Here is a 230,686-nt window from a genome sequence, read left to right as displayed (position 1 = left end):
CGGCACGGCCTGAGCCTGACCGGCGGCGATCCGGTCGAGATCGTCCTCCATCTTGGCCGTGAAGTCGTAGTCGACCAGCCGGCCGAAGTGCTTCTCCAACAGCCCGACCACGGCGAAGCTCAGGAAGGACGGCACCAGCGCGGTGCCCTTCTTGAACACGTAGCCACGGTCCAGGATCGTCCCGATGATCGACGCGTACGTCGACGGGCGGCCGATCTCGCGCTCTTCCAGCTCCTTGACCAGCGACGCCTCGGTGTAGCGGGCCGGCGGCTTGGTGGCGTGCCCGTCGACCGAGATCTCCTCGGCGGTCAGCCGGTCGCCCTCGGCGACCTGCGGCAGCCTGCGCTCGCGGTCGTCCAGCTCGGCGTTCGGGTCGTCGGCGCCCTCGACGTACGCCTTCATGAAGCCGTGGAAGGTGATCGTCTTGCCCGAGGCCGTGAACTCGACGTCCCGGCCGTCGCTGGCCTGGCCGCCGATGCGCACGGTCACCGAGTCGCCGACCGCGTCCTTCATCTGGGAGGCGACGGTCCGCTTCCAGATCAGCTCGTACAGGCGGAACTGGTCACCCGTGAGCCCCGTCTCCGCGGGCGTGCGGAACCGGTCGCCCGAGGGGCGGATCGCCTCGTGCGCCTCCTGCGCGTTCTTCACCTTGCCGGCGTAGCTGCGCGGCTTGTCCGGCAGGTAGTTGGCCCCGTAGAGCTGCGTGACCTGCGCCCGGGCCGCGGTGATCGCGGTGTCCGAGAGCGTGGTGGAGTCCGTACGCATATAGGTGATGAAGCCGTTCTCGTACAGCTTCTGCGCCACCTGCATGGTCGACTTCGCACCGAAGCCCAGCTTCCGGCTGGCCTCCTGCTGGAGCGTCGTGGTGCGGAACGGGGCGTACGGGGCGCGGCGGTACGGCTTCGACTCGACCGAGCGCACCGCGAAGTTCGTCTCGGCCAGCGCCGCCGCCAGCGCGCGGGCCTGCGCCTCGTCCAGGTGCAGGACGGCCGAACCGTCCTTGAGCTGCCCGACCGAGGTGAAGTCGCGACCCTGCGCGACCCGGCGGCCCTCCACCGAGGCCAGCCGCGCGGCCAGGGTGCCCGGGTCGCTGGCGTCGCCGGTGCGGCCCGTGGCGAACGTGCCGGTCAGGTCCCAGTACTCGGCCGAGCGGAACGCGATGCGCTCCCGCTCCCGCTCCACGACCAGCCGCGTCGCCACCGACTGCACCCGGCCCGCCGACAGCCGCGGCATGACCTTCTTCCACAGCACCGGCGAGACCTCGTACCCGTACAGCCGGTCGAGGATGCGGCGGGTCTCCTGCGCGTCGACCAGGCGCTGGTTCAGCTCGCGGGGGTTGGCCACGGCGGCCCGGATGGCGTCCTTGGTGATCTCGTGGAAGACCATCCGGCGCACTGGCACCTTGGGCTTCAGGACCTCCTGGAGGTGCCACGCGATGGCCTCGCCCTCGCGGTCCTCATCGGTGGCCAGGAAGAGTTCGTCCGACTCGGCCAGCAGCTCCTTGAGCTTCTTGACCTGGTCCTTCTTGTCGTGGTTGACGACATAGATGGGCTGGAACTCGGCGTCGACGTTCACCCCGAGGCGCGCCCACGGCTCGCCCTTGTACTTCGCGGGGACCTCGGCAGCGCCGTTCGGCAGGTCGCGAATGTGCCCGACGCTCGCCTCGACCACGTATCCAGGGCCGAGGTAGCCCTTGATCGTCTTCGCTTTGGCAGGCGACTCGACGATCACGAGTCGTCGGCCGCCCTTCGCGGTCTCGCTGGTCGGGGACAACTTCGCTCTTCTCTCCGGTCGACGCTCAGTGGCTGGGCCACCACGCGTACGGTGCTCGCGGTGGCAATACGGTGACGCTGCGGAGTGTGACGGTACCTCCCGCCTCGGTGTCAAACGGAAAAAGCCCGCAACGCCACTCGAAGGGTAAGCCGATGGTCGCCTAACCACTCCTCTTGCTGCGCACCGCCTAGGCGCTGTCACGGTAACCCGACAACCGGGCCGCGTGCCGCACGGGCCGGCACTCTGCCGGGTCGGTCAGCCGGTCAGACGGAGCCCAGGCACCAGATTCCGCCGACCAGCGCGGCGGTGCCGAGAACGGTGGAGAGGACCGCGGCGACCGTCGGGTGCGAGCCGTCCAGGACGGGTTGGCGCTGCCGCAGCCGGACCGCCGTCCACAGCAGCAGCGCGACGCCGAACAGCGCGAATGCCGTGCCGGCGAAGGCCGCGGGTCCACTCTCCATGCGAGGAGGGTGGCACGTACGGGCGGCTTCCGGGCTAACGCCACGTGAACGTCCTCACATCGCTGTCCGCCGGGCCGGCACGCGCGCACGCCGCTCATTTTCGGCCGAGCCCGAGCCGAACCAAGCCACCGCACGCCGCACACCCCACCCGGCACACCGGCCCCACCCCCTCCAGAAGCCCCGCACCTCGTCGGCATCGCACACGTCGGCACCACACCCCGTCGGCAGACGACACCGCCGCCGGCGAGCCACCGCCACCGACGAGGCGCGCGCCCGCCGGGGCCGGCGACGGGCAGACGGGAGCGCCGGAGCACCGGCGACAGAGCCGGGGCGGGGGTCACCAGGCCGGTTCCGCAACCGGCACGACGGCACCCCTCTTTAACAGGTACGGCCCTCTTCAACAGGTACGGCGCACTCGGTCCTCACACGCGCGGCGAGCCGCACCCCCAGCGCCCGGCCCACCGCTACCCGGCGCCGGCCCACCGCCACCTACGCCGGGTAGCGCCGCCCGGCACCGGCCCCCCACCGCTGCCCGCCCCGCCCCTCGCCTGCCTCTCGCCCGCCGCCCGCCGGCGCGCCGCCCCGCACGCCCCTCGTGCCCCGGGCCGCCCCCTCCGTGCTCCTCTCCGCCCCGCCCGCTCGACCCGGCAAAGCCCTGCCGCGCTTCGCGAGGGCGGGCTACCGCTACGCCTCCGCGTCCCCAACCGGCTCCAGGAAGCCCTGCTCGACCAGCAGCCGAATGGATTTCGGCGTCCGATCCCGGAGCTGGACCGGGTCCTCGCCGAGCAACTGGGCGATCGCGTCCAGAATGCGCCCCGCGCTCAACGAGCCGTCACACACCCCGGCGAACCCCGCGCCGACCGTGTCCACCTTCGTCGCGCGCCGCATGCCCCGGTTCTGCCGCAACACCACGTGCTCCGGGTCCTCCGCCCCCGGCAGCCCCACCTGCTCCTGCACCACCTCGGGCGCGAGCCGGAAGCGCGTCGCCAACAGGGCCGCGTCGTCCGTGGCCCGCAGGAAGTCCTGGCGTTCGAAGTGCGCCCGCACGCTCTCGCCCAGCGGCTGTTCCACCGGGTGCGGCCACTCCTCCACCGTCACCGACGGGTTGACGGCGCCGGACTTGCGCAGGGTGATCCAGCCGAAGCCGACCGCCGTCGTGCGGCGCGCCGCGAACTCGTCCAGCCAGGCGTCGTACCGCTCCGCGTACGCCGCCGGGTCCCCCTGGTGGTCGCCGCCGTCCCGCAGCCACAGCTCCGCGTACTGCGTGACGTCCTGCACCTCACGCTGCACGACCCACGCGTCGCAGCCCGGCGGCACCCAGCTCGCGACCCGGTCCCGCCAGTCCTGTCCCCGCACGTGCTGCCAGTTCGCCAGCAACTGGCAGTACCCGCCGTCCGTCAGGTGCTCGGCCGCGCCCTCGACCAGCGTCCGGCACAGGTCGTCTCCGCCCATACCGCCGTCCCGGTACGTGAACCGCGCGCCGGGGGAGATCACGAAGGGCGGGTTGGACACGATCAGGTCGTACGTCTCCCCCCGCACCGGCTCGAACAGCGAGCCCTCCCGGGCCTCCGGAACGGCCGCCCCCGACAGCGCGAGGGTCAGCCGGGCGAACCGCAGGGCCCGCGGGTTGCGGTCGGTCACGGTGACGCTGCTGGCGTGCTGCGCGGCGTGCAACGCCTGAATCCCGGACCCGGTGCCCAGGTCGAGAACCCGTCCCACCGGCCCCCGGACGGTGATGCCGGCCAGCGTGGTGGAGGCGCCGCCCACGCCGAGCACCAACTGTGACCGTGGCACGGCGCGCTGCTCGTCGTCGGACGGCCCCACATCGACCGCCCCGTCGGCACCGGCCCGCGCACCCGACGCGGCGTGCGCCCCGGGGCGTACGGCGATCCCACCCGCGCCCCCCACCGCACAGCCGAGGTCGGAGACGATCCACCAGTCCTCCCCGTTCGGCCCGCCGTACGGCCGCACGTCCACGCTCGCCCGCACCGCGCCGCCGGCCGCGCCCCCGGCCGCGTCGGCATCCGAGGCCGGAACGTCGGCGGTGCCGGCGGGCACCAGCCAGCCGTCGGCCAGGCAGTCCTCGACCGGGAGTACGGCGGCGGCCCGCTCGACGGCCACCGGGCGCTGCAACAGGAACAGCCGGACCAGGGTCTCCAGCCCGCTGTCGCCGCCGGTCGCGCGGAGCGCCGGCACGGTTTCGCTGCGCCCGAGCGCGGCGTAGGCCGGGGCGCCGAGCAGGTCGAGGAGGCCGTCGGCGGTGAAGTCGGCGGCGAGCAGCGCCGCGCGAAGGCGTTCGACGCGCTGCGGATCGGCGTGGGGCAACTGGTGCGTACTCACGGACCCCATTGTCGGGGCAACCACCGACAATCGGCGAAGGCCCGGCGCCGCGCCGGGTGTGGCGGGGCGCCGGGCCCGTTGTGCCGCCGCTCTCGCGGGGCCCCGGCTCCGCCCGTACGGCCTTGCTTCCGCGCTCGTACGGGCCGTCAATCCGCACGCACGGGGCCCTCGCCCGCGCTCGCGGCGACCGTCGGACGGCTCCGAGGATCGCCAGGGGTCGGCCTGGTCGGCCGGCGCGCCCACCGGGCTCCGGCCGGCGCACTCGCGCACCGCCACTCGTCCGAGCGCCCGCGCGCGTCCCTCTGGTCAGGTTTCGTCTGGTCGGTTCTCGTCTGGTCGGTTCTTGTCCGGGCGGCCTCGTCCGGTCAGGTTCGCCCAGTCAGGTGCGCCGGAGTCCGCGAGCCGCGCCGACACCCCGTCAGGCGCCCTCGACCGCCGGAGCGTTGGCGTCCAGGGAGGGGGCCGGCGCGCCGCCGCTGGGTCGCTGGCAGCCCTTCTGCTTGGCCATCGCCTCGCCCACCTCGCCCTCCTGGAGTCGCTTGAAGGCGTCGTCGCTGTTCTTGCCCAGCTTGTTCAGTTCCTCGGCGATGCCGTTGAGGCCCTTGGCGAACTTCGACTTGTCCTTGGTGTCCAACTTGTCGACGGCCGTCTTGAGGTCCTCGTACGCCCGCGACCTGGCGTTGAGGTCCTTGAGCGCCTCGGTCTGTGCCTTCTCGCCGTCGTCCACCGGCGGGGCGCCCGCGTCCTTGACTGACTTGCCCAGCGCCCGATAGGCGTCGGAGATCTGCTGGAACGCCTGGGAGTCCGTCTGCTGGAGCTTCTTGGAGTCGGGCTCGTCGGCGGCCCCCTGAATGGCCGCGTTGGCGTCCCGGATCTTCTTCAGCTGTGGCTGCATGCCGCCGCAGACCTTCTCGGCCCAGCTCTCGACCTTCTTGTCGCCGTCGTCGCCGTCACCGCCGCCGCAACCAGTCAGCGCCAGTACGAGTGCCGCACCGCCGGACAGTGCCGCCACAAGCTTCTTGTTCACCGGATTGGTCCCTTCCATGGCCTTCGGCCCCGGAACTTACACGCCCGCAGAGCGAGAGCTACGAGTTGAGCATCCCTTATATGCCCTATTGGGGCTATTTACGCCGCACTGGGCGTGGCGTTCACCTCGCCATCCGGACGACCCGGCCACCCGCACACCCGCTCCCCACCCCGGCCACACGCCGCCACCCGCGCCGCGCGCCGCGACCGATCCGTATCACACGACCCGACGGGTCGTCACAACCGCGACACGGCGGGCGGGCCGCGCCAATGCGCGCCACCCGCCCTCGCGTTACCCCCGGCGCCCACAGCGCCCCGCCCCAGCGCCCAGAGCGCCCCGCCCCCGCACCACCCGCCGCGAACCCCTCACCCAGAACGCCGCCAGCCCCTCCGCAGAACACAGAACCCGCCACGCACCGCCGCCGCGCGCGGCCACCCACGACGTACGGGTCGCCCAAACGCGTACCGCCACCGCGTGGCATGCGGTGGCGGTACGCCAGGCGTGCGGCCTGACCTGCGGTGTCACGCTCGATCTGGCTCAGGAAACCACCGCGGGATCGACGCTCTGGGCCTTCCGGTCGGCGCTGGGCTCGCTCTCGTCACCCACCGCGATGCCGCGCCGCCGAGAGAGGTAGACCGCCCCGATGATGGCCAGGATCGCCAGTATGGCGATGACCGCCCGCAGGCCCGGGCTCGCGTCGTCGCCGTAGCTGAACTTCACGACCGCCGGCGCGATGAGCAGCGCCACCAGGTTCATCACCTTGAGCAGCGGGTTGATCGCCGGGCCCGCCGTGTCCTTGAACGGGTCGCCGACCGTGTCGCCGATGACCGTCGCGGCGTGCGCCTCGCTGCCCTTGCCGCCGTGATGGCCGTCCTCCACCAGCTTCTTGGCGTTGTCCCAGGCGCCGCCGGAGTTGGCGAGGAAGACCGCCATCAGCGTTCCAGCACCGATCGCCCCGGCCAGGAACGACCCCAGCGCGCCGATGCCCAGCGAGAACCCGACGGCGATCGGTGCGAGCACCGCGAGCAGGCCGGGGGTGGCCAGTTCGCGCAGCGCGTCCTTGGTGCAGATGTCGACGACCCGCCCGTAGTCGGGCTTCTCGGTGTGGTCCATGATCCCGGGCTTCTCCCGGAACTGCCGGCGCACCTCGTAGACCACCGAGCCCGCCGACCGCGACACCGCGTTGATCGCCAGGCCGGAGAAGAGGAAGACGACCGCCGCGCCGAAGACGAGTCCCACCAGGTTGTTCGGCTGCGAGATGTCCATGTTCAGGTTCATCTCGCCGGCCACATTCGCGTTGACGTCGTTGACCGCCTCGGCGATCGCGTCGCGGTACGAGCCGAACAGCGCGGCCGCGGCCAGCACCGCCGTGGCGATCGCGATGCCCTTGGTGATGGCCTTGGTGGTGTTGCCCACCGCGTCCAGGTCGGTGAGCACCCGCGCGCCCTCGTCCCGGACGTCGCCGGACATCTCGGCGATGCCCTGTGCGTTGTCCGATACGGGTCCGAAGGTGTCCATGGCAACGATGACACCGACAGTGGTGAGCAGTCCGGTACCGGCCAGCGCCACCGCGAACAGCGCCAGCATGATCGAGGTGCCGCCCAGCAGGAACGCCCCGTATACGCTCAGGCCGATCAGTGCCGCCGAGTAGACCGCCGACTCCAGGCCGAGCGAGATGCCCGAGAGCACCACGGTCGCGGGCCCGGTCAGCGAGGTCTTGCCCACGTCCCGCACCGGCCGCCGGGTGGTCTCCGTGAAGTACCCGGTGAGCTGCTGGATCAGCGCGGCCAACACGATGCCGATCGCGACGGCGACCAGGGCGAGGAACCGCGGGTCACCGTCGTGCGCCAGGATCTCCTTGTCCGTGATGCCGTCGAGGTCGGCGTACGAGGACGGCAGGTACGCGAAGACCGCCGCGGCCACCAGGACCAGCGAGATGGCCGCCGAGATGAAGAAGCCCCGGTTGATCGCCGTCATACCGCTGCGGTCCGCGCGGCGCGGCGCCACCGCGAAGATCCCGATCATCGCGGTGACCACCCCGATGGCCGGGACGATCAGCGGAAACGCCAGCCCCGCGTCACCGAAGGCGACCTTGCCGAGGATGAGCGCGGCCACCAGGGTCACGGCGTAGGACTCGAAGAGGTCGGCCGCCATGCCGGCGCAGTCGCCGACGTTGTCCCCCACGTTGTCCGCGATGGTCGCGGCGTTGCGGGGGTCGTCCTCGGGGATGCCCTGTTCGACCTTGCCCACGAGGTCGGCGCCGACGTCCGCGGCCTTGGTGAAGATGCCGCCGCCCACACGCATGAACATCGCGATGAGCGCGGCGCCCAGACCGAAGCCTTCCAGCACCTTCGGCGCGTCGGCCGCGTAGACCAGCACCACGGAGGCCGCGCCCAACAGGCCGAGCCCGACGGTGAACATGCCGACCACGCCGCCGGTACGAAAAGCGATCTTCATGGCCGCGTGCGAAACCTCGGTCAGGTCTTTACGCGGCTGACCTTCTTCGGGCGTCGCGGCACGCGCCGCAGCGGCAACTCGCACATTACTGCGAACCGCGAGCCACATGCCGATATACCCGGTCGCCGCCGAGAACCCGGCGCCGATCAGGAAAAAGAGCGAACGACCGCCACGCTGTGACCAGTTGTCGGCTGGCAACAGCATGAGCAGGAAGAACACGACGGCCGCGAAAACGGCGAGGGTACGCAACTGCCGGGCCAGATAGGCATTCGCGCCCTCCTGCACCGCGGCCGCGATCTCCTTCATGCTGTCCGTGCCCTCGCCGGCGGCGAGCACTTGGCGTACGAGCACGACCGCGACGGCCAGCGCCGCCACCGCCACGGCGGCGATCACCAGGACGATCAATCGGTTGCCGTCGGTCAGCTCGGCAGCGGCCAGGGTTGGGGACAGGTCTAGCTGATGAGGGGTAAGAGGCCCCGCCATTCGTCCTCCTTGACGTTTGGCACATGGGCGCGCAGCGGTTTCGCGACCGCGAAACAGCCGCCACGCTCAGGCGTCCTGAGCTCAAGATGTGGACGGATTGTAGGGATCAACGCGAGATCAAAACAGTGCACCTCTAAGGGAATTCGCCTGCATCAGCGGAGATCAAATGGTTCGGCCGCCACAATTTCCCTCATACGAAGGAAAGCGCCCACCAAGCTGACGCCCACGAAATGATCTCAGAGTCTTATAAACGCCCCTGCTCAGAGCTTTGCCCTCGCCTCAGAAGACAACAATAAACAGCTTTGGGGCATTACATTCCTACGCTCCGATGACGCACTCTCCGACTCCGCCGAGAAGCGACGCCCCTCGTCCCGGCCTCGCCAAGAGGGCGCGAAGTGGGCGCAACCGAGCCCGCCCCGCCCGCCGGCTCGCGCGCCACCCTCCGGCGCACGGCAGCGTCACTACGCGACCGCCCCGGGGCGCCCGCAGCCGCACCGCCAACTTCTCGGCTCCGCGAACCCGCCGGGCCCGCTGCACACCGGCAGCCTCACGCGCGCCCACCGACCACACGGCCACCAGACAGGGCGACGCACAAACGCCCCAGACGGCCCCTGCGGGCGCGACGACGCCCTCGCACGCATGGCCGGCACCGCATCCACGCACGAACGCGCACACGCGAGCGCCACCGCAGCAAGGGCAGCGGCCCGCCGCGATGTCCGTACGACATCCGCCCCGGCGTCACCCACCACCGGTGCCACGCGCCTACGGCTCCCGCGCGCATGCGAACGCGACGCGTCGCAGCCAGACCCGACAGCGTGCGTGGCCGGGCCCAACATCAGAATCAAGCTCGGGCGCGTCTGGAGCACTCGGGCGGGGCCGAAAGCAGAGAACCGGGGCTCAGCCCACAGCGTCAGAAGCCGCGCGCGCCCGGAAAGGGTGAACGCGACAGCAAGGGCCGGATGTGTCAGGGACGGCCCGAAGAATCAAGAAGGGTTGGACGCGTCAGCGGTGGGCCAGCTCATGCGGATGACACCGCCCGCCTCGTCCGAGGTCACCTCGACGTCATCGACGAGCCCGCTGATCACCGCGAGGCCCATCTCGTCTTCCGCCTCGGCGCCGGACTCATCGCCCGACAGCACGTCGCCGGCACCGTCACCATCGGTGGCACGCCCGGGCACGGCTCGCGGTGCCTCGTCCCCGACCTCGATGGAGAACTTCTTCTCCTCCTCGGTCAGGGCCACCCGCACCGGCGCCGAGACACCATTGCTGACGTGCAGTCCGACGGCCCGAGAGCACGCCTCGCCGACGGCGAGCCGCACCTCGTCCAACACGGCCTCGTCGACTCCGGCCCGGCGCGCCACAGCGGCTGCCACCAGCCGGGCGGTGCGGACGTGCTCTGGAAGGGCACTGAAACGAAGTTCGACGGTGGCCATGCCATCCCCCTCGGTCATACGTGCCCTTTTCCGCGTCTACCGAAAAAGGGCGAACTCGCGGAGGGGCCGGGCCGTCAGCCCGGTTCCCCCCGCCACGACGATCTTCCACCCCGCACCACTGGAGCGGGGCGTCCGGCACCGTCAGTCGGTGGCGGAGACGGCGTCATCAACCGAGGTGTGAATGGGGAACACCTTGGTCAGGCCGGTGATACGGAAGATCTTCAGGATGCGCTCCTGGTTGCAGACCAAGCGCAGCGAGCCCTCATGGGCACGCACCCGCTTCAGCCCGCCGACCAGCACGCCGAGCCCGGTGGAGTCGAGGAAGTCGACGCCCTCCATGTCAACGACCAGGTGGTAGCTGCCGTCGTTCACAAGCTCGACCAACTGCTCCCGCAGTTTGGGCGCGGTGTATACATCAATCTCGCCACCGACTTCGACGACCGTACGGTCGCCAACGGTCCGGGTCGACAGGGACAGGTCCACGGAACCTCCAGCACCTTGCATCGAGCGGTCGCCCCCCATGGATCGGCAGCCGCGATGGCATTCAATCACTTACCAGTAGGCGCGCACGACGCCTTGAGCCCATTGTCCGCCACGCCAGTGACAGACTCTGGGTCAATGGCCCACAATCAACTCCCTCGGTCCGCTGGGACGCCTCGCTCCCCGCGGGCCATGTTGAATCACCTCGCCGCCGGGGCGGACCGGGCAGCGCGCATCACTCATACGGAGCACTTGCCCCCGCGTACGGGTCAGCATGCCGACTGGCCTTCAGCGATCCGGCCGGAAGTGATCGATGCCATCGCGGCGACGGGCATCGACCGCCCCTGGAGCCATCAGGCCCGGGTGGCGGAGCACGCGCTCCGCGGCGAATCTGTGATCGTCGCCACGGGCACGGCCTCCGGCAAGTCGCTCGCCTACCTCGCCCCCGTGCTGAGCACCCTGCTCGACGGCGCCGAACTCCCCGGCGACCCGAACGCCACCGGTCAGGGCTCCCGGGCCCAGGCGAACACGCGCACCGGCGCACGGCCCAGTACGCGGCGCGCGACCGCGCTCTACCTCGCCCCCACCAAGGCGCTCGCCGCCGACCAGCGCCGCGCGGTCACCGACCTCGCCGCGCCGCTCGGCTCCCGCGTCCGCGCCGCGGTCTACGACGGGGACACCCCGGTCGAGGAACGCGAGTGGATCCGCGGCTACGCGAACTACGTCCTCACCAACCCCGACATGCTGCACCGAGGCATCCTCCCCGGGCACCCGCGCTGGTCCTCCTTCCTCCGGGCCCTGCGTTACGTCGTCATCGACGAGTGCCACACCTACCGCGGGGTCTTCGGCTCACACGTCGCCCAGGTGCTGCGCCGGCTACGCCGCGTCTGCGCCCGCTACGGCGCTGAACCCGTCTTCCTCCTCGCCTCCGCCACCTCGGCCGAGCCCGCGCGGTCGGCCGCCCGGCTCACCGGCGTCACGCCGGTGGAGATCACGGAGGACTGTTCACCGCGCGGCGAACTCGTCTTCGCCCTCTGGGAGCCTCCCCTCACCGAGCTGCACGGGGAACGCGGCGCCCCCGTGCGCCGCACCGCCACCGCCGAGACGGCCGACCTCCTCACCGACCTCGCCGTGCAGGGGACCCGAACCGTCGCCTTCGTGCGTTCCCGCCGCGGCGCCGAACTGATCGCCCTGATCGCCCAGGAACGGCTCGCCGAAGTCGCCACCAGCCTGCGTCACCGGGTCGCCGCCTACCGTGGCGGCTACCTCCCCGAGGAGCGCCGCGCCCTGGAGCGGGCCCTACACAGCGGCCAACTCCTCGGCCTGGCCGCCACCACCGCCCTCGAACTCGGCGTCGACGTCGCGGGCCTGGACGCCGTACTGCTGGCCGGCTATCCGGGCACCAGGGCATCGCTGTGGCAACAGGCCGGCCGGGCCGGACGCGCTCGGCAGGGGGCTCTCGCCATCCTCGTCGCCCGGGACGATCCGTTGGACACCTATCTCGTCCACCACCCCGAAGCCCTGTTCCAACAGCCCGTCGAGTCCACCGTGCTGGACCCCGACAACCCCTACGTGCTCGCTCCGCACCTGTGCGCTGCCGCCGCCGAACTTCCCCTGACCGAGGCCGACCTGGAACTCTTCGGCCCGGCCGCCGCCGGCCTGTTGCCGCAGCTCGAACAGCGCAAGCTGCTGCGCCGCCGCGCCACCGCCTGGCACTGGACCCGGCGGGAGCGGGCCGTCGACCTCACCGACATCCGGGGCGAGGGCGGCAAGCCCGTCCAGGTGGTGGAGGCCGGAACGGGCCGGCTGCTCGGCACCGTGGACGCCGCCGCCGCGCACGGCTCCGTCCACGAGGGCGCCGTCCACCTGCACCAAGGCCGCACCTACCTCGTCCGCCACCTCGACCTGGAGGACTCGGCCGCCCTGGTGGAGGAGGCCAACCCGCCCTACTCGACCACGGCCCGCGACACCACCGGCATCGCCATCCTGGAGACCAGCGCCGAAGTGCCCTGGGGTGAGGCCCGGCTGTGCTTCGGGTCGGTCGAGGTCACCAATCAGGTCGTCTCCTTCCTCCGTCGCAAGCTCATCACCGGCGAGGTGCTCGGCGAGACGAAACTGGACCTGCCACCTCGCACCCTGCGCACCCGCGCCGTCTGGTGGACCGTCACCGGGGACCAGTTGGAACGGGCCGACGTCACCGCCGAGGCACTGGGCGGTGCCCTGCACGCGGCCGAACACGCCTCGATCGGCATGCTGCCGCTGTTCGCGACCTGCGACCGCTGGGACATCGGCGGCGTGTCCGTACCGCTGCACCCCGACACCCTGTTGCCCACCGTGTTCGTCTACGACGGGCACCCCGGTGGCGCCGGTTTCGCCGAGCGGGCCTTCCACACCGCGGCCCGCTGGCTCACCGCCACCCGAGAGGCCATCGCCGCGTGTGAGTGCGCCGCTGGCTGCCCGTCCTGCATCCAGTCCCCCAAGTGCGGCAACGGCAACGACCCGCTGGACAAGAAGGCCGCCGTGCGCCTCCTCGCCGAACTACTGGCCCAGTCCTCGCCCCCGCCCGCCGAGTCCGGGCCGTAACCGGTATCGGCGGCCCCAACGTCGGCCAGCGCCTGGGTCCGCGCAGTGGAGCGGCCGAGCCGGCAGACCTCCTGTGCGCCGGGAAGGTCAACGCTATGGCGAACACCACGGCCGCCGGCGCGGGGTGTGGCGTACTCGTCCCGCCGGAGGCCGGTCCGGCGGCCTCCGGCGCCGTCGGACCGCGCACGGCACCGAACTGCCTGACGCTACCGACAGGAGCCGCGACATCCGTGGTCGCCGGTCCCGCCCGCGCCCGCACGCGCGGGGTCAGCGCCTTCGACGCTCCGGAGGGGAGTACCGATGTCACCCGGGCCGCCGGCACCTCCGCGACGAGGTCCGCGATCTCGCCACGTACCGCGCACTTCACCACGCGCGCGCCCTGCGCTCGGGCTACCCGTTCCGCCAGGTCGCAGGCCACTCGTTCGCCCTCCAACGCGTGGTCGGCAGCGGCCAGGGCCGCCAAGTCGGCGGCACCACCCGCTCGGTGCCGGGCGGCCACCACCGCTCCCATGGTCAGCACCACGGTGAACACCACGCACAGCGCCGAGGCCGCCACGGCGACCCAGATCGTCGCCATCCCGCTGTCCCTCCACCTCCCACCGCCGCGCCACCTCGCCGCGTCAGGGGTCGGCCGCCGCGGTTCAGCCCGCCGTGACCGTGTCCTCAGCAAGGGCCACCGCCTCCCCCTGGAGTGTCATAGCCAGCGGACCTGGCCCTGCCGTACGGGTCTCGACCCGCACGCGCACGAGTTCTCCCTCTCGGCTCATGGTGATCCTGGCGTCGCGCGGCGCGGCCGATCGAGCGGCGGCCATCGCCGCGGCCGGTGTCTCCGAACGCGCCGCGGCCCGGGCGCCCGCCCGCGCCGCGTCCACGCACTGGATGTGCGCGGAGGCAGCCATCAGCCCCCAGATCAACGTCAGGGCGAACAGGGCCAGCGTCGGCAAGACAACCGCCGCCTCCGCGCTGACGGCCCCGCGATCGCCACGCCCTGCGGGGCGTGGAGGAGACGCACCACGGGCCCCTGGTGTCCTCGCCATACGCGTCGGGCCGCACCCAGATCGCCCAACTGGACTCCTAGAACTGCGCATCGAGCGCCTTCTGGATGACTGACTGGAGCGCACCCGTGACGGTCTCACTCGTCACCACCTTGTACAGGACGGCCGCGAACGCACACGCGGCGATCGTCCCCACCGCGTACTCGGCGGTCGCCATCCCCGCGTCCAGCCTGCTCCGAAGCGCCGCGCGCCAGTTCACGCACCGTCGGACGCCCCAACGCACCAGCCTGATCGTCCCCATGTCTCTCTCATCTCCTCGTCGTTGTTGTGTGTTGCTCAGGTAGTCAGCAGTCCGTCGGCCAGCCCGATGACCACCGGCGCCACGCCCACCAGCAAGAAGGCGGGCAGGAAGCACAGACCGAGCGGCGCGGTGGCGAGCACCCCGGCGCGTCTGGCCCTGGCCGTGGCGGCTCGGCCGCGATCCGCTCGGCAGTCGGCGGCCAGGCGCGTGACGGGCTCGACAGCGGGTGCGCCCGTCACCGTTGCTCGCTCCAGTGCCCGCGCGAGCCCATCAGCGCCTGGCAGGGCGGATACGCGTCCCCAGACGGCGGAAGGTTCGCCGCCGAGGCGCAGCTCCGCCGCCGCCCAGGCGAGCCGCCGACCCAGGGGGCCGCCCAGCGAGTTCCCCACCGCCTCGGCAGCCTCCGGCGGTCCCGCTCCCGCGGCCAGGCAGGCCGCCAACATCTCAGCGGTGAGCGGCAGTTGTGACTCGGCCAGCGCCTTCTGTCCGACCGACAGCGCGCCGCTCGCCGCGCCGGCCTCTCCTTCCGCCAGCTCACCTTCGCGCCCGGCAAGCTTCTGTCGCTGCCACCGCCAGGTGCCGTACGTCAGGGCGAGCCCCGCTCCGTACCCCATCCAGCCGTCGAGGAGGATGGGGCCGAGGCACCCGCAGCCGCCGGCCGTCAGGCCCTTTCGTACGATCCCGATCCGTGTCGCAGCCGGCCGGGCGAAGGGGGACCAACGGCGCCACACCGGGGCCGCGCCTCCTTGCGGAGCACGCGAACCGTCTGGCCAGAGTGCGGCCGACCGCCGTTTGCCGCGCCGGGCCCGCGCGGCGCTGAGCGCCAGCGCCGCACAACCAGCAAAGCACGCCAGCGAAACGACCGTCCCCAGCCTGTGGATAACTTCTCCGACCATCACGCGCTCACCCAATCGCCCCTGTTAGTTCTGCTTTGTGGTGTGTTTCGCCAAGCCTGCGGCGCGACGAACGATGTGTGCGGTCCAGGCCAAGCCCGCCACCTCCAGCAGCACACCGAGCAGCAGGCAGCTCAGACCGGCGGGGGTGTGGAGGAGGACATGCAGCGGGCCAGCACCGAGCGCACTGCCCAGCACGAGCCCGAACGCGGGCAACAGGGCGAGCATCACCGCCGTCGATCGCACGCCCGCCAATTGCGCGCGTAACTCCTCACGTTGGTTCCGCTCCGCACGCAGAGCCGCCGCGACGCGATCGAGACCGTCCGCGAGCCCCGCGCCTCCGTCTACCGCTACCTGCCAGCACGCGGCCACCCCCGCCAGCCCTTCCGCACCCGGCGACCGGGCCACCTCACGCAGCGCGGTGGGCACGTCGCCGCCGAAGCGCGCGGCCGTCGTGACCGCTTCCCACCCGTCGGGCAGGTCCGCCACGTCGACGACCCGCAAGGCTTCTCCGGGCTGCCGCCCGGCACGCAGTTCGCCGGAGACGGCGGCGCAGAGTGCGATCACTGCCGCGCTCGTTCGTGCTCGGTGTCGCTCCACCGCCCGGGCCCGGCGCCACCGCCAGCCCACGGGAGCCGCCAGGGCGGCACCGACCAGGGGCAGTACGGAGTCGGTCAGCAAGGCGAGGACACACCCCGCCGGCAGGCAGGCCAGCTCGCCACCGAGATCCCATCGCCGCACCGGGCCCGGCAGTCGTTCGCGCCAACGCGGCCAGCCAGCGCCCTGGCCCAAGGAAGCGAGCAGACGCGTGAGGCCGCCGCTCGGCCCCATGCGCTCGCCTGGCCTCGACTTGCCGATGCCCGACGGGGGCACCGCGCAGTCCGCCAGTATCAGCCTGCCGCGCCGCAGGTGGCGTTCCGAACCCGCGCCGTCCCACAGGAGCACGACCAGGCAGAGCACTACGGCACACAGCACCAGAGGCTCAACTGTCACCGCGCCACCCATCACGCGCCGCCACCTCCCCGCGCGCACAACTGCTCCAGGCGGGTCCAGCCTGGCGCCCGCTGGAATCCGTGCGGGCTCCACAGCGCCGCGGGCGCCGTGGTCACCAGCCCCTCCCGATCGCGCTCCAGCACGTGCAGTTCGGCGATCCGCCGGCGGCCCCGCCGGTCCCTGGCCAGATGGACGATCACGGACAGCGCCGCGGCCAACTGGCTGTGCAGCGCCGCCCGATCGAGTCCTGCCGTCGAGCCCAGCGCCTCCAGCCGGGCCGGAACATCCCCCGCCGCGTTCGCGTGGACCGTCCCACAGCCGCCCTCATGGCCGGTGTTCAGCGCCGACAGCAGGTCCGTCACCTCGGGCCCGCGAACCTCGCCCACCACCAGCCGGTCGGGTCTCATGCGCAACGCCTGCCGCACCAGGTCCCGCAACGTCACCAGGCCACGGCCCTCCTGGTTGGCGGGGCGCGTCTCCAGCCGTACGACATGGGGGTGGTCAGGTCGCAGCTCCGCGGAATCCTCGGCCAGCACAATGCGCTCGCCCGGTCCCACCAGGCCCAGCAGGGTGCTGAGCAGGGTCGTCTTCCCCGATCCCGTGCCGCCGCTGATGACGTACGAAAGCCGCGCGTCCAGGATCGCCCGGAGCAGCGCTTCCCCGCCGGGTGGCACCGTGCCCGCCGCCACCAGCTCGGCGAGCGTGAACGCCCGGGGACGCACCACGCGCAGCGACAGGCACGTGCTCGCCACGGCGACCGGGGGCAGCACGGCGTGCAGCCGCGTGCCGTCCGGTAGTCGGGCGTCCACCCAGGGCTTCGCGTCGTCGAGCCTGCGACCGGCCACGGCCGCCAGCCGCTGCGCGAGCCTGCGCACGGCTGCCGCGTCGGCGAACCGAACCTCGGTGCGCTCCAGCCCCGCGCCTCGGTCGATCCATACCTGGTCGGGCGCGGTGACCAGCACGTCGGTGACGTCCGGGAGGGCGAGCAACGGTTCGAGGGGCCCGGCACCCACCAGTTCGGAGCGCAGGTCCTGGACGACCCCCAGGACTTCCGTGTCACCGAGGAGCCGTCCTTCCGCCCGCAACGCGGCGGCGACTCGCGCCGGCGTCGGGTCCGCTCCGCTGCCCGCCAACCGGGTGCGCACGGCGTCCAACAGGGCGCTGCTCATGCGGCACCCCCACTGGGCAACGCCCGAGCCCAGAAGTCGGCGCAGAACCTGGCGAGCGGACCACGCTCGCTCGCACCCGGCGGTTCACCCGACTCCAGCGCCGCGAGCAGGCCCGTTTCGGGCGGCAGCTCGCCGGCCAGCGGCAGGTCGAGCAGCCGGGCGATCTCCTCGTCGGCCAGCCCGTCCCCGGTCGGGCCCCTGACCACGACCCGTAGATCGCGCAACACCATCCGCACACAGGAGGCGACCCGGTGGGCCGCCGCCACGGACCTCAGCTCGGCAGGCACCACCAGGAGCGCCATGTCGAGCTGCGTGAGCACCTCGGCTGCGGCCTGGTCCACGCGTCGTGGCAGGTCGACCACGACGGCACCGCCCCGGCGGCGCGCCGCGGCGAGGACCGAGCGGACCGCCGGCGAGGGAACGGCCACCACGCTGCCCCGATCCCAACTGAGCAGGCGCAGGGAGTGCAGCTCGGGCAGCGACTCTTCGAGCGCTCCCGCCGCCACCCGGCCCTGCGACTCGGCGAAGGCCGGCCACCTGAGGCCCGGCGTACTCTCCCCGCCGAGCAGGACGTCGAGGCCGCCGCCCAGCGGATCGCCGTCAATGAGCATGGTGCGCTGCCCGGCCCGGGCGGCCGACACCGCGAGGGCGCAGGCCAGGGTGCTGGCTCCGGCGCCGCCCCTGCCCCCGATGACGCCAACGGTGACGGCCTGGTCGCCCACGCCCTCGGTGACGTCGGCGATCCGGTCCACGAGCCAGGTCTCGGCATCGGGCAGGAAGAGCACGCACTCGGCCCCCATCTCGATGCCCCGCCGCCAGATGCCCGGGTCATCGAGGTCTCGGCCGATGAGCAGCACGCCCTGCCTGCGGGGTACGCCCGCCAAGCGCCGTGCGCAGTCGTCGCCGACGAGAACCAGTGGCGCGCCTTCCCAACCACTGCTGCCGGCGAGCGTTCCATGCGCCACTTCCGGTGCCGAGCCGGCCGCGGCACACAACCGCAACAAGTCGTCGAGAAGCCCTTCGTCTTCCGTCACGATCAGCGGTCTACGCCGTAGATCGGTGGCCTCTCCCAGTTGACCGGAGGCGTTAGTTCCAGCCATGGTCCCCTCCTCATCTCGCTACCCGCTGTCGAGCCCGCGAACATCGCGGGAATCGACTGTGCAGCGATCCGAGAAATCTCGGGGATCTTGGTCCAAAACTGTGGATAACTCGTCGGTTGTGAATATCGCCGTCCCCTAAACCGGCTACTTCCACGCCAACGCCGCGATTACGCAGGGTTACAGGGCAGACTCATGGTGGAAGCGCGACGAACGGACACCGGGGAAGAAAAATGATCAAGAGCGACGCGCCGAAAGACGTCTGGACATGCGACGACCCCCGCCGGGGGGGAGAGCGGGGGTCGTCCCCACGACCGACTCGGGGGGGGAGGAGCCGGACGGGGTTAGCACGGTCGCGAACGATCCGTGACTTCCATGGTGTACCCGAGGGCCTTCCTAAGCAAACCCACTCGCCGCCGCTTACGCCGAATGGTGGGCCCTATGCTCAGTTTGTGGAAAACCACTCCTTGCCGCGCACAGCCGCCTTCTTTGATCTGGACAAGACGGTCATTGCGAAGTCGAGCACTCTCACGTTCAGCAAGTCCTTCTACCAAGGCGGCCTGATCAACCGCCGAGCCGTACTACGCACCGCATATGCACAGTTCGTCTTCCTTGTCGGAGGCGTCGACCATGACCAGATGGAGCGGATGCGGGAATATCTTTCCGCGCTCTGTCGCGGTTGGAACGTACAGCAGGTGCGGGAGATAGTGGCTGAAACTCTGCACGACCTGATCGACCCCATCATCTACGACGAGGCCGCCTCCCTCATCGAGGAGCACCACGCGGCGGGCCGCGACGTCGTGATCGTCAGCACCTCCGGAGCGGAGGTCGTCGAGCCGATCGGAGCGCTGCTCGGCGCCGACCGGGTCGTGGCCACCCGGATGGTGGTCGAGGACGGCTGCTTCACGGGCGAGGTGGAGTACTACGCGTACGGCCCCACCAAGGCCGAAGCCATAGCCGAGTTGGCCGAGTCCGAGGGTTACGACCTGTCGCGCTCGTACGCGTACAGCGACTCCGTCACGGACGTCCCCATGCTGGAGTCAGTCGGCCACCCACACGCCGTGAACCCCGACCGCAGCCTGCGCCGAGAAGCGAGCGCTCGCGGCTGGCCCATCCTCAACTTCAACCGTCCGGTTCGACTGAAGCAACGCGTCCCCTCGCTGTCCATGCCGCCGCCCCCGGTGCTGGCGGCAGCCGCTGCCGTAGGAGCCGCCGCCGCGGCGGGGCTGGTCTGGTACACATCTCGACGTCGTACGCCCACACGCGCTCTCGCCTTGCAGGCCGCGCAGAGTGCCCAGGTTTGACACCAAAAGTAAATATCTGCGGGAGGGGGTTCCGCTTCCTCACCGAGGGGAGTAGAAAGGAATCAACGGCCCGCGAGACCAGGGGACATCCGAGAGGAAGCCCTTCGTATCAAGGCCCCACGGACCGCGCACAGACATTCGGCACCCACGCGACGCCGACCCGTCGATTACGGGCCAGCCGCACCAGGTAGCGGGCAAAGTTCCCGACCTGATGGGCACAGTTTCGAGCACGCATGGTAACCGAGCGGATGTGCCAGCGGCGGCACCACAGGCAACTGGTGCCGCCGCAACTCTGCCCGCGGAACACGAGGAGCGCGTCGGCCCGCCCATGGCGGCAGCGCCACCAGCCCAGCTTCGCGACACCCCCGCCCGCGCATGGCGGCACGGGGCGCTTGAGGTCCATGCGAAGTCGCGACCGACCCCACGCGTGACGAGGAGCCTCGCCGTGCGTCAGGCCGCTCCGCGCTGGAGCGCCTCACACACGGCGGTGGTCTCGCGAACCCCGAGTTCGACCGCCCGACCACAGTGCACGATCCACGCGGCGACTCCCTCAGGCGTTCCCGACGCATAGCCCTCAAGGGCGCCGACGTACTCGGCCCGCCCCTGTTCGGCGTAGCCAACCTCAGCCGGGCAGATCGACTTGGGGTCCAACCCACTACCGACCAGGACCACCCGCTCAGCGGCGCGAGCGACAAGCCCGTTGCGCGAGCCGAACGGCCGCAGCGCGAGCAGTTCCCCATGCACGACAGCCGCGACCACCAGCGCAGGAGCCTCCGTGCCCGCGAGCAGCAAGCGAGCCAGCCCATCCAGTCGACCCGCCACCTCGTCAGCGTCCGGCAACGGCAGTTCGATCAGGGGCTCGTCCACCCCTTCGCCGGCGAGCCTGGGCCGTCCCACCACATCCGTCTCGCCGTCCGCCGACTCGCCTCGCGCGACATCACCCGCCGCCACGAGGTGCAGCCTGGCCAGCACCCGGAGGGGCGACTGCCGCCACACGCTGAGCAGTTGCCCGGCCTCGGCCGTGAGGCGCAGGGCCGCGCCGACGGTGCGCGGCTCGCCCTGCGCGCCGAAGTCGGTGCGCCGCCGCACCTCCTCCAGCGCCCAGTCAGCACCGGCGAGCGCCGCCGACCCGCGAGCACCGCGCAGCGCGGCCTCGGCCGTGACCTCGTGGCTGCGCCGGCGCATGACCCGGTGGCCGTACGCCCGGTCAACGGCCTTACGGACGGCGTCGACGGAGTCGGCGACCCCAGGCAGGGCCACCAATGTGGACAGCGGATCGGATGTCGCACTACTCATGAGTACGACACTACGCACATCGGAGGCCGCGCCCCTCATTGGAGTGGTCTTCTTCACCAAGAGCAGCATCCAGCCCCACCCGTCCATCTACGCTAGGTGAACATGAAGATCGCTTTCGTAGGGAAGGGCGGCAGCGGCAAGACCACGCTGTCCTCGCTCTTCATCCGTCACCTCGCCGCCGCCCGGGTCCCCGTCATCGCCATCGACGCGGACATCAACCAACACCTGGCAGCCGCGCTCGGCCTGGACGAACACGCGGATTCCGCGCCGCCCGCCATGGGCGCCCAACTCCCGCTCATCAAGGAGTACCTGCGCGGGACCAACCCCCGCATCGCCTCGACCGAGACCATGATCAAGACGACGCCACCCGGAGCGGGATCGCGGCTGCTGCGGGTCGGCGACGACAACCCCGTCTTCGACGCCTGCGCCCGCACGGTCCGTCTCGACGACGGCGAGGCGCGCCTCATGGCGACCGGCCCCTTCACCGAATCCGACCTCGGCGTGGCCTGCTACCACTCCAAGGTCGGCGCGGTGGAGCTGTGCCTGAACCACCTGGTCGACGGCCGACACGAGTTCATCGTCGTGGACATGACGGCGGGCAGCGACTCGTTCGCCTCCGGCATGTTCACCCGCTTCGACATGACGTTCCTCGTGGCGGAACCGACCAGGAAGGGAACCGCGGTCTACCGGCAGTACAAGGAGTACGCGCGGGACTTCGGCGTCGCCCTGCGCGTGGTGGGCAACAAGGTGCAGGGCCCCGACGACCTCGCCTTCCTGCGCGACGAGGTCGGCGAGGACCTGCTCGTCACCTTCGGCCACTCGGAGTGGGTGCGAACGATGGAGAAGGGCCGCCCGCCCAGGTTCGACACCCTGGAAGCGGCCAACCGGCAGGCGCTGCGCGTCCTCCACGAGACCGCGGACGCCGCGTACGCCTCACGCGACTGGGAGCGCTACACCCGCCAGATGGTCCACTTCCACCTCAGGAACGCGGAGAGCTGGGGGAACGCGCGGACCGGCGCGGACCTGGCGGCCCAGGTCGATCCGGCGTTCACCCTGGACGAACGACCCGCCGCTAGCCGGCAGCCGGCCTGACCCAACCCTTGAGACCGCTACCGAAGGGTTGCCACACGGTTCCGGGCGACCACTCAGCGACGCGCGGTGCGGCCCCCGGCCGCCCGGGAGCGGGGTGCGCGCCGTGCGTACGCGCGGCCCCAGCACTCTGGTCCGTGGTGCGGCCCTCGGCCGCCACGTCGCTCGCGGGGCGCTGCCCGTCCGGCGGGGTCACGGCCGACGGGGCCGTTTTGGCTTTGAGGTACGCGGCCCAGCCGCCCTTCGGCCGCTCGCCTACGTCCAGCTTGCGCAGCTTCTCCAGGACTCGCGGGTCCTGGGCGTCCATCCAGTCGGCGAGCTGCTTGAACGACACGCAGCGCACGTCCGGTCGTGGGCACACCTTCTTGATGGTCTCCTCGACGGCACGCATGTACGTGCCGCCGTTCCATGACTCGAAGTGGTTGCCGACCAGCAGCGGCGCCCGATTGCCGCGGTACGCGCGGTCGAAGGCGGCCAACAGTCCGTCGCGCATCTGGTTGCCCCAGGTGGCGTGCTTGGCGCGGTCTCCGCGGGTCGTGCCGGACTGGTTGACCAGGAAGTTGTAGTCCATGGACAGCGTCTCGAAGGCGCGTCCCGGCATGGGCACCTGCTGTAGCGGGAAGTCCCAGATGCCGCCCTGCTTGGTGGGCCAGACCTGCCGGCCGCCGGAGGCGCTGGCGTCGTAGCGGAAGCCCATGGAGCGGGCGGCGGGTATCAGGTTGCGCTGGCCTTCGAGGCAGGGGGCGCGGCCTCCGACGAGTTCCGCGCTGTAGTCGAACGGCAGCGGCTGGGCGTCGAGAAGGCCGGTGTTGGTCTTCCAGTTCTTGACGAACGACTCGGCCTGTCGGATCTCACTGCGCCACTCATCCACCGACCAGGTGCCAACGCCCCTGTCGGGGCCGCAGAAGTGGCCGTTGAAGTGCGTGCCTATCTCGTTGCCGTCGCGCCAGGCTCCGGCGAGCTGGGCGGCGGTGTCCCGGATGCCCTTGGTGTCGTTGAAACCTATGTCCGAGGCGCCGGGCGCGTGCTTGGGCGGGCGGTAGAGCCCCTTCTTGGCCTCGGGGAGCATGTACACGCCGCTGAGGAAGTACGTCATCGTCGCGTCGTACCGCTTCCCCACCTCGCGGAACCGGGAGAACAGTCGCTGACTGTCCTCGCCAGCGCCGTCCCAGGAGAAGACGACGAACTGCGGCGGTCGCTGCCCGACGCGCAGTCGCTGGAAGTTCGGCTGACGGGGCTGGGCACCGGTGTACGCGGTCGAGCCGTCGCCTATCAGGCGCAAGGGCTTCGCGGCCTTGGGCGCCGGCGCCTTCTCCTCGCTCTCCGCGTCGGAGTCCCCTGAGCCGCCGGAGCAGCCGGCTATCCCGACGAGTATCGCCGTCAGGAACAGCCCCGCCGTGGCCTTGCGTGCCGTCGTCATCTGCCGCCTCGCTTCCTGACTTCTGAGCGCCCACGGGGAGGCGGGCAAACACCTCATAAGTCATCTAATAGGTAAGAAGCGGGGAGAGTTCCTAAACCGGCACTCACTCGATAGGTGGAATGACTGGCGCGGCCGCTCGGAACCTCTTCCGCGCGGCCTTTACCTGGCATTACGATTCGTTTACCGATGCTTGAGAGTAACGGATCAAGTACGTACCGTTATCACTCGCGGTGGGTTCGCCCCTTTTAGCACCATGTCTGGCCGAATCCCCGAGTCGCTGCCGGTCACCCACCCCGTCGTCCGGCGCACGGGCATCGCTCCGGCACCGCCGCCTTCCGCAGTCCTGGCTCAGCGGTGCACGGCTTCCTCAAGACCGCCCACCAGTACGCGGGCTCCATCGGAGCCCACAGCAGCCCACCGCAGTACGCCGTGCCCACGGTCGTGGCCTCGTCCACGACCGCGCAGACCCGGAGGAGACGGGAATGTTGCAGCTCTGGAGCCAGGTCGATCGCGCCTCCGCGCGCAGGGACCTCGCGGCCTCGATCGTCATCTTTCTCATCGCCATCCCCCTCTCACTCGGGCTGGCGTTGGCCACTGGCGCGCCCCTTCAGGCCGGGCTGATCGCAGCCGTCGTCGGCGGCATCGTGGCGGGGCTGCTCGGCGGTGCTCCGCTCCAGGTCAGCGGGGCTGCTACCGGGCTGGTCGTGGTGACGGCCGACCTGGTCCAGCGCTACGGCTGGTCCGCGACGTGCGCCATCACCGTGGCGGCGGGACTGGCCCAGATGGCCCTGGGGGCGCTGCGGGTCGCCCGCGCGGCGCTCGCGGTCAGCCCGGCGATCGTGCACGGGATGCTGGCGGGTATCGGCGTGGTCATCGCCATCGGCCAGTTGAGGGTCATGCTCGGCGAGAACCCGCACGGCTCGACCCTCGACAACCTCACCGCCCTCGCGTCCGAGCTGTTCCGCCCGCACGCCGCGGCGTTGCTGGTCGGCGCGGTGACGGTCGCCGTGCTCGTGTCCTGGCCGCGACTTCCCGGCCGCGGCGGGCGGCTGGCGCGGCTCGTCCCCGGCCCGTTGGCCGCGGTCGGCGCCGGGACCGCGCTGAGCGCCGGGTTCGCCGTCCCCCGCGTCGACCTGCCCTCACTGCAGTTGCAGGGCCTGCCGTCGCCGCCGGACGGCCCGGTGCTCGGTGTGGCCGCCGCCGTGCTGACGGTGACGTTGGTGGCCAGCATGGAGTCCCTGCTCTCCGCCGTCGCGGTCGATCGGTTGCAGGCCGCGCGGCCCGGCACGCGGGGGACACAGACCCGACTGGACCGCGAGCTGGCCGGACAGGGGGCGGCCAACATGGCCTCCGGTCTCCTCGGCGGCCTACCGGTGGCCGGTGGCGCCATGCGTGGCTCGGCCAACGTGAGGGCCGGGGCGGCGAGTCGGGGTTCCACCGTGCTGCACGGGGTCTGGGTCCTGCTGTGCACCGGGCTGCTCGCCACGGCGCTGGAGTTCATCCCCCTGGCGGCACTGGCGGCACTGGTCATGATGGTCGGCATCCAGATGGTGAACTTCGCACACATCAAGCACGTGCAGCGGCACCGCGAGTTCCCGGTCTACGCGGCGACCCTGGGCTCGGTCGTCCTCTTCGGAGTACTCCAGGGGGTGGCCGTCGGTGGGGTGGTGGCCGTCATCACCGCGTTTCGCCGCCTCACCCGCACCCAGATCACGGTCACCGGCGAGACCGATTGCCTGCGGGTGCGCGTCAACGGCCAGCTCACCTTCCTCGCCGTTCCCCGGCTGAGCCGCGTGCTGGGCCAACTGCCGGAACGCCGCAGCGTGGTGGTCGAGCTGCACGGCTCGTTCATGGACCACGCGGCGTACGACGCCCTCCAGTCCTGGGCCCAGGGGTACCGTTCGGCCGGCGGTTGGGTGCAGCTCGGCGGGCGCACCGGTCGCCCCCTGGTCGAGCCGGCCAGCGCGCACGCGCACGCGCAGCCGTGTAGGCCCTGGATGCCATGGCGCAACCACCACTGCACCCGGCCCCTGGCCCCCGCGCGGCGGGACAAGCCGAGCAGCAGTCAGCTCATCGGCGGAGTCAGCGCCTTCCAGCGCAACACCGCCCCTCTGGTCCGCGAGGAGTTGGCCCGGTTGGCGCGCGAGGGCCAGCGCCCCAGCCAGCTCTTCCTGACCTGCGCGGACTCCCGGCTCGTCACCAGCATGATCACCTCCAGCGGGCCGGGGGACCTGTTCACCGTGCGCAACGTCGGGAACCTGACGCCGCCCTCCGACGACGACAGCGCCTGTGACTCGGTGGCCGCGGCCATCGAGTACGCGGTGGACGTGCTCAAGGTCAGTTCCCTGACCGTTTGCGGCCACTCGGGGTGCGGAGCCATGCAGGCGCTGCTCGACTCCGCGGGCAAGCCCGCCGACGACACCCCGCTCTCCCGCTGGTTGCGTCATGGCGGGCCCAGCCTGGAGCGGCTGGAGCGAGTGAAGGAGGGAGAGGTCGAGCAGGCCTCCGGCGGCGGTGCGAGCACGCACCCGACCGTGTCCCTCGACGGACGCCCGGTGGCGGACGACACGGAGCTGCTGGCCCTGGTGAACGTGCAGCAGCAGCTTGAGCACCTGATGGCCCACGCGTGCGTGGCCCGCCGAGTGCGCGAGGGCACGCTCGCGCTGCACGGAATGTACTTCCACGTGGCGGAAGCCCAGGCGTACGTCCTGGACCCCGCCTCCGGAGTGTTCTCCGCCGTCGCACCGGAGAGCCCGGCAGCTCCCGAGCATGCCGGCCCTGCGGAGCAACTCCCCGACGCCCTCCTGGCACCGGAGGCCGCGCTCCTGCCTGGGGCGGGCCCGCACCCGGATGAGCAGCGCGAGTGGGACGGCGTCCATGCCTGCCCCCGGCCACCGCACACCGGCGGGTCGGAGCGGGCGGAGACCTCCGCGCTGTGCCTGGGCTCCCGACAGGAGGAGCCTGCGGGCGGCCGAACGCACCCCCACGAGCACACGCCTTCGGCGGCGGGCTCCGGGGCGGCCCGGGTACCCGAACCGGCCGGCAGCGCGGTCCGCTCGGCAGGCCATTCGGGCCAGGGTGTTCGGGCGACGGGCACGGGCTCGAGCGGGGCGACGGGCGGGGAGACCAGTCGAGAGCCCGGCTCGGGCCCGCGCACCTCCGAGACCGTGGGCTCGGCCGGTTCGGAGCACGCGGGCGAGGCGGCTGCTCCCAGCGAAGCCGGGGCCACACACCGTGATCGCCGCCCGCACAACCAGTCGGGCCGAGCCATGCCATAAAACTCCCGGAAGCGGCCGGAAGCACGGGGCCATGAGGCGTCACCCGGTAAAGGTCTACACCAATTTTTATCAACAGCCCTTGTCAGAGCGTGCCGCAGGCTGATGAGCTATGAGCTGGGACACAACGGGCACCCTGGGAATGGGAGAAGTCGTGAGCAACGAAAGCCTGGCCAACCTGCTTCGTGAGGAGCGGCGTTTCGCGCCACCCGCCGACCTGGCCGCGAACGCCAATGTCACCGCGGAGGCGTATGAGCAGGCGAAGGCTGATCGGCTGGGCTTCTGGGCCGAGCAGGCCCGTCGGCTGAGCTGGGAGACGGAGCCGACCCAGACGCTGGACTGGTCGAACCCGCCCTTCGCGAAGTGGTTCGCCGACGGCAAGTTGAACGTCGCATACAACTGCGTCGACCGGCACGTGGAGAACGGGCTCGGGGACCGCGTCGCGATCCACTTCGAAGGCGAGCCGGGCGACACGCGCGCGATCACCTACGCGGAGTTGCAGCGTGAGGTGTCGCGGGCGGCCAACGCGCTGACGGAGCTGGGCGTGGCGGCCGGGGACCGGGTGGCCATCTACCTGCCGATGATCCCCGAGGCCGTGATCTCGATGCTGGCGTGCGCGCGCATCGGCGCGCCGCACTCGCTGGTGTTCGGCGGATTCTCGGCGGACGCGCTGGCCACGCGCATCAACGACGCGGACGCCCGCGTCGTGATCACCGCCGACGGCGGCTACCGCCGCGGCAAGCCGTCGGCCCTCAAGCCCGCCGTGGACGAGGCGCTGACCCGCCCGGGCACGGAGAACGTGCGAAGCGTCCTCGTGGTGCGCCGCACCGGGGAGGACACGGCGTGGACCGAGGGCCGCGACGTGTGGTGGCACGACGTGATGGGGCGCCAGTCCGACCAGCACACCCCCGAGGCGTTCGAGGCGGAGCACCCGCTCTTCATCCTCTACACCTCGGGCACCACGGGTAAGCCGAAGGGCATCCTGCACACCACCGGCGGCTACCTGACGCAGATTTCGTACACGCACAGCGCGGTGTTCGACCTCAAGCCGGAGTCGGACGTCTTCTGGTGCACGGCGGACGTCGGCTGGGTGACCGGCCACTCGTACATCGTCTACGGGCCGCTCTCCAACGGCGCCACGGAGGTGCTGTACGAGGGCACGCCGGACTCGCCGCACCAGGGACGCTGGTGGGAGATCGTGCAGAAGTACGGGGTGTCCATCCTCTACACCGCCCCGACGGCGATTCGCGCCTGCATGAAGTGGGGCGACGACATTCCGGCGAAGTACGACCTGTCGTCGCTGCGCATCCTCGGGTCGGTCGGTGAGCCGATCAACCCCGAGGCATGGATGTGGTACCGCAAGCACATCGGCGGGGACCGGGCGCCGATCGTGGACACCTGGTGGCAGACCGAGACCGGCGGCATGATGATCAGCCCCCTGCCGGGTGTGACCGCCACGAAGCCGGGTTCGGCACAGGTTCCACTGCCCGGTATCGCGGCCACCGTCGTCGACGACGACGCGAACGAGGTGCCGAACGGGTCCGGCGGGTACCTGGTGCTGACCGAGCCGTGGCCGTCGATGCTCCGCACGATCTGGGGTGACGACCAGCGCTACCTGGACACCTACTGGTCCCGCTTCGAGAACCGGTACTTCGCGGGCGACGGCGCGAAGAAGGACGAGGACGGCGACATCTGGCTGCTCGGCCGGGTGGACGACGTCATGCTCGTCTCCGGGCACAACATCTCCACCACCGAGGTGGAGTCGGCGCTCGTCTCGCACCCCAAGGTCGCCGAGGCGGCGGTGGTCGGCGCGGCTGACCCGCAGACCACGCAGGCCATCTGCGCCTTCGTGATCCTTCGCGGCGGGGTGGCGGAGGACGAGGGCCTCGTCGACGAGCTGCGGGCGCACGTCGCCAAGGCCCTGGGCCCCATCGCCAAGCCGAAGCGCATTCTCCCGGTCGCCGAGCTGCCCAAGACGCGCTCCGGGAAGATCATGCGGCGACTGCTGCGGGACGTCGCGGAGAACCGCGACCTCGGCGACGTCACCACGCTGACCGACTCCTCGGTCATGGACCTGATCCAGTCGCAGCTCCCGGGCGCCGCCAGCGAGGACTGAGCGCGGGGCTGAGAGCGGGAGTAGGCAGCACACCACCCGGAAGACGGGGACGCGCCGGGCCGGCCACCGGCCCGGCGCGTCGGTGACCGATCCGCAGCCCAGCCAGCTCGGGCCGGCCGCGGCACCCACGGCTGGCCCGCACGCCCACAGCGCCACACTCGCCCCGAGGGGCCGGCCCACACCCGCAGTCGCCCGCCCCGCGACCCGTCCCGCACGGACCGCGCCGGGCCGCACGCCGCTCCCCGCACCTCCCGCCAGGCGGCCCCACGGCGACAGGAGCCCACAGCGACAGGAGCCCGCGTCGCGGATGCCCGCAGCGGCGGAAAAGCGCAGCTCAGCGGCGTCGAGGTGGACGCACCCGGGGAAAATCGCGGCTGCGCGACCGGAGCGCGGATCGGCCGTTCCGGTTAAGCTGGGGGCCGTCGCGTAAATTTGGCGACAAAGTTACAGGGTGCGCCGGGAAGTCTGGTCGGCATACACCACAGGTGTATCCGCAGTCGCCCCGCTCCTGGAGGTCAGCCCGTCGTGGCCACGCCCGGTAACCGCAAGTTCCTTGGACGACTCTCCCTCCCCGAGCGGAACTACGTCGCGGAAGCCCTCCGCACGGAGACGGTGGGCGGCGTACTGCTGCTCGTCGCCGCGGTGGCGGCCCTGCTGCTGACCAACACGCCGCTCGGTGACACGTACAACGATGTCCGGGACTTCTCGTTCGGGCCCGAATCCCTCCACCTGCACCTGAGCATCGGCGCGTGGGCCCAGGACGGTCTCCTCACCATCTTCTTCTTCGTCGCCGGCATCGAGCTCAAGCGCGAACTCGTGGCCGGCGAGTTGCGCGACCCCAAGGCCGCCGCGCTGCCGGTGATCGCGGCCGTGTGTGGCATGGCGGTGCCCGCGCTCGTCTACACCGTGGTCTCCCTCAGCGGTGGCGGCAGCATGGACGGCTGGGCGGTGCCGACGGCGACGGACATCGCGTTCGCGCTGGCCGTACTCGCCGTGATCGGGACCGCGCTGCCCGCCTCGTTGCGCGCGTTCCTGCTCACCCTGGCCGTCGTTGACGACCTGTTCGCCATCCTGATCATCGCGGTCTTCTTCACGACCGACATCAACGTGGTCGCGCTCGTGCTCTCCTTCGTCGGGCTCGCCGTCTTCTGGGGGCTGCTCCGACTGGGGGTGCGCGGCTGGTACGTGTACCTGCCGCTGGCCGTGGTGGTCTGGGCGTTCATGCACGCCAGCGGCGTGCACGCGACGGTCGCCGGCGTGGCCATGGGTCTGATGCTGCGGTGCACCGTGCGCGAGGGCGAGGAGCACTCCCCCGGCGAGCGCATCGAGCACCTGGTGCGGCCGGTGTCGGCGGGGCTGGCGGTGCCGCTGTTCGCGCTGTTCGCGGCGGGCGTCTCCATCTCGGGCGGCGCGGTGGCTGACGTGTTCACCAAGCCGGAGACGCTGGGCGTGGTGCTCGGCCTGGTGATCGGCAAGACCATAGGGGTCTTCGGCGGTTCGTGGCTGGCCGCGCGGTTCACCAAGGCGGAGCTGAACGACGAACTGGCCTGGGCCGACGTGCTGGCCGTCGCCTCGCTCGCGGGCATCGGCTTCACCGTCTCGCTGCTCATCGGCGAGCTGGCCTTCACCGACGACCCGCTGCTGGCCGACGAGGTGAAGGCGGCGGTCCTGATCGGCTCGGTGCTGGCCGCGGTCTTCGCCAGCGTGCTGCTCAAGCTGCGTAACAACAAGTACAAGAAGTTGTACGAAGAGGAGGAGCGCGACGAGGATCAGGACGGCGTTCCGGACATCTACGAACTCGACCGGCCTGACTACCACCTGCGAATGGCGGCGATCTACGAGGAGAAGGCCGCCGAACACCGCAGACTGGCGGAGGCCGCCGCGGCATCGCAGAGCACCGACGGCGACGGTCCGGCATGATCTAAGAGGCTTCAGATCCGCGCCAGGCCGGTAGAAGCTCCGTAGTACGTCCGTACGCGGCCCCCGCGGGGCCGGCAGCCAGAGGAACGAGGGAGACAGGCGATGAGCGCAGCCGACGAGGGCGGAAACCGTAGCCTCGGGCAATTGGTGTCCACGGCCACCAGTGAGCTGTCCGCGTTGGTGCACGACGAGATCGCGCTGGCCAAGGCCGAGTTGCGGCAGGACGTCAAGCGCGTCGTGATGGGCAGCACCGCGGGCATCGTGGCCGGTGTCCTGCTGCTGTTCTCGCTGCCGGTGCTCAGCTTCGCCCTCGCGTACGGCTTCCACGCCTGGACCGACCTGGGCCTGGCCTGGTGCTTCCTGATCGTGGGCGGCCTGTACTGGCTCCTCGCGATCGTGCTCGGGCTGCTGGCGCTGGCGAAGTTCAAGAAGGTCAAGCCGCCGCAGAAGTCCATCGCTTCGGCCAAGGAGACCGCCGCCGTGCTGGGCAACGTCAAGCCCCACCCCCGCACGCCGGGCGAGGTCGTCCCCTCGGGCGCCCATGTTGTGACACGCTCGACTGCATGACGGCTCCTGAACCCCCTGCTCGGCTCGCCTCCGTCGTACGCCCCGACGGCCCGTGGACACACCGGGACGTCGCGGCGAACGGCGCCAGGTTTCACATCGCCGAGATGGGCGAAGGGCCGCTGGTTCTGCTGCTGCACGGCTTCCCGCAGTTCTGGTGGGCGTGGCGGCACCAGTTGCCACGGCTCGCCGAGGCCGGGTTCCGCGCGGTGGCGATGGACCTGCGCGGGGTGGGCGGCAGCGACCGTACGCCCCGCGGGTACGACCCGGCCAACCTCGCGCTCGACGTCACCGGGGTGATCCGCTCTCTCGGCGAGCCGGACGCCGCGCTCGTCGGGCACGATCTCGGCGGCTACCTGGCGTGGACAGCGGCGGTGATGCGGCCCAAGTTGGTGCGCCGGTTGGCCGTGTGCTCGGCGCCGCATCCGCGCCGCTGGCGTTCTGCCATGCTCCGCGACGTCAAGCAGAGCCGGGCCAGCGGCCACGTGTGGAGCTTCCAGCGCCCGTGGCTGCCCGAGCGGCAACTCGTCGCGGACGACGCCGCGCTGGTCGGACGGTTGGTCACGGACTGGTCCGGGCCGCGGCCGCTTGACGAGGAGGCCGTGGAGGTCTACCGACAGGCGATGCGCATCCCCTCCACCGCGCACTGCTCCGTCGAGCCCTACCGGTGGCTGGTGCGCTCGCTCGCGCGCCCGGACGGCGTGCAGTTCTACCGTCGGATGAAGCGCCCGGTGCGGGTGCCGACGCTGCACCTGCACGGCTCGCTCGACCCGGTGACGCGGGTGCGCAGCGCGGCGGGGTCCGGCGAGTACGTGGAGGCGCCGTACCGGTGGCGCCTCTTCGACGGGTTGGGCCACTTCCCTCCCGAGGAGGACCCGATCGCGTTCTCCACGGAACTGATCAACTGGTTGCGGGACCCCGAGCCCGACCGCTGACGCGGCAGGCGGGGCGCGGCCCGTACGACGATGGGTACGCCACCGGAGCGGAGCGGTCGCCGTCGAGCGGCGGGCCGCGTCGCGCGCGCCGGCGCCCGGCGTCCGGTACGCCCTTCCCGTCCGCCCAGGCCCTCGGGTGCGCCGCGCCCAAGCCGGCGCCCGGCGGGGCCGGGTGGCGTTGCCGTACGACGCCGCCGGCGCGTACGCTCGCCACCGCCACCGGCGCGTGCGCTGGCCGCCGCCCCCGGCACGTGGCTCGCCGTCGCTGTCGTACGCCGCTCGCGGGTGTGCGAGGCCCCGGAGTGCGCCGGCGCGTTCGGCGGCTTGCCGGAGCGGTCCAACCCCGCGTACCTGGGGCTTCCGCTTGCCTGTCGCATAGGCCAATTGACGGACCTACAGGTGATTACGGACCTTGGGCCAGGGGCAGAGTCCCAGGTATGGGCTGGACGCACGACTACCGTGACGCAGCGAACGATCGCGGCCTCGACGCCGCGCTAACCGTCTCCGAGCGGGGCGGCCCCGGGCAAGCACCGGGCCATGATCCTCGTATCGGCATTCCCCGCATCATCCGGCGCCGCGCCCGGTGGGTGTCGGCGCGGTTGCGCCATCCGCGTAGCCGATAGCAGCACTTCCGGCGAGCGGAGCGCCCACCCCGTGCGGCGGACTCCTCCCGTCGGTTCCCCGGTTTCCCGTACCGCGCGCCAGGCGGTCAGCGTGTTCCCGGAGCGATGAGGGGCCGCGTGCGAAGCCCGGCCCGTCGAGTGCCGCGCGCCGCGTGACACGGCCCTGCCAGGGACCGTTCTCCGCCGTGCCGGGCCCGTTCGTACCCGCCGCTCGCCCTCAGCGCACTGCGGACACACCGCTGACGTACCGCGTGTGCGCGCGGCGTGGGCGCCTCCGGTTAGCCGGTGTGCGCCGGCGCTCGCGCCCACGTGGGTCGCCGCGCGCCCAGGGCCGCGCGGGTGCCGCTGCCTTGGAGCGCGCGCTGGCGCGGGCGTACTGGTGGCGCGGGCGTGGCGGCGCGGGCGTGCTGGTTGCGCAAGCCTCAGCAGAACGCGCGCGGGCGCGTAGGGAAGCGGGGCGGTTCGCCTGTTCCGCTCCCCTACGCGCCCGCTCACATGGCGCAGCCCTGGGTGTCCACCTGGTCGTCGGCCGTGCGGCCTTCGGTGATGTTCTCCTGGACCTCGCTGGCGGTCAGCGCGTAGCCCGTGTTGGCGTCGTCGAGGGAGCGCGCGAAGACGACGCCGTAGACGCGGCCCTCGGGGGTCAGCAGAGGGCCGCCCGAGTTGCCCTGGCGGACGGTGGTGTAGAGGGAGTAGACGTCGCGGTGGACCGTGCCGCGGTGGTAGATGTCCGGGCCGTCGGCCTCGATGCGGCCGCGGACGCGAGCCGCCTGCACGTTGAAGTCGCCGTTCTCCGGGAAGCCCGCCACGATCGCGCCGTCGCCGCTGCCCGCGTCGCCCTCCGCGAACCGCAGGGCGGGGGCGCGCAGCGCGGGGACGTCCAGTACGGCGATGTCGCGCTTCCAGTCGTAGAGCACGACCTCCGCGTCATACAGCCTGCCCTCCCCGCCGATCTGCACGGTGGGCTCGTCGACGCCGCCGACGACGTGGGCGTTGGTCATCACGCGGTGCGGCGCGTAGACGAAGCCCGTGCCCTCCAGGACCTTGCCGCAGCTCGACGCGGTGCCGACCACCTTGACGATGCTCTGCCGGGCGCGCTCCACGGCGGGGCTGTTGGCGAGCTTGGGGTCGGGGGCCGGCACGGAGGTGATCGGTTCCTCCGCGAACGGCGAGAACACCTGCGGAAAACGGTTCTCCGCCAGTACCGAACCGAAGTCGTCGAACCAGGTGTTGGCCTCCTCGGGTACGACGCGGGCCACGCCGAGCAGCACCTTGGAGTTGCGGACCTCCTTGCCCAGTGTGGGCAGCGAGCTGCCGGCGATGGCGGAACCGATCAGCCAGGCGACCAGCAGCATCGCCATGACGTTGACCAGCGCCCCACCGGTGGCGTCGATGGCGCGCGCCGGTGACCAGGTGATGTGCCGGCGCAGCTTGTTGCCCAGGTGGGTGGTGCACGCCTGGCCGACGCTGGCGCACACGATCACGATGACGACCGCGGAGATCGCGCCGAACGAGCCCGGCGATGCCTTGTCGGTGGTCCGGTCCCATATGACCGGCAGCAGGTACAGGGCGACCAGGCCGCCGCCAAGGAACCCGGTGACCGACAGCACGCCGACGACGAAGCCCTGGCGGTAGCCGATGACGGCGAACCACGCGGCGGCGACCAGCAGCAGGATGTCCAGCACGTTCACGAAGTCACCGTCTCACGCACGCCAGTCGAGCGGGACGTGGCGTTCCCTGTCCCACGGCCGTTCCCAGCCAGCGAAGTGCAGGATGCGGTCGATGACGCCGGCCGTGAACCCCCAGACCAGCGCGCCGCCCACGAGGAAGGCGGGCCCCCGGTGACCGCTGGGGTGCACGGCGACGGCGCGGTTGGCCGGGTCCGTCAGCTCGGCCACCGGCACCGTGAACACCCTCGCGGTCTCGGCCGGGTCCACCGGCGCGACCGGGCTCGGCCGGCGCCACCAACCGAGGACCGGGGTCACGACGAACTCGCTGACCGGGATGTACAGCCGCGGCAGCACGCCGAAGAGCTGCACGCCTGACGGGTCGAGGCCGGTCTCCTCCTCCGCCTCGCGCAGCGCCGCGCGCAACGGCCCGTCCCCCGCCGGATCGCCGTCCTCCGGATCGAGCGCCCCGCCGGGGAAGGAGGGCTGCCCCGCGTGGGAGCGCAGGGTGCCGGCGCGCTCCATGAGGAGGAGTTCGGGGCCGCCCGGGCCCACGAACGGAGGGCTGGGGACGGGTGCGGAGACGGCGGCCTCGCGGGCGCGTTCGGGTTCGCGAGCGCCGTCGCGTGCCGAGTCGCCGTCGCGTACCGAGGTGCCTCCGGCTTCGGGGTGACGCGCGCCGGCGTACGCGCCGTGCGCGGGCCCGCCGGCCGCCCCTGCCTCCGCGGTCGCCGCGCCCTGGTCCGGCGCGTCTGCGGGCGCGGGAGCCCACGCCGGCTCACCGGTCGGCGCTGGCCCGCGCCCCCGCGCCGTGGCCCGCCCGGTGGGCGGTCCCTCGCCGAAGAGGACGAGGACGGCGGACTGCCGGCCCGAGCCGTTCTCGGGTGGCAGAAATCGGCTGAGTTGGCGCGGTTCTATGGTGCGCGCCGCCCGCGCGACCGGCAGCAGCCAGTCGGGCAGCCCCTGCTCGCTGACGGGCACCGGCCGGCCGCCCCGGGCCGCTCCCCCGGCCGCCGGGGCGCGTACGCCCCCTGCCGGGCCACCGGGTCCCGAGCCGCCCCCGCCCGGACCGCCGCCGAGCGCCGGCCCGCCAGCCTTCGAGCCACCGGGATGCGGGCCGCCGGCCGCGAGGCCCCCACCGCGCGCGGCGGCCGCGCCGGGGGCCGCCACGTCTCCCGATCCGTCCGTCACGCGGCCCCCAGCGGCGGGGCGGGCTGGCCCGGGAAGTCGGCGGGAGGCCGCAGCCGCTGGCCCGGCTGGCCGCCCATCTCGTACTTCAGCAGCTTCCGCGCCCTCTCCGGGTCGGTCTCGCCCTCCCCGTACGACGGGCAGAGCGGGGCGATCGGGCAGGCGCCGCACGCGGGCTTGCGCGCGTGGCAGACGCGGCGGCCGTGGAAGATGATGCGGTGCGAGAGCATCGTCCAGTCGCTCTTCGGGAACAGCGCGGCGACCTCCGCCTCGACCTTCTCCGGGTCCTCCTGCGTCGTCCACTTCCAGCGCCGCACCAGGCGTCCGAAGTGGGTGTCCACAGTGAGTCCAGGGACTCCGAAGGCATTGCCCAACACGACGTTGGCCGTCTTGCGGCCCACGCCGGGCAGCGTCACCAGGTCTTCGAGGCGGCCCGGCACCTCGCCGTCGAAGCGGTCCCGCAGCGCGGCGGACAGGCCGAGCAGCGACTTCGCCTTGGCCCGGAAGAAGCCGGTCGGGCGGATGAGCTGCTCCAGGGCCTCGGGCTCGGCCGCCGCCATGTCCTCGGGCGTCGGGTAGGCGCGGAAGAGGGCCGGCGTCGTCTGGTTCACCCGCAGGTCGGTGGTCTGGGCCGAGAGCACCGTGGCCACCAGGAGCTGGAACGGGTTCTCGAAGTCCAGCTCCGGATGCGCGTACGGATATATCTCGGCCAGCTCGCGGTTGATCCGCCGGGCGCGGCGGACCAGCGCGAGGCGCGATTCGAGCTTGCCCGGTTTCGCGGCCTTGGCGGCTTTCGCGGCGGGCGGCTGAGAGCGTTCGCTCACAGCAGAACTACCTGATGCGGGTGGCTTCCCCCTGCCTCCGTCGGCGGGCCCTCCCGGCCCCTTGCCCTGTGCTCTCACCGGCGTATTGGACACTCGGCCAGCGTAAGGCCAGCCACCGACATCCGCCCCGAGCGCCGGAAAACCACTGCACGATCGGACCCCTGCCGTAGGGTCCTTGATGTCGGTGCGTCAAACTTGTGATTGATCGCACTGTTTTACCGTCCGGCATCATGGAGACCACGGTCCCCTGTGCATGTCGACAAGGAGAGATCTCGTGGACGACGTTCTGCGGCGCGCCCCGCTCTTCGCGGCGCTCGATGACGAGCAGGCCGCTGAGCTGCGCGCCTCCATGGGGGAGGTCACCCTCGCGCGGGGTGATGCGCTCTTCCACGAAGGGGACCCCGGCGACCGCCTGTACGTGGTCACGGACGGCAAGGTGAAGCTGCACCGCACCTCGCCCGACGGCCGCGAGAACATGCTGGCCGTGCTCGGCCCCGGCGAGTTGATCGGCGAGCTGTCGCTGTTCGACCCCGGCCCGCGTACGGCCACGGCGACCGCCCTGACCGAGGTGAAGCTGCTCGGCCTCGGCCACGGCGACCTCCAGCCGTGGCTCAACGCCCGGCCCGAGGTCGCGACGGCGCTGCTGCGCGCGGTCGCGCGCCGGCTGCGCAAGACCAACGACCAGATGTCTGACCTGGTCTTCTCCGATGTCCCCGGCCGTGTGGCCCGGGCACTGCTCGACCTCTCGCGGCGCTTTGGCGTGCAGTCGGAAGAGGGCATCCACGTCGTTCACGACCTCACGCAGGAGGAGTTGGCCCAGCTCGTCGGCGCCTCCCGGGAGACCGTCAACAAGGCGCTCGCCGACTTCGCCGGCCGCGGCTGGCTGCGCCTCGAAGCGCGCGCCGTGATCCTGCTCGACGTCGAGCGGCTGGCCAAGCGCAGCCGCTGACCCGGGGCCATGGGCGGCCCGACTGGTTCGGGCCGCCCGCCGTGCGCCGGGCGCACCGCCCTGGCGCACGCCGGCTCGCGGGCCCCTCACCGGCGCGCCGGCGACTTCACGCTGCCTCAGGCCGCTCGCCCGGCCTGACGTAGCCCCGCGAGCCCCGGCGCCTCCTTCTGCGCCTCGGCGCGCACCCGCGCGGCTCACGAGCCCCGGCGTGTCTGCGCCGCCGCCCCATACGGCCCAGCCGCACCAACCGGCCCACGCGGCCCGTACGCGGCCCGGGAGAGGCCGGCTACGGCCGTCCCTGCGTCCCGTGCGCCCGCGTGCGGCCGGCCCGGCACGCCCGCCGCACGCCCGCGCGTACGGGGCGCGCGGGTGGGGTCGAGCCCCGGGGGCGAGCCCTGGGGACCGGCCAGGTCGGGCCAGCCCAGACCACACCCACAGGTCAAATCAAGTCACGTTCGCCCAGGTATTCGAGCTGGGCGCGTACGGACAGCTCGGCCGCGGGCCACAGCGAGCGGTCGACGTCGGCGTACACGTGCGCGACGACCTCGGACGCGGTGCGGTGGCCGTTCTCGATGGCCGTCTCCACCTGGGCCAGCCGGCTGGCCCGGTGCGCCAGGTAGTACTCGATCGCGCCCCGCGCGTCGGCCAACACCGGGCCGTGCCCCGGCAGCACCGTGTGCACGCCGTCGTCCACGGTCATCGAACGCAGCCGGCGCAGCGAGTCGAGGTACTCGCCGAGCCGCCCGTCCGGGTGGGCCACCATCGTCGTGCCGCGGCCGAGCACCGTGTCCCCGGTGAGCACCACGCCGTCGGCCGGCAGGTGGAAGGAGAGCGAGTCCGAGGTGTGGCCGGGCGTGGGCACGACGCGCAGTTCCAGGCCACCGGTGGTGACCACGTCGCCGCCCGCCAGCCCCTCGTCGCCGAGCCGCAGTGCCGGGTCGAGGGCGCGCACGTGGGTGCCGGTCAGGTCGGCGAACCGGGACGCGCCCTCGGCGTGGTCCGCGTGGCCGTGCGTGAGCAGCGTCAGGCCGACCCGGCGGCCGGCCCGTTCGACGGTGGCCACGACGTTGGCCAGGTGCCCCTCGTGCAGCGGCCCCGGGTCGATGACGACGGCGAGGTCCGAGTCCGGCTCGGCCACGATCCAGGTGTTGGTGCCGTCGAGCGTCATGGCCGACGGGTTGGGCGCGAGCACGCAATGGGCCCGGGCGGTGGCCGGGCCGCCGATGGCGCCGCCGCGCGGCTGGCCGGGAAGTGCGGCTGCGTTGGTCATGCGCTGGCTCCGTCCGTGGCGTGGGTCATGCGCTGGTTCCGGCTCCGTCCGTGGCGGCGGGAGGGGGTGGCGTGGTCGGTGTGTCGGGTGTGACGTGCCGGGTGAACTCCTTGTGCCCCGGCCAGCTCAGCTCGATCTCGCCGTCCCGCAGCGTGGCGCGGGCCAGGATCGGCGTCAGGTCCCGGTCGGCCGCGGCGGCGAGCGCGGCGGCGGCCGTGGCGTGCGGGACGAGTTCGCGCAGCGTGGCGATGGTCGGCGGCATCATCAGCAGCTCGCCCCGGTCGTAGCCGGCGGCGGCCTCCCGTGGCGTGATCCACACGGTGCGGTCGGCCTCCGTGGAGGCGTTCCGGGTGCGCTGGCCCGCGGGGAGCGCGGCGGCGAAGAACCAGGTGTCGTAGCGGCGCGGCTCGAACTCCGGGGTGATCCAGCGTGCCCAGCCGCCGAGCAGGTCGGAGCGGAGCACGAGGGAGCGACGGGCGAGGAAGTCGGCGAAGGACAGCTCGCGGGCGACCAGCGCGGCGCGGTCCGCCTCCCAGTCGTCGCCGGTCGTGTCGGCGACGACGGTCCGCGCGTCGGGCCCGGCCAGCAACACCCCGGCCTCCTCGAACGTCTCCCGCACCGCCGCGCACACGATGGCCTGCGCCGTGCCCTCGTCCGTCCCGAGCCGCTCCGCCCACTGCGCGCGCGAGGGGCCGGCCCACCCGGTGTCGCGCTCCTCGTCCCGCGCGTCCACGGACCCGCCCGGATACGCGTACGCGCCCCCGGCGAAGGCCATGGAGGCGCGGCGGCGCAGCATGTAGACCGAGGGGCCGGCCGCCGTGTCGCGCAGCAGCAACACGGTCGCCGCCCGCCGCGGCTCGACGGGCACCAGCGTGCCGTTCGCCAGCGCCCGGATGCGCTCGGGCCACTCCGGCGGGTACCACTGTGCGGCGCTCGGTGCCACGTTCCCGGCCCCCGGCTCCGCGACGGCCTTCGACGTGCTGGGCCCCAGACCATTCGTAGTGGACATGGGCCGGATGCTATGCGCTGGTCGACGGATGTTCGAGAGGCAACCGTGACGGCGGGATGAAGCCGGGCCCCGCGGGCGCGTTCACCCGACCGTGGCGCCGCGGAGGGCGAGACCGAGCCCACCCCCGGACGAGCGCCTGCCCCGAGTGCGCCGGGTGATGCGGGAGGTGTTTCGGTACGGCCGCGCGCCGGCGCGACAGGCGCGCCGGCGTACGGGGGGCGCTGACGGGCCGGGGACGGTCGGGACGAGTCGGGGACGGGCCGGTGACGGCCAGGATGAGTCAGGGACGGGCCGGTGACAGTCAGGGCGGGCCGGGTGTACACGGGTGGGGCGGGCTCGCGCCGGGCGCTGTGGCGGGGCGGGCCAAGGGGCAGCCCGCGCTGGCGCACCGCGTACGGCGTGCCGCCCCCGCTGACGCGCCGGCGCCCGGGCCGCCGCGCACCACGCGGCCCGGTCAGCGCCCCGGAGCGCGCGCCCTCAGCCCTTCGGCTGGGTGAAGCGGATGCGGTTGCCGAACGGGTCACGGAGGCCGCAGTCGATGCCGTACGGGCGCTCGGTGGGCTCCTCTGTGAATTCGACGCCGCGCCCAAGCAGCGTCTCGTACGTCTTGCGGCAGTCCTCGGTGGTGAAGATGAGCCATCCGCCCATCGCCCCCTTGGTCACCAGGTCGCGCACCTGCGCCGCCGTCTCCTCGGACATCGCCGGAGCACCGGGCCTCTCCAGCAGGATCTGGCGCTCCGGGTGGCCGGGGACGCTGACGGCCAGCCAGCGCATGAAGCCCATGTCGACGTCGGCAGCGACCTCAAGGCCGAGCTTGCCGACGTAGAAGTCGAGGGCCTCGTCCTGGTCGAGAACGTATATCTGCGAATGTGTGATGGCGTTGAACATGTCCATCACGTTAGTGAGCGGCGCGGCCGAAAACTTATCCAAAACTGCTCACTCCGTGGACGGCTGCTGCGTCAGTCGCTCGGCCGCGACCAGGCCATCGTGAAACAGGTCGGCACGCCGGTGGCCGCCGCCTGTTTGCGGTACGCCCGCGGCGACTGGCCGACGATGTCGCGGAACGTACGGCTGAAGGTGCCGGAGCTGCCGAAGCCGACGTCGAAGCAGATGTCCGTGATGCTGCGCTCGGTCTCCCGCAGCAGGAACATCGCCCGCTCGACGCGCCGGCGCTGGAGGTAGCGGTGCGGCGTCTCGCCGAACGTGGCCCGGAAGACGCGCGCGAAGTGCGCCGGCGACACGTGTGCGATCCGGGCCAGGGTCGGCACGTCCAGGGGCTGGGCGTACGAGCGGTCCATCGCGTCCCGGGCCCGCAGCATGCGACGGTTGCTCTCTTCTACGGCGCGGCTCACGGCGCCATCACACCACGCCCACGCGCGCCGGCACCCGAGCCGGCGCCCACAGCCGGCACACACGGGCACGCGCGCCAGCACAAGCATCGCCCGCCAGCCGGCACGCGAGCGGGCGCGCGGCCCGATGACCGCGCGCCCGCTCACACCCACGACGTCACAGGGCCCCGCGAAAGACCTCGCGGGCACCCGCCGTACTACGCGTCCGCTACCTCGACCTGGATCTCGACCTCGACCGGCGCGTCCAGCGGCAGCACCGAGACGCCGACCGCGCTGCGCGCGTGCACGCCCGCGTCGCCGAGCACCTCGTGCAGCAGCTCGCTCGCGCCGTTCAGGACGCCCGGCTGCCCGGTGAAGTCGGTCGCCGAGGCGACGAAGCCGACCACCTTCACGACCCTGACCACCCGGTCCAGGTCGCCGACCTGCGACTTCACGGCCGCCAGGGCGTTGAGGGCGCAGATCCGGGCCTGCTGCTTGGCCTCGTCGGCCGTCACCTCGGCCCCGACCTTGCCGGTCACCGACAGCTTGCCCTCGACCAGCGGGAGCTGGCCCGCGGTGTAGACGTACGACCCCGTCCGCACCGCGGGAACGTACGCGGCCAGCGGTGCGGCGACCTCGGGCAGCGTCAGCCCGAGGTCGGCGATCCGCCGCTCGACGGCGCTCACGCGCCCTTCTCCCGCTTGAGGTAGGCCACGAGCTGCTCGGAGTTGTTCGGGCCGGGAACGACCTGGACGAGCTCCCAGCCGTCCTCGCCCCAGGTGTCCAGAATCTGCTTGGTCGCGTGTACGAGCAGCGGCACGGTCGCGTATTCCCACTTGGTCATGGTGCCGACTGTAATGCCTCTCCCCGGGAGCCTCGTGCGTAGCCCGAAAGGGGACTGGTTAGGCTCACAGATGTGAGCAGGCTCCATGTCGTTAGTGGCAAGGGCGGCACCGGCAAGACCACGGTCGCCGCGGCACTCGCGCTGGCTCTCGCCACCGAGGGTCGGCGCACGCTGTTGGTGGAGGTGGAGGGCCGGCAGGGCATCGCGCAACTCTTCGAGACGGAGGCGCTGCCGTACGAGGAGCGCAAGATCGCCGTCGCGCCGGGTGGCGGCGAGGTGTACGCGCTGGCCATCGACCCCGAGTTGGCCCTGCTCGACTACCTCCAGATGTTCTACAAGATGGGGAGCGCCGGCCGCGCCCTCAAGAAGATCGGCGCCATCGACTTCGCCACCACGGTCGCCCCCGGACTGCGGGACGTTCTGTTGACCGGCAAGGCGTGCGAGGCGGTGCGGCGCAAGGGCAAGGACGGCCGCTTCGCGTACGACTCGGTCGTCATGGACGCCCCGCCGACCGGGCGGATCACCCGGTTCCTCAACGTCAACGACGAGGTCGCGGGGCTGGCCCGGGTGGGCCCCATACACAACCAGGCGCAGGCCGTGATGCGGGTCCTCAAGTCGCCCGAGACGGCGGTGCACCTGGTGACGCTGCTGGAAGAGATGCCGGTGCAGGAGACCATGGACGGCATCGCCGAACTACGCGCCGAGGGCCTGCCGACCGGCGGCGTGGTGATCAACATGGTGCGGCCCGCGGTGCTGGACGCGGCGGCCGTCGACATCGCCGCGACCCGGGAACGCGCCGGCATCGCCCAGGTTCTCGCGCGCGCCGGCCTGGGCACGGCGCACGCCGGCGGACGGGCCGAGCAGTTGGTCGATCCCCTGCTCGCGCAGGCCCACGAGCACGCGGAACGCGTCTCCCTGGAACGTGTCCAGCGCGCCGAACTCTCCCAACTCAACCTCCCCACCCACGAGTTGGAGATGCTCCCGGACGGCGTCGACCTGGCCGGCCTGTACCGGCTCGCCGCCGACCTGCGGAAGCAGTGGCCGGCGTGACGAACCGGCGCACGACGCTCCGGCTCTCCGGCGTTCCGTACGCCGGCAGCGGTCGCCGCACGGCGCGCCCGCGTACGCGAGGGCACGCGCACGCGGCGGGGTCGCGCGGCGGAGCCCGACCCACGCCGGGCGCGCGCGGCACGCGCCCGTACGACCCGAGCACATCCAGCATGAGCAGCACGAGCAGGCACGGCAGGCACACCACGCACGTCAGGCACGACGTGCCAACACGCGGCAAGCGCACACAGGAAACGGGCACGCGCGGGGCGCGTACGGACGAGGCACGGGCGCACGGAACGGGTACGCACGCGGCGCGCACGCGCGGCGCGAGTCGGTACGCCGTGCGCGCGTACGGGCAGGAGGCGGCATGACGATGGACACGGCGCCACGGCTGGAGGCCGACGCGGTGCTCGACGACCCGCGGACCCGCATCGTGGTGTGCTGCGGTTCGGGCGGGGTCGGCAAGACCACGACGGCCGCGGCGCTGGGCGTACGGGCGGCCGAGCGGGGCCGCAAGGTGGTCGTGCTCACCATCGACCCGGCCCGCCGACTGGCCCAGTCGATGGGCATCGACTCGCTCGACAACGTCCCGCGCCAGGTCAAGGGCATCGACGACACGGCCGGCGGCGAACTGCACGCCATGATGCTGGACATGAAGCGGACCTTCGACGAGTTCGTCGAGGCGCACGCGGACGCCGAACGCGCTGCCGCGATCCTGCGCAACCCCTTCTACCAGTCCCTGTCGGCCGGGTTCGCCGGCACGCAGGAGTACATGGCCATGGAGAAGCTCGGTCAACTGCGCGCCCGCGACGAGTGGGACCTGATCATCGTGGACACCCCGCCGAGTCGCTCGGCGCTCGACTTCCTGGACGCGCCCAAGCGCCTCGGCTCCTTCCTCGACGGGAAGTTCATCAAGGTGCTGATGGCCCCGGCGAAGGTCGGCGGCCGGGCGGGCATGAAGTTCCTCAATGTCGGCATGTCGATGATGACCGGCACGGTGAGCAAGCTCCTCGGCGGTCAACTGCTGCGCGACGTGCAGACGTTCGCGGCGGCCATGGACACGATGTTCGGCGGCTTCCGGACGCGCGCCGACGCCACGTACCAGTTGCTCCAGGCCCCCGGCACCGCCTTCCTCGTCGTGGCCGCCCCGGAGCGGGACGCGCTGCGCGAGGCGGCGTACTTCGTCGAGCGGCTGGCCGCCGAGCGGATGCCGCTGGCCGGCCTCGTGCTGAACCGGGTGCACGGCAGTGGTGCCGCGCAGTTGTCGGCCGAGCGGGCGCTGGCGGTGGCGGAGAGCCTGCGGGCCGCCGACGAGGAGCCTGTGGAGGAGACGGCTCCGGTCAACTCAAAGGAAAATCTGCCAGTCGGTGGCATTGTGGATCGTCCCGCCGGGCAGGGGGAAGGCAGTTCGTCTTCGCCCACGACCCGCAAACCGCACGACACGGCCGAGCACGCCGCCCCCACCGGCGCCCTGGCCCATGACGAGGGGCCGCACGCCACCACCACACCGCAGACCCCAGCCAGCGCGCCCGCCACGGGATCGGACGACCCGGCCGCCGCCACCGACATCGAGGCCACCACTCCCCCGGAGACCTCGGCGGAGGTGACCGCCGCCGCGACCGAGCCCGCCGCGACCACCCCAGCCACGGACGGCGACCCCGACAGGGCCAACGCCGAACAGTTGGCCGCGGGGCTCCTCCTGCTGCACGCGGAGCGCATGTCGCTGCTCGCGCGCGAACAGCGCACGCGGGACCGCTTCACCGCCCTGCACCCGGAGGTCCCGGTGGCCGAGGTCGCGGCGCTCCCGGGCGACGTGCACGACCTGGTCGGCCTGCGCGCCGTGGGCGAGCGCCTGGCGGCGCAGCGCTCCTGAACCAAGTACCGGCGGCGCCGGGCCGGGTTCCGGCGCCCCGGACCGCGCCGCGAAGGCGTGCCCCACGGACGCACCACGAGATGGTGGTTGAGCGCCGACGGGCTACGGGGCCGCCAGCCGGTTGGTGGGCAGAAAGCGCGCTATGCCCGGCATGCGAGACTCATTTCCAGCCACTCTCGTGCACCCACTCAGACCGACGCTCCTCGGCGGAACACGCGCGGGGCCGACGCACTGCCCAAGCGCACCACCGCGACCACCAGCACCGCCCGCTAAGGGCCCAGGCCAGCAGCTCCCGCTGGGCGAACCATGGCAGGCGCGACACCGCGACGGTGGCAGCGATGCCGCGTAACAGCACGGCAAGCGACAACGCGAACGACAAGCCCTGAGACGTCAGCGTGCCGCGCGTCACCGATCGGACCGTACGACGCCAGGGGGACGCGGCGTGACGGCGCGACAGGAACGCGAAGGAGGAACCCAACGCGCGGCAGTGCCCGCACGTCGCGGGCGTCCCCACGCGTCGCACCGGGCCGAGGTGGCCTCGGTCGTCGAGGCCGTACGGGAACCGGCGAACAGGGATCGGCTCGGCAACGCTCCTGGTGAGCGCGCGTGCGAGTCGACCGAAAGGGTGTGCCCCGCAGGGCGGTCGCGGCCCGCCAGCGGCTATCCGACCGCCGCGTAGTCGCTGTCGTAGTGGTCGTACTCGTCGTCATCGAGGCCGACGGGCAGGATGCCCGCGCCGCGCTCGTACTCCGTGCGCGCGGTCTCCAGCAGTCTGCGCCAGGAGGTGACCGTCGGACGGCGGCGCAACAGCGCCCTCCGCTCCCGCTCGGTCATGCCGCCCCACACGCCGAACTCGACGCGGTTGTCCAGCGCGTCCGCGAGGCACTCCGTGCGCACCGGGCAACCGGTGCAGACGGCCTTGGCCCTGTTCTGCGCCGCGCCTTGTACGAAAAGTTCATCCGGATCGGTAGTGCGGCAGGCTGCCTGCGCACTCCAGTCGGTTACCCAGCCCATGCTGGCGCCGTCCTCTCCCGAATTGAGGCTCCCCCACGGCGACAAACGGCATATTCACCGTCGCCAGTTGAGGACGTTACGGAAGGCAAGCAGGGCGCAACACCCCCTGCGGGCCCAATCTTGAATGGCCCGAACGGACTATGCGTACGCGGCAGATCACCCAACGGAGTGACCTGACGACATTGACGTCTTTTCCGACAATGCGGTGCAGATTCCCCTCAACATTTGGGGCAATCTCGCGACACCTACCGACAATGCGGACAGGTCTCATCACTCACTGGAGTGACAGCAGAGGTGTTGCGGCAGCGTACGACTGGGGCTGGCGAGAAACAGCGTATGCGAACAGGCGGGCGCCTGTCCGGCGAATGAGAACGTAGGCTGCCTCCATGGGAAAGAAGCGCTCCGGCGGAGGTCTCACGACGACCCAGCAGGCCGCGAAGTTCCTCGGTGTCAGCGTGCTGGCCGGAGCCGTGCTGGCGGGCATCGCGCTGCCCGCGGCGGGTGTGCTCGGCCTGGCGGCCAAGGGTTCCGTCGAGGGCTTCGACGAGATACCGGCCAACATGAAGACGCCGCCGCTCAGCGAGCGGACCACGATCCTCGACGTCAAGGGCAACGAGATCGCGAAGATCTACTCCCGCGACCGGACCGTGGTGGACCTGGCGGACATCTCCCCGTACATGCAGAAGGCGATCGTCGCCATCGAGGACGCGCGCTTCTACGAGCACGGCGCGGTGGACCTCAAGGGGGTGCTGCGCGCGCTGAACAAGAACGCGCAGTCCGGCGGCGTCTCCGAGGGCGCGTCCACGCTGACCCAGCAGTACGTGAAGAACGTCTTCATCGAAGAGGCCGGCAACGACTCGGACAAGTTCGCCGCCGCCACCGAACAGAGCGTCGGCCGCAAGATCAAGGAACTGAAGTACGCGATCCAGGTCGAGAAGGAACTGGGCAAGAAGCGCATCCTGCAGAACTACCTGAACATCACGTTCTTCGGGCAGCAGGCGTACGGCGTGGAGGCCGCCGCCCAGCGCTACTTCAGCAAGAGCGCCAAGGACCTCAACCTGGAGCAGTCGGCGCTGCTCGCCGGTCTCGTCCAGTCGCCGAGCCGGTACGACCCGGTCAACGATCCGCGCGAAGCGACCAAACGGCGCAACATGGTGCTCAAGCGGATGGCCGATGTGAAGGACATCACGCCGCAGCAGGCCGAGGCCGCGCGCAAGAAGCCGCTCGGCCTGAAGGTCAGCGAGCCCAAGAACGGCTGCATCACCGCCGTCCACGGGGCCGGCTTCTTCTGTGACTACGTGCGCCAGACCTTCCTCACCAACCCGGTCTTCGGCAAGACGTCCAAGGAGCGGGCCAAGCGTTGGAACCAGGGCGGCCTGACCATCCGTACGACGCTCGACCCTCGGGCGCAGAACTCCGTACAGAAGTCGATCACCGACCACGTCTACCAGACGGACTCGGTGGCCACCGCCGTCACGCTGGTCGAGCCGGGCTCGGGCCGGGTCGTCGGGATGGGGCAGTCGCGGCCGTACGGCTTCGGCGACAACGAGACCCAGATCAACCTGTCGGCCGACCGGAAGATGGGCGGCTCGAACTACGGCTTCCAGACTGGTTCGACGTTCAAGCCGATCACCGCGGCCGCGGCCCTGGAGAAGGGCAAGCCGCCGCACCAGGAGTACTCGTCGCCGTACGAGATGGAGTACCCGAGCCCGGTGGCCACGTGTAAGGGCCACTGGCGGAACGACGAGAACGACCCCGCGACCGTGGCGAACGAAAACCGCACGGAGGTCGGCCCGTACCGGATGCAGGAGGCGACCGCGAAGTCGGTCAACACCTACTTCGTCCAGTTGATCAGCGAGATCGGTGTCTGCCCGGTCACCGAGCTGGCCGACAAGATGGGGATGCGCCCGGCGAGCGGTGACAAGATCAAGCAGGTGCCCTCCGTCACCCTCGGCAGTGAGGGCATGTCCCCGCTGACCATGGCCAACGCGTACGCGACGTTCGCCAACCGCGGCATCTACTGCACGCCCGTCTTCATCGACTCGATCACCGGGCCGGGCGGCAAGAAGCTGAAGGTGCCGGAGTCGTCGTGCTCGCGGGCCATGTCGACCAAGACGGCCGACACGATCAACACCCTGCTGCGCGGCGTCGTCGAGGACGGCACCGGCAGGAAGGCGGGGCTGAGCAGCCGGGCCAGCGCGGGCAAGACGGGTACGACGGACGAGCGGAAGGCCGCCTGGTTCGTCGGGTACACGCCGAACATGGCGGGTGCCGTATGGGTCGGCAGCCCCGGTCCGAAGGACGTCGAGATGGTGGACATCACCATCGGTGGCGTCCACCACGAGAAGGTGTTCGGCGCCGACACTCCGGGTCCGATCTGGAAGGACGCGATGAGCGGCGCGCTGGAGGGCAAGCCGGCGCCCGGCTTCAAGACCGTGCACATCGACGATCCCGACAAGAAGAAAAAGAAGAAGCCGGGGCGCGGCGACGACGACAAGCCGCGTAAGCCCCACAAGCCGGCGCGCCCCGGTGGCGACAAGGGCGACGACGACCCGTGGCCCGACATCACCATCCCGCCGGGCGTGATCGGCGGCGGCGACGGCGACAGCGATGGTCGGAGCAACGGTGGCCGGGGTAACGGCGGTGGTCGCGGCAACGGCGGCTGGCCGGACTTCGGCTAACCGGACCGAGGCGGAGCGGTAGCGGCGGCTAGCGCTAGCAGTAGCTGGCGGTAGCGGTCGGTGGTACGGCGGAGGGCCGTCGTACCACTACGGCAGGGGGCGGGTGGCGCGGTGGCGCCGCCCGCCCCCTGCCGCGTACGCGGCTCCTCCGCACGCCCCCGCCGCGCGCCTCCCGCCTGGCGGTGGCCCGCCGAGCGGGGGCCGTATGGCGCCGGGCCCCTACTGGCGCTCCCCTACGGGGCGCCGGGTCAGCCGGCCAGGGCGCGCTTGACCGCGGCGGCCACCCGGCCGCCCTCGGCCCGGCCCGCGACTTTCGGGTTCACGATCTTCATCACGGCGCCCATCGCGCGCGGGCCCTCGGCCCCGGCGGCCTTCGCCTCCGCGACAGCGTCGCTGACCAGCGCGTTCAGCTCGTCGTCGGTGAGCTGCTTGGGCAGGTACTCGGCGAGCACCTCGCCCTCCGCGCGCTCCCGCTCCGCCGACTCCGCCCGACCGCCCTCGGCGAACGCCTCGGCCGCCTCGCGACGCTTCTTCGCCTCGCGCGCGATGATCTTCTCCACCTCGGCATCGGACAGCTCGCGGGCGGTCTCGCCCGCGACCTCCTCCTTGGTGATGGCCGTGATGGTGAGCCGCAGCGTGGAAGAGCGCAGCTCATCGCGGGCCCTGATGGCTGCGGTGAGGTCGTCCTGAAGCCTGGTCTTGAGCGTGGTCATGCCGTCGAGTCTGCCAGGAGGCCGGGCCGGACGCCCTGTGATTTCAGGGGTGCCGCGGGTTCTGCGACGATGGGATCATGCGCGCGCGATACGGAGCACCCCTGGGAATCACCGCTGGAATCACGGCAGTCGGCGCGGCCGGCCTGGCCTACGCCGCGGGCTTCGAAGCCCGCTCGTTCCGGCTCCGACGCGTCAGCGTTCCGGTACTGCCACCGGGCGCGGAACCGCTCCGGGTGCTCCAGGTCTCCGACATCCACATGGTGTCCGGGCAGCGCAAGAAGCGGCACTGGCTCCAGAAGCTCGCCGGGCTGCGGCCCGACTTCGTGGTCAACACCGGCGACAACCTCTCCGACCCGGAGGCCGTACCCGAGGTGCTGGACGCCCTGGGGCCGCTTCTGGAGTTCCCCGGCACGTATGTCTTCGGCTCCAACGACTACTACGGCCCCAAGCTGCGCAACCCGGCCCGCTACCTGCTGGAGAAGGCCAGCGGCCGGCACGGCCTGAACGGCAACCCGCCGGTCGTGGGCGCGGTGCACAACCCGTGGGAGGAGCTGCGGGACGCGTTCGACGCGGCGGGCTGGATCGGCCTGTCCAACACCCGGGGACGGCTGAAGCTGGACGGCTTCGAGATCGCCCTGACCGGCCTGGACGACCCGCACATCAAGCGCGACCGGTACGCGAAGGTGGCCGGCGGCCCGGAGAGCGACGCCGACCTGTCCCTGGCGATCGTGCACGCCCCGTACCTGCGCAGCCTGGACGCCTTCACCGCCGACGGCTATCCCCTGATCCTCGCGGGCCACACGCACGGCGGCCAGATCTGCATCCCCTTCTACGGGGCCCTGGTCACCAACTGCGACCTGGACACAGAACGGGTCAAGGGCCTGTCCACCCACCGCGCCGGCGGCAACCGCTCCTACCTCCACGTCTCCGCCGGCTGCGGCACCAACCGCTACACCCCCATCCGCTTCGCCTGCCCCCCAGAGGCCACCCTGCTGACCTTGACGGCGCGGGAGGGGTAGGGGGCAGGTGTGTGGGGGGGCGGGGCTGAGGTGGTGCTGCGGTGATGCGGCTCACGGGGGTGGCGGTGGCGCCGGCGCTTACCTGTCCCCCGCCCGCCCCGGCGGCGGATAGCGCGCCCCGACGTCGGGCTCAGTGCTGGAATCCGCCCGCCCGAGCGTCGGCCCAGGTCGGCCCGGTGGGTGGGGCCGGGATGGGGGTCGAAGGGGGCTTCGGAACCGGATTTCGTCTACGGCGGCGGGTCCGCTAAAGTAGAGCTCGTTGCTTCGGGGTGTAGCGCAGCTTGGCAGCGCGCTTCGTTCGGGACGAAGAGGTCGTGGGTTCAAATCCCGCCACCCCGACTGTGAAGTAGCAGATCAGGGCCATCGACTCGCATGAGTCGGTGGCCCTGACTCGTTATCGGTCATTTCGAGGCCGGTGTTCAGCCTCGCTTCTTCGCGGCTGCGGCCACGAGGAGGGTGACGGCTCCGGTACCGCGATGCTCGCCCTGGCAATGGGCTCACGCTGGAGGGCACAGGGGCCCCGGTGGGTGTTACCGCCGAGCCTGCCGAGGTCCGACACCCGCTAGATCGCTTCGGCGCCCCCGTCCGCGCCAGCCATCTCCAGCAGGCGGGTCAGCTCCCGTCGTCCGCTCGTGATCAGCTCGAAGGCTGCCACCGGGTCCGTGCCCGGTGGCAGCGGCGTGTCGGTGAGGAGGTCCGTAAGCGTGTACTGGTCCAGCAGCCAGCGTTGCAGTGCTCGCCAGTCGGTGCGACGGGCAGGGGGCGCGTGGTCGGCCCAAGGCAAGGCCTCGTACGGGGTGTCGTCGGTGCCGTTCGCGTGGAGCAGGCCGCTGCGGCGTACCAGGCACGGGAAGCAGACGCCGCAGTTGGCCGTGGGCGGGCCACCGGCACGGCGGGTGGGGGGTTTGCCGCAGCTCAGGGTGGACTCCAGATCGGACGGGGTAAGGCCCGCGTCAGTTGCTGCCTTGCACACCGCTCCTTTCGTCAGCGTAGCCAAGGGGTTGACCACCTCTACCTCGCTCCCGACGTCCGCCACCGCGGTGACCAGAGCGTTGAGACGTACCAGCGTCCACGGGTGTACGGAGCGGGTGGAACACGCGGCCGAACGTGCCGGCGTCAGAGGCGGATTGAGGGCGAGCTGGCCGTTTTCGGGGATGTGGACGGTGCCCACGCCATGCGCGGTAGCGGCGCGGATCGCGCCCGCCGCATACAGCAGGCCGCGGGTACGGGACGAGGTTTCCAGACGTAGTCCGGTGCCATCGCCCGCCGGGGTCTGACTCATCGGCAGCAGAAGCACCCGCCGGCACTCGCTCAGCCGTTTGACGGCCTTGTACACCCGCTGCTGGAGGCGCAGCAGGCCGATCTCGCGGAACATCACGAGCAACAGCGGTCGGGTGTCGTCGGCCAGGGAACGGGTGGCGGCCCAGCTCAGGGAGTCCAGTCCGCCGGAGAACAGCGCCACTTCCGAGGCGCGCACGTCGTCGGGGGAGGCCATCGGCTCCTCGACGTAGTGGCCGGTGAGCGGCCGGAAGTCCACGCTCCAGAGGTCTCCGGTCAAGGTCTGGAGGAGGGCGGTGAGGTGGTTACGGGTGGCCGTGCTCTGCCACCGCTCGTACTCCGTGACCGGCACGGAGAGGCTGATGCGGCGGGTCCACCGGTCTCGGGCGCCGGTGCGGCGCACGTACTTGTCGGCGATGAACGCGGCCCTGGCGACGCGGAACAGGTCCTCGGCCCAGTCGGCGACAGGGCCGGGCAGATGGTGTCGGCTGTAGCTGCGGCGCTCCGTTTCCTGGAAGGTTTCCTCGCCGATCTCCATCCACCGGCCGTGACGAGGCCGGTCCGCGCGACAGCCGCGCCACCACAGGAGGTGGTCGGATTCGGTCATGCAGCGGCTCCCCCTTCTCCGGTGGTCTCCTGTGTGATCAGGCCGAGTACGCTTCCGACCGCCCGTGGCACCAGCGATTCGGCGATCCTGGGCAGCGCGGACGGGTCCCGCGCAGAGCCCACCAGCGACCGCGTCGTGTCCACGGCCCGTGTGAGACGCGTTCCTTCGGCCGCTTCCTCACAAGGGCTCGGCACCAGGTCCACCACCTTGTCCGCGACCCAGTCGGCGATCGTGCTTTCCGGATCGGTCGCGATCAGCACGGGCACGGCCAGCTTGACGTGTTCGGCGACGACGGACCGGAGGAACTCCCCCACCGTGGCGGCGAAGAACAACTGGTAGAGGTCGCACAGGAGGTCCCAGGAGAAGCCGGCGCCTGCGGCGCCTTTGGCCATGGCGTCGTCTAGTTCGGGGTGTCTGTTCCGGACATCCCGAACTGCCGCTGCCACCCCCCTGCGGACCGCGGCGTCGGCGAGTGTGCCGCCGTCGCCGCCGGCCTCCGAGACGAGGCGCGCGATGAGCGCGTTCTCCGACTCCGCGCCCTCGGTGGACAGCGAGCCCAGGGCTCTGGCGAGTCGTTCCCCGGCCGCACAGGCCGTGTCGTAGAGCCCAAAGGCCGATCGATCGGCGCGGAGGGTCTCGTGTAGGGCGCGCAGGTGGTCCGCGGCTATCTCTTCGAGTCGTCGCCCCGCGTTCCGCGAGTCGTCGCGCCAGTGCGCCAGCCGTCGGGAAGCGGAGCTCCACTGGTCGCCGTTCGGTCCCTGCCATCGCGTGGATGTCCCCACATTGCCCCCAACGATGTCGCCCAAGCCGCTCTCCATCCATGGCAGCAGGGCGGATCATCCCCAGGTAGGGCGGGAGTCGGCCAGGGCAGCGGGGATCGGTTGCTCGATCAGCCGACCACGGGCATCACCTTCCGTGACATATGCGCCTATGAGCGCGATGGGCCATAACAGTGCGTTACGCATTCCACGCAAACCGTGCGGGCGGGCGTGATGGAGGCTGGCGGGAACGTCCCTTGCGCCGGGCCGCACGTCGGAGCCGCGCGTCTGGTCGTGGGCAGGTAACTCCCTGGCCCGACCAGGAGAGGTCGCCACCGCAGGCAAGCAGCGGAACAGGGGCGACGGAGGGGAGGTCGCCGCGCTCGGCTCGGTGAGCTTGGCCAGGACGACCAGCGGGACGGACGCGGCCGAGGTGTTGCCGGAGTCGACGACGTTCTTGGCGGCGATCACGTCCTCGGGGGTAGGTCGAGACGGCGTGCGACGGCCTCGATGGCGTGGAGACAGCGGGTGCCGCCCACGAGCCCCGGGGTTGGGGGCGCGCGGCGCGCGGGGACGGCGTAGTGAGGTGCTCGCGGCACGCGTCAGCGGCCCGTGCGCCGCCTCCGTCGGGTGTGGTGGGACGGGCCGCCGTACCCCTCTGGCCTCGAACATCGTTCTCCCCCCGATGGCGCACGTCGGCACGGCCGCACCGGGTGCCTGATCTGGCACAGTCCTACGCGTCGAGGACGTGGCCGCGCACCGTCTCCCCGCTCCGGGCGGTGTGCGCACCAACGCCGAGGGAGCGGTCCGTGAGGAGAACGATGGGTGTCGCCACGGCGCGGACCGCCGACATCGCCGTGACCGGGCTCGGGGTGCTCTCGCCCGTGGGGCTGACGCCCGAGGCGAACTGGGCCGGGCTGTGTCGGGGGCGCTCGGTCGCCGCGTACGACGCGGAACTCGCGGGGTTGCCGGTCGACTTCTCCTGCCGGGTGCCCGGGTTCGACGCGACGGCGGAGTTGGGGGCTCGGTGGGCGCGGCGTACCGACCGGTTCAGCCAGTTCGCGGTGGCCGCGGCGCGGCGGGCGGTGGCCGACGCGGGGCTCGACCCCGGCGCGTGGGACGGCGAGCGGGTCGGCGTGGTGCTCGGTGTGGGGTCCAACAGCCTGCGCACGTACACCGCCGAGTTCCGCGAGCTGAGCGCCGAGCGGCCGGACCGTGTGTCGCCGCTGGCCCTGCCGCGCAGCGTGCCGAACATGGCCGCCGGGGAGGTGGCGATGGACCTGGGAGCGTGCGGGCCGGGCTTCACCACCGCCAGCGCCTGCGCGTCGGGCGCGACGGCCATCGGCGTGGCCCGGGACCTGTTGCGCGGGGGCGCGTGCGACGTCGTACTCGCCGGCGGCAGCGAGTCGGCCTGCTGCCGGATGAGCGCCACGTGCTTCGCGCGGCTGCGGGCGCTGTCCCGCAGGACCGCCGAACCCGAGCTGGCCAGCCGCCCCTTCGACGCCGACCGCGACGGGTTCGTGCTGGGCGAGGGTGCGGCGGTGCTGGTCATGGAGCGGTACGCCGGCGCGCGGGCGCGCGGGGCCCGGGTGCGCGCGCTCCTGCGCGGCTACGGCGCCACCAGCGACGCCCACCACCCCATCGCGCCGCTCCCGGACGGTAGCGGCGCGGCGCGTGCGATCCGGATCGCCCTACGGGACGCCGAGTGCGCGCCGCACGAGGTCGGGCACGTGAACGCGCACGGCACCTCGACACGCCTCAACGACGCCGCCGAGGCGGCCGCGTTGAGCCAGGTGTTCGGCCAGCACCCGCCGCCGGTGACGGCGCCCAAGAGCGTCGTCGGGCACGCGCTCGGCGCCGCCGGGGCGTTGGAGGCCGCGTACACGGTCCTCAGCCTTGAGCACCAGGCGATCCCGCCGGTCGCCAACTTCGGCTACCAGGACGGGGACCACAAGCTGGACGTGGTCGCCGGCGCGCCGCGCCGCGCCGCCATGTCCGCCGCGATCACCTGCTCGTTCGGCTTCGGCGGCCACAACGCGGTGCTGGTCTTCACGACCGGGTGACGGGGCGGGCGCGCGAGCCCTGGTCCCGGGCCGTGGGGCGCGAGAAGAGGCGCGGGGTCAGGGCGCGGCCGCGCCGGCGCGTGCGCGGGGCGGACGGTGTGAGACGGCTACGGAGCGGTGCCCGCGGCCGGATCAGTGGTGCGCCGGGGGCTTGGAGGCGCGCAGCGAGTACATCAGGGGAACGCGCGGTTGGTCGGGGGGCAGCCGGTAGTACGGGGTGCCGGCCTCGGGCTGGAGCGAGTCGAAGCGTTTGAAGAGCGTCATGTCGTGCTCGTGCAGGAACTCGACGCGCAGCCCCGCGGCGGCCAGGGCACTGATCACCGAGCCCAGCGGATGCTGCCATTCCACCCGCCGGTTGCAGCTGGTCGGGGCGGTGGTGTCGGCGTACGTGCCGGGCGTCTCGTCGATCCACGGCTCGCGGTTGAAGTAGTCGTACGCGATGCGGCTGGCGGTGACCTCGTCGAGCGCGTCCACCAGCGGGTGGAACTCGGAGAGGTAGAGGAAGCCGCCCGGCGCGACGAGGGCCGCGACCGTCTCCGCCCAGCGCACGATGTCGGGCAGCCAGCACAGCGCGCCGACCCCGGTGTAGACGATGTCGTACGCGCTGTCCGGCACGGCCTCCACCGCGTCGTACACGTCGGCCGCGACGAAGCACGCGCGGTCGGGGCCGAAGCCCAGCTCGGCGGCGAGGTCGCGGGCGGCCTCCACGGCCGGCGCGGAGAAGTCGAGGCCGACGACCTGGGACGCGCCACGGCGGGCGAGGGAGAGGGTGTCGAGACCTATGTGGCACTGGAGGTGCAGGACGCTCTTGCCGGTGACGTCACCGAGCTCGTCGGCCTGGAAGTCGCAGAGCGCGTCCCTGCCCGCGCGGAAGGCGTCGAGGTCGTAGAAACCGCTGGCCAGGTGGATGGGAACCCGCTCGTCCCACATGGCGCGGTTCGCTTCTCGCCAGTCATCGGGGGCAGGGAGATGTGCCATGCCCGGGAGGTTATCCACAGGCAGAAGGGCTCGCCAGCGAGTTGTGGGTCGGTCGGCGCAGAATGGGGTCATGACTGAGAGCAGCGAAGCGGTGCGGGGCGGGGACGGCCATGCGGACGGGAGCGCGGGCGGAAGCGCGGAGCACGGCGGCCGGGAGGGTGGCGGCGGCTCGGCGGCGGGCGCGGCCGGCGCCGTGAGCGCGGAGTGGCCGGACTGGGAGAAGCGGTTCCGCGCGGCGCGCGTGGGGCTGCCGGACTGGGCGGAGAGCGCGCCCGAGCGGTCACTGTTCGTCTCGAACGCCACGGGGACGTACGAGCTGTACGCCTGGGACCGCGCCACGGGCGAGCAGCGCCAGGTGACCGACCGGCCGAACGGCACCACGGACGGCGTGCTGTCCCCCGACGGCCAGTCCATCTGGTGGTTCTCCGACACCGACGGGGACGAGTTCGGAATATGGCAGCGGCAGCCGTTCACGGGCGGGCCGGACGAGCCGGCCGTGCCGGGCCTCGCTCCCTCCTACCCCGCGGGGCTCGCGCTCGGCCTGGACGGCACGGCGGTCATCGGCCGCTCCACGGACGAGGACGGCTCGGTCATCCACGTCGTACGGGGTGCTCGCGCGGCGGGCGACACCGGTGCCAGCACCGGCGACGGCACCGGCACCCAGACGGCCCGCTCCGGGGCCGCGGACGCGGCCGACGTCGAGCCGGGCGGGGACCAGGCCCCCGCCTGCGTGGAGATCTACCGACACCGCCAGTCGGCGGGCGTCGGCGACCTCTCGCACGACTCGTCCCTGGTCGCCATCGAGCACACCGAGCACGGCGACGCGATGCACTCGGCGATCCGGGTGGTGCGCCTTGACGGCACCGCCGTCGCCGAGCTGGACGACACCAAGGGCGGTGCCGAGGAGCTGGGACTCGCCGTGCTGGGCTTCGCGCCGGTGGCGGGCGACGCGCGGCTGCTCGTGGGCCACCAGCGCAGCGGCCGGTGGGAGCCGATGATCTGGAACCCGCTCACCGGCGAGGAGCGCGCGCTCACCATCGACCTGCCCGGTGACGTGGGCGCCGAGTGGTATCCGGACGGCACGGCCCTGCTCGTCGACCACAGCTACCAGGCACGCAGCGAGCTGTGGCGGTACGACCTGGCGTCCGGCGAACTGTCGCGAGTGGAGACGCCCAAGGGCACCATCTCGGGCGCGACGGCCCGACCCGACGGCTCGGTGGAGTTCCTGTGGTCGTCCGCCCAACACCCCCCGCAGGTCCGCTCGACGACCGGCCGCGTCGTGCTGGAGCCCCCGCCGCTGCCGGGCGGGCTCAGCCGGGCCCCGGACTCGGTGCCGGTGGAGGACGCGTGGGTGGAGGGCCCGGCCGGCCCGGTGCACGCGCTGGTGCAACGCCCGGCGGGCGAGGGACCGTTCCCCACCGTCTTCGACATCCACGGCGGGCCGACCTGGCACGACAGCGACGCCTTCGCGGCCGGCCCGGCCGCCTGGGTGGACCACGGCTACGCGGTGGTGCGGGTGAACTACCGGGGCTCGACGGGGTACGGGCGGGCTTGGACCGACGCGCTCAAGCACCGCGTAGGGCTGATCGAGCTGGAGGACATCGACGCGGTGCGCGCGTGGGCCGTCTCCTCGGGGCTGGCCGACCCGGAGCGGCTGGTGCTCAGCGGCGGCTCGTGGGGCGGCTATCTGACGCTGCTCGGCCTCGGCACCCAGCCCGACGTGTGGGCCGTGGGCCTGGCCGCGGTGCCGGTAGCCGACTACGTCACGGCGTACCACGATGAGATGGAGGCGCTGAAGGCGATGGACCGCACGCTCCTCGGCGGGACCCCGGAGGAGGTGCCCGAGCGGTTCGCGGCCTCGTCCCCGCTCACCTACGTCGACCAGGTCCGGGCGCCGGTCTACATCTCGGCCGGCGTGAACGACCCGCGCTGCCCGATCCGCCAGGTGGAGAACTACGTCACCCGGCTTGAGCAGCGCGGCGCGGTGCACGAGGTGTACCGGTACGACGCCGGGCACGGCTCACTCGTTGTGGAGGAACGGATCAAGCAGGTGCGGATGGAGATAGCGTTCGCCGAGCGGCATCTCGGGCGCGGCGGCCAGCCGACCGGGTAGCCGGCCTCGACGACTGCCAGTCAGCCGACCTCGACGAGTGCCACTGCCAGTCCGGCCGGCCCGCCCGGCCAGCCCCGCCAGCGCCTCGGGCGGGTCCGCGCGCGGGTTCGTGGGCGGGGTGACGGGCGGTGCCGCCTCCGGCCCGGCCGCTGTCGCCGGCCCGTAGCGCTGGGCTTCCCACGAGGCGGTGGGGCGCGGGGGGCGGGACGTACCGCCGGCCCGGCCCACCGCCCGACGGGCGAGCGGCGGGCGGGCGGGGTGAGGGTGCGGACGGGGCGAGGGGCTGGCGGAGCGAGGGAGCGGGCGAGCGGTGCGCTGCGGGCCGGTGTACGCCGTTGGGCTCGGGGGCGCCGGGGCGCGGTAGGCCGTGGCCCGGGTGCGCCGGGGGCCGGATGCGCCGGGGGGAGCGGTACCGCGCGGGTCCGGTGCGCCGGCCGGGGGACGGGGCAGGGGCGCGGCGACGGGGCAGGGCACGGCGCGCGGGGTGGTGCACAGCGCGCGAGGCGAAGGCAGCCCCGCGCGTCGCGGCGAGGCTGCTCGTCAGCCGCGGGTCGCCCCGGCCGCCTCGGGGGCGGGCGCCGACTCCGGCGCGCGGTCTTCGTCGGGTCGCCGCTCCGGGGCTGACGCCTCCGGGGCCGGGTCGGGCGAGGCGGCGTCGGGGGCGGGCCCGGGGTCGTCGGGGCCGTCCGGTCCGTCGGAGGGGCCGGGACCGGAATCATCGGAAGGAGGAACGATGCCCAGGGCCACGTCGCGGGCGTGCTCCACCTCGCGACGGAAGAGCCGAAACCACATGAAGATGACGAAGCCAGCGAAGACGAACCACTCACCGGTGTAGCCCAGGTTCTGGAACGCCTTCAGGTCGAGCCCGGTACCCTCGGCCGCGGCCGGCGGCACGGGCTTCAACGGGGCGGTCGCCTTCGTGACGGTGACCCACGCGTTGTGCACGTCGTACGGCACGAGGTTGACCAGCGTCGCCGCGCTGATCATGCCGAGCTGCCCCTTCGGCAGGCCACCGCGTGCCTGGACGCCGTTGCTGGTGCTGTGTTCCGACGCCTGGAGCGCGCCGACCACAGTCACCTCGCCGGCCGGTACGGCGGGCACCTTGGCCCGGTCCGCCGGGGAGTCCGCGTCGCCGGGCAGCCAGCCGCGTACGACAGGCAGGGCGCGGTCGCCGTCGATGCGCAGCAGTGTGAGGACGTAGAAACCCTCGCGGTCGTCCAGCGAACGGTCCGGGACGAGCAACTGCCGCGCGGCGTCGTACCGTCCGACCGCCTTGGCCTGCCGGCCCGAGGTCTCCGTGGTCACGGGCAGCAGTTCGGCGAGGGGCGCGGCAGAGGCCGACTCCGCCTCGGCGGCGTGGTCCTGCTGCTCCTGGTGCGAGTCCACCCGCGACTCGAAGCGGCCGAGCTGCCAGCTACCCATGAACAGGCACAGCGGGATGCTCAGCGCGGCGAAGACGTTGATCCCCCACCACCGGGGCGTCAGCAGAAACCGATACACACCACCACGGTACGGGCTGGCACCGCGGTGGAAGCAGGAGGGGCCTCGGCCACCGGGGTTCGGAGGGGGTGGGAGGAGGGGTGGGGTGGGGGGCGGGGGTGCCTCTATGTCTTTCGTCAAGCGGTGCGTGGGGTTCTGGGTTCGTAGAAGGTGCCGTCGCGGAGCATCGCAAACAGCACGTTGATCCGCTGGCGGGCCAGGCGGAGGAGGGCTTGGGTGTGGGTCTTGCCTCGGGCCCGGCAGCGGTCGTAGTAGGTGCGGGAGGCGGGATCGTGCAGGGCCGCGAAGGCGGACAGGAACATCGCCCGTTTGAGCTGCCGGTTGCCGCCTCTGGGCGCATGTTCGCCGTGGACCGAGGTCCCCGAGGACTTCGTCGTGGGTGCCAGGCCGGCGTAGGAGGCGAGGTGGGCGGCGGTGGGGAAGCTGGTGCCGTCGCCGACGGTGACCAGCAAAGTGGCGGCGGTCCTGACCGCGACCCCCGGAATCGAGGTCAGGACCGCGGAAAGAGGGTGGGCCTCCAGCAGCTGTGCGATCTGTGTTTCCAGAGCTCGTCGCTGTTCGTGGACGGCCGCGAGCGAGCGGGCCAGCGATGGGATCACGACGTCGAGCGTGCCGGTCCCGGGGACGACGACGCTCTGCTCGTCGAGCGCGTCGAAGATCTCGTCGATCAGTCGCTGAGCCATGCGCGGGGCCTTGGGCCGGATGACTTCAACGAGCCTGCGGCGACCGGCCTTTCGCAGGGCGGATGGAGATCCGTGGCGTTCCAGCAGCCAGGTCACGGCCGGGTGGTCCAGACGCGGGCCGAGCACCCGTTCCAGGCTGGGGTGGAACTGGGTGAGCAGGCCGCGTATCCGGTTGGAGGTGCGGGTGGCCTCGGCCGCCAGGTCCTGGTCGAAGCCCACCAGCACGGTCAGCTCGGCGGTGATCTCGTCGGTCGGTTGCAGCGAGCGCAGGGTGTGCGGCATCGTCCTCGCGGCGTCAGCGATCACGGCCGCGTCGCGGGCGTCGGTCTTCGCCTCGCCCGGGTAGAGGTCGGCGATCCGCCGCATCGAGAGTCCGGGCAGGTAGGCGACCTTGCAACCGGCGTCCCGGGCGACCGTCAAAGGCAGGGCTCCGATCGAGGCGGGCTGGTCGACGATCACCAGTACGGTGCCGAACTTCGCGGCCAGCTTGTCGAAGACGGCCCGCAGCTTCGGTTCGCTGTTGGGCAACTGCTTGTCGAAGACCTTCTTGCCGGCCGGGGTCAGCCCGTGCCCGTGGTGGGCGCTCTTGCCGACGTCCAGGCCGAGAAAGACGCCCACGTCGTCGATGTCGTCCAACCCATCCTCCCGAGCGGGGTTCGTGCGGTGCTGGCCAGGGCGTTGGCGTCGTTTGCGCGCATCCACGTTATGCAGACCTACTCGCCCGCGAGCGGCCTGGCATTGCGCCAGGCCAGGCGGTGGTCGGACCTCTCATCAGCGTCTCCAACGGCGCCTCTCGGACCCGGTAACACCACCCCCCAGGTCATCTCTTCGACAGAGGGGGAACAGCCATGCCGGGCCCGGAGGCCAGCGGTCCCCTTGCGGAACCGCAAAGAAGATAACGGGGGGAGGGGCCCCCGGGGGAGAGATAACCAAACAGCCCCGCAACCAACCTCCCCCGCCATACCGCCCGCCACCAGCCACCCGCCCCCAAGGCACTCCACGCCCCCCGGCGGGCGGTAAAGGCCAGCGCCGTCGCTCGCCCTACGGGCTGGGCAGGGCTCCGGTGTGGTAGACGGTGCCGGCGCACGCCTCGGGGACGGTGGCGCTCGCCACCACGGGGTCGCCCGCGTCCGGTGTGTGGCTGATGATCACGCTCGACGGGGTGGTGGGTTCCTCCCCACCACCGGCGCCACCGGTACCGCTGCCCGGCCCCGCGGTGTCACCCGGTGCCTCGGAGGCCGGCGCGCCCTCCGCCGGGGTCTTCTGGGGTTCCCCGGTCGTCGGCGTGGGGCTCGGCGTACTGGTGTCGGAGCACCCCGAGGCGCCGCCGCCCGGGGCGGGAATCCAGGCGTACCGCACCTCGTACGCCTGGCCGGGCTGGAGGATGAGTTCCTCGGTGGCGGCCGAGGGCGGGGGCAGCTGGGTGGCCGGGTCGCCCACCGTGTGGTCGACGACCTGAACGCTGGACGGGTCGGCCGCGCCCTGGGCCATCGCGCCGACGACGCCGCTGCCCTCGACGGTGCAGGGGTCGCCCGAGGTGTTGACGACACGGAACGAGCCGTACACCTGGCCCTCCGCGTCGGCCGCGCTCGCGCTGCTCCCGCCGTCGCCGAGTTGGTCCCTGGCGCAGGTCGGCGAGGTGGCGGCCAGGGTGCTCGACGGGTTGAGCGGGGGCGGGTCAGCGGAGCGGGTGGCCCGTGGAGTGGGCTTGTCCTTCTTCTTTTCCTTCTTGTCTTCTTTCGCCTTTTCCTTGTCCTTCTCGGACGGCCGCTTCGACTGCTCTTCCTTCGGACCGCCCTCGCCGTGGTGGCCGCCGGCTACCGCTTCGGGGGTGCGCTCGCTGCTCGCGGCGTTGGCCGGGCGGCCGTGCGAGTCGTCGCCGATGGCGGTCACGTGTACGAAGGCGGGGATCGCCGCCCCGCCGAGCACGATGGCCGCGGCCGCGCCGACGAGTGCCTGGCGGCGGCGCGTACGACGGGCCGGTACGGCGCGGCGCAGGTGATCGAGTGCCTCCGGGGTGGGCTCCAGGTTCTCCACGGCGCCCTGGAGCATCCGGCGCAGGGCCTGTTCGTCCAACTCTCCGCCGAGCCCCGCCAACCCGCCGCCGAACTCTTCCCCAGCGGTGTCGCGCTCGGCCGACGCGTCGGCGGGCCGGTCCGCACTCGCCGCGCCACCGCCGCCATCCGCGCCGTCACCCTGCTTGGCCCACTCGGCCCCAGACCGCTCGGGCTCGGACTGCTCGGGCTCGGATCGCTCGATCTCGGCCCGCTCGGCCTCGGGTCGCACAGCCTCGGACCGCTCGGCCTCAGACCGCGTGGCGCCGGCTCGCTCCGCCGCGGGCCGCCCCGTTGCTGGTCGCCCCGCCGCCGGCCGCTCCGCCGCGAGCTGCTCGGCTGCGGGTGGCTGCTCGGGCTCGGACTGGCTTTCCCCTAGCCCGTCGGGGTCGGGCTGGGGCGACTCGGGTCGGCCTGCTCCGGTGGAGTCGGCCTCGGGCTGGTCGCTGGTCCGCGCGGCGCCGAGCGGAGTGCCGGCCGGAGCGGGTGGTTCGGGGGCGTCGTCGGCGGGGGCTCCATCGGGCCCGCCGGCGGTGCGTTCCTCGGCGTCGGGGCCGGCGGCCGAACCCGCCGTACCGCCCGGTTCATCGGAAGAGTTCTCCGCGGCGATGTGCGCCTCGTGGGTCGCGTAACGGCCATGACCATCCTGCCGGTCGGACCCACCCGGCCTCGCGTGCTCGTGGTTCATGCCGGGGCCTCCATGGCGACGCGCAGCGCCGCGATACCGCGCGATCCGTACGCCTTGACCGAACCCAGCGATATTCCGAGGGTTTCCGCAACCTGCGCTTCGGTCATGTCGGCGAAATAGCGCAGAACCAGCACCTCGCGCTGCCGGCGCTGCAATCCACGCATCGCCTGGATCAGTTGGTCGCGCTCCAACAGTTCGTACGCGCCCTCTTCGGCACTCGCCATATCGGGCATGGGCTTCGAAAGCAGCTTCAGCCCGAGAATGCGGCGGCGCAATGCGGAACGGGAAAGGTTGACGACGGTCTGACGCAAATAGGCGAGCGTCTTTTCCGGCTCGCGTACGCGATTACGCGCGGAATGGACGCGTATGAACGCCTCTTGGACGACATCCTCACACGACGCCGTATCGTCCAAAAGCAGCGCAGCGAGACCGAGCAGCGACCGATAATGGGCGCGATAGGTCTCGGTGAGGTGATCGACTGTGGTGCCCGCTGCCATCGCCTCGTCAATGTCCCCGCGCTGTGAAGGTAGTTGGACGGGACGAGCGGCTGGCCACGGCGCGATCACCGGCATACCGCCAGAGGTACGCGGGCGCGGCGGGCGCACTGCCGCGCTGCCGCCACCCAGGGCTGTTGCGATGCCAAGTACCTCTGCCACGCCTGTTGGACACGCTTCCCCCCGTCAGGGTTGTACGCGCGAGGCGCCGTTCCGAGCAATGCCGCAATTACCCCCATGCGCAACGACCCTCCCTCAATGCCCCATTTGTAACAGCGCCCGTGAGGGGCGGTGACGAAGACGCTCCCCCGCGATCCGTGGTTGCGGCGAGCGGAGAGCGAATACTCGAACAAAATGATGTCGCAGATCAAGCGAAGCGACCCCGTCATTCGGCCACGAAATCTTCACATGTTGTACCGCAGGCCGGCGGGCCCCCTCGCACCGCCCCACCCCTACAGGCCGCCCTCACACGAAGCGACCCCCACCCCCGCACGCGCCCCACGCCCAGCAGCAACACCCACGGCACCCGCACCGCACGCCCCGCGCCGACACCTCCCCGGCCCTACACCGCGCCCGCACCTCGCCCCACCCCCGCACCAGCCGCGCCACTACAGCCCCAGACCTCCTGCACGCCCCAGACCTCCGGCACGCCCCACACCTCTCCCAGACCCCATACCCCTCGCCCCTCGCCCCTCGCCCCTCGCCCAGAGCACCGCTCACACCCACCACGTCACCGACGCCACCCCACTGCCACCACCCGCCCCCACCACCCCCGAACCACCACGAGCCCCGTTCACAGATGCAACGCGCCACACCCCGCCCACCGCGCCACACGCGTCACTCACCGCACGAAGCCGACCCCCCGCACAGCGCGGCCGAACCAGCACGCCACGGCCAGGCCCGGCCCCTCCGAGCTCACCCCACGACTCCCACCAGCGACGTAGGCGAACCTCTCCGCCACCTGCGGGCCCGCGGCGTACGCGCTCCGCGTCGGACGCGGCGGCCGGGAAGCACGGAGGGGACGCGACGAGGGCACACCCGACAGCGCACAGCGACTTATGACATCGCAAAGACACACAGCGCGTATGACACCGCAAAGACCACGGCCCCCGCTGCGCGTCCATCTCGCGGTGTGGTGCATCGCGAGACGGAGGAGCTGGCGGGGGCTTGCGGCCGATGGGCCTGTGGGCCGTCGGTCGGCGGCTGCCGGTCAGTGACGGGGCGTCAGGGGCAGCGCTGGTCGGGGACGCTCGGTTGGTGTCGGCTTCGGTCAGTTCCGGCTGTCAGGCAGTGCTAACTCGGCCAGTTCCAACCATTGGCCGGTTTCGGCCGCCATTCGGTGTCGGCAGTACACCAACTCCGACCGGCGGCCGCTTTCGGCAGAGGATCAGTTCCGGCTGTCGGTCAGTTCCGCGGCCACGACCTCGGCGATCTGGGCCGTGTTCAGCGCCGCGCCCTTACGCAGGTTGTCGCCGCAGACGAACAGTTCGAGCGCCTTCGGGTCGTCCATCGAGCGGCGCACGCGGCCCACCCAGGTCGGGTCGGTGCCCACGACGTCGGCGGGGGTCGGGAACTCGCCCTCGGCCGGGTTGTCGCACAGGACCACGCCCGGCGCGCTGGCCAGGATCTCGTGCGCGGCCGCCACCGTAACCTCGTTCTCGAACCGCGCGTGCACGGTCAGCGAGTGGGTCGTGATCACGGGCACCCGGACGCAGGTCGCGGTGACACGCAGCTCGGGCAGCCCCAGGATCTTGCGGGACTCGTTGCGGACCTTCAGCTCCTCCGACGTCCAGCCGTCCTCCTTGAGCGAGCCGGCGAAGGGCACCACGTTCAGCGCCATCGGCCCGGGGAAGGGGCCGGTGTCACCGACCGCGCGGCGCACGTCGCCGGGCTGCGTGCCCAGCTCCGTACCGGCGACCTTGGCGAGCTGCGCGCGCAGGGTGTCCACGCCCTCCTTGCCCGCGCCGGAAACGGCCTGGTAGGAGGAGACGATCAGCTCGCTCAGCCCGAACTCGGCGTGCAGCGCACCCATCGCGACGATCATCGACAGGGTGGTGCAGTTGGGGTTCGAGATGATGCCGCGCGGGCGTACGCGCGCGGCGTGCGCGTTGACCTCGGGGACGACGAGCGGAACGTCCGGGTCCATCCGGAAGGCGCCGGAGTTGTCGACCGCCACCGCGCCCTTGGCCGCGGCGATCGGCGCCCACTGCGCGGAGACCTCATCCGGTACGTCGAACATCGCGACGTCGACGCCCTCGAACGCCTCCTCGCTCAGCGCGACAACCTCGACCTCCTCGCCGCGCACGGTGAGCTTGCGGCCCGCCGAGCGCGGTGAGGCGATCAGTCGGATCTCGCCCCAGATGTCCGCCCGCTCCGAAAGGATGCCGAGCATGACCGTGCCAACGGCGCCGGTCGCGCCGACGACGGCCAGCGTCGGCTTGCCCGCACGGCCCGCGGCACCGCTGTCGCCACTCACGCTCGTCACGCCTCTCACACCACTCACCACGTTCACACCACTCTCACCGCGTCCGCCGCCGACACCGGTCATCGCCCGGTGCCGCCGTACACGACGGCCTCGTCGCTCTCACTGTCGAGGCCGAACGCGCTGTGCACCGCGCGCACCGCGTCCTTGACCTCGTCCTGCCGGGTCACGACCGAGATGCGGATCTCGGAGGTGGAGATCAGCTCGATGTTCACGCCGGCGTTCGACAGCGCCTCGAAGAAGGTCGCCGTCACCCCGGGGTTGGTCCGCATGCCCGCGCCGACCAGCGAGATCTTGGCGATCTGGTCGTCGTAGCGCAGCGAGTCGAAGCCGATCTCGGGCTGCGCCTTGGTGAGCGCCTCCATGGCCTTGTGGCCGTCGGTCTTCGGCAGCGTGAAGGAGATGTCGGTCAGCCCGGTGGACGCGGCGGAGACGTTCTGCACCACCATGTCGATGTTGAGCTGGGCGTCCGAGATCGTACGGAAGATGGCGGCGGCCTCGCCGGGCTTGTCCGGCACGCCGACGACCGTGATCTTGGCCTCCGACGTGTCGTGGGCCACCCCGGAGATGATCGCCTGCTCCATGCCTTCTTCTCCTTCGGGCTTGTTCCGCACCCAGGTGCCCACGTGGCCGGAGAACGACGACCGGACGTGGATGGGGATGTTGTAGCGACGGGCGTACTCGACACAGCGCAGGTGCAGCACCTTTGAGCCGCTGGCCGCGAGTTCGAGCATGTCTTCGAACGCGATATCGACTATCTTGCGCGCCTTCTTCACCACACGCGGGTCGGCGGTGAAGACGCCGTCCACGTCGGTGTAGATCTCGCACACCTCGGCGTCGAGGGCCGCCGCCAGCGCGACGGCGGTCGTGTCCGAGCCGCCGCGGCCGAGCGTGGTGATGTCCTTCTTGACCTGAGAGACACCCTGGAATCCGGCCACGATCGCCACCGCGCCCTGATCGAGCGCGTCCCGGATGCGACCGGGCGTGACATCGATGATGCGCGCTTTGTTGTGGACCGAGTCGGTAATGACACCTGCCTGGCTGCCCGTGAAGGACAGTGCTTCGTGCCCGAGGTTTTTGATCGCCATCGCCAGCAACGCCATGGAGATTCGCTCTCCAGCGGTCAGCAACATGTCGAACTCACGCCCGGCAGGAATCGGCGAAACCTGCTGAGCGAGGTCGATCAACTCGTCCGTAGTGTCGCCCATCGCGGAAACCACGACGACCACCTGGTGGCCGTTCTTCTTGGCTTCCACGATTCGCTTGGCGACGCGCTTGATGCCCTCGGCATCCGCAACGGAGGAGCCGCCGTACTTCTGCACGACAAGGCCCACGTGCGCTCCTCGCTTGTCTCTTCTGGGGTCACCCCCCAGACCCCCACCAGGGGGAACTGCGGTCGGCTCAGTCTAACGAGCAAGTCGGATAAGCCCTCTCAATATCACATAGCGAGACACATAACTCACTTCATGATCAGGCAGGACGCACCACACTCACCCGCTCAGCGAGCAACCCTGCCCGCTTCACGCGAGGGCACACAGGAACGTAATTCAGGTCACAATGCGACGGCTACACGCAGGCGGCCGAAATACCACCCATCCGGGTGTCGCCCCGCAGGGCCTCACACCGAAATGCGGACGTACGGCGGGTGAACCAGCCACGTGGCACGACCGCCCCCGGCCAGTCGGCACCCCGGGGCCAGGGCTGCGCCCGGGGCCGGCGTTGCGCCCCGGGCGGATGGCGGCCGGGCCAGCCGGCTGACGGGCGACGGCCCGCCGGCCGGCGATCCGGCCCCGGCCGGCGGGCCGGCCACACGCGTTCTCGCAGGCGTGCCTACGAACGTGCCTACGAGCGTCCTGACGAGCACGCCTTCGAACGTACGTACCGACGCGCTTACGGGCGCGCGGAGGACGGCAGGCCGAGCGGGGCGGCGATCTCCGCGGCCATCACCCGTCCCGCTTCCTCGGCGAGCTGGTCGTCGCCGTCGGCGTTGCTGTCCGTGTCCAGGCCGTCGAGCTCGTCGAGCGGGCTGTCCAGGCGGACGTGCGCGACGAGCGACTGAAGGGCACGCAGCGCGGCGGACGCGGTGGTGCCCCAGTTCGACAGGTAGGAGAACTGCCACCACCACAGCGCCTCGCTGACGCGGCCGTCGCGGTAGTGCGCCATGCCGTGCCGCAGGTCGGTGATGATGTCGGCGAGGTCGTCGGAGATGCGGCAGGCCACCGGCTGCGAGCGCGGCACGTACGGGTCGAAGACCTCGGAGTACACGTCGATCGGGTCGAGCAGCGTGGCGAACCGTTCGCGCAGCTCGTCCACGTCCGGCTCGGGGCCGACGTCGGGCTCGTAGCGTTCGTCCGGTACGAAGTCCTCGTGGGCGCCGAGCCGCCCGCCCGCGAGGAGCAACTGCGAGATCTCCAAGAGCAGGAAGGGAACCGCGCTATCCGGTTCGTCCCCCTTGGCGACCTCCGTGACCGCGACGATGAAGCTCTCGATCTGGTCGGAGATCTGTACCGCGAAGTCGGCCGGGTCGTGGTGGCTGTCGTGCAGCGTTGCGTCAGACATCGAGAAGTCTTCTCCCTTCGAAGGCACGTCCCAGCGTGACCTCGTCGGCGTACTCCAGGTCTCCCCCGACGGGCAGGCCGCTCGCCAGCCGCGTGACCTTCAGGCCCATGGGCTTGACCATGCGCGCGAGGTACGTGGCCGTGGCCTCCCCTTCGAGGTTGGGATCGGTAGCCAGAATCAGCTCGGTGACGGCGCCGTCCGCGAGCCTGGTCAGCAGTTCCCGTATCCGTAGGTCGTCCGGGCCGACGCCTTCGATGGGACTGATCGCCCCGCCGAGCACGTGGTACCGGCCGCGGAACTCGCGCGTCCGCTCGATCGCGACGACGTCCTTCGGCTCTTCCACGACGCAGATGACCGCGACGTCGCGGCGCGGATCGAGACAGACACGGCACTGCTCGGCCTCGGCGACGTTGCCGCACACCGCGCAGAACCGCACCTTCGCCTTGACCTCGGTCAGGGCGTGCGCCAGGCGACGTACGTCGGTCGGCTCAGCCTGCAGGATGTGGAAAGCGATCCGCTGCGCGCTCTTGGGACCGACGCCGGGAAGCCTGCCCAACTCGTCGATGAGGTCCTGGACCACGCCTTCGTACACGGAACGCCTCCTCCTTCTGTGTGTATCTCTGTCAGTGGCTGATGTGGCTGGTGTGTCGGCGGCCTGTACGCGTCCTGTACGGAGCACGGCCGGCCGGGGCCGATACCGGACCGGAGCGGAGCGGTCCGAACGCGGCGCGGGAGCGGTCGGGAGCGGGGCCGGGGCCGGCCGCCCAGGGCCCGCGGCCGGGACCGGAACGGGCCCCGGGTCGTGCGCCCTGGCCGGATGGCCGGGGTTCGGCTGACGTATCGAGGAGTAGGGGCGCCGGGAACGCGTCAGAAGGGGAGCCCGGGCATCCCGCCGAGCCCCTGGGCGAGCGGCCCGAGCTTCTGCTGCTGGAGCTCCTGCGCGGACTGGTTGGCGTCCCGAACTGCGGCGACGACGAGGTCCGCGAGGGTCTCCGTGTCTTCAGGGTCCACCGCCTTCGGGTCAATGACCAGGCCCTGGAGCTCGCCGCCCCCGGTCACCGTGGCCTTGACGAGACCACCACCCGCCGAACCCTCGACCGGCGTCCGCGCCAGCTCCTCCTGAGCCGCCGCGAGGTCCTGCTGCATCTTCTGCGCCTGCTGCAGCAACTGCTGCATGTTGGGCTGGCCGCCACCGGGAATCACGGGCTCGCTCCTGGCTGTAGACGAACATGTTCAGTAGCCCGAGCCTACGTGTTCGGCCGTTCCCACGCCCTACGCCGTACGGAGGAGGCCAGAGGCAGCAGTACGACCACGGGTGCGGGCCGCGCGGCGCTGCCGGGATACCTCGGCGGTAGCGGGCTACGGGGGCCGGGGCAAGCATTGAGCCCCGCGCGACGCGACGCCACGGGGCTCGGGCAGCGCCCACGGTGGGCCCGGGCAGCGCCCACGGTGGGCCGGGGCGGCGGTGACTCTCACCGAGCGCACCACGCGCCACCCGACTCCCGACTCTCGCCGCGAGCCGCGCTCACGCACCTGCGCGCTACTCGCTACTCACTACTCGTTGGCGATCTCTTCGATCACGGTCGCACCCAGCTCGCGCACGATGAGGTCGTAGCCACTGAGCGCGTTCTCGACCAGGTCCGGATCGTCCTCGGCCGGCATGTCGTACTCCGGCGCCACGGGCGTGGGCGGACCATCCCCGTAGGCGCTGCCGCCGCCCGGGCCGTCCAGCGCCGGGCCGCCCGCACCGGGGCCACCCGCCGCACCGGCCGCGGCGGCCTGCCGGGCGCGCTGGGCGCCCTCGCCGCCGGGTCTCGGGCCGCCCGCGCCCCCCGGGCCGCCGCCCGGCCCGGGCCCGCCGGAACCGCCCGCGCCCGCCGGGCCGGCCGTGCCCTGGCCGCCGTCGGTGGTGGTGGCCGCCGGCGGCTGGGGCGCCTGTCGGGGCGGGGCGGCCGGTGCGCCCGAGCCGAACCCGCCACCGCCCGCACCCGGGCCTGGGCCCGCGCCCGGGGCGAAGCCGCCGCCCCCACCACCACCGAAGCCACCGTTCGCCCCGAACCCGCCGGGGCCGGCGCCGGGCCCGGCGGCCGGGGCCTGGCCCGCGCCGCCCGAGGGGTCGACGACGGCCTCGATCCGCCACTGCACCCCGAACCGGCTGTTCAGCGCCTGCCGCAGCACGTCCTCGCTGCCGCCGGCGACGAAACTGTCGCGGGCCCCCGCGTTGGAGAAGCCCACCTGGAGCGTGGTGCCGTCGAACCCCGTGACCTGCGCGTTCTGGCTCAACAAGATCCAGGTGAAGCGGCGCTGGTTCTTCACCGCCTCCAGGATGTCGGGCCACATGGCGCGCACCTGCGCGGCTCCTTGGCCCGCGTCTCCCCCCTGCGGCGCGGCGCCGGGCGCGGCCCCCGAGGGTCCCGCCCCGCTCGCCGGACCGGCCGGAGCGCCACCGCCCGCCGACGCTCCGTACGCTCCACCGCCCGCGCCGTACGCGCTACCGCCCGCGCCGGCCTGCGCGCCGGTCGCCCCACCCGCCCCGGGCCAGGCACCGGCCGGGCGGCCCGCACCGGCGCCGGCGGCCGGGGCTCCCGCGCCGGCGCCCGCACCCGCGCGCGTGGGCCAGGCCCCCGGGCGCTGGCCACCGGCCGGCTGTCCGCCGGGCTGCCCCGCGCCATCGCCCGGGCCCGGACCCGGGCCGCTGGGCGCGGCCTGGCCCTGCTCGGCGGCGGGCTGCTGGCCGGCTCCGGGCGCCGCAGGCCAGCTGCCGGGCGCGCCACCCGCACCGCCCCCGGCAGGGCCGGGCTGCGCTGCGACGGGAGCGGGGCCCGGCACGGGGGCTGGAGGCACCGGGGCCGGGGGCGCCATCGGCTGCGCCGGAGCGGGAACGCCGTGGCCCTCGGGCCCCGGTACGTACCCCATCGGCGGCGCACCGGCGGGCGCGCCCACGATGCCGTTCGTCAACGCGCTCCGCTCCAGCTTGTCCAGCCGGGCCTGCACCGAGCGCTCGTCGTCGAAGGCGGCGGGCAGCAGCACCCGCGCACAGATCAGCTCCAACTGCAACCGGGGCGAGGTCGCCCCGCGCATCTCCGTGAGTCCCTCGTTGACCAGGTCGGCGGCGCGGCTCAGCTCGGCGGCGCCGAACACCGACGCCTGCGCCTGCATCCGCTCGACCACGTCCGCGGGGGCGTCGATGAGCCCCTTGGTCGCCGCGTCGGGCACCGCCGCGAGGATCACCAGGTCGCGCAGCCGCTCCAGCAGGTCGGCGACGAACCGCCGCGGGTCGTTCCCGCCCTCGATGACCCGGTCCACCACCTCGAACGCCGCGGCCCCGTCGTCCGCCGCGAACGCGTCCACGACCGCGTCCAGCAGCGACCCGTCCGTGTACCCGAGCAGGGCGGTCGCCATGGCGTACGTCACGCCGTCCTCGGCCGCGCCGGCGAGGAGCTGGTCCATGACGGACATCGAGTCACGCACCGACCCGGCCCCGGCCCGCACGACCAGGGGCAGCACGCCGTCCTCGACGGGAATGTCCTCGCGCCCACAGACCTCGGCCAGGTACTCGCGCAGCGTCCCGGGAGGCACGAGTCGGAAGGGGTAGTGGTGCGTACGCGACCGGATCGTCCCGATGACCTTCTCGGGCTCGGTCGTCGCGAAGATGAACTTGAGGTGCTCCGGCGGCTCCTCGACCACCTTCAGCAGGGCGTTGAAGCCCGCCGAGGTGACCATGTGCGCCTCGTCGATGATGTAAATCTTGTACCGGCTGGAGGCCGGCCCGAAGAAGGCCTTCTCCCGCAGGTCACGCGCGTCGTCCACACCACCGTGCGAGGCGGCGTCGATCTCGATGACGTCGATCGAACCGGGCCCGTTACGCGCCAGGTCCCGACAGGACTGACACGTGCCGCAGGGCGTCGGCGTCGGGCCCTGCTCACAGTTCAGACAGCGGGCGAGGATGCGCGCGCTTGTCGTCTTGCCACAGCCGCGCGGCCCACTGAACAGATACGCGTGGTTGACCCGGTTGTTCCGCAGCGCCTGCTGCAACGGGCTGGTGACATGCTCCTGCCCGATGACCTCGGCGAAGGTCTCGGGGCGGTAGCGACGGTAAAGCGCGAGGGACGACACGCATACGACGATATCGGCCCACACTGACAACCGACCCGCGTCCGCGACCCACGGACCGCCTCCCGGCACCGTCGCCGCGCCGGGCCGGCGAAAATCCCCACTGAGGCACTGGTCACACCCTCGCGCGACTCCCGCGCCCCGTGCCGCTCCCCACCAACGCAAGCGCCCCTCACGCACCCGCCAGAGCCCACTTACCCTTGCTGCCTTCCGGCCCTGGGGGAGTTAGGTGAGATAGCGCCACGTGAGGGGCTGACCCCCACCCTAGCGGATACCGACCCCTCTCCGGGACCGCCCCCGCCTCCCTCTCCCACCCTCCCCGGATCGGGTTCGCGAGCACTGCTTTCGGTCTTGTATTGTTTGCGGCGGAGGATTCGCCTAGTGGCCTAGGGCGCACGCTTGGAAAGCGTGTTGGGGGCAACCCCTCACGAGTTCGAATCTCGTATCCTCCGCCAGTGCTCTCACCGGGCACGTTGTCGAAGGGCCCCGCTGCTTGCAGCGGGGCCCTTCGACGTTTGCAGCCCCCGGCCCAGCCGCGGACGGGGAGCCGGTGCCCTGGCCAGAGATGCCGGATGTGGTGAGCCAGACGTTCGCCGACGCGTCGGCCTCTGTGGAGAAGATCGGCATCACGGACGTCACGACCGAGGGCTCCTCCGGGAGCACCGGAGGAGGCAGCGTCTACTACGAGAACTGCGCCGCCGTCCGCGCGGCCGGGGCCGACCCCATCCGGCGGGGTCAGCCGGGGTACCGATCGGGTCTGGACCGCGATGGCGACGGGATTGCCTGCGATCGCTGAGCGTCGGGCCGGGTGGAGCCGCCGGGGGGACGGGGGCTCCACCCGAGGTGGCCTGATCTCGTCGCCTCGCGCTGTCAACTGGCTGGCTCAAGAACGTCGTTGGCGGCGACGGGGCGCCCCTTTCGGGGCGCTACGCTCGGTTCAGGCGATCTGGATCGGATCGATACGGAGAGCGAGGAGGGGGACCGCCTCGGGTTCGGTGTGACCACCATCCGGTGCGTGCGAGGTGGGGCCTGTCGGCCGGGTGAGTGCTCTCCCGTCGGGTGGCACGTTCCTCGGCAGGCGCGGTGGTGACCCACCCGGCCCACCTGGTCCCTCTGTCCCATCCATCCCACCCGGCCCACCCCGGGTCGCGATCCGTTGTCCGCTCCCCGATCGCCCCGCACCCGCTCAGCGAAAGGAAGTCCCAGCGATGGCGCACCACGTCCCGGTGGCTCCGCACACCGAGGAACGCCGAATTCCCCGCCACCAACTCGGCGAGAAGGACATGCTGTGGGCCTGGTTGCGTTTCGCCCGGGCGACCGTCGTGGCCAAGGCGACCGGGCTGAACGAAGAACAACTGCGCGCCAGGCTGGTGCCGTCGGAGACGACGGTGGGTGGGATTCTCAGCCATCTCGTCACGGTGGAACAGCACTGGTTCGGCATCGTCCTCGGCGGCCAGGAGCACCCGATGCCGTTCGGGCCTGACGACCCGGACGGGGACTGGCGGGTTGCCGAGCACGACCGCCTCGACGGCCTGCTCGACCGCTACCGCGCGGCCTGCGACGCCAGCGACAAGGTCATCGAGTCCCTCCCGCTGGACAGCTTTGGCGCCCAGCGAACCGGCGACTACACCCTGCGCTGGGCCCTGTCGCACGTCACGATGGACACCAGTCGGCACGCCGGGCACGCGGACCTGCTGCGGGAGCTTCTGGACGGCGAGCGGGGCTGGTAGCCGCCCGCGCCCGCGCCCGCGAGGCAGCGGGCGTCGTGGCAGGTGTGACAGGCGTGGCAGGCGTGGCAGGCGTACGGACGGCGCGGGAGGCCCCGACCTTGGGTGGTCGGGGCCTCCCGTCGATGTCAGCGGTTCGGCTGGCTGGTGGTGGCGAGGGGGGCGGGGGGATCGGGGAGGAGCGCGCGGGCCCGGGCCTCCAGGGAGTTGACGCGGGTGAGGACCGACGCGATGACGCGTACCGCGGTCAGGATGTCGCCGCCCGGGCCGCGGAGCGTGCGGGAGTAGCCGATGAACGTCTTCATCATCGTGCCGAACTCGGTGACCTCCGTGGCCGCCGCGCGCGTGGACTCGGCCATGTCGATGATCTGGTGGAGGAAGTTCTCGTTGTCGGCGTCGATCTCGCCGCCGGGGTGGGATTCCGCGATGTCGAACGCCGCGTGAATGCCCGCCTCGATGTCCGTCATGCGCGCGGCGAACGCCTCGCTGCTCTCGCGCAGTGCGGTGGCTGGCTTCGTCAGCTTCCGCGCGAAGCTCCCGACCACCGCGAGCCGCGCGCCCGTCGAGCCATTGGCCGCTGTCACCGCGTCCATCTGCGGCGTGCTCTCGTAGGCGACCTCGGCGATCTGTCGCAGTGCCTCCCCCATCGCCTCGATGTCCACCAGAACCGCTTCCATCTGTTCCTCGGCCTGTGCCACCCGGTCGACGAGGCCGGGGGCGTCGGGCTCCTCGTCGGACGCTTCCCCGACGCCGTGGCCGAGGGGTTGGGGGGCCGCGCCGAGGTCGGCGACGGGGCCGAAGCCCCGGGCGACGCCCGCTGCCAGGAAGCGGCTGAGCTGGTCGCGGGCTTCGGGGAGGCCGACCTCGGTGCGGCGGAAGCGGACCGTGCGCAACTGGCGGATGTTGAAGGGGAGGTTGCCTGTCTCACCGATGAGGATGGCGGTCCTCTTGCAGCCGAGTCGGTAGCCGAGTTCGAGGGTGACGTTGGGGTTGCCGCCGCTGACGTCGGCGATCACGATGTCGTCCTGTTCGAGTCGGCGGTAGATCTGTTCGGTGACCTCGCCGGTGTCGGTGAGGCTGTCGGCGCGTACCGGCGTCATGTGGTGTTCCCGGCAGGCCGCGACGATGACCTCCTCGTACACGCGCATGGACTCCTCGTACAGCCGGCGCTCGGGGGTGCCGTGTTCGGCGTGCTTGTCACCGATGGGGCCGATCACGAAGCAGCTCGGTGGGGTGGTCGACGGTGGTTCGTCGGGCGTCGTGTCGTGCTCGGGGCTCACGGGGTCTCCTCCTGTTCCGTCTCGGCGCGGGTCAGCAGGGCGGACGCGGTGGCGCCGGCATCGATGTCCGTGGCGTAGACCGGGAGGTTCTCGATGCCGAGGGACCGCAGCAGCCAGGTGGTCGGGACGCGGTACTGGCCGCCGACGCGGAGCACCGGGCAGGGGAAGTCGCCCTGGCGGACCAGCCGGTAGGCCGTACCGAGGCTGACGGCGAAGGCGCGGGCCGCCGTGGGCAGGTTGACGGTCGTCGGGAGGTCGAACGCCTCCACGAAGGTGAGGACTCGGTGGGTGTAGCTCATCACAGGCTCCCGTGAGGCTGGAGGGTCAAGGTGCCGATGGGCCGCCCGGGGCCCGGGCGGCGGGCGCGGTGGACCAGGTGCCGCAGCCCCATGCCGTCGGCGAGCGCGCCGATGCGCTCGCCTTCGACGCGCTGCCGGAACCGCGTGAAGCGGAGGGTGGTGGCGAGGCCGTCGGCGCGGTCGGGCGGGGTGATGTGGACGGCCCAACCGTCCGGGGCGGCGGCCTGCTCGTACGAGACGGCGAGGGTGTGCCAGACCGGGCTGGTGTCCGGGAAGGCCCGTTCGTGCCGGGTGCCGCGGGCGAACAGCCAGGCACGGCTCGCGGCGCGCCGCATCACCCGCTCGGCGGCGCCGGCGCGGAGCGGGTCCACGGTGGGCAGCCCCTCCAGGAGGCCCTGTACGGTCTCGGCCTCCAGGTCGGCGCGCTCGGCCGGCAGGCGGCGGGCGATGCGCCATACGCTGCGGCGCAGTCGGGGCAGGGCGTACCAGACGACCAGCAGCGTGGCGGTGTCGCCGGGGGCCGGCGCCGTGGTCGCCTCGCCCAGGACGTCGGACCAGATGGCCTGGGCCAGCGCTCCGTCGCGTGCCGGCCCGTGCACCAGGGCGCGCGCCGCGCACCGGTGCAGCGGTGGGGTCCGGGGAGCGGCGGGTCCGGGGGCACTGGCTCCGGCGTCGTCCGGGAGGGCGGCGACGTGCGCCTCGATGGTGTCGAACAGGCTGGTGTGGTGCGGCAAGGTCACACGCTTCTCCGGTGGTCGGCTCTCCGGTGTCCGGTGCGGTCCGGCGCACCGGGGGTGGGAGTAGAAGGTGACTTCGGCGGGCGTCGCCCGGTCGGGGCGAGGGCGAGGAGCACCGCTGTGGTGGTGTGGGCCAGGGCGGCCAGCGCGTCGATGCGACTGGCCAGGTTCCGGGTCAGGGTGAGGGCGCGGGTGAGGGGGGCCGGCGGACCGGGTGGCGCGGCGTGCGTACACGGCGGGTGGCAGGTCGATCCGAAGTTGTTGACGACGATGCGCTGTGCCGACGCGCCGTTGATGGCCGCGCCGAGGCCCACGTACTGGCTCGCGCCGTGGCGCGGGAAGCCGCACTGGTCGGGGTGGTCCCCGTCGGACGTGGCGCTCACGGATGGCCGGGGTCCTGTCGCGGCGCCGTGTGGTGGTGGACGTCGCGGACGGCGCAGTCCATGACCGCGACGCCGGACTCCACGTGCTGGTGACGGGCGGGGGGAGGCCCGGCCTCGGCCGGGGCGGGGTCGGCGGCTCCCCGTGCGTGGTTCGGCGCTGCCGGGCTCTGTCCGGACGCTGCCGGGTCCGTGGTCGCGGCGGCCTGGCGGAGCATGTCCCCGGACGGGGTCGGTACGTACATCCAGGCGGTCTGCCGGAAGTCCTTGCCCGCGACCTCGGCCAGGACCTCGGTGAAGCGCGCGGGCGGCAGGCCGCAGTAGCCGCCCCGGACCACCGTGTCGTAGACGCGGTCGGAGAGGACCGCGACGAGCGGGGTGGCCCGCGGGTCCGTCTCCTTCAGGCGGCGGCGCACGGGTTCGGAGTCCAGCAGTCGCTGGCTCTCGCCGCGCGCTGCCGCGTTGCCGTCGCCGGCCCGCCCCGGCGCGACGGGCAGCGGGCCGATGTGGACGCTCATCCGCAGCCGGACGGGCGGCTGCGGCCCGACGTTGTGCCACAGCAGGTGGGCGTTCAACTCGTCGACGAAGGGGCTCACGAGGTACGGGACCAGCACCGGGTCGCAGCCGAAGGAGAGGCCGTCTCCGGTGTTCGTCTCGAATTCCCGGGGCATGTCGCCCAGTTCGGCCGCTTCGAGAGCGCGCCGCACGAGGTCGGTGATGGTCGCGCTGAGCGGGCCCTGCGCGATGGAGGGGAGTCGGGTGGAACCCATCGCGTCGACCGCGACGATTCCGAAGTGGGGCGGCAACGGGCTGCTGTGCGGGGTTCCGGTACGCGGGGCTTTGGTCATTCGGGAATCTCCTTAGGGGAGGCGTCCGACTGGGCTGTGCCGAATCGATGGTCGGCGCTCCCCGGGAATCCCGCGCGGAAGAACTTCCCCGGCGGAAGAACTTCCTTCTGAGGCGGTGATGTCCGCCACATTCCCCGGCCGTTGCCGGTCGGGGAATGCGCGCGGTGCCCTACTCCTCTCCGCGGCGGGCCAGTCGACGCAGTGCCCGCTCGTCGCGGATGCGGAGAGCGGGCCAGCGGACGGAAATCACGTCGTTTCGCTCCAACTCGGAGACGGCGTTGGACAACGTTCGCGGGGTCACGCCCAGGGCGAATGCGAGCGTCTTCTGTGGAATTCCCGAGATGAGGGGTTCACCTGCCGTACGAGCCAGGTCGAGGAGTAGCCAACTCAGGCTGCTCCGCACGCCGAGGCCCCGGGCGCCGACCCTGACGTTGGCCTGGCGGTGTCGTTCCTGCACGTGCACCAACAGATCCTTCATCAGGTCGCGGCGCTCGACGCCGGCGAGGAAACGTCCGCTCTCGACGACCTGGACGATGGTCTTGCAGGTGGCCTCCACGTTCGCATTCCGTACCCCACCCGAGAACGCGGACGTCTCGCCGATGAGTTGTCCACGTCCACGGATTTCCAAAAACGTTTCGGTACCATCCGGGTTCGGTTCGGTCACCAGCACCCACCCCTTCACCACGCGGAGAACACTTCCCCCCGGTTGGCCTTTCAGGAACACACGCTGGCCCTTCGGATACGACGTGGTGCGTCCCGAACGAAAGATGCTGTCCCAACGACGATCAACGACCATCGGTTTCTCTTCGCTTCCTCTCATCACCTGACGGACCGGCCACTCCGCCCCCCTCGCGGTAATTATTTCCCCCCACGGCCTCGCCCGAAAGGGCGTGCGGCAGCAGCTTTCAGCGCCCCGCACGCCCCCCATATCACGCATGCCTCCATGCGCCGCCCGGTCAATTCGCGGTTTTCGCCCGCGCCATTTCCCCAGCGCCCTGCCGGGCCCGGGCCGGATATCCGGAATTCGTGCCACCCGATACGGGGACGCTCCCCACCCGCCCCCGAAAACCCCGTGCCCGACCGACCGCCACCCGCTACCGTGGCCCCGTGCAATGACGCCTGCCCGCATGTCGGGCGCCACCGACGCTCCTTCGGCTTCGCGACCATCCGGAATCCCACGAAGGAGACACCTCGACATGAGTACGCCGTATTCCCTCACTGTCCCCGACGCGTTCGCCGCGTCGTACGGCCGTGACAATCCGTCCGGGCGCGCCTGGATCGCGCGGCTCCCCCAGCTCGCCGACGCGATGTTGAGCCACTGGGAGTTGCGCGTCAGCGGGCCCGTGGCGCACGGCATGGCGTCGGTCGTGTTGCCGGTGACCCGGGCCGACGGGACGCTGGCGGTACTGAAGTTGCAGCAGGATCGAGAGGAGACCGCGGGGGCCGCGAGTGGGCTGCGAGCCTGGGGTGGCGGGGGCGTGGTGCGGATGCTCGACCACGACCCGGGCTCGTCGAGCATGCTGCTGGAGCGGCTGGACGCGAGCCGGCCGCTGTCCTCGGTGGCCGACGACGGTGCGGCGATGCGCGTGCTGGCCGGGCTGCTGGCGCGGATGACCGCGGTGGCCGCGCCCCCGGACGTACGGCGGCTGACCGACATCGCCACGGCGATGCTCGCCGAAGTACCGGGGGCAGTCGACAAGTTGGCCGACGCGGAAGAGCGGCGGTTGTTGCGGACGTGCGCGTCCGCGGTCGCCGAGTTGGTTGGCGAGGCGGGCGACCGGCTGCTGCACTGGGACGCGCACTACGACAACGTCCTCGCCGGCGAGCGCGAGCCCTGGCTCGCCATCGACCCCGAACCGCTCGCCGGCGACCCCGGGTTCGAGCTGCTGCCGGCCATGGACAACCGCTGGCAGGAGGTCGTGGTGCCCGACGGCGTGACGCGTACGGTGCTGCGCCGCTTCGACCTGCTGACCGAGGCGCTCGGCCTGGACCGGCGGCGCGCCACCGGCTGGACGCTCGGCCGCGTCCTGCAGAACGGCCTGTGGGACATCGAGGACGGCAGGTCGGCCCTGGAACCCGCCCAGGTCGCCATCGCCAGGGTCCTGCTGGCACACCGCTGAGGCGTGCGGCGTCCGGGGCGGGTGCGCGCGGCGCCCGTCCCGGGCCGCCGGGCGCGCCGGCGGGCCCAGGGCGCTCGAACGTGTTCGACGCGGGATCACTACGATCGACGGCCATGGACTGGCTGGAGCGGGTCACGAGCTTGCGGCAGTGGTCGCGCGACGGCACGCGCGCCCCGCACAAGCCGCTGCTGCTCCTGTACGCCCTCGGCCGGTTCCAACAGGACGCCGACGGGGTGTTGTTGTACAGCGCCGTCGAGGGGGACCTGCACCGGCTGCTGGTCGAGTACGGGCCGCCGCGCAGGACGACGCCCGCCTACCCGTTCCACTACCTGACCAGCGACGGCGTGTGGGAGGTGCGCACCGAGCACGGAGTGGGCAGTCCGGGGCCCGGGGTGCTGAAGTTGCGGGGCTCACGGGCCGCCGGGCGGTTGGCGCCCGGGCTGCGGGCGGCGCTGCGGCGGGAGCCGGGGCTCGCCGGTCGGATGGCGCGGGTCCTGCTCGACCTGCACTTCCCGCCCTCGTTGCACGGCGAGCTGTGCGACGCGGTCGGCCTCGACCTGGAGCCCGCCGTCGACCTGCCGCTCCTCGCCGCGCGACGACAGCAGCGGGACCGGCGGCTGCGGGAGTTGGTGCTGAGCGCGTACGCGTACCGGTGCGCCTTCTGCGGTTACGACGGGAAGCTCGGGGGACTGACGGTCGGCCTGGAGGCGGCGCACGTGCACTGGTGGGCCTTCGGCGGCCCGGACACCGTCGACAACGGGCTCTGCCTGTGCTCGTTGCACCACAACCTCTTCGACCGTGGCGCCCTCGGCATCGACGACGGCCGCCGCGTCCTGGTGTCCCAGCGGTTCGCCGGTGACAGCCCGGCCGCCCGCGCGCAGGTCACGGAGCTGGCGGGCCGCCCGCTGCTCCGCCCCCGGGCCGGCGCGAGCGACGTCGCCGCCACCCACCTGACCTGGCACTCCCGGCACGTCTTCCGGGACGTCCCGCGCCCGGCCACCCACGCCTGACCGGCCGACGCCTGACCGGCCTCGGCCCGTCGTGGCCGGCCCGCGCGCGGCCGCCTCCGTGCCGGGCCGCGCCTGGGCGGACCCTATCCGCCGGCCGTACGAGCTGTCGGTGGCCCCCGCCACGGGACGGCCGGGCCCCGGCCGCACGGTGCGTGCGGGCGGGACCCGGCCGCCTTCGGGCTCGGGGCGTGCGGTCGGTACGGCTAGCGGCCCGACTTCCGCAGCGAGCAGGTGGCCCGCACGGTCTTGCTCGGGTCGCTCTCGGAGCGGGCGGTCAGGGTGACCTTGCCGCGCTGTTCGGCGCCGGGGCCGGCGGTCACGGCCACGTCCACCGGGACCGAGGTGCCGGCCTTGGCGGTGGCGAGCCGGTTCGGGAGCCAGGCGGACCAGCCTCGGCCGGAGGCCGCCGCCGACAGCCGGTACACGTCCGAGTCCAGGTACGGCGCGGCGCTCGAAGGATGGGCGCCGGAGTCAGCGCCGGTCTCGCCGGTGTTGGTCAGCGGGAAGGTGCACACGGCCCGCTCCTTGCCCGGCTTGCCGTGTGGGGTGCCCCGGTCGAGGTCGAGCCCGCGGTCCTGGCGCCCGGCGCCGTCCAGGGAGCGCACGCCGACGGTGTACGAGAGCACGCCGGCGCGGTCGCGCTTGATGTCGAGCACGTAGAAGTGCAGCCGGTTGGCCTGGTCGACGTACTCGTAACTGCTGCCGGAGTCGGCGCCCGCGTGGAAGAGGGCGTCGCTGAGCTGGCGGTAGTCGCCCATGGTGATCTTCTGCTCGGTGCCGTCGGGGCGCTTGAAGTCGACCAGGTCGATGTCCTCGGGGTGCGCGTCGACGACCCAGGCGAACGGGGCGCGGTCGGCGTTCTTCGTCTTGGCGAGCAGCACGCCGTTGTCGGGCGTGAAGGAGTCCATGCCCATCCGGTCCACGACCTCGACGGTGTAGTTCTGGTAGCCGCCGCCGTCGCACAGCGGGTCGGTGGCGCGGTCGCACTGCGGCGACAGGTCGCGGGCCATGGTGATGTTGACGCCGGTCAGCCCCTTCTCGCCGGGCGGCGCCGAGCGCGCGGTCACGTCGGCGACGACCATCCCGGAGTCCTTCAGGGCGTCGCGGTCGAGCCGCAGCACGTTCGCCTCGTCCACGATGCCGAGCTTGAGCTTGTCCCGCAGCACGTGGTGGGCGCCCATCGAGGCGCCCGCGGTGGCCGGGGTCTGCCAGCGGGTGTGCGGGCCGCCGGGGCCGTTGAACGAGCCCCGCGAGAGCATGCCCCAGATGCCGGAGTACGAGCGGCTGAGGGGCTTGCCGTAGGGGTTGTTGTAGTTGTCGGCGATGCCCAGGATGTGGCTCAGCTCGTGGGCGAAGACGGCCATGCCGGAGCTCTCGGCCTGGGTGGAGGAGCCGTCGGCGGCGTTGGGCCAGATGCGGGCCGCGGCCTGCCAGGAGGTCCAGGGCACGTAGCGGGTGCTGGCCGCGTTGCCGCCCTCCGCGGTGGGCGAGGGCGGGCCCCACTGGGCGGGGACGTCCTTCGGCTCGTTGAACTTCATCTGCCCGAACTCCTGCCAGGCCGCCGACTCGTCGACGCCGGCGGTCAGGAAGAAGACGAAGTCGAACTCACCGGGCTTGTCGGGGCCCACGTCCTTGATCCACGCGCGCTTGCCGTCGGCGCGGATGTCCTTGCCGCAGGTGTCGCCGACCGGGCAGGCGCCGGGGTTCATGCCGGGCTCGATGCCGTACTGGTAGGACTTGTGCGGCAGTTGGTAGACGCCGAAGGCGGTCAGGTCCACACCGACCCGGCCGCCGGAGTCCTCCATCCAGTACTCGTTGATGGTGTGACCCCGGTTGAGCTTGCCCGGCTTGTTGAGGAAGTCCTCGTAGAACTGCGGCAGTTCGGAGCGCGGCACGTTGGACGCGGCCGGCACCGGGTTGCCGAACCTGGCCTTGCCGGCGGGCTGGCTGACCGAGAAGCCCTCGTCGGGGTAGTCGAGCAGGACGAGGGCGCCCTTGAAGGTGCGGTCGGTGGGCTTGAGGTCGGGGTTGGCCCAGTCGGTGCCGGGGACGGAGCGGTACTCGGCCCAGGTCATGTCGTCCGGGTTGCGCCAGTTCTGCGGGTCGATCGGCGTGACGAGCCGGGGCCGCTGCGCGGACTCGGCGTCGGTGCCGGCGTCGGGCGACGCGCCCGCCGGGGCGACGGCCAACGCCACCAACACGCCGACCACCAGGGCGAGTAAGCCGAGCCGCCGGACGCCCCGGGGCGGCCGGGGCACCGACGCGCGCGGGGCGACGGGCCCGGTACGGGAGGAGCGCGGGCGCAGCGCGCGGGGCAGGCGCGTGAGGCGTGTCGTCGGCGATATGTGGGGCGCGCGGGAGGCGCGGAGCGAGCGGCGGGTGCGCCGGGAGCGGGGTACGCGGCGCGCGCGCGAGCGGCGGAGGAACAAGACTCACCTCGTGGTCTGATCGCTGTCAGAGATCATCGGACGTGGACATGGCAAGTCGTTCAGCGGGGGTTTCCCACCGCCGTCAAGGTAAGTCGGGGGGCGTCGGTACGCCAGAGTGCCGACCGCGCGTTCGTGAGGCCACCGGCACATAGCCCCGTAGCGGCTCCGGCCCGTGGCACCGCCGTCCGGCCGCGGCACCGCCGTCCCGCAGCACCGCGGCCCCGGCCCGTAACACCGCCGCCCCGGCCCGTACGGCACGGGGCGGGGGCGCGTCACGGGACGGGGCGGCCCGCCGTCAGTCTCGGGGGCGGCGGTGCGGGCGGAAGCGGGACCGGGCGCCGTCGGGGTGGGCGCCGCCGTCCCGCCGGGAGCGGTCGTACGGGTAGTGGGCGATGCGGTCCTCGTGTTGGGCGTTGAGCTGGTGGATCACGAGCACACCCAGCGCGATCATGGCCGCGATCGCGAACACCACGATGAGGGTCTCCACGGCTGTCACCTCCCTGCTGGCGCCGGCCCGAACGAGCGAGGGGCCTGAGCGGTCCGAGGGGCCCGCGACCGAGGGTCCCGGGGCGAGCGTTCCCGGTACCCTCAGCGTACTCCTGACCTGCCCAAACGGCCCGCGCACGCGCCCGACGACGGCCCGCGCACGCACCCCGCGACAGGCCCGGGCACGCGCTCCGCGACAGGCCCGCGCACGCGCCCCGCCACGGGCCGTCCGGCCCCGTCCCGGTCAGTGGTGGAAGCCGGTGCGCTCGGCGTCGGTGGGGGCGCCCGTGGACAGGCGGCGCAGGGCCTGCCGCAGGTCGTCGGCGAGCAGGGCGATCTCGTCGCGGCCGACGCCGTGCCGGACCAGCACCCGGTGGATGACCGTGTCGTGCCGGTCGGCGGGGAGCGGGTACGCGGGAACCTGCCAGCCGCGCATGCGGAGTTGGTCCGACAGGTCGTACAGGCTGAAGCCCGCCCCGCGCGGGTCGGTGAGCGTGTACGAGACGGCGGGCAGCGCGCCCTCGCCGTCGTACAGCAGGGTGAACGGGCCCATCTGGCGTACCTGGTCCGCGAGGTACCGGGCGGTGTCGGCGCACGCCTGTTGGACCCGGCGGTAGCCGGCCCGGCCCAGCCGCAGGAAGGCGTAGTACTGGGCGATGACCTCGCCGCCGGGCCGGGAGAAGTTGAGGGCGAAGGTGGGCACGTTGCCGCCGAGGTAGTCGACCTGGAAGACGAGTTCGGCGGGGAGCGCGTCCGCGTCCCGCCACAGCGCCCAGCCCACGCCCAGCGGCGCGAGCCCGTACTTGTGCCCCGACGCGTTGATCGACGCGACCCGGTCGAGGCGGAAGTCCCACACCAGGTCCGGGTGGAGGAACGGCGCGACGAACCCGCCGCTGGCCGCGTCCACGTGGATCGGTACGTCCCAGCCCCGCTCGGCCTCGATCCGGTCGAGTTCGGCGGCGATCTCGGCGACGGGCTCGTAGGCGCAGGTGAAGGTCACCCCGAGGATCGCGACGACGCCGATCGTGTTCTCGTCCACGTACGCCGCGACCTGCTCCGCCCGCAGCCCCGTCGCGCCCGGCTCCAGCGGCACCTGGCGCAGTTCGACGTCGAAGTAGCGGGCGAACTTCTCCCAGCAGACCTGTACCGGCCCGGCGACGATGTTGGGCCGGTCGACGGACTCGCCCCGCGCCTGCCGCCGGGCGCGCCAGCGCCACTTGAGCGCGAGCCCGCCGAGCATGGCCGCCTCGCTGGACCCGGTGGTCGAGCAGCCGACGGCGCCCCGTGGCCCGACCCCGCCACCTTCGCCACCACTGCCCTCGTCACCGCCGTCACCGCTGCCGTCGCCACTCGACGGCGCGTGCCACAGGTCGGCGAGGATGCTCACGCAGCGCGCCTCGATCTCGGCGGTCTGCGGGTACTCGTCCTTGTCGATCATGTTCTTGTCGACGCACTCGTTCATCAGCCGGTGCACCTGGTCCTCCGACCACGTGGTGCAGAACGTCGCCAGGTTCTGCGCCGCGTTGCCGTCGAGGAGCAGTTCGTTGTGGAGCAGCGCGTAGACCACGTCGGGCGGGGCGTGCTCGTCCGGCATCCGGTGCTTGGGCAGGACGTGCGCGCTCATCGGTGAGGCGAAGACGTCGACGTACGGATCGTTTGCGGGCGTCTCCTTGGCGCGGTGCAGGGCCATGGGCGTGCTCCTCCGACTGCGAAGGCGGCGAACCCCCCGCAACGACGTATACCGGACGGCCCCCGATCCCGCCCCCCGCTGCCCCGCCGCCCCGCTGCCCGTCTACGACCGGGCCCCGTCCGGCGGCGGCGCCCCACCCCCCGCCGCCCGCTGGTCGAACAGCTCCGCGAGGTGGTGGCGGAGCACGGCCAGCGCCGCCTCGGGTGGGCGCTGGCCGACCAGGACGCTGGTGCCGAGGCCGTGGCTGAGGGCCAGCAGTCGGGCGGCCTCGACGGCGGGGTCGGCGGTGGGGGGCAGCTCACCGGCGGCGCGCGCCGCCGCGAGCGCGTCGGCGAGCCGGGCCTCAAGGTGGTTGGGGCCGGCCACGAAGGGGCGCGCGGCCAGCTCCGGGTCGGTCATCGCGAGCACCGCGTACGAGGTCCAGATCAGGTGGAAGGCGCGGCTCGGCTCGTCGGTGGGCAGCGCCTCGGCGCAGAACGCCTCGGTGAACGCCCGCGCCGTGACCGGCCTCGGCAGTCCGGCCAGCCGGTCCGCCCAGCGCCGCTGGCTCTGCCGCTCCAGGGTGCGCAGGGTCGCGTGGACGAGGTTGGCCTTGGTCTCGAAGTAGTACTGCACCAGCCGCAGCGACACGCCGGCCTCGGCCGCGACCGCGCGCAGGGTGACCGTGTGCAGGCCCGTACGCGCGGCGACCCGTACCAGCGCTTCGGTGATCCGCGCCCGGCGCTCGGCGTGATCGACGGTCTTGGGCACCGCCGGCCTCCCCTGCTCGTCGGTCGGGGCGGCTCCCCAACGCGCCCCGGAACCTTTATGATACCGCCGTACCATAAAACTCGGGAGGCGGGTGCCATGGCGGAGCACGAGGCGGGCGACCCACGCCGGCCCCCACCGACCACGGCGGGCCGGCCGCCCGGCCCCGAGCGGGGCGGGGCGGCCGGCGACGCGGCGAGCGGAACGGGTGGCGACGCGGGCGGCCCGGCGCCCGAAGGTCAGGGCGCGGAGGGCGCGCGGGACCGCCAGGGCGCGCAAGACCGAGAGGCCAGTCAGGGCGCGCGGGGCGGCGGGCGGCGCGCCGTGCTCGCGCTCGCGTGCGCCGCGCAGTTCATGGTCATCCTCGACGTGTCCGTGGTGAACGTCGCGCTGCCGTCGATCAAGGACTCGCTCGGCTTCGACGCGGTGGCGCTCCAGTGGGTCGTCGGCGCGTACGCCATCGCCTTCGCCGGCCTGCTGCTGCTCGGCGGGCGGCTCGCCGACCTGTACGGCAGGCGCCGGGTCTTCCTCTGCGGGCTCGCGCTGTTCTCGCTCTCCAGCCTGGTCGGGGGGCTCGCGGGGGCGCCCGGCGTGCTCATCGCCATGCGGGCCGTCCAGGGCCTGGGCGCCGCCGTCCTCGCGCCGGCCACCCTGACCATCCTGACCACCACCTTCGCCGAGGGGCAGGGCCGCTCCCGGGCACTGGCCACCTGGACCGCCGTCAGCTCGGCCGGCGGCGCGGCCGGCAACCTGGTCGGCGGGGTGCTCACCCAGTCGCTGTCCTGGCGCTGGACGCTGCTGATCAACGCGCCGATCGGGCTACTGACCGGCCTGCTCGCGCTGCGGCTGCTGCCCGCCGACCGGGCCCGCGCGGCGGCCCGGCGGCTGGACGTGCCGGGCGCGGCGCTGGCCACGATCGGCGTGACCGGCCTCGTCTTCGGCGTGACCCAGGCCGAGCGGCACGGCTGGGCCGGCCCGGCCACGCTGGCCGGGCTCGGCGGCGGGGCGCTGGCGCTGGCCGGGCTGTGGTGGGTGGAGGCGCGGCACGCGGGCGACCCACTGATCCCGCGCGCGCTGCTGCGCGCCCCGGGCGTGCGGGTGGGCAACGCGGTGATGCTGCTGGCCGGGGCGTGCTTCATCCCGATGTGGTACTTCCTGTCCCTGTACATGCAGGACGTCCTGCACTACGGGGCGCTCGCCACCGGCCTCGGCTTCCTGCCGCACACCCTGGCCGGCATCGTGGCGGCCCGGCTCGCCCCGCTCGCGATGCGGCGCGTCGGCGCCCGCGCGCTGATCGCGGTTAGCGCCCTGCTCGCGGCGGCCGGCTTCCTGTGGCAGAGCGCGCTCGGGCCGCACAGCGACTACGTGACCGGGCTGCTCGGTCCGGGCCTGGTGATGGCCACCGGGATGGGCCTGTTGATCACCCCGATCACCACCACCGTCACCTCCGGGGTCGCGCCCGACGCCGCGGGCGCCGCGTCGGGCCTGATGAACGCCGCCCGGCAGGTGGGCGGGACGTTCGGCCTCGCGGCGCTGGTCTCGGTCGCGGGCACCGCGGCCGGCGCGGTCGCCGGCTACCAACGCGCGTTCTGGGCCATCGCCGGCCTGTGCGCGCTGGTCGCGGCCCTGGCCGCCGCGCTGCCGCCCAGCCCACCCGCCCGGGCCACGGACGCCCCGGACGGCGAGCCGCCGAACCCACCCACGGGGGCCGAGGCCACCCGCTAGCGACCGCGCCCCGCTGGGCGCCCCCGGCGAATTACGGATGCGCTCCGCGCCGCCCGCCAACTAGCCTGGCGACATGTCCACGCCCCGGATCTCCTAGCTCAAGGACCCGCTTCCACACCACCCGTGTGTCCTTTTGCTTATCCGGAGCGTCTCCCCATGATCACTGTTCGCGGTCTCGACGTGCGCGTCGGCGCCCGTCTGCTGCTGTCCGACATCTCCTTCCACATCGCCCCCGGCGACCGCGTCGGCCTAGTCGGCCGCAACGGCGCGGGCAAGTCCACCCTGCTGACCCTGCTGGCCGGGCAGGCCGGCCAGCCCGGGCCCGTCGCCGGCAGCATCACCCGCACCGGCCCGGTCAGCTACCTCCCGCAGGACCCGCGGGCCGCCGACCCCGCCACCACCGTCGCCGACCGGGTGCTCTCCGGCCGCGCCCTCGACCGGGCGGTCGCCGCGTTGCGCGCCGCCGAGACCGCCATGGCCGACGCGGCGAACCCCGGCGCGCAGCGGCGGGCCATGGACGCGTACGCGCGGGCCGAGGCCGAGTTCCAGGCGCGCGGCGGGTACGCGGCCGAGGCGGAGGCCGCCCGGGTCGCGGCCGGCCTCGGACTGCCCGACGAGGCCATGGGCCGGCCCGTCGGCGAACTCTCCGGCGGCCAGCGGCGCCGCGTCGAGCTGGCCCGCATCCTGTTCGCCGGGCAGGGCACGCTGCTGCTCGACGAGCCGACCAACCACCTGGACGCCGACTCCGTCACCTGGTTGCGCGCCTTCCTCGCGGCGCACCAGGGCGGCCTCGTACTGATCAGCCACGACACCGGGTTGATCGCCGACACCGTCAACCGGGTCTTCCACCTCGACCCGGACAGCGCCGGCCTGAGCGTGCACAACACCGGCTGGCGGACCTATCTCACGCAGCGGGAGGCCGAGGAGCGGCGGCGCGGCCGGGAGCGGGCGAACGCCGAGCGCAAGGCGGCCACCCTGCACGCGCAGGCGGAGAAGATGCGGGCCCGGGTGGCGACGGCGGTGGCCGCCAGAAACATGGTCCGCCGCGCCGACCGGATGCTCGCCGACCTCGAACCGGCCCGCCGGCGCGAGAAGGTGGCCAGGTTCCGGCTGCCGGAGCCGGCCCCGTGCGGGCGGATGCCGCTCGGCGCGGTCAGCCTGGTCAAGGCGTACGGGCGGCGCCGCGTGCTGGACGGCGTCGACCTGGCCGTGGACCGGGGCAGCCGCCTTGTGGTGCTCGGCCTGAACGGCGCCGGGAAGACGACGTTGCTGCGGTTGCTGGCCGGCCGTGAACGGCCCGACGCGGGCCGCGTCGTGCACGGCCCGGGGCTGCGGCTCGGCTACTTCGCGCAGGAACACGACACGCTGGACGGCGCCCGGACCGTCTGGGAGAACCTGGCGAGCGCCGCCCCGCACCTCACCGACGGCGAGGTGCGGCGGGTGCTCGGCGCGTTCCTGTTCAGCGGGGACGACGCGGCCAAGCCGGCCGGCGTGCTCTCCGGCGGCGAGAAGACCCGGCTCGCGCTGGCCGGCCTGGTGCACTCCGGCGCGAACGTGCTCCTCCTCGACGAGCCGACCAACAACCTCGACCCCGCGTCCCGGGACGAGGTGCTCGGCGCGGTCGGCACCTACCCGGGCGCGATCGTCATGGTCACCCACGACGAGGGCGCCATCGCCGCCCTGCGCCCGGACCGCGTCCTGCTGCTGCCGGACGCGGACGAGGACCTGTGGAACGAGGAGTACCTGGAGCTGGTGGGCCTGTCGTAACCGCACCCGGTCGCTCCCGCGCGGGCCCGGCGCCAGCCGCCACCCACCACCCGGCGCCCCACCCCCGAGGGCGCCGGGCCCGGCCGCGCGGCCCCGGCGCGTACGGGGCCGCGCGGCCCCGGCGCGTACGGGGCCGCGCGGGGGCCGGCCATGCGCGACCGCGCGGGCCCGCACCGTACGTGCCGGCGATCCGGACCCGCCGAGCATTTCCCCCGTACGGGTGATCGCCGCTTCGTTGCGGCGCTGCGGCTGGACGCGGGGCCCTAGCTTGGCGCGTTGGTGAACCTGGTGGCTGGTTCCGCTGACCGGAGGTGCTCTCCCGTGCAAGGTCCCGCTCCGCAAGACGACCAGCACCCCGACGCGGCCTCGGGCGGGCGGGGCGCGCTCTCCCCCGACGCCGTCGACGCCCTCCTCGCCGAACTCGGCTCGGCCGCCCGCCAGGTGCTGGCCGAGGCCGAGGCGGTGGAGCGGCGGATGGAGGAGCTGACCGACGCCGACGAGGAGACGATGGTCCGCGACCGCGCGGCGGGCCGCAGCGTGTACGCGCCGACCTCGGCGCTCGCCTCGGCCCGGGCCAGGCTCTCGGCCCACTCGGCCCTCGGCCACCGGGAGGCCGCGCGCGCCTTCGTCTCCTGGTGGGCCGACGCGGCGACGGTCGCCCTGGTCACCGCCGCCTGCCACGCCGCGCCGCACGAGGCCCGCATGGTGGCCGCCAACCCCGAGATCGCCATGGACGACGAGGACCTGACCCACCTGCCCAAGATCTCCGACCACTCCCGCCAACTCATCGAACTCGGCGCGCACATGCACGACAACGGCGACGGGCTGTCCGAGATGGTCGCCGACCTGGCCGTGCGCAGCGGCGTACGCATCGGGCGGGACGCGCGGGGCGCGGTGACGGTGTACGAGGACGGCCAGCCCGACGCGCGGCGCCACCGCCTGTGGGGCAACCGCTGGGCCGACCACCAGGTGCCCACGCTGCCGACGTCCGAGCAGCTCACCGTCCTGCTCGGGGGCGCGCCCGCCGACGTGCTGGCCCGGCTGCACGCCGCGCTCGCGGCCATCGACGCGACGCTGGTGGCCAAGGCGCACGCGGAGCGGCTGAGCGACAAGGACGGCCCGTGGACGCCGGCCGAGATGATCGAGTACGACCAGCTCTCCGCCCAGGTCGAGGGGCTGACCCGGCAGTTGGCGCAGTACGCGCAGGCCGCCCAGGACTGCGTCCCCGCCGCCCGCGCCCTCGCCCTCCGACACGAGACGGCGCCCGCGCCCGCCACCTGAGCGCGAACCGAGCCCACCACCTCCCGAACCCGCCCCCCGAACCCGCGGCCCCAACCCGCGCCCGGCCCGCCTCCCCCGGGTGGTCCGCCGACCCCTGGGCCAAGCCAGCGCTGGGGGACCCGCAAGCGATGTCGAGGATTGACGTGGGCTTTCACCACGGATGACGATCTCTGGCGGGCCCGGCGCACGCCGGCGCCCGGCGCGAGCCGGAGCCTCCGGCGCCGCGAGCGATCGGAGGATGATCCGTGGAAGCGCTTGAGGCGGTGGCCATCGGGGCCGCGGGCGTCGTGGCCGGTGGCATGAACGCGGTCGTCGGCTCCGGGACCCTCGTCACCTTCCCCACCCTGTTGGCCTTCGGCTACCCGCCCGTGGTCGCCAACGTCTCCAACAACATCGGCCTGGTGCCCGGCTCGATCAGCGCCGCGTACGGCTACCGGCGCGAGCTGCGCGGGCAGCGCGGGCGCGTGCTGCGGTTCGCCGTCGCCTCGCTCATCGGCGGGCTGATCGGCTCCCTGCTGCTGCTCAAGCTGCCCGAGTCGACCTTCGACGCCGTGCTGCCCGCCCTCATCCTGATCGCCTGCGTGCTCGTCCTGCTGCAACCGCGCCTCAACCGCTGGCTGAGCAACCGCAAGAGCGGCCCCCGGCACAAGGACGGCGGCGTACCGGTGTGGTGCGGCGTGCTGGGCACGGGGGTGTACGGCGGATACTTCGGCGCGGCCCAGGGCGTGTTGATGATGGGTATCTTCGGCGCGTTCCTGGACGAGGACCTGCAACGCCTGAACGCGGTGAAGAACGTGCTCGGCTCCGTCGTCAACGGCGTGGCCGCGGTCGTCTTCATCATCGTCGCGGACGTCTCGTGGGCCGCCGCCGCGGTGGTCGCCACCGGCGCCACGATCGGCGGCCTGATCGGCGCCCGCATCGGCCGCAAGCTGTCGCCGACCGTGCTGCGCGGCATCATCGTGGCCGTCGGCCTCACCGCGTCCGTGGCGGTGATAGTGCGCTGAGTCCCCGGCCGCCCCGGCCCCGGCCGCCCGCACGCCCCCGGAGCGGCCGGCCCCGCGCCCCACCTCGCGCCGCGCCCTGCCTCACGCCCCCTCACGTCACGTCGGTCATCTTCGGCGTCTCGCCCGCCGTCCTGGTCACGTCGATCACGGCGAAGCCGGCGCCCTGCGGGTCGGCGAGGGACGCGAACCGGCCGTACGGGGTGTCCATCGGGCCGAAGTGCACCTGGCCGCCACCGGCGGTCGCCCGGGCCACGGCCGCGTCGCAGTCGTCCACGGCGAAGTAGACCTGGAGGTGCGAGGGCACCTCGGCCGGGAAGTCCTCGCCCATCGCCATCCGGCCGAGCACCGGGTCTTCGCCGAGGCTGAAGACCCGGAAGTCCATCTGCTCGTCGTCCACCTGCTGCGCGCGGTAGGGGAAGACGGCGGCGAAGAACGCGTCGGACCGCCCTGGCTGGCGCGTGTACACCTCGGCCCAGCAGTACGCGCCGGGCTCGGCGACCTTCTCGAACCCCTTGTGCTGGCCCGCCTCCCAGACGCCGAAGGCGACCCCGCTCGGGTCGCGGGCGATCACCATCGTCCCGAACTCGCTGACCCGCATCGGCCCCATCACCACCTCGCCGCCGGCCGCCCGGATCGCCTCGGCGGTCGCCGCCGCGTCGTCCGACGCGAAGTACAGGCACCACGCGGACCGCTCCTCCGCGCCCGGCATGGGCGGCACGACGGCGGCCACCGCCTTGCCGTCCGCGTACGCCTGCGTGTAGTTGCCGTACTCCGTCGAACTCTCGCCGAAGGTCCAGCCGAGCACATCCCCGTAAAAGGTCTTGGCGCCCTCGAAATCGGTGAACATCGCGTCGGCCCAACACGGTGTTCCTGTCGCGAAGGTGGTCATGGTCCACATGTCCTCTCGGTCGCCACGCCCGCCGGCCGGTGGGCGGTTCCGTTCCGCACTCTCGTCAGTCGGTTCCCCTTTGCCGCCGGTACGGAATTGTCGGGCCGTAACCCGCGACTCACCACGGCCGGCCCGGCGTATGAGCCGGTCAACGGGGGTGCCCACGCTAGCGGTTCGCGGCCTGCCGGCCACCGAGCGACGCGGCCAATTCCTCCACCACATCGAGGTCATTCACGGTCCGCATAGCGGAATTCCGGGCCTTAATTCCGACAGGCGAGAACGTGTGTTCCGGTAGGCGAAAACGGCAATCTCGCCGGCAACGGATCGAGCCGGAAAAACGCGCGCGGCACTTCCCGGAGGAGGTAATGTCTGCGCACCGTCCCGCTTTTTTCCGTCCCGCCGTGCCCGGTGCCGTCGCGCTGCCATGCCGGCACGCCGTCGCGCTCGCGCGCCGTCGTGCCACCGCGCCGTCGCGTCCGCCGCGTCAGCGCGTCGCCGCGCCACCGAGCCCGGGTAAGAAGCCGCGCCGCCGAGCCCGGCAAGAAGAGGAGATCCGCCATGCCCGCCGTACCGCCGCTCAACCCGCCCGTCTCCCTCACCCCGACCACGGGCCCGGGCACGACGCCCACCCCGCCGGCGGTGACGCCGGCCTCCCAGGCAGCACAGGCCGCCCAGGCCACGCCGGCCACCGCGACGCCCGCAGGCACGGCGACCGAGGCCACCGAGGCGGCGATGGCGATAGCCACCACCGCGGCCGACCAGCACTCGGTGATCCAGGTGCGCGGCGCCCGCGAGAACAACCTGCGGAACGTCTCGCTCGACCTGCCCAAGCGGCGCCTGTCGGTGTTCACCGGGGTCTCCGGGTCCGGCAAGTCCTCGCTGGTCTTCGGCACCATCGCGGCCGAGTCGCAGCGGCTGATCAACGAGACGTACACGGCGTTCGTCCAGTCGTTCATGCCGAGCCTGGGCCGCCCGGACGTTGACGCGCTGCACAACCTGAGCGCGGCGATCGTCGTGGACCAGGAGCGGATGGGCGCCAACTCCCGCTCCACGGTGGGCACCGCGACCGACGCGTACACGATGCTGCGCATCATCTTCAGCCGCCTGGGCACCCCGCACATCGGCACCTCCAGCGCGTTCAGCTTCAACGTGGCGGAGGGCATGTGCCCCGAGTGCGAGGGCGTCGGCGAGGTCTCGAAGATCGACGTCGAGCAGCTCGTGGACCGCGACAAGTCGCTCAACGAGGGCGCGATAACGGTCCCCGGGTTCGCCGTGGACTCCTGGTACTGGCAGGTCATGGCGGGCTCCGGGCTGTACGACCCGGACACCAAGCTGCGGGACTTCACCGAGAGCGAGTGGGAGGACTTCCTCCACAAGCCGAGCACCAAGCTCAAGATCGGCTCCAACAACATCACATACGAGGGCCTGGTCACCAAGGTCCAGCGGGTCTACCTCAGCAAGGACCGCGAGTCGATGCAGGCCCACCTGCGCGCCTTCGTGGACCGCGCGGTGGTCTTCGCCGCCTGCCCGGCCTGCGCCGGCTCCCGGCTCAGCGCCGCCGCCCTGTCGTCCACGATCAACGGCGTGAACATCGCCGAGTGCTCCGCGATGCAGATCAGCGACCTGGCCGCGTTCGTACGGGAGATCTCCGACGCCTCCGTCGGCCCGATCGTCACGTCGCTGCGCGAACTCCTGGAGTCGCTGGTCGAGATCGGCCTCGGCTACCTCAGCCTCAACCGCGCCTCCGGCACCCTGTCCGGCGGCGAGGCGCAGCGCGTGAAGATGGTGCGCCACCTGGGCTCCAGCCTCACGGACGTGACGTACGTCTTCGACGAGCCGACCGTCGGCCTGCACCCGCACGACATCCGGCGGATGAACGACCTGCTGCTGCGGCTGCGCGACAAGGGCAACACGGTGCTGGTCGTGGAGCACAAGCCGGAGGTGATCGCGATCGCCGACCACGTCGTCGACCTGGGCCCGGGCGCGGGCTCCGAGGGCGGCCAGCTCTGTTACGCGGGCGACGTGGCCGGCCTGCGCGCCTCCGACACGCTCACCGGCCGCCACCTGGGCCACCGGGCGCGGCTGCGCGAGCGGCCCCGCGAGCCGCGCGGCCGGATCGAGATCCGTGGCGCCGACGCGCACAACCTGAAGAACGTGGACGTGGACGTCCCGGTGGGCGTCCTCACGGTGGTCACCGGCGTCGCCGGCTCGGGGAAGAGTTCGCTGATCCACGGCTACCTGAGCAACCGGGAGGGCGTGGTCGTCGCCGACCAGTCCCCCATCCGCGGCTCCCGCCGCTCCAACCCGGCCACCTACACCGGCCTGCTCGGCCCGATCCGTACGGCCTTCGCCAAGGCGAACGGCGTCAAGCCGGCCCTGTTCAGCGCCAACTCGGAGGGCGCCTGCCCGAACTGCAACGGCATCGGCCTCGTCTACACCGACCTCGCGATGATGGCCGGCGTCGCCTCGACCTGCGAGGAGTGCGAGGGCAAGCGGTTCACGCCCGAGGTGCTGACGTACACCCTGCGCGGCAAGAACATCAGCGAGGTGCTGGGCCTTTCGGTCGCCGAGGCGTACGCGTTCTTCCCCACCGGCCAGGCCCACACCATCCTCGGCCGGCTGCGCGACGTGGGCCTGAGCTACCTGCGCCTCGGCCAGCCGCTCAACACCCTCTCCGGCGGCGAGCGCCAGCGCCTCAAGCTGGCCATCCACATGGCCGAGAAGTCCTCGACGTACGTCCTGGACGAGCCGACGACCGGCCTCCACCTCGCCGACGTGGACAAACTCCTGGCCCTGCTGGACCAGTTGGTGGACGCCGGCAACACGGTCGTGGTCATCGAGCACCACCAGGCCGTCATGGCCCACGCCGACTGGCTCATCGACCTGGGCCCCGGCGGCGGCCACGACGGCGGTCGCGTCATCTTCGAGGGCACCCCGGCCGACCTGGTCGCCAAGGGCGAGACGCTGACGGCCGAGCACCTGCGGGAGTACGTGGGCGGCTGAGGCGTGCGCCTCAGCCGCCGATGACCGCACGTTGGCCGGGACCGCTGCCCCGGCCGACCCCTTGCCTGGCCCCCGGCCGGGGGCCGCTTCGGTCTCCGGCCGGGGTTGGGCTTTGGGCTTCGGGCGGGGGCGGCTCCGGCGCGGCGCCGGCCGGGGGGGCCGCCGCACGGTGCCGGAGGGGCTGGTCCGGTCAAGGCAGGCCGGGCCGGCCTCGGCTCACAGCAGTTCGTCCGCCAGCAGGTCCATCAACAGCCCGTCGCGCCACTCGCCCGTGCGGTGGTCGCGCGCGTACGCCCGCATGACACCGACCGGTTTGAAACCGACCTTCCCGTAGTTGCGGATCGCGGCGGTGTTGGCGGCAGCCGGGTCGATGGTCAGCCGGTGGTGGCCGCGCTCGTGCACCAGCCAGCGTGCCAGCGTGCGCACCGCGTCCGTGCCGAGGCCCTTCCCGTGCAGCCGAGCGGTCAGGAAGATGTCGATGCTGGCGTGCCGGAACTCCGGGGCGGCCTCCTCCTCGTACTGCACGGCCCCGATCACCTCATCCGCGAAGACGACGGACAACATCGCGCCGTAGTCCTCGGGTGGAGACCACCACGCCGCGACCTCGGGTTCGCGCACGATGGCGTCCAACTGCGTGATGTCGGCATCGTGAGTGGACCGCAACACGACCTTCGCTCCCCGCAACTCCATGTCCGTAGTCTGCCGAACGGTCCGTGAGGGCCAGCCGCCGGCTCGGGTTGCGGTTACGGGTCCGCCGCACAACCCTCACCAGGTCGGCCGCGCCGACACGCCCCCGTCCACCACCAGGTCGTGGCCCGTGACGAACGAGGCCATCGGCGAGGCGAGGAACACGCACGCGTCGCCGACGTCCTCGGCCCGTCCCAGCCGCCCGGCCGGCACGGCGGCCTCCCAGCGGCGCACGCCGTCGGGCCAGGCGTCGGCGAGTCCCGGGCGACCGATCAGCCCGGGCGAGACGGAGTTGACCCGGATCCCGTACGGCCCGTACTCCAGCGCCGCCGACCGCGCGTGCATCGCGACGGCGGCCTTGGCGGCGTTGTAGTGCGCGTGGCCGGGCGCGGGCTGGCTCGCCTCGATGGAGGCGATGTGCGTGACCGTGCCGCCGCCGCCCGCGCGCATGACCTCCGCCGCGGCCTGGGTGCAGGCGAAGGTGGCGCGCAGGTTGGTGTCCACGACGGCGGACCAGTCGGCGAGCGTCATGCCGGGCAACGGCTGTACGGGCTGCACGCCGGCGTTGTTGACCAGTGCGGTCAGCCGGTCACCGCGCCAGGCGGCGGCCTCCCGCACCAGCCGATGGCACTCCGCCTCGTCGGCGAGGTCGGCACCCAGCGCCAGCGCGGCCCCGCCCGCGTCGTCGATCTCCGCGACCAGCGCGCGGGCGGCGTCCTCGCTGTTCCGGTAGTGCGCGACGACGGCCGCGCCCGCCGCCGCGAACCGCCGCGCGATCCCCTTCCCGATCCACCCACCGGCCCCGGTGACCAGCGCCACCTGCCCGCTGAGGTCGGGCAGGTGGGTGGGGTGTGTGCTGGGTTGGTTCACGTCGGGTACGCCTCTCGGTTCGCTCGCAGGGCTACGGGCCGCATGTCCCGAAGGGTGTTACCCGCCGCGCGCGCCCGCCTCACGGCCGGCACAGCGCGCGCACCCGCTCGGCCACGCGCGGGTAGCGGGCGGTGAGGTCGTCGGCGTCGCCGTGCTCGTACGTGTCGTCCGTGAACCCGGGCGCCATCGTGCACCCGAGCAACGCCCACGCCCCGCCACCCGCGACGGCCCCACCCATCCAGGTGCCGGCGGGCACGGTGAACTGCACGTGCTGCCCGCCCAGGACGTCGGGCCCGAGCACCACCGTACGGTCCGACCCGTCGGGCGCCAGGAGCAGCAGCTCGATCGGGTCACCGAGGTAGAAGTGCCACGTCTCGTCGGAGGCCAGCCGGTGCATGGCCGAGTACCCGTCGGCGTCGTCGGTCAGCAACACGACGATGGCCGACCCCTCCGGCCGCCCGTCGACCCGCTCCGCCCCAGCCCACGTCCGCAGGTACCGCCCACCCTCGCGCGGTATCGGCTCCAGTCCGTAGTGCGCGACGAGTTGGCCGGGGGTGGGCCGTCGGCTCGCGCCGGCGAGACGGGACTGGGTGTCTGAGGCGTCGGAGCTGCTGTCGCTGGTCATGTGCGGCCCTCCACTGACGGTCGGGGGCCAGCGTACGGGGGTGGGGTGGGGTGGGGCAGTGGGGCATGTCGGGGCGGTTCCCGAGATCGTTCCCCTGCCCACCCACCACCTACGCCGTCACCTGATCACAGCCCCCGATCAGCGCCCGGTGATCAGCCCACGCGCGAGCCGCAGCCGTAAGCGCGGCCCGGTGCGGTAGCGGGTCCGCCTTCTCCCTGCTCGCCCAGACGGCATGCAGGGCGTGCGCGAAGGTGCTGACGGCTGCGGGAGCAGCCGCTCGGTAGGCCGGCACCGCGCGAGCCACCTGCTCGGCTTGCTCGGGGGAGTGCCCGGCGTGCACGAGACGCACGACAGAAAAGGCGGTGTCGGCCCAGTCCGGCCCGGGACAGGCGAGCGCCCAGTCGAGCAGCCGGATGCCGTCAGCAGTGACGAGCATGTTCAGCGGCGACACATCGGTATGAGTTAGTGCCGTGCCCTGGAGGTACTGCGCGCAGTCGTCGGGGTAGAAGCCAGCCCATCGCACGTGCAACGGCTTCTTGCGTACCTCGGTGGGCCACGGGGTGCTCGACAGCATGGTGAGCATGTCAACCAGCGCTGCCAGGTCATCTGATGCGGGCGCGAGTTGAGGGTGCCGCCCCTCAAGGAACTCGTAGCCGATCAACAGCCACCCACCCGCCTCGACCTGCCACAGCACACGAGGGGCACGCGGTGCCGATCGGGTGACTCGCGCCTCGTAGTCGTACAACCAAGCCGTCTCGTCATCGAGACGCGTGCCCTTGAGGAACACCCGTGATGCGGTGGTGTGCAACGTGCAGGCGAGGCGCGACATGACACCGCTATCGGCGGTCTCGCCGCGTTCGATCGGCCCTGCGAGCTTCTCGACCGCCTCTCGTGCTGCGGACGGGAGTTCCGTCCATGCGGTGCGATCCACCCGTGGTCTCTCCTCGTGCCGTGTCTCGTGCAGTACGGAAGCCGGCCCCCGGCTCTGCCAGAGCCTGGCACAAGTCGGGGGTCGGCGCGGAACTGTCAGCCGTGCTTGGGGCTGTTGTGGCAGTTGGCGTGGCACTGCGAGCAGTCGGCGATGTCCAGTTCGGGCCAGAACTCCGCGTCGACCACGAACCCGATCGCGGTGATCGCCTCCATGGTCTGAGCACGCAGCGCCTTGCCGCCGCCGTGTTCCTCCTTGTCGAGGAATCCCGGCTGGTGGTGCACGAACTTACCGAGCGTATGTGCGCAGAACTCCTGATACGCCTTGGTGTGCAGCAGGAAGGCATGCCAGAAGTCGTCGACCAGTGGCGAAGGGCTGAGCGGGGTGTCGCTGTGCGCGCCGGCCGCGAGGAAAGCGAGCATCTGCCCAACGCCGCGGTGTGCGTACTCCTCGGTCATCTGCGGGAACTTGACGCGCACGTTCTGTGCGAGGGTCTCACGCAGCTCGGCGGGGAGCAGCGTGCGGGCGTCGGTCGCGGGACGTTGCTGTACTACGGTCACGGTCCTTGCCTCCTTGATCGGGTGGTGCGTCGGACGTGCGTCGTGCGTCCCGCCTACCTGGGGCTGGCCAGTCAACCGGGTGGGCGGGAGTTCTGGACTGCCGCGGACGTAGCGGCATCGATGGGGTAGGGAGCAGGACGGGTGGCCTTGTGGGCACAGAGCTCCCTACCGCCGGGGACCGCCGTCCTCATAGCGCACCTTGACGGGCATCACGCCCTGCTCGGTGCGGTGGTCGTAGACCACATCGCGCGGGGGCGCGGTGACGTGCGTCAGCGCCGCAGGCACGGGCTCCAGCGTGGTGCCGTCAGCGGGCGCGGACCACTCGTCGCCGCCGCGAGCCGAACGCAAGTGGTACGTGGTCGTTCCCGACTGAGGTAGGGCCACCACGACCCCGATCCGGCCGTCGCGGGTGGTGTCACGAGCGAGGTCGCCCAGTCGCGGATAGAACGGAGCTGTGGCTCCCAACTCGGAAGCTTGACAAGGGAGATGAGTGACTCGTCGGCCTGTCATGCCCTTGAAGCTAGGAGCCCTTCAGGCGCCCAATATGAATCCGAGGAATACGACCCTTATCCGTCCAGGTGAAAACGGTCGGACATCCGCCGAAGCTTCTCGCGCGTCGCCGCGCGCTCAGCGTGGACGATGCTGCGCAGCGTCGACCGGGCGATGGGATGGTTGCGCACAAGTTGCGGCGCGATCCGCTCAGCGGTCTCCAACGAAGCAAGCGCCCGGTCACGACTGCCGTCCCACAGCCAGGCACGGGCGAGATCCATGTGGTGGTGACCCTGACGAGAGTTGGGCAGGCTGGCCACGACGTCCGGGCTCGTGCGTCGGTGGATGGCAAGTGCCTTGGCCTGGTCGCCGTTCTCAAGGGCGACGCTGATCGCGTGGATCTGAACGTTGCCGGGCGAGAACGTAACCGAGTGACGGTCGTAGACCGGTGGGCCCTGGTAGCTGCTCATTCGGTTGGCCGCATCACGGGCATCGCCGATGCGATCTTCGGCATCCCCCGCCCGGTTTGCGCGCGCCGCGGCGACAGCAGCGCGCAGTTGCAGCGCGCCCCACATGCGCAAGGCGGGCAGCTCACCACGGTCATACCGGTCCTGGATGCTGGCAAGCGCCTTGTCGGACAGGTCGAGAGAGTCGGCCCAATCCGCCGTTGCCCACATGTCCCAAACGCGCATCCAGTCGGCGAGCGCTGGCATGAGCGGATCGCCGGACAGCCTCGCGGACCATGCGGCGCGCTCTGCGGCCATAGCAACAAGTTCGGGATGCCCGAGTGCGTGCGCGGCCGTGTGTGCGAACTTACAGGCCACCGCGTACACGGCATACGCCTCTTCGCATTCATGCCCGGCGGAGACTTCGGCCAGTGCGCGGGCCTCGCGCAGCAGGTCGGGCAGAACGCGCAAGATGGCGACGTTCGCCGCCGCGTCGCGTAGTCGGTGCAGACGTGTCAGCTCACGCCACAGGTCGCGCGAGGGACGAGGGGTGCCCTCGAATACTGGTGTGAGGTCGTAGCGACGCAGCTCGCGCAGGATGGACACGGCAGCGACCTGCCACTGATTCTCGCTCGGGCTGCTCTGGTACGGGCGCCCGATCAGGTCGTTAGGGTGCACGTGTAGCTCAGATGCGAGCAGGTTCAGCAGGCTGACACGGTCTATCTCGATAAGGCCGCGTTCCATCTTGGACACCCAGCCCTGGGTCTTGTTCAGAGCGGCAGCGAGATCGGCCTGCGGCATACCAAGGCGCAGCCGTGCCCGGCGCGCGCGACGACCGATCTCTTCGGCTTCCTCCAGCATCAGCGCACCTCCCAGGTCGTGGCAGGCCACCGGTGGACAAGCGATCGGCAGGGCATCAGGGCTCCATCCGTTCAGACCGTCTCTCAGAACGGTACCTATGGCGGCGCGCCGGTGTGGAGCAGGTCGCACTCGCAGCCACCAGGCCGGCGCCCACCACGGGGACGCGACGGGTCCGGGGGCAGCTCACGCCTGTGGGGAGGGCTTGCCCTATTGGTCACTCGGCCGTGTCGGGACGGCTGTTTCGGCTACCGCCGCTGCGTCTCCGTACGAGGCCCGCCACGCGCCCCGGGCGAAGTGGACGACCCCGTCGGGGGTGATGTGGACGCGGCTGCCGTAGATGGGGAGAGCGCCCTCCACGTTGAGCCAATGTCGAATGCGCTCAAGCCTTGCCCACAGCCGCTGCGGTCCTCCCTGGTGCACCTCGGGAGGCTGGATACGATGCGCACTCGCACGGGCCCAGGAGCCGTCAGGGTGTGCCAGCCAGGACGTTCGTTGGTCCCCGTCTTCCTCGTAGTCGGTCACCACGCCGGGGACGGCCAACTCCAGCATGGCTTGCACGTCCCATGCGCCACTCACGTTGAATACCGGGTACCGGCCGGTGGTGACCTCCTGACCGACCCGCTCACGGAGACGCCCGCCTAGCCTCCCCCCTCCCGGCGGGTAGTCCGCTCCCGATCGGGTGACCATAAACCCAGCCCGGTCCCACTCGACCTGCCCTCGCGCGCTACCGTCCGGCTCCTTGTCAGCCGTGACGATCACGTTCATCCGGGCGAGGGTGGTCACGAGCCGCCCGCCCGGGCGAAGCGCGGCCACCACGCTGGCGAGGTTGGGCAGGGCCACCAACGACACGATGCGGTCGAAGGTGCCGGGCAACGGGCCGGTGGCGTCACAGGTGACCACCTTGGGCTCCAGCCCGATCGAGTCGAGCCGCCGCGTCGCGGCTTCGGTCAGGTACGGGTCCACATCCATCGACGTCACCCGGTCCGACCCGAACCGACGGGCGACGAGAGCGGTACTCGTTCCGGTACCGGTTCCGATCAGGCCCACGTCGGCGCCGTCGTACAGGAGGCCGTGGCGCAGCATCCGGACGACGAGGCTGGGCAGCGTGCTGGACGAGGTGGGGCGGCCGGAGGGGTGATCGTCGGGGTTGGCGGCGTCGGCGTGTAAGACGCCGACTCGGGTGACGAGAGTGTCATCCGCGTAGACGGCACGCAGCCAGGCGGACTCGTCCGCCTGGCCATCACGCAGGGACCACTGCCCGCCCTCCCACTCCCACCAGCGCGGCACGAGGATGTGCCGGGGCGTCGCGGCAAGTGGTTCCCGCCAGCGCGAGGTGGGGGCGGCGATGGAGGCCGCCAATCGCTGGGCGACCAGTTGCCAGTTCAAGCGCGGGACCCCAGCCGTTCGTGCGGTTCAGTCGAACTCGCCGTCACGCACAGCCCCGACGAATGCCGACCAAGCCGCCGTGTCGAAGACCAGTGCCGGGCCCTGCGGGTCCTTGCTGTCGCGAACCGGAACCACACCAACGCTGATGGCCGACGGTGCCCACTCCACGCAGTTATCGCCACCGTTGCCGCTGTACGACGACTTGACCCATGAGACTCGGTTCAAGTCCAAGTTCGCACTCACGCTAACGCCTCCAAGGCTGACCGAATGAAAGCCGCCGTCTGTTCCGGCGACAGGGCATGTGCTGTGAGCAGATCGTAGTCCCGGCGTCGTGCCGCGACGACCTCCTGATCCTCAAGCAACGTGCCCGTGCTGATGCTCTCTTCGTAGACGACCTGCGACCCGTCTTCCATAGTCATCAACCTCAGCGACCCACCCACCAACGCGTGCCCACCATGCTCGAACGGAATGATCTGGACCACGGTCGTCGGCGTCAGCGTCAGGTCCAGCAGTCGCTGCAACTGCTCGCGCATCACAGCCGGTCCGCCGAAGCTGCGCCTTATGACGGCCTCATCCAGGATCAGGGACAGATCTGGCGGCGAGTCGGCGCTCAGCAACTCCTGTCGGCTCATTCGCGCCGCGACCAGTTCATCGATCTCGTAGACCGTGGCCTTCGGGTTGTACACCTCGAACAGCGCGCGCGAGTACGCCCTCGTCTGCACGATGCCGGGCATGATCTGGCCGGTGTACTGCTGAATGAGCCGGGCCTGAGCCTCGAAGTTCATCATGCGCCGGAACTGATCCGGATGAATCTCCTTCTTGGCCAGGGCGTACAGCCTGACGAACAGCCCGTCCGTCCCGAAGGCCGCGTCCAACTTGCCTGGCAGGTCCGGCGGGAGCACTGACTCGGCGAACTCGAAGCGGTGCAGCGAACTCTTGCTGTACCTGACGATCTCTCCCAAGGCTTCGAGCGTCATGCCCGCCGCCTCGCGTAGTCGGCGCATCTCCGCGCCGAACAGGTGTCGAGCGGACTTGTCGGGCGTCAAGTGGCGTGGGCGAACGGACATACGCAACCCCTTTTCCCGTCAACGACGGCGGCACACGAGCTGCTTCTCAGCCTACGCACGCCTGCGCAACGATCGCACTACAGACAGTGATTTCCCCTTTCCCGGGACCGAGCACGAGACGAGGTTCGTCATGCCCTCTGCCCCTGAACCACTCGACAACGGCCGCGAGGCCATCCAACTCGCCATGAGCCGCGAACTGTTGGCCCACGCCAAGGACGTACTTTCCGTCCCTCGCCAGCCCGCCCACGTACTCCGCTACACCTGCGCCCGGCTGACCGAGAGCCTGGACGACGTCCTGCACGTGGCCGACGAGCGCGGTCAGCGCCTCACGCGAGGGGAGCCGAAGTCCCGTGGGCCAGCGCTGTACTGGGGCAACCCGGCGCACGACGACGGTGGTCACACCGGCCGAGAGGCCGGCCCCGCATGACGTACGCCGTGTACCGGTTCGTCCAGCACACCATTCGCCAGGCGCCGGAGGGTGGCGTGACGTACGAGGCGTTCTGCATGACCGCCGGCTGCCGGGCCGAGTCGGGCGGGTTTGAGGACCAGGACGACGCGCGGGACTGGTGCCTGCGGCACACCGGCCGCAACCCGGGGCACGACCTGTTCCGCCGGGTGGTCACCGACTACGCCCGCGTCCTGCGCGACGAGGAGTGAACCACGCCCGGGGCACGGGCCGTGGCGCACCAGGGGCCCCCCGCGCGGAAGTCCGCGCCGGGGCGGCCCCGCCGCGTGCGTGCTCGCGCCCCCGCGCGCGGGCGCGCTCCGTAGGCTCGGCGTCCATGAAGGTACTGATATCCGTGGACATGGAAGGCGTCTCGGGGGTCGTGCACCCGAGCGAGACCAATCCGAGTGGTTACGACTACGAGCGCGCGCGACAGCTCATGACCGCCGAGGCGAACGCCGCGATCGCCGGCGTGCTCGACGCCGAACCCGCCGCCACCGTGCTGGTCGCCGACGCGCACGGGCCGTTCCGCAACCTGCTGCCGGAGGCGCTGGACCGGCGGGCGCGGCTGGTGCGCGGGAAGCCGCGCCCGTTGGGGATGCTGGCCGGGCTCGACGGCTCGACCGAGGCCGTGCTCCTCGTCGGCTACCACGGGCGGGCCGGCGCCGGGCCCGCCGTCCTCGCGCACACCATGAGCGACGCCGTACTCGATGTCCGCGTCGCCGGGCGCTCGCTGGGCGAGATCGGGCTGAACACCGCGATGGCCGGACACCTGGGCGTGCCGGTGGTGTTGCTGAGCGGCGACGACACGGCCTGTGACGAGGTGTCCGAACTGGTGCCGGGCGTACGTACCGTCGCCGTCAAGCAGGCCATCGGGCAGAGCGCGGCCGTCACCCTGCACCCCGAGGAGGCCCGGGAGCGACTGCGCGACGCGTCCGCCAGAGCGGTCACGCGGGCCGGGCTACGGGGCCAGCGGCTGGCCTTCCCGGGCCCGGTGGAGGTCGAGATCGACCTCGCCAGCCCGACCACGGTGGACCTGGCCATGCTCGTGCCGGGCGTCGGACGGGGCGCGGGCGGCCGTACGGTCACCTTCACCGCCACCGACTTCGCCGAGGCGTACCGGCTGGTGCTCCTCCTCGTACAGCTCGGGACGATCAAGCCGGGGTGACCCCACGCGGGTGCGGGCCGGGGTGGCACGCCCCCGGAGTGCGACGGTGGACGGGCCTCAACCGCCCGACGGTTGCCGGGGGGTTGAGGCCGACACCCCGGGCCCGTTCGCCGGGCCCGCTACCCCGCCCGCAACCCCCGCAGCAGTAGGGCGACCAGGCGGCGGGGGTCGTAGTCGGGGTCGCTGTCGCGGCCGATGCACAGGTTGCCGACGCCGCGCATGAGTTCCTGCGGTGGCGTGCCCGGCTCGATCTCGCCGGCCTCGACCGCGGCGTCGAGCAACCGCGCGCAGACGGGCACCAACCGGTCCAGGAAGTAGGCGTGCAGCGCGTCGAAGCCGCCGCCGTCGGACTGCATGGCCTTGGCCAGGCCGTGCTTGGTGACCAGGAAGTCGACGAAGAGGTCCACCCACGCGCGCAGCGCGGCGAACGGCGAGTCCGCCTCGGCGAGCAGCGTCGGGCCGGCCTCCGCGCACGCGTCCACCTGGTGCCGGTAGACGGCGACGACGAGGTCGGACCGGGTCGGGAAGTGGCGGTAGATCGTGCCCATGCCCACCCCGGCCTCGGCCGCGATCCGGCGGATCGGCGCGTCGACGCCCGAGGTCACGAACACCGCCGCGGCGGCGGCGAGCAACGCCTGTTCGTTGCGCTGCGCATCGGCCCGCTTGCCCCGGGGCGGCGCCTTCCCGGACTGGCCCGCACTCGGCATTACGTACTCCTACCAGCGACGTTGACAAAGCGGAACAGTGCTCCGTATCGTAATTGGAACAGCGCTCCGCTTACAGCTTAGCTGAAGCCGGGCCCTCCCGTACGCCTCGCCCGCCGCGCCCGCTCCCGGGCCCCGGCGGCCGACGCCCTCGAAGGGAACACCCAGCACCATGAGTGAAACGACGCAGTCGAGCGACGCCGCCCTCGGGGCGCCCGCTCCCGTCCTCTCGGTCAGCCCGGTCGTCCTCCCCACCCCCGAACGCGCCGTTGACCTGGAACTCCGCGTCTCCGCGCCGGTCACCGGGACCAACCTGCCGATCCTCCTCCTCTCGCACGGCCAGGGTTACTCGAACCACCTCTCCTCGCTGAACGGCTACGCGCCGCTGGCCCACTTCTGGGCGGCGCACGGGTTCGTCGTCCTCCAACCCACCCACCTCAGCTCGCGCTCGCTGAACCTGCCGCCGGACACCCCGGGCGCCCGCTGCACTGGCGCTCGCGCGCCGAGGACATGACGCGCGTCCTGGACCGGCTCGACGAGATCGAGGCCGCCGTGCCGCACCTCGCCGGCCGCCTGGACCGCGAGCGGGTCGCGGTCGCCGGGCACTCGATGGGCGGGCACACCGCGAGCCTGCTGCTGGGCGCCCGGTACGTCGATCCGCGCGACGGCGGCGAGGTGTCGCTGGCCGAACCCCGTATCAGGGCGGGCGTGTTGCTCGCCGCGCCGGGGCGTGGGGGTGACGCGCTGGTCGAGTCGGCCGCCGAGTTCGTCGCCTTCCTCACGCACACGGACTACGCCACGATGACCACGCCCGCGCTCGTGGTCATCGGCGACCGCGACGACTCGTCCCACCTCACCCACCTCGGCCCGGCCTGGCACGCCGACCCGTACGCGCTGGCCCCCGCGCCCAAAACCCTGCTCACGCTGTACGGCGGGGAGCACGGGCTCGGCGGGGTCGCCGGCTACGACGTCGCCGAGACGACGGACGAGAGCCCGGAGCGCGTCTCCGCCGTTCAGCGTCTGACCTGCGCGTACCTGCGCAGCCAGCTCTACCCGGGCGACCCCGCCTGGCAGACGGTGAGCCGGTCCCTGACGACCGGCCCGAACGCGCTGGGGCAGGTGGAGTCGAAGTGAGCGGCGGGTAGGCGGCGCCCTCCGGCGCCCCCTGCTCGGGCGCCCCCTGCTCCGGCGCCCCCTGTTCGGGCGCCCCCTGTTCGGGCGCCCCCGGCGCTTGGGATGGCACGGGGGTGGTGCGGCGTGGGGGCCGCCACACGGGACGCCGCACGCGAAGGTCGTCAGGTGTGGCCGCCGACCTGGAGCACCTTGACCGTCATGGTGGCCTCCTGGACGAGGAACGTGGCCCGGCTGCCTCCGCTCAGGCGGATCTGGTACTGATCACCCTGCAGCTTCTTGCAGTTGGCGTCTCGGGCCTCCTTCGCCGCCTCCCTCGGGTGTTTGCCCTCGTTGTGGATCGCGTTCTGGAACGCGTCGAAGGCGGCCTCCTCGGACTTGGTGAGGTCCTTGAACTTCGCCCCTTTCTTGTCCAGCGTCCACCTGGCTTCCTCCGGAGCGCGCTGCACGTCCACCGCCACGCCACCGCCCCACCCGCCGGGGTCGGTCGACCGACGCCCCGGCCCCTCGGGTTCCGAGGTCCCTGACGTCACCGCCCTCGAGCCGACGGGCCGTGCCATCACGCGCCTGGCATTGGCCTCAGCCGCGCGCTCGAAGCGGTCCGAGGGGCCGGACACGCGGAGGCCCGAACCGTTGTCGGTGCCGGCGACCGGGCCCTGGCGCTGCTGGATGACGTGCGTGAGCTCATGCGCGAGGGTGTGTTGGTCCGCACCGCCCTGGCCGATAACCACGTGGTTGCCGCTGGTGTAGGCCCGGGCCCCGACCTCGGCCGCGGAGGCGCGGGCCCTGCTGCCGGTGTGGAGGCGGACGTCGGAGAAGTCCGCGCCCAGCCGCGCCTCCATCTCCGTACGGACCGACTCGTCCAGGGGCCGCCCGGCCGAGCGCAGCACGTCGTGCACCGTGGACCGCTGCACCGCCTCGTCGTCGCCCTCACCCGCGCGCTGCCGACCCTGGACCATGCGGCTCACCACCGCGTTGCCAGCGGTGCGTTGCAGCGCCCCGGCCAGGCGCGGGGGCACAGCCCGGCCGCCAGGTCGCGCGGCCGGTGCCGTCGCACGCGTCCCGTTCGACTGGCGCCGCCTACCGGCGTCCGCCGCTGACTGCTCTGTGGCGCGCATGCGGATACGACCCTTCTCTCCGGTCTGCCTGGCCTCCGGGGCTTCGTCCGCCTCCACTCCTACGGAGTCGGTGGCGGCCGTGGGAAGGCACGGAGGGGCAGCCCCGGGTGCAGGAAGTACGTCCGGACGGTGCCCGCGCGGCCGTGGTACGCGACACCTCGCGCTGGCAGCCGCCTCGCTAGGCCGCCAGCAGCGGGGCGAGTTCGGCGGCCCACTCCGGGTAGAGCGCGACCTTCTCCTCGTGCAGGGCCAGGACGTCCCGGGCCAGGGTGGGCGACATGTCGTCGGAGAGGTCCGGGCCGATGGCGATCCTGGCCAGGTACGGCATGATCTGCGGGTCGCCGGCCAGGTGCACCGGGTCGTGCATGTAGCGCCGGAGGGCCGGCAGGTCGGCGATGCCCACGCAGAAGGCGTGGGTGAGGCCGTCGGGGTCGCCGAGGTTCTGACCCACGGTCGAGAACGACACCGACTCGACGGCGGCCGTGCGCCGGAACACCTGCAACACGCGCTCGCGCTCCTCCTCGGTCACGGTCTCCTTGAACGCGAAACGCAGCATGTGAACGATCACGCCTGCCCCACCTCTCGTCGGCAATTGAACCCATGGGTTCAAGAATGTTGTCTTAATGGTTCAGCTTTAGACTGAACCCATGGGTTCAGAAATGTCAACGGGCGGCGGGACGGCGCCCCGTGGGCGGACGGAGCGGCGGCAGGCGATCCTGGACGGCGCGTTCACGGTCTTCGCGCGGCACGGCTACACGCAGGCGTGCGTGAAGGACATCGCCCAGGAGGCGCGCGTCGCCAAGCCGACCGTCTACAACCACCTGCACGACAAGGAGACCCTCTACCGCGAGGCCGTCGAGGCCGCCGCCGACCGGATCGGCGCGCGGTGTCTGGCCGTCGTCGAGGGGCTGCGCGAGGCCGCCACCGACCGCGCCCCGCACGACCGGCTGACGGTCGTCGCCCGCGACCTGCTCCGCGCCTGGACCGACGAAGAAGCTGCGGCCGTACGGCAGTTGGCCTGCGCGCAGGCCGCGCAGTTCCCCGATCTGGCGGCGAGCGTGCGCGAGCGCACGGCCCTGCGCGTACGGTCCGCGCTCGCCGACCGGCTGGCCCGGCTGGCCCTCGCCGGCCACCTGCGCGCGAGCGATCCGGAGCTGGCCGCCGAACACTTCCTCTCGCTGCTCACCGGCCCGCTGGAGTACCGCCCGACCGCCGATCCGGACACCGTCGCGGCCAGCGCCGTGGACGTCTTCCTGCGCGCGTACGGAGCCTGACCCGGCCGGCCCTGGTCGTGGGGCTCGCGCGGGGCCGCCCGCCGGGGCCCGCCCGGGCCGGCCGACGGACGAGCTGGCCGGACTACCCCGCCACCTCACCCACTGACTCCCCGCGCCCCCCGCACCGACTCGATCGCGCGCGCCAGGCTGTCCGCGCCGTGGCCGAGGGCGAGTTGGTCCGTGAACAGGGCGTGGAGCGGGGCCAGCAGGTCCGTGGGAACGCCCTGGGTCTGACTGGCGGTGAGGATGGAGGCGAGGCCGGCCGCGTTGATGTCCAGGTTGGAGGTCTCGGTCAGGTACGCGCCGGCGTCGATCTCGGCCGCGAATCCCGGCAGCGCGGCGGCGGCGTCCCGGAGCCAGCGCACCAGCGGGTCGGTCAGGTCGGTGGCCGTGATGCCGTATGTCTCGGCGAGCGCCACCGCGTGGAAGAAGCCCGCGAACATGCCGTACATGCCGCTGAGGATCGCCGTGTCGTAACCCGCCGCCGTCTCCGGGCGCTCGCCGGTGAACCGGGCGGAGCCGAAGAGTTCGAGCCGTTCGCGGTGGGCGGCGAAGGCCGCGGGCGAGCCGCTGTAGAGGACGAACGCGCTCGGCGTGCCGATGGTCTGCGGCACCGCGTACACGGCGCCGTCCAGGTACGACGCGCCCTGCGCGGCCACCCACGGGGCGATGTCGCCGACCTGTTCGGGGGTGCCGGAGGTGACGTTGAGCAGCACGCGGCCGGCGAGTACGTCGGCGGCGGGGGTGAGGAGTTCGCGCACCACGGCATAGTCGAGCACGCAGACGATCACCAGGTCGGCCGCCGCGACCGCCTCGGCCACCGTCTCCGCGCGCCGCGCGCCCCGCTCGACCAGCGGCTCGGCCCGGGCGGCCGACCGGTTCCAGACGGTCACCCGGTAGCCGGTGTCCAGGAGCGTCCCGGCCAGCACGCGGCCCAGGTTGCCGAGGCCGATGACCGCGATGTGCTGGTCGTGATCGTCCCCGGGCCGGGGGCCCCCGGGCTGGGGGTTCCTGGGCTGGGGCTGGGACGGGGTGGTGGGTTGGGGCTGGGGCTCGGTGCTGGGCATGGCGTGTCTCCTGTGGCGGGTGTGCGTGTGGGTGAGGCCGGCGTACGTCTCGTACGTGGCGGCGTTGGGTGCCCCACGGGCGTCGGTTCGGCGGTCCCCGGGGCGTGGTTTCACCCTGCGGGTGGGGGCTGCCGGTCGGCTGTCGGTTCGCTGTCGGTCGTCGGACGCGAGTGGGCGCGTCGGGGGGGAACACGGGCGGGCGCGCCGGCAGGAGGTGGCGGGAACGCGGGTGGGAACGGTCGTTCGAGGCGGCGGGCTATCGTGATCTCCATGCGATTCGGGGTGCTGGGCCCGCTCGCCGTGTGGACGGCGGACGGCGCGCCCGTGCCGGTCCCGGGGGCGAGGGTCCGGGTGCTGCTCGCGCGGCTCCTCGTGGACCCGGGGCGGCCGGTGGCCGTGGAGCGGCTGGTGGGCGCCCTGTGGGAGGACGACGCGCTGCCCGCTCACCCGACCAACGCGCTCCAGGGCAAGGTGTCGCAGCTCCGTCGCGTGCTGGCGGCGGCCGAACCAGGCGGCCGGGACCTGCTCACCGCCGGCCCGGCCGGCTACGCGCTTCGGGCCGGCGCCCCCGCCGACGCCCCCGCTGACGGCCCCACCGGCGCGGCCGTCGACGCGACCCGCTTCACCGCGCTGCTCCGCCAGGCCCGAGGCACGGCGGACCCGCGCGCCCGCGTGCGCGTACTGACGCGGGCGCTTGAGCTGTGGCGCGGCGAGGCGTTCGCCGACTTCGCGGACCGGCCGTTCGCGCGGGCGGCCGTCACCCGGCTCGACGAGGACCGGCTGACCGCGTGGGAGGAGCGCGCCGAGGCCCGGCTCGCGCTGGGCGAACACGCCGCGCTGACCGGCGAGCTGAGCGCCCTGGTCGAGCGCTACCCGCTACGGGAACGGCTGTGGGGCACCCGGTTGCGGGCCCTCTACCTGGCCGGGCGCCCGGCGGAGGCGCTGGAGGAGTACGCCGTGCTGCGCCGCCGCCTGGCCGACGAGACGGGCCTGAGCCCGAGCCCGGCACTCGTCGCCCTCCAACAGGCCATGCTGCGCCAGGACCCGTCGCTCGACACCCCTCCGGCCCCGCTCAAGGCGCGTGTTCACAGCGGGACCGCCGGCGCTGTGGTGCCGAACCGTGCGCCGGGACCCGCCGCCCGGCCGTCCTCCGGCCCGGGCCCCGGCAACCTTCCGGCCGCCGTCTCACCGCTCATCGGCCGCGCCGACGCCGTGTCCGCCATCGCCGAACTCCTCGGCCCGCACCGCCTGGTGACGCTCACCGGACCGGGCGGCGTCGGCAAGACACGCCTCGCCCTCGCCGCCGCGGGCCGGCTGCGGGCCCGGCCCGTCGCCCCGCCCGCTGGCGACCCGTACGCCGACGATCCGTACGCCAACGACCCGTACATCAACGGCCTGACCGTCGAGGGCCCGACCGTCGGGGAACCGTCCACCGGTGGCGACTTCCCGGCTGTCGGGGGCGGCTTCACCGACGGCGTGTGGTTGGTGGAACTGGCCACCCTCGGCCCCGAAGCCCAGGCGAGCGCGGGCGCGGGCACGAACGTCGACGCGAACCCGGACGCGTACGACGCGGGTGCGTACGACGCGGGTGCGTACGACGCGGGCACGTATGACGCGAGTACGTACGCCGTGGTCGAGCGCGTGCTGAAGGTGCTGGCCATCCGCGACGACACCCCACACTCGCCCGAGCCCGGCCACGGTTCCGCCCCCGCTCCCGCCCCCGCTCCCGCCCCCGCTCCCGTCCCCGATCCCGTCTTCGCTCCCGACGCGACGGCTTCCCCGCGCGCGTGCGGCGCCGCCCGGCTCGATCGGCTGGTCGGGGCGGTGCGCGCGATGCGGGTGTTGCTGGTGCTGGACAACTGCGAGCACCTCGTGGAGCCGGTCGGGCACGTGGTGGCGGCGTTGCTGCGGGCCGCGCCCGGGCTGTGCGTGCTGGCCACCAGCCAGGAACCACTCGGCGTCGCCGGGGAGCGGGTGTGGCCGGTACCGCCCCTTGAGCTGCCGGCCCCGGCGAGCGACGCGGACCCGTCCGCCCTCGAGGAGTTCGGTTCCGTCCAGCTCTTCGTGGCCCGCGCGGCGAGCGCCCCCGGCTTCGCCCTCACGGCGGCCAACGCCCCGGCCGTCGCGGCGCTCTGCCGCCGCCTCGACGGTCTGCCGCTGGCACTGGAGTTGGCGGCGGCCCGGGTGCGCACGCTGGGGGTGCACGGGCTCGCCGCGCGCCTCGACGAGCGGCTCACCCTCCTCTCCGGCGGCCACCGCGACGCCCCCGCCCGGCACCGCACCCTGCGCACGATGATCGACTGGAGCTGGGGCCTGCTGACCGACCCCGAGCGCGCCGTGCTGCGCCGGCTCGCCGTCTTCGCGGGCGGCTGCGCGCCGGAGGCGGCCGAGGCCGTGTGCGGCCAGGCGGCGGTCGCGGGGCAGGACGGCTCCGGCCGGGTGCTCGACGTGCTCGCCCGGCTGGTGGAACGGTCCCTGGTGGTGGTGGACGACGGGCCGACGGGTCCGCGTTACCGGCTCCTGGAGTCGGTGAGCGCCTACGGCGCGGAGCGGCTGCGCGCGGCCGGCGAGGCGGAATCCGTACGCGAGCGGCACGGCCGGTACTACGCCGACCTCGCGGAACGGGTCGCGCCCCGGCTGCGCGGGCCCGAGCAGCGGTACTGGCTTGAGCGCCTGGACGACGAGGGAGCCAACCTGCGCCGGGCGCTCGACCACGCCGTACGCCATGCCGCCGGCGGCGACCGCGCGTTGCGCATGGTGAACGCGCTCGCCTGGTACTGGGTGGTGCGCGGCCGGCTCGCCGAGGCCGGCCGTGCGCTGGCCGCCGCGCTGGCCACGGCCCCGCACCCGCCCGCCGCCATCACCCCACCCCGCGCCCTGGCCACCGCCTGGCACACCGCCATCGCACTCACCACGGGCACCGTCGAACACCCGAGCCGCATGGAGCACCCGGGCCCCGCCGCGATCCCGGCCGGTACGGCGGAGTTCAGCGCCCCCGAAGCCTCCGCCTCCGCCTCCACCTCCGTCCCGTCCCCCGCCCCCGCCCCCGCCGGCACCGAGGTGGCGGCAGGCGGCTCCCGGGCCCGCATTCGGGCCGTCCTGCGGGCGTACGACGAGTTGGACGACCCGCACGGCCGCGCCACCGCGTTGTGGCTGCTCGGCACGGCCCAGTTGGGGGCCGGGGACGTGGCGACCGGTGAGGAGTTGGTCGACCAGGCCGTCACCGCCTTCCGCGCGCTGGGCGACACCTGGGGCACCGCCGCGGCGCTCAGCGTGCGAGCCCGGCACGCGATGGCGCGCGGCGACCTGGACGCGGTGCGGCACGACGGCGAGTTGAGCGCGCGACTCTTCCGCGACCTCGGCGACCGCTGGGGCCAGGCGCAGACCGTCTTCCCACTCGCCACGCTGGCCGAGATAACCGGTGACTACCCGCGCGCCACCCGACTGCATCGCGCCGGCCTGGAACTCGCGGAGGAGTTGGGCCTCGGGGCGGAGGTGTCCCGGCGGCACACGGGGCTCGGCCGCATCGCCCTGCTGACCGGCGACACCGCGCGGGCACGCGCCCACCACACCCGCGCGCTCCACCTGGCCCGCGCGCAGAACTCCCGATCCGGCCAGGTCAGCGCCGAGATCGGGCTCGCGCTCGGGGCTCGGGCCGAGGGCGACCACGACACGGCCGAACGCCATCTGGACGCGCTCCTGGACTGGTTCCGGGAAACGGGTTACGGCCCGGGCGGCAGCCTCGTTCTGGCCGAGCTGGGCTTCGTGGCCGAACTGCGCGGCGACGCCGCCACGGCGCTCGCCCGGCACCTGGACGGCTACGCCGTCGCGCGCGGGCTCGGCGACCCGCGCGCGCTCGCCCTGGCCCTGGAAGGGTTGGCGGGCGCCCGGGCCCTGGCCGGCGCGGCCGACGACGCCGCCACGCTGCTCGGCGCCGCCGCCGCGGCCCGCGACTCGGTGGCCAGCCCGCTGCCGCCGGCCGAGCGCACCGACGTGAACCGCGTCACGGCGGCGGCCCGCGCGGCCCTCGGCGCCCCGGGGTTCGCCGCCGCCTTCGCCCGCGGCACCCACCTGTCCCCCGCGGACGCCGTAAGGAACCACGTCCCCACCCCACATACCGCCCCCGCTCCCGGCCCCGAACCCGCCCATGCCCCGCACCCGCCCCCCTGACCAGCCACCCCGCGAAACGCCCCGCGAAACGCCCCGCGCCGCGCGGCAACCGCGCGCCCACCACCTCGCGTCTTGCCCCTCGCGCGCCGACCCACCACGGGCCGCCGCGCGCCTGCCACGAGCACGGCAGGCATCACAGACACCACAGGCACGACAAGCACGACAGACACAGCAGGCACGACCAGCGCACCGAGAACGGCGACGGGGGAACGGTGAACGACGTCAGCTACGCCGAAAGGTCATGGGTTCCGCTGGCCACCACGGTCGAACTCAACGACAGCACGCTGCGGGTCGGTGGGACCCGTACGCCGCTGTCCCACCTCAACATGGTGGCGATGGCCGACGCGTTCCTGCGCGGCCAGTGGCTCGGCGGGGGCGGGGCCGAGCGCCCGCTCGACGGGTTGCCAGCAGGCAGCGGCGTCGTGCCCGTGGTCCGCGCCTCGGGCTCGGTCAAGCCGGTGAAGGCGCGCCGGGCGCGGGAGTTCGCCGACGCGCTGGGGCACCTGGCCGTGCGCCGGAGCGGCGGCGCCGACGCGGTGGCAGCGGCGGCGGCCCAGGCGCGCGGTGAGGGCGTACCGCTGTGGATAGCCCGCCGCCAGGCGACCGGGCCCACCGGCCCGATCACCGTGACCGTCGACCGCAGGTTGGTGCGCGCCGACGTCTGGGGCGCGGGCACGCCGGTCGTCCGCCTGCGCGGCCCGTACGGCATGCCGTACGGAAGCCGCGACGCGGCCGGCATGCTCGCGGTGACCATCGACGAGCGGCCGGCGTCGCTCGCCGTACGGCAGAGCTGGCGCAAGTCGCAGCGCGCCGTCACCCTGCGGACCGAGTGGGGCGAGTGGGGGCTGCGCCGGTACGACCACCGAGGCTCCGAACTGTCCCGCGACGGCCGGCTGGTGGCCCGCCTGACCCGGGCCGAGCCGGCCCGCACCCGCAGCCAGCCGCTGCTGCCACTCGCCGGCGTGCGCTACGAGAGCGCGGACCCGCTCGACGCCGTGCTGGCCCAGTTCTTCGCGATCGCCTTCGCCCTCGGCGACGGCACCGGCTCGATCCGCTTCGGCACCCGCCGCCCCGCCCCCGACCCGGGTGAGCCGATCACCTGGGAGCAGCCGTGGTTCACCCACATCGGTGGTGGCAGCGACGACTCGGGCGGCGGCTCCGGCGGGGAAGGCTGGGGTGACGGCGGCGGGAGTGACGGCGGTGGCGGCGACGGCGGTGGGGGCGACGGCGGCGGGGGCGACGGCGGTGGCGGGGGCGAGTAGATGCCTCCGCCGGGACCACACGCCTCACCAACTACCACGCGCCATCCGCTTGTTGCGGCGACGCTACAGGCGTGTGTACGGGCGGCCCGGTGGCTTCCGAAGGGCGTTCGCGCGCCCGTACCGTGCTGTGGCGATCACCAAGCGTCACGCCGACAGGAAGCGGGTGCACCATGTCCGTCACCGACGAGTACCTGGCCAACAACGAGGCGTACGCCGCTTCCTTCGAAGGGCCGCTGCCGCTGCCGCCCTCGCGTCACGTGGCGGTGGTGGCCTGCATGGACGCGCGGCTGAACGTGTACGCGGCGCTGGGCATTCAGGAGGGTGAGGCGCACGTCATCCGCAACGCCGGGGGCGCGGTCACCGAGAACGAGATCCGGTCGCTGGCGATCAGCCAACGGCTGCTCGGCACGCGGGAGATCGTGCTCGTCCACCACACCGACTGCGGGATGCTGACGTTCTCGGACGACGCGTTCCGGCGGCAGATCGAGGAGGAGACGGGCATTCGGCCGCCGTGGGCGGCGGAGGCGTTCGGCGACGTGGAGCAGGACGTGCGGCAGTCGGTGCGGCGGATCAAGGCCAGCCCGTTCGTGCCCCACACGGACGCCGTGCGCGGCTTCGTCTTCGACGTGGCGACGGGGCGGCTCAACGAGGTGGAGTGAACGGGGCACCCGGGCGGGGCGCCCCGGGTCGGTGAGCTTCTGGCGGGCCCACCGGCCCACGGCACGACGACCGGGTGTCGGACCGGGCCCGTGCGCCCGCCACGCGGGCCGCGTCGGCCCGCCGCCCGGCCGTCCCCGCCCGGGCCCGCGCCGCCGCCTACTCCACCCCGGCCCCGCCCGCGATCCGGTTGATCTCCCGGCTGCGCAACACCCGTTCGCCGCCGCGCCGCCCGACGACGGCGATCATGGCCTGCCCCAACCGCTCCGTCGAGGTCACCTGCCCGGGCGCGACCCGGCGCAGCACCGGGTACGCCCAGGAGGTGGCCGCGTACGCCGCCCGGTACAGCGGCGTCTTGGACCGCTCGCCGTGCACCGGGTGGATGTAGTTGGGCCGGAACAGGTACGCCTCCAGGCCGTCCATCGCCAGCAGCGCGTTCTCCGTCTCCCCCTTGACCCGCGCCCACCTGGCCCGGGACCGGCCGGTGCCGTCGGTGCCCTCGCCGGAGACGTAGGTGTAGGTGAGCCCCGGGCTGCGCTCGGCCAGCTCGTGCGCGCCGGCGAGCGTGTAGTCGTACGTCACCCGCCGGTACTCCGCCGCGCTCTTGCCGCCGGCCGATATGCCCAGGCACCAGAAGCAGGCGTCGAGGCCGGCCAGTTCGGCGCCGATGGGCCCGAAGTCGGTGAAGTCGCCGTGGATGACCTCCCGCAGCTTGGGGTGGCGCCGCCCGAGCGAGGTCCGGCCGACCGCGAGCACGCTCTCCACCCGGGAGTCGAGCAGGCACTCCCGCAGCACGCCCTGCCCGACCATCCCGGTCGCACCAAAGATCACTACCTTCACAGCCAGCCGTCCCCTCTACCGATCTACCGAACCGGTCCGACGCGATCCGATCCGATCCGCTCCGCGAGCCGGGTACGCGCCGTACCGGCCGCCCACCCGCCGACCCGATCCTGCCCCGACCGGGCCGGGCCCGCCATGGCCGGGCTACGGACCACCTGGCCCCCACCCGACCGGCGCGGCGTCCGCCCGCCCCACGCACGCGCCCGGACACGCGGCGGGCCCCGGCGTGGCGCGCGGTCGCGGAGGGCGGGGGCGCGGGAAAGGATGGCCGCAGAGCACGTCCCCCGCGACCGCCCGGCACGAGAGGAGGACGGGGACAGCCCGGGCCACGTCCACCACCGGCCCCGGCGCCCTGACCGCCCATGGACACCAGCATCCGGCTCGCCCAGGAGCCCGCCGCCGACGCCCTGCTCAGCCGCAGCCCGCTGGCCACGCTGATCGGCATGCTGCTCGACCAACAGGTCCCGATGGAGTGGGCCTTCGCCGGCCCGTACACCATCGCCAGCCGGCTGGGCGCCGACGACCTCGACGCCCACGTCATCGCCGGCCGCGACCCGGAGGAGTTCGCCGCCCTGCTGTCCGCCAAGCCCGCCGTGCACCGCTACCCGGGCTCGATGGCCGGGCGCGTCCAGCAGCTCTGCGCGTACCTGGTCGAGCACTACGACGGCGACCCCACCAACCTCTGGCGCGACTGCGACGACGGGAGGGAAGTGCTGCGCCGCCTGAACGACCTGCCGGGCTTCGGCAAGCAGAAGTCCCAGATCTTCCTGGCCCTGCTCGGCAAGCAGCTCGGCGTGCGGCCCGCCGGCTGGCGGGAGGCGGCGGGGGCGTACGGCGAGGAGGGCGCGTACCGCTCGGCCGCCGACATCACGGGCCCCGAGACGCTGGCCAAGGTCCGCGCGTACAAGCAGAGCGCCAAGCAGGCCGCCCGCGCGGCCAAGGGCGAGTCGGGCGGCGGGGCGGGCGGTGGGAGGGGCGGGGCGCGGAAACCGGCCGCCGGGGGCGGGCGCGGCGGGGCGAAGCCGCGCGGTTGAGCCGAGCGGACCGGGGTCGGTGCGCGTCAGCTCCCGATATGCGGCCCTATGTCGGCTCCGTACTCTCCGCTCATGGCTGCGCCGGGTGCCACCGGCCCGGTAGGCTTTCCGTGTGATCTTCAAGCGCATCGGAAACGGGCGGCCGTACCCCGACCACGGCCGGGAAAGCACCCGCCAGTGGGCGGATGTGGCCCCACGCCCGGTACGTCTTGACCAGCTCGTCACCACGAAGCAGCAACTCGATCTGGAGACGCTGCTCGCGGAGGACTCGACGTTCTACGGCGACCTGTTCGCCCACGTCGTGAAGTGGCAGGGCGACCTGTACCTGGAGGACGGGCTGCACCGCGCGGTGCGCGCGGCGTTGCAGCAGCGCCAGGTGCTCCACGCCCGCGTGCTGGAACTGGACTGACCCACCCGCCTGGCCGAGCGCTTCGAGCGCCGCGCTCGGTGCGCCGAACGGGTTGGGGCCGACTCGAACGGTTGATCATTTAGTAGGCATGAGCGGCGGACCGCACTACGCTGCCGACATGAGCATGCTGACGCCCCCCGGCATGGGCGGAAAGTACCGCATCACGGGTGACCGGTACCCGCGGATGCGACGCCCCAGAAATCGCCATCGGATCGTGTTCGCGGCCATCGGCTCAGCCCTCGCCCTCGGCCTCATCGGCTGGGGAACGCTCCAGCTCATCGACGTGTTCACCGGCGGCGGTGGCAGCACCGCGCACGCCTCCGAGGACCGCGGCGCCTGCGAGCCGCCGGGTACGCCGTCGCCGTCGGCCAGGCCGCTCCCGAAGCCGGCGACCATCACCGTCAACGTCTACAACGCCACGACCCGCAGCGGCCTGGCCAAGGAGACCGCCGACGAGCTGCGCAAGCGCGGCTTCAAGGTCGGCAAGGTCGGCAACGCCCCGGCCGCGTACGACAAGAAGGTCAGGGGCGCCGGCCTGGTGCTCGGCCCCAGGGCGGCCACCGACGGCCGCACCGACGTGCTCGGCACGCAGCTCGCCGGGGCCCAGACCAGGACCGACGCCCGCAAGGGCCAGGACCTCGACCTGATCATCGGCGACGGCTACCGCGAGCTGGCCGCCGAGCGGGACGCCCGGCGGGCGCTGTCCGCGCTGTCCCAGCCGGCCCCCCGCCCCAGCGCGAACTGCTGAGCCGGTGGCGGGTGACCCGCTGGACCGGTGACCTGCTGACCCGCTAATCCCCTGCCCCGTCGAGAGGTCGGCGGCCCGCGCCTGCCGCACCCCGGAGCGCCACGGACCGCCGTCCGCGCCAGCGCCCCGGGGGGCGGGGGGGCAGTCGCGGCCTCAGCCCGCGGTGCCGTACATCCGGTCGCCCGCGTCGCCGAGCCCGGGCACGATGTACCCGTTCTCGTCCAGCCGCTCGTCCACGGACGCGGTGACCACCGTCACCGGCGTCCCCGCCAGCTCCCGCTCCATGACCTCGACGCCCTCCGGCGCCGCCAGCAGGCACAGCGCCGTCACGTCGTCGGCGCCCCGCCCGATCAGCTCCTTGATGGCCGCGACGAGCGTGCCGCCCGTGGCCAGCATCGGGTCCAGCACGTACACCTGGCGGCCGGAGAGGTCGTCGGGCATACGGGAGGCGTACGTGGACGCCTGGAGCGTCTCCTCGTTGCGCACCATCCCGAGGAAGCCCACCTCGGCCGTGGGCAGCAGCCGCACCATGCCGTCGAGCATGCCGAGGCCGGCCCGCAGGATCGGCACGACGAGCGGGCGCGGGTGCGAGAGCCGCACCCCCGTCGTGCGGGTGACCGGAGTCTCGATGTCCACCTGCTCGGTGCGCACGTCGCGCGTCGCCTCGTACGCGAGCAGGGTGACCAGCTCGTCGGAGAGGCGCCGGAAGGTCGGACTGTCGGTGCGCCGATCGCGCAACGTGGTGAGCTTGTGCGCGACCAGCGGGTGGTCGACGACGTGGATACGCATGGCAACGACAGTAACCGAGTACACGTACGACGACCGCTTCGCGCCCGGCCGCCGACAGTCTGTCGCCGCGGTGGCATCAAACCACCGTTTCGGGGGAAAGTGGGCACGTACGCCCGGCCCACCGCACCGGAGCCGGACCCCGCCCGAGGTGGTGTGTCATGTCCGACCCAGACGAACGCGGCGACGAGACAACGCCGGAGGACGAAGCCGACCGGCGCCGACGGCGCGCCGCCTTCCTGCGCGAACTGCACGAGGCGCGCGAGCTGCGCGACCGCGTCCAGCCCCGCCGCGCCCGCGCGGCGCGCATGCGCCAGGCCATGCGCATGCGCACCTTTCGCTGGTAGCGGAGCCGCGCCGGCGCCCCCGCCAGCGGCGGCACGCCGGGCCCCGGGCGAAGGCCCGCGGCGGCACGCCGACCCGCCCGCCGCGCCGCCCGGGAACCCGCCGCGACACACCGCCCGCGCGGGACGCGTTTGGCCGCCGTCGCGGACGGCCGACCGGGCGCTCCGGACCGGCTGCCGCCGCGCGCTGGCCGACCCCGCCGAGCGCCGCCCACCCACCGCCGACGACGCCCCGACACACCCTGGCTGAGCAGCGGGCGCGCGCCGGTCGAGCGCGCGCTGAGTGATCACCGAGCTACCGAACGTACGTCCGGATCACCGAGCGCTTCCAGGGATGATCCGTCAGTGACAACGCGTCACAGAGCCGCCCGACGCACTCCGGAAGACCCTTCGCGACGCGCTGGTTTCTGCCACGATTCCGAGTGGCGGGGCGCTGCCCCGTCGGTCCCGGCACGCCTATGACCAGTGGGAGAGTCACGGTGTACTTCGCCGCACTGCTCGCGCGCACCGAAGACGGGTGGGAAGCGAGCGACACAGACCTCGACGACGTCGAGTCCCTGTCCGATCTGACCGAGCTGGCCCGGGGGGCCGCGGTCGATGAGGACACGGTGCTCGTCTACATCGAGCAGGAAGAAGCGTGGTTCGGCCTCGTTCGGGTGGACGGCGAGGACGACCCGCGCACCTACGTATCGGACGCGGCGGCAGCCGCCCGCAGCTCGTACGGCGCGATGCTCACCGACGAGCTGACCGAACACGACGCGGAAGCCGATCTCGACCGGCTGGTCGACCTCGACGGCACGGAGGACGGTGAACCCGACGCGGAGGACGACGACGACGCGCCCGACGTCGCGGGCGAGGCCGTGCCGGCCGGCCCGCTCGGCGACCCGGAGGTCCTCGCCGACCTCGGCATCAGCGCCAAGGAACTGCGCGCGCTGGGCGATGACGCGCTCAGCGAGATCGCGGACGTCCTCGGCTGTGGGGAGGTTCTGGAGGCGGTGCGCTGACGACAGGTGAAGCCGCCGCCCGCCGTCGGCCGGGCGGCGGAACGGCCGCACACTGGTGCCATGACTGATCCCCTGCGCGCCCCCTGGCTCGGGCCGATGCGGCACGCCCTGGAGGAGGCCGTACGGGCCCCGGAGACCGGCGACGTCCCGGTCGGCGCCGTGGTCCTCGGCCCGGACGGCTCCGTGCTCGGCCGGGGGCGCAACGAGCGCGAGGCGACCGGCGACCCCACGGCCCACGCCGAGGTGCTCGCCATCCGCGAGGCGGCGGCCCAGCTCGGCGAGTGGCGGCTGACCGACTGCACGCTGGTGGTCACGCTGGAGCCGTGCACGATGTGCGCGGGGGCGATCGTCCTCGCGCGCCTCGACCGGGTCGTCTACGGGGCGGTGGACGAGAAGGCGGGCGCCGTCGGCTCCCTGTGGGACGTCGTACGCGACCGCCGCCTCAACCACCGCCCCGAGGTCGTCCACGGCGTCCTGGCCGACGAGTGCGCCGCCCTGCTGACCCACTTCTTCCGCGACCGCTAAGCGCCGTTCCCGTACGAGCGGCCACGGGCGCCCCGAACGGGACAGAAGACCCCAAACCACCTCCACCTCGGAACCGATTTCGGCGCACGGCCCCCCGTCCGCTAAGCTCTCTCTCGGTAGCGTGTCCGAGCGGCCTAAGGAGCACGCCTCGAAAGCGTGTGAGGGGGCAACTCCTCCGTGGGTTCAAATCCCACCGCTACCGCTCTTGGGAAACCGCCCCTGACCTGTGAGAACGGGTCAGGGGCGGTTTTTCGTTGTCGGGTTCCGTACGGCGGGCCGCCGAGGCGGGCGAGCCGTGGTGGCAGTGGTGACACGTGGTGGCCCTGGTGGCAGGGGACTAACGGCCGGGCGTTACCCGCTCACGTCGGGGTGGCCACGGGACGTGAGTGAGGTGTTGTCGGAACGTCAGCGGCCCCGGGAAAGGTGGTGCCCACGCCGCGGGAACGACCACCGAAGAGTCCCGCACCACACGCAGGGGGAACCGCTCATGCGCACTTCTCGGATTCGCACCGCCACCCTGGCCGCCGTCACCGCCGCGCTGGCGCTGGGTCTGACCGCGTGCGGCGGCTCCGACGAGGGCTCGAAGGCGGCGGGGGGCGACAAGACCACCGGCGCCACGCAGAACCAGTCCACGCCCGCCGAGGACGGTTCCAGCGGCGGCAACGGTGGCGAGGACAGCAAGGCCAGCGAGGGCGGCACCGCCGGCGGCGCGGACGGCGCGGACAGCGCGGGCGACAAGAGCGCCGAGGGCGGTACGGAGCGGGCCGGCAGCGGTGGCAGCGGGGGTGGCAGCAAGGAGGCCGCGCGTGCCAAGACCGCCCCGGGCGCGGCGGACAACGGCACGACGGCCGACGTCCAGCAGTGCGTCGGCGACGAGATCATGGTCAACGCGGAGCACCGCTTCGCCGGTGAGCAGGGCGACCACCTGCTGCTCACCGTGTCGAACGCGGGCGGCGAGCCGTGCTGGGTCACCTCGTACCCGTCTGTGAAGCTCGGTGACGACCTCGACGACCCGGCCCCGCTGCCGCACTCGGACAAGGACCGCCCGGGCGGCGACGAGCGGATCACGCTCAAGCCCGGCACCCCCGTCTACAGCGCGGTGGCCCTCTTCGACCACGGCACGGACAACCGCAGCGCCACCTCGTTCGCGATGGCCCTGCGCGACACGAACGGCCAGACCCAGCCCTACTACTCCGTCGACGTCAAGGGTGGCCAGCCGAAGTTCACCTGGACCGAGGCCGACGTGCTGAACTGGAGCACCGAGAAGCCGTACGACTTCTGAGCCACCGTGAGCCTCCCCGACACCGCGCCGCACACCGGCTCCCGCCAGGGCGTCGCCTGCCGGTGCCCGCCCCCGACCTGGGAGAACAGGTCGGGGGCGACGTGCTTTCACGCAGCCTTCGGGGGTCGGTGGGCCCCATGGCACGGGCGCGTGCACCAGTGGGGGTGGGGGCGGGTGCGACTGGTCGCCGTCAGGCCGGGGGGGCGGTGCGTCAGGCGTCCGCGTCCGCGCGCTGGGGGTCGGGCGCGTTGGCGGACAGGCTCACGCGGCGGTTACGGCCGCCGGCGATGACGGCCAGGACGACCGCGAGGACGAGGATGGCCGAGCCGCGAAGCCACACCTCGGCCTCGATCTGCGTGGCGAGCACGACGCAGGAGGCGGCGCCCAGGACCGGCAGGACGACGGGGGCGCGGAAGTGGCCCGGCGCGTCCGGGTCGGAGCGCAGGGCCAGGGCAGCGGCGTTGACGAACAGGAAGACCACCAGGAGCAACAGGACCAGGGTGGAGGCCAGCGTGGCCACACTGCCCGTGAGGGCGAGCAGGAGGGCCGGTCCGGCGGTGGCGATGATCGCGACCCAGGGGGTGCGCCGGACGGGCAGCACCCGGGTGAGCACGCTGGGCAGCAGCCCGTCGCGGGCCATGCCGTACGCCAGGCGGGACGACATGATCCCGGTGAGCAGGGCGCCGTTGGCGACGGCCACCAGGGCGATCGCGCTGAACAGGAGCGGGGGGACCCCGCCGGCGGCGCGGACGACTTCGAGCAGCGGGCCGCTGGAGTCGGCGAGCACCTCGGTGGGCACGGCGGCGGAAGCCGCGACGCCGACCAGGACGTAGACGACGCCGGCGGTGGCGAGCGCGCCGAAGAGGGCGCGCGGGTAGGAGCGGCCGGGGTCGCGGGTCTCCTCGGCGACGTTGACGGACGTCTCGAAGCCGACGAAGGAGTAGTAGGCGAGGACGGAACCGCTCAGCACGGCCGCCGCGGGGCCCTCCTGCGGGGTGCCCAGCTCAAGGAGTCGCCCGGGGTCGCCCTCGCCCCGCGACAACAGCCAGGCGCCGAGGCACACGATGACCACCAACCCACCGACCTCGACCAGCGTGGCGACGACGTTGGCCCGGGTGGACTCCCTGATGCCGCGCGCGTTGACCAGGCCCAGCAGCACGAGGAAGAGGCCGGCGACGAGAGCGACCGGCAGGGTGACGAAGGCGGTGAGGTAGTCGCCGGCGAAGCCCCGGGCCAGGGCGGCGACCGAGACGATCCCGGCCGCGAGCATGCAGAAGCCGGTGACGAACCCGGCCACCGGTCCGAACGCCCGGGTGGCGTAGTGGGAGGACCCACCGGCCCGCGGGTACTTGGTCACCAGTTCGGCGTACGAGGCGGCGGTGAGCAGGGACAGCGCCAGCGCCACCAGCAACGGCACCCACACCGCCCCGCCGGACGCCGCGGCGACCTGCCCCACCAGCACGTACACCCCGGCCCCCAGCACGTCACCGAGGATGAAGAAGTACAACAACGAGGTGCTCAGGGCGCGCCGCAGCGCGGGCTCGGGCGCCGTGGTGGGCGGCTTCGGGTTCGTGGACGGTCTCGCGTTCGCGTTCGGCATGCGCCCACGTGTCCCCGCTCCGGAGCGCCGTAAGCACCCTTCACGTACGTACGGGCCTCTCACCGCCGCCCGGGGGCGTGTCCGTGGGCGAGCCGGCACGGCGGTGAGAACCACCTCGCCGGCCCCGGCGCGGTCGCCCGACACAAGCCGCCTGGCACAAGTCGCCCGGCACGCGAGAGCCGGCCGTACGGCGCGGGGGGAGGTACGCCGTACGGCCGGAGATGGGGTGACTCAGCCGTAGTTGACGGCGTCGTTCACGTTGTTCTGCCAGTAGGTCACGTGCGGGTCGTTCACGTACGTCTTGCCGCCGGGGAGCTTCAGGACCACGCCGCGGCCGACGCTGCCCTGGTCGTTGGCGGAGTTGAAGTAGAGACCGAGCTTGGAGGTGTAGTAGCCGTCCTTGCCGTCGTCGGCGGCCGACGAGGTCATCGCGGTGGCGTACGCGGACTGGCCGGGCTTGAGCGTGACCACGGACTGCGGCTTGCTGCTCTTCCACGGCTGCGCCGGGGACTGGGCCTCACCGAACTGCAGGTGAGCGTAGTTGTAGGCGTAGCAGGTCTTCTTGGACGTGTTCTTCGCGGTGATCAGCACGTGGTTGAGCGGGCGCTGCAACTTCTGCACGGTCACCTTGGTCTCCGCCGCCGTGCACGCGGTGGCCTTGGTGGCCTTGGTGCCCTGCGAACCGGCGGCCGTGGCCGAGCCGGCGCCGAACGCGGTGACCGTCACGGCCGCCACGGCGGCGAGTGCGGCGCCGCGCAGGACACGGATGGAAGCGGCGGAAAGAGGCATGACGTCCCTCCTGGGGTGGATAAGTGCGGGCTGTTCCCGACATCAACGAGCTTCCCCAATTGCCCTAACACGCCCCTAACGGTTGGTTGGTGACTCACCATCACCTCGCGTGTCCCTGGCGGGTGGGCCGGGTCTCACCGCGTTAGGGGGTGCGGGGGCGAGGTGTCGGCGTACGGGACGGAGGGGCGGCCCGCCCCGGCCCGGCGGGTCAGGCCAGGAGGTCGAGGGTCGCCCCGGTACCCGTGGCCTCGGCCCGCTGGAAGGCCAGCCAGCTCAGCGCCAGGTCCTGCCAGGGCAGGCCGACCGGGGCGTAGACGGTGAGTCGCTGACCCTGGGAGCGGGCGGGGGCCTCGCCACGGATGACCTCGCCGAGGGACGCGTCGGCCGTGGACGCGGGCAGACCGGCGTTGGCGAGGGCGCCGTGGGTGGCGACCAGGGTGGCGTCATCGACGATCAGTCGGGCGGAGCGGAGGACGTCGGGGGCCAGCTCCCGCTTTCCGGGCTCGTCGGCGCCGAGCGCGGTCAGGTGCTGCCCCGACCGCAGGTCCGCCAGGCTCAGCAGGGGCTCGCGCGACCAGGTGGCCAACACCACCACGTCCGCCACGGCGGCCACCTCCGCCGGCGTGGCCAGTACGGTGCCGCCGTGTCGGCGCGCGAAGGCGGTCGCCCGCCCGGGGTCGGTGTCGTGCACGACGAGCCGGTCCCAGGAGCGCAGCGCGCGCAGCCCGCACAGGGTGAGTTCGCACTGGGCTCCGGCACCGATCACGCCGACCGTGCGCGCGCCGTCGGCGGCCGGTCGGGCGATCAGGTCGGTGGCGAGGGCCGCGGCGAGACCGGTGCGCCAGGCCGTGACGGTGGCGGAGTCGATCAGCGCCAGCAGGGCCCCGTCGGCGCCGCCGTGCAGACAGATCACGCCCCGCAGGGCCGGGCTCGCGCCGGGGAACTTCGCGTTGACCTTGACCGTGTAGGCGGGCGTTCCGGGCAGCAACCCGGGCAACAGGGCCGTCGCGGTGCCGGGGAAGGGCAGGTCGGTACGTACCCGCTGGCCCGGCGGACCGCCCCGCGCGGCAGCGGCGAACCCTTCCCGCAGCGCCTGGACACAGGCCGCCGGGTCCAGGAGTTCCAGCAGGTCAGAGCGGGTCAGGAGGCGGGTCATGCGAGTCAGGTTGTCACGCCGGCCCGGAGCGAGCGGGCGCGGGCGCGGTGCGGGTGGGTGGCTTACGGCGTGAGTGGCGTACGGGTGGGTGGAGCGGGGATGGGTGGGTGGCTGGTTTTGGGTGGGTGGCGTCGGGGCGGGCGTGCTACGTTCGACCGCGTTACGTTTGGCTGCGCAGCGACCACCGAGTCGGCTGCGGGACGAGAGGGGGAGGTGAGTCGATGGCCGCCGTAGAGGCTGCTGCCGTGTGCAGTGCCCGCCGGACCAACCTCACGTCCCGGGCCCCGGTCTGACCTGACGTTTCTCCCTCCCGCCCACGCGCCTTCGGCCTGTGGCTCGCGGGTGGCGGACGGTTCGCGTGCATCGGGGTCCCCGTTCAAGGGTCACTACGTTGCCTCAACCTTTTTCGGAACAACCCTCTTCGTCTCCACCCTCTTCACCCGTACCCTCCTCGACGCGGTCGGCCTCGCCGTCGTCGCCGCAGCCGCCGTCACCTCCCTCGCCGCGCCCCCGTGCGCGGGACGCGGCGGAGGTGGCGGACCGTCCCGACGGCTCCGATCCGGTGACCGAGGCGCTCTTCGCGCTCCACCGTGGGTTGCCCCGGCAGGGGCCCGGCTCGGACGCCACCACCCGGCGCCTGCTGGAGTTGGCGGGGCCGCTGCCCGGGCCCCGGCCCCGGGTGCTCGACGCCGGTTGCGGGCCCGGCCGGGGCGCGCTGCTGCTGGCCGAGGAGGCCGGCGCGCGGGTGACCGCGGTCGACGTGCACCAGCCCTTCCTGGACGAACTCGCCGCCACCGCGGCGAGCCGTGGCCTGGGTGAGCGGATCACGGTGCTCAACCGCTCGATGGACCGGTTGCCCTTCCCCGATCACAGCTTCGACGTGATCTGGTCGGAGGGCGCGGTCTACAACGTCGGCTTCGAGACCGCCCTGCGCTCCTGGCGCCGACTGCTCGCGCCCGGCGGCGTCCTGGTCGTCACCGAGATCGAATGGACCACCAGCAACCCGTCGGCCCCGGCCCGGGCCTTCTGGGACCCCGTCTACCCGCTGCGTACCAGCGCCGCGAACGCCGACGCCGCCCGCGCCGCCGGCTACTGGGTGGACGCCCACTGGCCGCTGCCGGAGAGCGACTGGTGGAACGAGTACTACACGCCGCTCAGCGAGCGGATCGCCCGGGCCGACCCGGCCGATCCGGCCCACCCGGGGATGGGACGGGCGCTGGCCGCGGCGCGCGCGGAGATCACCCTGCGGCGTCACCACGGCAGCGACTACGACTACGCGGGGTACGTCCTACACCCCGACGACACCGCCCCGGACGCCGCTCACGGCGCCACCCCCGAGGCCGGTACCCACCCCGGTACCGCCCCCGACACCACGGCCGCGTCGATGATCGCGACCGCGACCGACGCCCACCTCCTCACGAACCGGAAGACCATGACCACCTCCTGGACCACGCGCCCCGAGACCGCCGCCGACGTCGACGCCATCCGCGAGATCAACACGGCCGCCTTCCCCACCGACCTGGAAGCCGGCATCGTCGACGCGCTGCGCGCCGACCCGGCGGCGTGGATCGACGGGCTGTCCCTGCTCGCCGAGGCGCCCGACGGCACCCCCGTCGCGCACGCCCTGCTCACCCGCTGCCACGTCGACGGCGCGCCCGCGCTCACCCTGGGCCCGTGTGCCGTCCTGCCGTCCGCCCAGCGCACCGGCGCCGGCTCGGCCGCCATCCGGGCGGGGCTTGACGCGGCCCACGCGCGCGGCGAGGGCCTGGTACTCGTGCTCGGGCACCCCGAGTACTACCCGCGCTTCGGCTTCACCCCGGCCTCGCGGTTCGGCATCCGCGCGCCCTTCGAGGTCCCGGACGAGGCCATGATGGCCCTCGCCCTCGACCCCGCCCACCCGATCCCCGCCGGCACCATCGAGTACCCCGCCGCCTTCGGCGTCTGATCCCGACCACCCGCCGTGCCGACGCCTCGCGCGTCGGCACGGCGGGCACGGCACCACGCGGAACAGGAATCGCGCGCTGGGCGTGGCCCGGCGTGCGCGACGACGCGTGGAAAACGTACGAAGTTAACTATTTCCCGCGTCATTTGCAGCCATAGCACAATTCTCCACGAGTCACTAATCTGACTGCGGGGCCGCTGAATTCGGGGGCGGCGTGCGCCCCGGAAGGAGAGCGGACTCATGAATCACCGTTCCGCGAATGAATACCCGGTAGATCCCACCACGGACGTGGACCCCGAACAGCTCGCGGCGGCGGTGGCGCGGTCGGCGGAGACCGCGCCGGCGCCCGAGGCCACCGATTCGCCCGACGGCGTCTCGGAGGTGCGTTCCGGCCACGCCGAGGCAGCCGCCGAACCGGCGGCGCGCAGCTCCAACCGTGGCCCGGCCGTGCGTCGCCAGCCTCGGGCCAGCGGAAGCTGAGGGGTGAGTGAGGTGCTGAAATTCATCAACGGCTACTCCGCCAAGATCAATGTCATGATCGAACGCCTCGACAACGGCTGCCGGCCCGAACCGTGGCGTAGAACGGGCTGGTGGGTGATCGACCCCGGCGGCTCGAAGATCGCGTACGGCGGGGACCTCGCCGACGTGAACCGTTACTGGTACTGGTTCGCCTTCGCGGTCGACGGCAGGAGATGGAGCGGCCCGTTCCCGGAGAACGTGCCGCATTCCGTGTTCGACTGGTGCCCCGACGTGGCGAGCAGCCCCTCGATGAACATCGGAATGCGCGAACTGGACGTCGACGGAGCCGATGACAAGGTGCTGCGACTGGTCCAGTAGTTCCTCGCCCCCTCGCCCTCTCGTCCCCTCGTCCCATTCCCGTTTTCCGGCGCGCGAGTTCCCGTGCCGGCGCCGCGTCGCGGTACGGCGGGGCGCGGGGAGGCGGTGTGCCCGGGTGCCGGGCGTTAAGTTCGTGCGGAGACCGCTGAGTTGCCGTACGAGGGGGCGGGCGATGACCGAGGGCGCTGACGGTTCGCGTTCCCAGGTGGAGCGGGGCCCCGACCCGACGCCCGATGTGCGCTCCGCCGTGGCCGGGGGAAGGCGGTCGGTCGCGGCGGCGGGTGATCTGGGCATCGCGCTGTCCGGCGACCGCAACCACGTGGTCGTACAGGGTGACGTGTTGGTCGGCGCGCGGCCCCGGGGGCGGCACCGTTCGGGCTATCTGCTGGAAGTGCGCGAGATGCGGGCCCCCCGGTTCGAGGGCCGCGCGGACGAGCTGGCCGCCATGGTCGCGTTCGCTACGGCGCCCGAGGGCGAGGCGGGCGGGTACTGGCGGTGGCTGGCGCCCGCGTGGACGGGGAAGACGGCGCTGATGGCGGAGTTCGTACTGAACCCGCCCGACAGCGTCGACGTGTTGGCCTTCTTCATCACCGCGCGGATGGCCGGCCGCGCGGACCGTACGGCCTTCCTCGACGCGCTCGGCGAGCAACTGCGGGAGTACCTGCGCGAGGGCGACGTCGAGAGCGCGACCCAGGGCGCGTTCCTGGACGGACTGGAGCGCGCGGCGGCGCAGGCGCGCGCGGCCGGGCGGCGGGTCGTGCTGGTCGTGGACGGGCTCGACGAGGACACCGGCGTACGCACCGGCAGCAGCGGCCACAGCATCGCCGCCCTGCTCCCCCGCACCCCGCCGCCGGGACTGCGGATCATCGTCGCCGGCCGGCCCAACCCGCCGGTCCCCAGCGACGTCCCCCGCGGCCACCCCCTGCGGGACCCGGGCATCGACCACCCGCTGGCCACCTCGCCGGTGGCCCTGGCGATGCGCGAGGACGCCGAGCGCAGCCTCGAAGCGATGCTGGACGCGGGCGGCCTCGGGCGGGAGTTGGTGGCCCTGACGGCGGCGGCCGGTGGCGGTCTGAGCGCCGCCGACCTGGCCGAGCTGACGGGCGACTCGCGACGCCGCGTCGAACTCGCCCTCAGCGGCGTCATCGGCCGCTCCTTCCAACGCCGCCCCGCCCAGTGGGCCACCGACGCCGACGGCCGGCCCCTGTCCCTGTACTCGTTCGCCCATCAGGAACTGTCGGACGGAGCCCGCGACATCCTCGGGCCGGCGGCGTTGGCCGAGCAGCGTGCGCGGGTGCACGCGTACGTGGCGACGGCGCGGGAGGCGGGGTGGCCGCCGGAGACTTCGGAGTACGCGCTGGCGGGGTATCCGCAGTTGTTGCGTGAGACGCGGGATACCGGGCGGCTTGAGGCCCTGGCCCTCGACCAGGCGCGGCACGAGCGGCTGTGGCAGACGACCGGGACCGACAGCCAGGCCCTGACGGAGATCGCGGATGCGGTGAGGTTGCATCGGGCGGTGGAGGACCCGGATGTGGCGGCGTGTGTGCGGTTGGCCTATCGGCGGGACCGGGTGTGGGAGAAGGCGACGAGTGTTCCGGGCGGCGTGATCCTGGCGTGGGCCAAGTCGGGGCAGGTCCGACGGGCGTTGGCTGCGGCGAGGCACCGGAAAGAGGAGAGCGAGCTGCCCACACTGCTCGCCGGTATCGCGGCGAAGGCGGGTGCTGACACGGATGTCGTCGCGCAGGTGATCGCCACTGCCCAGAGCATCGGCGAACCCGACACACGGGTGAAGGCGCTCGTGGGTGTAGCCGTGGCGTTGGCCACGGACGGACCGTCGGATGTGGCGAGCGATCTCGTTCAGGAGGCGGATGAGGTGATGCGTGCGGTAGCCGACCCAGCGGTACGGGCTCGCCTGACGGACCACCTGATTCAGGGGCTGTACGCCGTTGGGCGGAAAGACACCGCCGCCGTCCTCGTCGAGCAGGTCGTTGAGCAGAGCAACGCCGTCAGCAACCCGGGACGGCGGGACTGGGAGCTGGTGGACCTGGCATCGACGTTGGCCACCTTGGGACGACAAGCCCCCGACGCCCGGTTGTCCCAGCGCGCCCTCGCCGTCGCCGAATCCCTGGCCGATCCCTTGCACCAGGCACGCGCCCTGGGGCACGTCGCCACCCACTTGGCGCTTGCGGGACACCACGACGAGGCCATCCGGCTGATCGAGCGAGCGATCCGCATCCACCCGCACCACACGTCCTGGAGACACGACGGGACGGTCCTGATCGCCGTCGTCCGCGTGATGGCGGCGGTGGGTCGCTACGAAGACGCCGTAGCCACCGCGGACGCCGCGGCCAATCCCGATCTGCGTCCCGTCGCACACCGCCTCATTGCCCAAATAATGGCCAACGCGGGGCGTTACGCCGACGCCCTCCAACTCGCCCACAGCATCGCCGATCCATGGTGGTGCACTGAGGCGCTAGCAGGGGTGGCTCTCGCGCACGCCACCGCGGGTGACCGACAGGGCGCGACAGAGACCGCCCAGCAAGCGCTCGACATCGCCCGCATTCGCCATGACACGCACGAACACGCCTCGGTTCTGGCCACAGTGGCCCAGCATCTAGTCTCGACCGGGCGCCGGTCACGGGCGGAATCACTGGCCCGTCAAGCGTCCGACATCGCCCTGGCCCAGCAGCGGGTAGACGCGCTGACCGCCGCAGCGACAGCGTGGCTCGCCATCGGCCAGCGGGAACCCGCAACCGACCTGGTCCAACGAGCCCTCGAGCAGAGTCACAGGGCCGCCACCTACCGAGATCGAGAAACGTCCCTGGCTTCCGTGGTCGAGGTGCTGGTCAGGGCCGAGCAGTACGAAAAAGCCGCCGACACCGCCCACACCGTCACCGACCGCCATACGCAGGTCGATGCGCTGGCCAACGTGGCCGAGGGGTTGACTGCGGCGGGCCGGCCCGATGAGGCCAGCCCGCTCCTCCGGCGAGCCGTCGAACTCAGAGACGATGACGGCCAGGCGGCTGATGGCCTGCTCCGTGCCCACCTCGCCGATGAACGGTTCGAGGAGGCCATCGATCTCGTACGCTCTATCCACTTCCCCGAAGAGACGGCGCTGCGCCTGGCGGAGGTAGCACGCTCCATGGCCGTACACGGGCACAGTGCGGGCGCGACCCGACTCATCACGCAGGCACTCGACGCGGTTCGCTACATCGATGAGCCAGATTTCGCGGCTCGTGCGCACCCCACTGTCGTCGCGGCCCTGATCGCGAACGCCCAACCCGAAGACGCGCTCCGCCTCGCCCGTTCCCTCACCGGCTACCCGGCCGAGCGGGCACGGGCCCTGGCCAGTGTCGCCGCCGGGTACGGCCCAACGCCCCAGGGACGGACCCTGCTCGCCGAGGCACTGGCGATCAGTGATCCGCTGGCGATGGTGGCCGAGATCGCCATGGTGGAACCAGCCGCCCTGGAGTCCCTGGCCGACTACCTCCAAGCCGACATCGCGGCCGACCTCGCCCAGCCAGGTCACCCCACCCAGCCACCACCCACCCAACCCCTCCCTCAGGCCGAGTAACCCTTCGGCGGCACCAGGCTCGCCAGTTGGTCAAAAGACAGCCAGTACACCTGGTTGCCGCCGAAGGATGCCGGGTCGGCGATGAGGACCGTGCGGTTGGCGTCGTCGTAGCCGATGACGGTGAAGTAGTGGTAGATCGTCTGGTCCGACGGGTAGCCGGGGGGCTGGTTGCCTGGCGGGGCGACGATGTTGGTGACGAGCGGGTAGTTGTTGTCGATGTCGAGCACGATGTCGTTCCACAGCAGGTCCTTCTGTTCCTGCGTGGGCGGGTCGTTCGGCATCTCCTTGGTCTCGTACCAGCCCGTGCCGAGGTTGGCGTTCAGGACGCCCGTCACCTGGCTGATGTGGTCTGTACCGGCCTCGGTCGTGCCGAGTTGGGCGGCCAGCTCAGCCTGGCTCGGGGCGGCGACGCGGGCCGAGAGGGCGATGCGGGTGGCGGCCGGGCCGCACCAGTAACCCGTCTCCTGGACCTGGTAGTCGACCGGCAGGGTGTGCGCGCTCGACGTGTGGACGCCGTCGATGGTGAGCCGGGTGCCCGGCTCGTTGCGGCCGCTGACGACCGCCGTACCGGCCCGCGAACCGTGGTCGAGCACGTCGGGCACGTGGAGCGCCGAGACGGGGTGCGGGGGTGCCGAGCGGGCCTGGGCCGTCGTGGCGGGGGCGAGGAGGGCGCCGGTCGCGGCGGTGGCGACGGCCGTGGCGAGCAGTCTCTTGCGCATGCGGGCTCCTGGTGTGCGTGTGGGGGATGCGTACGAGGAAGACGCGCGGGTCAGTAGATCGGCGGGACCGTGGGGCTCTCCCGGGCGAGCAGGTCGCGGGCGAACTGTTCCCACTGGGCGTACCGGTCGGGGAACGCCGAGACCTGGACGGCCTGGCAGACGTCGCCGGGCGGCATCGTCTGCCAGCCGTCGATCTGGATCAGGCCCGGGTTGCTGCCGAAGGGGGCCACGCCGTAGAAGGACCTGGACGAGGTGGGCACGTCGGTGATCTGCTCCGGCGTGCCCCAGCCCGTGCTGGGGCGCTGCTGGAAGATGCCCAGCGAGTCGTGGTCGACGGGCACCAGGTAGTTGACGAACTTCGACTCCTGCATGGCGGTCATCAGCGCGATGACCTGGCCCTGTTCGGGGATGCCCGCGCCCTTGCCGACGCCGACGACGGTCCGCGCGTTGGCCAGTTCCTCGGGGCCGAGGTCGGCGGCCGTACGGAACGTCCGACGCAGCTCCGCGCCGGACGCCCGCTCCAGCGCCCGCGCGGTCGCCCGGTCGATCGTGCCGGTCCGGGGCAGGCCGTGCCGGGCCTGGAACCATTCCACGCCCTGCCCGGGGGCCGCGTCCCCGGCGGAGGTCGACGCGTGGGGTGAGGTCGTACGCGGCGTGGCCGCCTGGGCGGCGCCGGGCGCGCTGAGCAGGGCACCGGCGGCCAGCAGCACGGCGGTGGCGGCGGTCGTCGCCGTCGGGCGGGTGGGGTGGGGGCGCAACGCCACTCCTCGGGGTTCGGGGTCGTCGTGGCATCCCCCGCCCGGTACGTGGGCGTACGCGGGCGCGCTCGCGCGCTGCGCCGTCCGCCGCCGCCGGCCGCATCGGGGCGAACTCGATGCCGCGGCGCCGTCCGGACGACACATCGACGTCGCACGCACGGCACGGTGTGCGGACACAACGCGGTGGGGGGACGCGTGTGCAACGGTCCGGCCCAGCTTGCTTGCATGGGCATGTCAGGCGCAACCCGTTGGACGTGACGCGCGTAGTTCACCGCTCCGGCGACAGCGTACGGACTCGCCCAACCACCCGCTCCTGATCGACCAGTTATCGTCCGGACGCGCGGCGCGGCCCGCCCGCTCGGCCGCCGGCCGGCCCGCCCACCCGTTGGACGGGCCACCCTCCGCGCCACCCGGCGTTCAACCCGGGCACCCCTCCCCCGTCACCCCGCCGACGGTTCGGCCGAGTGCGCGGCGACCGTGAAGAGGTGCTCGGGTCCGGGGTTCTCCAACTCGTCCAGGACCGCGACGGACAGGTCCTCGGCGCTGATCCACGAGGCGCCGTCGGCGTCGGTCAGCAGCGTGTCGGTGCCGCGCCGGTAACGGCCCGTACGCTCCCCCGGATTGAGCTGGGCCGGCGGGCACAGGTACGCCCAGGGGCCACGCGCGTGGGCCCGGCAGGCGTCCAACTGGGCGACGCCGGCAGCGGCGACGGCCCGTATCGCGGGCGGCACGTACGTCGGGTCGTCGGCGACCAGGAGTTCGGGGTCCGCCGGGCTGCGCAGCGCGCCCGCGCCGCCGACCACCAGGACCGGGGCGCCCAGCGGGCCCGCGATGGCCAGCACCGCGCGGGTGGCCTCGACCAGGAACTCCTGGTCGACCGGTTCGGTGCGCAGGGCCACCACGACCGCGTCGGCGGCGGGGCGGGCGTCCGAGCCGGCCAGCGCCGCGCGCAGGGCCCGCGGGTCGCCCGCGTCGACGGCGACCGCCGTCACGTACGGGTCGTCGCTGGCCGGCTTCCGCGCCAGGGCCAGCACCCGGTGCCCGCGCGCCCGCGCCTCGGCCACCACCCGGGTGCCGACCATGCCGGTGGCGCCCAGCACGGCGATCGTCAGGCCGCCCCGCTCCGCTGGCGCGGGGGCCGCTGTGAGGTCGGTGGTCGCCGCGTACGGCGTGGGGTTGTTGGTCGTCATGGGGGTCGCCTCCGTGGGGTGTCGGTGATCGTGGTGAGGGTGGTGAGGGCATGTCGTCGGCGCCGTGTCGGATGTCGGCGCCGTGTCGGATGTCGGCGCCGACGCGCCGGTGGCTGTCGTCGCCGTGTCGGGCGTCATCGCGGCTGGGCTCCCGGCAGCACGGCGTCCGGCTCCGGGGTCGCGGGCGGGGACACCGCCGGGGCCGCCGCCGGCTGCGGGGCCGCGACCCGTTCCGGGTCCGTCGAACCCGTGCCACGGAAGCCGGAGCGGAGACGGACGAGGCGCGGGGCGGGGAACTGGGCGGCCAGCAGCGCGGCGAGGGCGAGGGCGAAGCCCAGGGCCTGGAGCGGGCGCAGCGACTCGCCGAGAAAGAGGCCGATGACCGTCGCGACCAGCGGCGACAGCAGCACCAGCGGCGCCGTCGCGCCGACCGGCAGCCGGCCGATGCCACGGAACCACAGCGTGTACGCGATCAGTCCGCCCATGCTGCCCAGCCACAGGTAGCCGCCGACGGCGCCGGCGTCGATCCGCTCCGGTACGCCCTCGACCGCGAGGGTGAGCGGCAGCAACAACAGCCCACCGACCGCGAGTTGCCAGCCGGCCAGGGTGAGCGGGCCGACGCCGGCCGGGCGGCCCCAGCGCTTGGTGAGGACGACGCCGCCGGCCATGGCGGCCGTGCCGCCGAGCCCGGCGAGCACGCCGACGGCGTCGAGCCTGGCCTGCGGCCCGAGCACGACGAGCCCGACACCGACCACGCCGGCCACCCCGCACACCCAGCGCCAGGCCCCGGGCCGGTCGCCGAGCGCCACCGTGGCCAGGCCCGCGACCAGGAGCGGCTGGGCCGCGCCGAGGGTGGCGGCGACGCCGCCGGGCAGCCGCTCGGCCGCCAGGAACAGCAGCGGGAACAGCGCGCCGATGTTGAGCACGCCGAGGACGGCGGCCTTCCACCACCAGTCCCCGCGCGGCAGCACGCGGGTGATCGCCAGCGCGAGCAACCCGGCGGGCAGGGCGCGCAGCAGGCCGGCGAACAACGGGTGGCCCGGTGGGAGGAGTTCGGTGGTCACGGCGTACGTGGTGCCCCAGGACAGGGGCGCGAGCGCGGTCAGGGCGACGGTGGCCGCCCGCCGCGCGGACGAGCCGCGCGGCGGGCCCGGCGACCGGTGGGTCAGGGCATCCATGCGGGGAAGTCTGGCCGCGACGGATCATGCACGCAAAGCATGGTTGCGATCGCTTCTATGAAGCAGCAGCATGGCTGGATGGACCTGCAACAGATGCGGTACGTCGTCGCCGTCGCCGAGACGCGCAACTTCACCCGCGCCGCCGAACGCTGCTCCGTCGTGCAGTCGTCGCTCAGCCACCGGATCGCCAGCCTGGAGCGGGAGCTTGGGGTCAAGCTGTTCGCCCGTTCCAGCCGGCGTACGGAGCTGACCAGCGCCGGGGCGGCCTTCCTCGTGCGGGCGCGGGAGTGCCTGGCCGCCGCCGACCGGGCGGTGGCCGACGCCGCCGCGGCGGCCGGGGTGGTGCGCGGCCGGCTGGCCGTCGGCGTGATCGTGACCACGGCCGCCGTGGACGTGCCCGAGCTGTTGCAGCGCTTCCGCGCCCGCCACCCGGACGTGCGGGTCCTGCTGCGGGCCGGCGGCAGCGACGAGTTGGCGGCCGCGATCCGCGCGGGCGAGTTGGACGTCGCCTTCCTCGGCCTGCCACGGGACGCGCGCCCGGCCGGCGTGGAGTCCCTCGTCCTCGACCACGACGAGCACGTGTTGGTGGTGCCGGCCGGGCACCGGCTCGCCGGGGCCCGGCGGGTCACACTGCGCGAGGTGGCCGGGGAGACGTTCGTGGACTTCGTGTCCGGCACGCCCGCCCGGGCCCAGTCCGACCAGGCGTTCGCCGCCGCCGGGCTGGCCCGCGACGTCGCGTACGAAGCCGGCGTCGCCGAGTTGATCACCCGGCTGATCGCGCGCGAGCTGGGCATCGCGCTGCTGCCGTCCGCGTTCGTCCGGCCGCTGGCGGCCGACGACCCGGCGCTCGCGCTGGTCCCGGTGGTCGACGGGCCGCGCCGCGTCGAGTACCTGGCCTGGAGCCGGTTCAACCCGAGCCCGGCCACCCGGGCACTGCTCGACGTGCTCGGGGTGGCGCGACCGGCCTGACCGACCCGCTTGGACCCAACCGGCCCCTCGCCCGTCATCTCGCCCTCGCGCCACCGCACTTGCGCGCCGCCGCTCCTGCCGATGACCGCAGGCACCTGCTAATGTTTCATTGCATGTGCTGGACGTTGACATGAGAGACCCCACGCCGACGGGGGACGACCTGGTGCAGGTGCTGTCCACCCTGTCCAACCCGCACCGCCTGCGGGTCGTCGCGGCGCTCGCGGGCGGACGGAACTACGTGAGCCAACTGGCCCGCGAACTGGACATCAGCCGCGCGCTGCTCCAGGTCCACCTGAAGAAGCTGGAGGCCGCCGGCCTGGTGGTCTCCCAGTTGGAACTGTCCGAGGACGGCAAGGCGATGAAGTTCTACGAGGTGCGCCCTTTCTCGGTCCACCTGACACCGGAATACGTCATGGACGTCGTCCAGACGCTGACCATCGAGAAGGGATCACGGGGTTGAACGAGCACGAGTGGCAGGAAGTCATAGGGACCATCGGCATCTTCGTCCTCCTCATCACCGTGGTCCTCACGGTCATCTGGCAGGTCGGCGCGAGCCGGCGGGCCAAGCTCCGGCTCGCCCGCGAGGGCGACTACCAGCGCATCGCGGAGGCCGCCGTCGCCGGGCAGCGGAAGATCGAGGAACAACTGGCCCAGATCGGCGGCCAGGTGGCCGACCTCCAGGGCCGTACGGACAAGATCGAGCAAGTCCTCAAGGACGTCGAGTAACCCGCCCCAACCTGACCGGCCCCAGACCGAAGTCCCGGGCTTTCCGAGCCGGGGGCCGGGCTCACCCGATCACAGTTCCGGGCCGTCGAGCGGCAACTCGACGGCCCGGGCACGGGGAGCCGAACCACCTCGCCGGCGGCGACGAAACACCTCACCACCGGCGAGTTCGCGTAGGAACACTCCACCGAGAAAGAGGAGAGCAGCTCATGCTGCCCAGAATCAAGTCCGGCCAGCATCCGCCCGACGACGCCGGCCCGGGCAGCACGGCGTTACCGGAGATCCCCCGCCCGGCCGGGCGGGCCCGGGCGGGCCTGATCGCGTCCGTCGCGGACTGGTCCGCCCGGCACCGGGCCGCGGCGATCACCGGATGGCTCGCACTGGTCGTACTCGCCGTGCTCGCCGGCGCCATGACCAGCGGCGAGGGTGCCCGCCCGGTCGACCCCGGCGAGGCCGGGCGCGCGCAGGAGTGGGTGCACGCACAGCACAGCGGCGACTCCATACGGGAGAACGTGCTGGTCAGCTCGCGGGACGCCGGCCAGAACCGGCGGTTCACCGACCACGCCGAGCTGCGCGCGGCCACCGCCGACCTCGTGGCCGAGCTGCGCCGGGCGCCCGGGGCGGTGCGGGACGTGGGCTCGCCGCTCGCCGCGCACGGCACACGCTGGCTGTCCCGGGACGGCCGCGCCGGCCTCGTCACCTTCGAAGTGGCCGGCCCCGACGAAGAGTTCAGGGCCCATTACGCGGCCGTCGAGCGCGCCGTCGAGCAGGTGCGCGAGCGCCATCCACGGGTGCGGCTGGCGCAGGCGGGTGACCACAGCCTGGCCGAGGCCGTCGACGACGGGATCAAGGACGACCTCAAAACCGCCGAGGCCACCTCACTGCCGCTCACGCTGCTCATCCTGCTCGTCGTCTTCGGCTCGCTGATCGCCGCTGGGCTGCCCCTGTTGCTGTCGGCGACGACCGTGGTGGCCACCTTCGGCCTGCTGCGACTGGTCACCCGGTGGGTTCCGTTCAACAGCGCGGCCTCCGCCATCGTGTTGCTCATCGGCATGGCCGTGGGCATCGACTACGCGCTGTTCTCGCTGCGCCGGGTGCGCGAGGAACGGGCCGCGGGCCACGACGTACCCACCGCGCTGCGCATCACCGCGCGCACCTCGGGGCACGCCGTCGTGGCCTCCGGGCTGACCGTCATGGCCTGTCTGGTCGGGCTCCTGTTCACCGGCGTGGACGTCTTCAAGGGGCTGACCACCGGCACGGTGCTGGTGGTCGGGCTCGCGGTGGTCAGCGCCGTCACGGTGCTGCCCGCGCTGCTCGCGACGCTCGGCGACCGGGTCGACCGGGCCCGCCTCCCGTGGCTGGGCAAGCGCCGGATCGCCGCGCGGGAGTCCCGGCTGTGGGGGCGGGTGGCGCGGGTGGTCGTACGGCGCCCCGTGCTGACCGGCGCGAGCGCGGCGCTCGCCCTGCTCCTCATGGCGCTGCCCGCGTTCGGGATGCGGCTCCAGGACGCCGCCGTGACCGCGAGCCTGCCGCCGGGCACCTCGGTCGCGGTGGACGCGGCCAACGAGGTGCGGCGCGCGTTCCCCGGGGCCGCCACCTCGGCCCGGGTGGTCGTCGCGCGCACGGACGGCTCGGCCGCCGACACCCCCGCCGTGCGGGCCGGCGTCGACCGGCTGCACCAGTGGGCCGCCGCCAGCGGAGGCGCCCTGCGCGAGCCGATCACGGCGGTGCCGGTCGGTGACGTGCTGGTGGTACGGGTGCCGCTGGCGGGCGCCGTCACCGACCCGGCCGCCAACCGGGCCCTCGCGACCCTGCGCGAGCGGGCGCTGCCCGCCGCCTTCGGCACGGTGCCGGGCGTCGACTACGCGGTGGCGGGCAAGACCGCCATGCCGCACGACTTCACCGAGCGGGTGCGGGACCGGACGCCGATCGTCTTCGCGTTCGTCCTCGGCCTCGCGTTCCTGCTGCTCGCGGTGGTCTTCCGGTCCTGGACCGTTCCGCTGGTGTCGATCCTGCTCAACCTGTTGTCGATCGGCGCCGCGTACGGGGCCGTGGTCTGGGTCTTCCAGGACGGCAACCTGGAATCGGCGCTCGGCTTCACCTCGTACGGCGGGGTGGTGAGTTGGCTGCCGCTGTTCATGTTCGTCATCCTGTTCGGGCTGAGCATGGACTACCACATCTTCATCCTCAGCCGGATCAGGGAACGCTGGCTGGCGGGGGCACGGCCGCGCGCGGCGGTCGTCGGCGGCATCGCCGCCAGCGCGGGGGTGGTCAGCGGCGCGGCGCTCATCATGACGGGCGTCTTCACGGTCTTCCTGACCCTGTCCGCCATCGAGTACAAGATGCTGGGCCTCGGCATGGGGCTCGCCATCCTCATCGACGCGACGCTCGTGCGTGGGGTGCTGCTGCCGGCGGCGATGTCCCTGCTCGACGACCGGGCCTGGCGCCTGCCACGCGCCCTCAAGCACCCCCGGCCCGCGCCCGCACCCCGCGACCGGCCGGCGGCGCGGTAGCGGGCCCCCGCCGCCGGGTGGGGGCCGGCCGGCGGCGGGGCACCCGCCCGACGGCATGGGCCCCGGGGAGCGGGAGCCGGAGGCGGCGGGGCGGAGGCGCCCCTGCCCCCCGAGGGACGCGCCGTCGGCGTCTCCACCCCTGGTTAGAGGTGGTGATCGCCCTGTGGCCCGATGCTCGGGGCGGGGGCGCGAGCCTAGCCTGGCCGCATCATGCGACGAACTGACGACCGGCTCCTGCCGGCCCTGCTGCTCGGCGCCCAGGTGGCCGTCTGGCCCGGCGCCGCGTGGCTGCGCGGCGGCACCCCGAGCGGCGCCGACCTGCTCGCGGCGGCCCTGGTGGGCGGCCTGGTGACGGTCGCGCTCGCGATCCGCCGGGCCCGTCCGGTGCCCGTGCTCGTGCTGGTCGCCGCCGGGTGCGCGATCGGCGCGCAGCCGCTGCCGACCGGGGCGCTGGCCGTGCTCGGCAGCGCCGGTGTCGCGTTGGCGCTGTTCTCGGTCGCCGTCGAGCGGGAGGCCACCACGGCGTGGCTGTGCGTCGGCACGCTCGCCCTGTGGCAGCTCGCACACGGCCTCAGCCTGCACGGACTCGGCGACAGCCAGGGCCTCGACCTGGTGTGGACGGCCCTGCTGTACGCGGCGGCGATCGGCGCGGGCCGGTACGCGCGCCGGGCGCGGTCCGCCCGGCGGGTCGCCGAGGCGCGGCTGCGCCAGGCCAGGGCCGAACGGCACCGGCTGCCGGCGGCCGAGCGGCGCCGCATGGAGCGCGAGTTGCACGACGTCAGCGCCCACCACCTCACGGCCGTGGTCGTCACGGTCGAGGCCGCGCTCGGGCTGCGCGAGCGCCGGCCCGAGCTGGCGCGGGAGGCGTTGACGTTCGCCGCCGAGACCGGTCGCGAGGTGACGCGGGCGCTCGGCGCGGTGCGCGCGCCGGCGCCCTCGCCGCAGGACCACCCGGCGCCTCGGGAGCGGCTGCGGGAGCTGGTGGCCGGCTTCCGCGCCCTCGGCCAACCGGTGACGGTCGAGGCGGAGTCCCTGCCGGACGGCGTGCTCGGCGACACCGCGTACGGCATCGTCCGGGAGGCGCTGACCAACGCGGTACGGCACGCCCCGGGCGCCGCCACCACGGTTCGGTGCGCGCACGGCGACTCCCGCACCGACATCGTGGTGCGCAACGCGCCGCCCGCCACACCCGGCCCCGGCACCCCGCCCGGCCGGGGCCTCGGAGGCGGGCGCGGCCAGCACCTGCTGCGCGGCCGGGCCCGGGAGGCGGGCGGCACGCTGACCAGCGGGCCGACGCGGGACGGCGGGTGGGAGGTGCGCGCGGTGCTGCCCGGGCGCACCGCGGCGGTGCCGGTGGCGGCCGTTCCGCGCTCGTACCGGGTGGCCCAGTACGTCACCGCCTCGGCCCTGTGCCTCCAGCCGCTGTTGCCCACCCTCATCGTCCGGGACGAGCCGACGTCCGCCGCCGCGGGCGGCTCGGCCGGCGCGCTGTTCGCGCTGCTGGCCACCGTCCAGGTGCTCGCGTTGTGGTGGCTGCGCCGGGCGCCACGGGCCACGCTCGCCGCGCTGCTCGCCCTGGCGCCACTGTGGCCGGTGGCGATGGTCACGGGCGGGTACGCGGGGCCGGTGCTCCTGCCGCCGCTGCTTGGCACGCTCGCCACGGGCCTGGCGCTCGCCGCCGTGGCGGCGCGCGCCCCCGGGCACGCCGGGCCCCTCCCGCGCGCCGGCTCGCGAGACGGTCTGACCGCCGGCGTGGGAGCGCTGGCCGGCCGGGCGCCGGCCCTACCGAGCGGGGCCCTGCCGCGCCGGGCCGTGCCGCTCGTGGCCGCCGGCGTGCACGCGACCGTGACGCTCGTCGCGGTGCTCGCGGCCCGGTCCGCCGGTCAGCGTGGTGCCGGTGGTGCCGGTGGTCACGCCGTCGGCACCGGCTGGGCGCTGGCCGGGGGCGGCGCGGCCGGGGCGGCGCTGGTGTGCGGCGCCGCCTGGGCCGGCGGCGCCTGGTACGGCAGGCGGCGCCGGGTCGCCTCCGAGGCGCACCGGGACCGCGTCGCGGCCTGGACCGAGGAGGCGGTACGGGACGCCTGGGCCGAGCGGCGCCGCATCGCCGTCGGCCTGGAGACCACCGTGCTGGCCCGCACCGCCGACGTGGTCGAGGCGGCGGAGGCGGGCCGGCTCGCGCGGACCGCGGACCGGGCCCGCGACGCGCTCGCCGCCATGCGTGCCCTGCTCGACACGGTCCGCGTCGCGGAGGCCCACGCCGAACGGCGTCCGCAACCCACGCTCCAGGCTCTCGACCTGCTCGTCCACCAGTGCCAGGCCACCGGTCGCCAGGTGCGGGCGCGGCTCACCGACCGGGTGCCCGAACGGCTGCCGGCCGCTGTGGACATCGCCGCCTACCGGGCCGCCGAGACCATCCTGCGGGCGGGCGGCGACGAACCGGCCGAACTCGTACTCGACGCCACGGACCACGTGCTGACCCTCACCGCGACCGGCGTGCCCCACGCCACCCGGCCCGCGTCGCGCGAGCGGCTCGCGGCGCGGGCCGACGCCCTCGGCGGCGGCCTGACCGTCACCGGGCCCGACGCGCTCGTACTGCGGCTGCCCCTCCCCGCGCCCGCACCGACGGCGACCGGTCCGGGCGACGACCACCGCCCACCCGCGCCGGACGCCCCGCTCCCCGTGGCCGACACCGCGCGGCGAGCCGGCGACACCCCGCACCACGCCGAAGCCACCCCGACCCACCCCACCAACAGCGCTCGGCGCGCCGACGACGGACCGCGCCCCGCCACGGACGACCCGGGACCGGCCGCCCGGAAGCAGGGAGAGACCCGATGACGCTCAGCGTGCTGGTCGTGGACGACCAGGCGGTCGTCCGGGCGGGTTTCGCCGCCATCATCGACGCCGAGCCGGACCTGACGGTCGTCGGCGAGGCCGGCGACGGCGCCGCCGCCGTCAGCCTCAGCGACCGGCTCGCGCCGGACGTGATCGTGATGGACATCCGGATGCCCGGCATCGACGGCATCACCACCACCCGGGTCCTGACCGGGCGCCAGGACCCGCCGCGCGTCCTCGTACTGACCACGTTCGACCTCGACGCCTACGTCTTCGAGGCCCTGCGCGCCGGCGCGTCCGGGTTCCTGCTGAAGGACGTGCGGGCCGCCGAACTGCTGGACGGCATCCGGGTCGTGGCGGGCGGTGAGAGCGTGCTGGCCCCCTCGGCCACCCGCCGGCTCATCACCCACTACGCCACCGGCCCCCGGCCCGGCGGGGACGCGTCGGCCATCGACCAACTGACCGCGCGGGAACGCTACGTGCTCTCCCTGGTCGCCACGGGCCTGAACAACACGGAGATCGCCACCGAACTCGGCATCGCCATCGGCACCGTCAAGTCCCACGTCAACGCGCTGCTGCGGAAGCTGGCGGTGCGGGACCGGGTGCAGGCGACGATCCTCGCGTACGACGTCGGCCTGGTCCGCCCGGCCCCGCCGCCCCCACCCGCCTGACCGCCCGGGCCCCACCTCGCCACGGGCCGTCTCCGACCCGGACCGCCCGCGCCCCGGCAGCACCACGCCCCCCACTCAAGGAGAGCCGCACCATGCCCGAGACCACGCCGCCACACCCGTTCCCGCGCGCCGTACGCGACGCGCTCCGCAGCGTCTTCGCCCGCGTCTACCTCGCCGCATGCGCGCTCCTGCTGATCTGGGCCCTCGTGGTGAGCCGGGCCGACAACCCCGACGCGTCGTTCGCCGGCGTCGTACCGCTGCTCGCCACCGCGCCGCTGAGCCTGATCCTCCTCGTACTGCCCGACCACGAGGCGATGCTCTACGTCGCCATCGGCACCGGCGCCCTGGTCAACGCCCTCCTCATCGGCTGGTGCGCCCGCGCCCTGCGCCGTGGACCGCGCCACCCGCGCTGAACCGTCGCGGAACGGAGGACGGTTCCGCCCCCGTCCGGTGCCCTGGCCGGCCCGCCGGCGCGGCCCGGCCCATACCGATGGCGCGGCTCGGAAGGTGACGCACGTTTCGGAAGAAACGCTCGTGGCGTTCGATCACCGGGTACTCTCGCGGCAATTGCTGGGTGTCGGCTCCAGCCGGAGATTCCACGCGTGAGCACGCGTGGGTTGCCCCGTTCGCGTCGCCGTCCAGCACGGGTCCCCTCGCGGGGAGAGTGTCTCGGAGGTCGAAGCGTGCTTGGCTGGCTGTTCCGTCCCTTTCTCGTCGTGCTCTACGTCCTACCGCTGCTGACCGTCGTGTTGCTGTCCGCGCCGGCCTGGCTGACCTGGCCCTTCCTGCCCGCCGGGCGACAACGGGTCGTGCTGGAGGTCATCGACCGGCTGGTGCGGTGGACACGTACGGTCATGACGCACCACACCGCCCCCACCCCACGGCGCCGGGGCGCCGCCACCGGGCCCTGAGCCACCGCGTAAGGCCGTCGCCTGCGGCCCGTCGGCGTCCGGTCCCTCCCCATACGGCCCGTCGCGTACGGCCGCCCGTACGGCCCGTCGCCCCGGTTCACTCCGCCGTGAGCCGCTTCTCCAACAGGGTCACGCCGTACGACCGTCCGCCGTCGCCGTTCTTCGCCGCCCGCTCGCCGACCACCGCGTACCCCGCGGCCTCGTAGTAGGCGCACAGCCGTGGGTTGTCGGCCAGGCAGTCAAGGCGGCACAGCGCGCGTCCGTGGGCGAGGACGCGGCGCTCGGCCGCCGCGAGCAGGTGGCGACCCGCGCCCGGCGGGGCCGTCTGCCGGTCGACCACGAGGCGGTGCACGTAGCCGGCGACCGGCGGCTGTTCGCCCCACGCCGCCACGTCCTCCCACCACAGCTCCCACGCCCCGACGGTGGGGCCCGTCGGCCCGAGCGTGGAGATCCACAACTCGCCCTCGCGCAGCCGCGCCCGGAAGTGCTCCGGGCCCAACTCGCCGGGCCGCCACTGTTGGATGCCCCGCGCGCGCTGCCAGCGCGCGGCGGCGTCCCGCAGGCGGACGAACTCGGTCACGTCACCCGCGTCGGCCCGCCGGAAGGTCAGGGCCGCGAGGGGATCGGTCGTGTCTGACATGGGGCTGATCGTCCCCGACCCGGTACGCGGCCCGACCGGCGCCCCCCGCCTCCGCTCTCGCGCGCCCGCCGCGCCGAACCCGCCTCCCAGGTAACGAATGGGCGGCGGGCGGGGTCGCCACACGGTCCGACCGTCGCGCCCCTGTGGCAAAGTCAGCCCCGGTGTCGGGCGCGAACGCCCGCGTGCGCGCGGGAGTTCACGAGGGTGAGGGGGACCCGTGGGGCGGGTGGTCGACGGTCGGTTCGAGCTGGTGGAGCGGCTCGGTGGGGGCGGGATGGGCACGGTGTGGCGCGCCCGCGATCTCGCCCTCGACCGCGACGTGGCGCTCAAGGAGGTCCGCCCGCAGGACCCGGCGCTCGCCGAGCACGACCCCGAGGGAGCCCGCCAACTCCGCGCGCGCGTCCTGCGCGAGGCCCGGGCCCTGGCCCGGATCAGCCACCCCAACGTGGCGACGATCCACCACATCGTGGACGGCGCCGAGCACCCGTACCCCTGGTTGGTCATGGAGCTGGTCCCGGGCGAGAACGTCGCCGACCGGCTGACCCGCGGGACGCTGTCCCCGGCCGAGGCGGCGCGCCTGGGCCGGGGCGTACTGGCCGGCCTGGTCGCCGTGCACGCGGCCGACATCCAACACCGCGACGTGAAGCCCGCCAACGTCCTCGTCCGACCCGACGGGCGCCCGGTCCTCACCGACTTCGGCATCGCCGCCATCCAGGGCTCCACCGTGCTGACCGCGGCCGGCTCGCTGATCGGCACCCCCGAGTACATGGCACCCGAACGCGCCGCCGGCCAGGACGGCGACGCCACGGCCGACCTGTGGTCGCTCGGCATGCTGCTGTACGTGGCCGTCGAGGGCCGCCACCCCCTGCGGCGCGCCAACACCCTCGCCACCCTCGCGGCCATCGTCGGCCAGGACGTCCCGCCGCCGACCCGCGCGGGCGCGCTGACGGAGCCGCTGCGCGCCCTGCTCGTACGCCGCCCGCAGGACCGCCCCGACGCGGCCACGCTCGACCGGCTCCTGGCGGCGGCCGAGTCACCGCCCGCGTCCGCGCGCACGGAGTCCGCGCCGGACGACGCGGCGGACGGGCAACCCGCTCTCACCACGCCCGTCGCCGACCGACAGGCTCCCACCGAACCGCCCACCCCCGCGCCGGCCCCGCCGCCCGCCGCGCCGTCCGGCGACTACCACCTCCCCCCGCCCGCTCCACAGCCCGTGCGGCCCGCCCAGCCCGCGTTCCTCGCCCCGGCGCCGCTCCCCGCGCCGCCGCAGGGCCCGCCGCCCGGCGCCCGCGACCGGAGACCGCGCCGGAGCGCCCTGTACGCCGCCACGGCCGGCGCCCTGGCCATCGCGGGCCTCATCGCCTGGAACGTGCTGCCCAACGACGCCTCTGACAAGGACCCGGGCAAGGGCGACGACCGCTCTTCGCAGAGCCGCGAACCCACGCCCGACCCCAACGCGCCGGCCGGCGAATCCCCCGTCGGCGCGGGCGCCGACAAGGGCACCGGCAAGAAGATCACCATCGGCATCAAGTCCGACCAGCCGGGCATCAGCGCCCGACGGCCGGACGGCGACTACGCGGGACTCGACGTGGACGTGGCGACGTACGTCGCCAAGGCACTCGGCCACACCCCCGCCGACATCGTGTGGAAGGAAGTGTCCAGCGCCGACCGGGAGACCGTGCTGGAAGAGGGCAAGGCAGACCTCGTCGTGGCGACGTACGCCATCACCGCCGAACGCGAGAAGCGCGTCGACTTCGCCGGCCCGTACCTCACCGGCCACCAAGACGCACTGGTCTCCGCCGGCGACCTCTCGGTGCGGAAGCCGGAGAACCTGCACGACAAGCGGATCTGCGCCCTCCTCGGCAGCACGACGTCCCTGCGCCTGCGGACGCGGATCGCCCCGCAGGCACAGATCGTGGAACACGACTCCTACGAGGGCTGCATCGATGCACTGGCCCGGAACTCGGTGGACGCGGTCGTCTCCGACGACGTCATCCTGGCCGGCTACGCCGCCCAACAACCCGGCGCCTTCCGCCTCGCGGGCCTGGACCTGTCCAACGATCCGTACGGCATCGGCCTGCCCAAGGGCAGCCCGCTGACGGGCAAGGTCGACAAGGCCCTGAAGCAGATGGTGGACGACGGCTCGTGGGACCGGGCCGTGCGCAAGAACGTGCCGCTGCTGGGGCGGTGACGGCGGACGAACACCCGTACGCGCGGGTGCCGTTGGCTGGGGAAAGCCATGTCCCACCCTGTGATCCGGAATGCGGATGACTACGGTACGTAGTGCGGCGGTCGCGCAGCCGTGCGTAGGCTGACACGCGGCTCGTATCTCACCGTCCTTGACGGGAAAAGAGGTTGCGCATGTCCGCCCGCCCCCGTGACTTGACCCCCGACAGGTCCGCCCGACACCTCTTCGGCGCGGAGATGCGCCGACTCCGCGAGGCGGCGGGCATGTCCCTTGACGCCCTGGGGGACGTCCTCAAGTACGGCAAGAGTTCGCTGCATCGCTTCGAGACCGCCCAGACGATGGTCCCGCCCGATCTCCCGACCAAGCTGGACGCCGCGTTCGGCACGGACGGCCTGTTCGGCAAGCTCTACGAGTTGGCCCGCAAGGAGGTCCATCCGGACAGGTATAGGCGGCGCATGGAGTTGGAGGCGCAGGCGCGGGTCATCAACGAGTACGCCGGCCACACGGTGCCTGGGCTCATGCAGACACGGGGGTACGCCAGGGCGTTGCTCCACGTGGGTCACCCACACGCCACCTCTGACGAGGTCGAGGGCTTGGTCGCGGCCAGGCTGGGTCGGCAGACGTCACTTCAGGCGGACCCACCACCAGAGTTGTCCGTCATTCTGGATGAGGCCGTGCTACGTCGCACGGTGGGTGGGCCGCTCGTCATGCATGAGCAACTGGCGTCTCTCCTGCCCTTGGTGGACGGTCCGGCGACGGTTATCCAAGTTCTGCCGTTCTCTCACGGAGAGCATCCGTTCCTGGGTGGGTCGCTGACGCTCATGACCGTGGGAAGGGGGGACGTGGCGGCGTACGAGGAGAGCATCGCGACAGGACACCTGTTGGAGGACCCGGAGGGCGTCGCCGTCCGCTGCCGGGCCTACGATCGGATGAGGGCCCACGCTCTGTCGCCCGAAGAATCCGCGGCTCTCATCCGCTCGACGATGGAGGCACTAGCCACATGACCACTTCTCCCTTGGCAAAGCCCGCTCTCACCTGGGTCAAGTCCAGCTACAGCAACACTGACGGTGGCAACTGCGTCGAGTGGGCGCCCTCAGCCGCCACCCACGGCGCCGTCCCCGTCCGCGACAGCAAGAACCCCGACGGCCCCACCCTGACCTTCGACGCACAGGCGTGGGCGGCGTTCGTCGGGGCCGTGCGGCGGGGTGAGATCGCCTAGTCACCCACCTCGTACCGGGGCCACCCAACGCCCCACCCGCTCCAGAAGAGGTCCCATGCCCCTCCTCCTGCGCAGGCACCACGGCCTGCTGATCGCCGCGGGAACCGTGTTTGTCGTCGTCAACGGTTCGGGGCTCGGGGCGCTGTGGTTCACCGGCGTCGGCCTGCTGCTGGCTGGCCTGCTGTTGCGGTGGCTCCTGACGCGCGCGCAGCGCCCGCCACGGGGCGTCACCCCGCCGGTGGCCCTGGGCGTACCCGTACGGGGCCGCTGGGTGGCGCTCAACGGGCCCGCCACCAAGGTGCCCAGCCACACCCACAGCCTGGCGCAGACGTACGCCATCGACCTCGTTCGCCGCCCGGCCCCGGACCCCGTCTGGGTGTGGCCGGTCGCGCGCCGCCCGGCCCGCTACCCGGCGTTCGGGGAGCCGCTGCTCGCGCCGGCCGACGCGCGGGTGGTGGCCGCCTCGGACGGGCAGCGCGACCACCTGTCGCGCGCCTCGTTCGCCGGCCTCGGCTACCTGTTCGTGGAGGGGTTCGTACGCTCCCTCGCCGACCCCCGCCTCATCCTGGGCAACCATCTCGTCCTCGACCTGGGCGACGGCACGTACGCCGTCTTCGCCCATCTGCGGCGGCGCTCGCTGCGGGTGGCCGTGGGCGAGCGGGTCTCGGCCGGGCAGCCGCTGGCCGAGTGCGGCAACTCGGGCAACTCATCGGAGCCCCACCTGCACTTCCAGCTCATGGACGGCCCCGACCTCACCTCGGCCCGCGGCCTGCCGTTCGCCTGGCGGTACACGGACGACGACGGCCGCGAGCAGGTGGGCGTGCCCGCCGACCACACCAGCTTCACGCCCACCGACTCCGGCCCCCACTAACCCGCTTGCCCGCCCGCCGACCCGCTCCTACGGTGACGCGGTGACGACTCAGGTGATCGTGCTCAACGGTGGGTCCAGCTCGGGAAAGACGCGGCTCGCGCGGAGTTTGCAGGAGGTGTTGCCCGAACCGTGGTTGCTGATGGCGGTGGACTCGCTCATCGAGGCCATGCCCGTGTCCCTGCGGAACGCGGGCGAGGGGATCGAGTTCGCCGACGACGGCGGGGTCAGCCCCGGTCCGCTGTTCCGGGAGTTGGAGGCGGCCTGGCAGACGGGGGTGGCCGCGATGGCGCGGGCCGGCGCCCGGGTGATCGTGGACGACGTGTTCCTCGGCGGACCGGCCTCCCAGGAACCGTGGCGGCGGGCGCTGGCCGGCTTGGACGTGCTGTGGGTGGGCGTGCGGTGCGCGCCCGAGGTCGCGGCCGGCCGCGAGCTGGCGCGCGGCGACCGGGTGCCGGGCATGGCCGCCGCGCAGGCGCGGCTCGCGCACCGGGGCGTGACGTACGACCTGGAGGTGGACACGAGCCACACCACGTCCCTGGAGTGCGCGCAGGCCATCGCCGCCCGACTCGGGTAGGCCGCGCCCCACGGCCCCGCAGCGCCCCGGTCACCGCAGCCCCCAGCTCCCACGGGCCAGGCCCCTACCCCCGCTTGTCCAGCACCAACGCCGTGTAGCCCACCTCCCGGCCGGCCGCGACGTGGGCCCGGATGACCGGGCACAGGGCCTGCCAGTCGGCCGGGGTGAACTCCCGCAGGCCGGGCCAGCGGGTGCGCAGGGCGAGGCGGCCGGGGCTGGTTGCCGCGACCGCTCCCACGGCGCCGATGAGGCGGGCCGAGCGGCGGACGACCGGGCGGGTCCAGTCGTGGACGGCGCGGACCTCGAAGCCGGCCTCGACGGCGCTGGCCAGGTAGCGGTCGAGCCGCTCGAAGTCGTCGAACTGCCAGGCCGCGCGCACCAGGCCCCGGGGGTCGAGCCGGTCGATCCGCGCGGACCGCTCGTCGGGCCAGGTGAAGTCCACGAGGACGAGCCGACCCCCGGGGCGCAGCACGCGGTGGCTCTCGGCGAGGAAGGCGTCCCTCCCCTTGGGGCCGAAGTGGAACGCGGCCTCCAGGCAGTGCACGCGGTCGAAGGAGCCGTCCGCGATCTCCGTACCGCTTGCCTCGTCGGGCAGCCGGGTCACGTCGGCGACGGCGAAGGAGGCCCGGGGCCGGTGCCCGAACCGCGCTCTGGCCAGGGCGATCTGGCGCTCGCTGAGGTCGACCCCGAGGGCCCGGCAGCCGGCGTCGGCGAGCCGGGCGGTGGTGTGGCCGCGCCCGCAGCCCGCGTCGAGGACCAGGTCGCCCGGGGCCGCCTCCAGGAGCGCCAGCGACCGCCGGACGAGCGCCCGCTGGAAGTACCCGCCGCCGCCCACGGCCGCGGGGAGCGTGGGCAGCGTGAAGTAGCCGACGTTCAACAGGTCGTCCCAGCCGACGTGTTGCAGGAACCTGAGGAAGATGTTGCCCTCGCCGTACCCGTCGTCCGCGTACGTATCGGCACCCATGTCGCACTCCCGACTGTCACTAGACCCCGCTGACCAGCCTGCGAGCATGGCACAGCCACGGGCCGCCGGTGGCGTTCCCCGAGGCCGGGGCGGACCCGTCCGTAGCGGCCGGGTTGACCGGGGGTCACCCACACTCGCCCCACCCGCCCCACTGCCTCCGCCTACGGGGCGAGGCGCGCCGCGCGTACCGGCGGCGCGCGCGGCTACGACGTCGGTACGCGCGGCGCGCCCGGGCTCGGGCCGGTGCCCGGCCCGCTGGGTACCGCCAACTTCTCGTCGACCACGGCCACGTCGAGCAGCGCGGTCTTCGTGGTGCCCAGGTAGGTCAGGGTTCGCGGGTCGAAGACCCAGGTCGTCGGGTCCGACGGGGGGAAGTGGAAGGTCAGGCCGACGCCGTGCCGGCCGGCCCCGTCCCGTACCTCCTCGCTGACGGTGGTGCCGGGGAGCCGGGCGGCGGCGCGCAGCAGCGCCGCGTTGAGGTTGGGCTCCAGGGTGGTCGCGTCGAGCACCCCGTTGATCAGCTCGAAGACCGCCTCGTCACGGCTCGGCCCCTGCCCCCCGGTGTCCTCGTACAGCTTCTTCAGCAGCGCGTCGGGGTCGGTGGGCAGGGACGCGAGGCGGGCGTAGGACCACGGCGGTAGGGCGTGGTTGGCCCCCGTCGTGCTCTGGCTGGTGGGTGCGTAGCGACCGCGCGGGACCTCGCCCCTCGTCACCGGGGTGACCCGGATGACGCCGCTCGCCCCGGCCCGCGCGGGGAACCAGTCCTCGCGCTGGCCGAAGCCGCTCAGCCCGAAGCCGAGGACCTGGCCGTCCCCCAGGTGCCGGACGTAGACGTACTGGCCCGGGCGGACGGTCACCGGCGGGCGGCCGGCCTGCGCCGCCGCGGCCTGGTCCAGCAGGCCGGCCGCCGACGGCTCGCCGCTCCCGCTGGCGGCCTCGGGCGACCGGCCCTGACCGGCGGTACGCACGAGGACGGCGACCACGGCCAGCGCCACCACCGCGACGATCGGCACCACCACGGTGGTGAACCGGCGCCAGCGCGACCGTCGGTGGCGCGCGTACGGTGTCACGTCGTCCGCCAACCGCCGACCGACCTCCCGTACGAGTCCCTCCCGCAGCTCGCGGTGGCGGTGCGTGTCGAGCCGGGGCACGGCGGGGGCCGGCAGCAACACGGACAACTCCTCGCAGTCGCCCGCCTCATCTCCCTTCCACGGGCAGGCGCTCATGGGTTCCTCTCCACCGTCACCCCGGGCCCGGAGCCGGCCGCGCACGGGCCCGCCACCAGGGCGCCCGGCTCGGGCGGTCGGACGACGGCCCGCGGGGGCCTTCTCCTCAGTTCGGCCTCGGTGAGCCCGCGCAGCCGCTTGCGGGCGCGCGAGAGCCGGGAGCGCACCGTGCCGACCGGCACGCCGAGCGCGTCGGCCACCGTGGTCGAGTCCAGGCCCTCCCACACGCACAGCGTGACCACCTCGCGCTCCAGGCGGCGCAGCCCGGCCAGGGCCCGGCGCGCGGCGGCCAACTCCTCGCTGTCCACCATCCGTTGCGCCACCTCGTCCGCGAAGTCGGGCACCGCGTCGCCCACCGGGAGCCGGGCGAGCGCGGCGCGGTGCCGGCGCGCGGCCCGCGCGGTGTTGCGCAGGACGTTCGTGGCGATGCCGAGGAGCCACGGGTGGAGGTGGTCGTCGCCGTCCGGGAGCACCCGTTCGCGCAGCCGCCACGCCTCCAGGAAGGTCAGGGACACCACGTCCTCGGCAGTGGCCCAGTTGCCGGTCACCCGCAGGGCGTGCCGGTGGACGGCCGTCGCGTGGTCGTCGAACAGCCGCCGGAACGCGTCCGGTTCCCCGTCCCGCACCCGCGCCCGTAATGAATGCTCCACACCCCTCACCTGTCCGACCGCCCGACCACGTTCGCATGATCTGGGCCACACCGGGATCGCGCGCGGCCGGGCGGCCGATCGTCAGTCGCTCGGGCGGCGGCCAGCGGGCGCTCGGCCCGCGCTCAGGTGGCGGGTCCGATGCCGAACGGGCTCACGACGTACGCGCACTCCGTGTACGTGTAGCCGGGCTCGATGCGCGCCGTGTCGGTGCCGGAGGAGTTGGTGGTGCCCTGCGACTTGTGCAGGAAGTACGTGGTGCCGACGGGCAGCGACAGCGTGCGCTGCGGGTAGCTCCTGCCGCTCTGGCACGCCTTGTCGCGCGCCTGCGCGCGGTTGGCGTACGTCGTGCAGCCGTCGCACGCCGAGAGCGTGAACTTGCCGGTGACCGGGCCCGTGTAGAGGATCTCGACCGCGTTCGGGCTGTCGTTCTTGACCGTGACGGTCACGCCGCCACCGGACTTCGTCGTCGGCAGCCGCCTGCCCGCGTCGGGCAGCTTCGTGGCGATCTCCGCCGCGATGGCGATCTTCTGCGCGAGCGGCCGGTTCCTGTCGTCGCGGTAGGTGCGGGCGAAGTCGTTCATGGTCGTCAGGGCGGCGGCGAACCGACCCTCCTCGTACTGGTCGACCCCGCACGCGTAGGTGCCGGTGCGCACGTGTCCGCTCGCCGTGCCCGCGTCCCGGGTGAGCGCGGCGGCCCCGGCGCCGGCGGCCTTGGCCAGCGTGCTGGCCTGGCCGCCGAGGGTGCGCAGGGTGGTGACCGACGCGCACGGCTCGCCGTCCTTGAGGCCGCCGGCCGCCCGGCTGATCGCGGCGCTCACGGCCGGCTCCACCTTCGCCGCCGCCGCGGAGTCGGGGAAGTCGGTGAGCAGCGCGCCGAGGTGCTTGTCCTTGCCAGCGCCGGACGACGGCTGGCCGAGCCCGCTCACGCCGCACTCGTACAGCGAGTTCGCCAGCCGGTCGTCGGGCCAGCCTCTCAGCTCACCGAGGTGCCGCTCGTCGATGCGCTCCGGGACGGTCCGCAGGAACGTGAGGGGCTCGATCGCCGCGCAGAAGTCCTTGCGGCCGTACATCGCCCCGACGCTCTCGTAGTACCTCTCCATCCGCTCCGGCACGCGCTTCGCGGCCCGCGAGCCGGGGTGGTCGTCGGCGAGGGCGGCGTAGTCGTCCAGGGCCCGCCGGTAGTCGGCCTCGGCGTCGTCGAACGGCCGCCCGACCTGCTCGCTGACCAGCTCGTCGGCCTCCGCGAGGCGGTCGAGCAGCATCTCCTCGGTGGCCTCGTCGCGCGCGCTGTCGTACGCGAGGTAGCCGCCGCCCGGCGCGGCGAGCAGCACCAGCCCGAGCAGCACGGCCACGGCCGCGCGCGGCGGCCACGCGAGCCGCCGCCGCAACCCGAGGAACGCGCCGTGCGCGGCGGCCGCCGCCAGCACCACCAGGTACCCCGCGACGACACCACCGGCCACGCCGTCCGGCTCGGCGGGCAGCGCCAACAGGAGCAACCCGGCCGTGGCCGCCCAGCACACGGCGACCGCCCACCACACACGCAGCAGGGCGTAGCCGACGCCGAGCCCACTGAGGTTGAGCAGCCCCACGGCCACGGCCCGCAGCGGCTCGGGCGGCGCGGGCGGTGTGGCTGACGCCGGCGACCCGGGCGGCACCGGCGGCGCGGTGGGCGCGCCGAACGGTGGCGGGGGCGCGCCGGCGGACCCCGGCGGCAGCGCGGACAGATGCAGCGTGGGCCGCTCCCCGGACGGCCGTCCCCCGGACGGCGGCGCGGCAGGCGGCTGGCCCCCGGGCGGCGGGCCTCCGGGTGGGGGGCGCGGCGGACGGCGGGGGCGTGAGCCAGCCCGGCGGCGCGGCGGCCGGCGGAGGTGCGGGCCAGCCCGGGGGCGCGGCGGGCGGCGGTGGCGGCGCGGCTCCGAAGGTGGGCGGCGCGGGGGGGCGTGGGCGGTGGCGCGGCGCCGGGTGGCGGGGGCGAGGGAGGCCCTGCCGGCTCCCCCGCACCCTTGTCTCTGTCGGCCGCGTCGCGCTCTTCCCACACCATCGACGTACCCCCCTGGGACGTTGCTGCCGTACGCCCGGCCGGCCGCCCGCCGCCGCACCGCGACCGCGGCCACGACGCCAACCCACCCCACCGGACCCGTTCGGACCCCGCCCCGCCCGGCCCCCTGCCGGACGCGCGGCGCGTACGACCCTACGGGGCGCGCGGTCGCACGAACAGCCCGTTGGGGCGTCAACTCACCTCGCCGCACGCACACTTGATCAGACGGGGCGCGGAACACGGCAGTCGGCATGACACGCGGCAGTCCCGCCGCTGTCGGCGCGGCACGCCACGCGGGGGGGGCTGCCGGCGGCCGGCGGCCGGCCGGGCCGGGAGATGTGGCGGCCATATCACGCGTCCCCGGCATGTGCTGGCATCTGGACGCCGCGATTTCGGCCAACTACCCCAGATACAGGCGCTCCTGGGCGAGACTGAGCGCTAGCGTGAGAGCCGGGCGGTAGTGGATCCGCGCACGCGCCCGGATACAGGTCGCGGGTCCGCACGCCCGCCGTCAGCGGGACAGAGGCGCGCGCCACGACGCGGCGACACCGCACACGCGCGGCGGGAACCAGCGGGACACGGCCCGGCCCCGACCGGGCGGCACAGCCGGCGGACTCGGCCCCGTGCGGCCACGGCCGGCCGTGCGCGGCGCCGAGGGGGCCGACCCGGGTGTGCGCCGGTGCCGGCTCTCACACACGCGCCTCGACCCGGCGGTCGGGGCGGGGGCCGACGGCGGGCGACGGGCTCCGTGACGTCAGCGGGACAGGGGGGGAACGGATGACGCAACAGCATGACGAGCAGGTGGCCAGAGTGCGGCCCAGCGGCCTCAAGGAGGGCGCGGTCATCGCGCAGTCGCTGGACAACCAGTGGGTCAACGCGGAACTGACCCGGGACATGGTCGCGCGCGGCCGGTCGTTGAGCGAGGTCGACGACGTACGCGGCAAGGAGGTGCGGGCCGAGTTCTTCCGCGGCCTCATCAACACCCGACAGGTCGTCGCCAACCGCACCTACTTCTACAACAACGCGGCGATCAGCCGGGACTACCTGTACGACGGCGCCGCTCGCCGGGCCCACCAGAAACTCCTGGCCGACGGGTCCCTGGTCCCCTTCCTCCTGCACGAGCGGGAACCGACCGACCGCCCCTCCAACGTCGACCTGGACGAGACGGCCTTCACCGCATGGCAGGAGACCCTGGCGACGCTGCCCGCGACGGCGCGTATGACCTGTCTGCGGCTGTCCTGGAACGACGAACAGAACCGGCTGGACGCGCGGAACGCCCTCTTCCTCCCCTTCGCCGCCCGGGTACAGGCCCTGACCGCCAAGGACCTCCCGCTGCTGGCCCGGCAGGTCGGCGTGGAGGAGGAACGACTGCCCGCCTTCGCCCGCCGCATCGGCCAGGTCGTGGACCACAGCAACGAACTCAGCGTCGCGGGGCGCCCGGTCACCCGCAATGTCCTGTACGAACGGTTCGTCTCGGTACCGGGCCGGCCGGTGTCGGAGGGCCGCTACGACCGGGGCAAGCCGTTCGCCGGCGAGATCAAGCAACTGCTCGACCTGATCTACAACGTCAACCTCGCCGACGCCCTGAGCATGTACCCGCTGACGCCGGGCGGCAGCCTGCAGCGCGTGGCGCTCCAGGAGTGGCGCGACCTCCGCGGCTCCTCGTCCCCCTCGGGGGCGGGCCGGGTCATCGAGGACCCGGACGAACTCTCCGACCTGCTGCGCTTCCTTCAGCGGCAGGCGTTCAGCACGGTGCAGGGCGGCCTCACACCGGCCGAGCTCGACGTCCTCGAACTCGGTGACATCGCCACCCTGCGGGAGACCGGCGCGTGGAACGCGTACATCACCGCCTTCGACCACCTCCTCGCGGACCCGGCCACCTTCAGCGACCGCGTGGGGCTCGTCTTCGACCGCTACATCGCGCTCAACCGGAAGATCGTCGAACTGGCGGCGGCCCGGCGCGGCGGCCACTCCACGTCCTGGTCCCCGGTGGTCGAGGTGGTCGTCAACGTCGGGGGTTCGGTCATCACGGCCGTCACCGGCGACGAGACCTGGTCGCTGACCGGCGCGCTGGGCGCCACCGCGCTGGAGACGTACGGCGGTTCCGTACGGCTCGTCCTCCGCAACCGGATCGCCGGGCACCGCGAGCAGAAGTTCGCGCGCGAGATCGCCACCGTACGACTGGAGACGCTGGCCGCGTGGCAGCGCTTCCAGAACCTGGTGGAACGGCTCCCCGGCTACCGCGAGGTGGCTCCGAACCCGAGCACCAACAACTCCACGACCACGCGAGACGATCTGGAGTACTGACCCAGGGTCGGCCCTCCGTAGGACGGGGGCCGGGGCATCTGCGGAGTCGGGGCGCACGTTCGGGGGCGCGGGCGGCGCGCGTTCAGGCGCCCGCAGTTGGCACGAGCTACGGGCGGCGAGCGTCCGCGCGGCGGACACTGGATACGGAACGACGTCCGCCACGAAAGGCACCATGAACCGCTACGACCGCCTGCGCGCCGAGCGCCCCGACCTGTTCGTCAACAGCCCGGACGGCATCGACCTCCTGCTGTCCCCCGAGGCGGTCGAGGCCGCACGACGCGGCGCCGGAGCCGCTCCCGACGCGCCGGTCGGCGTCGTGTACGAGGACTCCTACGTGACCGTCGTACGCGACGCGGTCCGCTTTCCCGACGGCACGCACGGCCTCTACCTGCGCGTACTCCCGCGCGTGGCGGATCCGGGCGTGGTCGTCCTGCCGATCCTGCCCACCGGGCGCGTCGTCCTCGTCGAGCACTACCGACACGCCACCCGGGCCTGGCACTGGGAGGTCCCGCGCGGCATGGGGGAACCGGGCGCGACCGGCGCCGACAGCGCCGCGCGCGAACTGCGCGAGGAGATCGGCGCCCGGGCGACCGAGTTGGTCCCGCTCGGTGACGTCCACCCCGACACGGGACTGTTGGGCAGTCGCGTCGAACTCTTCGCCGCCCGCATCCCGCACCCCGCCCCCGGGGAGGCGGTGAGCCACGCGCGCGGTGACGGCCGGCATGACGGTGACGGCCGGGAGCACCCGGAGGACGGGGAAGACGGCAGCGACGTCCACGAGTACGGCGGCCAGCCGTACCCCGGCGCGCGGGACGTCGCCGAGGGCATCCGGCGCATGATGACCGTCTCGTACGCCGACCTGGAAGGCATGATCGCCAGCGGCGCCGTCACCGATGCCTTCACCATCGCCGCGTACACCCGCGCCCGCCTGGCCGGACTCCTCGACACCCCAGTCCCGCCCGCCCCAGCCGATGGAAACTGACGGCTGACAGCCGACGCGTACGGAGCGATCCGGCGGACACCTTGGAGGGAACGGCCGACGGCCTCGACACGCCGGGGCCGAGGCGCGTCGGCAGGGGCCCGCGGCTGGAGAACGGGCCCGTCCGCGTGTGTCCTCCCCGTCCCCGCGTCGCTGAAGAGCGCGTGAACGATCGCACTACTCACTCGATCGGCTCACCCCTGTGGATAGACTCTCGCGAGCTCACAGAAGACGCAGGGGAGGCGAGCGGTATGGCTCAGGCGAGGAAGATCGCTACCTACATACTCATCGTCTTCGTGCTGTACACCATCATCAACTCCCCGGCGCGGGCCGCCGAGCTGGTCCAGGTCGGGTTCGAGGGCATCTCGGACGCGGCCAAGGGCATCGGTGACTTCATGACCGAGCTGGTCAAGTGACCGGTCGGGCCGCCGGCCCGCCCGACCCCGACCGCCCGACACCCCCACCCGCGTGAGCCGCCGCCACGCACCCACCACCCGCGTCATCCGTACGGAGGGCAGTCCAGTGATCCGTCATCTGGTCCTTTTCAAGCTGAACGAAGGCGTCTCCCGCGACGAGGAGCGCGTGGTCGCCGGCGTGAAGGCGTTCCAGGAGCTGGACGGCATCGTCCCCGAGTTGACGTTCTGGGAGTGCGCCTGGAACATCACCGACCGGCCCATCGCGTACGACTTCGCCATCAACTCGGCCGTCGCCGACCGGGACGCGCTCACCCGCTACATCGAACACCCGGCCCACCAGGCCGCCGCCGCGCGGTGGCGCGAGTTCGCCACCTGGGTGATCGCCGACTACGAGTTCTGAGCCACTCTCTCCGTACGACCCACGGCCCCCCGCCACACCGGCGGGGGGCCGTTGGCCGTCTGGGGCGGCGGAATCGTGCCCCGTGCGGGTCCGTCGCGCGCGTCAACTCACCCATCAACACGGAGCTATGCGGTGCTTGCACATAGCGGACATGTCTTGTGATGCTATGACCGCTTTTGCCGGATGATTGGGATGGGACGACCTGAAGGGTGGCGTGACCGTGACGGCCCGTACTGCGCCCAAAGCCCCACCTCAGGCCGGCACCGGCGAACGCTCGGCCCGCGCCGAGTCCACGACCGCCACCGCTTCCGACCCCGCGACCGACCCCGTAGCCGAGCGGGACGCCGCGACCGCCCGCCCCGCCGCCGACCCACCCACCAGCGCCGCCGCCAGCACCGCCACCGAGCCGGCCGCCCCGCCCCACTCGGACGCTCCCGCTTCCGCCCACGCGAGCGAGGCCCCCGCCGACCAGGTCCGCCCGGAGCCCGCCACCGCCCCGGACCCCGCCCGGAGAGGGGATCCGAGCCCGGTAGCGACCAACGCCAACCCGGCCCGAACCGGGTCGGCCGACACCGCCACCCGTACCGACACCGCCCCCCGGGCCGGGGCCGAAGCGGCCCGTACCGGCACCGACGCGGGGGCCGGCCGGCGTCGACCGGGCGGCGCGGCGGGCCGCGGCGCGGAGACGACGCGGCCCACGGGCGGCCCCGGGGCCCCCCGCCGCGCGCCCGACGCCTCCGGTCCCGCCGCGACGGCCCCCGACCCACCGCCCGCCCGCCCACCGGCCGGCGAGACCGCACCGGCCGTCGAGCCCGCAGCAGCCGTCGAGCCCGCGTCGAACGCCGAGACCTCCCCGAACGCCGGGACCGCGTCGGCCGCCGGGGCCGAGGGCGGCGCAACCCCGCGCGAGCGGCGCAGCGCGGACGCGCGGGCGCTGACGCAGGTGCTGTTCGCCGAGTTGTCGGGGCTTGAGCCGGGCACACCGGAGCACAGCCGGGTACGGACCGCGCTGATCGAGGCCAACCTGCCGCTCGTGCGGTACGCCGCGGCCCGCTTCCGTAGCCGCAACGAGCCGATAGAGGACGTCATCCAGGTCGGCACCATCGGGCTCATCAACGCCATCGACCGCTTCGACCCGCATCGCGGAGTGCAGTTCCCGACCTTCGCCATGCCCACGGTCGTCGGCGAGATCAAACGTTACTTCCGTGACAACGTACGGACCGTCCACGTGCCGCGCCGGCTCCACGAGCTGTGGGTGCAGGTCAGCGGCGCGACCGAGGACCTGACGGTGCTGCACGGCCGCTCCCCCACCACCGCCGAGATCGCCGCCCGGCTGGGCATCGGCGAGGACGAGGTGCTCGCCTGCATCGAGGCGGGGCGCTCGTACCACGCGACGTCCCTGGAGGCCGCGCAGGAGGGCGACGGGCTGCCCGGGCTGCTCGACCGCCTCGGCTACGAGGACCCCGCCCTGGCCGGGGTCGAGCACCGCGATCTCGTACGCCACCTGCTCGTCCAGTTGCCGGAGCGCGAGCAGCGCATCCTGCTCCTGCGCTACTACAGCAACCTCACCCAGTCGCAGATCAGCGCCGAGCTCGGCGTTTCCCAGATGCACGTCTCGCGGCTGCTGTCGCGCAGCTTTGCTCGGCTACGTTCCGCAAATCGGATCGAGCCGTAACTCGCGAAGGGGACCCCACGAACGGCCCTCAGGCAGTAATGTCGACATGGCGCTACAGCGTGTTGCCGACATGTGACATTCTGCAGGAACGGTGTTTGGCGCGGCCGATCTTCCGGTATTCAGGGGGAGGTTGCGTTCTTCACCCGCGAGCGCTACCGCGACCGTCCGCGACCTCAAAGGGGGTGGCATGTCCGTAGATTTGGGCAGCTCGAAGGTGCTCACCACTGACGCATCACGCGTGCTTGACGATGGCGACGCCATCGACACTCGCACCCTCTCCCGCTCCCTGTTCCTGCGGCTCGCCGCGCTCGACCAGGACAGCGCGGAGCGCACGTACGTACGCGACACCCTGATCGAGCTGAACCTCCCCCTGGTCCGGTACGCGGCGGCGCGCTTTCGCAGCCGCAACGAACCGATGGAGGACATCGTCCAGGTCGGCACCATCGGGCTGATCAAGGCGATCGACCGGTTCGACTGCGAACGGGGCGTCGAGTTCCCCACGTTCGCGATGCCGACGGTCGTCGGTGAGATCAAGCGGTTCTTCCGGGACACCAGTTGGTCGGTGCGGGTCCCGCGCCGGCTCCAGGAGCTGCGGCTGGCCCTGACGAAGGCCAGCGACGAGCTGTCGCAGAAGCTCGACCGGTCGCCCACCGTTCCCGAACTCGCCACCTGCCTCGGCGTTTCCGAGGAGGACGTGGTCGACGGCCTCGCCGTCGGCAACGCGTACACGGCCAGCTCCCTCGACTCGCCCTCGCCCGAGGACGACGGCGCGGACGGCTCGCTGGCCGACCGCCTCGGGTACGAGGACAGCGCGCTCGAAGGCGTGGAGTACCGCGAGTCGCTCAAGCCGCTGCTGGCCCAACTGCCCCCGCGCGAGCGCCAGATCATCATGCTCCGCTTCTTCGGGAACATGACGCAGTCGCAAATCGGCGAAGAGGTGGGCATCTCCCAGATGCACGTCTCCCGGCTGCTGACGCGCACCCTCGCGCAGCTCCGCGAGGGCCTCATCGCCGACTGACCGCCCCCACCACCGCGAGTTCCACCGCCACCCCGCTCCTCCAGCACGCCGCCGCCGCGCGCCCACCGCGCGTCGCAGCCGGCGGGAGGGGCGGGGTGCGCGCGTCCAGGGCAGCCGACTCGGTCTCCCGGAGCGGCTCACCCCGTGCGCTCGGCTCGGCCTCACACGGGACGCTTACGCTCACGCGCACGGCTCGACCCCATACGGGCCGTCCAGCCCTCGTGCGCAGCCCCCGCGAGGACGACCGCCGCGAGGGGCCCCGCTACGGCCGCTCAGACCGCGAGGGCCGCTCGCCCCGGGAGGCAGAGGCCCGCCACAGCGCGGCCGTCCCGTATGCCGCGCACGCCGCCCGCGGAAACGGTCCGGCAGCCCGTCGGGGCGCCGCGCGCGGGGCGCTGGCGAGGGTGACGGGCTGCCGGAGAGGCGTACGGGAAGGGGCGTACGGGGACGGTCGGGGCGACGCGGGTCAGGCCAGGGCGAGCCAGGCGACGGCGGCGACGACCGCCACCGCGACGATCACACCGATGATCACACCGAAGCGTGGGCCGGACGAGGTGGGTCCGGCGGCGGGCTGGGGCTGCTGCTGCGTGCCCTCGTCAACGAAGGCGCGGAACATCTGGGTGCTGCCAGCCGGGTCGTAGTTGCCCTCGGGGCCAGGGTTGTTCGCCATGGACCCCGACCCTAGCGAACCTGTGGAATCGCGCACACCCCCGGGGTTTCCAGGGGGTTTGACGGGCCCTTTTCCGACTTGACCGGGGGCCGGCACAGGCTTTGTCGGGTGTTTACTCCGCGACCGGTCATTTCATTTGCCTGTAGCAACTAACTTCTCTTATGGTTGCCCTAAGCAACTTGATCACCGGGTCCGACGAGCCCACCGCCAGCGACCGACCTCCGGCCCACCAGACCGGGGGCGCCGCCGGGGCCAGCGCCACGTACGGGCCCGGCGCCACGCACGGGCCGCACCGCGGCGGATCACACACCCCATACCTCAAGCCCACCGAGCCCGGGCAGGCCGAGCCGGGCCTGTTCCGGCCCGTTCCGGTCGGGCGCCAGCAGCGCGCACGCCGGGCCGGCGCCCGGCGCGGCGCACGCCCCGGGGCACGCCCCGTAGGCACGGCGCCCCGGCAACGCAGCGAGCCACCGCCGAGCGCCGCCGAACAGGGCCGCGTCCGTCCGGCAGGCCCGGCGCGTGCCCGCCGCACACCCGCCACACCAGGAAGGAGCACCGATGGCGACGCAGGAGCAGTACCGCGAGTTGGCGCGGCAGTTGTCGGCCACCGCGGCCATCCAGCGCGACCTGGGCCGCGCCCTGCCCGCCGACTGCCCGCCGGCGTCGGCCATCGTGCTGATGGTCCTCAACCGGCACGGCGAGATGCGGATGAGCAAGCTCGCCGAGCTGCTGTCCATCGACATGTCCGTGACCAGCCGGCACGCGGCGCACGTCGCCGACCGGGGCTGGATCGACCGACAGCCCGACCCGCAGGACAAGCGGTCCCGGCTGCTGCGGATCAACGCGCGCGGCATGGCGCTGCTGGACGAGGTGGCCGACCGCTACACGGAGGTGCTCGCGCACTACCTGAGCGACTGGTCGGACGCGGACCTCGGGCAGCTCAACACGCTGCTGGCCCGGCTGCGGGGCAGCTTCGGCGACTGCCGGGCCCGCCCCTCGCCGTTCGCCGCCCCGCCGCCGCGCGCCCCGGCCGCGGACCTGGCGGCGGCGCCGGCCCCGACCCCCGCCGTCCCGGTCCCGGCCCCCGGCCCACGCCCCGATCCGGGCCCCGGCGGCGCGCCCGACCCGGGTCCGCCCCCGTCGGCGGACGACGACATCACCCGTACACCCGCGAAGCGATAGGCGAGAAGGAACTCAATGGCAACGACCACACCACCCGGTGTGCGGGGAGCGGAGCCCTCCGTGGGCGGGAAGCACGCCGCGGGCGCCTCCCACGCCTCCCCCGCCGGGCCCATGTCCCACCGGCAGATCCTGGAGGCGCTGTCCGGGCTGCTGCTCGGCATGTTCGTCGCGATCCTGTCGTCCACGATCGTCACCAACGCCCTGCCGCAGATCATCAGCGACCTGGGCGGCAGCCAGAGCTCGTACACCTGGGTGGTCACCGCGGCGCTGCTCGCGATGACCGCCTCCACCCCGCTGTGGGGCAAGCTCGCCGACCTGTTCAGCAAGAAGCTGCTGGTCCAGATGTCCCTGGTCATCTACATGGCCGGGTCGGTCATCGCCGGGCTCTCGCAGAACACGTCGATGCTGATCGCGTGCCGCGTGGTGCAGGGCATCGGCGTCGGCGGGCTCACCGCCCTCGCGCAGATCGTGATGGCCGCGATGATCTCGCCGCGCGAGCGCGGCCGGTACAGCGGCTACCTCGGCGCCACCTTCGCCGCCGCCACTGTCGGCGGCCCGCTGCTCGGCGGTGTGATCACCGACACGAGCTGGCTCGGCTGGCGCTGGTGCTTCTACGTCGGCGTGCCGTTCGCCATCGTCGCCCTGATCGTGCTCCAGAAGACGCTGAGCCTCCCGGTCGTCAAGCGCGACGTGAAGGTGGACTGGGCGGGCGCGTTCTTCATCAGCGCCGCCGTGTCGCTGCTGCTGATCTGGGTAACGCTGGCCGGTGACAACTACGACTGGATCTCCTGGCAGACCTACGCCATGGTCGGCGGTTCGGTCCTGCTCGGCCTGGTGTTCGTGTGGGTCGAGTCGCGGGCCGCGGAGCCGATCATTCCGATGCGGCTGTTCCGCAACGCGACGATCACCCTGGCCTCGGTCGCCAGCCTCTTCGTCGGCATCGTGATGTTCGCCGGCACGGTCTTCTTCAGCCAGTACTTCCAGTTGGCGCGCGGTGAGTCGCCAACGATGTCGGGCGTCATGACCATCCCGATGATCCTGGGCCTCGTGGTGTCGTCGACCGTCTCCGGGCAGGTCATCACCAAGACCGGCCGCTGGAAGGCGTGGCTGGTCAGCGGCGGCGTGCTGCTCACCGCCGGCATGGGGCTGCTGGGCACGCTGCGCTACGACACCGCGTACTGGCACATGTCGGTCTACATGGTCCTGATGGGCCTCGGCATCGGCATGATGATGCAGAACCTGGTGCTCTGCACGCAGAACCAGGTCGCTCCGAGCGACCTCGGCGCCGCCAGCTCCGTCGTCACCTTCTTCCGCTCGCTCGGCGGCGCGGTCGGCGTCTCCGCGCTCGGCGCGGTGCTCGCCCACCGGGTCACGCAGTACTCGAAGGACGGCTTCCGCGAACTCGCCGAGCAGGGCGGCCAGGTCCCGCCGTCCGCCGGCAGCGGCGGTGGCGGCATCCCCAAGCTGGACGAGCTCCCGCCGCCGGTGCGCACCGTCATCGAGAGCGCGTACGGGCACGGCGTGGGCGACATCTTCCTGTACGCGGCCCCGGCCGCCCTGCTGGCCTGCCTGGTGACGCTGTTCATCAAGGAGGTCGCCCTCCAGACGAGGGTCGCCGGCCACGACGCCGCGCCGACCGAGCCCCGGGTGGCCGCGGCCTCCGCGCCGCTCGCCAAGGACACCGACCCCGCGCCGGGCGCCTCCGCTGACCAGGAGGGTCGGGAAGACCGGGAGGGCCGGGAGGGCACCCTGGTGCTCGCCGCGGTCGGCGCCGCCGGCGCGCGGGCCGAGGAGGCGGGAGCCCCCACGGGCGCCGCCACGCCGAACGGCAGCGGCCCGGTGGCCCCGGGCCCCGACCAGGCGACGGTCGCGCTCGGCACGGCCGGCGTGCCGCAGCCGGCCGCCGTGGCCGAGGAGCAGCAGGCCGTGGCGCGGGCTGCGGCCGGCGAGGCCGGCGGCGGCGTGTCGATCCACGGGCGGATACGCGGCGGCGACGGCGCCGGAGTCCCCGGCTCCGCCGTCACGCTGATCTCCCAGGGCGGCGACCAGCTCGGCCGCGCCGTCGCGACACAGGACGGCTCGTACGCGCTCCAGGCGCCGGGCGCCGGCTCGTACGTGCTGATCGCGGCGGCCGACGGGCACCAGCCGCAGGCGGCCACCGTCGTCGTCGGGCAGCAGCCGCTCGCCCACGACGTGCTGCTCGCCGGCGTCAGCGGGCTGACCGGCGCGGTGCGCGGGGCCGCCGACGGGCTGCCGGTGGAGGCGGCCATGGTCGTGGTCGCCGACGCCAGGGGCGACGTGCTGGCCAGCGGGGCGACCGGCGCGCGGGGCGAGTTCGCCTTCACCGAGCTGGCCCCCGGCACCTTCACGCTCGCCGTCAACGCCCTCGGCTACCGGCCCGCCGCGCTGCCGGTCGAGGTCGGCTGCCAGGGCAACACCCGGGTCGAGGTCGAACTGCGCTCGGGCGCCCGGGTGCGGGGCACCGTACGGGCCGGCGCCGACGGCAGGCCGCTGGCGGACGCGCGGGTCACGCTGGTGGACGCGGCCGGGCAGGTCGTGGCCATCACCGGCACCGGCGACGACGGCGCGTACGCCTTCACCGACCTGGACGCCGGCGACTACACGGTCATCGCCAGCGGCTACCCGGCGGTGTCCACGGCGCTGCCGGTCTCCGGGCCCGGCGTCGACGACCACGACATCACCCTCGCCCACCCGGACGGCACCGACCGCCTGCGGGCGACGGGCGACGGCGACCCGACCGGTCGCTGACACGACCCCGGCCCCGGGCGCCCGCTGAGCGAACGATCCCCGCACCACGACGGGGGTCGAGCGAAGCGCCCGGAGCCGGAGCGGGGTCTGTGGAGGGCCCCGGGGCCTGGAGTGGGCCCACAGGGTCGCGGCGGCGGCGAGCGCACAGGCAGGGGACGGCCTGCTCGCCGCCGCCGTGACCGCACTCCACGCACGGGCGCACGCCGGCGGATCGACCGCCGGCCCGCCCGCGACAACGATCGATCCGGCACCCGCGACGGTGCCGCAACTCGGGAGCGGGAACGGCATGACGACCATGGGAGCGGGCCACGGCCGGGCGGGCGAGGGCGCGCACGGCACGCCAACGGAGGCCGGGGACGGCCACGCCGGCGCCGGCCCGGCGGCCGGCGCGGACGGCGCCCGGGGCGGGCTGCGCGCCCGGGTACGCACGCGCGACAACTGGGCCGTGCGACACGCCGTGCTGACCGTCACCGACATGGCGGGCCAGCAGGTGGCGCGGGCGGCGGCCGACGAGGAGGGCGTGGTGCGCACCGGCGAGCCGCTGCCGCCGGGCCCGTACACGGTGATCGCCACCGCCGTCGGCTACGCGCCGGCCGCCGCCACCGCCCTGGTCACGGCCGCCGGCCAGGCCGACGTCGGCACCCTGGTGCTGGCCCGGCAGGGCGGCGTGGAGCTGCCGCCGCCGGGCACCTGGTCGCTGGACCCGGTGCACTCCTCGGTTACGGCCATCGCCCAACACCTGGGCATCTCCAGCATCCGGGGCCGGTTCCTCGGCTTCGCCGGCCAGGTGGAGATCGCCGAGGACATCGAGCAGTCCCGCGTGACGGCGGTCATCGAGGCGGCCAGCATCGACAGCGGCAACGACATGCGCGACGGCCACCTGCGCTCGGCCGACTTCCTGGACGTGGCCCAGTTCCCCCAGATCACGTACGCCAGCACCGGGCTCACCCCGGTCGGCTCCGACCGCTGGACCGTGCACGGCGACCTGACGATGCGCGGCGTCGTACGGCGGGTAGACCTGGACCTCACGTACCTGGGCACCGGCCAGGACCCGTGGGGCGGGGTGCGCGCCGCGTACCGGGCGACGGCCGAGCTGCGCCGCGAGGACTTCGCCATGCACTACAACCAGGTGGTCGCGGCGGGCATCGCGGCCATCGGCACGACGCTGCGCGTCGAACTCGACATCCAGACCGTCCAGGGCGACCTGCCGCCGCAGACGGCGTAGCGCCCACCCCCTCCTGCCCAGCACCCGGCCCGGGCGCCCGCCGCGCATCCCCTACGGCGGGCGCCCGCGCGTGTTGTGGGCAGGGCGCGGGTCCGGCCGCCGGGACCGTACGAACGGCAGGTGGCCGCCCTACGCCTCGCGCGCCGCGTCGGCCGGGTGGCCCGCGCGCTCGCGCATGACCTCAAGGCCCGCGATGACCATCTCCAGGGCGAAGGCGAAGTCGCGCTCGCGCATCTCCTCCACCGTCGAGCCGCCCCGGGCGCGCATGATCCGGCTGGCATTGCCGAAGGACTCCTCAAGCTCGGGGTCGGCCTCGATGGTGTCCATGACGTGGAAGAAGTAGTCGTCCTGGCTGATGCCGGCCTCCCGGCAGCGCAGCGCGAAGCGGCCCTCGATCGTGCCGAAGCCGTAGACGAACTGGAAGACCACGCTCAGCGCGCCCGTCATGCCCTCGTCGGGCACGCCGCTGCGGCGGATGACCCGCTGCGCGGCCTCGGCGAAGGCCCGCGCGTTCGGGCCGATGTTCAGGTACTCGCCGACCAGCTGCGACACCCACGGGTGCTGGACGAGGATCTTCCGGTACTCGCTGGCGAGTTGGCGGAGCTGGTCGCGCCAGTCGACCAGGTGGCCCGCCTCGTCGACCTCGCCGTCGGCCGGCAGCCGCATCTCGCCGTTGACCTCGTCGAGGGCGAGTTCGAGCAGGTCGTTCTTGGTGGCCACGTACCAGTAGACGGACATGGCGGTGACCCCGAGTTCGGCCGCGAGCCGGCGCATGGAGAACCGGGCCATGCCCTCCGCGTCCAGCAGTCGCACCGTCGCCGCGATGATCTTCACCCGGTCCAGCCCGGCGGGCTGGTCGGCCTTCCGCTTCCCGCTCGACGGCCCGGCCAACCACACGCTGGGCCGTGGCCTGCTCGTGCCGCTGCCGGTTGCCATCCGCGCTCCTCCATCGATCGCCCGCCCGGTACCCGTACCCGATGCTATGCCGCGCCAGCCACCCCGTCGGCCTTCCGTACGGGCTCCGCCGTACGTTCCGCTCGCCACAGCAGCAGCGCCGCCAGCGCGCCCCCGAGGAACACCGCGCCCGCCCCGACCAGCTCGCTGGCCTGGATGCCGCTGGCGAACGCGTCGTGCACGGCGACCCGGTCGGACGCGGTGTCCACCCGCTCCAGCGCGGTCGGCAGCGAGCCGGCGCCGGCCGCGGCGGCGGGCAGCAGCGCGCCGAAGCGGGAGCCGAGGACCGCGCCGAGGGTGGCGACACCGAGGCCGTTGCCGAACTCGGTCAGCGTGCCGTTGACACCGGCCCCGACACCGGCCTTGGCCGGCGGGATGGCCGACATGATCGCGGTGGCCATGGCCGGCATCGCCACCGCCATCCCGGACCCCATCAGCACCAGGCCCGCCAGCACGCCGCCGTACCCGTCCCGGCCCAGCAGCCCGACGACCGCCAGGCCGCCGGCGATCATCGTCATGCCGGCCAGGATGGTGCTGGGCGTGCCGAACCGGGTCAGCAGCCGGGCGCCGACGCCGCTCAGGTTGAGCACCACGATCATCAGGGCCAGCGGCGCGGTGCGCAGGCCGGCGGCCAACGGTTCGTAGCCGAGGACCAGTTGCAGGTGCTGGGTGAGCAGGAACAGCGAGCCGCCCATGCCGAAGGCGATCAGGATGCCGCCGGCCACCGCCCCGACGAAGCGCCGGTCCTCGAAGAAGCTGAGGTCGAGCATCGGGTACGGGACGTGCCGCTCCCAGGCGGCGAAGGCGGCCAGCGCGATCAGCCCGACGGCCGCGGCGACCAGCACCCGGGCCGAGAGCCAGCCGTGCTCCGGCCCGGCGATGATCGCGAAGACGACGCCGCTCATGCCGACCGTGGACAGCAACGCGCCCGGCAGGTCGGGCCGCTCCCCGGCGCCGCTGCGCGACTCGGGCACCATGCGGACCACGGCGACCACCCCGATCAGCGCCACCGGCACGTTGATCAGGAAGATCGCGCCCCACCAGAAGTGGTTGAGCAACGAGCCGCCGATCAGCGGCCCGGCCGCGAACCCCAGCGAACCGACCGCGCCCCACAGCCCGATGGCCTTGGTGCGCTCGTCCTCGGCGAAGACCTGCACGACGACGGCCAGCGTGGTGGTCATCAGCAGCGCGCCACCCACGCCCATCCCGGCGCGGGCCGCGATCAACTGTCCGGGCGACTGCGCGTACGCGGCGGCCACCGAGCCGACACCGAACACCAGCAACCCGGTGACCAGCATCTTCTTACGGCCGTACCGGTCGGCCGCGCTGCCGGCGGTGAGCAGCAACCCGGACTGCACCAGCGCGTAGGCGTTGATCATCCACTGGACGTCGGCGGTGCTCGCGCCCATCTCGCGGGTGAGCGAGGGCACGGCGACGGTGAGGATGGTGTTGTCGAGCAACACGGTGAGCTGCGCGAGGCAGATGACGGCGAGGATCAGCCAGCGCTGCGGATGCCGCGCGGGCGCCTCGTCCGTACCGGCCGCCCCGCCGCCCCGGGACCCCGGCGGCTCGGCGCCGCTCGGGGAGGCGTCCGGCTCGGCGCCGCTCGGGGAGGTGTTCGCGGTGTCGGTGGGGGAGGTGCCCTGGGCGTCGGTGGGCGGCGCGGGCGCGGGCACGCCGCCGCGACGCGCGGCGGGGGTGTGCCGGGGGCCGCGCTCGGCGCCTTGGCGGGGGAGTCAGGGGCGTCCGCGTCGGGCGCCGCGCGGCCGGCGCGGAGCGGGGGGCCGTCGGCGGACGAGGGGCGATCGGGCGAGGGGGGAACGGCGGCCATGAGCACGTCCTTAAACGGTGTACGAACACAGCGACGTACACCGTATAGGAGTCCCCTCTACGCTGTATAGTCGGCGCGCTGCCGGGCCCAGGCCATCACCCCGGCGGGCCCAGGCCGTCGGGCCGTCGGACTCGGCCGGACCAGGCCGTCGGGCTCAGGCCGCCCGGTCCGGCCGGCTCGGACCGGCCCGGTGCCGGGCCCCCACCGCCTCACACCGGTTCGGGCGCGGCCTGCGACCTCGCACGCGACCCGCGCCGCGACGTCGCCTTCGGCGCGGGCGCCGGCTCCGGCGCCGCGTCGGCGGCCTTGATCAGGTAGCCCATGCCGCGCCGGGTGTGGATCATCGGCGACCGGCCGGCGTCGATCTTCCGCCGCAGATAGGAGATGTACAGCTCGACGACGTTGGGCCGGCCGCCGAAGTCGTAGCTCCACACCCGGTCCAGGATCTGCGCCTTGCTCAGCACCCGACGCGGGTTGCGCATCAGGAAGCGCAGCAACTCGTACTCGGTGGCCGTGAGCCGGATCGGCATGCCGCCACGCACGACCTCCTGGCTGTCCTCGTTCAACGTCAGGTCGCCGACGGTGAGCACCGACCCCGCGCGCGTGGTCGGTGCCGCCGAGCGCCGCAGCAACCCGCGCAGCCCCGCGATGACCTCCTCGACCCCGAACGGCTTGGTGACGTACGCGTCGCTGCCCGCCGTCAGCCCCACGGCCCGCTCCCGCGCGGCCTCCCGCGAGGCCAGGAACAGCACCGGCACGCCGGGCACTTCGCGGCGCAGCCCGGCCAGCGCGGAGCGGGCGTCGGCGTCCGGCAGCGAGAGGTCCAGGACGGCGGCGTCGGGCCGGAAGGCGCGGGCCGCCCCCGCGACCCCGCCGCCCCCGCCCGCCGTGCGCACGTCCCAGCGCTCGGACCGGAGCGCCATCGACAGCAACTCGGCGAGCGGTGCCTCATCTTCGACTACGAGGACCCGTACGGGGCTGCCGTCGGGTCGCGTCAGCTCGGTGTGCCCGGTGGGCGATGACGTGGCCATGGCGCAAGCGTGGAGCGGCAGCGTGAGAAGGACCTTGCGGCTTTCTGTGAATCGGCTGAGAAACGGGGCCGCGCGGGCCGGGGGCCGGGCGGACCGGGGCCGGCGGACCGACCGGTTCCGGCGGGCCGACCGGACCCACGGGCCCGGCGGGTTCCGCCGGGTCCAACCGGGCGCGGCCGAGGGGACGTCGCAGCTCAGGCCATGCTCACCCGGTGGGACGAAAACCCGGCATGGCCGGAATACGCGCGTGACCGGGCCCGCTGTACCCGGCATGGCACTTCATGAACGTCTTGGCCGGGTCGGTGTGTGGAGCCTGGGCCTGCGCGCGGACGACCCGGCGCGCGAAGCGGAGTTGGGCGAGGCAGCGGCGGAGCTGGAGGAGTTGGGGTACGGGACGCTGTGGATCGGCGGCAGCCCGTCGGTCGACCAGGCGGTCCCACTACTGGCCAGCACGGAGCGGGTCACCGTCGGCACCAGCATCCTCAGCATCTGGGACCACGCCGCGGCGGACGTCGCCGCCCGCCACGCGGAGGTCAACGCCGCGTACGGGGGCCGGTTCCTGCTCGGCCTCGGCGTGAGCCACGACGAGATCGCCCAGAAGAACGACCACCCGCTGGCGAACCGCCCGTACTCGGCGCTCAAGGAGTACCTGACCGCCCTGGACACCGCCCCGACGCCGGTCCCCCGGGACCAGCGGGCGCTGGCCGCGCTCGGCCCCAAGATGCTCGAACTCTCCCGCGACCGCGCGCTCGGCGCCCTCCCGTACCTGGTCACGCCCGAGCACGTGGCCCAGGCCCGCGCCACGCTCGGCCCCGACGCGGTGCTGGCCCCCGAGTTCAAGGTGGTCCTGGACCCGGACCCGGAGCGGGCCCGCGCCGTCGCCCGCACCTACCTGTCGTTCTACCTGCGCCTGGCCAACTACGCGAAGAACCTGCTGCGACTCGGCTTCACCGAGGACGACCTGGCGGACGGCGGCAGCGACCGCCTCCTGGACGCCATCTTCGCCATCGGCAGCCCGGAGGCCGCCCGCGAGCGGGCCGACGAGTTCCGCGCGGCCGGCGCCGACCACCTGGCCGTACAGGTGGTGACCGGGCAGGAACGGGAGCAGCCGGTGCGACTCCCGCGCGCCGAGTGGCGCACCCTGGCCGAGGCCCTGCCGCTCACCGACTGACGCCCGCGAAGGCCGCGAAGCCGGCCCGCAGAGAGCGGTACGGGACGGGTGCCCCTGCCCCATCGACTCGACGGAAAGGGTGACTCCGTTGTCCACAGGACAGGAGTTGTCCACAGGGCGATCTCCCGCCCCGTCCGCTCCGGCGCCTCGTCCCGTACCGTCGGCACATGAGGATTCTCGCGATCTCCGGCAGTCTGCGCGCCACATCGTCCAACGGGGCGGTCCTGGAAACCGCGCTGGAAACCCTTGACCGCTCGACATGGACCGTGACGTACGGCGAGATCGGCACGCTCCCGCACTTCAACCAGGACCTCGACGGCGAGGACGCGATACCGCACCCCTCGGTGGCCGCGCTGCGCTCGGCCGTGGCCGAGGCGGACGCGCTGCTGTTCGTGAGCCCGGAGTACGCGCACGGCGTGCCCGGCACGCTCAAGAACGCCATCGACTGGCTGGTCAGCACCGGAGAACTCGGCGGCAAGCCCACGGCCGTCATCACCGCGTCCCCGCACCCGGCCGGCGGCGAGTTCGCCTACGACCAACTGCGCGAGACCCTCGGCATGTTGCACGCCCAGCTCGTCGACGACGCCTGTCTGCGCATCCCGGTGGTCGGCACGAAGCTGGACCGCGAGACGGGCCGCGTCCGGGACGAGGCCACCCGCGCCGAGTTGACCTCGGCCTTGTCCGCCCTGACGAAGTCGGCCCAGGGCTGACCGTCCCACACGGCCCGGCACGAGCGCACCGCCACGCCCACGCCCACCCCACCCCGCTCCCGTCGCCCGTCACCCACCGCCCGCCCACCGCTCACCACCGCCCGCCGACCGCCCCGAAACGAGCCCGATCGCATGAGCGCCCTGCGCACGATCCACGACGTACCCGTCTTCGTCCTGCCCGCCGACGGCGAGCCCCTGGCCACCGAGCAGGACGCCCTCGACCTCATCGGCAACGCCTCGTACCAGGGCGCGCGGTGGGTCGTCGTCCCCGCGGACCGGCTCGCCCCCGCGTTCTACGAGCTGCGCACCAGGCTCGCCGGCGACATCGTCCAGAAGTTCGTCAACTACCGCGTGGGCCTGGCCGTGGTCGGCGACATATCCGCCCAGACAGCGGCCAGTTCGTCCCTGCGGGACTTCGTCCGGGAGTGCAACCGGGGTCGCCAGACCTGGTTCGTCGCCGACGAGGACGAGCTGCGCGAGCGCCTTGCCGGTTAGCCCACGGCGGCTGCCGCTCCCTCACGGCGCGGCGTCGGGCCGCCCGATCCCCCACAGCCGGGCGGCGTTGTCGTAACAGACCGCGCGCAGCCACGCCGCGTCCTGGTCGAGCCGGGTGAGGACGTCCAGGGCGTGGTGGTAGCCGTACGGGATGTTGGGGAAGTCGCTACCGAAGAGGACGCGGTCCCCGAGTGTCCCGAGCCGCGCCCGCTCCGCGCGCGGGAACGGTACGAACTCCTCGGTGAAGTCGGTGAACGCCATTGTCGTGTCGAGGTACACGCCGGGGTACCGCTCGGCCAGGTCGAAGAACTCCGTGTACTCCGGCATCCCCAGGTGCGCGACGATCAGCCGCAGCCGTGGATGCCGGGCGAGCACTGTCCCGATCGGCCCGGGCCCGGTGAACGCTCCCGGCGCCGGCCCCGACCCGCAGTGCGTCACGACCGGCACCCCGGCCTCGGCGATGGCGCCCCACACCGGATCGAGCAACGGATCGGCCGGGTCGTACGCGCCCACCTGCACATGCGCCTTGAACACCCGCGCGCCACCCGCCAACGCCTCCACCACGTACCCGGCGGCCTCCGGCTCGGGATAGAAGGTGGCCGTCCGCAGACAGTCGGGCGTGCGGGCGGCGAACTCGGCGGCCCAGCCGTTGAGCCAGGCGGCCATGCCGGGCTTGTGCGGATAGACCATGGACGTGAACGCCCGCACGCCGAACCCTCGCAGCGTGGCCAGCCGTTCGTCCTCTTCCTGCCGGTAGGTGATCGGCCAGGGGCGACCGAGCAGCGGCCCGGCGGAGTCGAAGTACGCCCAGACCTTGGCGAGCACCCGCTCGGGCATGAAGTGCGTGTGTACGTCGATCAGCCCCGGCAACCCCAGCTCGCCCCAGAACCCGACGACCCGCTCCCGCTCGCCCCCTGCAAGATCCATGACAGCAACCGTGCCAGACCCACCAACCGACCACCAGAGACGACTCCGGGCACCCGCGCCAACCCAGAAAACGACCGAGGGCCCGGCACCTGGTGCCGGACCCTCGATCTTTCAGTAGCGGGGACAGGATTTGAACCTGCGACCTCTGGGTTATGAGCCCAGCGAGCTACCGAGCTGCTCCACCCCGCGTCGATGAATGCAACCTTACGGCAATCTCCCCACAGAGGGAAATCGATTCTCCGACGCAGGTCAGAGCCTCCCCGCGAGCCTGCCCCCGCGCCTGCGAACCGCCGAGAGCCAGCCCACTTCGCACACCGCGACCCCAGCGGTGACACAACACACCACAACGCCTACGCCCCACGACCACGTACGGCATCCACCCGCATCCACCCGATACCGGGCCCCTCGGCCCGCCTCCCTCACATCCCGCCTCGCACACCCCACAGCCCCCTCACACACCCGACGCGCGACCGGCCCGCCCCGCCAACCACGCACTTCCCACATTCGAGGCGCCACCACGAAACAGGCAGAATATTCGCCCCACCCCACAGAGCCCGAAAGACCTAGATAAAACCCAGCAGAAAAGGAAACGACGCGACGACCTCCGAACCGCTTCGCGCCCGTATAACGGCACGCGAAAGGCTCAAAGGCCGCCGCGACACAGCAGGAATCAAGAGTCTTCGCACCACAGTGGGGAGCGACGACGCCTCAAAAACCCGCCGACATCACCTCACGCGTCGACGTCAGCCGATTGCCGGCTCAATCTTGCCGTGCGCATTGGCGGGCATGAACTTCTTGTTGCCCGCGTAATGCACCTGGTAGCCGGAGCCGACGGCGTTGACCCAGGTCAGCGGGTCCAGGATGTTCGACCCGCTGTCGAGGTTCGCGACACCCGTCGAGTCGGTCACCGCGGTGCCGAACTGACGGCCGTTAGCCAGCGTGAACGAGATCGGCTGGTTGGCGATCGGCTGCCCGTCACCATCCAGGAGAGTCGCGCTCATCTGGGCCTGAGCCTGCCCGAGCACCGTGCCCTTGACCGTGGAAGCAGTCAGCTTCGGGTACGTCTTCTCATCGCTGGGCTGCGGCTGCGGCGGGTAGTAGTAACCCCCGCCCTGCTGCGGCGGCGGCTGGGGCGGGTAGTACCCGGGCGGCGGGGGCGGAGGGTAGTACCCCGGCGGCGGGTAATACCCGACGGGCTGCTGCTGAGGCGGGTAGTACCCGGGCGGCGGCGGGGGCGGGTAGCCCTGCTGCGGGTAAGGGTGCGTCAACGAAACTCCTTAACGAGTATCGAAGCGGAGGCGTTTATCGCCTTGCGGGTTCAGCCTGGCATCCGATCCGTTAATACAGGAATAGCAGAACAGACATATTCACCCGCACGGTGCACGCACCATCACGACATTGACGGGCGCCACGCGAAATCCACAATCCCGTTAATCGCCGGCCAATACGACGCTACCCCGAAAGAGAAGGGGCTGCTCCCCGTTCAGCAAAAAGCATTTTCCTTGCAGCGAGACGCCAAAAGTGGACGCTTCCGCGCGCACCCCACCCGCCGGCCATCTCGCCCTACCGAACCACCCTGCACAGCAGACGCGTTGGCCTCCCTCGGCACATCGGAGAACGTCTGGCGTCGAGCGGACCACTGACCACCACTCGCCCGCGGCGGAGTTCGACGGTCAGTCCCGCGCGAACCGTCGAAGTCGCGACCGTCCCTCTGCCGTCCGGCTCAGGGGGCGGAGAGCCCGACGTCGTCGGCCTCCCCGCCATCCCCGCTTGGCGCCCCGACGCCCACGGCACCACCCAGCCAACCGAACCGTCTGTCCGCCTGACGCCCCGCCCCGCATCCCGCTACGCTGCCGGTCCCCCCACACGTCATACACAACCTTCATACCCGGGGGACCTCTTGAACGACTTCTCGCAGCAACCAACCAGCCCCCGCTGGGCCCCCAGCCTCCGCCCCCGCCACGCGGGACTCGCAGGCGGAAGGCCCTCATCGCCGCCGCTGTCACGTTCGCCGCGCTCCTGACCATCGGCGTGGTCGGCGCCATTGCTGGCGACGACGACGAAGGCGACGGCAAGACCGCCGACCGAGCAGCCGCCTCCAGGACGCCGACACCCGAGCCGTCGCGAACACCGACCCCCGACACGACACCCGCGACACCCGCCACACCGAAGCCCGCCCCGGAGGACGCCACCCCCAGCGAGAAGCCCACCCCCGAGCCAACCCGCGACAACACCGAGAAAACGAAGACGGCCCTGCTCCCGGACTTCGTCGGCAGACAACTCCAAGCCGCGCAGGACGCCGCCCAGGAAGCCGGCTTCTACAACCTGACCTCGCACGACGTGACGGGCGAGAACCGCTTCCAGGTCTACGACCGGAACTGGCACATCTGCTCACAAACACCCAACCCCGGGGCGCACGCCCCTGACAGCAAGGTGGACTTCGGCGTCGTCAAGAACAACGAGACGTGCCCCTGACGCGGACGACGCGCACACCCCCCGTCCCGATCGCGTCGGCCCCAGCAGCCCCCAGCGATGAGGCTGCCCGACCGATCGGGCGCCCGGGCACCCGTGACACGGAGACCGTTCACCGCGGGCAGGTCAGGCTCGTGATCCAGACGGGCGTGGTGGCCATGGACGAAAACTTCGAACCGTAGCCGCGCCGATTGACAAGAGATGGCGGCGGACGGGCCGCATGGATGATGCTCACCCTTCCGCTGGAGCCAAGCAAGGAAGCGGTGAGAAGGCGCCCCAGTCACCACATCGGAAATTCCTTTCTTTACAGAAGGTCGCGGGCAAGCTTGAATTCTGGAATGCCCCGAAGGGCATATGCAGGTACGGAAAACTGGACATTTCGAAGAACCTTGTTTCCAGACCAAGGGCTTCCGGCCGTGCCCGCATTTCCACCGCGAAGGAATTCCATGTGAACCACAAGACCGTACGCATCTCCACGCTCGTTGCCGTTACCGCCACAGCGGTGGCCGTGGTAGCGCCTATGGCATCCGCCACCGCAAGGGAGCACACTGCCGAGGCCCATTACACGCAGCAAACCCGGCAGGTGGCGGATGCGCAGGATCAGATCGACCTCCTCGCCGCTATCAAGGAGGCCGGCTTTGACGAGCGACTCCTGGCGCTGCCGTCGAGCCCGTCTCCGTGGCAAGTTGCCGAAGCCCTCTACCCGGGCAACGCCGACGCGCAGCGAGCGGCGCTGCCACTCCTGATCGCCTCGGCCTCCGACTCCGTTCTGACGGGACTCGAAGATCTGGAATCGAGGGGGCTGAAGGACTGGTGGAACAAGGGCAAGCGCGTAGCAGCCTGCGTCGGCGCTGTTGGTACTTCGTGGCGGGCAACGGCCTCCTGGTCTCCAAGGCGACCAAGTTCGGCGGGGTCGTCAAGGGTGCGAGGTTGATCGCGCAGGCCGGTAACCGCGAGGAGCGGCTGAAGCTGGCCATCGCCATCTTCGGCAACGTGAGCGGCGTCGCCGGCCTGGCAAAGGCTTGCGGTGGCTGATCCGCCCCAGAAGGAAGCGCAGCATGCAGAACGTGTTCATGGGGGCGTTCGTCCTCGCCGTGGTCGTGGAGACCGTCATCTTGTGCCTGTTCCTCGGCCAGCTCTGGCGCTTTCTCAAACGTGATGGGCCAGAGCCGACCGCACTGAGGGGAATCGATGTCCTCGCGGGGGCCGCGGTGTTCGGCGCGGCCTCAACCACCCTCCAGCTAGTGGCCTCCACCTGGAGCGAGGTGAGCTGGGCGGACACTCTGTTGTTCGCCTCCGTGTTCGGCATCGCCACCGCCGGGTGCGTGCAGGCAGCACGGCGGGCTGGGCATGTCACGGTGCAGTACCTACTGCTCGCCGTACCGCTCGGCTTCGGAACTGTCGCGGGAACATCCGGAACTACCTTGTGATTTCCCCAGTGAGGCGCTGCGACTCGGGAAACACCCCCCTTTCCGAGCCACGGCGCCACTCTCACGACTCGCATGGCCGTCAACCCAAGGCGTGGCAACAATGAAGCGCCTAGTACGTACGGCAGTCCCACCAGTCAAGTCATACACCCCGCCGTGCACGAATTCCGCTGTGCTCCCCATACCGGCTCTGCAAGGAATTTCCGATGCGGCGGTTGGGTCAGCCTTTCACCATCTTCTCGCCCGATGAATTGGCCGGTTTATGATGGCGTCGGAGGTCTGGTTATGCGCGTGGAACAGTTGGAGTACCTGGCGGCGGTGACGCGGTTGGGGTCCTTGCGCCGCGCCTCGGAAGAACTGCACTTATCGCAGCCAGCGCTGAGCGAGACACTGCGCAACCTGGAGCGGGAACTGGGAGTGCAACTGCTGGAGCGCAAGCGTTCCGGCGCGAAAATCAGCGATGAAGGACGCGAACTCCTGCCACACATCGCGGAAGTGCTGAACGCCGTCGACCAGTTGCGCCAAGCAGCCGACGAACAGCACCACATCAGCCGCAGGTTGCGCCTGGGTACGGTCAACGCGGCCACGGTCACACTCCTCGCACCGGCCATCCGCGAGTTCCGCGCCACCCACCCTTCGACGCCCGTTGAAGTGATCGCCGGAGGGCGGGACGCCATACAGCAGCGCCTCGCAGAGGGCAGTTTCGATCTCGGCTTGATCAGCTACCTCCATGACGACAAGCCGCCCCCGACTCTGCAAGCCACCGAACTGCTTCGCGGACGCCCGGTCGTCTGCGTGCGCCCGGACAGCGCGTTGGCGGCGCTCACCAGGGTCACCGTCACCGACCTACTGACCGAGCCGCTGATCATGATGCGGTCCGGCTACGCCATGCACCGCTTCGTACACCGGCTTCTCAGCGGCACGCCCCCGAGCCTGTCGTACGCGGCCGAGGGCGCCGAGATGTGCAAGTTGATGGTGGCCGAGGGGCTGGGGGCTACCGTGCTGCCCGACTACAGCGTCCTCGACGACCCGCTGGTACGCGGCGGCGCGATCAGCCACCGCCCTCTGGCGGACGACACAACCGAACTCCGCGTGATGATCCACCGGCGTCACACACACCCAGCGCCCAAGACAGAGCAGGATCTGCACGCCATACTCGTGCGCCGGGCCGCGGAACGGCGTACCAGGCGACCTACCGACAAAGGGCTCTGCTGAGGTCGCGAGAGGCTGCCGTCAACAGGCGGCAGCGGCCCACGCTGGGCGGATCGTCGCTCGGCGCACCCCACCCAGCCCCGCCTGACACGCCTGGGGCCAGGTTGCCGCGCTGGAGCTGCGCGGTGGCGAGGCAGAAGCCGCAGGGATGCGCGGCTCCGCCGACTGTCGGCGGGCTCACGGCGAAGTGTCTCTCGACGATCTTCAAACCGTAGACACGCGGAACAACACACAACAACAAGAGGGGCCCCGATTCGGGGCCCCTCATCTGCGCGCTCGGCAGGATTCGAACCTGCAACCTCTTGATCCGTAGGCAACTCGACCACCGTGCTATCTCACTGCTGGTAGGGCGTTGACCTGCGGCGGAGGGACCGTTCACGTTCGTGGTTGTTCGCCGGTGTGCGCTGTGGTTGTCACGCAGTTAGACACTCAGAATGCCCTTGCTGGCTACGGCGGCGCGGCCGGACGTTCGGCCCCGATGGTGGTGAGCAGAGCGGAGCGCCCACGACGGGCTGAGCCACCGCGCGGCAGCAGTTGCCCCCCATCGGCCCGGGCCTGGCGGGTGGTCTGCTCACGCTGCGGTATCCGTGACGGCGGCAGTACGGCGCCCCGCCCTCGATGACCGTGTGCCGGCCGATCGCGAACCCACGGTGCCACCCCTTCGCCGCTTGCCTGATCTCCCCTTGCCATGGTCGCCGCCGCAGTCGGGAGCGCGCGTGCCACGTAAACCCCTCACCGTTTCCGGCCTTCCCCTCACCACCACGCGCCTTCATCACCTTCGCGCGTCTTCTGGGCCTGGCTGCTGGGCTGTCGGCGACGGGTTGGCGCTGTGGCTTCGCGCCCGCGGCTTGGCTGCCTTGCCGGGGTCGGCTTGGTGTGGACTGCTGGTGGGGCCTGTGGGAGCGGCCCCAGGGTGGTGGACTGCCCGGGGTGGTGGGTGATTCAGCTCTCGGAGTCCGGCGTACGGGCTTGGGCGGGGCAAAGCGTGTAGCGGGGCACCCCGGGGCCTTCTTGCCGGGCGCGGGGCCGTGCGGCGGGCGCCGAAGGCGTAGAGCCGCACGAGCCCCGGGCGGCCCGCAGTGCGGGCCGACTGGGTGTGTCCCGTAGCGGTGCTGGGGACCCCAGCATTGCCCAGCCGCGCCGGGTGCCCGAAGGGCAAGAGCAGCCCACAGGCCCCGGGCGAGGCAGCACCCGCCCCAAGGGGACGCTCCCACGGGGCCCCGGGCCCGCGAGGATGACACGGGCGCCCGGGTCACGGCCTGGGCCTGCTCGCCCGCACACGCGCTCCGGCCATCGACGCTCGACCACACCGCCCGCACACCCCCAAGGCCACCGGGTCGAAGCAGCAGCAGCGCCCCGCCTGCGGCGGCTTCCACGCGCGCCCCTCCCCCTCCCCGCCCGGAACGGGCGGGCTTGATGAGGTAGAGAAATCTGTAACAGCTACGCCGTGACCGGGTCGTCCTCATCGGTGATCCGGAATTCATAGTTCAACGAGTAGCGGTCCCCGGGGATCACAATGTCTGCTGTCTCAACCACGCGCTCGTCGGTGCGGAAGGTTCGCCGGATACAGAAGACGTGCACCCCTGGGTCAACCCGCAGCAGATGCGCTTCGTGCGACCTGGGGGGCCTGACCTCAACCTCTTCCGAAACCTTGGTCACCTCAACGCCGATGGCATCCATGCGGTTGATGACGCCCGCGTTGGCGTATTGCCCCTCTTCTGGGAACTCGATAGCCGTTCCACCCGTAACCTCCAGCGGCTCGTAGGAGACTGACGACTGAATCGGCTCACCGTCCGCCTTGAATACGTACTCGGTCTTCATGACCTCGCTGCCGGGCTCAACGCCGAGGCGCCTAGCCACCGCTGACGTAGCAGCCACGCGCACGCTAGTAGCCTCGACATTCGGGTCGCGCCCCGCAGCGATGGCGTCGCTCGCGAACTCCCCCAGCTTCTTCTGTCGCCGGTAGCGTCGCGGCTTGCGTTCAAGTTTCCGCTGCTCGCGGACATACGTCCCCGATCCACGGCGCTTATCGATCAACCCGGCGTGGGCGAGCTGCTCCAGAGCCTTTCGAGCCGTTTCACGGGCGACGCCGTATCGCTCGATCAGCACGTTCTCCCCTGGGACCCGTGCGCCCGGCTCCAGCTCGCCCGCCTCGATGGCGCGCTCCAGGGCCGCGCTGATCTGAGCATACAGGGGGCGGTTGTCATCGTCAGCTAGGTCGGGGAGGTGGTTCATGCCTCCATGCTCTCAGCCCCTCTCTGGAGAACCAACGCCCAGCAGCGTTGACTTCTCCGGAGAACTACCCCATCCTGAAGATGCAAGTTCTCCGGAGAACTTCGGAGAACGCAAAAGGCGCGGCGTCCGCCTGCCAGCAAGCCGCCGCGCCCAACCCCTCAGAAAGGGTGTCTTCAGTATGCCGTCGTTCAAGATCGATCTTTCGACTGCCGTGGTATTCGTGGCGACTGCGCCCGAGCCGAAGTTGGTGAACAAGAAGACCGGGGAGCGGGCCGTGGACCGGGAGACCGGTGCGGGTTTGTCCACGGTGGGCCTGCTGGTCTCGGACGAGGGTGACGGGAACCTGCTTCAGGTCACCGTTCCGGAGACGGGTATCCCGTCCGGGCTCACGCCGGGGATGCCGGTGTCGGTGACGGGCCTTAAGGCGCGGGACTGGGAGTCGGAGTTCAACGGGCAGAAGCGGCACGGCATCGCGTTTCGCGCGGTTGCCATCACGCCGGGGGTCTGAGTCGTGGACTTGTCCCTGTTGGAGGTGGGCGGCCCGGTGGCCGCTGGTGCTGGCGGGCTGGTCTACGCCCGGGTACGTGCGCCGGGTGTGTACTGGGCCCTGGTGGGCTTGCCTGTGACGCGGGTGCGGTTCGCGGCTACGTATCGCACCACGATGGAGGTGTGCGGGCTGACGGTGACGCCCGCGCGGTGGCGCTCGGCTGTGGCTCGTACGGTCGCTCGTCGTGAGGTGCGTCCGGCGGTGCCTCGGGTGCGGCGGGTGCGTCCCACGGCTACGGGTCTGGTGGCCACGCTGCGGCTTCCGGCCGGTATGGAGCCTGCGGATATGGCCGCCGCCTCGAACCGGCTTCGCCACGCCTGGGGCGTGCACGCGGTGCGGGTGGTCGAGACGAAGCCGGGCACCGTTGAGCTGCGAATGACGGGTTTCGATGTGCTCAGGCGTCCGCGTCTGCCGCGTCGGGCTCCGCGTGGTCTGCTGGTGGTGCCGGTCGCGGTGCGCGGGGACGGCTCGGCTTTCGTCCGCGACTTCCGCAAGATCCCCCACAACCTCACCCTCGGTGCCACGGAGTCGGGGAAGTCCATGCTCCAACGCAACCTGGTGGCCGGCTTGGCGCCGCAACGGGTGGCGTTGGTGGGCATCGACTGCAAGCGCGGGGTGGAGCACACGGCGTACGCGCCGCGTCTATCCGCTTTGGCTACCGATCCTGAGCAGGCTGCCGCGCTCCTGGAAGCGCTGGTTGCGGAGATGGGTGACCGTTTTGACCTCCTCAAGGCTCACCAGGGCGTGAACGCGGCGGTGCCGGATGCGGAGATCACCTCCGACATCTGGGGCTTGCCGGCTGAGGTGCGCCCGGTGCCGATCGTCGTCCTGGTCGATGAGGTGGCCGAGTTGTTCATGGTCGCGTCGAAGTCGGATGAGGAACGGCGGGATCAGATGGTCACGCACCTGATCCGGTTGGCGCAGATGGCGCGTGCGGTCGGTATCTACCTGGAGATCTCCGGCCAGCGCTTCGGCTCGGAACTAGGCAAGGGCGCCACGATGCTCCGGGCCCAGTTGACCGGCCGTATCTGCCACCGCGTCAACGACGAGTCGTCCGCGAAGATGGCCTTGGGTGACATCGCTCCGGAGGCGGTGGGCGTCGCGTGCGCGATCGCTCCGGACATGCCGGGTCTGGCCGTGGCCGGGGACTCCTCCGGGGGCTGGTCGCAGATCCGCACCCCGAAGATGAGCCCGCGTGAGGCTGCCGCGCTGTGCCGTGACTACGCGCACCTCACCCCGGCTATCGCCTCGCTGGCCGCGTTCCGCCCGGCACTGATCCCGGTGGCCTCCGAGCAGGCGACCGACTAGTTCCCCCTCGCTTTCCACGGTCGGCGCGACCGCCTTCGCGCCAGGTCCCTACCCCGTCCATGCCAAAAGCGACAGGAGATTCGAGATGGCACGTAAGAGTGAGAACGCCGCAGACGACAAGAAGCGGACCAATAAGCTGATCCACGCGGCGATGGCCGCCCCCTACCAGAGTGGCTACCAGTCCACCGACGACGGCGAGTTCATCAGCCTTGTCGCCAACGGATGCGCGGCGAGCTTGGACGGCGGCGAGTACCCCCCGCGTGGACACGGCTACCCCAGCAAGGAGGGGTGACCGTGGTCTCCCGCCAGCCCTCGCGGAGCAAGCAAGCCGCGTCGCGCGTCACATGCAGGATGTGCGGGGGCAGCGGCGAAGTCGCCATCGAGGTTCGCGTGGGGCGCGGGCGCCGTAAGACCGGCCAACACCAGCTCGCTCTGTGCCCGGACTGCTTGGGCGGCGGGCAGTGACCAAGTCCCGTCCGCGCCTGGACCCCGTGCTGATCCAAGCCGTCATCGCTGGCGCGCTCTCCTTCGCGCACCTGCATGACCTGGCGGAAGCGGCCGGGCAGCACGGGTGGAAAGCCTGGGCCTACCCGGTCTCCGTGGACCTGCTGTTGGTGGCCGCGTGGCGTCGGTTGCGGTCGGTCTCGGGGCGGGCGAAGACGGTGGGCTGGTGCTGGTTCCTGATCGCGCTGGCCGCGTCCCTGGGGGCCAACATCGCCACCGCTGGCCTGCTCGACCTGGGCAACGTGCCGGCGTGGTTGCGGGTGATGGTCGCGGGGTGGCCAGCGGTCGCCTTCTTCGGCGGCACCCTCCTGGCCCACACCCCGTCACCGGCCCCGGCGAGCACCCACGAGGTACCCACGGTGCCCGATGTGGCATCGGAGCCCGCGCCGGTCCTCGACGCGCCGGCCCCGGGGCCTGCGGCACAACTCCCCGCGGCTTCCGCCGAATCCTCGCCTGTCAAGCCCACGCCTGATCCCGCGCCTGAACCCGTGGCCGCTGAGTCGTTGCCCGCTGGTGTGCCGGTCGCGCTGGTGGACCACGCCCGCAAGGTCGCCGACGCGCACCAGGCCCGTACCGGCTCTCCGATCGACACCGACACCCTTCGCGCTCGCCTTGGTGTCCCCGCGCCGATGGCCACCGCCATCGCTGCCCAACTCTGAAAGGACACGCACCTGATGCCGCGTCCGAACCGCTTCCGCGACGTGGTCCGCATCGGCCCCGTTCAGGTCGGCACCTACTACGACGGCCGTGGCCGCGACAGGCACACCGCCGCGTGCACCGCCCCGCGTTGCGGCTTCTCCGCCGAGTACGACAGCCGCGCCGCCGCCGAACTCGCCGCCCGCACCCACCACTGCACCTGACACCACCAAGGAGGTGAACTCCCGTGCGCCACCCCGACGCGCAGTTGCGAGCCGGCCACCGGCCCGCGCACCTGATCCCGCCCGGCACCCACCCCGGCACCGTGACGATCGTCCAGGCCCCGGCCCGCTCCTACGCCGGCCCGATCCTGCTCACGATCACGATCACGCTCGGCACCTCGCTGGTGATCGTCATTCTCGCGATCACCTTCCAGCTCGCCGTGGCCGCCGCCGCTGCCGCGCTCCCCACCATCGGCGGTACCGCCATCACCATCAAGCTCACCAAAACCCGAAAGGGGGCCTGACATGGGCCTGTTCAGTAAGCGTCCCCACCCCGACCAGGACCAGCACATCGAGGAGGTCGAGGAGGTCAAGCGTCGCGGCGGGCAGCTCCGTAGGGAGATCTACGCCCGGATCGAGGACGGCACCGCCACCAAGGACGACAAGCGCATCTGGAACGCCGGCCGCAAGCGCTCCGGCCGCATCAAGTAACCGCCGTCCCAAACGACCCCACCCATCCAGAACCAACGGACCCGAAAAGGGGGCCTGACATGGGCCTGTTCAGCCGTAAGAACGACGAGAAGCCCGCCAACCCCGCCATGGCGGAACTGGGCCGGGAGTTCGCCAACGCCAAGCGCCACGGCGACCGCAAAGCCATGAAGAAGATTGCCCGCCAGGCCAGCGACAGCTTCATCAACGACGAGGACGTGGCCTCGTTCCAGCAGGGCCAGGAGGCGTACAACGCCATCCCGCCCGGCTACTCCAAGCCCCGCCGCAACCGCCGCCGCTAACAGCCCCCGGGGCGGCTCTCTCGCCAAAGACCGCCGCCCCGGGCGCCTCCACCCACTTCCAGACCCACCGGCCCGAAAGGGGAATCACCATCATGCATCACAACGACCCGTTCGCTGCCCGTATCTGCCCGCACTGCGACGGCTACGCCACCGTGGCTATCGACTGCGGAACCCGCGACCGCGCCGGGCAGCGCGTCACGGCCCTCGTTGACTGCCCCGCCTGCTGGGGCTGGGGCATCTACCCCCGCATGCCGCGCCACCACACGCCGGCCGCGAAGTGATCGCCATGGCCAACCTGACCCCGAACCCGAACGTGCCGGGTGTGCACGTGAGCAAGCCGTCCCCCAACGCCCCGGCCACCGGCTCCGCTGTCTGCCACTGCGGCGCCCGCGCCACCGCCACCGGTGACGACCAGGTTCGTGCCCTGGTCGAGGGCTACACCAAGCACCACGGCCCCGCCCACCACAAGGGGGCCACCACATGACCCACCCCGCCACCACGGCGGGCCTGGACCCGATCACCCTGGGCGACGCGCTCAGGGTGACCGGGTCCCCCGGCTTCGACCGCTGGCAAGACCAGATCCGCCGCAACGGCGGTTGCTCCGACCCCATCCACCTGACCGGCTCCACCGTCACCCGCGACAAGATCACCGGGGAGGTGCTCCACTCCTACAGCACCGAGGGTGAACCGGGCGGACGCTTACGGTTGGCCTGCGGCAACCGCCGCGCCTCCCGCTGCCCCTCCTGCGCCTGGACCTACGCCGGCGACACCTACCACCTCATCCGCGCCGGACTCGTCGGCGGCAAAGGCGTCCCCGACACCGTGCGCACGCACCCGAAGGTGTTCGCCACCCTCACCGCCCCCAGCTTCGGCCCCGTCCACAACCGCCCCACCACCGGCCGCTGCCGCTGCGGCACCGCTCACCACGAGGGCGCCCCCGAACTCGGGACCCCGATCGACCCGTACGCCTACGACTACGCCACGGCCGTGCTGTGGAACAACCACGCCTCCGACCTGTGGCGACGCTTCACCATCTACCTCCGCCGCGAGATCGCCGCCCGCGCCGGCCTGACCCAAAAGGCAGCACGCGAACAGTCCCGACTGGCCTTCGGCAAGGTCGCCGAATACCAACGCCGGGGCGCCATCCACTTCCACGCCATCATCCGACTCGACGGACCCACCGGCCCCGATGACCCGCCACCCGCGTGGGCCAGCGTCGCCCTGCTCACCGACGCCATCCACGCCGCAGCCACACGCGTCGCCGTACCCGTCCCCGCCTCCGGCGACCACCCCGCCCGCACCCTGCGCTGGGGCACCCAGGTCGATGCCCGCCCCATCGGCGCCACCACCGCCAACGGCGACCTGACCGACCAAGCGGTTGCCGCCTACGTGGCCAAGTACGCCACCAAGGCCGCTGAGACCACCGGCACGGTAGACCGCCGCATCGGCGAGCCGGCTGAACTCGACAAGCTGCCCGGCCTGCCCGAGCACGCCCGGCGCCTGATCCGCGCCTGCTGGGACCTCAACGACGCCTACCCCGACCGGCGCCTGTGGGCCTGGGCACACATGCTCGGCTTCCGTGGCCACTTCTCCACCAAGGCCCGGGCCTACTCCACCACCCTCACCGCGCTCCGCCAGGTCCGCGCCGACTACCGCGCCGCCCAACAACGCGCCGCCCTCGGCCTCGACCCCGACGACGCCCCAGAGACCACCACGCTCACCCTCGCCCACTGGACCTACGCCGGCCACGGCCACACCCCCGGCGAATCCTGGCTCGCCCAGAACATCGCCCGAGACCTCGCCACCAATCGCGAGATGAAGCGCGAGGTTCTGGCGGACCTGGATGACGCGGAGGTCTGGAATGCCTGACGAACTGCTGACCGTCCGCCAGGTCATGGCCACGCTGAAGCTTGGCCGGACCAAGGTTTATGACCTGATCCGCACCAAGGAACTGCCCTCGCTGACCATCGGCCGTAGCCGTCGCATCCCGGCCAAGGCGGTACAGACCTACCTCATCTCGCGCATGGACCTCGGGGAGGCGGCCTGATGCCGAAGCGACGTAGCAGGGGTGACGGTGGCCTGCACTGGGACGACACCCGTCAGCGTTGGATCGCGACCGCCACTCTCGGCTATGACCCGAGCGGCAAGCGCATCGTCAAGCGCGGCAGTGGTCGGACGAAGACTGAGGCGAAAGCCAAGCTGAAAGAGGTGCTTCGCGACTACGAGGACGGTCTTGCGATCGCTCCCACCGGCTACACGGTCAAAGACGCGGTGACCAACTGGCTCACCTACGGACTGACGGACGTGGACGCCACCACGGTGAGCAACTACACCACGCTGTGCGAAAAGCACGTCGTTGCCAGCCTCGGCGCTCGCAAGCTCCGGGACCTCAGCGCGGACGACGTTGACAAGTGGCTGGCGGCCAAAGCGAAGACGCACAGCACGCGCACGCTGCGGCTCCTGCACTCGTGCCTCAACCGCGCCGTGAAGCGAGCCATGGCCAGGGACAAGGTGAAGCGCAACGTGGTCGAGCTGTGCTCCGTACCGAAGGGACAAGCGGGACGCCCCTCGAAGGCGCTCAACCTGACCCAAGCGGGTGCCGTGCTCGACGCAGCCGCGGATTCGCGCCTGCATGCGTACATCGTGGTCGCGTTGCTTGCCGGTGCCCGAACCGAGGAGTTGCGGGCACTCACCTGGAGCCACGTGGACCTCGAAGGTACGCGCCCGGGGAACGCGCCGCACATCGCGGTATGGCGCTCGGTACGGGCCAGCGGGGACACGAAGACCCGGAAGTCTCGCCGGACACTCGCTCTGCCCGGGCGTTGCGTCGCCGCCCTCGGCGAGCACCGGCAGCGCCAGGCCGCGCAGCGTCGGGCGGCTGGTGAGCGCTGGGCTGAACACGATCTGGTGTTCACCTCGGCGGTGGGCACGGCACTCGACGCCTCGAACGTCCGCAAGTACTTCCGGCAGGTGCTCGCCACCGTCGACGGGATCGATCCGGAGGACTGGACGCCAAGGGAGCTCCGGCACAGCTTCGTCTCGCTGCTCTCCGACAAGGGCATCCCCGTCGAAGAGATCGCCCGACTCGTCGGCCACTCCAGCACGAGCGTCACGGAGACGGTCTACCGCAAGCAGATCAGGCCCGTGATCCAGACGGGCGCGGTGGCCATGGACGAGATCTTCGAACCGTAGTCACGCAGATAGACACGCAACAACAAGAGGGGCCCCGATTCGGGGCCCCTCATCTGCGCGCTCGGCAGGATTCGAACCTGCAACCTCTTGATCCGTAGTCAAGTGCTCTATCCGTTAAGCTACGAGCGCTTGCTTCCCGGCGTTTTCTTGCCCGGTCGGCGTTGCGGGAACAACATTACATGACCTGCGCCGCGAGGTGAAATCCATTCCCCCGACCTGCTCTGACCTGCACAAACGCCCACAGAGCATGATCACCGTCGGGCGAAGTGGACGATCACGGGTGGGTGGCCGGGAGGCGCGAGATGTCGCGATCGTGCCGGGAGACGTGACCGCCGCCACGCATCCCGGTCCGCCCAGCCAGCCCGGCCCGCGCCGGTGGCACCTGAGGCGGCGCCCGCCATGACGCGCACGCCGCCCCACCCGCGCCGAGGCGCACGCCTCACACCGTGACGCGCACCCCACCCCATGGCCCGCACCCGCCCTGCGGGCAACGCAAAAGCCCCGGCCGTACGAGACGGTCGGGGCTTTGTACAGAGCGGAGGCTCCGGGATTTGAACCCGGGATGGGGGGTTACCCCAAACCGCATTAGCAGTGCGGCGCCATAGACCAGACTAGGCGAAGCCTCCACACACGGACCACGCGAGCGCGCGGCGTGTGTGCAGATGATGACACAGCCCTGCGGGCCGTCACCAATCGCGGCCTACGGTACTCGGCGTTCGGCGGGGGCGGCAAAGGCGTATCGCCGCCGCGAGGGTGGTTTTTTTGGTGCTTTCCGGCGATTCGCCGCTTCGGAGCGGGCTTCTTGCGCAACGGACATCCCACCGGCGCGTTAGTCGGACAAGGGCGCGCCGCGCCCCGTAGTCGCACGATCTTGGAGTCCTGGATGTCACCGCACCGCCTCATCGTCGCCGCCGCAGCCGCCGCGGCCGTGGTTCCCGCCTTACTGAGCGTCGCGCCGCACGCCGCGGCCAAGCCGCTGCCGGTTCCGGCGCCCGGGCCCACACACCACCTCACGGTCACGGTGTCGGACACCGGCAAGGTCGCGGACCAGCGGACGTACCACCTCTACTGCCACCCGACCGGCGGCAACCACCCGAACCCCGCGGCGGCCTGCGCCGAGGTGTCCAAGAAGACGACGTGGGGGGCCGACCCGTTCGCGCCGGTGCCGAAGGGGACGGCTTGCACCAAGATCTACGGCGGGCCGGCGACGGCGCACGTCGGCGGGCGTTGGTCGGGGCGGCCGGTCAGCGCCGACTTCTCGCGCGTGGACGGCTGCGAGATCAGCCGCTGGAACAAGTTCGCGAAGTTGTTGGGCACCCCCCGCAACTGATGACCCGGCCCCGGCGCGCGCGGCGCGGGGCCCCGGCCCGGAGCACCTGGTGGGACCTCGTGCCCCCGCCCAGGACCTCGGTCCCGGACGGGGGCACGTTTCTGGCAGAGGCACGTTTCCGACACGGCCACGTCTCTGACGGGGCGCCACCGCTCTCTCGCCGGTCCCGCCCTCTCTCCGTTCCCGCCGTCGCCGCTCGCAGCGATGGCGTTTCGGGCATGCTTGCCATTTCCGAAGTTCTTTGTTGTTTTCACCTGTTCGGTGACGTTCGGGGGCTTCTCCTCGCTCGCCGCGATTCCGTGGTGAACCGCGCGTATCGGCCCCGTGGCGCATCGCGCGCGCCCGCTCCGTACGGCCGCGCGTGGCGGTGTCGTACGCGCTCGTGGCGCCCTCGTTCCGGCCTCGTACAGGCTTCATATGGGGCCAGGGGGCGCGGTCGGCGCGGGGCGGATGGGGGTGCGGGGAGGTCGGGCTGGTCCTGGTTCGGGGGCGAGCGTCGGGGCCGGCGAGGTTTGCCCCAGGGTGCGCCACGCGCGTCGCGGCTCACGCTCATCCGCCGCCGCGTCGAGGGCGCCTGCCCGTAGACTCATCCCCTAGTGACACCAGCGGGACGGGCGGCAGGATGGCGCCGGGTGTCCGCACGGAGCGTAGATCTGGGAGGAAGCGTCGTCGTGAGCAGCAGGCCATCGCGAGGCGCTGCTCGCCTCGCGGCGATACTCGACGCGCTGCCCGACGCCCTGTTGCTCGTCAACGCCAACGGCACCGTCGTCAACGCCAACCACATCGCCCTGGAGACCTTCGAGGCGCCGGGAACGGCGCTGGTCGGGCGGGGGTTGCTCGACCTGCTGCCGTCCTTCGACTCCAAGCGCATCCCCGGTTCGATGCGGCCGAGCGGCGAGGTCGAGGGCGTCCGGACGAAGCCGACCCGCATGATCGCGCGGCGGACCGACGGCATCCAGTTCCCGGTCGAGGTGACCAGCGCCAACCTGGAGGACGGCCGCACCCCGTACGTAGACCACCACAGCTACACCGGTGACGAGCTGCTCATGCTCGTCGTGCGCGACCTGACCGGCACGCTGGACACCGAGGCCGAACTCGCCCGGCAGCAGCGGCAGACCGAGATGATCCTGCGGGCCGCGGCCGAGGGCGTGGTGGGCGTGGACATCGAGGGCAAGGTCGTCCTCGTCAACCCGTCGGCCGCGCAGATCCTCGGCTACCGGGCCAGCGACCTCGGTGGGCAGGAGTTGCACCCGCTGGTCCAGCACACGCGCGCGGACGGCACGCCGTTGCCGTACGAGGAGACGCCGCTCGCCGACACGTTGCGCTCGGGCCGCAAGCACCGGGTGCGGGGGCAGGTGCTGTGGGCCAAGGACGGCCGGGCGGTGCCGGTGGACCTGACGACGGCGCCGGTGCGGGACGGCGAGCAGTTGGTGGGCGCGGTGATGACGTTCACCGACCGGCGCTCGTACGACGCGCTGGCCGCGCGGCACGCGCAGCTCCTCGCCGTGCTCGACGTCTCGCTACGTGGGCCGCTGGCCGAACTGCGCGGTGAGCTGGGCGGACTCGCCGCCGACCCGGCCGGGCAGTTGTGGCCCGAGGCCAACCAGGTGCTGCACTACCTCGCCGCGGGCTACGCGCGCATGACGACGTTGGTCGACAACGTCCTCAGCTACCAGCGGCTCGCGGCCGGCAAGGAGCGGCTCGCGCGCGAGACGGTGTCGCTGGACGCGGTGGTGGCCGCCGGCGTCGAGGGCGCGATCGAGCTCATCGGCCCGGGCCGGGCGCGGTTCGCGGTGCACGCGCCGCCGATCGAGGCCGAGGTGGATCCCGTACGGCTGGCACAGGCGCTCGCCCATCTGATCGCTGACGTGGCCGGGCTGGACGCGACCGGCAACGCGATGGCGGTCGACGGGGCCGCGCAGGACCCGGGGGCGCACGGCGCGCCGGGTGGCGCGCCGCAGCCGGCCGCCGCGCCCGGCGACTCGACGATCGTGGTGGCGGCGGCGCAGCGCGGTGACGTCGTACGGATCGAGGTACGCGGCCCGCACCCGGGTGGCGACCCGGTGCACGAGCCGATCGTGCGCGGCATCGTCCGCAAGCACGGCGGCGTGTTGCAGACGCACGAGATGCCGGGCATGGGCGGCAGCGCGTACGTGCTCGAAGTGCCGGTCTCCGCCGACGGCAAGCCGCTGACCAGCGGGCGGGCGGACACCGACGACAGCACGGGCGCGGTGCGCGTTCCCGTGGACCAGGACAACTCCACCACCGTGATGCCGGTGCCCAAGGAGCCGGCGCGCGGTACGGACGGCGCGCGGGCCGCGGGTGTCGCGGGGGGCGGTGACGCCGCCGGTGGCGGGCCGTCGTCCGGGCGTCGGGCGCGTCGTACGGGCGCCGAGGGCGAGGCGGCGGGCCAGGGGACGCCGGGTACCGAGGCGGCCGGGGGCGGTGACGGCAACGGCGGTGGTGCCGACGCCGACGGGGGCGCGCGGCAGCGGCCCACCGGGCGCCGGCGTGCGCGGCGTGACCCCGCCGAGGAGCAGCCCGCTGGCCAGGGCGGTGACGCCGGCGCGGGCGGCATCCCGGTCGGTCCCGGCATTCCGGTGGGGCCGGGCGCGGCCGGACCGGTGGCGGACGAGGCCAGCAGCGGTCAGCGGCGCCGGGCGAACCGGCACGCGCGCGACGGCGGTACGGGGCAGGCGCCGGGTGGCCCCGGGAAGATGGGCGCCGTCGAGGGGCCGGCCGGCCCCGAGGACGGGCCGCGCGCCGGCGACGCCCGGCCGGTGCCCGCGCAGGGCCTGCCGGCCGGCGGCCCCGCCCCGACCGGGCGGCGGGCCAGGCGCGGCCCGCACGGGGGCGAGGCGGGCGCCGCCGCTCCGGGCCCGGGCCAGCAGCCCGACCCGCGTCACGGCGGCCAGCTCGCCGTGCCGGCGCAGGGCCAGCCGGGCGGCCCGGGGCAGCCGGGCCAGCCGGGCGGCGGCGCGGACGGGCAGCGCGGCGCGCACGCCGGCCGGCACGAACAGGTGGGCCAGCCGGGCCAGGCCGGCGCGGCGAACCAGGCCGGGCACGCGGGCCAACCGGGGCGACGTCCCGAGCAGTTGGCGGGCGGCGCCGGTCAGGGCGGTGCGGGTCAGGGCGGCGCCGGTCAGGGCGGCGCGTTGGCGCTGCCGCCCGCCGCGAGCGACGCGCGGGGCGGGCCGCAGGGGCCGGGCGGCCTGGAGCCGGCCGCGCTCCCCGGGGCGGCGGGCCGGCCGGGCGGGCGCCCGGCGGGCCCCGAGACGGCACGTACGGAACAGGACCCGGGCCAGGCCGGGGCGGACCCGCGCTCCGGGGGCTGGGCCGTCGCGCCCAGCGGCGGGCCGGCGGCGGCGGTGGACCCGCAGCAGCCGGGCGACGTGGCGCGGCAGGGCGAAGCGGCGCGGGGCGACGGGCCGCAGGGCACGGGGCGGCGGCGGGCTCGCCGGGCGCTCGGCGAGGCGGCCGAACACTCCGTACCGCAGCAGGCGCACCCGCGGGGCCCGGACCAGGGTCCGTCGCGGGGGCCGGGTCAGCAGGCGGGCCCTGGGCAGCAGTCGACGGCGCAGGCGCACGAGGTGCCGGCCGGGCGGGTGCCGTTCGCGCTGCCGCCGGCGGCGGCCGACCAGCAGGAAGCGGGAGCACAGGGCGCGCCGCAGGGCCTCGGCCCGGTCGGCATGGTGCCCGCGCAGCCCGCGTACGGCGCGACCGGCCCCGCGGCGCAGGACGTTTCAGGCCAGGCCGGCGGCGCCGGTGCGGCGGGCGCGCCGTGGCCGACCGGCGTGCCGGAACCGCGCGCCGAGGCCGTGCCCCCGTGGGGCGGGCCGCACGACCCCGAGGCGCGGCAGCAGCCCGGCGCGGCCGTCGGCGACGGGCCGTACGACCAGGGGCAGCAGGCCCAGCAAGCCCAGCAGGGACCCGGCCAGCCAGGGCCCGGTCAGCAGGGGCAGGGGCAGCGGCGCGCGCGGCGCCCGCTCGCGGACGAACCATCGCGCCCCGGCACCGACGGGCGCGCCGGCCAGCCCGGGCACCCCGGCCATGCGGGTCAGCCCGGCCAACCCGGTCAGCCCGATGTCCGGTCGCAGGGCGGCCGGCCCGGCGAGCAGCCGCCGACCGGGCGGCGTCCGCTCGGCGACCCGAGCAGCGGCGCCGGACACGCCGCCGCCGGCGGCGACGCGGCCCGCGCGGCCGACCCGTGGGGCGGCCGGCCCGCGTTGCCCGGCGCCGGCCCGCAACACGGCGAGCCCCAGCACGGCGACCCGCACCGAGCCGACCACCACCGAGGCGACCCCTCGCACGACACGCAGGGCCGCCCGATCAGCGTGCGCACGCTCGGTCAGGGCATGCCCTTCGCGCAGGCCATCCCCGACCCGACGGCCCCGCCGCAGCAGCCGCACCACCCCGCGCAGGGCGGCCAGCCCCCGCACGGGGCGGGCCAGCAGCAGCCGGGCCAGCCGCCCTCGACCGGGGCGGCCGGTTCGGGCCGGCGCCGCAAGCTGGCGGCGCGCCCCGAGGCGGGGTACCCGGACCCGAACGGGCCCGACGCGGGCCCCGACGCCGTGGGCCAGGGCCGGGGCGGCGAGCCGATGGGTGCGGGGCGGCCGGACGGCGCGGCGCTGCCCGGCCTGGCACAGCCGCCGCACCGCGCGCCGCAGCCGATGCCACAGGCCCCACAGCATCCGGGCCATGCAGGTCAGCAGCACCCGCAGCAGCGGCTGGCCTCCGGCGCCGGGCGGGCGTTCGCCATAGGCGCGCCGGACGAGGGCGCCGAGGGCCCCGAGCCGTTGGACGGGCCCAACGGCGCGGTCGAGGTCGTCGACGACCACCGCCCGCCGATGGACGACGAGCTGCCACCCGAGCCGCTGGACAACCCGCGCCGGCTGCTGGTCTGGCCGGCCCCCGACATGTCCACGCAGCAGGCGCTGAGCGACCGTGGCTACCGGCCGGTGATCGTGCACTCGCGCGAGGAGGTCGACGCGCAGATCGCCGCCTACCCCGCGGCGCTGTTCGTGGACCCGCTGACCGGCCCGATCACGCGCACGGCGCTCCAGTCGCTGCGGACGGCGGCGGTGGCGGCCGAGGTCCCGGTGCTGGTGACGGCCGGACTCGGGCAGGCGACGCGGGAGGCGGCGTACGGCGCCGACCCGGCCGTGCTGCTCAAGGCGCTGGCCCCGCGCGACAGCGAGCAGCACCCGCCGCGGGTGTTGCTGATCGAGGAGCACGAGCCGATCGCGGGCGCGCTGTCCGAGACGTTGCAGCGGCGCGGCATGCAGGTGGCGCGCGCGAACACGGACGCCGAGGCGGTCAACCTCGCCGCCCAGACCCGGCCCAACCTCGTGGTCATGGACCTCATGCAGGTACGCCGCCGGCGCGCCGGCATCGTGGACTGGCTCCGTGGCAACGGGCTGCTCAACCGCACCCCGCTCGTCGTCTACACCTCCGCCGACATCGACCCCGGCCAGCTCTCCCGGCTCAGCTCCGGCGAGACCGTGCTCTTCCTGGCCGAGCGCTCGACCAGCCCCGAGGTGCAGGGCCGCATCGTGGACCTCCTCGCCAAGATCGGCACCAACTAGCGCCGTCGCGGCGTCCCACCCCGCAGCGGCCCCACCCCGTCGGGCGCCCGCCCGACGGGCGCGCCTTCCGGCGCGGGCCCGCGCCGCCGTGCCCGTACGCGTAGACCCACGCCGCCGTAGGCCCGTACGCCCGCGCCATCACCCCGCACGCCCGCGTACCCGTACGCCGATGCGCACACCCGCACGCCCGCACGCCCGCACGCGACGATCCCCGCCCACCGAGGGCCCTCCCCCAACGCGTCGCACCCTATAGCAATCTAGATTGCTAGCTTGCTAGCATCGTCGCGTGAGTGACGAAGGGGTCAAGCAGTTCAACGTGTACTTGCCGCTCGGGCTGATCAAGCAGGTCAAGCACCACGCCATCGAGACGGGTCAGTCCCTGTCGGCCGTGGTCGCGGAGGCCCTGCGCGTCTACCTCGACGACACCCACGGGCAGCGACAGCAACCGTCTGACAAGGAGAGCTGACATGGCGACCGACGGGATCGAGGCCGTGTTCCTGGAGACGCACAACTGGGGGAAGGCGGCGAGGTTCTGGCAGTCGATGGGCTACGAGCTGGAGTTCGCGACGGACCACCAGTCGGGCCAGCTCCGCAACGGCGACGGGCCGTACGTCTTCATCGCCGAGGTCCCCGAGGACCGGGAGCCCCGTACCCGGATCGTGCTGAAGGTGGCCGACGCGCGGGCGCTCGACCTGGACCCCGACGTCGAGGTGGTCACGCCGTTCGAGAAGACCCACTACGGGACCGCCGAGATGACCGTCCGTGACCCCGACGGGCGGCTGTGGAACCTCCAGGCGCCGGCATAGCGCCAGCGCGACAACCGGCGTAGCCATCGACCGCGGAGGGAGCGGGTCAGCGTGGACCAGGAGAAGAGCGTGCCGGACCACACGGCGGTGCGGGTGGCCCTGTGGCGGGCCCTGCACCTACGGGTGGACCCGCCACCGCACGTGTTCCGGGACGAGGTCGGGCTGCGGCTTGCCGAGCCCGGCGCGGACTGGTGGCGGCGGCCGGACATGGACCCGCTGGCCACCAGCGGCGCGCGGGCGGCCATCGTGGCCCGCGCGCGCTTCGTGGAGGACCTGGTCGCCGAGCGGGCGGCGCACGGGGTCGACCAGTACGTCGTGCTCGGCGCCGGGCTCGACAGCTTCGCCCAGCGCCGGCCGGAGGCCGCCGCCGGGGTGCGGGTCTTCGAGATCGACCAGCCGGCCACCCAGGCGTGGAAGCGCCGGCGGCTGGCGGAACTGGGCCACCCGACGGCCGACGCGGCGCACGACGGGCCACCTGACGGGCCGCACCTGGTGCCGGTGGACTTCGAGGCGGGTGAGGACTGGTGGGAGCGGCTCGCCGACGCCGGCTTCGACCGGACCCGGCCGGCGGTCGTGGCCTGCACCGGGGTCACGCTGTACCTCACGAAGGAGGCCACCACCGCCACCTTGTGCCGGCTCGCGCGGCTCGCCCCCGGCTCGACGCTCGCGATGACGTTCCTGCTGCCGACCGAACTCCTCGCCCCCGCCGACCGCGCCATGCTGGAGGCGACCAAGGTCAGGGCGCGCGCGGCCGGGACGCCGTTCATCGGCTTCTACGCCCCCGACGAGATGCTGGCCCTGGCCCGCGACGCCGGCTTCCGACACGTCCGCCACCTGCCCGGCTCCGCGCTGGCGGACCGCTACTTCGCCGACCGGACCGACGGCCTGCGCCCCTCCAGCGGCGAGGACTTCCTGCTGGCCACCGTCTGACGCCCCACGGAGCCGGCGGGCTGACGCCCCACGGGGCCGGCGGCGGAAAAATCCACGGGCCGGACCGGAGCACCGGCTGTTAGCCTGGTTCGTATGCAGTATCTGCTCTTCCTCTGATCGGGCCACAGGCTCCGCCGCCCCCCTCGTGGTGGGGCGCCGAGCCGCGACGCCGTCCACGGCCCCCGCCCTCGCCGGGCCGGGCCGCCCGTCAGCCCGAAGGCGCACGCACACCCCTCTCGTACGCGGCTGGTCACTCCCCCGTACGCGGGTGGTCACCCCTCCCGTACGCGGGTGCCGTGCGCCCGCTTCCGGAGGAAGAACACCATGCCCACCCTTACCCTGCTCGCCCGCAGCCGGGCCCAGCTGACCTGCGCGGACGTGCACGTCGCGCGCGGTGGCCGCCCCGTGCTGCGCCACCTCGACCTCCAGGTCTCGCCAGGATCGCGCTGGGGCGTCGTCGGCGAGAACGGCCGCGGCAAGTCCACCCTGCTGCACGTCCTGGCCGGCACCCTGGTGCCGGACGCGGGGACCGTGCACCGCGTGGGGACCCTCGCGCTGGCCGAGCAGCAGATGCCCGCCGACGACGGGCGTACCGTCGGCGACTTCGTCGACGAACACCTCGCCGACGCCCGCGCCGCCGTGCGCGACCTCGACGCCGCCTCGGCGGCCCTGGCCGCCGGCCGGCCCGGTGCCGAGGCGGCGTACGCGGACGCCCTGGAGGCGGCCCAGACGCTGGACGCCTGGGACGCGGACCGCCGGGTCGACGTGGCGCTCGCCGGCCTCGGCGCGGTCAGCGACCGCGCCCGCCCGCTCGACACGCTCTCCATCGGCCAGCGCTACCGGGTCCGGCTGGCCTGTCTGCTCGGGGCCGACGACGACTTCCTGCTCCTGGACGAGCCGACCAACCACCTCGACCTGGCCGGGCTCCACTTCCTCACCGAGCGGCTGCGCGCGCACGCCGGCGGCTCCGTCGTGGTCAGCCACGACCGGGCGCTGCTCGCGGACGTGGCCACCCACGTGCTCGACCTCGACCCGACCCGGGACGGCCGGCCGCGCGTCTACGGCGGCGGGTACGACGGGTACCGGGAGGGCCGCGCGGCCGAACGGGCCCGCTGGGCGGCGGAGTACGAGCAGCAGCAGGCCGAGCACGTACGGCTCGCGCAGGCGCTGTCCGAGGCGCAGAACCGGCTCAGCACCGGGTGGCGCCCCGACAAGGGCACCGGCAAGCACCAGCGCGCCACCCGCGCCGGCGCGCTGGCCCGCGCCGTGCACCGGCGCCAGGACGACCTGGCCCGGCACCGGGTCACCGCGCCGGAGCCGCCGCGCCACCTGACGCTGCCCGAGCTGCCGGCCCGCCCGGGCGTCGTACTGCTGCGCGCGGACGAGGTGACCGTGGCCGGGCGGCTGCGCCAACCGGTCAGCCTGGCCCTGGAGTCGGGCGGCCGGCTGGTCGTCAGCGGTCCCAACGGCGCGGGCAAGTCCACGCTCCTGGCCGTACTGGCCGGCGAACTCGCCCCCGGATCGGGCGAGGTGCACCGGCCGCACGGCGTCCGCCTCCACCTGCTCGGGCAGGAGTCGCCGCGCGCCACCGGCGAGCGGGCCCGCGAGCTGTACGAGGCGCACACCGCGCGCCTGGTCAGCGCCGGCGTCCTGGCGGCGGGCGAGGTCGTCGGGCTCGGCGCGCTGGGGTTGCTCGGCGCGCGGGACGCGAACAGGCCGGTGGCCGAGTTGTCGACGGGCCAACAGCGGCGACTCGACCTCGCGCTGGCCCTCGCGTCCCGGCCGCACGTCCTGCTGCTCGACGAGCCCACCAACCACCTGTCCATCGCCCTGGTCGACGAGCTGACCGAGGCGCTGCGGGCCACCGCCGCGGCCGTCGTCCTGGCCACCCACGACCGCCAGCTCCAACGCGACGTCAGCTCCTGGCCGCACCTGGCCCTGTCGCCGCGCCGGCTCCCGCTGTCGGCCACGGGCCCGCGCCCGTAACCTCCCGTACCCCCCCAGGCCGGAGCCGGGCTGGTGGCCTGACTGATGACGTGGGGCCGGGGCCAGGGCGGGATTGTTCACCGGGCCTGCGGCGGCTTGCTGAACAACCCGCGGTGGCCTGGGGTGGAGGCCGGAGGCCACGGGGAGCGCCGACGATCCGGCGTCGCTCGCCGCACCGCTCGCCGTAACGCCCGCCGTGTCGCCCACCGCACGGGGGTCGGGGGGCGGCCCGGGCGGTGGGTGCCGGTCGCGAGGGGAGGCGCGACGGTCCCCGTGGCCTCCGCAGCGCTCGGCCGTCCCCCGTCGCCCACCGGCGCGGGGGACACAGGACGATCCCGACGAGGAAGAGGAACAGTTCCCCATGGCCGATACCTTCACGCCGAGGTGCCGTACGGCGCTGGCCGTCGCCACGGCCCTCGCCGCCTCGCTCGCCGCGGTCACCGCCGCGCCGAGCACCGCGCGCGCCGCCGAGGCCGAACTCACCCCGGGGGCCGGCGCGGTCACCGCGAGCACGAGCGACGACAACGCGCCAGCCAACGTCGTGGACGACGACTTCGGCACCCGCTGGTCGGGCGAGGGCGACGGGGCCTGGCTCCAACTCGACCTCGGCGCGGCCAAGACCGTGAGCCAGGTCAAGCTGGCCACCTACCGGGGTGACAGCCGCCGCAACCGGTTCCAGCTCCAGTACTGGACCGGCTCCTCCTGGTCCACCGCCTTCGACGGCAGCAGCAGCGGCACCGGCACCGGCCTGGAGTCGTTCGCGATCCGCCCCGTCGAGACCACCAAGCTCCGTTACGTGGGCCACGGGTACGCGGGCGAGGACGGCACCACCGGCACCTGGAACAGCCTGACCGAGGTGCAGGTCTGGGGCGGCACGTCCGACGGCGACGGCGACGCCCGGGTGCCGGCGGACGTGCTCGACCTCACCAACTGGAAGCAGACCCTGCCCATCGGCGAGGACGAGCGCCCCACCGAGATCACCCAGCCGGAGCTGGCCCGCTACTCGCACGACCCGTACTTCAAGGTCGCGTCGGACGGCAAGTCCGTGCAGTTCCGCGCGCCGGTCAACGGGGTCACCACCAGCGGGTCCAAGAACCCCCGCTCCGAGCTGCGCGAGATGAAGAACGGCGGCAAGGACAAGGCGAGTTGGTCCACGACGTCGGGCACCCACACGATGACCGTCCGCGAGGCGTTCACCCACCTGCCCAACGACCGCCCGTACGTGGTCGGCGCCCAGATCCACGGCGGAAGCGACGACCTCACCGTCTTCCGCCTGGAGGGCAGGAAGCTCTACGTCACCAAGGAGGACACCACGCACCACAAGCTGGTCGACGACGACTACCGGCTCGGCACGGTCTTCGAGGCCAAGTTCGTGGCCGGGGGCGGCAAGGTCAAGGTGTACTACAACGGCGAGCTGAAGACCACGATCTCGCACTCCGGCTCCGGCAACTACTTCAAGGCCGGCGCCTACACGCAGGCGAACTGCGGCGACTCCAAGCCGTGCAGCTCCAGCAACTACGGCGAGACCAACATCCACCACCTGACCGTGCGGCACGACTGACCCCACGGGGCGGCGGGCCGGGCCGGGGCGCACGGGCCCCGGGCCGGCCCCGCCGACCGTGCGACCGCACCGCCGGGTCAGCCGAGCTGGCGCACGTCCAGCTCGCCGTCCGCGTACTGCCTGCGGATCACCTTCTTGTCGAACTTGCCCACGCTCGTCTTGGGCACCGAGGGCACCAGCGCCCAGCGCTCGGGCAACTGCCAGCGCGCGACGCGCTCGGCGAGGAAGGCTCGCAGCTCCGCGTAGTCCGCGCCGGCGCCCTCTCTGAGGACCACCGTCGCGAGCGGGCGCTCGCCCCACTTCTCGTCCGGCACCGCCACCACGGCCGCCTCCGCCACCTCCGGGTGGGCCATCAGGTGGTTCTCCAACTCCACCGAGGAGATCCACTCGCCGCCCGACTTGATGACGTCCTTGGCCCGGTCGGTCAGCGTGAGGTAGCCGTCCGGCGTGATGGTGCCGACGTCGCCGGTGCGCAGCCAGCCGTCCGGGCTGAACTTGTCCTCCGGGCGCAGCGGCACCCCGGCCGCGCCCCCGTAGTACGCCGCCGCGATCCACGGCCCGCGCACCTCGAGCTCGCCCGTCGACTTCCCGTCCCACGGCTGGAACGTGCCGTCCGCGCCGGCGAGCCTGGCCTCCACCGAGGCGGGGAAGCGCCCCTGGGTCTGCCGGTAGGCCCACTCCTCCTCCTCGGACAGGCCCTTCGGCGGGTGGGCGATGCAGCCGAGCGGCGAGGTCTCGGTCATGCCCCAGGCGTGCAGGACGCGGATCGCGTGCCGGTCCCAGAACGCCCGCATCAGGGACGGCGGGCAGGCGGCGCCGCCGATGATGACGCTGCGCAGCGAGGCCACGTCCCGCTTCCGCGCGTCCAGCTCGGCCAGCAGCCCCTGCCAGATGGTGGGCACGGCGGCGGCCAGCGTGGGGCGCTCGGCCTCGATCATCTCGGCGAGCGGCGCGGGCTGCAGGAACCGGTCCGGCATCAGGAGCGTGGTGCCGGCCATGAACGCGGCGTGCGGCAGCCCCCACGCGTTCACGTGGAACATCGGCACCACCGGCAACATGGTGTCCGCGACCGTCATGGCGAACGCCTCGGCGTTGTTGACCTGCATGGCGTGCAGGTAGATGGACCGGTGGCTGTACGCGACGCCCTTGGGGTCGCCCGTCGTCCCGGAGGTGTAACAGAGCACCGCGGCCTCGCGCTCGTCCAGCTCCGGCCAGTCGAAGCCGGTCTCCCGCCCGGCCAGCAACTCCTCGTACTCGTGCACCTGCGGTCGCGCATCCGCGAGCACCGACCGGTCGCCGGGCCCGGCCACCACCACGTGCTCCACGGTCGGCAGGTGCGGCAACAACGGCGCGAGCAGCGGCAACAGCGAACCGTTAACGATCAGGACCCGGTCCGCCGCGTGGTTCACGATCCAGGTGAGCTGGTCGGCGGGGAGGCGCAGGTTCAACGTGTGCAGGACGGCGCCCATGGAGGGGACGGCGAGGTACGCCTCCATGTGGTCGCTGTTGTTCCACATGAGGGTTCCGACCCGCTGGTCGCCCCGTACCCCCAGCTCGTCGCGGAGCGCGTGCGCGAGCTGCGCGCAGCGCCGGCCGATCTCGGCGAACGTCCGCCGCTCGGGCGCCGCGTCCCCGGTCCAGGTGATGACCTGCGAGTCGCCGTGCACCACCGCGCCGTGCCGCAGCAAGCGACTGACCGTCAGCGGTACGTCCTGCATCGTGCTCAGCACCGAGGCCTCCCAGAAAAAGAGTGAGGGTTACGCGCGAGTAAGGGATGGGCTGAAATATCGCAGTCACCCGGTGGGATGTCACTACTACGGGGCGAGGCCGGGGCCCGTTTCGGACGCCTGGCGCCACGGCGCGCGGCCCCCGGCGACCGCTGGCACGGGCCGTGTGGCCGGCGACAGAGCGGGCGCGGGCCGCGCGGCGGCGCGGGGCGGGCCGGGCGGCGGGCGGAAGTGTGAGTTCCGCTACGTCCACCGGCTGGCGCGCCCCTGGGTCGGCGGCCGGCGTCGTGTGCGGGCGGCCGCAGAGGCGTACGGGCGGGGGCGGCCCAGCGGTGGGGCGGCGGCGATCCGGACCGGCGCGGGCGGGCGGCGCGGGCGCGGGTGGCGCCAGCGGCGCGGGCGCGGGCAGCGCGGGCAGGCCGGTGCCGCGGCTGCGGCGGGGGAGCGCGGCAGACCGCGGCGGTCGGGTGGCCGGAGCGGGCCGGCGGGCCGGAGCGCGGGGGCCGAAGCGCCGGGCGAGCCTACGCGCGGGTGCCGGCGCGGGGCCGGTCCGGCACGCGGCGGGGCCGGGGCGGCGGCGGGCGGCGGCCGTGGGGAGCGCGTCCCGGCCGGGCGGAGCGCGGTCCGGCGCGCCCCGGTGGGGGGGGAGAGGCGGGGCGCGCTACGCGGCCCGGCTCAGCTCCGGGTCCTCGCGGAGCTTGCCGAGCGCGCGGGAGACGGCACTCTTCACCGTGCCGATCGACACCCCGAGCACCTCGGCGGTCTGGGCCTCGCTCAGGTCCTCGTAGTACCGCAGGACGACCATGGCGCGCTGCCGGTCCGGAAGCCGCACCACCGCCCGCCACATCGCGTCGCGCAACACCTGCTGCTCGGCCGGGTCGGGCGCCGGGGTCGGGTCGGGCTCCGGCAGCTCCTCGCAGGCGAACTCGTCCACCTTGCGCTTGCGCCACTGCGACGTGCGCGTGTTGACCAGGGCCCGGCGCACGTAACCGTCCAGCGCGCGGTGGTCCTCTATTCGCTCCCACGCCAGGTACGTCTTGGTGAGCGCCGTCTGAAGCAGGTCTTCCGCGTCGCTCGGGTTCGCGGTCAGCGAGCGGGCGGTACGCAGCAGCACCGGGCCGCGGTCCCGTACGTAGGACGTGAACGACGGGAACCCGGGGGTGCTAGCAGTGGATGCGCTGTTGCACACAGGCGTGGTCATGCCGTTAACGCTAGAAGCGGACTCCCTTCCTCGGATCGGCCGCAGGTGCCGAAGGAAAGTCCGCCTCTGGTTGTACGGGTAGTGCTGGCATCACCTCCTACGGGCGGAGGGCTCTCAGGGTCTGTCAGGGTTGCGCCGCGGGGCGTGGGCCGCCGATTCCGCGCTCTCCCCGCCCGCCACGCCTGCCCCGTCGGGCCCTGGGCCCGTCACCGGTCGTGAGACCCAGGTATGAGCCGCGCCCCGGACGCGCCGCCGCCCCGCCCCCGCCCGACCGCCACGCCCACCGGCGAGGGGCCGGTGCGTGGGTGGTCACGGCGGTGGCGGGACGCCGGGCCCGGACTCAGCGGATGATCGCCACGGGGGCGTCCACGCGGTTGCGGTCGATGGCGAGCCGGCGGCCCCCGTGCCGCTCGGTGACGTCACCCGCGTACTGGTGGATGCGCCGGTGCGGGTGCCAGGCGCGGCGGTCCAACCACTTCTCGCCGTACAACGACGGGGGTACGTTCCAGCGCGCGAACCACATCACCTCCGGCAGGTCCCGCTCGCCCGCCTTGCGGGCCCGCTCCATGTGGCGCACGCCCGAGTTGGCGCTGCTGTAGAACCCCGGCACGTAGTTCTGCTGCCGCACCTCGCGGCTCCACGAGCGGATGAAGGCCAGCGTGGTGCGGGCGCAGCGGTGCTGCCCGAGGCGGTACGCCTCCATGTCGAGGTAGAGCGCGCTGCCCGGGGCCATGCCCAGCCTGCGCGCCTGACCCACCGCGTCCCGCGCCTCCTGCCGGCCCTGTGCCCAGGCGTTGCCCCCGATCGTGAACTTCCGCTTGATGTTCGCGATCACGCACGGCGACTGCGAGCCGACGTAGATGGGAAGGACGTTCCACCCCATCTGCTTGGTCTCGCGCAGCCAGCTCTTGTTGAGGTGTTTCTGGTACTTGCAGTGCCGGGCGCGGCCCCCGAAGTAGACGCCGACCCCGCGGTAGGGCGAGGAGAGCCAGGCCCGCATGGTGCTCACCGACGGCGCCTGGCACCGGTCGAACGCCCAGCCCTGGAAGATCTTCCGCTTGGCCCCGCCGGCCTTGGCCTCGCCGGCCTGGGGCTTGTCCGCCGCGGGCCGGTCGGTCTTCGGCTTCGTCGCCTTGGGTCTGTCCCCCTCGGGTCGCTGGGGCTTCGGCTGCCGCGGCTTCGGCCTGTCCGTCCTGGGCTGGTCCGGCTTGGGCTCGGTGGCCGGGCGGTGCGCGGCGAGGGGCTCCGGGGGCGTCTTGTACGGGGCGCGGGCTGGAGCGGCCCGCCGCTCCGCGCGTACGGGGCGGGCCGGCTCGTCGCGGCCCGTCGCGGAGCGGAGCGCCGCCATGCGGAGGGTCGAGGCCCGCAGGAGCGAGGGATCGATGGGCAGCGAACGGGCCGGGTCGTCACCGGTCGGCAGGGTGCGCGGCAGGTAGTCCTCACCCGGGCGCCCGTACGACCGGTCCTCCGCCACCGAGACCGGGCCGGCCACCAGCACGCCGCACAGCGAGGCGAGCGCCGTGAGTACCGCGATCACCGCCCCGGCCAGCCGCCCGGAGCGGCTGAACCACCCCGGTCGCCGGGGCGGCGGCGCCTGCCGCGGCAGCAGCCAGGGCGGCCGACCCCGCGACGGCCCCAGCCGCCGCAGCCACGTGCTCCGGTGCGGGCGGCCGTCCACGGGCGGCCGAGGGGGCCCGAGGGGTCGGCGGCGTCGCAGACGCCAAGACCGCGGGCCCTGCCCGCGCGTGCCATACGTTTGTCCCATAAAAGGAGTGAAGGCACCGCCCTACCGTGGCGCCCGCAGACACGCCTGTCGTTCAGCCGTCTGCCCCCGCGATCGCGACCCCGACCTAGCCCGGACGTGGTACCCGGCGGCCTCCGCCGCCCCGCCCCGGGCGTCCGGCCTCGGCGGCTCGGTCCGGCACTCGGGTCCGAGTCCGACACCCGGGTCCGAGTCCGACACCCGGGCCCGGTTTCGGCACCCGGGTCCGGTTTCGGTCTCGCCCCGGTCCGCCGTCCCACGGCCTCCCGCCGCCGCGCCCCCTCCCCCGCCCTGGCGCGTACGCCAACGCCCACGCCAGCCCGAACGTCTACGCCAGCGCCGATGTCGATGCCGATGCCGACGTGGATGCCGATGTCGACGTGCGGTCGCGCCCGCCGGTGCCCCGGGCGCACAACAGCCGCGCGGCGGGCCCCGAAGGGCGCCGCCGCGCGACCGATCACCTCATGTCACCCTCGTGGCCGCGCACCAGCGGCCAGAGGTTCACCCCCCGCTCACCGCCTCACCACAGGGGGCCGAAGCTCACGTTGGTGTTGTGCTGGCTGATCGGGGTGAGACCCGAACCGATGACGCTCGCGTCGTTGTTGTTGTTCGTGGCCCCCGAGCCGTTGGCGTTCTGCTGCGTCGTCGTCGAGTTCCCGAGGTTCAACCCCGCCCCGCTTCCGATCAGCGCGGCGTCGCCGTCGTTCGACTCGGCCTTCGAGAGGCCGGCCGCGAGCGCTCCGCTGTCCGCCTGGGCCACCCCACCCATGAGGACGATGGCCAACGGGAGCGCGGCGACGGCCGCCAGAACGCGTGCGGTGCGAGTGCTTGCCATGTCAATTCCTCCTGGAATCAGGGACGTTGGTCCTTGGGCAAGGAGGGGGGCCCACCGCCTCGCCACCGTGTCGACGTCGCGAGACCAGAGTTGCCCACCGGGCCTGCCGTGAACGCTGTGCAGCCCCCGATTCCCCCGCAAGCATGACTCTTCTCCCCCAAACCCGCTCACACCAACTGACCCACCACCGCACTCTGTTGCGCCTCGCCCCGCGCCCGCGCCGACCTCCGTACGCCCCGCACCACCCCCACGCCAGGCCGCTCCCGCGCGTCCGCCGCCACACGCCGCGTGCCCGGCGCACGCCGGGCACACCCTCCCCGCCGGCACGCTCACCGGCGCCCGAGCCCCGATACCGAACAAGAGCCCACGCCCCTCCCCCGTACGGGTAGTGCCCACGGTGTCCGCGACCCGCCCCCGCCGTGCGCCCCGCACCATGGGCGGCGGCCAGGACCGCGCCCCAGGAGACCTACGTGAGCACCGTGCAGAGGCCCCCGCACTGCCCCACCTGCGGAACCCGTCCGCTGTGGAAGGACACCAGCGCGATCAGATCCGGCAAGGAGGACCGCTGGCTCTGGTACTGCACGACGTGCCTGCGCACCTATCTCCCCACCGGCGACCACAAGCGCAGATACGCCTGACCGACCAGCCGCTCCCGCCACACCCCGGGGCGCCCCCGGGCGCCCGGGACGTGCCCGGGGCGGTGAGCGCGGGAATCCCCGCCGCCCGACGCGGGTTACCTACCTCCGCACAGCCCGCAACGGGACGGACCGCGCAACGGGGCCGGGAGGCCGGGAATCGATGAGTCTTCGCCAGTACGAGTACGCCCTGGCCGTGGCCGAAGAGGGTTCGGTCACGGCTGCGGCGGAGCGGCTGCACGTGGCCCAGCCGTCGGTCTCCCAGCAGATCCGCGGCCTGGAGCGGGAGCTGGGCGTGGAACTGTTCGCCCGCACGGCGACGGGCCTGGTGCCGACCGTGGTCGGCCGCGCGTTCCTGCGCGAGGCGGCGGTCGCGGTCAACGCCTCGCGCCGAGCGCGGGCGACGGCGCGGGCCGGAGCGGACGAGCTGGTGGGCGAACTGGTGGTGTCGGTGCAGATGGGCTTCGGCACCCGGCAGTTGCCGAGCGCGCTGGGCGCGCTGCGCCGCCGCTTCCCGCGCCTTGAGGTCACCGTCTTCGAGGAGCCGAGCGCCGCCGAGATGGAACGCCTCGGGCGACGCGGTGCGCTGGACCTCGCCCTGATGGCGGTGTGCGAGCGCAGCCCCTCCAACGCCCACCACCTCGGCGACGAGGAGTTCGTCGTGGTGCTGGGCGCCGGGCACCGGCTGCTCGACACCGACCGGGTCGACCTGCGCGCGCTGGCGGGTGAGCCGTGGGTGCGGTTCGACCGCGACAGCGCGCTCGACGGCGTGCTGGTGAACGTGGCGCGGGAGAACGACATCACCCCGGTCACCGCCGCCCGCGTCTCCCAGACGGCGACGGCCGCGCGCTGGGCCGCCCAGGGCATCGGCGTGACACTCCTCCCGGCCTCCGCGGTGCCGCACGAGCACGCGCACCTGGTCCGCCCGGTGGACCCGCCCGTGACCCACCCCGTCATCGCCGTGGTCCGCCAGGCCCCGGGCCCCGCCGAGACCGCGCTGCTCGAACTCCTCCGCCAGGAGTCCTGGCCCGCGCCCGCCTCCCTCACCCCGGCCCTCTGACGCGCCCGGCCGCCCTGCCGACGCCCGCGGACTGAGCACTGAGCACTGACGGCCACCGGCTGAGGGGCTGGGAGCTGGGCACTGGGGGCTGGGGACTGGGACAGCCGGCTCAGAGCTGGGTGGCGCCGCCGTCCACGGCGAACTCGGCGCCGGTGGTGTACGTGGCGTCGAAGGCGAGGAACGTGGCTGCCCTGGCCACCTCTTCGACGGTGCCGAAACGCCGCATGGGCACCCCCTCGACCTGCCGTGCCTTGAACTCCTCGGCCGCCTCCGCGCCCATCGCGCGCTCCAACACCCCCGTGTCGATCGGGCCGGGGCTGACCGCGTTGACCCGGATTCCGCGCGGCAGCAGCTCGCGGGAGAGACTGCGGGCCATCGAACGCAGCGCCGCCTTGCCGGCCGCGTAGACACTGGCCTCCGGCACGCCCATGACGTTGGCGACTGACGTGGTGAGCACGACACCCGCGCCCGCGTTCAGCAACGGGGCGAGCTTCTGCACCGTGAAGTAGGCGCCCTTGACGTTGATGGCGAACAGTTCGTCGTACGCCTCCTCGGTCGTCGACTCGAAGGGCGTGAGCGCCGCTATGCCTGCGTTGACGAACAGGGCGTCGACCGAACCGAGTTCGCCCTTCACCCGGTCGGCCAGCGCGTCCAGGTCGGCGAGTACGGCCACGTCGCCGCGTACGGTCACCGCGTTCTCACCGAGCCGCTCCCGCGCGGCGTCGAGCGTGGCCTGCGAACGCCCGGTGATCATCACCCGTGCCCCGTCCGCCACCAGCGACTCCGCCATCGCCAGACCCATTCCGCTGCCGCCACCGGTGATCACGGCATTCTTCCCGCTGTACTTCCCCATACCCGAATCTCCTCACGCTCGTATTGCTCGTACCGCTCGTAACGTTCGTACCGCTCGTCTCGCGAACTTGTGGATATTCCGCAGCGCATGACGCTCCACGCCCCACGCATTCCAAGGCGCCGCCGAAGCCGCGGAATTCCGGCGCCGTCAGCCCCTGGGGAATTCACCGCCGTCCACAATGAGGTTGCTCCCGGTGAGCCAGTCCGCCCGGCCGGAGACGAGGAACAGCACCGCGTTCGCGATGTCGTCGGGCTCGCCGTCGCGCCCCAGCGGCGCGGTGTCGTCGGCGTTGGTCTGGCTCGGCGCCCCGTTCAGACGCGCCCACTGCTCCCGCGTCGCTTCGCCCCCGGGAGTGGCGACCCGACCGGGCGACACGGCGTTGACCCGGACTCCGTACGGGGCCAGTTCCAGCGAGAGCCCTCGGCTGTACGACTCCAACGCCGCCTTCGCCGCCACGTAGTGCAGGAACGGGCCCACCGGGGTGAGCACCGCGGCCGAGGAAACGTGCACGATCGCCCCCGAACGCCGCTCCCGCATCCCCGGCGCGAGCAACGCGTCCAGTCGCACGGCCGCCAGGTAGTTCAGGTCGAGGGCGCCCTGCCACTCCTCGTCGGGAATGGCCAACGCCCCTGTGTGCGGCGTCGCCCCACCCGCGTTGTGCACCACGATGTCCACCCCGCCGAGCCGCTCCCGCACCGCCGCGGCCAGCGCCTCCGCCCCGCCCCGCGTCCGCACGTCGGCCGCCACGAACCCGGCCCCCTCCGGCACCGCCCCCGACGCCTCCGACCTAGCCGTCGTCACCACCTCGGCCCCCGCGTCCAGAAACTGCCGCACGACAGCCGCACCGATCCCTCGGGTACCCCCCGTCACGAGGGCACGCTTTCCCGCGAGTTCCCTCGTTTCCGCCCCACCGTCGTTCGTGGTCATGCCACTTGCCCCCTCGAATCGCTCAGGTCATGGTCCGCTCGATGGAGCCAGAATTCCGCCGCGCACGGAACTCGTATTCCTGTGGAATTCGCGGCTTCTCGTTTCTCCGCACCGAGCTGTTTCACGGTACGACCGGCGAATAAGGCGGGGCAAAGACGAATGAGCAGTAGGACCTATAGGGAACCCCTATACGTGCCTGCCGACCGCTGACTGACCGGGGAGCGTCCCGTGTCGCGAGCCTGGCGGGGCACGGCATCGCGGTGCTGTTCCGCTTCTACGCCAAGGCCCCTCGCGGGGACCGGTCGCACTCGAACCAGCTCATCGCGAAGGGCCCGACCGAGGACTGACGCGTCTGGCCACAGGTTGGCCGCACCTACCGGTCAAACCCGGGACAGACGCGAGACGAAGTGAGACACCCCCAACGCATCAGGGGCGCCCCGCAACGCGGAGCGCCCCTGATGACCAGCGAAGACGCTGAACTGGGCGGAGGCTGAGGGATTTGAACCCTCGGTGACGTCGCCGCCACGACGGTTTTCAAGACCGTTCCCTTAGGCCGCTCGGGCAAGCCTCCCTTGCCCCGCCGACCTGCCGCGAGGCGTCTACAGCCTAGCGGCTCTCCGGGCCCGGTCGCCGCCCTGGTCCGCAGGCCGGACCGGGGCGGGGGCGGGGTCAATCGGGGTAGTGGGGCACGGGGGTGGGGGTGACGGGGTCAGCTGTCGCCCTTGCGCTCGCCCAGGGTGACCTGGACCTTGTTCTCCTTGCCGTTCCTGAGGAAGGTGACGACGACCTTGTCGCCGGGGCGGTGCGTCCAGATTTCGCTGATCAGCGTCGGGCCGCTGTCGATCACCGTGTCGTCCAGCTTGGTGATCACGTCGCCGGCGCGCAGGCCCGCCTTGTCGGCCGGGCCGCCCGGGGTGACGGGGTCGGTGGTGCCCTGGCCCTGTCGGGAGATGGTGGCGCCGGCGCCGGTGTCCTTCATGTTCACCGTGGCCTCGATGACCGGGTAGACCGGCTGCCCCGTCTTGATCAGTTGCTCGGCGACCTGTTTGGCCTGGTTGATCGGGATGGCGAAGCCGAGGCCGATGCTGCCGGACTGCTGGCCCTGGCCGCCGAAGCCGCCACCGCCGCCCGCCGGCTGGATCGCGGAGTTGACGCCGATGACGGCGCCGGAGTCGTTGAGCAGCGGCCCGCCGGAGTTGCCCGGGTTTATCGACGCGTCGGTCTGCAGCGCGCTCATGTACGACGCCTTGCTGCCGCCGCCGTCGCTGGAGGAGACCGGCCGCTTCTTCGCGCTGACGATGCCCGTCGTCACGGTGCCCGAGAGCCCGAACGGCGCGCCGATCGCCACCGTACCGTCGCCGACCTCGACCTTGTCGGAGTCGGCGAGCGGCAGCGGGGTCAGGGCGCCGGGCGCGTTCTTCAGCTTGAGCACGGCGATGTCGTACCCCTCGGCCCGGCCGACGACCTCGGCGCGGTACTTCTTGCCGTTGGAGAACGTGACCCGCAGTTCGCCGCTGTCCGCGGCGGACGCGACGACGTGGTTGTTGGTGAGCAGGTGGCCCTGCTTGTCGTAGACGAAGCCGGTGCCGGTGCCGCCCTCGCCGGAGGTGCTTTGCGCCTCGATGGTGACGACGCTCGGCAGCGTCCTGTCCGCGATGGCCGACACGGAGCCGGGGGCGCGATTGCTGGACTTGGCCTCTCCGGTGGCGGAGATGGTGGTCGACTCGCTGTCGCCGTCCCGCTCGGCGGCCCAGAACCCGATGCCGCCGCCGATACCGCCCGCCACCAACACCGCCGCCAGGACGCCCGCGAGGATGCCGCCGCGCCCGCGACGCGGCGGCACCGGGCCGGGTGCGCCCGCGCCCCAGGGCGCGTGCGGGTCACCGGGCCCGCCACCCGTGCCGTACGGCTGGCCGCCACCCGACCACCACCCGCCGCCCCCGGCACCACCCGCACCGCCGGCACCGCCCGCGGGCGGGCCGCCCACCGTCCCGTGCTGCGACATGGCCTGCGCGGCGTGCGGCGTCCCGGTCTGCGGGGCGTGCGGCGCCGGGTGGCCGGGGGCGGTGGACGACTGCGCCACGGGGGTCGGCTCCGCGAGGGGCGCCGGCGTACGCCCCGCGTCGGCGGGCGGGCCGTCCTGCCGCGCGGACGCGTCGACCGTCGTGATCTCGGCCGTCGGGTGCGGCGCGGGTGAGCCGGCCACCGTCTCGGCGTCACCGGGGGCCGAACGCGCGGAGTCCGCCCCGACGCCCTTCGCGGAACCGGCCGCGTCCGGGGCGGCCGGCGGAGGCGCGGACTGTGCCGGGGCGGGGGACGCGGGCGGGGCGAGGCCGTAGTCGGGGGCGGGGTGCTCGGGGCCGGGCGCGGCGGTCGGCGCTGGAGGCGCCGTGCGCGGCTCGGTCTCGGGCGGAACAGCAGCGCCTTCGTTTTCCGTGCTCACAGCTCACTCCTCAGATGCACGACGTTTCGGTCAGGTGGCGGGCGGCCATCGCGTACGAAGGTCTGCCACCAGCCTTTCCCACGGCCTGTCAGGCCGCCGTAAGGAGCGGCGGCCCCGCCCCGGAGGGCGGCGGACCACCGGCAACCTCACCCGACGCCCCCCACTTCGACCTGGGTGCAACGGACGAAACGGACGAGCCTCCGCGGGGGCGGGTGCCACCGAGGCGGCGCGCGCCGGGCGGTGGCACCATAACGCGGTGACCTATGCGCGCCCGGCCAGGGACAGTCGCCCCGGCCCGCACAGCCCGTTCGTCGTCGCCCACCGCGGGGCCTCCGAAGCGGAACCCGAGCACACCCTGATCGCGTACGAGCGAGCCATCGCGGAGGGCGCCGACGCCCTTGAGTGCGACGTACGGCTGACCGCCGACGGGCACCTGGTGTGCGTGCACGACCGACGGGTGAACCGGACGTCCAACGGGCGGGGGGCGGTCTCCAGCATGGAGCTGTCCGACCTCGCCGCCCTTGACTTCGGTTCTTGGAAGGGGCAGGCCGCCGACGCCGAGGTGCCGGACCGGGACGCCGCCTCCGTGCTGACCCTGGAGCGGCTGCTCGAACTCGTCGCCGACGCGGGGCGCCCGGTCGGCCTCGCCATCGAGACCAAGCACCCGACGCGCTGGGCCGGGCAGGTGGAGGAGCGGCTGCTGACGCTGTTGCGCCGGTTCGGCCTGGCGGGCGGCCCGAGCGCGCCCAACGAGCCCGCGCCGGTGCGGATCATGAGCTTCTCGGCGCGCTCGCTGCACCGGGTGCGCGCGGCGGCCCCCGGCCTGCCCACCGTCTACCTCACGCAGTTCCTCTCGCCCCGGCTGCGGGACGGTCGGCTGCCCGCGGGCGTGAGCATCGCGGGCCCCAGTGTGCGCATCGTCCGCAACCACCCCGGGTTCGTCGCCCGCCTGCACCGCGCGGGGCACCGGGTGCACGTATGGACCGTGAACGAGCCGGCCGACGTCGACCTGTGCGTACGGCTCGGGGTCGAGGCCATCATCACCAACCGGCCGAAGCAGGTGCTGTCCCAACTCGGGCGTACATAACGCCCATGACACGGAGTGCACCGGCGCATTCGGTACGTAGGTGATCACGACGAGTACGCCACCCGATCGCAGTTGGCCGGTTTCCGATCCACTTCCTCCGGGCATCCACCCCTTGGCATGGGGCAAAGGAGGTCTCGGGGGTGGCGTTGGTGGTGGCACAGGAAGTGCCGACGTCGTCGACTATGTCCGTTCCCCATGGCCCTGCGGGCGTGGGTGAGGCGCGGCACCGGATGCGCGGGGAGCTTCGCTCCAGCGGGGTGCCGGAGTCGGTCATAGACGACGCAGTATTGATCCTTTCCGAATTGCTCAGCAACGCGTGTCGGCACGGCCGACCGCTGGACGCCGACGACGGCGGGGCGAGCGGCCGCGACACCGTGGACGGCGGGGCCGCCGGCGCGATGCGCGCGGCCTGGCACGTGGAGGCGTGCGGCCGACTCACGGTCGAGGCGACCGACGGCGGCGGCCCGACAAGACCACTTCCGGCCACGCCGTCGATCACGGCCCGCGGCGGCCGGGGCCTGCACATCATCACGGCGCTCGCCGAGGAGTGGGGCGTACGGGACGGGCACGGCGAAGTCACCGTATGGGCGGTCTTGTCCCCACACGACGCTCCGCCCGAGGCGCCCTCGCGCATCGTCCTCACCCCCGAACTGCGCTACGCGACGCCGCGCCCCGAGCCGCTGGGCGGGCGGGGTGGCGGCCTCGGCGGTGGCCTGGACGGCCTTGAAGAGTTGAACGAACTGGGCGAGCTGGACGGCACCGCCTGAGCCACCCCCGCCTCACTCCCGCGACCACACGGGCCCCACGCCCCTCGGCCTCACTGGCCCTGTCGCGCCCCCGGCCTCCGCGCGCCCCGGGCCAACGCGTCGGTAAAAGCGCCCCGGGCCACGGGCCAGCGCCCGGCCCAGCGCGCCGGCCCGGTCGGACCGGGAGTGGAGTGGGGCCGGGTCCGCGCCGGCCCTCCGGTGGTACGGGCCCGGGCATCCCGCCGACGGGCCGCTCCCGCTGCCCGACTGCCAGATTCCGGCTCCGTGTCGGGCCGCGCGTCGTGCCGCCTGGCGCGCGCTCTGGCGGAGCCGCGTACCGGAAGGGCTAGGCTCGCGACGCGTAGGAGCCGTACCGACCGGGAGACAGCCACACCATGGCCAAGAAGCGCCGCCCCCAGCCGAAGACCACGCCCCAGGGCGCGGCCGATGCCTACCCCGTGGTCGGGGCACGCGAGCCCTGCCCGTGCAACTCGGGCCGGCGCTACAAGGCGTGCCACGGCCGGGCCGCCGCGCACGCGGTGACCGAGCTGGTGCAGCGCCCGTTCGAGGGACTGCCCGGCGAGGCGGACTGGGTCGCGCTGCGCGAGCTGGTGCCCGCGGCCACCGTGGAGCTGCACCTCAAGGACGGGCTGCCGGACGGCGTTCCGTCGGTCACCCTCGCCACGGTGCTGCCCATGGCCTGGCCGGCGCTGCGCCGCGACGACGGCGCCGTGCTGCTCGGCCTCCAGAACGACACCACGTCGGGCGACCTGAGCCGCGACCTGGCGAGCACGTTGCGACGCGCGCTGACCGCCGAGCCGGGCACGCCCGTCGCGGCCGGTGACGCGCCGGGCGCCGGCCGGGCGCCGGCCGACGGGCCACGGCTCCAGGACCTGCTGGACCTCGACCGCCCCTTCGAGCCGGTGGTGCACCAGGGGTTCGAGTTCTGGATCGAGGACGCGGAGAACGCGAGCGCCGAGGTCACCGCGTCCCTGGAGCGGGCGAACGAGGCCGCGATCCCGACCGTCCGGCTGACCGGCGTCGAGTCGGCGTACTGGTGCGAGACGCCGGACAAGAACCACCTGCGGTGGGTCATGACCCATCCGGAGGAGAAGCTCCTCGACGCGCTCGCCCGCCTGCACGCGGCCGGCGTGTCCTCGCTCGGCGAGGGCACGCGGCTGGTCGGCTCGTTCCGCGCGCACGGCCTGACGGTGCCGGTGTGGGACCTGCCGACCGCGATGCGCGCGGACGATGTCGAGAAGCCCGCCGCGGAGTTCGCGGAGCGGCTCGCCGGCGCGCTCGCGGCCGAGGCGCCGCTGACGTCCGACGAGCGCCGCGCGCGCAGCGGGCTCACCAACCGTCAGGTCACCCTGAGCTGACGCCCACGGGCCCACCCGGGCCCGCCCGCGCGCACCTCTTCCCGGGGCGCCCCGCACCGCTCGCTCACCGCGACCGGGCAGGGCGCCCCGTGGCGTTCCCGCCCGGGACGGGGGCGCGCGGCGGGTGCGGGGCGCGGCCGGGCGGGAGCGCGGGAGGTGGGGTGGCCGGCGCGAGAAACCCGGCGCGGGGTGGTGCGCGGCCGACGGGAAAAGGGCCGTCGCGGGCGGGAGGCCGGCGGGAGTACCCGCGTACCGGAGTACGGAAGACCGGAACGGCGGGCGGAGTGTGTGCCAGGGCGGGGGGTGCCGTTTTCGGAATATCGTATTCCGCATATGTCCTGTTCCGGGGCGCCGTTTCCCACCAATGACACGTCCGCTCGACTGACCGTTTGCCCGATTGTTTGCACGGCGAGTGCGCGGATGCCGTTCGCGGGGCGTCCGGTGATCGAATCCGACGTCGATGGATGAGGCCCGCCGAATGGGCTCGTACGCGACGGCAACGCGCCACGACTTCCCCGGCTTCCGTTCTTCCCCACACGCCACGACCGGGCGGGGGATATCGCAGCGTCTTTGCGGAACGCGTTGTTCGTACGGTACGGACAAATCTTTCGTACGGTCCGCACAAAGCGCGCCCGATCCGCACGCGACCACGACCGGCACCGCGTCCACGCAGCGCCCGTCGCGACGCCCGTCGCGACGCCCGGTGCCGCCGCGGACGCGAATGGCGAACAGGGGCCAGGGCCAAGGTGCCGGCACCGCCGGCGCACGCCCGCGCGCCGGGGACGCCGCCCACGACCCCGCACCCCGCACCAGCCGGCCGGGCCCGACCGCCCGCACCCGTACGACCAGCGCGAAGGCCCGCCGGGGCGGGGTGCGGCGAAGACCTGGGCGGGCGGGTGCGCACGAGGGGGCCGCAGGCCCGGCGGGGCCGTGGGGGCGCGCGTGGTGGGCGCGGTCGGGTGGCGGCCGCGTGGTCGGCGCGGGGCGGCATGCCATAAGGAGTTCCCGACCGATTCCCGGGAGTTTGTGGCCGCCGGAAGGGTTTAGGAGTCCGGCGGTTTCCTTGAGGTGCGGGTTCGGGCGGTGCGCCGTTCCGGGCCGCGGTGGGTGCGGCGGGTGGTCGGGCGTGGTGTCCGTGTACGGCCACGGGGGAACGCTGTTGCGTACGCGACATGAGATAGCCGCGATTGCGTCGGGATAGCGGAGTTAGCCCAGTCGACGGGCGGCGAGGGGTGTGGCGATCACGGCGTGTCTCCGACGGGCACCGTACAGATGATCTCCAGACGATCCAGATGCGTGACCCTGGTCACAACTCCCGGTATTAGCCAGGAAATACGCGTCTTGAAATCCGCGATCGAATTTGCGAACTGCCGATCTCTTGTTACCGTTCTAGGAGCCCGGTCGCTGGTGCATCCCCCGTCGCCAGCGACCGGGCGCTTCCATGCCCGGCCCACGTCGCCGGCAGCCAGGGGAAACCGCGTCCCCGGCCCGTTCATTCCGCCCCGCGCGCCACCGAGTTGCCGCGCCGAGGGCCTCGCGCCCCGCCGGCCCAGCGCCCGCACCGCTCGAACGCCCCCCCCGGCCGCACGGCTCCCGTTCGCGCACCGCGCTCCACGCCGCCTGCCCGGCCCGACTTCTGGCCCGGCGTCAGCCGGCCCGCACCACGCCCTGGCCAGGCCCGCTCGCCCCCGCCTGCGCCCGGCCCGCTCCCAGCTCGGGGCCGCGGGCGCCGCCCAGCGCCCGCCTCGTGCCCGCCCGCGGCCTCGGCTGGCCCAGCGGGGGCGGCGACGGCACGTACCGCCGCCAGGCGCCGCCTGGCGGGCCCCGCGCGGGCCCTCCCGGCCCGCGTGGCGCCGCCGTCCGGCCGCGCGGGGAGCGGCCGCACGGCGCCCGGACGGGCCGGCCCTCACCGCCCCGGTCGCGGCGTCCGTCTGGCCCACGCCGCGCCCACCCCTCGCGTCGCGCCGCGCACCGGCGCCACCCGGCACCACACCGCCTCCCCGGCGCACCCCCCGGCATCCGACGCACCATCCGGCACGGGGTCGGCGGGTCCGCCGGCCGCCCGGCCCGAGCGGTACTCCAGGGGCGCTCTACCAGGTCACCACCCGTACGCTGGCCGGCCGTCACCGGCCGCTGGGCCGGCTCCGGCCCGCCGCACCCGGCGCCGCCACAGCCGTCTTCGGCCGTCCCACCGCGCCCCTCGCCACCACGCCCACCACCGCGCGGTGCCCCGCCGCGAGTTGGGCCGCCGGCCGCCCGGCCCCGGGCACCGCGCGGCGGAGCGCCGCTCGTACGCGACGGTTCGGGGGCGGGCGGCGGGGCCGCTCGTGCCGGGGCTCGGCCCCTCGGCAGGTGGCTCGTCACACGGCACGGGGCCGCGAAGGCGTGAGATCACATCTGTCACATAGGCCACTCGCATCACATTTGAGCTGGGCTTGAGGGGCGATATCAAGCCAGTACCGATGAGTTGCATCCGCGCGTCGACGACCCCGGCATGGCGCGATCGCGCTTGCACTCTCCGTAACCGTGCCCTTCGAGCGGTCCCGCGCGCGACGGGGCGGCGGACGGGGCGGTGCGGGGTTATTGGAGGTTTCCGCGCTTTCGCCGTCGCCCGCGCGGTGGCCAGCGGCGGTGCCGTACCGGGCGCGGCACGAGGCCATTCGGTGTACCGAGCATTGAAGAGTGAAAGACAGCGGGCGACGAGCGGGGCGCCGCGCACCGCGCCGGAACGCCGCCCACACGCCCCGTCACGGCCAGCCGCCGCCCCGTACGGCAGGCCGCGGCCCGGCGGCGAGCCGGAGGCGGCGGACCGGCGTCAGGCCGGAGGCGGCGGACCGGCGTCAGGCCGGAGGCGGCGGGACTCCGGGCGCGAGCCGTAGGGCGCCGGAAACGCCACCGGCCCGCGCGGAGGCGGGCCAGCGGGTTGGCAGGTGCGCCGCCGCCCTGGTGGGGACGGGGCGGCGGGTGCGCTCAGTAGGCGAGTTCGCTGCTGCTGCCGCCCGGGGCGTTGGCGCTCGCCTCGACCAGCGCGTCGGCTACGGCGCCGACCTGCGGCAGCCACGGGCGCGACACGCCACGGGCGGCCGGCCGGGGGGCGCGCTCCCAGCGCACCTGGCCCGCGCCGGTCTGGGACGGCGGCAGGGCCACGTACCCGCCCTCGCCGTGGAAGCGCAGCGAACTGGGCACCCAGTCCTGCCGGTGCAGCAGCTCGCCGAGTTCCTCCAGCGAGTACGGGGCGACCAGCAGTGACCAGCGGGTGGGCGTGGCGATCACCGGGCCGATGGCGATGCCGGCCAAGTCGAGGGCGGCGACCGCGCGGGCGCCGGCGACGGCGGGCAGGCTCACCGCGCTCGGGGCGCGGTTGCCGGTGGCGAGGATGATCGGCGCGGTGGGCCGGTTGGTCCACCACCACTGCACCATCCGGGCGTCGGTGGTGGCGGCGAGCAGGCCGGGGTCGAAGGGGTGCGCGCCGGGCACCACGCAGTCAGGGTGTGGGCACCCGCACTCTCCGGGCCTGCCACCTGGCGGAATGCCGACTCCGGGCAGGATCGGCCAGTGCCATTCGGTGGCGCAGGTGAGCGCCGCGCCGAGCAGCGCCGTCCTCCTGCCCCGCCGCATCGAGAACTTGCGTCGCCTTCCGGGGATCTCGCGCATGAGCGCTCGTTCCTTTCCGTGAACGCCGAGGGCTGCGGACTGCCGTACGCGGCAGCGGACGATGGATCTCCATGGCTTCCGCCTGGTCGGGACGGCGCCATGGCACTGCGGTGGCACTGCTCACACGGTGGCACTACTGACTCTGCTGGCACTTCAGGCACTGCGGACGCTACGGCCTTTTCGCAACTTCCCTGCATTTCGCTTGCGCAGTGCGGCGCTGGATCAACGCCGTCGATCACATTGCGTGAAACTCATGTCACCGCACGTACCGGGGGTGTGCCTCTCCCCGACCGTGCTCCACGAGGAGCCCCTTGCGGTCGAACCTGGACCATGGCGAGGGGTGGCGTGCGCGGCGCGCCTGCCGACTGGTGCTCAGTGTGCGTCCCCCGCCACTGCTGAGGGTGGGCTCGACCGTCATCGATGAAGACGCTCGGACCCGCGATGGGGTTCCGGGTCGACCCAACTGCCCCCGCCCTTCAACAAGTGCATACCCCCCGAGGTGGGTATGACGCGCTGCCGGATGACGACAGTCGACCGCAAATCGATTGCGCGAAGGGCATTTTCCAGACAACTTCGATTCACCACAGACACCAACAACCCCACCGCCCCAGTGCTAGACATCGCCTTACGGGTGCGTGTACATGTGGAGCATTCGTAGCGACGCAACATGACATGGGGGTTTGCGATGCTATTGAGACGAATGCCCCTGCTTTCTGATCCCATGCCGCAGACCGATAAAGCGCTAAGGATCGGAACGAATACGGGCATACTGCTCGATGAGTCCCGCCGCGTCGGCGGCCAGCCCCTATCCAGCGCCGAGAGCGGTCAACCATGAGTGCGCGCCGTCTTCCGAAAGTGGCTGGAATCGATTCCGCCGTGCCCGGCCCCTCCCAGAATCCCGCGCCCGCCCCAGCCGCTCCCTCGCCCCCCCGCCGACACCGCTCCATCGGCGCACCAGTCCGCCTCCGCGCCCCGTACGGGCCCCACCGGCGCGCCGTCCGCCGGCACCACCCCGTACACCGCCGTCCAGGACCGGCTCGCCGGCTGGGTCTCGGACCTCACCACGCTGCACGAGCTGACCGAGCGGCTCGCCCACGCGACCACGCTGGACGACGCGCTGCGCGAGTTGCTGCGCGCCGGCGCCGCCCTCGTCGGCGCGCAACGCGGCATGGCCGCGCTCGAACCCACCGACGGGCTCGGCCCCGAACTGACCATCGGCCTCGGGCTCGGCCGGGCCGAACTCGGCCACATCGAGACCATCCCGCGCGCCTCCGGCTCCGTCGGCCGGCTGCTCGACGGGCTGCCCGCGCCCGCCGCGCGGCCGGCGCGCGGCGGCGAGCGACCGGGGCCCGCGCCGACCGGCCGGGCGACCGGCCAGCCGAACCCGGATGGCGCCGCCCCGCCCGGCGCCGCCTGGCCCAGCGAGGTCGCCCACCCCGACATCGCCAGCGAGGACGACCTCGACCCGCACCACCGCGAGGTGGCCGCCCGGCTGGGCTACGCCGCCAGCTACGCGCTGCCGCTGGAGCCGCGCGCCCAGCCGCTGGAGCCGACGCACGACGCGGCGGGCCACGGCCCGGACGGCGCCACTGCGCCCGGCGCGGACGGGCCGGCCGGGCGAACCCCCGTCACCCCGGTGAACCCCGCGCTCGCCGTTGACCCGGCGCCACCGCGTGGCCGGATCGGCGCCGTGGTGTGGCTGTACGACGAGCCCACCGAGCCGACCGCGCGCCAGCGTCACCTCGTCGGCCTCTACTGCCGGTACGCCGCCGAGCACATCGGCCGCCACATCGAACTGCACCGCGACCGCCGAACCGTCGCGACGCTGCGCGAGGAGCTGCTGCCGAGCCGGCTGCCCCGGGTGCCGGGCGTGCGGCTCGCGGCCCGGCACCACACCGGCCCGTTCGGCGGCGGCGACTGGTACGACGCGCTCCCGCTGCCCGAGGGCGCGCTCGGGCTCAGCATCGGCGGCGTCACCGGCAGCGGGCCGAGCGCGGTCGCGGCGATGGGCCGGCTGCGGGCCTCGCTGCGCGCGTACGCGGTCCTTGAGGGCGAGGACCCGGTGGCCGTCCTGTCCGACCTCGAACTCCTGCTCCGGCTGACCGAACCCGCCCGCGCCGCGACCGCCCTGTTCGCCTACTGCGAGCCGGCCCACCGCTCGGTGGTCCTCGCCGGCGCCGGGCACTGCCCACCGCTGCTCATCGGCGACGAGCACACCGCGTACGTGGAGACCTCGCTGTCCGCGCCGTTGGGCATGCTCGCCTGCTGGGAGGCGCCCAGCGTGGGGATAGAGCCGGGCCCCGGCGAGACGTTGCTGCTCTACAGCGACGGGCTGCTGCGCCGCACCGGCGCGCCGATGGACCAGGCGTTCGCCCGTCTGCACGCGGCGGCGGCGAGCGTGCCCCGGGCCGGGCGCCGCGACCCGGACGCGGTGGTCGACCACGTGTTGCGGGCGGTGCTGCCGGAGGGCCCGGGCGCCGGGCGCGGCCCGCTGGGCGGCGCCGCCGCCGACGACGAGGACATCGTGCTGCTGGCCGCCTGCTTCGACTGACCGACCGCCCCGCCGCGCGCGCCCACACCCCGTGGGCCCAGGGCGCCAACACCCCCGCGATCCACTCAGCAGGCCCAGCGCGTCCAGCGGGCCCGGCGTGACAGGTGTCACGCGCCGCGCGGCCGGCCGTCGCGGAGCCACGGGCCGGCCGCCTCCGGCGTCCGTGCCCGTCGCCGGCCCCGCGAGGCCGCCCCGGGCGGGAGCGGCCGGGAGCGGGGCCGGGGGCCCCCGATCCGGGCCGGCGGGCGTCGCTCCCGGGGGGAGGTTTCGGGCCCCTCCGTACCGGTGCGTCCCGCCCCTGCGGGGGACGCGCCGGTCACCCATACGATGGGTAAGGTCCCCAGGCCCGAGGCCAGGGGCGGTCCAGTTCGAGGAGGAGACGTGACCGAGGAGCCCACTCCGGAGACCCTGGAGAGCGACAAGCCGATCAAGCAGCGTAAGAACGCGCTCTACCTGGGCGTGTCCGATGAGCTGGCTGAGAACATGCAGAGCGGCTGGGCGGACACCGAGCTGCACGACCTGCGGCCGATCCCGCAGGCAGAGCACACCGCACGGCGCCGCGCCGCGCTCTCCGCCCGCTTCCCGGGCGAGCGGCTGGTGATCCCGGCGGGCAACCTCAAGACCCGCTCGAACGACACCGAGTACAGCTTCCGCGCCTCCAGCGAGTACGCGCACCTCACCGGCGACCAGACGCAGGACGGCGTCCTCGTCCTGGAGCCGACCGGGGCCACGGGCCACACGGCCACGCTCTACCTGCTGCCGCGCTCCAACCGCGCCAACGGCGAGTTCTGGCTCGACGGCCAGGGCGAGCTGTGGGTGGGCCGGCGCAACAGCCTCGCCGAGGGCGAGCAGCTCTACGGGCTGCCCTGCGCCGATGTACGCGAGGTGGCCGGCGCGCTGGCCGAGGCGAGCGGCCCGGTGCGCATCGTGCGCGGGCACGACGCGGGCCTGGAGGCGGCGCTGACCGACAAGGTCACCGCCGAGCGGGACGAGGAGCTGAAGTCCTTCCTGAGCGAACTGCGCCTGGTCAAGGACGAGTTCGAGATCGGCGAGCTGCAGAAGGCCGTGGACTCCACGGTGCGCGGCTTCGAGGACGTCGTGCGCGTCCTCGACAAGGCCGAGGCCACCTCCGAGCGCTACATCGAGGGCACCTTCTTCCTCCGCGCCCGGGTCGAGGGCAACGACATCGGCTACGGCTCCATCTGCGCCGCCGGCCCGCACGCGACCACCCTGCACTGGGTGCGCAACGACGGCCCGGTCCGCCCCGGTGAGCTGCTGCTGCTCGACGCCGGCGTCGAGACGCACACCCTCTACACGGCCGACGTCACCCGCACGATGCCGATCAACGGCACGTTCAGCCCGCTCCAGCGCAAGATCTACGACGCGGTGTACGCGGCGCAGGAGGCGGGCATCGCGGCGGTCAAGCCGGGCGGGAAGTACCGCGACTTCCACGACGCCGCGCAGCGCGTCCTGGTCACCCACCTCGTCGAGTGGGGTCTGGTCGAGGGCCCGGTGGACCGGGTGCTCGAACTCGGCCTCCAGCGCCGTTGGACGCTGCACGGCACCGGTCACATGCTCGGCATCGACGTGCACGACTGCGCGGTCGCGCGGCGCGAGACGTACTCGGACGGGACCCTGGAGCCGGGCATGTGCCTGACCGTGGAGCCCGGCCTGTACTTCCAGGCCGACGACCTGACCGTGCCCGAGGAGTACCGGGGCATCGGCGTGCGGATCGAGGACGACATCCTCGTGACGGAGGACGGCAACCGGAACATGTCGGCCGCCCTGCCGCGCACCGCCGACGAGATCGAGCAGTGGATGGCCCGCCTGAAGGGCTGATTCCGCACCGTGCGGCGGCCGGCGTCAGCCGGTCGGGCCCGGCCCGTGCGCGGGACCGCCCGTACGCCGCCGCACACGCACCACCCGCCACGCCGGCGCCCACGCGGCCCGGTGGCGAAGCGCCCGACGAGCTTCGCCACCGGGCCGCGTCGCGTTCGCCGGGCGCCGCGCCCGGCCCCCGAGGGCCGCCCTCCGGGGGCCGGGGGTCGGCCCTATCCCTCGTCCGCGTCGGCGGCGGGGTGGCGGAAGACACCCGCGCGGGCCGCCTCGTAGGCCGCGGCGGCCGTGGTCTCGGCGAGGTGTTGGTCGATCGGGCCGCGCGAGACCAGCAGCCGGTAGTAGAACGGCGCCCCGAGCGCGGCGATCACCGCGTCGGTGTCGGTGTCCGCCGCCACCTCGCCGCGCTCGATGGCCCGCCGCACCAGCACGGCGGCCTCGCGGCGGCGGTCCCGGAAGAAGTCGCGCAGCATCTCGGCGGCGTACGGCTGGCGCACCGCCGCCGCCACCACCGCCTCCATGACGCGGCGGTTGCGCGGCGCCGCGTAGAACCTGCCGATCCCGCTGGCCAGTCCGAGCAGGTCGGCGCGGAGCGAGCCGGTGTCCGGCAGTGTGATGTTGGCACTCTTGTCGATCATCAGCTCGCAGATGATCCGCTCGACGCTGCCCCAGCGCCGGTAGACGGTCGCCAGGTGCACGCCGGAGCGCTGGGCGATCTTCTCCATGGTGAGTTCGCCGTAGCCGCCCTCGCCGAGTTCGTCGAAGGTCGCGGTCAGGACGGCGGCCCGGGTGCGCGCCGTCCGGCCTCCCGGGCGGACCGACCCGGGGGTGGGCTCCTCTTCGCTCATGCGCTCCCCAAGTTGCCCTGCACGATCACGGCCCATATTCTCCTAGCCAATCTAACGCGAACGCGCTCGCATTAGATTCGCGCAGCACGCCGCGTGGCAGGGGCCCCACGGGGGAGGACCTCTGCCATGCGGCAGGCTCGCCGCACCGCGCCACGGCGGCCCGTCACACTGGCCGCCCCGGCGCGCCGCCCCGTACGGTACGGCCATGACCGGCACCCCCGCCCCCGTGCCCGGCCTGCCCACCCCCGTCCGTGACGTGAGCGTCCGGGTCCTGGGGAACATCGGTGGCTGCGGCCCGTACGCCTATGTCGTGGCGCAGTTCGAACCGCCCGACCCACGGGGCGAGCCGCCGGGTCCGGACGGGTTGGAGCTGCTCAACGCGGTGCCCGAGCGGCACCTGCCCGCGGAGTTCCTGCCCGCGCTGCGCTCGGGGCTGGTGGAAGGGCTCGACGGCGTGGCCGCGACCGTGCTGCTCACCGACGGCGGACACCACGAGGTGGACTCCTCCGAGCCCGGCTTCCGGCTCGCGGGGCGCTGCGCGGGGCGGGCCGCGCTCATCGGCGCCGGCCTGCTGCCACCGCACGAGGCGGCCTCGCTGCCCTGGACCACCTGGCCCGGCCAGCCCTGGCTGGGGCCCAAGCGGCGCGCGGGCCGGGGGGTTCGGAGCGCCGGGCGACGCGGTGCCGGCGGCCCTTGAGCTGAACCACGGTTCATGTTCCAGGATCTTGCCAACCGGCGGACCGCCCCGGACGCGGTCCCGCCACGAGCGAGGAGCCTGCCATGACCGACGCCTTCACCGTGCTCGTCACCGGCGCGACCGGCAACCAGGGCGGGGCCACCGCCCGCGCCCTGCTGGCCCGTGGCCGGACGGTCCGCGCGCTGGTCCGCGACCCGGACAAGCCCGCCGCGCTGGCCCTGCGGAAGCTGGGCGCGGAACTGGTCAGGGGCGACCTGAACGACCCGGGGTCGCTGCGCGCGGCCATGGCCGGCGTCGACGGCGTGTTCAGCGTGCAGCCACTGGCGTACGAACCGGAGACGCTGGCCACCGAGGTACGTCAGGGCAAGGCGGTGGCGGACGCCGCCCGGGAGGCGGGCGTGGCACACCTGGTGTACAGCTCCGTCGGCGGTGCCGAACGGCACACGGGCATCGGCCACTTCGAGACCAAGGCCGAGATCGAGCGGTACATCCTGGCCCTCGGCCTGCCCGCGACGATCCTGCGCCCCGTGTTCTTCATGGACAACCTGCTGCGCTACGCCGACGCGCAGGGCGAGCGGGTGCTTGAGCTGCCGGTCAGGCCGGAGCGGCCGATGCAGATGATCGCCAGCGAGGACGTCGCCCGCTTCGCGGACGCGGCCTTCGCCGACCCCGTCCGCTACCTGGGCCGACAGCTCGAAATCGCCGCCGACCAGCTCACGTTCACGCAGGTGGCGCAGGTCTACGAGCGCGTCACCGGCACCCCGACGCGGCTGGTTCCCCTCCCCATCGAGGAGCGCATGTTCGCGTGGTTCGCCGAGGACGGCTACCGGGCCGACATCCCGTCGCTGCGCGAACTCCAGCCGGGCCTGCTGACGTTCGAGCAGTTCCTGCGCGCCCGGCTCGCGCCGGAGCGCGACTGAACCCCCGGCCCGCCCGGCGACCACCGGCGCGCCCGGCACAATGGCTGCCATGTCGGGCGGATCAGCGGACAGGCCCACGGGCGGGGTGGCGGGCGGCGGGAACCGGGCGCGGTACTGGCGGGACGCGACGCGGCCGGTGGAGGCCATGCACGCGCACTTCCACGACCACGTGTACGCGCCGCACAGCCACGACACGTACTCCTTCGGCACCACCGACGAGGGCGCCCAGCGCTTCCGCTGCCGGGGCGCGGACCACACCAGCGCCGCCGGGATGGTGATGGCGTTCAACCCCGACGACGCGCACGACGGGCGCGCGGCCGTCGAGTTGGGCTACCACTACCGCATCGTGCACATCGGCCCCTCCGTGGTCAGCGGCATCCTCGCCGACGCCGCCGACGGCAGGTCGCCCGCGATGCCGCTGTTCGCCCGCCCCGTGCTGTCCGACCCCTGGCTGGCCCGCGCCCTGACCCGGCTGCACGTCGCTCTGCTGGCCCCGGCCGGCGCGCTGGCCCGGGACGAGGCGCTGACCGAGGCCGTCCTCGCGATGGCCGGGCGCGGCGCGACCCGCGCGCCGCGCGTGCGCGCCCTCGCCGGTGGCGGCCAACGCCGGGCCGCCCGCCGGGCCCGCACCGCGCTGGACGAGGCGCCGCTCACCCCGGTGTCGGCGCAACGGTTGGCCTCGGCGGCCGGGTGCAGCCGGTTCGCCCTCTACCGGGCCTTCCGCGCGGAGTACGGCATGGCGCCCAGCGACTACCAGCGGCTGCTGCGGCTGCGCCGGGCGCGCGCCCTGCTGGCCGACGGCGTGCCGCTGGCCGAGGCCGCCACCGCGACGGGCTTCGTGGACCAGGCCCATCTGCACCGCTGGTTCAAGCGCAGCTACGGCATCACGCCCGGCACCTACCAGCGCGCGGCGAGCTGAGGCGGACGCGGCGGGCGCCGGTCGGGCCAGGTGGCCGCGAGGTTCGGTTGGTTGGCGCTCGGCGGCCGGGACGAGCGAGGTGAGGTCGGGTGGGGGGTCGTCGAGCGGGGCCGCTCGAAGCGGAAGCTCTGGTCCTCGTATCCGGTGCACAGGGCCTGCACCAGTTCGGCGCCCTCGGTACGGGGTGGCAACAGGCCGAGGCACAGGCCGCTGTCCAGCGGGCGCAGGCGGTAGCCACGGCCGACGGGTTCCAGCCGGAACCTCTGGTGCGGCTGCCCGGTGCAGGCGCGTGGGGAAACCAACTCCTCGCCCTCGCCCGCCCCGTGCGGTGGCTCGTCCACGCTCAGGCAGCCCTTCTTGTGGACCGGATGGTGCCACTGGACGCGGTAGGTCGAGCCGCTGACGTGCTCCAGGAACACCCGGGGCCGCGGGGCCCGCTCGCACGGGCGCTGGACGGCGACGGGGCGGTCGGTGCGGCGGTTGCGTTCCCGGCCCTCCGTGACGCACAGCCGGGGCGCCTCCACCGGGCGCATCGTCACCCAGCCGCTGGGTTCGGGCGCGGGGTCCGTGCCCTGGTCGCGGGGTGCGGACTGGAGCCAGTGGGTGAGCGAGAGCGCCAACGCCGCGCCCACGCCGGCGCCGAGCGAGACCGGCACGAAGAGCCACAAGGGCCGGCGGGCGGCGGTGGGCCACCAACGGCCGTGCCGGGCAACCGGTTCGTGCGGCGCCCCCGCGTCCCGCGCCGGGGTGATCGCCCCCGCTCGGCCCGCCGACCGGGAGGCTCCCGGGTGTTCTGGAGGCGGGGCCGGGTCGCGGGGCGCGGGGTGACCGGCCTCGGCCGCCCCCGGCGGGCCGGGCGACACCCGCCCCCGGGGCGGGTCCGCCGCCTCGACCCGTGGGGCCGGCTCCTCGACCCGTTGAGCCGTCGCCTCGGTTCGCGCGCCCGCCGCGAGGCGCTCGCGCGCGTCCAGCCAGGCGTCGACCGAGGCGGCGTCACCACCACAGGCGCGTACGAAGGCGGTGACGAGTTCCGCGCGCGGAAGCGCCGTACGGGCCAGGGCCCCGGCGACGGTCGCACGCGGCAGCACCTCCCCCGCGGCGTCCGCGCGGCGCTCCAACTGCCGGTAGCTGAGACCGGTCTCATCACGTATCTCGCGCAGTGCGGCGACGTACTCCGCGGGTGTCCGCGCCGCCCTCGGGTCAGATCCCACTGCCCCTCCCCCTGCCAGGCCACGA

General features: G+C 73.0%; 193 protein-coding genes, 7 tRNA genes, 1 other RNA gene and 7 pseudogenes (1 of these 208 cut by a window edge). 106 read left to right on the top strand and 102 right to left on the bottom strand.

Features of this window, described 5'->3' with window-relative positions:
* The 7 genes from topA to bldG form a co-directional block, all read right to left on the bottom strand.
* On the bottom strand, positions 1–1,773 hold the 5' portion of the coding sequence (gene topA / locus OYE22_RS17665; protein ID WP_277321306.1) for a type I DNA topoisomerase. 1,128 nt of this gene lie to the left of the window's left edge; only the first 1,773 of its 2,901 coding nucleotides appear in the window; it begins with the start codon at positions 1,771–1,773; its stop codon lies off the left edge, out of view.
* Positions 1,774–2,036: 263 nt separating this feature from the next.
* Positions 2,037–2,234: a hypothetical protein gene (locus tag OYE22_RS17660; protein ID WP_277321305.1), complete on the bottom strand. Its 198-nt coding sequence runs from the start codon at positions 2,232–2,234 to the stop codon at positions 2,037–2,039.
* 684 nt (positions 2,235–2,918) lie between these two features.
* Complete coding sequence (locus tag OYE22_RS17655) at positions 2,919–4,583, bottom strand: methyltransferase (RefSeq protein ID WP_277321304.1); 1,665 nt, start codon at positions 4,581–4,583, stop codon at positions 2,919–2,921.
* Between the two features lie 409 nt (positions 4,584–4,992).
* Positions 4,993–5,601 carry a small secreted protein gene (locus OYE22_RS17650; RefSeq protein WP_277321303.1) on the bottom strand — a complete coding sequence of 203 codons (609 nt, stop codon included), beginning with the start codon at positions 5,599–5,601 and terminating at the stop codon, positions 4,993–4,995.
* A 537-nt stretch (positions 5,602–6,138) separates the two neighbouring features.
* Positions 6,139–8,541 (bottom strand): sodium-translocating pyrophosphatase, encoded by a 2,403-nt coding sequence (locus OYE22_RS17645; RefSeq protein WP_277321302.1) that lies wholly within the window; start codon positions 8,539–8,541, stop codon positions 6,139–6,141.
* 983 nt (positions 8,542–9,524) lie between these two features.
* Entirely contained in the window at positions 9,525–9,974 is a 450-nt protein-coding gene (locus OYE22_RS17640; protein WP_277324183.1) for an ATP-binding protein, read from the bottom strand.
* A 141-nt stretch (positions 9,975–10,115) separates the two neighbouring features.
* Complete coding sequence (bldG, locus tag OYE22_RS17635; protein ID WP_098752640.1) at positions 10,116–10,457, bottom strand: anti-sigma factor antagonist BldG; 342 nt, start codon at positions 10,455–10,457, stop codon at positions 10,116–10,118.
* A gap of 54 nt (positions 10,458–10,511) precedes the next feature.
* Here bldG and OYE22_RS17630 point away from each other — a divergent pair, with 54 nt between their 5' ends.
* Positions 10,512–13,037, top strand: coding sequence for a DEAD/DEAH box helicase (locus tag OYE22_RS17630; protein WP_277321301.1), 2,526 nt, complete (start codon positions 10,512–10,514; stop codon positions 13,035–13,037).
* 250 nt (positions 13,038–13,287) lie between these two features.
* On the opposite strand, the pseudogene OYE22_RS17625 reads toward OYE22_RS17630, so the two are convergent.
* From OYE22_RS17625 to ssd, 7 genes and pseudogenes are all read right to left on the bottom strand, one after another.
* A pseudogene (locus OYE22_RS17625) lies at positions 13,288–13,614 on the bottom strand (Rv3654c family TadE-like protein); the annotation flags it as partial.
* 64 nt (positions 13,615–13,678) lie between these two features.
* Positions 13,679–14,074: a TadE family type IV pilus minor pilin gene (locus OYE22_RS17620; RefSeq protein ID WP_277321300.1), complete on the bottom strand. Its 396-nt coding sequence runs from the start codon at positions 14,072–14,074 to the stop codon at positions 13,679–13,681.
* A gap of 37 nt (positions 14,075–14,111) precedes the next feature.
* Positions 14,112–14,333, bottom strand: a complete 222-nt coding sequence (locus OYE22_RS17615; RefSeq protein WP_277321299.1) for a DUF4244 domain-containing protein — start codon at positions 14,331–14,333, stop codon at positions 14,112–14,114.
* A 35-nt stretch (positions 14,334–14,368) separates the two neighbouring features.
* Positions 14,369–14,947, bottom strand: a complete 579-nt coding sequence (locus OYE22_RS17610; protein WP_348652218.1) for a type II secretion system F family protein — start codon at positions 14,945–14,947, stop codon at positions 14,369–14,371.
* 306 nt (positions 14,948–15,253) lie between these two features.
* Complete coding sequence (locus OYE22_RS17605; RefSeq protein ID WP_277324181.1) at positions 15,254–16,231, bottom strand: type II secretion system F family protein; 978 nt, start codon at positions 16,229–16,231, stop codon at positions 15,254–15,256.
* Positions 16,231–17,388, bottom strand: coding sequence for a TadA family conjugal transfer-associated ATPase (locus OYE22_RS17600; RefSeq protein WP_277321298.1), 1,158 nt, complete (start codon positions 17,386–17,388; stop codon positions 16,231–16,233). The genes OYE22_RS17605 and OYE22_RS17600 overlap by 1 nt, the downstream gene beginning before the upstream one ends.
* The gene (gene ssd, locus OYE22_RS17595; RefSeq protein WP_277321297.1) at positions 17,385–18,488 is read right to left on the bottom strand and encodes a septum site-determining protein Ssd; all 1,104 of its coding nucleotides are present in this window, start codon (positions 18,486–18,488) and stop codon (positions 17,385–17,387) included. Before ssd ends, OYE22_RS17600 begins: the two co-directional genes overlap by 4 nt.
* 449 nt (positions 18,489–18,937) lie before the next feature.
* Here ssd and OYE22_RS17590 point away from each other — a divergent pair, with 449 nt between their 5' ends.
* Positions 18,938–19,789 (top strand): HAD family hydrolase, encoded by an 852-nt coding sequence (locus OYE22_RS17590; RefSeq protein WP_277321296.1) that lies wholly within the window; start codon positions 18,938–18,940, stop codon positions 19,787–19,789.
* A 450-nt stretch (positions 19,790–20,239) separates the two neighbouring features.
* Here OYE22_RS17590 and OYE22_RS17585 read toward each other — a convergent pair whose 3' ends face one another.
* Positions 20,240–21,085: an oxidoreductase gene (locus tag OYE22_RS17585; protein WP_277321295.1), complete on the bottom strand. Its 846-nt coding sequence runs from the start codon at positions 21,083–21,085 to the stop codon at positions 20,240–20,242.
* A gap of 102 nt (positions 21,086–21,187) precedes the next feature.
* Here OYE22_RS17585 and OYE22_RS17580 point away from each other — a divergent pair, with 102 nt between their 5' ends.
* Complete coding sequence (locus OYE22_RS17580; RefSeq protein WP_277321294.1) at positions 21,188–22,177, top strand: ATP-binding protein; 990 nt, start codon at positions 21,188–21,190, stop codon at positions 22,175–22,177.
* Here the strand turns inward: OYE22_RS17580 and OYE22_RS17575 are convergent.
* Positions 22,158–23,594, bottom strand: a complete 1,437-nt coding sequence (locus OYE22_RS17575) for a hypothetical protein (RefSeq protein ID WP_277321293.1) — start codon at positions 23,592–23,594, stop codon at positions 22,158–22,160. The genes OYE22_RS17580 and OYE22_RS17575 overlap by 20 nt on opposite strands.
* A 482-nt stretch (positions 23,595–24,076) precedes the next feature.
* Here OYE22_RS17575 and OYE22_RS17570 point away from each other — a divergent pair.
* The 6 genes and pseudogenes from OYE22_RS17570 to OYE22_RS17545 all read left to right on the top strand — a co-directional run.
* Positions 24,077–26,344: pseudogene (locus tag OYE22_RS17570) on the top strand (SulP family inorganic anion transporter); the annotation flags it as partial.
* A 679-nt stretch (positions 26,345–27,023) separates the two neighbouring features.
* Positions 27,024–28,985, top strand: a complete 1,962-nt coding sequence (acs, locus tag OYE22_RS17565) for an acetate--CoA ligase (protein WP_277321292.1) — start codon at positions 27,024–27,026, stop codon at positions 28,983–28,985.
* 525 nt (positions 28,986–29,510) lie between these two features.
* Positions 29,511–30,905 carry a Na+/H+ antiporter NhaA gene (nhaA, locus tag OYE22_RS17560; RefSeq protein WP_277321291.1) on the top strand — a complete coding sequence of 465 codons (1,395 nt, stop codon included), beginning with the start codon at positions 29,511–29,513 and terminating at the stop codon, positions 30,903–30,905.
* A 102-nt stretch (positions 30,906–31,007) separates the two neighbouring features.
* Complete coding sequence (locus OYE22_RS17555) at positions 31,008–31,472, top strand: phage holin family protein (RefSeq protein WP_277321290.1); 465 nt, start codon at positions 31,008–31,010, stop codon at positions 31,470–31,472.
* Positions 31,469–32,404, top strand: a complete 936-nt coding sequence (locus OYE22_RS17550) for an alpha/beta hydrolase (protein WP_277321289.1) — start codon at positions 31,469–31,471, stop codon at positions 32,402–32,404. Before OYE22_RS17555 ends, OYE22_RS17550 begins: the two co-directional genes overlap by 4 nt.
* Positions 32,405–32,841: 437 nt before the next feature.
* Complete coding sequence (locus OYE22_RS17545) at positions 32,842–33,027, top strand: hypothetical protein (RefSeq protein ID WP_277321288.1); 186 nt, start codon at positions 32,842–32,844, stop codon at positions 33,025–33,027.
* A 491-nt stretch (positions 33,028–33,518) separates the two neighbouring features.
* Here OYE22_RS17545 and OYE22_RS17540 read toward each other — a convergent pair whose 3' ends face one another.
* The 3 genes from OYE22_RS17540 to nth all read right to left on the bottom strand — a co-directional run bounded on the left by OYE22_RS17540 (position 33,519) and on the right by nth (position 36,706).
* Complete coding sequence (locus OYE22_RS17540; RefSeq protein WP_277321287.1) at positions 33,519–34,718, bottom strand: MarP family serine protease; 1,200 nt, start codon at positions 34,716–34,718, stop codon at positions 33,519–33,521.
* Positions 34,719–34,730: 12 nt separating this feature from the next.
* Positions 34,731–35,675, bottom strand: coding sequence for a CoA pyrophosphatase (locus OYE22_RS17535; RefSeq protein WP_277321286.1), 945 nt, complete (start codon positions 35,673–35,675; stop codon positions 34,731–34,733).
* A 206-nt stretch (positions 35,676–35,881) separates the two neighbouring features.
* Positions 35,882–36,706 carry an endonuclease III gene (nth, locus tag OYE22_RS17530; RefSeq protein ID WP_277321285.1) on the bottom strand — a complete coding sequence of 275 codons (825 nt, stop codon included), beginning with the start codon at positions 36,704–36,706 and terminating at the stop codon, positions 35,882–35,884.
* Between the two features lie 274 nt (positions 36,707–36,980).
* Here nth and OYE22_RS17525 point away from each other — a divergent pair, with 274 nt between their 5' ends.
* Positions 36,981–37,655, top strand: coding sequence for a Crp/Fnr family transcriptional regulator (locus tag OYE22_RS17525; protein WP_030027155.1), 675 nt, complete (start codon positions 36,981–36,983; stop codon positions 37,653–37,655).
* Positions 37,656–38,094: 439 nt separating this feature from the next.
* On the opposite strand, the gene OYE22_RS17520 is transcribed toward OYE22_RS17525, so the two are convergent.
* The 6 genes from OYE22_RS17520 to OYE22_RS17495 form a co-directional block, all read right to left on the bottom strand.
* A complete protein-coding gene (locus OYE22_RS17520; protein WP_277321284.1) occupies positions 38,095–38,925 on the bottom strand; it encodes an MBL fold metallo-hydrolase in 831 nt (276 codons plus the stop codon).
* Positions 38,926–38,950: 25 nt separating this feature from the next.
* Positions 38,951–39,934: an NUDIX hydrolase gene (locus tag OYE22_RS17515; protein WP_277321283.1), complete on the bottom strand. Its 984-nt coding sequence runs from the start codon at positions 39,932–39,934 to the stop codon at positions 38,951–38,953.
* A gap of 477 nt (positions 39,935–40,411) precedes the next feature.
* Positions 40,412–40,822: a VOC family protein gene (locus OYE22_RS17510; RefSeq protein ID WP_277321282.1), complete on the bottom strand. Its 411-nt coding sequence runs from the start codon at positions 40,820–40,822 to the stop codon at positions 40,412–40,414.
* A gap of 71 nt (positions 40,823–40,893) precedes the next feature.
* Complete coding sequence (locus tag OYE22_RS17505; RefSeq protein WP_277324180.1) at positions 40,894–41,253, bottom strand: AraC family transcriptional regulator; 360 nt, start codon at positions 41,251–41,253, stop codon at positions 40,894–40,896.
* A gap of 227 nt (positions 41,254–41,480) precedes the next feature.
* Positions 41,481–41,948, bottom strand: a complete 468-nt coding sequence (locus tag OYE22_RS17500; protein ID WP_277321281.1) for a RidA family protein — start codon at positions 41,946–41,948, stop codon at positions 41,481–41,483.
* Entirely contained in the window at positions 41,945–42,106 is a 162-nt protein-coding gene (locus tag OYE22_RS17495; protein WP_176162618.1) for a DUF4177 domain-containing protein, read from the bottom strand. The genes OYE22_RS17500 and OYE22_RS17495 overlap by 4 nt, the downstream gene beginning before the upstream one ends.
* Before the next feature lie 72 nt (positions 42,107–42,178).
* On the opposite strand from OYE22_RS17495, the gene OYE22_RS17490 reads away from it, so the two are divergent.
* Positions 42,179–43,156: an ArsA-related P-loop ATPase gene (locus OYE22_RS17490; RefSeq protein ID WP_277321280.1), complete on the top strand. Its 978-nt coding sequence runs from the start codon at positions 42,179–42,181 to the stop codon at positions 43,154–43,156.
* Positions 43,157–43,523: 367 nt separating this feature from the next.
* Positions 43,524–45,029, top strand: a complete 1,506-nt coding sequence (locus OYE22_RS17485; protein ID WP_277321279.1) for an ArsA-related P-loop ATPase — start codon at positions 43,524–43,526, stop codon at positions 45,027–45,029.
* Between the two features lie 660 nt (positions 45,030–45,689).
* Here OYE22_RS17485 and OYE22_RS17480 read toward each other — a convergent pair.
* Positions 45,690–46,043 (bottom strand): WhiB family transcriptional regulator, encoded by a 354-nt coding sequence (locus tag OYE22_RS17480; RefSeq protein WP_176162621.1) that lies wholly within the window; start codon positions 46,041–46,043, stop codon positions 45,690–45,692.
* Positions 46,044–46,429: 386 nt separating this feature from the next.
* Between OYE22_RS17480 and OYE22_RS17475 the strand changes: the two genes are divergently transcribed.
* Entirely contained in the window at positions 46,430–48,724 is a 2,295-nt protein-coding gene (locus OYE22_RS17475; RefSeq protein WP_277321278.1) for a transglycosylase domain-containing protein, read from the top strand.
* Positions 48,725–48,972: 248 nt separating this feature from the next.
* Here the strand turns inward: OYE22_RS17475 and OYE22_RS17470 are convergent, their stop codons facing one another.
* Positions 48,973–49,437: a GatB/YqeY domain-containing protein gene (locus tag OYE22_RS17470; protein ID WP_277321277.1), complete on the bottom strand. Its 465-nt coding sequence runs from the start codon at positions 49,435–49,437 to the stop codon at positions 48,973–48,975.
* Positions 49,438–49,514: 77 nt separating this feature from the next.
* Here OYE22_RS17470 and OYE22_RS17465 point away from each other — a divergent pair, with 77 nt between their 5' ends.
* The gene (locus OYE22_RS17465) at positions 49,515–50,456 is read left to right on the top strand and encodes a metallophosphoesterase (RefSeq protein ID WP_277321276.1); all 942 of its coding nucleotides are present in this window, start codon (positions 49,515–49,517) and stop codon (positions 50,454–50,456) included.
* A 265-nt stretch (positions 50,457–50,721) separates the two neighbouring features.
* Positions 50,722–50,795 (top strand) — tRNA-Pro (locus OYE22_RS17460).
* 223 nt (positions 50,796–51,018) lie between these two features.
* On the opposite strand, the gene OYE22_RS17455 is transcribed toward OYE22_RS17460, so the two are convergent.
* From OYE22_RS17455 to OYE22_RS17445, 3 genes are read right to left on the bottom strand one after another with little or no spacing between them, the layout of a single operon-like run.
* Positions 51,019–52,341, bottom strand: a complete 1,323-nt coding sequence (locus tag OYE22_RS17455; RefSeq protein ID WP_277321275.1) for a 7-cyano-7-deazaguanine synthase — start codon at positions 52,339–52,341, stop codon at positions 51,019–51,021.
* Positions 52,338–53,147: a hypothetical protein gene (locus OYE22_RS17450; protein ID WP_277321274.1), complete on the bottom strand. Its 810-nt coding sequence runs from the start codon at positions 53,145–53,147 to the stop codon at positions 52,338–52,340. Before OYE22_RS17450 ends, OYE22_RS17455 begins: the two co-directional genes overlap by 4 nt.
* Positions 53,148–53,177: 30 nt before the next feature.
* A complete protein-coding gene (locus OYE22_RS17445) occupies positions 53,178–53,570 on the bottom strand; it encodes a hypothetical protein (protein WP_277321273.1) in 393 nt (130 codons plus the stop codon).
* A 350-nt stretch (positions 53,571–53,920) separates the two neighbouring features.
* On the opposite strand from OYE22_RS17445, the gene OYE22_RS17440 reads away from it, so the two are divergent.
* Entirely contained in the window at positions 53,921–55,162 is a 1,242-nt protein-coding gene (locus OYE22_RS17440; RefSeq protein ID WP_277324179.1) for a beta-ketoacyl-[acyl-carrier-protein] synthase family protein, read from the top strand.
* Between the two features lie 132 nt (positions 55,163–55,294).
* On the opposite strand, the gene OYE22_RS17435 is transcribed toward OYE22_RS17440, so the two are convergent.
* Positions 55,295–56,140, bottom strand: coding sequence for a class I SAM-dependent methyltransferase (locus tag OYE22_RS17435; RefSeq protein WP_277321272.1), 846 nt, complete (start codon positions 56,138–56,140; stop codon positions 55,295–55,297).
* Between the two features lie 70 nt (positions 56,141–56,210).
* On the opposite strand from OYE22_RS17435, the gene OYE22_RS17430 reads away from it, so the two are divergent.
* Positions 56,211–58,253 (top strand): prolyl oligopeptidase family serine peptidase, encoded by a 2,043-nt coding sequence (locus OYE22_RS17430; RefSeq protein ID WP_277321271.1) that lies wholly within the window; start codon positions 56,211–56,213, stop codon positions 58,251–58,253.
* 540 nt (positions 58,254–58,793) lie between these two features.
* Here the strand turns inward: OYE22_RS17430 and OYE22_RS17425 are convergent.
* From OYE22_RS17425 to ffs, 11 genes are all read right to left on the bottom strand, one after another.
* Complete coding sequence (locus tag OYE22_RS17425) at positions 58,794–59,753, bottom strand: SURF1 family protein (protein WP_277321270.1); 960 nt, start codon at positions 59,751–59,753, stop codon at positions 58,794–58,796.
* A gap of 116 nt (positions 59,754–59,869) precedes the next feature.
* Positions 59,870–61,072, bottom strand: coding sequence for an IS110 family transposase (locus tag OYE22_RS17420; protein WP_277321269.1), 1,203 nt, complete (start codon positions 61,070–61,072; stop codon positions 59,870–59,872).
* Between the two features lie 405 nt (positions 61,073–61,477).
* Positions 61,478–63,178: a hypothetical protein gene (locus OYE22_RS17415; RefSeq protein ID WP_277321268.1), complete on the bottom strand. Its 1,701-nt coding sequence runs from the start codon at positions 63,176–63,178 to the stop codon at positions 61,478–61,480.
* Entirely contained in the window at positions 63,175–63,750 is a 576-nt protein-coding gene (locus OYE22_RS17410; protein ID WP_277321267.1) for a SigE family RNA polymerase sigma factor, read from the bottom strand. Before OYE22_RS17410 ends, OYE22_RS17415 begins: the two co-directional genes overlap by 4 nt.
* A gap of 1,309 nt (positions 63,751–65,059) precedes the next feature.
* On the bottom strand, positions 65,060–66,148 hold the full coding sequence (locus OYE22_RS17405) for an aspartate-semialdehyde dehydrogenase (protein ID WP_277324178.1): 1,089 nt from the start codon (positions 66,146–66,148) through the stop codon (positions 65,060–65,062).
* 68 nt (positions 66,149–66,216) lie between these two features.
* Positions 66,217–67,488 carry an aspartate kinase gene (locus tag OYE22_RS17400; protein ID WP_176162662.1) on the bottom strand — a complete coding sequence of 424 codons (1,272 nt, stop codon included), beginning with the start codon at positions 67,486–67,488 and terminating at the stop codon, positions 66,217–66,219.
* 556 nt (positions 67,489–68,044) lie between these two features.
* Positions 68,045–68,713, bottom strand: coding sequence for a DUF5063 domain-containing protein (locus OYE22_RS17395; protein WP_277321266.1), 669 nt, complete (start codon positions 68,711–68,713; stop codon positions 68,045–68,047).
* On the bottom strand, positions 68,706–69,305 hold the full coding sequence (gene recR, locus OYE22_RS17390; protein WP_277321265.1) for a recombination mediator RecR: 600 nt from the start codon (positions 69,303–69,305) through the stop codon (positions 68,706–68,708). Before recR ends, OYE22_RS17395 begins: the two co-directional genes overlap by 8 nt.
* A 275-nt stretch (positions 69,306–69,580) precedes the next feature.
* Positions 69,581–69,916, bottom strand: a complete 336-nt coding sequence (locus OYE22_RS17385) for a YbaB/EbfC family nucleoid-associated protein (RefSeq protein ID WP_176162665.1) — start codon at positions 69,914–69,916, stop codon at positions 69,581–69,583.
* Positions 69,917–70,267: 351 nt separating this feature from the next.
* On the bottom strand, positions 70,268–72,829 hold the full coding sequence (locus OYE22_RS17380) for a DNA polymerase III subunit gamma and tau (RefSeq protein WP_277321264.1): 2,562 nt from the start codon (positions 72,827–72,829) through the stop codon (positions 70,268–70,270).
* Between the two features lie 155 nt (positions 72,830–72,984).
* Positions 72,985–73,083, bottom strand: an RNA gene (ffs, locus tag OYE22_RS17375) — signal recognition particle sRNA small type.
* Between the two features lie 110 nt (positions 73,084–73,193).
* Here ffs and OYE22_RS17370 point away from each other — a divergent pair.
* The 3 genes and pseudogenes from OYE22_RS17370 (at position 73,194) to OYE22_RS17360 (ending at position 74,556) form a co-directional block, all read left to right on the top strand.
* Positions 73,194–73,281: transfer RNA gene (locus OYE22_RS17370), tRNA-Ser, on the top strand.
* Positions 73,282–73,472: 191 nt separating this feature from the next.
* Positions 73,473–73,622, top strand: a pseudogene (locus OYE22_RS17365) (excalibur calcium-binding domain-containing protein); the annotation flags it as partial.
* Positions 73,623–74,034: 412 nt separating this feature from the next.
* Entirely contained in the window at positions 74,035–74,556 is a 522-nt protein-coding gene (locus tag OYE22_RS17360) for a DinB family protein (RefSeq protein ID WP_277321263.1), read from the top strand.
* A gap of 125 nt (positions 74,557–74,681) precedes the next feature.
* Here OYE22_RS17360 and OYE22_RS17355 read toward each other — a convergent pair whose 3' ends face one another.
* The 6 genes from OYE22_RS17355 to OYE22_RS17330 form a co-directional block, all read right to left on the bottom strand.
* Positions 74,682–75,833 carry a hypothetical protein gene (locus tag OYE22_RS17355; protein ID WP_277321262.1) on the bottom strand — a complete coding sequence of 384 codons (1,152 nt, stop codon included), beginning with the start codon at positions 75,831–75,833 and terminating at the stop codon, positions 74,682–74,684.
* Entirely contained in the window at positions 75,830–76,132 is a 303-nt protein-coding gene (locus tag OYE22_RS17350; protein ID WP_277321261.1) for a helix-turn-helix domain-containing protein, read from the bottom strand. Before OYE22_RS17350 ends, OYE22_RS17355 begins: the two co-directional genes overlap by 4 nt.
* Positions 76,132–76,872 (bottom strand): hypothetical protein, encoded by a 741-nt coding sequence (locus OYE22_RS17345; protein WP_277321260.1) that lies wholly within the window; start codon positions 76,870–76,872, stop codon positions 76,132–76,134. Before OYE22_RS17345 ends, OYE22_RS17350 begins: the two co-directional genes overlap by 1 nt.
* Positions 76,869–77,252: a hypothetical protein gene (locus tag OYE22_RS17340; RefSeq protein WP_277321259.1), complete on the bottom strand. Its 384-nt coding sequence runs from the start codon at positions 77,250–77,252 to the stop codon at positions 76,869–76,871. The genes OYE22_RS17345 and OYE22_RS17340 overlap by 4 nt, the downstream gene beginning before the upstream one ends.
* On the bottom strand, positions 77,249–78,097 hold the full coding sequence (locus tag OYE22_RS17335; RefSeq protein WP_277321258.1) for a hypothetical protein: 849 nt from the start codon (positions 78,095–78,097) through the stop codon (positions 77,249–77,251). The genes OYE22_RS17340 and OYE22_RS17335 overlap by 4 nt, the downstream gene beginning before the upstream one ends.
* A 169-nt stretch (positions 78,098–78,266) precedes the next feature.
* The gene (locus OYE22_RS17330; protein ID WP_277321257.1) at positions 78,267–78,893 is read right to left on the bottom strand and encodes a Crp/Fnr family transcriptional regulator; all 627 of its coding nucleotides are present in this window, start codon (positions 78,891–78,893) and stop codon (positions 78,267–78,269) included.
* Between the two features lie 400 nt (positions 78,894–79,293).
* On the opposite strand from OYE22_RS17330, the gene OYE22_RS17325 reads away from it, so the two are divergent.
* The gene (locus OYE22_RS17325; RefSeq protein ID WP_277321256.1) at positions 79,294–80,217 is read left to right on the top strand and encodes an aminoglycoside phosphotransferase family protein; all 924 of its coding nucleotides are present in this window, start codon (positions 79,294–79,296) and stop codon (positions 80,215–80,217) included.
* A 113-nt stretch (positions 80,218–80,330) separates the two neighbouring features.
* Positions 80,331–81,227 carry a phosphorothioated DNA-binding restriction endonuclease gene (locus OYE22_RS17320; RefSeq protein WP_277321255.1) on the top strand — a complete coding sequence of 299 codons (897 nt, stop codon included), beginning with the start codon at positions 80,331–80,333 and terminating at the stop codon, positions 81,225–81,227.
* A gap of 203 nt (positions 81,228–81,430) precedes the next feature.
* Here OYE22_RS17320 and OYE22_RS17315 read toward each other — a convergent pair whose 3' ends face one another.
* The 4 genes from OYE22_RS17315 to OYE22_RS17300 all read right to left on the bottom strand — a co-directional run bounded on the left by OYE22_RS17315 (position 81,431) and on the right by OYE22_RS17300 (position 86,582).
* Positions 81,431–83,428 (bottom strand): M6 family metalloprotease domain-containing protein, encoded by a 1,998-nt coding sequence (locus OYE22_RS17315; RefSeq protein ID WP_277321254.1) that lies wholly within the window; start codon positions 83,426–83,428, stop codon positions 81,431–81,433.
* Between the two features lie 523 nt (positions 83,429–83,951).
* Positions 83,952–84,143 carry a hypothetical protein gene (locus OYE22_RS17310; RefSeq protein ID WP_277321253.1) on the bottom strand — a complete coding sequence of 64 codons (192 nt, stop codon included), beginning with the start codon at positions 84,141–84,143 and terminating at the stop codon, positions 83,952–83,954.
* A gap of 243 nt (positions 84,144–84,386) precedes the next feature.
* Positions 84,387–85,832: a glutamate decarboxylase gene (locus tag OYE22_RS17305; protein ID WP_277321252.1), complete on the bottom strand. Its 1,446-nt coding sequence runs from the start codon at positions 85,830–85,832 to the stop codon at positions 84,387–84,389.
* A gap of 102 nt (positions 85,833–85,934) precedes the next feature.
* Positions 85,935–86,582 (bottom strand): TetR/AcrR family transcriptional regulator, encoded by a 648-nt coding sequence (locus tag OYE22_RS17300; RefSeq protein WP_277321251.1) that lies wholly within the window; start codon positions 86,580–86,582, stop codon positions 85,935–85,937.
* Between the two features lie 96 nt (positions 86,583–86,678).
* Between OYE22_RS17300 and OYE22_RS17295 the strand changes: the two genes are divergently transcribed.
* The 4 genes from OYE22_RS17295 to OYE22_RS17280 all read left to right on the top strand — a co-directional run bounded on the left by OYE22_RS17295 (position 86,679) and on the right by OYE22_RS17280 (position 92,356).
* Positions 86,679–88,304, top strand: a complete 1,626-nt coding sequence (locus tag OYE22_RS17295) for an MFS transporter (RefSeq protein WP_277321250.1) — start codon at positions 86,679–86,681, stop codon at positions 88,302–88,304.
* Positions 88,305–88,460: 156 nt separating this feature from the next.
* Positions 88,461–90,071 (top strand): ABC-F family ATP-binding cassette domain-containing protein, encoded by a 1,611-nt coding sequence (locus OYE22_RS17290; RefSeq protein ID WP_277321249.1) that lies wholly within the window; start codon positions 88,461–88,463, stop codon positions 90,069–90,071.
* Between the two features lie 321 nt (positions 90,072–90,392).
* Positions 90,393–91,352 carry a hypothetical protein gene (locus OYE22_RS17285; protein ID WP_277321248.1) on the top strand — a complete coding sequence of 320 codons (960 nt, stop codon included), beginning with the start codon at positions 90,393–90,395 and terminating at the stop codon, positions 91,350–91,352.
* Between the two features lie 245 nt (positions 91,353–91,597).
* Positions 91,598–92,356, top strand: coding sequence for a sulfite exporter TauE/SafE family protein (locus tag OYE22_RS17280; protein WP_277321247.1), 759 nt, complete (start codon positions 91,598–91,600; stop codon positions 92,354–92,356).
* A 91-nt stretch (positions 92,357–92,447) separates the two neighbouring features.
* On the opposite strand, the gene OYE22_RS17275 is transcribed toward OYE22_RS17280, so the two are convergent.
* On the bottom strand, positions 92,448–93,245 hold the full coding sequence (locus tag OYE22_RS17275) for a VOC family protein (protein WP_277321246.1): 798 nt from the start codon (positions 93,243–93,245) through the stop codon (positions 92,448–92,450).
* Positions 93,246–93,977: 732 nt separating this feature from the next.
* Between OYE22_RS17275 and OYE22_RS17270 the strand changes: the two genes are divergently transcribed.
* Complete coding sequence (locus OYE22_RS17270; protein WP_277324177.1) at positions 93,978–96,248, top strand: excinuclease ABC subunit UvrA; 2,271 nt, start codon at positions 93,978–93,980, stop codon at positions 96,246–96,248.
* Between the two features lie 216 nt (positions 96,249–96,464).
* Here OYE22_RS17270 and aac(6') read toward each other — a convergent pair whose 3' ends face one another.
* The 10 genes from aac(6') to OYE22_RS17220 all read right to left on the bottom strand — a co-directional run bounded on the left by aac(6') (position 96,465) and on the right by OYE22_RS17220 (position 104,167).
* On the bottom strand, positions 96,465–96,938 hold the full coding sequence (gene aac(6') / locus OYE22_RS17265; RefSeq protein WP_277321245.1) for an aminoglycoside 6'-N-acetyltransferase: 474 nt from the start codon (positions 96,936–96,938) through the stop codon (positions 96,465–96,467).
* Between the two features lie 75 nt (positions 96,939–97,013).
* Entirely contained in the window at positions 97,014–97,805 is a 792-nt protein-coding gene (locus OYE22_RS17260) for an SDR family NAD(P)-dependent oxidoreductase (RefSeq protein ID WP_277321244.1), read from the bottom strand.
* A gap of 79 nt (positions 97,806–97,884) precedes the next feature.
* Positions 97,885–98,430 carry a cupin domain-containing protein gene (locus OYE22_RS17255; protein WP_277321243.1) on the bottom strand — a complete coding sequence of 182 codons (546 nt, stop codon included), beginning with the start codon at positions 98,428–98,430 and terminating at the stop codon, positions 97,885–97,887.
* 109 nt (positions 98,431–98,539) lie between these two features.
* Entirely contained in the window at positions 98,540–99,361 is an 822-nt protein-coding gene (locus OYE22_RS17250) for a phosphotransferase (protein WP_277321242.1), read from the bottom strand.
* A 95-nt stretch (positions 99,362–99,456) separates the two neighbouring features.
* The gene (locus OYE22_RS17245; protein WP_277321241.1) at positions 99,457–99,918 is read right to left on the bottom strand and encodes a hypothetical protein; all 462 of its coding nucleotides are present in this window, start codon (positions 99,916–99,918) and stop codon (positions 99,457–99,459) included.
* A gap of 165 nt (positions 99,919–100,083) precedes the next feature.
* The gene (locus OYE22_RS17240) at positions 100,084–100,383 is read right to left on the bottom strand and encodes a hypothetical protein (RefSeq protein WP_277321240.1); all 300 of its coding nucleotides are present in this window, start codon (positions 100,381–100,383) and stop codon (positions 100,084–100,086) included.
* A gap of 101 nt (positions 100,384–100,484) precedes the next feature.
* Positions 100,485–101,714, bottom strand: a complete 1,230-nt coding sequence (locus OYE22_RS17235; RefSeq protein WP_277321239.1) for a helix-turn-helix domain-containing protein — start codon at positions 101,712–101,714, stop codon at positions 100,485–100,487.
* A 207-nt stretch (positions 101,715–101,921) separates the two neighbouring features.
* Positions 101,922–103,100 (bottom strand): methyltransferase domain-containing protein, encoded by a 1,179-nt coding sequence (locus OYE22_RS17230; protein WP_277321238.1) that lies wholly within the window; start codon positions 103,098–103,100, stop codon positions 101,922–101,924.
* A gap of 27 nt (positions 103,101–103,127) precedes the next feature.
* Positions 103,128–103,343 (bottom strand): DUF397 domain-containing protein, encoded by a 216-nt coding sequence (locus tag OYE22_RS17225; RefSeq protein WP_277321237.1) that lies wholly within the window; start codon positions 103,341–103,343, stop codon positions 103,128–103,130.
* Positions 103,340–104,167, bottom strand: coding sequence for a helix-turn-helix transcriptional regulator (locus OYE22_RS17220; RefSeq protein WP_277321236.1), 828 nt, complete (start codon positions 104,165–104,167; stop codon positions 103,340–103,342). Before OYE22_RS17220 ends, OYE22_RS17225 begins: the two co-directional genes overlap by 4 nt.
* A 130-nt stretch (positions 104,168–104,297) precedes the next feature.
* On the opposite strand from OYE22_RS17220, the gene OYE22_RS17215 reads away from it, so the two are divergent.
* From OYE22_RS17215 to OYE22_RS17205, 3 genes are all read left to right on the top strand, one after another.
* Entirely contained in the window at positions 104,298–104,594 is a 297-nt protein-coding gene (locus OYE22_RS17215; RefSeq protein WP_277321235.1) for a hypothetical protein, read from the top strand.
* The gene (locus OYE22_RS17210; protein ID WP_176162717.1) at positions 104,591–104,824 is read left to right on the top strand and encodes a hypothetical protein; all 234 of its coding nucleotides are present in this window, start codon (positions 104,591–104,593) and stop codon (positions 104,822–104,824) included. The genes OYE22_RS17215 and OYE22_RS17210 overlap by 4 nt, the downstream gene beginning before the upstream one ends.
* Before the next feature lie 125 nt (positions 104,825–104,949).
* Complete coding sequence (locus OYE22_RS17205) at positions 104,950–105,780, top strand: M55 family metallopeptidase (protein ID WP_277321234.1); 831 nt, start codon at positions 104,950–104,952, stop codon at positions 105,778–105,780.
* A gap of 119 nt (positions 105,781–105,899) precedes the next feature.
* Here the strand turns inward: OYE22_RS17205 and OYE22_RS17200 are convergent, their stop codons facing one another.
* Positions 105,900–106,487, bottom strand: a complete 588-nt coding sequence (locus OYE22_RS17200; protein ID WP_277321233.1) for a TetR/AcrR family transcriptional regulator — start codon at positions 106,485–106,487, stop codon at positions 105,900–105,902.
* Positions 106,488–106,656: 169 nt separating this feature from the next.
* Between OYE22_RS17200 and OYE22_RS17195 the strand changes: the two are divergent.
* Positions 106,657–107,618 (top strand): annotated as a pseudogene (locus tag OYE22_RS17195) (chlorophyllase).
* A gap of 554 nt (positions 107,619–108,172) precedes the next feature.
* Here OYE22_RS17195 and OYE22_RS17190 read toward each other — a convergent pair.
* Positions 108,173–108,733, bottom strand: a pseudogene (locus tag OYE22_RS17190) (DUF4157 domain-containing protein); the annotation flags it as partial.
* A 178-nt stretch (positions 108,734–108,911) separates the two neighbouring features.
* Positions 108,912–109,301 (bottom strand): Dabb family protein, encoded by a 390-nt coding sequence (locus OYE22_RS17185; RefSeq protein ID WP_277321232.1) that lies wholly within the window; start codon positions 109,299–109,301, stop codon positions 108,912–108,914.
* A 79-nt stretch (positions 109,302–109,380) separates the two neighbouring features.
* On the opposite strand from OYE22_RS17185, the gene OYE22_RS17180 reads away from it, so the two are divergent.
* Positions 109,381–110,007, top strand: a complete 627-nt coding sequence (locus OYE22_RS17180) for a TetR/AcrR family transcriptional regulator (RefSeq protein ID WP_277321231.1) — start codon at positions 109,381–109,383, stop codon at positions 110,005–110,007.
* A 95-nt stretch (positions 110,008–110,102) separates the two neighbouring features.
* Here OYE22_RS17180 and OYE22_RS17175 read toward each other — a convergent pair whose 3' ends face one another.
* Entirely contained in the window at positions 110,103–111,074 is a 972-nt protein-coding gene (locus OYE22_RS17175; protein ID WP_277321230.1) for an NAD(P)-binding domain-containing protein, read from the bottom strand.
* Positions 111,075–111,344: 270 nt separating this feature from the next.
* Between OYE22_RS17175 and OYE22_RS17170 the strand changes: the two genes are divergently transcribed.
* The 3 genes from OYE22_RS17170 to OYE22_RS17160 all read left to right on the top strand — a co-directional run bounded on the left by OYE22_RS17170 (position 111,345) and on the right by OYE22_RS17160 (position 117,165).
* Complete coding sequence (locus tag OYE22_RS17170) at positions 111,345–115,244, top strand: BTAD domain-containing putative transcriptional regulator (protein ID WP_277321229.1); 3,900 nt, start codon at positions 111,345–111,347, stop codon at positions 115,242–115,244.
* Between the two features lie 212 nt (positions 115,245–115,456).
* On the top strand, positions 115,457–116,506 hold the full coding sequence (locus OYE22_RS17165) for a hypothetical protein (RefSeq protein WP_277321228.1): 1,050 nt from the start codon (positions 115,457–115,459) through the stop codon (positions 116,504–116,506).
* A gap of 170 nt (positions 116,507–116,676) precedes the next feature.
* Positions 116,677–117,165 carry a carbonic anhydrase gene (locus OYE22_RS17160; protein ID WP_277321227.1) on the top strand — a complete coding sequence of 163 codons (489 nt, stop codon included), beginning with the start codon at positions 116,677–116,679 and terminating at the stop codon, positions 117,163–117,165.
* A gap of 157 nt (positions 117,166–117,322) precedes the next feature.
* On the opposite strand, the gene OYE22_RS17155 is transcribed toward OYE22_RS17160, so the two are convergent.
* Positions 117,323–118,003, bottom strand: a complete 681-nt coding sequence (locus OYE22_RS17155; RefSeq protein ID WP_277321226.1) for an epimerase — start codon at positions 118,001–118,003, stop codon at positions 117,323–117,325.
* A gap of 362 nt (positions 118,004–118,365) precedes the next feature.
* Here OYE22_RS17155 and OYE22_RS17150 point away from each other — a divergent pair, with 362 nt between their 5' ends.
* The 3 genes from OYE22_RS17150 to OYE22_RS17140 all read left to right on the top strand — a co-directional run bounded on the left by OYE22_RS17150 (position 118,366) and on the right by OYE22_RS17140 (position 120,194).
* Complete coding sequence (locus OYE22_RS17150; protein WP_277321225.1) at positions 118,366–119,037, top strand: HhH-GPD-type base excision DNA repair protein; 672 nt, start codon at positions 118,366–118,368, stop codon at positions 119,035–119,037.
* 112 nt (positions 119,038–119,149) lie between these two features.
* Positions 119,150–119,446, top strand: a complete 297-nt coding sequence (locus tag OYE22_RS17145; RefSeq protein WP_004943146.1) for a type II toxin-antitoxin system VapB family antitoxin — start codon at positions 119,150–119,152, stop codon at positions 119,444–119,446.
* A 118-nt stretch (positions 119,447–119,564) separates the two neighbouring features.
* On the top strand, positions 119,565–120,194 hold the full coding sequence (locus OYE22_RS17140; protein WP_277321224.1) for a LytR C-terminal domain-containing protein: 630 nt from the start codon (positions 119,565–119,567) through the stop codon (positions 120,192–120,194).
* Between the two features lie 153 nt (positions 120,195–120,347).
* Here the strand turns inward: OYE22_RS17140 and upp are convergent, their stop codons facing one another.
* Positions 120,348–120,983, bottom strand: coding sequence for a uracil phosphoribosyltransferase (upp, locus tag OYE22_RS17135; RefSeq protein WP_277321223.1), 636 nt, complete (start codon positions 120,981–120,983; stop codon positions 120,348–120,350).
* Between the two features lie 158 nt (positions 120,984–121,141).
* Here upp and OYE22_RS17130 point away from each other — a divergent pair, with 158 nt between their 5' ends.
* The 5 genes from OYE22_RS17130 (at position 121,142) to OYE22_RS17110 (ending at position 124,135) form a co-directional block, all read left to right on the top strand.
* Positions 121,142–121,327 (top strand): hypothetical protein, encoded by a 186-nt coding sequence (locus OYE22_RS17130; RefSeq protein WP_176162731.1) that lies wholly within the window; start codon positions 121,142–121,144, stop codon positions 121,325–121,327.
* A 455-nt stretch (positions 121,328–121,782) separates the two neighbouring features.
* A complete protein-coding gene (locus OYE22_RS17125) occupies positions 121,783–122,328 on the top strand; it encodes a hypothetical protein (RefSeq protein ID WP_176162732.1) in 546 nt (181 codons plus the stop codon).
* Positions 122,329–122,388: 60 nt separating this feature from the next.
* Positions 122,389–122,853: a tRNA adenosine(34) deaminase TadA gene (gene tadA / locus OYE22_RS17120; protein WP_277321222.1), complete on the top strand. Its 465-nt coding sequence runs from the start codon at positions 122,389–122,391 to the stop codon at positions 122,851–122,853.
* Between the two features lie 115 nt (positions 122,854–122,968).
* A tRNA-Ser gene (locus tag OYE22_RS17115) sits at positions 122,969–123,055 on the top strand.
* 285 nt (positions 123,056–123,340) lie between these two features.
* Positions 123,341–124,135, top strand: a complete 795-nt coding sequence (locus OYE22_RS17110; protein WP_277321221.1) for a DUF4232 domain-containing protein — start codon at positions 123,341–123,343, stop codon at positions 124,133–124,135.
* A gap of 211 nt (positions 124,136–124,346) precedes the next feature.
* Here OYE22_RS17110 and OYE22_RS17105 read toward each other — a convergent pair whose 3' ends face one another.
* From OYE22_RS17105 to OYE22_RS17095, 3 genes are all read right to left on the bottom strand, one after another.
* On the bottom strand, positions 124,347–125,735 hold the full coding sequence (locus OYE22_RS17105; RefSeq protein WP_277321220.1) for an APC family permease: 1,389 nt from the start codon (positions 125,733–125,735) through the stop codon (positions 124,347–124,349).
* A gap of 231 nt (positions 125,736–125,966) precedes the next feature.
* Positions 125,967–126,524 carry a DUF4232 domain-containing protein gene (locus OYE22_RS17100; protein ID WP_277321219.1) on the bottom strand — a complete coding sequence of 186 codons (558 nt, stop codon included), beginning with the start codon at positions 126,522–126,524 and terminating at the stop codon, positions 125,967–125,969.
* A gap of 208 nt (positions 126,525–126,732) precedes the next feature.
* Positions 126,733–127,680, bottom strand: a complete 948-nt coding sequence (locus tag OYE22_RS17095) for an ornithine cyclodeaminase family protein (RefSeq protein WP_277321218.1) — start codon at positions 127,678–127,680, stop codon at positions 126,733–126,735.
* A 532-nt stretch (positions 127,681–128,212) separates the two neighbouring features.
* On the opposite strand from OYE22_RS17095, the gene OYE22_RS17090 reads away from it, so the two are divergent.
* The 4 genes from OYE22_RS17090 (at position 128,213) to OYE22_RS17075 (ending at position 134,033) form a co-directional block, all read left to right on the top strand.
* The gene (locus OYE22_RS17090; protein WP_277321217.1) at positions 128,213–129,625 is read left to right on the top strand and encodes a bifunctional class I SAM-dependent methyltransferase/N-acetyltransferase; all 1,413 of its coding nucleotides are present in this window, start codon (positions 128,213–128,215) and stop codon (positions 129,623–129,625) included.
* Between the two features lie 237 nt (positions 129,626–129,862).
* Positions 129,863–130,102: a hypothetical protein gene (locus OYE22_RS17085; protein ID WP_277321216.1), complete on the top strand. Its 240-nt coding sequence runs from the start codon at positions 129,863–129,865 to the stop codon at positions 130,100–130,102.
* A 12-nt stretch (positions 130,103–130,114) separates the two neighbouring features.
* Positions 130,115–130,459, top strand: a complete 345-nt coding sequence (locus OYE22_RS17080; RefSeq protein ID WP_277321215.1) for a DUF1036 domain-containing protein — start codon at positions 130,115–130,117, stop codon at positions 130,457–130,459.
* Positions 130,460–130,631: 172 nt separating this feature from the next.
* On the top strand, positions 130,632–134,033 hold the full coding sequence (locus OYE22_RS17075) for a tetratricopeptide repeat protein (RefSeq protein WP_277321214.1): 3,402 nt from the start codon (positions 130,632–130,634) through the stop codon (positions 134,031–134,033).
* On the opposite strand, the gene OYE22_RS17070 is transcribed toward OYE22_RS17075, so the two are convergent.
* From OYE22_RS17070 to OYE22_RS17055, 4 genes are all read right to left on the bottom strand, one after another.
* Positions 134,021–134,752 (bottom strand): C39 family peptidase, encoded by a 732-nt coding sequence (locus OYE22_RS17070; RefSeq protein WP_277321213.1) that lies wholly within the window; start codon positions 134,750–134,752, stop codon positions 134,021–134,023. The two genes, OYE22_RS17075 and OYE22_RS17070, sit on opposite strands and share 13 nt — an antisense overlap.
* A gap of 50 nt (positions 134,753–134,802) precedes the next feature.
* On the bottom strand, positions 134,803–135,510 hold the full coding sequence (locus OYE22_RS17065) for a peptidoglycan-binding protein (protein ID WP_277321212.1): 708 nt from the start codon (positions 135,508–135,510) through the stop codon (positions 134,803–134,805).
* A gap of 440 nt (positions 135,511–135,950) precedes the next feature.
* Positions 135,951–136,622: an NAD(P)H-binding protein gene (locus OYE22_RS17060; RefSeq protein ID WP_277324176.1), complete on the bottom strand. Its 672-nt coding sequence runs from the start codon at positions 136,620–136,622 to the stop codon at positions 135,951–135,953.
* A 212-nt stretch (positions 136,623–136,834) separates the two neighbouring features.
* Positions 136,835–137,878 (bottom strand): EamA family transporter, encoded by a 1,044-nt coding sequence (locus OYE22_RS17055; RefSeq protein WP_277321211.1) that lies wholly within the window; start codon positions 137,876–137,878, stop codon positions 136,835–136,837.
* 78 nt (positions 137,879–137,956) lie between these two features.
* Here OYE22_RS17055 and OYE22_RS17050 point away from each other — a divergent pair, with 78 nt between their 5' ends.
* The 8 genes from OYE22_RS17050 (at position 137,957) to OYE22_RS17015 (ending at position 146,497) form a co-directional block, all read left to right on the top strand.
* Positions 137,957–138,847: a LysR family transcriptional regulator gene (locus OYE22_RS17050; RefSeq protein ID WP_277324175.1), complete on the top strand. Its 891-nt coding sequence runs from the start codon at positions 137,957–137,959 to the stop codon at positions 138,845–138,847.
* 130 nt (positions 138,848–138,977) lie between these two features.
* Positions 138,978–139,307, top strand: a complete 330-nt coding sequence (locus OYE22_RS17045) for a helix-turn-helix domain-containing protein (protein WP_277321210.1) — start codon at positions 138,978–138,980, stop codon at positions 139,305–139,307.
* Positions 139,304–139,573, top strand: coding sequence for a hypothetical protein (locus tag OYE22_RS17040; protein WP_277321209.1), 270 nt, complete (start codon positions 139,304–139,306; stop codon positions 139,571–139,573). Before OYE22_RS17045 ends, OYE22_RS17040 begins: the two co-directional genes overlap by 4 nt.
* A gap of 206 nt (positions 139,574–139,779) precedes the next feature.
* A complete protein-coding gene (locus OYE22_RS17035; protein WP_277321208.1) occupies positions 139,780–142,083 on the top strand; it encodes an MMPL family transporter in 2,304 nt (767 codons plus the stop codon).
* A 210-nt stretch (positions 142,084–142,293) separates the two neighbouring features.
* A complete protein-coding gene (locus tag OYE22_RS17030) occupies positions 142,294–144,918 on the top strand; it encodes a histidine kinase (RefSeq protein ID WP_277321207.1) in 2,625 nt (874 codons plus the stop codon).
* Positions 144,915–145,586 (top strand): response regulator transcription factor, encoded by a 672-nt coding sequence (locus tag OYE22_RS17025; RefSeq protein ID WP_277321206.1) that lies wholly within the window; start codon positions 144,915–144,917, stop codon positions 145,584–145,586. Before OYE22_RS17030 ends, OYE22_RS17025 begins: the two co-directional genes overlap by 4 nt.
* 92 nt (positions 145,587–145,678) lie before the next feature.
* A complete protein-coding gene (locus tag OYE22_RS17020; protein ID WP_277321205.1) occupies positions 145,679–145,999 on the top strand; it encodes a hypothetical protein in 321 nt (106 codons plus the stop codon).
* A gap of 270 nt (positions 146,000–146,269) precedes the next feature.
* Positions 146,270–146,497, top strand: coding sequence for a hypothetical protein (locus tag OYE22_RS17015; protein WP_277321204.1), 228 nt, complete (start codon positions 146,270–146,272; stop codon positions 146,495–146,497).
* 97 nt (positions 146,498–146,594) lie between these two features.
* On the opposite strand, the gene OYE22_RS17010 is transcribed toward OYE22_RS17015, so the two are convergent.
* Entirely contained in the window at positions 146,595–147,137 is a 543-nt protein-coding gene (locus tag OYE22_RS17010) for a GNAT family N-acetyltransferase (RefSeq protein ID WP_277321203.1), read from the bottom strand.
* A gap of 274 nt (positions 147,138–147,411) precedes the next feature.
* Between OYE22_RS17010 and OYE22_RS17005 the strand changes: the two genes are divergently transcribed.
* The 5 genes from OYE22_RS17005 (at position 147,412) to cpt (ending at position 151,989) form a co-directional block, all read left to right on the top strand.
* Positions 147,412–149,328, top strand: coding sequence for a bifunctional serine/threonine-protein kinase/glutamate ABC transporter substrate-binding protein (locus tag OYE22_RS17005; RefSeq protein ID WP_277324174.1), 1,917 nt, complete (start codon positions 147,412–147,414; stop codon positions 149,326–149,328).
* Between the two features lie 170 nt (positions 149,329–149,498).
* Positions 149,499–150,329 (top strand): helix-turn-helix transcriptional regulator, encoded by an 831-nt coding sequence (locus OYE22_RS17000; protein ID WP_277321202.1) that lies wholly within the window; start codon positions 149,499–149,501, stop codon positions 150,327–150,329.
* On the top strand, positions 150,326–150,544 hold the full coding sequence (locus tag OYE22_RS16995; RefSeq protein ID WP_277321201.1) for a DUF397 domain-containing protein: 219 nt from the start codon (positions 150,326–150,328) through the stop codon (positions 150,542–150,544). The genes OYE22_RS17000 and OYE22_RS16995 overlap by 4 nt, the downstream gene beginning before the upstream one ends.
* A gap of 55 nt (positions 150,545–150,599) precedes the next feature.
* On the top strand, positions 150,600–151,415 hold the full coding sequence (locus tag OYE22_RS16990; protein ID WP_277321200.1) for a M23 family metallopeptidase: 816 nt from the start codon (positions 150,600–150,602) through the stop codon (positions 151,413–151,415).
* Between the two features lie 40 nt (positions 151,416–151,455).
* Complete coding sequence (cpt, locus tag OYE22_RS16985; protein ID WP_277321199.1) at positions 151,456–151,989, top strand: chloramphenicol phosphotransferase CPT; 534 nt, start codon at positions 151,456–151,458, stop codon at positions 151,987–151,989.
* A gap of 64 nt (positions 151,990–152,053) precedes the next feature.
* On the opposite strand, the gene OYE22_RS16980 is transcribed toward cpt, so the two are convergent.
* The 4 genes from OYE22_RS16980 to OYE22_RS16965 form a co-directional block, all read right to left on the bottom strand.
* Complete coding sequence (locus OYE22_RS16980) at positions 152,054–152,953, bottom strand: methyltransferase domain-containing protein (protein ID WP_277321198.1); 900 nt, start codon at positions 152,951–152,953, stop codon at positions 152,054–152,056.
* 203 nt (positions 152,954–153,156) lie between these two features.
* Entirely contained in the window at positions 153,157–154,179 is a 1,023-nt protein-coding gene (locus OYE22_RS16975) for a CU044_5270 family protein (protein ID WP_277321197.1), read from the bottom strand.
* On the bottom strand, positions 154,176–154,829 hold the full coding sequence (locus OYE22_RS16970; RefSeq protein ID WP_277321196.1) for an RNA polymerase sigma factor: 654 nt from the start codon (positions 154,827–154,829) through the stop codon (positions 154,176–154,178). Before OYE22_RS16970 ends, OYE22_RS16975 begins: the two co-directional genes overlap by 4 nt.
* Positions 154,830–154,951: 122 nt before the next feature.
* The gene (locus OYE22_RS16965; protein WP_277321195.1) at positions 154,952–156,484 is read right to left on the bottom strand and encodes a hypothetical protein; all 1,533 of its coding nucleotides are present in this window, start codon (positions 156,482–156,484) and stop codon (positions 154,952–154,954) included.
* 1,160 nt (positions 156,485–157,644) lie between these two features.
* Between OYE22_RS16965 and OYE22_RS16960 the strand changes: the two genes are divergently transcribed.
* The 6 genes and pseudogenes from OYE22_RS16960 to OYE22_RS16935 all read left to right on the top strand — a co-directional run bounded on the left by OYE22_RS16960 (position 157,645) and on the right by OYE22_RS16935 (position 163,662).
* On the top strand, positions 157,645–159,174 hold the full coding sequence (locus tag OYE22_RS16960) for a hypothetical protein (RefSeq protein ID WP_277321194.1): 1,530 nt from the start codon (positions 157,645–157,647) through the stop codon (positions 159,172–159,174).
* Positions 159,175–159,346: 172 nt separating this feature from the next.
* Entirely contained in the window at positions 159,347–160,156 is an 810-nt protein-coding gene (locus tag OYE22_RS16955) for an NUDIX hydrolase (RefSeq protein WP_277321193.1), read from the top strand.
* A 248-nt stretch (positions 160,157–160,404) separates the two neighbouring features.
* Positions 160,405–160,569, top strand: a complete 165-nt coding sequence (locus OYE22_RS16950; protein WP_277321192.1) for a hypothetical protein — start codon at positions 160,405–160,407, stop codon at positions 160,567–160,569.
* Positions 160,570–160,675: 106 nt separating this feature from the next.
* Complete coding sequence (locus OYE22_RS16945; RefSeq protein ID WP_277324173.1) at positions 160,676–160,969, top strand: Dabb family protein; 294 nt, start codon at positions 160,676–160,678, stop codon at positions 160,967–160,969.
* 919 nt (positions 160,970–161,888) lie between these two features.
* A pseudogene (locus OYE22_RS16940) lies at positions 161,889–162,644 on the top strand (RNA polymerase sigma factor SigF); the annotation flags it as partial.
* A gap of 187 nt (positions 162,645–162,831) precedes the next feature.
* Positions 162,832–163,662, top strand: coding sequence for an RNA polymerase sigma factor SigF (locus OYE22_RS16935; protein WP_277321191.1), 831 nt, complete (start codon positions 162,832–162,834; stop codon positions 163,660–163,662).
* Between the two features lie 466 nt (positions 163,663–164,128).
* Here the strand turns inward: OYE22_RS16935 and OYE22_RS16930 are convergent, their stop codons facing one another.
* Entirely contained in the window at positions 164,129–164,332 is a 204-nt protein-coding gene (locus OYE22_RS16930; RefSeq protein ID WP_176162763.1) for a hypothetical protein, read from the bottom strand.
* A gap of 558 nt (positions 164,333–164,890) precedes the next feature.
* Here OYE22_RS16930 and OYE22_RS16925 point away from each other — a divergent pair.
* The 3 genes and pseudogenes from OYE22_RS16925 to OYE22_RS16915 all read left to right on the top strand — a co-directional run.
* A pseudogene (locus OYE22_RS16925) lies at positions 164,891–165,325 on the top strand (MarR family transcriptional regulator); the annotation flags it as partial.
* 204 nt (positions 165,326–165,529) lie between these two features.
* Complete coding sequence (locus tag OYE22_RS16920) at positions 165,530–168,283, top strand: MFS transporter (protein WP_277321190.1); 2,754 nt, start codon at positions 165,530–165,532, stop codon at positions 168,281–168,283.
* A gap of 286 nt (positions 168,284–168,569) precedes the next feature.
* Positions 168,570–169,508, top strand: coding sequence for a YceI family protein (locus OYE22_RS16915; RefSeq protein ID WP_277321189.1), 939 nt, complete (start codon positions 168,570–168,572; stop codon positions 169,506–169,508).
* A 129-nt stretch (positions 169,509–169,637) separates the two neighbouring features.
* Here OYE22_RS16915 and OYE22_RS16910 read toward each other — a convergent pair whose 3' ends face one another.
* The 3 genes from OYE22_RS16910 to OYE22_RS16900 form a co-directional block, all read right to left on the bottom strand.
* Positions 169,638–170,444 (bottom strand): TetR/AcrR family transcriptional regulator C-terminal domain-containing protein, encoded by an 807-nt coding sequence (locus OYE22_RS16910; RefSeq protein ID WP_187088465.1) that lies wholly within the window; start codon positions 170,442–170,444, stop codon positions 169,638–169,640.
* A gap of 44 nt (positions 170,445–170,488) precedes the next feature.
* Positions 170,489–171,961: an MFS transporter gene (locus OYE22_RS16905; protein WP_277324172.1), complete on the bottom strand. Its 1,473-nt coding sequence runs from the start codon at positions 171,959–171,961 to the stop codon at positions 170,489–170,491.
* A 541-nt stretch (positions 171,962–172,502) separates the two neighbouring features.
* Positions 172,503–173,324: a response regulator transcription factor gene (locus OYE22_RS16900; RefSeq protein ID WP_277321188.1), complete on the bottom strand. Its 822-nt coding sequence runs from the start codon at positions 173,322–173,324 to the stop codon at positions 172,503–172,505.
* A gap of 271 nt (positions 173,325–173,595) precedes the next feature.
* Here OYE22_RS16900 and OYE22_RS16895 point away from each other — a divergent pair, with 271 nt between their 5' ends.
* The 3 genes from OYE22_RS16895 to OYE22_RS16885 all read left to right on the top strand — a co-directional run bounded on the left by OYE22_RS16895 (position 173,596) and on the right by OYE22_RS16885 (position 175,700).
* Positions 173,596–174,495 (top strand): TIGR03620 family F420-dependent LLM class oxidoreductase, encoded by a 900-nt coding sequence (locus tag OYE22_RS16895; RefSeq protein ID WP_277321187.1) that lies wholly within the window; start codon positions 173,596–173,598, stop codon positions 174,493–174,495.
* A 167-nt stretch (positions 174,496–174,662) separates the two neighbouring features.
* The gene (locus OYE22_RS16890) at positions 174,663–175,205 is read left to right on the top strand and encodes an NADPH-dependent FMN reductase (RefSeq protein ID WP_277321186.1); all 543 of its coding nucleotides are present in this window, start codon (positions 174,663–174,665) and stop codon (positions 175,203–175,205) included.
* A 132-nt stretch (positions 175,206–175,337) separates the two neighbouring features.
* The gene (locus OYE22_RS16885; RefSeq protein ID WP_277321185.1) at positions 175,338–175,700 is read left to right on the top strand and encodes a DUF4180 domain-containing protein; all 363 of its coding nucleotides are present in this window, start codon (positions 175,338–175,340) and stop codon (positions 175,698–175,700) included.
* A gap of 21 nt (positions 175,701–175,721) precedes the next feature.
* Here the strand turns inward: OYE22_RS16885 and OYE22_RS16880 are convergent, their stop codons facing one another.
* The 3 genes from OYE22_RS16880 to OYE22_RS16870 form a co-directional block, all read right to left on the bottom strand.
* Positions 175,722–176,627 (bottom strand): amidohydrolase family protein, encoded by a 906-nt coding sequence (locus tag OYE22_RS16880; protein WP_277321184.1) that lies wholly within the window; start codon positions 176,625–176,627, stop codon positions 175,722–175,724.
* A gap of 115 nt (positions 176,628–176,742) precedes the next feature.
* A tRNA-Met gene (locus OYE22_RS16875) sits at positions 176,743–176,816 on the bottom strand.
* Between the two features lie 554 nt (positions 176,817–177,370).
* Positions 177,371–177,895, bottom strand: a complete 525-nt coding sequence (locus OYE22_RS16870) for a hypothetical protein (protein WP_277321183.1) — start codon at positions 177,893–177,895, stop codon at positions 177,371–177,373.
* Between the two features lie 763 nt (positions 177,896–178,658).
* Here OYE22_RS16870 and OYE22_RS16865 point away from each other — a divergent pair.
* The 4 genes from OYE22_RS16865 (at position 178,659) to OYE22_RS16850 (ending at position 181,741) form a co-directional block, all read left to right on the top strand.
* Positions 178,659–179,102, top strand: coding sequence for a hypothetical protein (locus tag OYE22_RS16865; RefSeq protein ID WP_277321182.1), 444 nt, complete (start codon positions 178,659–178,661; stop codon positions 179,100–179,102).
* Positions 179,103–179,319: 217 nt separating this feature from the next.
* Complete coding sequence (locus OYE22_RS16860) at positions 179,320–180,033, top strand: hypothetical protein (RefSeq protein ID WP_277321181.1); 714 nt, start codon at positions 179,320–179,322, stop codon at positions 180,031–180,033.
* 124 nt (positions 180,034–180,157) lie between these two features.
* A complete protein-coding gene (locus tag OYE22_RS16855; protein WP_277321180.1) occupies positions 180,158–180,529 on the top strand; it encodes a hypothetical protein in 372 nt (123 codons plus the stop codon).
* A 282-nt stretch (positions 180,530–180,811) separates the two neighbouring features.
* Entirely contained in the window at positions 180,812–181,741 is a 930-nt protein-coding gene (locus tag OYE22_RS16850; protein ID WP_277321179.1) for a LysR family transcriptional regulator, read from the top strand.
* A 1,437-nt stretch (positions 181,742–183,178) separates the two neighbouring features.
* Here OYE22_RS16850 and OYE22_RS16845 read toward each other — a convergent pair.
* Positions 183,179–183,973, bottom strand: a complete 795-nt coding sequence (locus OYE22_RS16845) for a GntR family transcriptional regulator (RefSeq protein ID WP_277321178.1) — start codon at positions 183,971–183,973, stop codon at positions 183,179–183,181.
* A 178-nt stretch (positions 183,974–184,151) separates the two neighbouring features.
* Here OYE22_RS16845 and OYE22_RS16840 point away from each other — a divergent pair, with 178 nt between their 5' ends.
* The 13 genes from OYE22_RS16840 to OYE22_RS16780 all read left to right on the top strand — a co-directional run bounded on the left by OYE22_RS16840 (position 184,152) and on the right by OYE22_RS16780 (position 191,172).
* Positions 184,152–184,481, top strand: a complete 330-nt coding sequence (locus OYE22_RS16840; RefSeq protein ID WP_277321177.1) for a hypothetical protein — start codon at positions 184,152–184,154, stop codon at positions 184,479–184,481.
* A gap of 3 nt (positions 184,482–184,484) precedes the next feature.
* Positions 184,485–185,828 carry an FtsK/SpoIIIE domain-containing protein gene (locus OYE22_RS16835; RefSeq protein ID WP_277321176.1) on the top strand — a complete coding sequence of 448 codons (1,344 nt, stop codon included), beginning with the start codon at positions 184,485–184,487 and terminating at the stop codon, positions 185,826–185,828.
* An 85-nt stretch (positions 185,829–185,913) separates the two neighbouring features.
* Positions 185,914–186,120, top strand: a complete 207-nt coding sequence (locus OYE22_RS16830) for a hypothetical protein (protein ID WP_277321175.1) — start codon at positions 185,914–185,916, stop codon at positions 186,118–186,120.
* Between the two features lie 169 nt (positions 186,121–186,289).
* Positions 186,290–186,991 carry a DUF2637 domain-containing protein gene (locus OYE22_RS16825; protein ID WP_277321174.1) on the top strand — a complete coding sequence of 234 codons (702 nt, stop codon included), beginning with the start codon at positions 186,290–186,292 and terminating at the stop codon, positions 186,989–186,991.
* Positions 186,992–187,006: 15 nt separating this feature from the next.
* A complete protein-coding gene (locus tag OYE22_RS16820; protein WP_277321173.1) occupies positions 187,007–187,192 on the top strand; it encodes a mobile element transfer protein in 186 nt (61 codons plus the stop codon).
* Between the two features lie 23 nt (positions 187,193–187,215).
* Positions 187,216–187,494 (top strand): hypothetical protein, encoded by a 279-nt coding sequence (locus tag OYE22_RS16815; protein ID WP_277321172.1) that lies wholly within the window; start codon positions 187,216–187,218, stop codon positions 187,492–187,494.
* A 1-nt stretch (position 187,495) separates the two neighbouring features.
* Complete coding sequence (locus OYE22_RS16810) at positions 187,496–187,681, top strand: hypothetical protein (protein ID WP_277321171.1); 186 nt, start codon at positions 187,496–187,498, stop codon at positions 187,679–187,681.
* A gap of 59 nt (positions 187,682–187,740) precedes the next feature.
* Entirely contained in the window at positions 187,741–187,980 is a 240-nt protein-coding gene (locus OYE22_RS16805; RefSeq protein ID WP_277321170.1) for a hypothetical protein, read from the top strand.
* A gap of 92 nt (positions 187,981–188,072) precedes the next feature.
* Complete coding sequence (locus tag OYE22_RS16800) at positions 188,073–188,261, top strand: hypothetical protein (protein ID WP_277321169.1); 189 nt, start codon at positions 188,073–188,075, stop codon at positions 188,259–188,261.
* A 5-nt stretch (positions 188,262–188,266) separates the two neighbouring features.
* Entirely contained in the window at positions 188,267–188,464 is a 198-nt protein-coding gene (locus OYE22_RS16795; RefSeq protein ID WP_277321168.1) for a hypothetical protein, read from the top strand.
* Positions 188,461–189,849: a replication initiator protein RepSA gene (repSA, locus tag OYE22_RS16790; RefSeq protein ID WP_277321167.1), complete on the top strand. Its 1,389-nt coding sequence runs from the start codon at positions 188,461–188,463 to the stop codon at positions 189,847–189,849. Before OYE22_RS16795 ends, repSA begins: the two co-directional genes overlap by 4 nt.
* Positions 189,842–190,027: a helix-turn-helix domain-containing protein gene (locus OYE22_RS16785; protein ID WP_277321166.1), complete on the top strand. Its 186-nt coding sequence runs from the start codon at positions 189,842–189,844 to the stop codon at positions 190,025–190,027. The genes repSA and OYE22_RS16785 overlap by 8 nt, the downstream gene beginning before the upstream one ends.
* Positions 190,027–191,172 carry a site-specific integrase gene (locus tag OYE22_RS16780; protein ID WP_277321165.1) on the top strand — a complete coding sequence of 382 codons (1,146 nt, stop codon included), beginning with the start codon at positions 190,027–190,029 and terminating at the stop codon, positions 191,170–191,172. The genes OYE22_RS16785 and OYE22_RS16780 overlap by 1 nt, the downstream gene beginning before the upstream one ends.
* Positions 191,173–191,228: 56 nt before the next feature.
* Here the strand turns inward: OYE22_RS16780 and OYE22_RS16775 are convergent.
* Positions 191,229–191,301: transfer RNA gene (locus OYE22_RS16775), tRNA-Arg, on the bottom strand.
* Positions 191,302–191,708: 407 nt separating this feature from the next.
* Positions 191,709–191,798: transfer RNA gene (locus OYE22_RS16770), tRNA-Ser, on the bottom strand.
* 257 nt (positions 191,799–192,055) lie between these two features.
* On the opposite strand from OYE22_RS16770, the gene OYE22_RS16765 reads away from it, so the two are divergent.
* From OYE22_RS16765 to OYE22_RS16735, 7 genes are all read left to right on the top strand, one after another.
* On the top strand, positions 192,056–192,502 hold the full coding sequence (locus tag OYE22_RS16765; protein ID WP_277321164.1) for an SSI family serine proteinase inhibitor: 447 nt from the start codon (positions 192,056–192,058) through the stop codon (positions 192,500–192,502).
* Positions 192,503–193,173: 671 nt separating this feature from the next.
* Positions 193,174–198,087: a PAS domain-containing protein gene (locus tag OYE22_RS16760; RefSeq protein ID WP_277321163.1), complete on the top strand. Its 4,914-nt coding sequence runs from the start codon at positions 193,174–193,176 to the stop codon at positions 198,085–198,087.
* A gap of 286 nt (positions 198,088–198,373) precedes the next feature.
* Positions 198,374–198,553: a ribbon-helix-helix domain-containing protein gene (locus tag OYE22_RS16755; RefSeq protein WP_277321162.1), complete on the top strand. Its 180-nt coding sequence runs from the start codon at positions 198,374–198,376 to the stop codon at positions 198,551–198,553.
* Between the two features lies 1 nt (position 198,554).
* Complete coding sequence (locus OYE22_RS16750; protein ID WP_277321161.1) at positions 198,555–198,893, top strand: VOC family protein; 339 nt, start codon at positions 198,555–198,557, stop codon at positions 198,891–198,893.
* Positions 198,894–198,944: 51 nt separating this feature from the next.
* Complete coding sequence (locus OYE22_RS16745; RefSeq protein ID WP_277321160.1) at positions 198,945–199,823, top strand: class I SAM-dependent methyltransferase; 879 nt, start codon at positions 198,945–198,947, stop codon at positions 199,821–199,823.
* A 324-nt stretch (positions 199,824–200,147) separates the two neighbouring features.
* On the top strand, positions 200,148–201,809 hold the full coding sequence (locus OYE22_RS16740; protein ID WP_277321159.1) for an ABC-F family ATP-binding cassette domain-containing protein: 1,662 nt from the start codon (positions 200,148–200,150) through the stop codon (positions 201,807–201,809).
* A gap of 361 nt (positions 201,810–202,170) precedes the next feature.
* Positions 202,171–203,370 (top strand): polysaccharide lyase family 7 protein, encoded by a 1,200-nt coding sequence (locus tag OYE22_RS16735; RefSeq protein ID WP_277321158.1) that lies wholly within the window; start codon positions 202,171–202,173, stop codon positions 203,368–203,370.
* Between the two features lie 77 nt (positions 203,371–203,447).
* On the opposite strand, the gene OYE22_RS16730 is transcribed toward OYE22_RS16735, so the two are convergent.
* From OYE22_RS16730 to OYE22_RS16715, 4 genes are all read right to left on the bottom strand, one after another.
* Complete coding sequence (locus OYE22_RS16730; RefSeq protein ID WP_277321157.1) at positions 203,448–205,100, bottom strand: long-chain fatty acid--CoA ligase; 1,653 nt, start codon at positions 205,098–205,100, stop codon at positions 203,448–203,450.
* Positions 205,101–205,758: 658 nt separating this feature from the next.
* On the bottom strand, positions 205,759–206,298 hold the full coding sequence (locus tag OYE22_RS16725; RefSeq protein WP_176162794.1) for a SigE family RNA polymerase sigma factor: 540 nt from the start codon (positions 206,296–206,298) through the stop codon (positions 205,759–205,761).
* Positions 206,299–206,638: 340 nt separating this feature from the next.
* Complete coding sequence (locus OYE22_RS16720; protein WP_277321156.1) at positions 206,639–207,835, bottom strand: glycoside hydrolase domain-containing protein; 1,197 nt, start codon at positions 207,833–207,835, stop codon at positions 206,639–206,641.
* 745 nt (positions 207,836–208,580) lie between these two features.
* Complete coding sequence (locus OYE22_RS16715) at positions 208,581–208,895, bottom strand: hypothetical protein (protein WP_176162795.1); 315 nt, start codon at positions 208,893–208,895, stop codon at positions 208,581–208,583.
* A gap of 470 nt (positions 208,896–209,365) precedes the next feature.
* Here OYE22_RS16715 and OYE22_RS16710 point away from each other — a divergent pair, with 470 nt between their 5' ends.
* Positions 209,366–209,533 carry a hypothetical protein gene (locus tag OYE22_RS16710; protein ID WP_187059829.1) on the top strand — a complete coding sequence of 56 codons (168 nt, stop codon included), beginning with the start codon at positions 209,366–209,368 and terminating at the stop codon, positions 209,531–209,533.
* 160 nt (positions 209,534–209,693) lie between these two features.
* Positions 209,694–210,590 (top strand): LysR family transcriptional regulator, encoded by an 897-nt coding sequence (locus OYE22_RS16705; protein ID WP_277321155.1) that lies wholly within the window; start codon positions 209,694–209,696, stop codon positions 210,588–210,590.
* A gap of 109 nt (positions 210,591–210,699) precedes the next feature.
* On the opposite strand, the gene OYE22_RS16700 is transcribed toward OYE22_RS16705, so the two are convergent.
* The 4 genes from OYE22_RS16700 to OYE22_RS16685 all read right to left on the bottom strand — a co-directional run bounded on the left by OYE22_RS16700 (position 210,700) and on the right by OYE22_RS16685 (position 214,813).
* A complete protein-coding gene (locus tag OYE22_RS16700) occupies positions 210,700–211,443 on the bottom strand; it encodes an SDR family oxidoreductase (protein ID WP_277321154.1) in 744 nt (247 codons plus the stop codon).
* A 147-nt stretch (positions 211,444–211,590) separates the two neighbouring features.
* Positions 211,591–212,370, bottom strand: coding sequence for an SDR family oxidoreductase (locus tag OYE22_RS16695; RefSeq protein WP_277321153.1), 780 nt, complete (start codon positions 212,368–212,370; stop codon positions 211,591–211,593).
* Positions 212,371–212,854: 484 nt separating this feature from the next.
* Positions 212,855–212,941 (bottom strand) — tRNA-Ser (locus tag OYE22_RS16690).
* A gap of 138 nt (positions 212,942–213,079) precedes the next feature.
* The gene (locus OYE22_RS16685) at positions 213,080–214,813 is read right to left on the bottom strand and encodes a trypsin-like peptidase domain-containing protein (RefSeq protein ID WP_277321152.1); all 1,734 of its coding nucleotides are present in this window, start codon (positions 214,811–214,813) and stop codon (positions 213,080–213,082) included.
* Between the two features lie 256 nt (positions 214,814–215,069).
* Between OYE22_RS16685 and OYE22_RS16680 the strand changes: the two genes are divergently transcribed.
* The 3 genes from OYE22_RS16680 (at position 215,070) to OYE22_RS16670 (ending at position 218,025) form a co-directional block, all read left to right on the top strand.
* The gene (locus OYE22_RS16680) at positions 215,070–215,900 is read left to right on the top strand and encodes a glycerophosphodiester phosphodiesterase (RefSeq protein ID WP_277321151.1); all 831 of its coding nucleotides are present in this window, start codon (positions 215,070–215,072) and stop codon (positions 215,898–215,900) included.
* A 140-nt stretch (positions 215,901–216,040) separates the two neighbouring features.
* On the top strand, positions 216,041–216,667 hold the full coding sequence (locus OYE22_RS16675) for an ATP-binding protein (RefSeq protein ID WP_277321150.1): 627 nt from the start codon (positions 216,041–216,043) through the stop codon (positions 216,665–216,667).
* A gap of 374 nt (positions 216,668–217,041) precedes the next feature.
* The gene (locus OYE22_RS16670; protein WP_277321149.1) at positions 217,042–218,025 is read left to right on the top strand and encodes a DUF5926 family protein; all 984 of its coding nucleotides are present in this window, start codon (positions 217,042–217,044) and stop codon (positions 218,023–218,025) included.
* A 2,970-nt stretch (positions 218,026–220,995) separates the two neighbouring features.
* Here OYE22_RS16670 and OYE22_RS16665 read toward each other — a convergent pair.
* The gene (locus OYE22_RS16665; protein WP_277321148.1) at positions 220,996–221,679 is read right to left on the bottom strand and encodes a bifunctional DNA primase/polymerase; all 684 of its coding nucleotides are present in this window, start codon (positions 221,677–221,679) and stop codon (positions 220,996–220,998) included.
* A gap of 835 nt (positions 221,680–222,514) precedes the next feature.
* Between OYE22_RS16665 and OYE22_RS16660 the strand changes: the two genes are divergently transcribed.
* Together OYE22_RS16660 and OYE22_RS16655 are read left to right on the top strand one after the other, a co-directional pair.
* The gene (locus OYE22_RS16660; protein ID WP_277321147.1) at positions 222,515–224,230 is read left to right on the top strand and encodes a SpoIIE family protein phosphatase; all 1,716 of its coding nucleotides are present in this window, start codon (positions 222,515–222,517) and stop codon (positions 224,228–224,230) included.
* A gap of 381 nt (positions 224,231–224,611) precedes the next feature.
* A complete protein-coding gene (locus tag OYE22_RS16655) occupies positions 224,612–226,069 on the top strand; it encodes an aminopeptidase P family protein (protein WP_277321146.1) in 1,458 nt (485 codons plus the stop codon).
* A gap of 212 nt (positions 226,070–226,281) precedes the next feature.
* On the opposite strand, the gene OYE22_RS16650 is transcribed toward OYE22_RS16655, so the two are convergent.
* The gene (locus OYE22_RS16650; RefSeq protein ID WP_277321145.1) at positions 226,282–226,914 is read right to left on the bottom strand and encodes a TetR/AcrR family transcriptional regulator; all 633 of its coding nucleotides are present in this window, start codon (positions 226,912–226,914) and stop codon (positions 226,282–226,284) included.
* A gap of 205 nt (positions 226,915–227,119) precedes the next feature.
* Here OYE22_RS16650 and OYE22_RS16645 point away from each other — a divergent pair, with 205 nt between their 5' ends.
* The 3 genes from OYE22_RS16645 (at position 227,120) to OYE22_RS16635 (ending at position 229,450) form a co-directional block, all read left to right on the top strand.
* On the top strand, positions 227,120–227,611 hold the full coding sequence (locus OYE22_RS16645) for a hypothetical protein (protein WP_277321144.1): 492 nt from the start codon (positions 227,120–227,122) through the stop codon (positions 227,609–227,611).
* Between the two features lie 83 nt (positions 227,612–227,694).
* On the top strand, positions 227,695–228,531 hold the full coding sequence (locus OYE22_RS16640) for an NmrA/HSCARG family protein (RefSeq protein WP_277321143.1): 837 nt from the start codon (positions 227,695–227,697) through the stop codon (positions 228,529–228,531).
* Between the two features lie 145 nt (positions 228,532–228,676).
* Positions 228,677–229,450 carry an AraC family ligand binding domain-containing protein gene (locus tag OYE22_RS16635; RefSeq protein ID WP_348652272.1) on the top strand — a complete coding sequence of 258 codons (774 nt, stop codon included), beginning with the start codon at positions 228,677–228,679 and terminating at the stop codon, positions 229,448–229,450.
* Here OYE22_RS16635 and OYE22_RS16630 read toward each other — a convergent pair.
* The gene (locus OYE22_RS16630; RefSeq protein WP_277321141.1) at positions 229,429–230,661 is read right to left on the bottom strand and encodes a hypothetical protein; all 1,233 of its coding nucleotides are present in this window, start codon (positions 230,659–230,661) and stop codon (positions 229,429–229,431) included. The two genes, OYE22_RS16635 and OYE22_RS16630, sit on opposite strands and share 22 nt — an antisense overlap.
* Positions 230,662–230,686 lie beyond the last annotated feature (25 nt).

Source organism: Streptomyces sp. 71268 (assembly GCF_029392895.1).
GTDB lineage: Bacteria > Actinomycetota > Actinomycetes > Streptomycetales > Streptomycetaceae > Streptomyces.
This window is presented reverse-complemented; position numbering and strand designations above follow the sequence as displayed.

What these genes read in the sequence shown, in the direction of transcription:
- OYE22_RS17455 (WP_277321275.1), bottom strand. Translation starts at nt 52,341, where the DNA reads ATGACCGAATCCGACCACCTCCTGTGGTGGCGCGGCTGTCGCGCGGAC.
- OYE22_RS16995 (WP_277321201.1), top strand. Translation starts at nt 150,326, where the DNA reads ATGACCACTTCTCCCTTGGCAAAGCCCGCTCTCACCTGGGTCAAGTCC.
- OYE22_RS16840 (WP_277321177.1), top strand. Translation starts at nt 184,152, where the DNA reads ATGCCGTCGTTCAAGATCGATCTTTCGACTGCCGTGGTATTCGTGGCG.
- OYE22_RS17070 (WP_277321213.1), bottom strand. Translation starts at nt 134,752, where the DNA reads ATGCGCAAGAGACTGCTCGCCACGGCCGTCGCCACCGCCGCGACCGGC.
- OYE22_RS17270 (WP_277324177.1), top strand. Translation starts at nt 93,978, where the DNA reads ATGGCGATAGCCACCACCGCGGCCGACCAGCACTCGGTGATCCAGGTG.
- OYE22_RS17290 (WP_277321249.1), top strand. Translation starts at nt 88,461, where the DNA reads ATGATCACTGTTCGCGGTCTCGACGTGCGCGTCGGCGCCCGTCTGCTG.
- upp (WP_277321223.1), bottom strand. Translation starts at nt 120,983, where the DNA reads ATGCGTATCCACGTCGTCGACCACCCGCTGGTCGCGCACAAGCTCACC.
- OYE22_RS16635 (WP_348652272.1), top strand. Translation starts at nt 228,677, where the DNA reads ATGCACGCGCACTTCCACGACCACGTGTACGCGCCGCACAGCCACGAC.
- OYE22_RS17205 (WP_277321234.1), top strand. Translation starts at nt 104,950, where the DNA reads ATGAAGGTACTGATATCCGTGGACATGGAAGGCGTCTCGGGGGTCGTG.
- OYE22_RS17360 (WP_277321263.1), top strand. Translation starts at nt 74,035, where the DNA reads ATGGCGCACCACGTCCCGGTGGCTCCGCACACCGAGGAACGCCGAATT.
- OYE22_RS17255 (WP_277321243.1), bottom strand. Translation starts at nt 98,430, where the DNA reads ATGACCAGCGACAGCAGCTCCGACGCCTCAGACACCCAGTCCCGTCTC.
- OYE22_RS16780 (WP_277321165.1), top strand. Translation starts at nt 190,027, where the DNA reads ATGCCGAAGCGACGTAGCAGGGGTGACGGTGGCCTGCACTGGGACGAC.
- OYE22_RS17640 (WP_277324183.1), bottom strand. Translation starts at nt 9,974, where the DNA reads ATGGCCACCGTCGAACTTCGTTTCAGTGCCCTTCCAGAGCACGTCCGC.
- OYE22_RS17180 (WP_277321231.1), top strand. Translation starts at nt 109,381, where the DNA reads ATGGGTTCAGAAATGTCAACGGGCGGCGGGACGGCGCCCCGTGGGCGG.
- OYE22_RS16750 (WP_277321161.1), top strand. Translation starts at nt 198,555, where the DNA reads ATGGCGACCGACGGGATCGAGGCCGTGTTCCTGGAGACGCACAACTGG.
- OYE22_RS17495 (WP_176162618.1), bottom strand. Translation starts at nt 42,106, where the DNA reads ATGACCAAGTGGGAATACGCGACCGTGCCGCTGCTCGTACACGCGACC.
- OYE22_RS17055 (WP_277321211.1), bottom strand. Translation starts at nt 137,878, where the DNA reads ATGGATGCCCTGACCCACCGGTCGCCGGGCCCGCCGCGCGGCTCGTCC.
- OYE22_RS16935 (WP_277321191.1), top strand. Translation starts at nt 162,832, where the DNA reads ATGTCCGTAGATTTGGGCAGCTCGAAGGTGCTCACCACTGACGCATCA.
- OYE22_RS16735 (WP_277321158.1), top strand. Translation starts at nt 202,171, where the DNA reads ATGGCCGATACCTTCACGCCGAGGTGCCGTACGGCGCTGGCCGTCGCC.
- OYE22_RS17020 (WP_277321205.1), top strand. Translation starts at nt 145,679, where the DNA reads ATGCCCGAGACCACGCCGCCACACCCGTTCCCGCGCGCCGTACGCGAC.
- OYE22_RS17030 (WP_277321207.1), top strand. Translation starts at nt 142,294, where the DNA reads ATGCGACGAACTGACGACCGGCTCCTGCCGGCCCTGCTGCTCGGCGCC.
- OYE22_RS17615 (WP_277321299.1), bottom strand. Translation starts at nt 14,333, where the DNA reads ATGGGGACGATCAGGCTGGTGCGTTGGGGCGTCCGACGGTGCGTGAAC.
- OYE22_RS16740 (WP_277321159.1), top strand. Translation starts at nt 200,148, where the DNA reads ATGCCCACCCTTACCCTGCTCGCCCGCAGCCGGGCCCAGCTGACCTGC.
- OYE22_RS17655 (WP_277321304.1), bottom strand. Translation starts at nt 4,583, where the DNA reads ATGGGGTCCGTGAGTACGCACCAGTTGCCCCACGCCGATCCGCAGCGC.
- OYE22_RS17085 (WP_277321216.1), top strand. Translation starts at nt 129,863, where the DNA reads ATGAATCACCGTTCCGCGAATGAATACCCGGTAGATCCCACCACGGAC.
- OYE22_RS16700 (WP_277321154.1), bottom strand. Translation starts at nt 211,443, where the DNA reads ATGGGGAAGTACAGCGGGAAGAATGCCGTGATCACCGGTGGCGGCAGC.
- OYE22_RS16895 (WP_277321187.1), top strand. Translation starts at nt 173,596, where the DNA reads ATGGCACTTCATGAACGTCTTGGCCGGGTCGGTGTGTGGAGCCTGGGC.
- OYE22_RS17645 (WP_277321302.1), bottom strand. Translation starts at nt 8,541, where the DNA reads ATGGCGGGGCCTCTTACCCCTCATCAGCTAGACCTGTCCCCAACCCTG.
- OYE22_RS17125 (WP_176162732.1), top strand. Translation starts at nt 121,783, where the DNA reads ATGACCAGTGGGAGAGTCACGGTGTACTTCGCCGCACTGCTCGCGCGC.
- OYE22_RS17550 (WP_277321289.1), top strand. Translation starts at nt 31,469, where the DNA reads ATGACGGCTCCTGAACCCCCTGCTCGGCTCGCCTCCGTCGTACGCCCC.
- OYE22_RS16855 (WP_277321180.1), top strand. Translation starts at nt 180,158, where the DNA reads ATGCAGAACGTGTTCATGGGGGCGTTCGTCCTCGCCGTGGTCGTGGAG.
- OYE22_RS17395 (WP_277321266.1), bottom strand. Translation starts at nt 68,713, where the DNA reads ATGTCTGACGCAACGCTGCACGACAGCCACCACGACCCGGCCGACTTC.
- OYE22_RS17440 (WP_277324179.1), top strand. Translation starts at nt 53,921, where the DNA reads ATGGGTGTCGCCACGGCGCGGACCGCCGACATCGCCGTGACCGGGCTC.
- ssd (WP_277321297.1), bottom strand. Translation starts at nt 18,488, where the DNA reads ATGGCTGGAACTAACGCCTCCGGTCAACTGGGAGAGGCCACCGATCTA.
- OYE22_RS17470 (WP_277321277.1), bottom strand. Translation starts at nt 49,437, where the DNA reads ATGACCACGCTCAAGACCAGGCTTCAGGACGACCTCACCGCAGCCATC.
- OYE22_RS16960 (WP_277321194.1), top strand. Translation starts at nt 157,645, where the DNA reads ATGACGCAACAGCATGACGAGCAGGTGGCCAGAGTGCGGCCCAGCGGC.
- OYE22_RS17465 (WP_277321276.1), top strand. Translation starts at nt 49,515, where the DNA reads ATGCGCGCGCGATACGGAGCACCCCTGGGAATCACCGCTGGAATCACG.
- OYE22_RS17200 (WP_277321233.1), bottom strand. Translation starts at nt 106,487, where the DNA reads ATGCCGAGTGCGGGCCAGTCCGGGAAGGCGCCGCCCCGGGGCAAGCGG.
- OYE22_RS17435 (WP_277321272.1), bottom strand. Translation starts at nt 56,140, where the DNA reads ATGGCACATCTCCCTGCCCCCGATGACTGGCGAGAAGCGAACCGCGCC.
- OYE22_RS16650 (WP_277321145.1), bottom strand. Translation starts at nt 226,914, where the DNA reads ATGAGCGAAGAGGAGCCCACCCCCGGGTCGGTCCGCCCGGGAGGCCGG.
- OYE22_RS16850 (WP_277321179.1), top strand. Translation starts at nt 180,812, where the DNA reads ATGCGCGTGGAACAGTTGGAGTACCTGGCGGCGGTGACGCGGTTGGGG.
- OYE22_RS17485 (WP_277321279.1), top strand. Translation starts at nt 43,524, where the DNA reads ATGACGATGGACACGGCGCCACGGCTGGAGGCCGACGCGGTGCTCGAC.
- OYE22_RS17520 (WP_277321284.1), bottom strand. Translation starts at nt 38,925, where the DNA reads ATGACCAACGCAGCCGCACTTCCCGGCCAGCCGCGCGGCGGCGCCATC.
- OYE22_RS17105 (WP_277321220.1), bottom strand. Translation starts at nt 125,735, where the DNA reads ATGCCGAACGCGAACGCGAGACCGTCCACGAACCCGAAGCCGCCCACC.
- OYE22_RS17320 (WP_277321255.1), top strand. Translation starts at nt 80,331, where the DNA reads ATGGACTGGCTGGAGCGGGTCACGAGCTTGCGGCAGTGGTCGCGCGAC.
- OYE22_RS16795 (WP_277321168.1), top strand. Translation starts at nt 188,267, where the DNA reads ATGGCCAACCTGACCCCGAACCCGAACGTGCCGGGTGTGCACGTGAGC.
- OYE22_RS17505 (WP_277324180.1), bottom strand. Translation starts at nt 41,253, where the DNA reads ATGCTGCGGGCCCGGGACGCGATGGACCGCTCGTACGCCCAGCCCCTG.
- OYE22_RS16930 (WP_176162763.1), bottom strand. Translation starts at nt 164,332, where the DNA reads ATGGCGAACAACCCTGGCCCCGAGGGCAACTACGACCCGGCTGGCAGC.
- OYE22_RS17005 (WP_277324174.1), top strand. Translation starts at nt 147,412, where the DNA reads ATGGGCACGGTGTGGCGCGCCCGCGATCTCGCCCTCGACCGCGACGTG.
- OYE22_RS17430 (WP_277321271.1), top strand. Translation starts at nt 56,211, where the DNA reads ATGACTGAGAGCAGCGAAGCGGTGCGGGGCGGGGACGGCCATGCGGAC.
- OYE22_RS17075 (WP_277321214.1), top strand. Translation starts at nt 130,632, where the DNA reads ATGACCGAGGGCGCTGACGGTTCGCGTTCCCAGGTGGAGCGGGGCCCC.
- OYE22_RS17575 (WP_277321293.1), bottom strand. Translation starts at nt 23,594, where the DNA reads ATGACGACGGCACGCAAGGCCACGGCGGGGCTGTTCCTGACGGCGATA.
- OYE22_RS17110 (WP_277321221.1), top strand. Translation starts at nt 123,341, where the DNA reads ATGCGCACTTCTCGGATTCGCACCGCCACCCTGGCCGCCGTCACCGCC.
- OYE22_RS16975 (WP_277321197.1), bottom strand. Translation starts at nt 154,179, where the DNA reads ATGAGCGCCTGCCCGTGGAAGGGAGATGAGGCGGGCGACTGCGAGGAG.
- OYE22_RS17235 (WP_277321239.1), bottom strand. Translation starts at nt 101,714, where the DNA reads ATGCTGGAGGAAGCCGAAGAGATCGGTCGTCGCGCGCGCCGGGCACGG.
- OYE22_RS16955 (WP_277321193.1), top strand. Translation starts at nt 159,347, where the DNA reads ATGAACCGCTACGACCGCCTGCGCGCCGAGCGCCCCGACCTGTTCGTC.
- OYE22_RS17130 (WP_176162731.1), top strand. Translation starts at nt 121,142, where the DNA reads ATGTCCGACCCAGACGAACGCGGCGACGAGACAACGCCGGAGGACGAA.
- OYE22_RS17620 (WP_277321300.1), bottom strand. Translation starts at nt 14,074, where the DNA reads ATGGCGAGGACACCAGGGGCCCGTGGTGCGTCTCCTCCACGCCCCGCA.
- OYE22_RS16860 (WP_277321181.1), top strand. Translation starts at nt 179,320, where the DNA reads ATGGATGATGCTCACCCTTCCGCTGGAGCCAAGCAAGGAAGCGGTGAG.
- OYE22_RS17585 (WP_277321295.1), bottom strand. Translation starts at nt 21,085, where the DNA reads ATGAGTAGTGCGACATCCGATCCGCTGTCCACATTGGTGGCCCTGCCT.
- OYE22_RS17170 (WP_277321229.1), top strand. Translation starts at nt 111,345, where the DNA reads ATGCGATTCGGGGTGCTGGGCCCGCTCGCCGTGTGGACGGCGGACGGC.
- OYE22_RS16695 (WP_277321153.1), bottom strand. Translation starts at nt 212,370, where the DNA reads ATGACCACGAACGACGGTGGGGCGGAAACGAGGGAACTCGCGGGAAAG.
- OYE22_RS16800 (WP_277321169.1), top strand. Translation starts at nt 188,073, where the DNA reads ATGCATCACAACGACCCGTTCGCTGCCCGTATCTGCCCGCACTGCGAC.
- OYE22_RS17660 (WP_277321305.1), bottom strand. Translation starts at nt 2,234, where the DNA reads ATGGAGAGTGGACCCGCGGCCTTCGCCGGCACGGCATTCGCGCTGTTC.
- OYE22_RS16885 (WP_277321185.1), top strand. Translation starts at nt 175,338, where the DNA reads ATGAGCGCCCTGCGCACGATCCACGACGTACCCGTCTTCGTCCTGCCC.
- OYE22_RS17215 (WP_277321235.1), top strand. Translation starts at nt 104,298, where the DNA reads ATGCCCTCTGCCCCTGAACCACTCGACAACGGCCGCGAGGCCATCCAA.
- OYE22_RS17600 (WP_277321298.1), bottom strand. Translation starts at nt 17,388, where the DNA reads ATGAGCAGCGCCCTGTTGGACGCCGTGCGCACCCGGTTGGCGGGCAGC.
- OYE22_RS16915 (WP_277321189.1), top strand. Translation starts at nt 168,570, where the DNA reads ATGACGACCATGGGAGCGGGCCACGGCCGGGCGGGCGAGGGCGCGCAC.
- OYE22_RS17305 (WP_277321252.1), bottom strand. Translation starts at nt 85,832, where the DNA reads ATGGCCCTGCACCGCGCCAAGGAGACGCCCGCAAACGATCCGTACGTC.
- OYE22_RS17350 (WP_277321261.1), bottom strand. Translation starts at nt 76,132, where the DNA reads ATGAGCTACACCCACCGAGTCCTCACCTTCGTGGAGGCGTTCGACCTC.
- OYE22_RS17555 (WP_277321290.1), top strand. Translation starts at nt 31,008, where the DNA reads ATGAGCGCAGCCGACGAGGGCGGAAACCGTAGCCTCGGGCAATTGGTG.
- OYE22_RS17475 (WP_277321278.1), top strand. Translation starts at nt 46,430, where the DNA reads ATGGGAAAGAAGCGCTCCGGCGGAGGTCTCACGACGACCCAGCAGGCC.
- OYE22_RS16645 (WP_277321144.1), top strand. Translation starts at nt 227,120, where the DNA reads ATGACCGGCACCCCCGCCCCCGTGCCCGGCCTGCCCACCCCCGTCCGT.
- OYE22_RS17330 (WP_277321257.1), bottom strand. Translation starts at nt 78,893, where the DNA reads ATGGTCGTTGATCGTCGTTGGGACAGCATCTTTCGTTCGGGACGCACC.
- repSA (WP_277321167.1), top strand. Translation starts at nt 188,461, where the DNA reads ATGACCCACCCCGCCACCACGGCGGGCCTGGACCCGATCACCCTGGGC.
- OYE22_RS17605 (WP_277324181.1), bottom strand. Translation starts at nt 16,231, where the DNA reads ATGGGTGGCGCGGTGACAGTTGAGCCTCTGGTGCTGTGTGCCGTAGTG.
- OYE22_RS17095 (WP_277321218.1), bottom strand. Translation starts at nt 127,680, where the DNA reads ATGACCCGCCTCCTGACCCGCTCTGACCTGCTGGAACTCCTGGACCCG.
- OYE22_RS16705 (WP_277321155.1), top strand. Translation starts at nt 209,694, where the DNA reads ATGAGTCTTCGCCAGTACGAGTACGCCCTGGCCGTGGCCGAAGAGGGT.
- OYE22_RS17100 (WP_277321219.1), bottom strand. Translation starts at nt 126,524, where the DNA reads ATGCCTCTTTCCGCCGCTTCCATCCGTGTCCTGCGCGGCGCCGCACTC.
- OYE22_RS16880 (WP_277321184.1), bottom strand. Translation starts at nt 176,627, where the DNA reads ATGGATCTTGCAGGGGGCGAGCGGGAGCGGGTCGTCGGGTTCTGGGGC.
- OYE22_RS16900 (WP_277321188.1), bottom strand. Translation starts at nt 173,324, where the DNA reads ATGGCCACGTCATCGCCCACCGGGCACACCGAGCTGACGCGACCCGAC.
- OYE22_RS17050 (WP_277324175.1), top strand. Translation starts at nt 137,957, where the DNA reads ATGGACCTGCAACAGATGCGGTACGTCGTCGCCGTCGCCGAGACGCGC.
- OYE22_RS17610 (WP_348652218.1), bottom strand. Translation starts at nt 14,947, where the DNA reads ATGGGGTACGGAGCGGGGCTCGCCCTGACGTACGGCACCTGGCGGTGG.
- OYE22_RS16950 (WP_277321192.1), top strand. Translation starts at nt 160,405, where the DNA reads ATGGCTCAGGCGAGGAAGATCGCTACCTACATACTCATCGTCTTCGTG.
- OYE22_RS17140 (WP_277321224.1), top strand. Translation starts at nt 119,565, where the DNA reads ATGAGCATGCTGACGCCCCCCGGCATGGGCGGAAAGTACCGCATCACG.
- OYE22_RS17480 (WP_176162621.1), bottom strand. Translation starts at nt 46,043, where the DNA reads ATGGGCTGGGTAACCGACTGGAGTGCGCAGGCAGCCTGCCGCACTACC.
- OYE22_RS16765 (WP_277321164.1), top strand. Translation starts at nt 192,056, where the DNA reads ATGTCACCGCACCGCCTCATCGTCGCCGCCGCAGCCGCCGCGGCCGTG.
- OYE22_RS16805 (WP_277321170.1), top strand. Translation starts at nt 187,741, where the DNA reads ATGGGCCTGTTCAGCCGTAAGAACGACGAGAAGCCCGCCAACCCCGCC.
- OYE22_RS17160 (WP_277321227.1), top strand. Translation starts at nt 116,677, where the DNA reads ATGTCCGTCACCGACGAGTACCTGGCCAACAACGAGGCGTACGCCGCT.
- OYE22_RS17010 (WP_277321203.1), bottom strand. Translation starts at nt 147,137, where the DNA reads ATGTCAGACACGACCGATCCCCTCGCGGCCCTGACCTTCCGGCGGGCC.
- OYE22_RS16830 (WP_277321175.1), top strand. Translation starts at nt 185,914, where the DNA reads ATGGCACGTAAGAGTGAGAACGCCGCAGACGACAAGAAGCGGACCAAT.
- OYE22_RS16845 (WP_277321178.1), bottom strand. Translation starts at nt 183,973, where the DNA reads ATGAACCACCTCCCCGACCTAGCTGACGATGACAACCGCCCCCTGTAT.
- OYE22_RS17415 (WP_277321268.1), bottom strand. Translation starts at nt 63,178, where the DNA reads ATGAACCACGAGCACGCGAGGCCGGGTGGGTCCGACCGGCAGGATGGT.
- OYE22_RS16785 (WP_277321166.1), top strand. Translation starts at nt 189,842, where the DNA reads ATGCCTGACGAACTGCTGACCGTCCGCCAGGTCATGGCCACGCTGAAG.
- OYE22_RS17580 (WP_277321294.1), top strand. Translation starts at nt 21,188, where the DNA reads ATGAAGATCGCTTTCGTAGGGAAGGGCGGCAGCGGCAAGACCACGCTG.
- OYE22_RS16670 (WP_277321149.1), top strand. Translation starts at nt 217,042, where the DNA reads ATGGCCAAGAAGCGCCGCCCCCAGCCGAAGACCACGCCCCAGGGCGCG.
- OYE22_RS16640 (WP_277321143.1), top strand. Translation starts at nt 227,695, where the DNA reads ATGACCGACGCCTTCACCGTGCTCGTCACCGGCGCGACCGGCAACCAG.
- OYE22_RS16980 (WP_277321198.1), bottom strand. Translation starts at nt 152,953, where the DNA reads ATGGGTGCCGATACGTACGCGGACGACGGGTACGGCGAGGGCAACATC.
- tadA (WP_277321222.1), top strand. Translation starts at nt 122,389, where the DNA reads ATGACTGATCCCCTGCGCGCCCCCTGGCTCGGGCCGATGCGGCACGCC.
- OYE22_RS16920 (WP_277321190.1), top strand. Translation starts at nt 165,530, where the DNA reads ATGGCAACGACCACACCACCCGGTGTGCGGGGAGCGGAGCCCTCCGTG.
- OYE22_RS17335 (WP_277321258.1), bottom strand. Translation starts at nt 78,097, where the DNA reads ATGACCAAAGCCCCGCGTACCGGAACCCCGCACAGCAGCCCGTTGCCG.
- OYE22_RS17210 (WP_176162717.1), top strand. Translation starts at nt 104,591, where the DNA reads ATGACGTACGCCGTGTACCGGTTCGTCCAGCACACCATTCGCCAGGCG.
- OYE22_RS17410 (WP_277321267.1), bottom strand. Translation starts at nt 63,750, where the DNA reads ATGCCGGTGATCGCGCCGTGGCCAGCCGCTCGTCCCGTCCAACTACCT.
- OYE22_RS17175 (WP_277321230.1), bottom strand. Translation starts at nt 111,074, where the DNA reads ATGCCCAGCACCGAGCCCCAGCCCCAACCCACCACCCCGTCCCAGCCC.
- OYE22_RS17150 (WP_277321225.1), top strand. Translation starts at nt 118,366, where the DNA reads ATGGACACCAGCATCCGGCTCGCCCAGGAGCCCGCCGCCGACGCCCTG.
- OYE22_RS17045 (WP_277321210.1), top strand. Translation starts at nt 138,978, where the DNA reads ATGAGAGACCCCACGCCGACGGGGGACGACCTGGTGCAGGTGCTGTCC.
- OYE22_RS17295 (WP_277321250.1), top strand. Translation starts at nt 86,679, where the DNA reads ATGGCGGAGCACGAGGCGGGCGACCCACGCCGGCCCCCACCGACCACG.
- OYE22_RS16665 (WP_277321148.1), bottom strand. Translation starts at nt 221,679, where the DNA reads ATGCGCGAGATCCCCGGAAGGCGACGCAAGTTCTCGATGCGGCGGGGC.
- OYE22_RS17000 (WP_277321202.1), top strand. Translation starts at nt 149,499, where the DNA reads ATGTCCGCCCGCCCCCGTGACTTGACCCCCGACAGGTCCGCCCGACAC.
- OYE22_RS17275 (WP_277321246.1), bottom strand. Translation starts at nt 93,245, where the DNA reads ATGACCACCTTCGCGACAGGAACACCGTGTTGGGCCGACGCGATGTTC.
- OYE22_RS17220 (WP_277321236.1), bottom strand. Translation starts at nt 104,167, where the DNA reads ATGTCCGTTCGCCCACGCCACTTGACGCCCGACAAGTCCGCTCGACAC.
- OYE22_RS17025 (WP_277321206.1), top strand. Translation starts at nt 144,915, where the DNA reads ATGACGCTCAGCGTGCTGGTCGTGGACGACCAGGCGGTCGTCCGGGCG.
- OYE22_RS17035 (WP_277321208.1), top strand. Translation starts at nt 139,780, where the DNA reads ATGCTGCCCAGAATCAAGTCCGGCCAGCATCCGCCCGACGACGCCGGC.
- OYE22_RS16990 (WP_277321200.1), top strand. Translation starts at nt 150,600, where the DNA reads ATGCCCCTCCTCCTGCGCAGGCACCACGGCCTGCTGATCGCCGCGGGA.
- OYE22_RS17515 (WP_277321283.1), bottom strand. Translation starts at nt 39,934, where the DNA reads ATGTCCACTACGAATGGTCTGGGGCCCAGCACGTCGAAGGCCGTCGCG.
- OYE22_RS17325 (WP_277321256.1), top strand. Translation starts at nt 79,294, where the DNA reads ATGAGTACGCCGTATTCCCTCACTGTCCCCGACGCGTTCGCCGCGTCG.
- OYE22_RS16810 (WP_277321171.1), top strand. Translation starts at nt 187,496, where the DNA reads ATGGGCCTGTTCAGTAAGCGTCCCCACCCCGACCAGGACCAGCACATC.
- OYE22_RS16715 (WP_176162795.1), bottom strand. Translation starts at nt 208,895, where the DNA reads ATGGCAAGCACTCGCACCGCACGCGTTCTGGCGGCCGTCGCCGCGCTC.
- OYE22_RS17545 (WP_277321288.1), top strand. Translation starts at nt 32,842, where the DNA reads ATGGGCTGGACGCACGACTACCGTGACGCAGCGAACGATCGCGGCCTC.
- OYE22_RS17510 (WP_277321282.1), bottom strand. Translation starts at nt 40,822, where the DNA reads ATGTTCAACGCCATCACACATTCGCAGATATACGTTCTCGACCAGGAC.
- OYE22_RS16910 (WP_187088465.1), bottom strand. Translation starts at nt 170,444, where the DNA reads ATGGCAACCGGCAGCGGCACGAGCAGGCCACGGCCCAGCGTGTGGTTG.
- OYE22_RS16725 (WP_176162794.1), bottom strand. Translation starts at nt 206,298, where the DNA reads ATGACCACGCCTGTGTGCAACAGCGCATCCACTGCTAGCACCCCCGGG.
- OYE22_RS17630 (WP_277321301.1), top strand. Translation starts at nt 10,512, where the DNA reads ATGGCATTCAATCACTTACCAGTAGGCGCGCACGACGCCTTGAGCCCA.
- OYE22_RS16890 (WP_277321186.1), top strand. Translation starts at nt 174,663, where the DNA reads ATGAGGATTCTCGCGATCTCCGGCAGTCTGCGCGCCACATCGTCCAAC.
- OYE22_RS16820 (WP_277321173.1), top strand. Translation starts at nt 187,007, where the DNA reads ATGCCGCGTCCGAACCGCTTCCGCGACGTGGTCCGCATCGGCCCCGTT.